Raw genomic sequence first — 230,686 nt, 5'->3', positions numbered from 1 at the left:
CCAGGACGTTCAGAGGGCGTCCGGTACTCATCCGGCGTTCAGGGCTGTGTTTGCCGTGCCGGTGGAGCCCGTGTCGGACGTGCCCGTGATGCCGGCCGTGGACTCGATGACCGGGCGCATCTTCTTCTCGAGGGCCTCGTAGAACATCGAGAGCGGGAACTCGTCGTCGAGCACCTGGTCGGTGAGCCCGCGCGGCGGGCCGGCCAGCGGCAGCGCGTCCGGACCCTTGGCCCAGACCGAGGCAGGGTTGGGCGTGACAGTGCCCGAGATCAGCTCGTAGGCAGCCAGCCAGTGCGCCATCTTCGGGCGGTCGATCGAGCGCCAGTAAAGCTCCTCGATCCTGGCGCCGAGTTCAACCACGACGTCGGCGGCCTCGTCCCAGTCGATGCTGAGTTTGCTGTCGGTCCAGTGCAGCACGTGGTGCTGGTGCATCCACGCGAACAGCAGTTGGCCGCCGAGGCCGTCGTAGTTGCGGACCCGGGTGCCGGTGATGGCGAAGCGGAAGATCCGGTCGAAGATGACGGCGTACTGGACCAGCTTGGCGTGCCGGCGGGCCTCGGGATCGGCGTCCTCGTCCTTTTCGATCTTTACGGATTCGCGGAAGGCGGTCAGGTCGCAGCGCAGTTCCTCGAGGGAGTAGAGGAAGTAGGGCATGCGCTGCTTGATCATGAACGGGTCGAAGGGCAGGTCGCCGCGCATGTGGGTGCGGTCGTGGATGAGGTCCCACATCACGAAGGTTTCCTGGGTCAGCTCCTGGTCCTCGAGCAGGCCGGCGGCGTCCGCCGGCAGCTGCAGCGAGGTGATGTCCGCGGCGGCGCGGAGCACGCGGCGGAAGCGGGCCGCCTCGCGGTCGGCGAAGATGGCGCCCCAGGTGAAGGTGGGGGTCTGGCGGACGGCGACGGTTTCCGGGAACAGCACCGCGGAGTTGGTGTCGTAGCCGGGGGTGAAGTCCAGGAAGCGGATCGGGACGAAGAGCTTGTTGGAGTATTCACCCTCCTCCAGGCCGGCGATGAACTCGGGCCAGATGACCTCGATCAGCACCGCCTCGACCAGGCGGTTGCTGCTGCCGTTCTGGGTGTACATCGGGAAGACCACGAGGTGCCGCAGGCCGTTCACGCGGTGCTGCTGCGGCTGGAAGGCCTGCAGGGAGTCCAGGAAGTCGGGCACGCCGAAGCCGCCGTCGGCCCAGCGGCCGAAGTCCGTCACGAGGAGGGAGAGGTAGTCGGCGTCGTGCGGAAAGGCGGGAGCCAGGGCCTCAATGGCCGCCGTGATCGTGCGGACATGCTCCGCGGCCGCCTCGTGGTTCGCGGTCTCCGGAACGGAGCCGTCCTGAACCTGCAGTGCCTGCAATGCGGTGGCGGCAGCCTTGAGCTGCAGCCATTCCGGGGAGCTGGCGGAGATCGGGGCAGTGGTGGTGATAGCGGTGGTGGTCATCGTCAGCGGGCGCCTTTCTGTGTACTGGGAGCGTCGCTCGTCAGTGAATAAAACGAGCGTAGCAAGCAAACAGGAGCCCTAATGCAAAATCGGGTTGAGCATAAGAAAGTCTGTGGCAAGTGGGTTGCGCAGACCGGGTCAGCTCCAGCGGCCGCGGGGCTGCCCCACACTGCAGGGGACCCCCGCCGGGCCCGCGGGTGCGGCTCCGGCGGGGGTCCCCAGGGAAATCCGGCCCCGGCGCCAGGCTACTGGCCGGCGTCGTCCGTTGAGACCAGCTTCAGGGAGACGGAATTGATGCAGTAGCGCTGGTCGGTCGGGGTCCCGTAGCCCTCGCCCTCAAAGACATGGCCCAGATGCGAATCGCAGTTGGCGCAGCGGACCTCGACGCGTTCCATCCCCAGGGTGCGGTCGTGGATGTACTTCACCGTGCCGTCGGCGAGCGGTGCCCAGAAGGAGGGCCACCCGCAGTGCGAGTCGAACTTCTCCTGGCTGGTGAAGAGCTCCGAACCGCAGGCGCGGCACTGGTAAACGCCCGCGGTGTGGGTATCCCAGTACTCGCCGGTGTAGGGCCGCTCGGTGCCCGCCTGGCGGAGCACCCGGTACTCCTCGGGCGTCAGTTCCTGGCGCCACTGCTCGTCGGACTTGTCAGCCGGCGAGGTGCCAAGCTGCGCGGTGCGGCCTTCTGTGGCGCTGCCGGCACCGGACCCGGCGGGGGCGGCGACAGGCGTGACTTTTGGCTTGTTACTAAAGATGCTCATAGCCTCAATAACGCTCAGGAGTCCCCGATAAATCCCGATCCGGCGTACAGATGCAGGACCGGCAGGCCCAGCTTGTCCTGGGCCTTGGTGGCCCAGTCCGTGTGGAAGGTATCCGCGACGGCGTGCGGGCGGGTGATCACCACGGCCTGCCCGGCGCCGAGTTCCTTGACCTTGGCGACCATGCTGTCGACGGCCTTGCCCTCGAGGATTTCGCCGGTCACGCCGCTGCCGAGTCCGGCCAGGGCCGCGAGGGAGACGGCCAGGGTCTCGGCGGCTTCGGCGCGTTCCCCGGCGGGGTCGGAGTGTCCCGTCAGCTCACGGAAGGCCTTGGAGATTTCCAGCAGGGAGAGGTTCTCCAGGAAATCCACCAGGAGGTGCCGCTCGGTGCTGGCCGGAACCAGGACCACCAGCGGTGCATCACCCCCGGCGAGCAGGGTTTCGATGTTGACGCGGTCGTCCGCGCCCAGGGGCTCTTCTGTCAGGATGACGATTGGATCACTCATGCCCCCAGCCTAGTCGCGCCCCGGTGGGCCCGCACGGATTGGAGCCCGTGTGCCCACCGTCGGTGGTCCCTGGCGCCCCGGATGCCACTCCGGACGCTGAGTTCGGTAAGAATGGTGCCATGGCTTCCTCCTCACGCCTCCTGCCGGACCCGCAGCTGATCTCCACCGTCCGTGGAAAAGCTGCCCGCGCCGTCGCGGACTCCGCCGGCGAAGTTTCGGTCACAGGCAGTGCCAAATGGGCGCTGGGCGGCATCATCGGCGGCAGCGCCGCGGCCGGACTGCTCGCCGCAGGATCCTCTGCCCTTGCCCTCTATTTCGCCCGGCGTGTGATCACTCCGGCCAAGGTCCGGGAAGAGGACCAGGAGGTTCTGGCAGTGATCCGGGGCGGTCACCGGCTGCAGGTCATCCTCGCCGCCACGCCCGAGGCAACGGTCGAGGGCGTCTACGGACTGTTCTTTGACGGCGGCCGGGGACACGCCCGGATCGGCCGGATCGTGTCCTATTCGCCGGCGGAGCGCACGGTGCAGCGCGAAGTCGAGGCCGTCTACAGCGGCGACCTCAGCAAGACCCGCCGCGGATACTGGAGCGGAGCCGCCTACCCGGACCCTGCCAGCATCGGCCTTCCGTCGGAAGACGTGGACATCGCGGTCGACGGCGGGACGGCCCCGGCGTGGCTGGTCCGGGCACCGCAGGAATCCGGCATCTGGGCGATCATGGTGCACGGCCGCGGCGCGAGCCGGCAGGAATGCCTGCGGGCGGTCCGGACGGCACGGGAACTGGGCATGTCCAGCCTGCTGATCACCTACCGCAACGACGGACTGGCGCCCTCGGCGCAGGACGGACGCTACGGCCTGGGCTCCACCGAGTGGCGTGACGTCGAGGCAGCCATCGGCTTTGCCCTGGAGCAGGGGGCCCGTGAAGTGGTGCTCTTTGGCTGGTCCATGGGCGGCGCCATCTGCCTCCAGACCGCCGACCTGTCCCGGTACCACCACCTGATCCGGGCCATGGTGCTCGATGCCCCGGTGATCAACTGGGTTAACGTGCTGGCACACCACGCCGAGCTCAACCGGATCCCGTCGGCGGTGGGCCGGTACGGACAGCTGATGATGAGCCACAAACTGGGCCGGCGGCTGACCGGCCTCGCCGCGCCGGTGGACCTGAAAGCAATGGACTGGGTGTCCCGTGCAGTGGAACTGCGGACGCCGACCCTGATCATCCACAGCGTCGACGACGAATACGTCCCCTATGGCCCGTCCGCTGCCCTGGCCGAGAAGAACCCGGAGATGGTCACCTTTGAGATGTTCGACCGTGCCCGGCACACCAAGGAATGGAACGTGGATCCGGAGCGCTGGGAACGGCTGGTCGCCGCCTGGCTGGGGCAGCAGATAGCACCCCGCCCGAATCCTGGCCAGCAGGATCCCGAGGCGCCTGCTCCCGCTTAGGTCCTGCCGGAGCCGATCCGCGCCGTGCGTGCCCCGGTGAGGCGGATCAGTTCCGCCGGGCTCAGTTCGATGTCGAGGCCGCGCCGCCCGCCCGACACCAGGATGGTGTCCAGGTCCAGGGCGCTGTCATCCACAACCGTGGGGGAGGGCTGCCGCTGTCCCAGCGGCGAGATGCCGCCGAGCACGTAGCCGGTGCGGCGCTCTGCCGCCGCCGGATCCGCCATGGTCGCCTTCTTGCCGCCCAGCGCGGCCGCCATCGCCTTGAGGTCCAGGTTGCCGCTCACGGGCACGACGCCGACGGCGAGCCGGCCGTCGACGTCGACCATCAGGGTTTTGAACACCCGGGCCGGGTCGACGCCGAGCACCTCCGCGGCTTCCAGCCCGTAGCTGGCGGCCGCAGGGTCATGGCTGTACGGGTGGGCGACGAAGGGAACCCCGGCGGCCGCCAGTGCTGCGGTGGCCGGGGTTCCCTGTGACGCCTGCTTGCGTGCCAATTTGTCCGGGTGCCTGCGTGGGTGGGCGACCGGGCGTCAGGGCTGCTGCGGGAGGGCAGCAACCTTGCGCTTGATCCGGCCCAGCATTGCCGTCATCCCGCGCATCCGCAGCGGAGTGATGGCCCGGGTGAGGCCCAGCAGCTCTGGCATGTCGTCCGGCACGGCCAGGATCTCCGCGGGGCTCAGCCCGTCGAGGCCCTCGTGCAGCACACCGGCAAAGCCGCGGGTGGTGGGGGCCTCGGGCGGTGCCTTGAAGTAGAGCCGGACGCTCTCGGCAGCGCCGCCGTCGGACTTTTCCGTTTCGATGGTCAGGAACAGCGGCGACTGGCACTCGACCACCTGCTCCATCAGTTCCGGGTGGTCCTTGAGCCGGTCCGGGAGCTCCGGGAGTTCACGGGAGAACTCGAGCAGGAGCTGGAGCCGTTCGGGTTCGGTGACGGCCTGGAAGTCGTCAACAATTTCCGCCAGTGCGGTGGGGAGGGCAGCAGTATTCATCTCTTCCAGCTTACGCCCGGGCTAGCGGGCGGCGGGGACCGCGCCGCGTTCGCTGCCCTTGACGATCGGGACGCGGACGGCGTTGCCCCATTCGGTCCAGGAACCGTCGTAGTTGCGGACCGTCTCGAAGCCCAGCAGGTACTTGAGGGCGAACCAGGTGTGGCTGGAACGCTCGCCGATGCGGCAGTACGCCACGACGTCGTCGCCTTCCTTCAGCCCTGCCTCGCCCAGGTACAGCGCCTCAAGTTCGGGGCGGGTCCGGTAGGTGCCGTCCTCGGCGGCCGCCCGGGCCCACGGGATGGAGGCCGCGGTGGGGATGTGCCCCCCGCGCAGGGCGCCTTCCTCGGGGTAGGCCGGCATGTGGGTGCGCTGGCCGGTGTACTCCTCGGTGGAACGGACGTCGATGAGCGGCTTGCCGAAGTGGGCCAGCACGTCGTCCTTGAACGCGCGGATCGGGGCGTCATTGCGCTCGACGACGGGGTACTCGCCGGGGGTGATTACGGGCTTGTCCGTGGTGAGGGCGCGGCCCTCGGCGATCCACTTGTCCCGGCCGCCGTCGAGCAGCCGGACGTCCTCATGCCCGAAGAGCTCGAAGACCCAGAGGGCGTAGGCTGCCCACCAGTTGGATTTGTCGCCGTAGATGACGACGGTGCTGTCGCGGGAGATTCCCTTGGCCGCGGCGAGGGCGGCGAACGCGGCGCCGTCGACGTAGTCGCGGGTGACCTCGTCATTCAGGTCCGTGTGCCAGTCGATCTTCACGGCTCCCGGGATGTGGCCGACCTCGTACAGCAGCACATCCTCGTCGGACTCCACCACCACGAGCTTGCCGTCGGCGAGGGCGCCGGAGTCGATCGCGGCGGCCAGCCAGTCGGTGGACACGAGCCGCCCGGGGTGGGCGTAGGCGGCGAACTTCTCGTTCTGCTCAACGGGGTAGGGCATTGAAATGGCCTTTCACTGAAACGGTCAGGAGGCCGGGCCATGGAGGGATCGCGTGCGGCGCCGGGCCTTCTCCAACACTAGCCACGCCCCGCCGGGATTGCCCCTCCGGGTTCACACTCGGAAATATGGCCTTCGTCACGTGCTGTCCGCCCGGCCCACGCGTGCCGACGGGCAGTCCGCGCATTGCCGGTATTCTTTCTGGGGACAAGAGACCAGCAGAACGGACCACCTTGGTACAGATCGAACAGCTCGCCGCCCGCACCCCGGCAGTTTCAGTGGATGAACTCCTCAACGGGTTTTATCCGTCGCCGCGCTTCGGTGAGGTTTCGTTTTCCAGCTACCGGCCGGATCCGGCGCAGCCCAGCCAGGCCTCCGCGGTCAGGGCGCTGGAGGGATTTGCGGCCAACGTCGGTGCCCGCGACGGCGACGGGCTCTTCAAACGCCTCTTCGGCAAGAAGGACATGTCCCGCGCCGGGATCTACCTCGACGGCGGCTTCGGCGTCGGCAAGACCCACCTGCTCGCCTCGCTGTGGCACGCAGCCCCGGGGCCCAAGGCCTTCGGCACCTTCGTTGAATACACCAACCTGGTCGGGGCGCTCTCCTTCCGGAAGACGGTCGAGGCCCTGAGCCACTACAAGCTGGTCTGCATCGACGAATTCGAGCTCGACGATCCGGGCGACACGGTGCTGATGTCCCGCCTCATGCGGGAACTGGCCGACGCCGGCGTCAAGCTCGCGGCCACCTCCAACACGCTGCCGGGTTCCCTCGGCGACGGCCGCTTTGCCGCCGTCGACTTCGCCCGGGAGATCCAGGTGCTGGCGGACCAGTTCGACGTGGTCCGGATCGACGGCGAGGACTTCCGCCACCGCGGCCTGCCCGCCGCGCCGCAGCCGCTGCCGAACGACCAGCTGACGCACCACATGCAGAACGAGTTCCACGGCAAGACGGTGGCCCGCGACGAGTTCAGCACCCTGATCAACCACCTGGCCGGTGTCCACCCGAGCCGGTACCGCCAGATGCTGGACGGGATCGAGGGTGTGGTCTGGAAAAACGTCCACACCATCACCGAGCAGGCCGTCGCGCTGCGTTTCGTGGTGCTCGCGGACCGGCTGTACGACAAGGACGTGCCCATCCTGGCCAGTGGCGTCCCGTTCGACCAGCTCTTCACCGAGGACATGATGACCGGCGGGTACATGAAGAAGTACTTCCGCGCCGTCTCGAGGCTCACCGCCCTGGCCCGCGAGGGCCAGAACCACGAACCCTCCTAACGCCTAAAGCAACGCGGGGTCACTTTCGGCCCATCCCGACGCATCGGATGGGCCGGAAGTGACTGTAGGTTGCTTCGTTAGGCGCCGTTCGACGCTGCCAAAGCGTCGTTAAACGCCGGAGGTGCCGGTGCCACCTCTCGGCGGGACCGGCACCTCGCTGACGTATCTGGGTCAGAGGCCAGGCTGGCGGGGTTCCCCGGTAACGGGGGGCTGACCGGCGACGGGATTCTGCTCGGCGACGGGGGCCGTGTTCGGCCGGTCGTTCGCTTTGTCCACGAAGTCGGAAGCGCCTCGCTGCACGGAATCGATTTTGTCGGCGTGCTTTCCGCCGGTCTTGGAGTCGACGAAATCGCCGGCCTTTTCGATGCCGTCCTTGATGGCTTGTTCGTTGCCACCAATTACTTTCTGAGCCTTGCCCTTTAGATCGTCAAGTAAACCCACGGGCACCTCCCTTCGGTCGCGGAGCCAGATCGCTCCTAGCGATTTCTACCCTAGCGGGAGGCAGCGGGGGTGCCAAGGGTGTCCGCCCACAGGGTAAAAGATGCCGGGCCAGGTGCACAGGGTATAACGCCCCCCCAGAGCGAGGACTGGGGTCAGGGGAACCGGCCCCGTGGCCCGGGGCCGCAGGGCGCAAAAAAGAGCAGCTCCGGGGGAGCTGCTCTTGTGGTGGGCGATACTGGGATCGAACCAGTGACCTCTTCCGTGTCAGGGAAGCGCGCTACCGCTGCGCCAATCGCCCGCAACCGGAAGGATCCGGAGTGGAGTTGTAATGAAGAGAGCGGACGACGAGATTCGAACTCGCGACATCCACCTTGGCAAGGTGGTGCTCTACCAGCTGAGCTACGTCCGCATTTTAGTCCATGCCGGCTGGGCCGGTGGTACTGCATCAAGCAAGTTGCCTTGCTCTGGTGGGCGATACTGGGATCGAACCAGTGACCTCTTCCGTGTCAGGGAAGCGCGCTACCGCTGCGCCAATCGCCCCTTGCATCCGACCGAAACCGGAAACCAGGGTTTTCACCGAGGTGGGTACGGGATTCGAACCCGTGTATACGGCTTTGCAGGCCGCTGCCTCGCCTCTCGGCCAACCCACCGTGTAGATAGGATTCCGAAGAACCTTACCGTGACAGTGTCCTGCGAGCGGACGACGAGATTCGAACTCGCGACATCCACCTTGGCAAGGTGGTGCTCTACCAGCTGAGCTACGTCCGCATTATTGTCTGCAATTCCCCGCCGCAATCGGCATTTCCTCGCGTTCCAACGAGTAAGAACTCTATAGGAGGTTCATGGAACTTACAAATCGAGAGGGCGACGGCGGACGCGGAGAGCGCTGCATCGTTGAGTTTTAGCGGTTCTTGCTAATTACAGCCCTGTAATTCGCGCTCGATTTCAAGCCGGCTTCCGTTGGCCCAGGCTGGCTTCCAGCACCTCAGCGGAGGACTCATTCGGTGACCTGCGCGGAACGCAGCGCTCCGATTTCTAAATTCCGCCAGGGTGGGCTAGCATTCAATGGCATTGGGGCGATTGGCGCAGTGGTAGCGCGCTTCGTTCACACCGAAGAGGTCACTGGTTCGAACCCAGTATCGCCCACCCAAGAAATGGTCCGTTCCGCTCACCGAGCGGGGCGGACCATTGTTGTTAGTGCAGTTGGGCTGCTGTTGGCCCCACTGTCAGAGCCCCGTGAAAGAGTCTTGCCATGACCGCCCCACTTCTTGCGCACGCCACGGACTACGGCCGGATGTATGCCCGCTCCACCTCGGAGCAGTTCTCCGTGCCGTCCATTACCACCGTGATCGGGCAGCAGCCCCACGGCCTGGATGGATGGTTTGGATACATGGGCGCCAACAGCCTGGCCCAGGACCCGACACTTCCCGGCATTCTCGGCAGCCCGGCCAAGGTCCGCCAGGCCGTGAGCCGCGCTGCCAAGGCGGCGGAGACCTACCGCGACGACGCGGCGAAGCGAGGGGACCGGGTGCACAACTACTGCGAACAGGTTGCCTTGCGTGCACTGGGTCGCCCGCACCAGATGAAGGAAACCCGCGACGCCCTCGCGGCCAACGGTGACGAAGCCTTCGCGGCCCGCTTCGACGAGTGGTGGGAACTCTTCCAGGTGGAGCCGATCGCTCCGGAAATTACCGTCTGGAACAAGACCGTCGGCTACGCCGGCACCCTGGACCTCGTTGCCAAGATCAACGGCCGTACCTGCCTCATCGACTACAAGACCAAGGGCACCAGCCGCGACGGCACCGTCAAACCCCTGGATGACAAAGTAGTCATGCAGCTCGTGGCCGGCATGAAGGCCGAGGAAAGCCTCGTGGACCCGGTTGCAGGGGAGTGGGAAGCCTGGCAGCACGGTGAATCGCCTATCCTGCTCGCGGTTGCCATCGGTCAGACGGAAGTCCGCCCACTGCGCGCCAACCCGGAAGTCCTGAAGCACCACTGGTGGAAGTTCTGCGCCCTGCGGCGCGTCTGGGAAATGTCCGCCGACACCACTGCCGCCGGAACGGCGCTGCTCCCACTCCTACCGCCGCCTATCACCCGGTAGTCCGACCCCAGGGTCAGGCTGCGGTGCTGCCGAGGTCTGCGGGGCGGAAGTAGTAGTTGCGTCTAGGTTTTTGGCGTGGGTCTATGTGGGGTGGCGGGATGAACCAGGGGATGCCGGTGCGTACCTGGATGGTCCAGTGTTCCTTGTGGATCACGTGGTGGTGATGGGAACAGAGAAGTGCCGCGTTCTCTGTGCCGGTCGTTCCGCCGCGGGACCAGTAGTCGATGTGGTGCGCTTCGCACCAGGGCGCGGGGATGGTGCAGCCGGGGAACGCGCAGCCCTGGTCGCGGGCGGTGAGGGCTTTGCGGAGGTGCGGCGGGAAGACCCGTGAGGTCCGGCCGATGTCCAGGATCCGGCCTTCGCCGCCGAGGAGCACCGGGATGATGTCCGCGTCGCAGGCGATCTTCCTGACCGTGGAGGCGGTGACCGGGCCGGTGAAGAGCAGGTTTCCGGTGTGCTCCGTCGTGGCGCCGGGCCGGAACGGGCCGCCGGCGGTGCCCTGCAGGTCGGCGTCGCTGGTCCCGTTGGTGCGTCCGAGCCGGGTGAGGAGGTCGCGGTAGTCGATGGTGACCATGACCTGGGGGCGGAGTCCTCCGGCGGCGGGCAGCGTGCCGGCGGCGAGGGCGATTTTGGCGGCGCCGACGAGGCCGTCGAGGCGTTTCTGCGGGCGTGAGCGAAGGTCGAGCGGGACGTCCACGCCGTCATTCCCTCTGTCCGGTGCCCCACCGGCGGCGGCGGTTTCCGGTGTCTCCGCGGCGGTGGTGCGGGGGTTGGTGGCGGTGTTCATGACGGTGAGGAGGTGTTCGAACTGTTCGGCGGTCGCGAAGATCTCCAGGTGCTGGAGTCCGTGGCGGGGTTTGCGGATGAACGCGCCCTGGAGCTGGCGCAGGAGCTCCTCGGAGGGCTCGGCCCCGTCCTGGTCCAGCGCGTCGGTCCAACTCCTGGCCACCCGGGCCAGGAAATCCGGATCGTTCTCTGCCGCGGTGCGGGTCAGGGCGTGCTCCATCCCGGCGGACGCCTCGGCGTCGCAGAGGTGCCGGACACGCTCCAACGCCAGGGTGATGATCGTCGCGGCCCGGGATGCGACCTCACCATAGGCGACGGCGGAGCCGAGCTCCCCGTGTACGGGCGGCAGGGGTTCGCCGGTGAACCCCTGACGCGGCAACAGACTGTCCGCGAGGCAGAGCCGGCGGCGGGCCTCGGCGGCGCTGATCCGCAACCGCGCCCGCAGGAACTCCGTGGTGTTCCGGTACCCGTCATCAACAGCTTCAACAACAGCACCAACAGCAACAGCCGGGCCGTCAGCGGCTGCAGGGGCGTTCGCGGCTCCCGCATCAGCGGTCACACTGTCCGGCCCGGCAGTCCCGGTCCCGGACTCCGTGAAAGCGCCGGTACCGGTGGTTTCCCGCCAGCCGGTGGTCCATGAGGTGCCCGCCTTCGAGGCGGAAGCGGCGGCCTGCTTCCGGGTTCGGTCCACGGCCCCGGCCGCCACGAGCTGCAGATATTCCATAACCCGCGAGAGCTCCTCCACGGTGCCGGCGAAATCCGACGCGGTCTGGAACCCAAGCAGCGCCGCGTCCTCGACCGCCGTCAAACCCACTTCCCGGAGCGTGGCGAGGGCGGCATCCACACCCTCCATACGGGCCACACCGGAGGGCCCGGCTGGAGCGATGCCCCGGCCCGAGTCCTCAACGGTGATGAAATCCCTAGCGGCTTCCATGAATCAATTACATCAGCGAGCTCCGACAAAAAAGCGCTGGCCAGCGTCAGGCACAGATTCCAGCCAGCCTCGGGCACGGACTTGGGCCAGGTTCATGCCGCCAGCGCCGGCCCGGTCCGCTATCTGAGGAACCCTGGCCTGCCAGGACCGGGAACCGCGGCCCGGGTTGGCCCAGACCACGGCGGGCAACCCGCGATCCCACGCCGCCCGCGCCCCGCCCTACCCGGGACGCCCATCAGCCCCGCCCAAGCCGATTCCACGAACCCGTCCGGGCCGGGTCCCCGTGTGCAACTAAACTGGACTGGATCCCGTCGCCGCCCACTGTAAGGACAGATTGCACATGGCCATTTTGAATATCCGCATCATCGGGGATCCTGTGCTGCGCACAGTTGCCGATCCCGTGACGGAATTCGGGCCTGAGCTGGCGAAGCTTGTTGCCGACATGACCGAAACCATGGAGGACGTGGACGGTGCCGGACTGGCCGCACCCCAGGTCGGCGTCAGCCAGCGCGTCTTCACCTACCGCATCGGCGGCGTCGAGGGACACATCATCAACCCCGTGCTGGACAACAGCGACGACTTCCAGCCGGACGAGGTCGAGGGGTGCCTCTCCATCCCCGGCCTCGGCTTCCCGGTCCGCCGGCACCGGCACACCCGCGTCACCGGCGTGGACCTGCACGGCAACCCCGTCACCGTGGAGGGCGAAGGCATGCTGGCGCGGGCCTTCCAGCACGAAACCGACCACCTCGACGGCATCCTCTTCACGGACCGGCTCGAAGGTGAAGACCGGAAGACCGCGCTGCGCGCCATCCGGAACGCCAACTACGACTCCATCACCGAACAGACGACGGCGAAGCGCGCCAGGACGGTCGGCACCAGCTTCGGCTCCGGCAGCGCGGGTTCAGGCAGCTTCGGCTCCTTCGGTAACACCCAGTGAGGGTTCTCTTCGCCGGGACACCGGCCGTGGCCGTGCCGTCCCTGGATGCCCTCGTCGCGGCGGGGTTCGACGTCGTTGCCGTCCTCACCCGCCCGGACGCGCCGCTCGGACGCAAACGCGTGCTGACGCCGTCGCCCGTTGCTGCCCGTGCCGCGGAACTGGGCATCAGCATCATCCACGCCTCCAAGGTTGACGCCGCGGTGACGGAGCAGATCGCGGCCGCCGCCCCCGACGTCGCCGCCATCGTGGCGTACGGCGGGCTCATTCCCCGGGCGGCACTCGACATTCCCCGGCACGGCTGGATCAACCTGCACTTCTCCCTGCTGCCGGCCTGGCGCGGCGCGGCGCCCGTGCAGCGGTCCCTGATCGCCGGCGATGACGTGACCGGCGCCGTCACCTTCCTGCTCGAGGAAGGACTGGACACCGGCCCGGTGTTCGGCACCCTGACCGAGGCCGTGCGCCCCGACGACACCGCCGGGGCGCTGCTCGAGCGGCTGTCCCACAGCGGAGCCGTGCTGCTGACCCAGACGCTGTCAGCCGTCGACGGCGGCAAGGCCGCCGCGGTGCCGCAGCAGGGCGAGGTCAGCCTCGCCCCCAAACTTACCCTCGAGGACGGCCGGCTCGACTGGCAGCAGCCCGCCCTGGCGATCGGACGGCGGGCCCGCGGGGTCACCCCCGAACCCGGCGCCTGGACCACCCTCGACGGCCAGCGGGTCAAGCTGGAACCGGTCATTCTGCGGCCCGGCGATGCGGCGTTGAAACCCGGGCACCTCGCCCTGGAGGGCAAGAGCGTGCTGGTGGGGACCGGCTCACACCCGGTGGAACTCACCCGGGTCCAGCCCTCGGGGAAGAAAATGATGACCGCCGCCGACTGGGCGCGCGGACAGGCAACACTTGAAAGCGTGGTATTCGAATGAGCGAGTCCGGGACGAGCGGCAGCGGCCGAGGCAACGGCCCCCAGCGCGGCGGATCCGGCGGCCAGCGCGGCGCCGGCCAAAGCGGGCAGGGCGGGCAGGGCGGCCGCGGCCGGGACGGGAGCCAGCGGAACGCGCAGGGCCGGGAACGCAACCGTGGCCCGCAGCGCGGTTTCACCGAGAACGCGCCGTCCCAGCGCACCCGCCGGGCGGATCCTGCCCGGCTGGTGGCCTTCGAGGTCCTGCGCGCCGTCTCCTCAGAGGATGCCTACGCCAACCTCGTCCTGCCTGTCCGGATCAGGCACCACGGCCTGGAGAAGCGCGACGCCGGCTTCGCCACGGAGCTGAGCTACGGGGCACTGCGCGGCCAAGGCACCTATGACGCGATCCTGGCCCGCTGCGTGGACCGGCCGCTGGACCAGCTGGACCCGGCCATCCTCGACGCGCTCCGGATCGGCGCCCACCAGCTGCTGGCCATGCGCGTCCCCGCCCACGCCGCCCTGGACCAGACCGTCGGCCTGGCCCGTGCCGTGATCGGCGCCGGACCGTCGGCCCTCATCAACGCTGTGCTGCGCAAGGTCTCCGCCCGCACGCTCGAGGAGTGGCTGGACCTGCTGCTCAGCGACGAGACGGACGAAACGAAAAAAGCCGCCATCCGCTACGCCCACCCTGAGTGGATTGTCCGGGCCCTCCGGCAGTCCCTGGTGGCCCACGGGCGTCCGGTCAGCGAAATCAGCGACCTCCTCGAGGCGGACAACGCCGCACCGGTGGTCAACCTCGTGGCACTGCCGGGGCTTGGGAGCCTGGACGAAGCCCTCGAGGGCGGCGCCACCCTCGGTGAACTCGTCGAGGGCTCGGCGCTCTCCAGCGGCGGGGACCTCGGCCGGCTCGCCTCCGTCCGCGAAGGCACCACCCGCGTCCAGGACGTCGGGTCCCAGCTCGTGGCCCGCGCCATGGCCGCCGTCGACCTCGGCAGCACGGGCACTGCAGGCAACCAGAGCCCCGGCACGGAACCGGCGGCCGAACGGTGGCTGGACATGTGCGCCGGCCCCGGCGGCAAGGCGGCCCTGCTCGGCGCCCTCGCCCGGGAGCGGGGCGCCACCCTGCTGGCCAACGAACCGGCACCGCACCGCGCCAAGCTGGTCCGGCAGGCCCTCGCCGCCGTGCCGCACGAGGTCTGGCACGTGCGGACCGGAGACGGCCGCGACGTGGGCACGGAGATGCCGGAGAGCTTTGACCGGGTGCTAGTTGACGCCCCCTGCACCGGACTCGGCGCCCTGCGCCGCCGCCCGGAATCCCGCTGGCGCCGGACGCCCAAGGACCTGACGGACCTTGGCCCGCTGCAGCGCGAGCTGCTCAAGTCCGCGCTGGCGGCCGTGAAGCCCGGCGGCGTCGTGGCCTACGTGACGTGCTCGCCGCACCCGGCGGAGACAACCGCCGTCGTGAGCGATGTCATGCGCAAACGTGAGGACCTTGAACTGCTCGACGCCGGTGCTGTGCTGGACAGCGTCAGCCTCACCGGCCACCTCGACGCCGGACACGAACTCACCGCCCAGCTCTGGCCGCATGTTCACCGGACGGACGCCATGTTCCTGGCGCTCATCCACAAAAAGGGCTGATCAACAGGGAATACTGGGGCACTGGAGCCCGCGCCTTCCACAGGACATCTCAGCAGAACGACAAGGAATTCCACATGGCCAAGTGCTGTATCAACCCGAGCATTCTCTCCGCCGACTTCGCCAACCTCGAAGCCGAACTGCGCAAGATCAGCACCGCGGACGCGGTGCACGTGGATGTCATGGACAACCACTTCGTCCCCAACCTCTCGCTGGGGTTGCCGGTAGTGGCGCGCCTGCAGGAGATCAGCCCGGTGCCGCTGGATGCCCACCTGATGATCGAGCACGCGGACCGCTGGGCGCCGGCCTACGCCGACGCGGGTGTCGCCTCCGTGACCTTCCACGCCGAGGCGTCGATTGCGCCGATCAAGCTGGCCCGGGAGCTTCGGGCCCGCGGGGCCAAGGCGGGGCTGGCGCTCCGGCCCGGCAGCGGCGTGGAACCTTTCCTGGACATGCTCGGTGAGATCGACATGCTGCTGATCATGACCGTGGAACCGGGATTCGGCGGGCAGGAGTTCCTGGACCTCACGCTGCCGAAAATCCGCCGGGCCCGGGCGGCCATTGACGCGTCCGGCCTGGACGTCGCGCTGCAGGTCGACGGCGGCATCACCGAGGACACCATCTGGCGCGCCGCGGACGCCGGCGCCAACGTCTTCGTGGCCGGTTCGGCCGTCTACGGCGCCGATGATCCGGCCAAGGCCATCGAACGGCTCCGCACCGCAGGCCAGCGCTAACGGCGCCAGGAGCCGCAGCGGCTGCCCGCGCCCGCCGCGCCGCCGGCCGCCTGCGCGCCGGGGTGAAAAATGACGCACTCCGTAACATCACGACGGCGGGAATAGGCCAGGCTACCCGGCGGTTGTGCCAGAATAGCAAGACACATACGTGCTCCGGGGTCGGTGTAAGTCCGAACCGGCGGTTATAGTCCGCGACCCGCGAGCCGGCGCTTCCCTCGGGAAGGCTGCCGGCAGACGGTTGAACCGGTGGAACTCCGGTACCGACAGTTAAAGTCTGGATGAGAGAAGCACGTACAGCTGTTACTGCGGCGCCCTCGTGGCGCCGCGGAAGTTCGCTGTCGTATACCCCCGGAGCCATCGCGGCTTTTGAGGGAAGGAACGACACACACATGAACTCTCTGCGATGGCTCTTCACCACCACTGCGGTCTTCGAAGGCCCGGTGGCAGGTTGATGAGCCTCAAACACTCTACGCACGCAACGGCGGACGACGCCGCGGCCGTGGCCCTTGCCGGGTTCAGCACCGCCGAGGTCGCCGCCATGGAGGCCGCCCTCGCGGCAGCGCGGCAGGGGCCGCGGGGCGCGAACCCGCTGGTCGGCGCCGTCGTGATCAACGCTGACGGAACCCGGATAGTCACCGGCTACCACCGCGGGGCCGGCACCGCCCACGCGGAAGCCGACGCGATCGACCAGGCAAAGGCCGCCGGCCTGGACCTCAGCGGCACCACGATGGTGGTCACGCTGGAGCCGTGCAACCACTGCGGACGCACGGGGCCCTGCGCCCAGGCGATCATCGCGGCCGGCATCGCGGACGTCGTCTACGCCATCGACGATCCGCACGACCCCGCAGCCGGCGGCGCGGCCACCCTGCGCGCCGCGGGAGTCCGCGTCCGCTCCGGGCTCGGCGCTGAGGCCGCCTTGGAGCTGAACCGGCGCTGGTTCGACGCCGTGGCCGCCACGCGCCCTTTCGTCACCCTGCACATCGCGCAGACCCTCGACAGCCGCATCGCCGCAAGCGACGGCACCAGCCAGTGGATTTCCAGCCCGGAATCGCTCGCCGACAACCACGCCCTCCGTGGCCGGATCGACGCGATCCTGGTCGGAACCCAGACGGTGCTGGTCGACAATCCGCGTCTCACCGCCCGCGGTGCCGACGGCGAACCGGCCAGCCACCAGCCGCTGCGCGTGGTAATGGGCTACCGGGGGATTCCGGACGGCGCCGCCATCAACGGCGACGACGGCAAGGTGTTGCACCTGCCCACACGTGATCCGCGGGAAGCGCTGGACGAGCTGTTCGCCGCCGGAGTCCGCCACCTCATGGTGGAAGGGGGCTCCCGGATCCTGAGTGCCTTCCTGGCCGCCGGGCTCGTGGACGAGCTCATCGTCTACCTGGCCCCGACGCTCCTCGGCTCCGGAACCCCGGCACTGGAGGACCTCGGGATCACCACCCTGGCCGACGCCCAGCAGTGGGAATGGGACCCCGCGTCCGGCGGGGCAGTCCAGCCGCTCGGCCGCGACCTCCGGCTGCACCTGCGCCCCGCCCTGGCCGCCGGCGCCCTTACGGACGGCGCCCTTACCGACAGCGCCACCACAACCGGCGTCCCGGCACCCGTGCCGGCCGCCACCAACACTTCAACCGATTCAACCCCGCTCCGCACAGGCGCGGACACCGCCGCAGGAGGCAACTGATGTTCACCGGAATTATTGCCGAGCAGGGGAAGGTGTTGTCCGTTGACCGCAACGGCGACATCAGCGCCACCGTCCGGCTCCACGCACCCGGCAGCACCGAGGGACTGGCGCTCGGCGGCTCCATCGCGGTCAACGGTGTCTGCCTCACGGCCACAGAAATCGACGGCAAGGAGTTCAGTGTTGACGTGATGGGCGAAACCCTGACACGGAGCACCATCGGCGAACTCTCCGCCGGGGACGCGGTCAACCTGGAACGCTGCGTTCCAGCCGGCGGCCGGCTCGACGGGCACGTCGTCCAGGGCCACGTCGACGGCGTCGGGCAGCTGCTGGAGCGCGAGGCACTGGGCAACTGGGACCGGCTCCGCTTCGGCGTCCCCGCCGGGCTGGCGCGCTACATCGCCGAGAAGGGGTCCATCGCCGTCGACGGCGTATCGCTGACGGTGACCGCCGTGAGCCCGGCCGCTGAACCGGCGCCGTGGTTCGAGGTGGGCCTGATCCCCACCACGCTGGCGGACACCGGACTGGGTGCGAAAGCACCCGGCAGCCGCGTGAACCTCGAAGTTGACGTCCTGGCGAAGTACACTGAGCGCCTGCTCGCATTTTCAGGCGCAGCAGCCGGGGGAGCAGCAGTACACGCGAAGGGGGCAACAGCGTGAACAAAGTCAAGGACATCCCTGCCCCGCAGCCCCTTCTGACTGAGCCGGCGGACGCCGCCCAGCCTGCTGAGCTTGCCCAAGTCACCCCGCCGGCAGGCCTGGACCGGATCGAGGACGCCATCCGCGCCATGGCCGCCGGACGCCCCGTCCTGGTGGTCGACAACGAGGACCGCGAAAACGAAGGCGACATCATCTTCGCCGCGCAGCACGCCACCCCGGCCCTGATGGGCTGGACCATCCGGTACAGCTCCGGCGTGATCTGCGTACCGCTCGACGCCGGCCGGGCCGACGCCCTCGCGCTGCCGCCGATGGTCGAAATCAACCAGGATGCCAAGGGCACCGCCTACACGGTGTCCTGCGACGCAGCGGTGGGGGTCAGCACCGGAATTTCCGCCACGGACCGGGCCCTGACCGCCCGGATCCTGGCCGATCCGGGGAGCCAGCCGGCGGCGCTGACCCGTCCCGGGCATGTTTTTCCGCTCCGCGCCGTTAAGGGGGGAGTGCGGGAACGCCCCGGCCACACCGAAGCGGCCGTGGAACTGTGCCAGCTGGCCGGACTCGAGCCCGTGGGTGTGATCGCAGAAGTGGTGTACGACAACGGAGAAATGATGAGGCTGGACGGACTCCGGGGCTTCGCCCTGGAGCACGGCTGCCCGCTGGTCTCGATTGCGGACCTGGTGGCCTACCTTGAGGCCGGGCAGCCTGCCGGCCACGCGACGGACCCGGTTTGATGGAGGAGAAACGATGACGACGTCGGAAGCACAAGAACAGCGGGCTGCCGGACGCCAGCCGCATCCGGTCAGCGCCGGTCCGGTCGTCCAGCTGCCCACCGCCTTTGGTGACTTCGTGGCGCAGGCCTGGACCGACCTGGCCACCGGCGCCGAGCACCTGGCGGTCAGCTCCCCGCTGCCCCCGGTCGACGGAACGGCGCCGCTGGTCCGGCTGCATTCCGAGTGCCTCACCGGAGACGTGTTCGGCTCCTACCGCTGCGACTGCGGCGAGCAGCTGGCGTATGCCCTCGAGATGATCAACGAATTCGGCGGGACACTCCTGTACCTGCGCGGCCAGGAGGGCCGGGGGATCGGCCTGGCGAACAAAATGAAGGCCTACGCCCTGCAGGAAGCCGGCTTCGACACGGTGGAGGCCAACGAGCAGCTGGGCCTCCCCGTGGATGCCCGCTGCTACAAGGCCGCGGCCCAGATCCTCGCGGACATGGGCCTGCACGAGGTCCGCCTGCTGAGCAACAACCCGGACAAGCAGGACCGGCTGGCCCAGGCCGGCGTCCGCGTTGTGGAGATGGTGCCCACCGAGGTTCCCTCCCGCGAGCAGAACATCCGGTACCTGCAGACCAAGAAGGACCGGATGGACCACCGGCTGGTCCTGGACATGGAGCCGGCCGCACCGGTGGCCGGACCCCGCGGCTTCGAGCACGAACAAGACTGAAAGACTTTCAGGCGGCCCCACCCGGGGCTGGCCCGACTTTTCGACACGCACACCACGACTGAGCAGAACAAGGATTCCCAGATGAGCGGACACGGCGCACCACAGATTGACCTCAGCACCTTCAAACCGGAGGAAACCTCCCAGCTGAAACTCGCCATCTTGGCCGCAAGCTGGCACACCCAGATCATGGACGGGCTGCTGGACGGGGCACTGCGCGCGGCGAAGGACGCCGGCGTCAGCGAACCGACCGTGCTCCGCGTCCCCGGCACCTTCGAGCTCCCCGTCGCCGCCGCCCGGCTGGCACCGCACTTCGACGCCGTCGTGGCGCTCGGCGTCGTGATCCGCGGCGGAACCCCGCACTTCGAGTACGTCTGCGAGGCGGCCACGCTCGGCCTGACCGAGGTCTCGGTGCGCACCGGCGTCCCGGTCGGCTTCGGCGTGCTGACCTGCGACACGGAGCAGCAGGGCATCGACCGGGCCGGGCTGCCGGGCTCCACCGAGGACAAGGGCCACGAAGCCGTCACGGCCGCCCTGGCCACCGCAGTGACGCTCAAGCAGTTCAGCTAAAGCTGCAGCCGAGGTTTCGGCCGTGCCCCGCACGGGGCCCGGCCGGACTCCGGACTGACTCCGGCCGGACCCGGCAGGTGTGTAATCGCTCACATCCCCGCCGTCATGCAAGGGCCCGGCAGGCGCCCTCCGCCCGCGAGCAAGTAGGCTGGAGGGTGTGAAGAATTTCGAATCGCTGTTCGCAGAACTGAGTGAGAAGGCAGCCGTCCGTCCGGAGGGCTCCCGCACCGTCGCCGAACTGGATTCCGGAGTCCACGGCATCGGCAAGAAGGTCGTGGAGGAAGCAGCCGAGGTCTGGATGGCTGCCGAGTACGAATCCGATGAGGCCGCCGCCGAAGAAATCTCGCAGCTGCTCTATCACCTGCAGGTTCTGATGCTCGCCAAAGGACTCAGCCTGGAAGACGTCTACAAGCATCTCTAGCCACGTCCGCGCCGGAGACCGCCAGGCCCTGCCCTGCGGATCCGGTGCCTAGCGTGGCCCGCTGTGCCTGCACTGACTGACCCATCCTGACCCAGAAAGACTTCCCCAATGCTGAGAGTTGCCGTCCCGAACAAGGGATCCCTGTCCGAAGCCGCCTCCGCCATGCTCGCCGAGGCCGGCTACCGCCAGCGCCGCGACACCCGCGAGCTGGTCATGGTGGACCCGGACAACGACATTGAATTCTTCTTCCTCCGCCCCCGCGACATCGCCGTCTACGTCGGCCAGGGCACGCTCGACGTCGGCATCACCGGCCGCGACCTGCTCCTCGACGCCGAGGTGGAAGCCGAGGAACTGCTCCCGCTGGGCTTCGCCGCCTCCACCTTCCGCTTCGCCGGCCCGGTCGGCGACTTCGCCACGGTCGAAGAGCTCGAGGGCAAGCGCCTCGCCACCAGCTACGACGGACTGCTCCGCGGCTACCTCGCCGAGCGCGGCATCAAGGCCAAGGTCGTCCGCCTTGACGGCGCCGTCGAATCCTCCGTGCGCCTCGGCGTCGCGGACGCGATCGCCGACGTCGTCGAAACCGGCAACACGCTCAAGGCTGCCGGCATGGAGATCTTCGGACTCCCCATCCTGCACTCGGAAGCCGTCCTGATCGGCCGCAAGGGCGAGCAGAACCCGGCCGCCGACGTACTGATCCGCCGGCTCCAGGGCGTCCTCGTGGCGCACCAGTACGTCATGATGGACTACGACATCCGCAAGGAACTCGTGGAAGAAGCCGCCGCCCTCACGCCCGGACTGGAGTCTCCCACGGTCTCGCCGCTGCGCGATTCGGACTGGGTTGCTGTCCGCTCGATGGTGCCGAAGAAGCAGACCAACCGGATCATGGACGAGCTCTACGACCTGGGCGCCCGCGCCATCCTGGTCAGCACCATCCACGCCTGCCGCATCTGACCCGGCGCGGGTGAACCTTTTGTGAGCAACTACCAGGAGAAGTCATGGCTGTAGCCGTCCGCGTTATCCCGTGCCTGGACGTTGATGCCGGCCGCGTCGTCAAGGGCATCAACTTCGAAGGCCTGCGCGACGCCGGTGACCCGGTGGAACTGGCGCACCGCTACGACAACGGCGGCGCCGACGAGCTGACGTTCCTTGACGTCACGGCGTCCTCGGGCAACCGGGAGACCACCTTCGACGTCGTCCGGCGCACCGCCGAGGAGGTCTTCATCCCGCTGACCGTTGGCGGCGGCGTCCGCGGCGTGGCCGAAGTGGACAAGCTCCTGCGCTACGGCGCGGACAAGGCGGCGATCAACACCGCCGCCGTAGCCCGTCCCGACGTGATCGACGAGATCACCCGGCACTTCGGGTCCCAGGTCCTGGTGCTGTCCCTCGACGCCCGGCGCACCCGCCCGGGTTCGCAGCCCACCCCCTCCGGCTTCGAGGTCACCACGCACGGCGGGCGCCAGGGCACTGGCATCGACGCCCTCGCCTGGGCCCGTGAAGCGGCCGACCGCGGTGTGGGGGAGATCCTGCTGAACTCGATCGACGCCGACGGCACCAAGGACGGCTTCGACCTGGAACTGATCCGCCTCGCGCGGGCCGCGGTCAAGGTGCCGCTCATCGCTTCCGGCGGTGCGGGCAAACCGGAGCACTTCCCGCCGGCGGTGGCAGCCGGCGCCGACGCGGTCCTCGCCGCGTCCGTCTTCCACTTCGGCCCGCTGGACATGATCGCCCAGGTTAAGTCAGCGATCCGGAACGCCGGCTTCGACGTCCGCTAGTCCCCACCCGCTCCCTATCCTCGCAAGCTCGGACAGGGAACCCGGCGGGTGTGGGCCCACCCACCCGCCGCCTATCCTCGCAAGTCCACACCGGCTCCCTGCCCTCGCAAGCTCGGACTGGGGCCCTCGCCGGTGCGGCTCCACGGACAGGGAACCCGGCGGGTGTGGGCCCACCCACCCGCCCGCCCGCTTAAAGCAACGCGGGGCCACTTACTGCCCATCCCGGAGGGGATTATGGGCGACAAGTGGCCCCGCGTTGCTGTGTTTGGGGGAGTCGCGCGTGTGGGGGTGGTTGGGGCTAGAGACCGACTTCGGCGGACTGCAGGAGCGCGACGGCGTCCGGCTGGCCTTCGAAGGTCACGAGCGCGTGGCGGGTGCGCCCGTGCGCGTGCATCAGGAGTTCGCCCGGTTCGCCGACGATCGCCACGGACACCGGGGCGCGCTTGGCGACGTGCCGGGGGCCGGAGGGGCGCACCAGCACGATTCCGAGGTCCACGCCGCGATAGAGGATGGCGGCGCGCTTCACCAGTTCATCCCAGAGGGCGTCCGAATACTCCTCATCGAGGGCGCGGGGCGCCCAGCGGTCGACGGCGCGGCGGACGTCCTCGGTGTGGACGAAGTACTCGATCAGGTTCGCGCTTTCGTCCAGCGCCTTGATCTTCATCGGCGAGAACGCGGAGGGGCCGGCGCGGAAGGAGTTGACCAGCTTGTTGTACTCCTCCGGCGTCGTGAGCTTGGCCGCGAGGGCGGCCGTGGCCTGGTCCGACGCCTTGGCCAGGCGCTTGATCAGCAGGCCGAGTCCGACGGCGGCTTTACGCTCGCGCAGGTACAGGTGGGCAGCAAGGTCCCTGGTCTGCCAGCCCTTACAGAGCGTGGGGGAGTCAGGACCGGCCGCCAGTAAGGTTTCGGCCAGAACTTCTCGGGACGGATCGACGAAATGCATCACTTGTGAAACTAGCACGAGACGACGGTGCGTGTGCACCTGAACCGCCGTCGTTTGGCCCCTGGCAGTGTTTCACGCCGTGGTGACGCCGATGTTAAGCGGGCCGCCGGGCACCGGGGCGGCGCCCGGCGCCAAGGCACTAGACTTGAGCTGATGTCTGAGCAGCCCGCCCCCGCCCTTATTGATGGAACTCCCGTTAGTGGAAACCCCGTTGATGGAACCACCGTCACGGGAGAGCCCGTCAGCACCGCCGTTCCCGGCCCGGCCCCGTCCGCAGGCCCGCTCCCGGCGGGCCTCGCTGACGCTCTGAAGCGGGACAGCGCCGGCCTGGTCGCGGCGATCGTGCAGCAGTACGACACCAACGAGGTGCTCATGCTGGGCTGGATGGACGACGAGGCCCTGCACCGCACCATGACCAGCGGACGGGTGACGTTCTACTCCCGCTCCCGCCAGGAGTACTGGCGCAAAGGCGACACCTCCGGCCACGTGCAGTGGGTCAAATCCCTCGCGATGGACTGCGACGGCGACGCGCTGCTGGTCCGCGTGGACCAGGTCGGCGCGGCCTGCCACACCGGGACCCGGACCTGCTTCGACGGACGCGGGCTCGACGTCGTCACCGGCCACGCCGGCTGACCCGGCAGCTGACTGCGGCGCCCGGCCGCACGGAACAGCCGCAGAGAACAGCCCCACCGGCGGACAGCCCCACACACTCAACCTTCAGGACCACTGAAAGAACAGGCGGAAACCACAGCCATGCAGGACCTTGGAATCATCAGCCCGGGCCTGGAGGAGTTCCGTGAACTCGCAGGCCACAGCCGTGTCATCCCCGTCCGGCTGAAGGTGCTGGCTGACGCCGAAACCCCGATCGGGCTGTACCGCAAACTCGCCCAGGGCCAGCCCGGCACGTTCCTGATGGAATCCGCCGCCGTCGGCGGCTCCTGGTCCCGCTACTCCTTCATCGGTGCCCGCTCACGGGCCACCCTGACCACCAAGGACGGCCAGGCGCACTGGCTCGGCGAACCGCCCGTCGGCGTACCGCTCGGCGGCAGCCCGGTGGACGCCATCCGCGACACCGTCGAGGCGCTGCGCACCGACCGGTTCGACGGCCTCCCGCCGTTCACCTCCGGCCTGGTCGGCTTCCTCGGCTGGGAAACCGTCCGGCACTGGGAGAAGCTCACCAGCCCGCCCGAGGACGACCTGGACCTGCCGGAAATGGCACTGAACCTCGTCACCGACATGGCCGTGCACGACAACATGGACGGCACCGTGCTGCTGATTGCCAACGCGATCAACTTCGACAACAGCACCGAGCGGGTCGACGAGGCCTGGCATGACGCCGTCGCCCGGGTCAAGGCCCTGCTGGCGCAGGTCAGCACCCCCGTCCAGCAGCCGGTCTCCGTGCTGGACCCCGCCGCCCTGGACTTCGCCTCCAGCGTGCAGGAACGCTGGGACGAGACGGACTACCTCGCCGCCCTGGACCGCGGCAAGGAAGCGATCGTCGACGGCGAAGTCTTCCAGGTGGTCATCTCGCGCCGCTTCGAAATGGAATGCGGCGCGGACCCGCTGGACGTCTACCGGGTGCTGCGCAACACCAATCCCAGCCCGTACATGTACATCTTCAGCCTCGAGGACGCCGACGGCCGGCAGTATTCGATCGTCGGTTCCTCCCCGGAGGCGCTCGTGACCGTGACCGGCGAGGAAGTCATCACGCACCCCATCGCCGGGTCCCGGCCGCGCGGCAAGACCGTGGAGGCGGACAAGGCCCTGGCCGAGGAGCTCCTCGCGGACGAGAAGGAACGCGCCGAACACCTGATGCTGGTGGATCTGTCCCGCAACGACCTGTCCAAGGTCTGCGTGGCCGGCTCCGTCGACGTCACCCAGTTCATGGAAGTCGAGCGCTTCAGCCACATCATGCACTTGGTCTCCACTGTGGTCGGCAAGCTCGCCCCCACCGCGAAGGCCTACGACGTGCTGAAGGCGACCTTCCCGGCCGGAACGCTGTCCGGCGCCCCCAAGCCCCGTGCGCTGCGCCTGCTCGACGAGCTGGAACCGCACCGCCGCGGGATCTACGGGGGAGTGGTGGGCTACCTCGACTTCGCCGGGGACATGGACATGGCCATCGCCATCCGCTCGGCCCTGCTGCGGGAAGGCCGCGCCTACGTCCAGGCCGGCGGCGGCATCGTCGCCGACTCGGTGAACGCCACCGAGGCCCTCGAAACCGTCAACAAGGCCGCCGCCCCGATGCGCGCCGTCCACACGGCCCGGTCGCTGCGCAACATCACGGCCGATTCCATTCCCGACGCCGGGACGCAGGCATGAGCGGCACCACGGTAAAGAGCTCCAGCCCTGCCGTTCCCCGCTGGGCCCGGAAATCCACCCTCGTGCTGGCCATCGCCGCCCTGGCACTGGCCGTCTTCGGCACCACCACGCAGACCTGGCTCACGGTCCACCTTGACCCGGCGCAGCTCGGCCAGGCCGTCGACAGCCAGGGCGGCCTGCAGGTGCAGGGCAGCAAAGCCGCGACCACGGTGACGGCCCTGGCGCTGGTGGCCCTCGCCGGCGGACTCGCGGCGTCGATTGCCGGCCGGATCGCCCGCTGGATCATCACGGCGCTCATCCTGCTCGCCGCCGCTGGCATCGTCAGCGCCGCCGCGATCGTCATCGCGGACCCGCTGGCCGCCGCCCAGGGCTCCATCGCCGCCGCCACCGGAATCACGGGCAGCAACGTGCAGGTGGATGTCACGGTGTTCCCGGCCCTCGCCGTCGTCGCCGGCGTCCTGCTGGGGCTCAGCGCCCTGCTGGTCATCCCGGCGGGCCGCTACTGGAAGTCGCGCACGAAATATGACACCGCCGCAACGGGTGCGGCCGCCGGCGGGTCCGCCGCGCCGGCCGGGCCGGCGGACGAGATCGACAGCTGGGACCGGTTGTCACGCGGTGACGACCCCACCTGAGCCGATCGCCGCGCGCGGCCAGTGACGCGGCCGGTAACGCGGCCAACACCGCTGCCAATAAATGGCAGAATGTAAGCAGTATTCACCCTGAGGAGATTTCAATGAGCAAAGCATCTGTTTCCGCCCCCAAGCCCGCTGCCGGAACCGGCTACTCCTACGACGACATCGATCACCGCGAACCGACCGGCCACGGCAACAGCCCGGCCGCCTGGACCACCGTTTTCGTCATGCTCGTCGGCGCCCTCATCATGTCCATCGCCTTCGTCATCGCCAACACCACGATCTTCATCGCGGGCGGCGTTGTGATGCTGGCTGGCCTGGTCATCGGCTTCGTCATGCGCAAAGCCGGCTACGGCGTCGGCGGCAGCAAGCTGAAGAACTCCGGCCACTAAGGGTGACTGTTCTCGATGACATCAACGCCGGTGTCAGGGAGGATATGGAGGCCCGTCAGCGCCTCGTCACGCTCGCGGAACTGAAGGAGCGCGCCGCCGCTGCCGCGCCCGCACGCGACGCCTGGACCGCCCTGGGCGGCCCTTCGGCGACGCGCGGGCAGCTGAAGGTCATCGCTGAAATCAAGCGCCGCAGCCCCTCCAAGGGCGATCTCGCCAGCATCGCGGACCCCGCCTCGCTCGCCGTGCAGTACGCCGACGGCGGCGCTGCCGCGATCAGCGTCCTGACCGAACAGCGCCGCTTCAACGGCTCACTCGCCGATTTCGACGCCGTCCGGGCCGCCGTGGACACCCCGCTGCTGCGCAAGGACTTCATGATCGACGAGTACCAGATCTGGGAGGCCCGGGCACACGGGGCCGACCTGATCCTGCTGATCGTGGCGTCCCTGTCCGACGCGCAGCTGCGCGAGTTCAGCGCGCTCAGCCGCGAACTCGGCATGAACGTCCTCGTCGAGACGCACACCGCCGAGGAAATCGAGCGGGCGGTTGCCGCGGAAGCCCGGATCATCGGCGTCAACGTGCGCAACCTCAAGACGCTCGACGTCGACCGTTCCGTTTTCGCTGAACTCGCCGGAGGCATTCCCGCCGGCGCGCTCGTCATCGCGGAATCGGGCGTGCGGGGCGTCGACGACGTCCGGCACTACGCCGCGAACGGCGCCAACGCGGTCCTCGTCGGCGAAGCCCTCGTCAGCGACGCGACCCCGCGGGAGCGGATCGCTGAATTCATGGCCGCCGGGGCCGAAGCAATCGCCGCACGTTCCTGACCCGCGATCCTGCCGGGCGACGCCCGGCAGGACGCCTGCGTCGCTTCCGTGCAGCACCCAGATCTAATAAACAGTGGAACAGGATGGTGAGACTGATGGTCGATGCGCCAGCAGCCGGCTCAGACGAAAGCGCCGTGGACGCGTTCCTGCAGGGTGGAGAATCCCTGCGGCACGCCCCCGGACCCTACTTCGGCTCCTACGGCGGCCGATGGATGCCCGAGTCACTCATCGCAGCCCTGGATGAGCTGGAGGACACCTTCGAAAAAGCCAAGGCGGATCCCGAGTTCACCGCGCAGATCGCGGAGCTGAACAAGAACTACTCCGGCCGGCCTTCACTGCTGACCGAGGCCAAGCGCTTCGCCGAGCACGCCGGCGGCGTGCGGATTTTCCTCAAGCGCGAGGACCTCAACCACACCGGCTCGCACAAGATCAACAACGTGCTGGGCCAGGCGCTGCTGGCCAAGCGGATGGGCAAGACCCGCGTCATCGCGGAGACCGGCGCCGGGCAGCACGGCGTCGCCAGCGCCACCGCCGCCGCCCTGATGGGCCTGGAATGCGTCGTGTACATGGGCGCGGAGGACTGCCGCCGGCAGGCCCTCAACGTGGCCCGGATGGAGCTCCTCGGGGCCACCGTCATCCCGGTGACCAACGGGTCCCAGACGCTCAAGGACGCCATCAACGAGGCGCTCCGCGACTGGGTCGCCAATGTGGACAACACGCACTACCTGCTGGGCACCGCCGCCGGGGCGCACCCGTTCCCGGCCATGGTCCGCTACTTCCACGAGGTCATCGGCGAGGAGGCCCGCGCCCAGATCCTGGAGCAGACCGGCCGCCTGCCCGACGCCGTCTGCGCCTGCATCGGCGGCGGTTCCAACGCGATCGGCATCTTCCACGGCTTCCTGGACGATCCGTCGGTCAAGATCTACGGCTTCGAGGCCGGCGGCGACGGCGTCGAAACCGGCCGCCATGCCGCCACCATCACGCTCGGCAAGCCCGGCGTGCTGCACGGCGCCCGCTCCTACCTCATGCAGGACGACGACGGCCAGACCATCGAATCGCACTCCATCTCGGCGGGCCTGGACTACCCCGGCGTCGGCCCGGAGCACTCCTACCTCGCGGACATCGGACGCGTCAGCTACGAGCCCATCACGGACAGCGAGGCCATGGACGCGTTCCGGCTGCTCTGCCGCACCGAGGGCATCATCCCGGCCATCGAGTCCGCACACGCCCTGGCCGGCGCCATCAAGGTCGGCCGGCGGCTGGCCGCCGAAGGTGATGCATCAGAGAAGATCGTGCTCGTGAACCTCTCCGGCCGCGGCGACAAGGACGTGGCCACCGCCGCGGAATGGTTCGATCTGCTGGACAAGGATTCACCTGAACACGAGATCGCCAAAGAGGGGGAGCAGCTGTGAGCACCGTCCAGGACCCGGGAACCGCCCCGGCCGCCAGCAAATCGGCAGCGGCCATTGACCGCGCCAAAGCCCAGGGCCGCGCGGCCCTGATCGGATACCTGCCCGCCGGCTACCCGAGCGTCGAGGAGACCATCGCGGCCGGCATCGCCCTCGCGGAAAACGGCGCGGACCTGATCGAAATCGGCATCCCGTACTCCGACCCGGTCATGGACGGCCTGGTCATCCAGGCCGCGACCACGGAGGCCCTCGCCAAGGGCTTCCACGTCAAACAGGTCTTCGACGTCGTCCGCGGCATCACCAGCAAGACCGACGCCGCCGTACTGGTCATGACCTACTGGAACCCCGTGGTCCGGATGGGCGTGGACGAATTTTCCCGCCAGCTGGCCGAAGCCGGGGGCGCCGGGCTCATCACCCCGGACCTGATCCCGGACGAGGCGTCGGAATGGATGGCGGCCTCGGACAAATACGGCCTGGACCGGGTGTTCCTGGTGGCCCCGTCCTCCTCGCCCGAGCGGATGAAGCGCACCGTGGAGGCAAGCCGCGGCTTCGTCTACGCGGTGTCGATCATGGGCGTCACCGGCGCCCGCACCTCGGTCAGCTCGGCGGCGAAGGACGTTGTGGCCGCCGCGCACGCCGCCGGCGCCGAACGCGTCTGCGTCGGGCTGGGTGTGTCCAACGCGGACCAGGTCCGCGAAATCGCCGCCTACGCGGACGGCGTGATTGTCGGCACCGCGCTGGTCGTGGCCATCGGCGACGGCGGCGTGGATGCGGTAGCGTCCTTGACGAAAGACCTCAGCACCGGCCTTACCAGGGAAGAAGCCTAAGCAATGCAGTCAGTCCTCCACGCGGCGGCGATGATCCCCGCGGTTATTGAAAGCCCGGACTGGTCCGGCTTCGACATCCCGCTGCCGTGGGGGTCACTGCGCATCCACGCCTACGCCCTGTGCATCCTGCTCGGCATCATCGCCGGCCTCTGGCTCACCTCCGTGCGCTGGTCCAAGCGCGGCGCCCCGGAAGGCAGCGTCTGGGACATCGCCATCTGGGCCATCCCGTTCGGCATCATCGGCGGCAGGCTCTACCACGTGGTGTCCTCACCGGACGCGTACTTCGGCCCCGGCTTCGACGGCACCGGTGACCTGTCCCTGATCCCGCAGCTCCAGCGCGGCGGGCTGGGCATCTGGGGCGCCGTGCTGCTGGGCGCCGTGGGCGCGTGGATCGGCTGCCGCAAGGCCGGCGTCAAACTCAGCGCCTTCCTCGACGCCGCCGCTCCCGGCCTGCTGCTGGCGCAGGCGATCGGCCGCTGGGGCAACTACTTCAACCAGGAACTCTTCGGCGGGCCCACCACCCTGCCGTGGGGCCTGCAGATCGACGCCGACAACCCGAACTTCCCGCCCGGCATGGCCGCGGAGACACTCTTCCACCCGACCTTCCTCTACGAGTCCCTCTGGAACCTGGCCGGCGTCGGCATCCTGCTGCTGCTCGACCGCAAGTTCCGGTTCCGCCGCGGCCGCCTGTTCTGCCTGTACGCGGTCTACTACACGCTGGGCCGGGTCTGGATCGAAGCGATGCGGATTGACGACGCCGAGCAGATCAACCTCTTCGGCATCACCACCCGGCTGAACGTGTGGACCAGCATCTTCGTCCTGCTGGGCGCGCTGGCCGCGTTCATCATCCTGGGCCTGCGCAAGCGCACGGAGCCCGACACGGTCTACCTTCCGGGCCACGAACCATCCGCCGCTAGCGCGGAAGACTCCGGCACCGAAAACTCCGGCACCGAAAACTCCGGCACGGACACGGAAAACAAGGTCCCGGCCACCGAAAACAAGGTGCCGGCCACCGTTCCGGCCGACGCTGGTTCTTCCCACGGTAATGTCCGCCATTCGGATTCTGCTGTCTCAGATAGTGAATCGCGTGATAATCTCCCTGATAACCAAAGCGGTCCAGGCCACGTTTCCGCCCCAGCTGAAGCGTCAAAGGAATCCACCGGCGGCACCAAGCCCGCCACCGGAGTACCGGCGGCCGGAGCACCCGGCCACCAGGCCACCGGAACCGCTCCGGAAGCTGAGGGCACCAAGTAGCTCAGCCCCGGCAAACCGGGCCGCGGAGTCACCCCTCGCAGAGCCCGTATCCACAGCGTCGTGGCAGCAGGGAGTGCGGCGGACTGCAGACAGTTGCGGTTCGCGCAAACCCGGGACGGCGGTCGCGTAACTGTTAGTGCAGGACGCGGCCCTGGCCTACAATTCGAATAAGAAAACACTTTGTTGTGCCCGTCACACCGGCGCACCGATCCGGGCCAATGTTGTCCCTCCCATACGCACGATCAGGAGGAAGGACGTCTCCCATGACCCAAACCCTGCACAGCCCCAGTTGGTCCGAGCCCCAGCAGGCCGCCATCTCACCTTTCAAGCGCTTCGCTGCGCTTCCCGAAGCGGCCGGGCTCTACAACCCCGAGCAGGAAAAGGACGCCTGCGGCCTCGCCATCATCGCCACGCTGCGGGGGGAGCCGGGTTACGACATCGTTGACGCCGCCCTGACCGCCCTGCGCAACCTCGAGCACCGCGGTGCCGTGGGCGCCGACGAAGGCACCGGCGACGGCGCCGGGCTGCTCATGCAGATCCCGGACGAATTCTTCCGCGCCGTGACCGACTTCGAACTTCCCGCCCCCGGCCAGTTTGTGGCGGGCACCGCGTTCCTCCCCGCGGAGCAGCGCGAATCCGACGCCGCCAAGGCCGGCATCGAAGGCCTTGCCGCCGACGAGGGCCTCAAGGTCCTCGGCTGGCGCGAAGTGCCGATCGTCGCCGACCTCGTCGGGGCGATGGCCCGGGCCTGCATGCCCTACTTCTCGCAGCCGTTCTTTGCCTCCAGCACCGGGGAAGTGCTGGAGCGCAACGAACTCGACTCGCGCGCCTGGCGCATCCGGAAGCGGGCGCAGAACAAGTTCGGCGTGTACTTCCCGTCGCTGTCCTCCCGGACCATCGTCTACAAGGGCATGCTGACGACCGCCCAGCTTGAGCCGTTCTACCCGGACCTCTCGGACAAGCGCTTCAAGACCAAGCTCGCGATCGTCCACTCGCGCTTCTCCACCAACACCTTCCCGTCCTGGCCGCTGGCCCAGCCGTTCCGGACCATCGCCCACAACGGCGAAATCAACACGGTCAAGGGCAACCGGAACTGGATGCGGGCCCGCCAGTCGCAGCTCGCCAACCCGCTGCTGGGGGACTCGCCCGAGGAGCTGTACCCGATCTGCACCCCGGGCGCTTCCGACTCGGCGTCCTTCGACGAGGTCGCGGAACTGCTCTGGCTCTCCGGCCGGCCCATCACGCACTCGATCATGATGATGATCCCCGAGGCCTGGGAAAACCACGCCACGATGGATCCGGCCCGCCGCGCCTTCTACGAGTACCACTCGCTGCTGATGGAACCGTGGGACGGCCCCGCCGCCGTGTCCTTCACCGACGGCAACCTCGTCGGCGCCACCCTCGACCGCAACGGGCTGCGCCCCGGCCGGTTCTGGATCACCGAGGACGGCCTGATCATCTTCGCCTCCGAGGTCGGCGTGATCGACGTCGAACCCTCCAAGGTGGTCAAGAAGGGCCGCGTCTCACCCGGCAAGATGTTCCTCGTGGACACCGAAGCCGGCCGGATCATCGACGACGCCGAGGTCAAGGCCGAGGTCGCGGCAGCCAACCCCTGGGCCGACTGGCTCAAGGAAAACCTGATCGACCTCAAGGACCTGCCCGAGCGCGAGCACGTCGTGCACACCGCGGCGTCGGTCAACATCCGCCAGCGCACCTTCGGCTACACCACCGAGGAACTGAAGATCCTGCTCGGCCCGATGGCCCGCACCGGCGCCGAACCGCTCGGCGCCATGGGCTCGGACACCCCCGTTGCCGTGCTCTCGAAGCGGCCCCGGCTGCTGTTCGACTACTTCGTGCAGTCCTTCGCGCAGGTCACCAACCCGCCGCTGGACGCCATCCGCGAGGAACTCGTCACGTCGCTGACCTGCGCAATCGGACCCAACGGCAACCTGCTGGACACCAAGCAGGTCCGCCAGCCGCAGGTTTCGCTGCCGTTCCCCGTGATCAACAACGACCAGCTCGCCAAGATCGCGAACATCGAGAACGCCGACGGCGACAAGGTCGCCATGAAGGTCCGCGGCCTCTACCGCCCCGAGGGCGGCGAGAACGCGCTGCGCGCCCGGCTGACCGAAATCTGCGAGCAGGTGTCCGGCGCCATCAACCGCGGCGTCCAGTACGTGGTGCTCTCGGACCGTGACTCGAACGCCCAGTGGGCGCCGATCCCGTCCCTGCTGCTGGTCAGCGCCGTGCACCACCACCTGCTGCGCAGCGCCAACCGCACCAAGACCGCCCTGGTGGTCGAGGCCGGCGACGTCCGCGAAACACACCACGTGGCCGTGCTCATCGGCTACGGCGCCTCCGCCGTGAACCCGTACCTGGCCATGGAGTCCGTGGAGCAGCTGATCTCCACCGGCGACGTCCTCGGGGTCACCCCGCAGGACGGCGTCTACAACCTGATCAAGGGCCTCGGCAAGGGCGTCCTGAAGATCATGTCCAAGATGGGCATCTCCACCGTGGCCTCCTACACCGGAGCCCAGACCTTCGAGGCCCTGGGCCTCGGCCAGGACCTGGTGGACGAGTACTTCGCCGGCACGCACTCCCAGCTCGGCGGCGTCGGACTCGACGTCATCGCGGCCGAGGTCGCGGCACGCCACCGGATGGCGTATCCCGAGAACGGCATCGAGCAGCCCCACCAGGCCCTGATGGGCGGCGGCGAGTACCAGTGGCGCCGCGACGGCGAACCGCACCTGTTCAACCCGGAGACCGTGTTCCGGCTGCAGCACGCCACGCGTGAGCGCCGCTACGACATCTTCAAGTCCTATACCCGCGGTGTGGACGACCAGTCCGAGAACCTCATGACCCTGCGCGGGCTGCTGAAGTTCAAGGCCGGGCTGCGCCCCGCGGTCCCGCTCGAGGAAGTGGAGTCCGTCTCCAGCATCGTCAAGCGGTTCTCCACCGGCGCGATGAGCTACGGCTCCATCTCGCAGGAGGCCCACGAAACCCTCGCGATCGCCATGAACCGGCTGGGCGGCAAGTCCAACACCGGTGAAGGCGGCGAGGACGTGGACCGGCTGCTCGATCCGACGCGCCGTTCGGCGGTCAAGCAGATCGCGTCCGGCCGGTTCGGCGTGACCAGCCTGTACCTGACCAACGCCGATGACATCCAGATCAAGATGGCGCAGGGTGCCAAGCCCGGCGAAGGCGGCCAGCTGATGGCGCAGAAGGTCTACCCCTGGGTGGCCCGGACGCGGCACTCGACGCCCGGCGTCGGGCTCATTTCCCCGCCCCCGCACCATGACATCTACTCGATCGAGGACCTCGCCCAGCTGATCTACGACGCGAAGCGGGCCAACCCCTCGGCGCGGGTGCACGTCAAGCTGGTCTCCGAGGTCGGGATCGGCACGGTGGCCGCCGGCGTCACGAAGGCCAAGGCCGACGTCGTCCTGGTGTCCGGGCACGACGGCGGCACCGGCGCCTCGCCGCTGAACTCGCTCAAGCATGCCGGTGTGCCGTGGGAGCTGGGTCTCGCCGAAACGCAGCAGACGCTCATGCTCAACGGCCTGCGCGACCGCGTGGTGGTGCAGGTCGACGGCCAGCTCAAGACCGGCCGCGACGTGGTGATCGCCGCGCTGCTCGGCGGCGAGGAGTTCGGTTTCGCCACCGCCCCGCTGGTGGTCTCCGGCTGCATCATGATGCGCGTCTGCCACCTCGACACCTGCCCGGTGGGCGTCGCGACGCAGAACCCGGAGCTCCGCTCCCGCTTCAACGGCAAGCCGGAATTCGTGGTCAACTTCTTCGAATTCCTCGCCGAGGAAGTCCGCGAGATCCTGGCCGAGCTTGGCTTCCGGAGCATCGAGGAAGCGATCGGCCACGCCGAAATGCTCGACACCCGCGAGGCGATCAACCACTGGAAGGCCGAAGGGCTGGACCTGGACCCGATCCTGCACGGGCTCGAGTTCGACGACGACGCCCCGCTGCGCAACCTCACCGGCCAGAACCACGAGCTGGACAAGCACTTCGACCAGCGCCTCATGGTGATGGCCGCGGAAGCCCTGAGCGACCGCACACCGGTCAAGATCGCCGTCGACGTCATCAACACGGACCGCTCCGTCGGCACGATGCTGGGCCATATGGTCACCAAGACCTTCAGCACGGACGTGCTGGCGACGGACACCATCGACATCACGCTGACCGGCACCGCCGGCCAGTCGCTCGGCGCGTTCCTGCCGGCCGGCATCACGCTGCGGATGTTCGGTGACTCCAACGACTATGTCGGCAAGGGCCTCTCCGGCGGGCGCATCATCGTCCGGCCGGACCGCACCAACGTGTTCCCGGCCGAGCGCAATGTGATCGCCGGCAACGTGATCGGCTACGGCGCCACGAGCGGCGAGATGTACCTGCGCGGCCAGGTCGGCGAACGCTTCCTGGTCCGCAACTCCGGCGCCACAGCGGTGGTCGAAGGCATCGGCGACCACGGCTGCGAGTACATGACCGGCGGCCAGACGCTCATCATCGGGCGCACCGGCCGGAACTTCGGTGCCGGCATGTCCGGCGGCACGGCCTACGTGCTGGACCTGCAGACCGAGCGCGTCAACAAGCAGGCCCTCGAAGCCGGTGAGCTGCAGCTGCGCGAACTGGACGCCGAGGACCGCGAGATTGTCCATGGGCTGCTCCTGAAGCACTCCGAGGAGACCGAGTCGCTGCTCGCGGCACGGCTGCTGGAGAACTTCGACGACACCGCAGCCCGCATAACCAAGGTGCTGCCGCGCGACTACGCGGCTGTCCTGCAAACCCGTCTCGACGCCATCGAAGAGGGCCTTGACCCCGACGGCGAAGAAGTTTGGTCTCGAATCCTGGAGGTGACCGGTGGCTGATCCACGCGGATTTCTGAAAGTACGTCAGCGCGAAACCCAGCCCCGCCGTCCCGTTCCGGTCCGCATCATGGACTGGAAGGAAGTCTATGAGGCCCAGGAAAAGGGTGTCCTGAAGGCGCAGGCCGGCCGCTGCATGGACTGCGGCGTGCCGTTCTGCCACCAGGGCTGCCCGCTGGGCAACCTCATTCCGGAGTGGAATGACCTCATCTGGCGGGACAAGGGCGAGGAGGCGATGGAGCGGCTGCACGCCACCAACAACTTCCCCGAGTTCACCGGCCGGCTCTGCCCGGCCCCCTGCGAGGCGTCCTGCGTGCTGGGCATCAACCAGCCGGCCGTGACCATCAAGCAGGTCGAGGTCTCGATCGTGGACCAGGCGTTCGAGAACGGCTGGGTCAACCCGCTGCCGCCGGCGCGCCTCAGCGGCAAGACGGTCGCCGTCGTTGGCTCCGGCCCCGCCGGGCTCGCCGTCGCGCAGCAGTTGACCCGGGTGGGCCACACCGTCGCCGTCTACGAGCGCGATGACAAGATCGGCGGCCTCCTGCGGTACGGGATCCCCGATTTCAAGATGGAAAAAGAGCACGTGGACCGCCGCCTGGAGCAGATGAAGGCCGAGGGCACCCGCTTCCGGACCGGCGTCGCCGTCGGCACGGACGTGACCTGGGAGCAGCTGCGCCGCCGGTACGACGCCGTCGTGGTCGCCACCGGCGCCACCGTCCCGCGTGACCTGCCGATTCCGGGCCGCGAGCTCGAGGGTGTGCACTTCGCGATGGACTACCTCGTCCCGGCCAACCGTGTGGTGGCGGGGGAGACGGTCGAGAACCAGATCAACGCCGGCGGCAAGCACGTTGTCATCCTCGGCGGCGGCGACACCGGCGCGGACTGCCTCGGCACCGCGCACCGGCACCAGGCCGCGTCCGTCACCACCCTCGCGATCGGCAAGCAGCCGCCGGCGGAGCGCGCCAGCCACCAGCCGTGGCCGACGTTCCCCACCCTGTTCGAAGTTGCCAGCGCCCACGAGGAAGGCGGCGAACGCACCTACCTCGCCTCGACCGTGGAGTTCGTCGGCGAGAACGGCAAGCTGACCGGCGTGAAGGTGGCCGAGACGGAATTCGTCGACGGCAAGCGCCTCCCCAAGGCCGGCACCGAGCGGATCATCCCGGCGGACCTGGTCTTCCTGTCCCTGGGCTTCACCGGTCCGGAACCGGCAGGGATCACTGAGCAGGTCAGCGCCGAGTTCGACGGCCGCGGCAACGTGGCCCGCGACGGCTACTACATGACCAACACGGAAGGCATCTTCGTCGCCGGAGACGCCGGCCGCGGACAGTCGCTCATCGTGTGGGCCATCGCCGAGGGGCGCGCCTGCGCCGCCGCGGTGGACAAGTTCCTGATGGGCAGCACCATCCTTCCGGCTCCCGTGGCGCCGACCGACCGGGCCATGGCCGTCCTGTAGGCCGCAGCTGCTTCACCGCTGGCCGGCGACGGTCACATTCCGCCAACAACTTCATCCATGCAATCGACTACTAGGGTAGGTATATGAGACGCGCTAAAATAGTGGCCACCTTCGGACCGGCAATCGCGAGCTTCGAGAACACTCTCGCCGTACTCGAAGCCGGCGTCGACGTGGCCCGCATGAACATGAGCCACGGCGACTACGCCGTGCACGACACCACGTACGAGAACGTCCGCAAGGCTGCCGGGCAGCTCGGCAAGCCGGTCGCCATCATGGCCGACCTGCAGGGGCCGAAGATCCGCCTCGGCCGGTTCGTGGACGGGCCGCACCTGCTGGCCGTCGGCGACACCTTCACCATCACCACCGACGACGTCCCGGGCACCAAGGACATCTGCTCCACGACGCTCAAGAGCCTCACCGAGGACGTCAAGCCCGGCGACGCGCTCCTGATCGACGACGGCAAGGTCGCCCTCCGCGCGATCGACGTCGACGAGGTCAAGGTCGTCGCCCAGGTCATCGTCGGCGGCTACGTGTCGAACAACAAGGGCATCAACCTGCCCGGCGTTGCCGTCAACGTGCCGGCGCTGAGCGAAAAGGACGAGGACGATCTCCGCTGGGCCATGCGCCGCGGCGTGGACATGGTGGCCCTCTCCTTCGTCCGCGATGCCTCGGACATCAAGCGCGTCCACGAGATCATGGACGAAGAAGGCCGCCGCGTGCCGGTCATCGCCAAGATCGAGAAGCCGCAGGCCGTGGAGCAGCTCCCCGAGATCATTGACGCCTTCGACGCCATCATGGTGGCCCGTGGCGACCTCGGCGTGGAACTCCCGCTGGAGGAAGTGCCGATCGTCCAGAAGCGCGCCGTTGAACTGGCCCGCCGCTGGGCCAAGCCGGTCATCGTGGCAACCCAGGTGCTGGAATCCATGATCGACAACCCGCGTCCGACCCGCGCCGAGGCCTCCGACTGCGCCAACGCGGTGCTCGACGGCGCCGATGCAGTCATGCTCTCGGGCGAGACCAGCGTGGGCAAGTTCCCGATCGAGACCGTTAAGACCATGGCCCGGATCATCGAATCCACCGAGGTCCACGGCCTGGAGCGCGTCCCCCCGCTGGGCACCAAGCCCAAGACCCGCGGCGGCGCCATCACCCGTGCCGCCGTCGAGATCGCCGACCAGCTGGATGCGAAGTACATCTGTACCTTCACCCAGTCCGGCGACTCCGCCCGGCGTCTGTCACGGCTGCGCCCGATCCGCCCGGTCTTCGCCTTCACCCCGGTGGAGCATGTCTGGAACCAGCTCGCGCTGACCTGGGGCATCCAGCCGGTCCTGGTCCCGATGGTGGGCCACACCGACGAGATGACCGCCCAGGTTGACCGCAGCCTGCTGAACATGGACCTCGTCGACGACGGCGACATGGTGGTTATCGCCGCCGGTTCGCCTCCCGGAAAGGCCGGTTCGACGAATATGCTGAAGGTCCACAAGGTCGGCGACCTGGCCGACGCGGGCAGCCTCGGCGAAGCCGAAGTCACCAAGGACAAGCTCGGCCCGTGGCCGGAAAAGAAGAAGCGGAACGGCAAGATCTAGTCCCGCGGCTTCAGAGTCTTTGTAGAGAAGGGAGGGTTCCCGCCGTTCACACGGCGGGAACCCTCCCTTTTTTGCCGCCCTGGTGGTGCAATACCCCTGGGGGTATATCATTGATTGATGGCAAACAGTGGCATCGCGCCCATCCCCACCCGCACCGTGACTACGGACGATCTCGCCGGCGTCTGGCCCGGCATCGCTGTGGTCGACGTCCGCAGCCGGGAGGAGTATGCGGTCGCCTCCATTCCGGGAAGCATCAACATTCCGCTGGATGAGCTCCCGTCCCGCCTCAAGGACGTGCCGAACACCACGGTCTACCTGCTCTGCGGGTCCGGCAAGCGCAGCAGCCAGGCGGCCGCGCTGCTTTCCGGGCGGGGCTACGACGTCGTGAACGTCGCCGGCGGCATCACCGAGTGGTACCGCAACGGTCATCCGGTGACCTATGCCCCGGACCTGGGGGACACGCCCCGGCCTGGCCGCTGGCGGCGGCTCGTGGGTTGGCTGTCAGGGCGCAGGCCTGGTCGCGGCTAATGTTGGCCCGCCTTGCAAGATACCCCCGGGGGTATTATTGTTGTTAGTAGTCGACGGGGGAGACCCCACTCTTTACGAAGGAGAGCACATGCTTCTGGAACGCATTTATGACGAGGATCTTGCCCAGGCCAGCTACCTGATCGGCTGCCAGGCCAAGGGTGAGGCGGTGGTGGTGGACGGCCGCCGGGACATCGCGGTGTACCAGGCGCTGGCGGCGAAGAACGGCATGAAGATCGTCGCGGTCACCGAGACCCACATCCACGCCGATTACCTGTCCGGCACGCGGGAGCTCGCCGCGGCGACGGGCGCGAAGATTTACATTTCGGGCGAGGGCGGACCGGACTGGCAGTACGGGTTCGAGGGCGAGCGGCTCTTCGACGGCGACACGATCACGCTGGGCAACATCAGCATCAAGGCCCTGCATACCCCGGGCCACACCCCGGAGCACCTGTCGTTCCTGGTCACCGACGGCGCGTTCAGTGACCAGGCCGGGTACCTGCTCTCGGGTGACTTTGTCTTCTCCGGGGACCTGGGCCGTCCGGACCTGCTGGATGAAGCCGCCGGCGGGGTCGACACCCGCTTTGCGGGTGCGAAGCAGTTGTTCGCGAGCCTGCGGGATAAGTTCCTGACCCTCCCGGACTATGTCCAGGTCCACCCGGCGCACGGTGCCGGCAGTGCCTGCGGCAAGGCCCTGGGCGCGATCCCGTCCTCCACGGTCGGCTACGAGCGGCTCTACGCCTGGTGGGGCCCGTACCTGGCGGCGAACGATGAGCAGGGCTTCGTGGATGAGCTCCTCGACGGCCAGCCGGACGCGCACGCGTACTTCGGGCGGATGAAGCGGGAGAACCGTGAGGGCCCGGCCGTCATGGGCGACCGTGCCCCGCTGGCCGAACTGGACCTCGCTACTGTGGCGCAGGGCCTGGCCGCGGACACGCTGACGTTCATCGACACCCGGTCCAACGACCAGGTCCACCAGGGCACCGTGACCGGGTCCCTGAACGTCCCGGCCGGCAAATCCGTGGCCAGCTTCGGCGCCTGGGTCGTGAACCCGGAAACCGATCCCAACCCGCTGGTGCTCCTGGCACCGGACCAGGGGACCGCGCAGGACATGTGGGACCACCTGGTCCGGGTCGGGATCGACAACGTCGCCGGGTACGTCACCGGCATCGAGGGCCTCCCGGTCAGCACCCCGAAACTCATCGCCCCTGAGGAGCTCGAGGGCTTCGAAGCCGCGATGATCCTGGACGTGCGCAACCGCACCGAGCACACCGCCGGGCACATCCCGGGCTCCCACCAGCTCAGCGGCGGCCGCGTGATGTGGCACCTGGACGAACTCCCCGCCCACGGCACGATCGTGTCCTACTGCCAGAGCGGGGTCCGGAACTCCGTCGCGGCCAGCGCGCTGCGCCGCGCCGGGTACGACGTCGTCGAACTCGACGGCAGCTACAACGCCTGGACCGCCTACCGGCAGGCACGCGAAACCGTCCCCGCCAACTAACCCACACCACCACCAACCAACCGACCGGCACCCTGGCGGCGGCCCCCACAACAGGGCCGCCGCCACGCCACGTAGCTCACCCTTCGTCCCGGCACGGCAACCTGAAAGAGCCATGACAGATACTTCACGACGATTTCCCGCTGCCCTGTATTCCCAAGGGGCTGATCCGGACGCCCGGTTCAGCCTCGCGAATGAACGTACGTTCCTGGCTTGGATCCGGACGTCGCTGGCGCTGATTGCCAGCGGTATCGCTTTGGAGGCGCTGGGGCTGAACCTGCAGGGCGGATTCCGCCTTGCAGCGTCCATGGTCCTCATCGTCGCCGGCATCGCCGCGCCCTTGCAGGCCTGGTTCGGCTGGGTGAAGACCGAAAGGGCGCTGCGCCACGACACGCCGCTGCCGCCCGCGCGGCTTACGCTGCCGATCGGTGCTGCCGTGTCCGTCGCCGGGATCCTGGTCTTCCTCGGCGTCGTCCTCGCCTGATGGCCGGCGGTCCTGAGGTGGCGGCCAGCCGGGGCGACCGGCCGTTCGACGCCGGCCTGTGGGTGGAGCGCACGGCGCTGGCCTGGCGCAGGACGGCGCTGGCGGTCGCCGTCGGGTCCCTGACCGCGCTCCGCATCCTGCCCGAAATCCTGGGGTTGTGGGCGTTCATTCCCACCGCGCTCGGCGCCGGCGCGGCCATGGTGGCGCTCGGGCTGACGCACAGGCGCTACCGCCGCATCCACACGATTCTGACCACATCGGAGAGTGAACGGGTGGCGTTGAGTGGGGGAGCGCTGCCGGCGCTCATCGCCGTGGTCACCGTCGGCGGCGGCGTGATGGCGCTGGTGACCGCCGTGCAGCTGGGCGGACACATTGCGCACTAGCGTTAAACGGACGGATCCGGACGGCCGCTGCAGTGCGGCCGCCCGGATCCGGGGAGACGAGTTCTAGTTGACCTGGTTGATGATGGTCTCGGCAACCTCGCGCATGCTCAGCCGGCGGTCCATCGAGGTCTTCTGGATCCAGCGGAAAGCCTCCGGTTCCGTCAGGCCCATCTTGGTGGTCAGGAGGCTCTTGGCGCGCTCAACAAGCTTGCGGGTGGCGAACTGCTCCTGCAGGTCGGTCACTTCGCTTTCGAGGGCCTTGATTTCCTCGTGGCGGGAAAGCGCGATTTCCAGGGCCGGGATGAGGTCCGCGGGGGTGAAGGGCTTCACCACGTAGGCCATGGCGCCGGCGTCGCGGGCCCGCTCCACCAGTTCCTTCTGGCTGAACGCGGTCAGCAGGACCACGGGCGCGATCCGGGCCTTGACGATCTTTTCGGCGGCGGAGATGCCGTCCATGACGGGCATCTTGACGTCCATCAGGACCAGGTCCGGCTTCAGTTCTTCGGCGAGCTGCACGGCCTTCTCGCCGTTGTCCGCTTCGCCGACGACGTCGTAGCCCTCGCCCCGCAGGATCTCGATGATGTCGAGCCGGATGAGGGTCTCGTCCTCGGCAACAACCACGCGGCGCGCCGGCTTGGACGTGGGGTTTGACTCCGTCTGTTCTGACACGGGAACTCCTTGGAAAGGTACGGCGGGAACTAGACCATCTTAGGTTGTCACCGCTGCTGTACTTGGACCGGTTTGGTTCGATGCGGCGTCACTGGCGCGATTCTGGAATTCAGCCTATCTGCATGTAGAGTAAATTCGCGCACTGGAAGCGATCGCGTTGCTCACAGCACTGTGGTGGGGCGATTATTACACCGGTGTTCTCCGCGCCCGAGTGGCGGAATTGGCAGACGCGCCGCACTCAAAATGCGGTATCGAAAGGTGTGTGGGTTCGAGTCCCACCTCGGGCACAGTGTTTCCGCAGGTCAGGGGTTTTTTGGTGCTTTTTTCGTGTGGACAGTGTCCACACTCTTGCCTCTGATCTGATGTTCCGGGTGTGTGGGGTCCCGGAATGCCTATTCGATTTTGTAGGGGAGCAGCTCTCTACTGCAGACCAGGTACCGGTCTCTGCTGGGAGTTCATCCTCGTTCGTCCTTTCGTCGGGTTTTCGCGTTCACTTCTTCATGGTGGCTAGAGCCGCGTACAACATGACTTGCTGATTATTCTTTGGATGGACCTGGATTTGCGGCCGGTCCGGATTTCCCGCTCTGATACCTGTTGATGCAGGAATGCGGGGGAACGGCATGACATGGCAACTGATCCGGCGCTGAGCATGAGGACGCTGAGCCTGGTCATTCGATCAGGTTTTACCTATGATTCCCGTGCCGATGACGGCGACGCTGATTGAGTCTATGATCGTTCTCCTTTTTGGTTCCTGTGCCTTGACGACCTGGACGCCGCCGTCGACGACGAGGACCGTCCCGTGACAAAGAGTGTTGTCCATCGAAAGAGGCCATGAATTCGGACCGGGTTGACGTAATGACCGCTGTCAGCAGTCTCGGCCGCTGGGGATGCGCTGCACAGTGCTTTCGTGCGGTCATGGACTACGTCGTTATACAACGCCGGCTCAGCCCTGAAAGCGGTCGGTGTGCGCGCCATCCCCCCACGGCCTCCGAACCCGGCGAAGTCGTCTGGAATGGGGTGCCGTATGAAGAGGCCCACTCGCGGGGCAAGGACCGGCCGGTGCTGCTGGTGGGCTCAAGCGGCCGCTATCTGCTCGCCCTGATGTCGAGGTCCTCCTCACAGCTCTCTTTCCTTGTCCAGGCAGCAGAAGCTATCCCGACCCCCAAGCGATGCCTTCGCATGGTGACCCTCATGTTGTCTCCTTGTGCACGGCGGCAGCGAAAGCGTTCATGGACGGAAAGACATAGTCGGGCTTGACGTTCTTTCCTGGATCGGGAGTAGCTCCCCAACCTGGGCGATCGTGTCTCCGGTCTATCCATACCGTGGCCAGGCCAATGGCCTTCGCTGGTACGTGATCGTGGAACAGACTCTGGGCTACGTGCAATACCTTTTCGGACTGGATTCCAAGGTTCTTGATGGTTGCGGTCAAAGCCTCAAAATTTCGGGGATCAGGTTTGTAGGTGCCAACATCTTCGGCTGTGATAATTGCGTCAAAATCAACGCCCAGCTTGGCTTGGGACGCGGCGAATGATTGTCTGTCCACGTTGGATAGGATGATAAGCCTGTGTGACTTTTGCAGGCTCACCAAGGCCCGTGCGCTGTCGTGAAAAGTGGGCCAGTCCGGAACTGAAAAGCCGAATCGTTCCATTTCGGCCATGGTTACTGTGAGCCCTAGTTGTTGTGACAGCTTTGCCAGTGACCTGGCCAGAATATCTGGATAGCGCTCTGTTGGATATGCCGCTTCGGCTTCGCTTTCCTGCTCGGCATAAGCAGCGAGCAGTTGCTCCCGGTTTAGTGTGCACCCTTGGGCGGAAGCCCAAGGTTGCACAACGCTTGCTATGCCGGCTTCCCAATCAATCAGTGTCCCGTAGCAGTCGAAGCTGAGCGCGTCGAAATCTGCAAACTTCAAGCCAACCTCCTTCGGCGCCGTTGAATACTTCAGCCGCAAGTGATCCCGCCGACATCGGAAGGGTCCGTTATGCGGCCTCTAGGTGTCGGTGGAAAATCCCCTCTTCACGACTGCCCCACTTTGGATCACGTAGTCCAGTCGTGTTTCAGCAAGCACTGTCAGGTCGTTCAGCGGGTCCTCTGATGTGATTACGAAGTCACCGTACGCTCCTACCGCAATGGTGCCCAGTTCGCCTTCCCGCTGCAGTAGTGCGGCAGCCGTTGTCGTCGCGCTGCGGATGACATCGATCGCGGGCATGACTTTCCCGCGAATAGCGAATTCCTTGGCCTGATGAACCTGCATCCCGCCGAGCAGATCGGAGCCGTAGGCAAGATTCACGCCTGCTTCGTGTGCTTTGCCCAACGCCTCGTAGCCGCCGTCCAGAACGGCGGCGACCTTCTCCCAGTTCTCCTGCGAAAGCCCGAAGTTGCGGCCTTCCCTTTCCAAGGCCCAGTAAGTCACGAGATTCATGGTCAGAAATGCATTGAACTCCTTGAACAATTCCAGGGACTCGTCATCGAGCAGGTTGCCATGCTCGATACCGCGGACACCGGCGCGCAGGGCGCGGTTAATCGCTCTTCCGGTGTAGGCGTGCGCTGTCACATAACGGTTTGCGGCTGTGGCTTCCTCTACTGCAGCTTCAATTTCAGAAAGGGAGTATTGAGTGGAATCGATCCGGTCAGTTGGGGAGGCAACACCTCCGCCGGCCATGATCTTGATATGGTGGGCGCCCTTGCGCAGCTCGTCCCTAGCAGCCTGCCGTACTGCATCGACGCCATCGGCCAAGCGGCCGATGTGGGGGCAGCAGTAGCCGGCGTCATAGGCCTCCCGTCCGCGAGAGCGGGGGTCTGCGTGGCCGCCGGTTTGTGACAGCGCCTTGCCACCAAAAAACAGCTTGGGGCCACGCAGTAGTCCTTCTGCCTGGGCGTCGTGGAGTCCGAAGTCTGCACCGGCTGCGTCACGGACAGTGGTGAAGCCGCGGTCCAGCATGGCGCCCATGAGCTTGGCCGTGTTGAACGCGGCATAGTTGGGGGACCATTCACCAAGCTGGCCCAGATCTGCGGTTGCCGCTGTTACGTGGACATGGCAGTCGATCAGGCCAGGTAGGACGTACATGTTGGAGGCATCAATAACCGTTTCGCCTTCTGGCTTCAGGCCAGGCCCAATGTTGGTGATTGAGCCTCCGGATACTTTGATGTCTCCGTGTTCATAGCGTCCTGCAGCCACGTTGAGGTAGGACGCGTTCTTGATAAGTAGGTTCGAGGTCATTGGTTATTCTCCTGTTGCTTCTAAAATTATGGTGCTGTAAAGCCGTGCAATTTCCATCACCTTGTCAACGTCCTGCTCGACGTAAGCTCCTTCAGCGTCGAGGACATTTAACGCTGCGACAGTGGTACCGCCCCGGAGTATCGGGGCATTGATAATCGATCCGCATCCCAGGCTGGTTATGGTGTCTGCGTCCTTGAATATCCGTTCCACATCCGCTTGGGTCGGCCCGAAAAACGGCCTCTGCGACACCAGACAGGCGTCCAGCCAGTCGGCGGCCACGTCACGGCTCACATCTTTTCGTCCCCCCACGGGATATTCGCGGGGATGAGAGGAATAGATCCTCTCCATCTCACGTCCCTGGTCCCTGAAGGCCAGGATCGTAAACAGCTTGAATCCGACCTCTTCTTTTACAGCCTGCTCAACTACCTGCAGATTCAGGCGTTCTATATCGCTCACGGACGGGCTCCTTCCTTCGCTTTGATCTCTGGCTTGGTGTTAGTTTCTTTGATCGTGATGTCCTCAAGGGATCTCCCCGCCGTGCGCACCGCGAAGAGCAACGTGCAAATGACTCCGACGGCAAGCACGGCTGTAGTCAAGCCGAAGACTCCGGCGAATCCCCACTGTGCTGCGAACATTCCGATAAGCAGCGGTGCGGTGATGGACCCCACCCGGCCAAAGGAGGAACTCAGCCCAACACCCGTTGCTCGCAGCCAGGTCGGGTAGACCTCCGGGGTATAGGCGTAAACGCCGGCGTAGGTGCCGTTGAGGAAGAAGGACAGTGAGATACCTGCGGCAGTGATCCAGACGGGATCGGTCATGGAGCTCAGCCAGAACGCGCTGATCGCCGATCCGACAAGATAGATGGCGATTGTGTACTTGCGGTCGAGCTTTTCATTGACCCAGGCAGCACTGAAATACCCCGGGATCTGTGCAAGGTAGATATACAGCGAGAAGGTGAAACTCGTGGTGATAGTCAGCCCCTTACTGATCAGCAGCGTCGGTATCCAGGAGAAGAAGCCGTAGTAGGCAAACGTGATGACAAACCAAATAAGCCAGGTCACGGAAGTGATCCGCCACATTTGAGGACCCCACAGAAACTTGAAGGCCTTCCCGAAGGAGTACTTCTCAGGTTCGGGCTCCTCGGCATGATTCGGATCGGTCGCCGGCAGCTCCTTGCCGGTGGACACCAAGACCTTGTTTTCGAAGTCGAGAACCACCCTCTCGGCCTCGGCGTGTTTTCCTGCGTTCAGCAGAAAACGTGGAGATTCCGGTAGGGAACGCCGCCACCAAAGCAGCATGACAATCGGAAGGAAGGTAATTACCTGCGCCCAACGCCACCCCTCAGGAAACACCGGGACGACGAAGCGGCCGATAAGGGCGGCGGCCACAAAACCAAAGGAAAAGAATCCGGCCAACGCCCCAATGAACCAGCCACGCCGATGGCTCGGCACGAACTCTGACAGGAACGGGGCAATGATGGCGCTCTCCGCTCCGGCCCCGAGCCCGGCTAGTACGCGGGCGATGAGGAAGATTTCGAAGTTCCAGGAGAGCGCCGCAACCAACGACGCCGTCGCATACAGCGCCAACGCATACATCATGACCTTTTTCCGGCCCAAGGTATCGCCAAGGTATCCGGCAAGCAAGGCACCAAAAAGGAAACCGAAAGGAGACGCCGAGGCTACAAGCCCGAGTTGTCCGGACGAAAGGGAAAAGACCTCTCGGACATCGGGCATGAGGAAAGCCACGATGGCGCTGTCCATTCCGTCGAAGGTGTATCCGAGCCCTCCAATCAGCAATAGAGCATAGTGCGGCTTGCTTAGCGGCAGCCGGTCAAGCCGGGCAGAAAGGGACACGTTTTCTCCTCAGGGGCTAATGTAAGTGCACATGATCTGCCATGCTAGGTGCAAGAAACCGTGCAAGCAATAGACATGTGCAAAGATCTTTGCAGATAGGAACTCGTGTGGCATCTGATCCGGACCATGTAGCGGCTGCAGCTGATGCTGATTCCGTCGATGACTGGCTGCGTTCCCTCCTGCCGGGCAGGGACTTAGGGGGCAGTACTCAACAGGTGTTCAGTCTCATGATGAGTCAGCCGGCTAAGGCGAGTTTCGCTCCCGCCGCGGAGCTGGCGGAGCTGGCCGGGACGAGCGTCTCCAGCGTCACACGACTCGCCCAGCGCTTGGGCTACGCGGGATGGCCCGACCTGCAACGAGACCTTCGATCGCGATACCTTGCGCATCTGTCCATGCTGGAAGTTTCCGAAACACACAGCACCGAGGAATCACCCTTTCGGGCGTCTTTGCGGCAAGACGCCGATTCTCTCGCGACGTCACTGCGGAATCTTGACGAACAACGCATCACGCGGGTCGCGGAGATCCTCGCTTCATCAGAAAATATATACGTCACCGCCCAGGGGAGTTTCGCCGCCATCGGGCATGCCCTCGTCCATAACGTGCATATTGCGGGTTATCCCGTCAGACAGCTCTTGGACAGTCCCACGATGATCGCCAACCACATCGCCAGAATGACCGCAGCCGATACCCTCGTCGTCTGCTCCTACTGGAGGCTTTACGACGTCGCCGTTATAGCTGCGGCCGAGGCAAAGGCGCGCGGCGCCAAGGTAATCGTCCTCGCGGACAACATTTCGCCCGCACTTGAAAAATCAGCCGATGAAATCGTACTGACCCCAGCGGAAGGGACGTCATTTTTTCCGTCCCTGACCGCTGCAATGGCGGCCCAACAGGGGATCGTGGCGACACTGGCCAGAGTAAATCCAGCCCGAACCCGAAAGAGTCTTACGGCCACGGAGGACAGCTGGCAAACTTTCAAGCTCCTGCACCGTTCGGTACCACGCATACAGCCATTGAGCTAAATCGGCCTACCTGCCCGAAACAGGTTTGGAGGATCCTGGACTTACATGAAGGCCCCGAGAAGCCGGTGTGCCCGTACCTGCCGATCAGGTCCAGGAGAGCGCGGAGGAAACCGACTTCGGCGCGCCGTCGTCGCGGACCGTACACTCGCGGTCCATCATATTTTGCGCCCGTTCGCCTCCGACAATAGTTGAACGTCCCTGGAGCCGCAGAAGCTGCACTAGTCCGACAACCCGGCCCAGCGAACCCCATGGGCCAGTTCGTCCAGGGAGAAAAGTGCGCGCTGATCCAGCCTGTGGCCCTGGCGCTCGGACCGTGTCCTCCGTGGCCGGTGGATGGCAACTGTGCAGGCGCGGTCATGCGGCTCTCGACGCTGCGGACCATGAAGGGGATGAGCGGAGGTGGTAGCGATATGAAAAGCCTAGTGACGAAGAGTCCTGCGCAGCCTGTGCAAGAGCCCGCACCGAGCGAGAGCATGACCGTGCCGCTACCGATCGTGGAATCCGGCGACGGGTCAACGCTGCAAAGACAGAGAAATGCCGCACCCTGTGAATGCGGGGTGCGGCAGTTTGGGGGAGGCCTCTGGTGGGGAGAACTGGGGGTGTGGACAGTGTCCACACTTTGGGTCTCGGACTGGGCCGTACTGGTGCCGGACTGGGCTGGATTCCGTATGTTTTGGCGGGAGTCCAGTGTTTGCAGGTGCTGGAACCCGGTTCGAGTCCCACCTCGGGCACGTGTTTTCCCTGCTCAGGGGCTTTTTGGTGTTTTTCGTGTGCACATTGTGCACACTCCCGCCTCTTATCTGATGTCCCGCGTGTGTGGGGTCCCGGATAGACCTATTTGGTTGGGTTTTCGCGTTCACTACTTCATGGTGGCTAGGGCCGCGTACATCATGACTTGCTGATTATTCTTTAGGTCGACCGAGGGTCGCGGCGGGTCCGGAATTTCTGTTCTGATACCTGTTCATGCAGGGACGCGGGGGAACGGCATGACATGGCAACCGATCCGGATCAGATCATTTGGTTGCTGAGCCTGGCCAGTCTGTAGGTGGGGCTGGCCTCGAGGGCGATTTGCAGGAGCCGGTGGGCTTTGCTGCCATGGCCTTCCCGCCAGTTAGCCGGGTGGGCTGGCACCGCCCCGGGCATCAAACTGCCTCGACGATCCAGATCGGGTTTGGCTGACAACTTCTCGGACTCTTTCGTAGCGTCTTTGAAATACTCATGCGCGGGATGCATTGGGTTTGTCGACTCGGCTGAACGCGATGTGAGGAAAGCCCCCTCGATTGAGGGGGCATTCCTGGTCATGATGGGCTGAGGCGGTGGGGCTCAGATCCATTTCGCGGCGGCCGGAACCGCCACAGGCGCAGCCGCGCCGTCGACTGCGGTCACACTGGCGCTGCCCCGTCTGGCCGCCCACTTGACGACGGACGCCAGCGGTCCTGAGACCACCGTCGGCGACGCCGACGTAGCATCCCCGAACGCCAGACCGCCGTCGGTCACTTTGATGAGGAGGCCCGTGTCGGTGCCGCGGGTGTTCCAAGCGCCGGCGATGTCCTTGAGGAGCCGTTCGAGCACGGGTTCGGGGAGCCGGGTGAACATGCCCACGATGACCAGGCCGAAGCTGAACAGGAAGGGAATACGCCAGCCCAGGTGAGCGGGTCCTCCTTGGGAAGCAGCGTGACCAGCTGTGGTCCCTGGTCGGGACGACGACGAGGCCGGTGCGGGGCAGCTTCAGGATCAGCTCGTGGGCCTGGTGGGTGTAGCGGCGGCGGGGCAGCAGGGCGCAGTAGTCGTTGGTGGACAGGCCCTCGGCTCGCGGAGTCGGGTGTGCGTCATCGGACCCACCCATGTGTGCGGAGAAAGGGACTGCCCACGGTTTTGTTGACTCCTTGACCTAGCGAGCGAGTGCTCGTGGAAGGATGTTGACCATGCCCACGGCTTATGGGGCGGAGTTCCGCCAGGATGTTATTGATGTGGCCCGCAAGGGCGGGGCGCCGCTGGCGCAGATTGCCAAGGATTTCGGGCTTTCGGTCACGACGTTGAAACGGTGGATGGCCATCGCCGAACGTAAAGATTCCGGAGCCGGCCCGGCATCGGCCGAGTCGGCCGAGATGCGGGAGCTGCAGAAGCGCAACCGCCTGTTGGAGCAGGAGAATGAGATTCTGCGCCGGGCTGCTGCTTATCTGGCGAGGGACATCAACCCAAAATGACTCTTCTATGGGTTCTGTCAAGCCATGATGGTCTGCAGCTGGCGGAAAATGGAGCGGCAGACGTAGCGTTTGAGATTGCGGCGGATCTCGCGGTTTGATTTTCCGGTTGCGCGGCTGCGTGTCACGTAGTCCTTGGTGTCGGGGTTGAAGCTCATGCGGGTGCGGACGATGACGTCGAAGGCGCGGTTGAGTTGGCGGTCTCCGGAGCGGTTGAGTCGGTGCCGGGTCGTGTTGCCGTAGGAGGCAGGCCGCGGGGCGACACCGCCGAGTGCGGCGAAGGCCGCCTCTGAGCGGATGCGGCCGTGGTGGGAGTAGGCGCAGATTATGATCGCCGCTGTCACGGGCCCGACCCCCGGGACGGATTGAAGCCCCGGCGCCAATTCTTCGGTGAGCTGGGCCAATTCCTTGTGGTTTTCGCCGAGCCGGCCGGTTGGGTCTTTGACGGCCAGGGCCAGGCGTTTGGCCTCGGCGCGGGCGATTCGGATCACGGGGTCGGTGCTGTTTGAGGTCCGCCAGGCTGCGATGGCGGTGATCTGTGTGTCCCGCAGGGATGCCCGGGCGTCGATTCCGAGATCTGTGCCGCGGAGCAGGGCCGTGAGGGCGTTGCGGTTCGCGGTGCGTTGGTGATCCAGCAGGGACCGGGGGGCAAGCAGAATCCTGATCGCGGCCCTGGTCCCTCTGTGCGCAGAACGCGCCTGCCCGTGTTCGAGGATCGCCGGCCGAATGACAATCGGCAGAGTGCGGGAATCGAATCCCTGCGGGCCTGGGAGTGTGACGAAGTTTCCCAACGACCGATTGTCGTATCGCTGCCTTCGAAGCCCCTGCGGCGGCTCGCAATGCGATCGAAGCGGGCGTCCGGATGCTGTAGCGGCCGCGCGTGTTGCCGGTCAGGCTGCAGCAGTCGCCCACATGTTTGACCGTTCACGGCACGCGGCCACGTACGCTGCAAAAGCAAACCTGGCGGGACCGGGACGCCGATCGCAAATGCCGATCGCACATGACTATGTGAGGTGTGGTTGGGACTTAGCGTGCTGGGCGAGGGCCGAGCCGTGATCCCCAGCGGGGGATCGGAGGCTGGGACCTGAGCCAGTGGTCTTATGTCAGGGCGGCCGTCACGCGCACAGCTGACAAGGTCGGGAACCTGTCCGGCGTCGCCACGTACTGCGAGGGAGACGTGACGTTCAGATATCCAGGCTCCGCCTTAGTGGTCCCTCAGCTGCCCGTGGGGAACTTGCTGGAGCGGTACCTGCGGCTTGTATGCGGGTGGTCATTCGTCCTTGCAACAACAGGGGATGGATTGAGTGACAACCGGGCCGTAACGCCGTGGTAACGGTCAGGGCCTTATGGTCATCGAAAGTCGAGGACCGGCGCCCGACTAGCGGGGTTCGATTCGGTCCGGTGGGAACCAGGAACAAAATCATGAACCATGAAGTGAACGCCGGCTTGGAGCGGTTGCAGGCTGTTCTCGGCGAGGCCGCGGGCCTGCTGAGTGGCAGTGCCTTGTCCGGACAGGGCACCACCATGATCCATTCGCCTATGGGCCAAGTCGAGCCGCTCATCTTCAACCTCCCAGAGGACGCTGGGAGGTTTGCCTCGGAAGCAGATGGGGCCGAGCCTACGCTGGAGGCCTGGGGAAGCCCGAGGCGGCCCGGAGAGATCATCCCAGAGAATGGAATGGCAGGTGCGCCATGACAGAGTCACTTTCCGGACAGTTAATCCCGCGGCCATCCCCAGCTCCAAGGGTGGGTGAGGAAGCCAATGAAGACCGAATACAGGCCCGTTCTCCAGTGGTAGCTGTGACAGATATCGCTGTGGTTTGGCGGATTTCGGCGGGGACATGATCATCGACGTGGATATCTCGAGACGTGTCGTCATAGAGCGTGGGGTCCAGGCAAGAGCAGACCTGCAGCAGCTGACAATTCTGATGGCGGACCAACTTGTGACTGAGGCGGTCCCAAACGCTGTGTTGCGGACGGCTGGTCGCGCCATCCGCGCCAGAGATGACGCGTTGGTTGGCATGCTGGACGACGCAGTCGCCGTCTCCACCGCCGAGTTGTGGAAGCGGATGAGAGAACACCAGGCTGACGTCGACGCCTTGGCTTCGGAATGTCTCACACTCGCTGCGGGAGCAATTCTGCGGGATCGGGGCGCCGATGGGGGTCTGTGCGCGGTAGCGGACCATCTCCTAGCGGAAGTGACCGATGGCCTGCCCGTGGACTGGCGGGCTCTCAGTGTTCCTGGATCCGAGGATAGGACATCGTACCGCACGGGAGTGATCGGCCTGCGATGCTCCGCACGTGGGTTCTGGTCGCTGCCGGTGGCGCTCCACGAGATGGGTCATGTGATTGCGCAGACGCTCGACACCAGCGGCGCCGGGCAGCCGAGTCACAATCCAGTGCGGGCAGTGCTGGTAGAAGGCGGCAGCTCCCGCCAGCGTGAGGAACTCTTCGCCGACTTCTTCGCGACCTGCGCGATCGGGCCGGCGTACGGGGCGGCGCTCGTGTTGAGCAGGTTCGACCCCAAGGATGCGAGGACCGAGATCGTGTTCGAGGACGGCAGATCATCGACTGCCACGCATCCGTCAGTGGACAAGCGGATCCATCTGGTCCTCGAGACACTTCGCCGGATGGATGAGCGAGCCGGAAGGTTCCAGCATCCTTACCGCACCGAAACCGAGGCGCTGCGTTCGGCCTGGTTCTGGCAGGCCTCGAGCGTGGGAGTCACCGTCGAGGTCGACAGGGCGTCCGTCATACGGCTCGACGCCCTGGTGAGCCGCTTTTGGAAGATCGGCATAGGGCCTCTGAAGCCTGCTCTTCACGGCAAACCGATTGGTGACTCCCTCGAGCGCTACTTTCTCGAGGGAACTCCGATGCCGCCAGCCTCGACGACCGTTCGCGACGTCATCGGCACGGCATGGCGGCTCCGTCTGGAAGGCAGCGAGCCCGCATCCCTCGAGAAGAAGGCGCTTGCCCTCATCAAGCGCGTAGTCAAGGAGGCGTAATGGACCACTCGGTCGATGTCGGTGACGAAGGAGATGTGGTTCTTCGAATGAGATTGGAGACAATCCGGACCAACCTCGAACAGGTGGATAGAGCCAAAGACTTCGTAGCAGGGCGGCGCTCGGACATCCACCGCCTGACCATGCTCTTCGAGCGCGACGATGATTTCAGGGCGAGTATCAGGGATGTGATCAGGACACGTCTCGACACCGCGCTCAGCAACGCCAAAACCATCCAGCCGCAAGGAGAGATGCAGAGGGGCAACCTCAAGCAGGTTGTGGAGAGTGTCAAGGAAGCGCTTGCTCAGATCGATCGGATCGAGAAGCAGGCGGCGAGCACCGCGAAGATTGCTCGCGCGATGCGCACGCGATGGTCGTCCTTTGCCGCTGACCCATTCGACCGCCATGTCGACCAGAGCTTCCACGACGAGGCGGTTGTCCTCATCAGCACGATCGACGGCATCGACCAAACAGTACCGGGCAAGGCGTGGGAGACCTACCGCAAATTGATTCGTGACCAGAGCGACGCACTGTTCTCGGAGTACGTGGAGTTCCTTGGCGGCCTCGCCCTCAGGGACACAGGCCTTGGCGGGCTGCTTCCTTCTCCCCTTCAAGAGGGTGAGGACGAGGGGGAGGACGAGGCGGAGGACGAGACGGAGGACGAGGCGGAATACAACCGCGACGTCTGCGTCATGGCCGATGAACTCATTCGCCAGATCTACTACATCGGCAGCAACGATCTGTGGCACTCGATGGCCGTTCCGGGTCGTGCAGGCGCCACGGTAAGGTCCGTCTCGCGCATGATCCGCCTGGGGTTTCCCGACTGGACCGTCTGGGCGGTGCCGTTGGCGGCGTATCAGTTCGGATTGGTCGTGGTGGACGAGAACGATCTCGTCGCCAAGTACCCTGGACCGCCCGGGGTGTCGGCTGGCGAGTTGCGAGTTGCGCTGGCAGACGCGTTCGCTACCTTCACTGCGGGGCCGGCGTATGCACTTGCCAGCATGTTCACCAAGCTGGAGCCCGTGCCGGCGTCGATCGCCAATCTGCCAGACAGCCTCTCCGACAGTGAGCGGGTGCGCATGATCCTTTCGACGCTGGCGTTCATGGATGAAGACGCCATCTTCGAGGAATTCATCGGTGCCCTCCGTAACCAGTGGGAGGCATCGATTCAGCACAACGGCGTCGGAAGCGAGCCGCGGCCTGCTACGGGCGAGCGCGTGACGGCGTGGTCCGATTACATGAACCAGTTCCTCGGGTCCAAGGGAGGTAAAATTCGCTTCGATGCGCGCAGGTGGCATGCAGCGATGGAATGGCCGTCCCTGACGGATCGGGAGACGTTGGACTTGGCGCTGTCAAAGGTTTCCCCGGAGCAGCAGACGGTGCGCGACGTGCTGAATGCCGCGTGGTACCAGCGCTTCACGTCGCAAGGCAGCTCCCGCGACCTTGCCATCGCCGCGCTCGGCTTCTGGAGGCGCAGCTCGGGGCGAGGGTTGACGCCGAGGGGTCCCACGAACCGGGAGGAAAAACGAGATGAACGTACCCGATGACAGCACCCCCAGAAGGGGCGCCAGGTTGCGCCCCACCACGATGCGGCCACGCATCTGGTCGTCGGCGGTCGAAGCGACGGGGCTGCGGTTGGACCTTGAGCGCGCGCGGACCGATGCCGAGGCAGGACGCAGTAAGGCTGCCGAGTCGGCCGTTGACACGATCCTCGTCGATATCGATCGGCTGCGGAGGTCGAGACCACTCGGGCGCGAGGAGACGGATGACCTCAGCGTCATCGAGGCCTCCGCTCTGAGCCTGCGCGCGCAGCTCCTCGACTCGTCCGGCCGATCCACGGCTGACCAAGCCGGTCTGCTGGAGCGAGCTCTCGGCGTGTTCAAATTGGTCACCGGCTCGCGGGACGTCGCCACGTACGCATGGGCGGACTACGGCGCTGTGCTGGACATCCTCGGGAGGACGGCGGATGCGGAGCGAGCGTTGAAGCGGGCGGTGGAGCAGGGCGACGCGTCCCACGAGGCGCATCATCGCCTGGCTCGCATCATGCTGAAGAGCGACCGGCCCGAGGAGGCGGAGTCGATCCTGCGTGAGATCCTCAGTGCCGACGGGAATGGCGACGATCCCACCACCATGCGCCTACTCGGAGACAGCTTGTGGGCCCGCGGAGATCCGCGTGCTTACGAGGCCTACCTGGCCGCGGCTCGCACACTCCTAGCGGTAGGTCGACTAGACGAAGCGGTGGAGGTTGCGACCTCGGCTAAGGAAGCGGGGCCCGCGAGGGTCGACGCGCAGCTGGTCCTGGTGGACGCTCTGCGCCTGCTGGGCGACAATGTGAGCGCGCTCAAAGTCATCGACGACGTGCTACTGCTGACGCCCGCCAATCCGAGGGCCCTGGCGGCAAAGGCGGACATCCTGCGCATCAGCGGCGAGTACGAGCGCGCTGTCGAGGCGCTGGACGCCATATTGGCGCACTTCCCCGACGATGTCTTTGCCATGGGCATGAAGGCGGACGTCTTGCGCGCCCGAGGTGACTTCGACGAGGCCTTGCCGCTGCTGGACAGAGCGGTTGAACGGGGGCCCGTCGATGCGTGGAACCTCGGCACACGCGGCCAGGTGCTTCGGGCACTCGGGCGGACGGCAGATGCGCGGGCCGACCTTCTCCGCGCCCTCGAGCTCTCCGACGAGATGCCGTGGGTAATGGCGGAGCTGGCCGCTTTGGAGTTCGAGGCTGGCGACCATGGTGCAGCCCGGGAACAGGCGACGGCCGCGCTGAATCGCGAGCCGACACATCCGATCGCTCTCGCGGTCATGGGATACGTGTACCAGCAGAGTGGGGATTCCCCGGCGGCGGAGTCCACCTTCCAGGAGCTCGTTCGGTTGGCGCCCGAATGGCCGGACGCCTGGAGAGGCTTGGCCGCGGTCCAGGACGAGATGGATCGGCCCGCAGCGGCACTGCAATCTGTGCAGCGCGCCCTGGAGCTGGATCCCGCCGACGAGGAAACGGTGAAACTCGGCGTTGACCTGCTGTTGCGGAACGGCAAGAATGACGCTGCACTCGAACTCGTCGACGCGTTGCTCAAACGAAAGGACCCGCCGGCGTGGGCGATGGTGGCACGGGCCGCTGCCCTTCGGCAGGCAGGGGAGTTGGATGCAGCGCTGGCCGAGTTGCGCGGGGACTTGGAAGCCCATCCCGGCATTCCAGACCTACACTGGGAGCTCGCACGAACGCTGGGCGCGCAAGGGTCGGGGGAGGACGCGCTGGAAGCGTATAGCGCCGCGCTTCAACTCGACAGCGGCGCCGTTGCACTCCGTAGGGAGCTGGCCGATCTTGAGTTCCGTCTCGGTCGTTATGATGAGGCCGCTCGTACGTTGGATTTCGCTGACATAGAACCCGCCGGGGCAGGGACCGTCGACGATCTCATCCGGCGCGGCGAGTCACTGCGACTGGCAGGCAATCCGACGGAGGCGCGGGACTGTCTTCTGCGCGCGCTTGAACTGGACACACGCGAGGTCCGAGCGATGACCGGCCTGCTGTACGTCTACCTTGATCTGGGCAAGCCAGCGCGAGCGAGAATTTATGCAGATCGTGTGCTTACGTCGGGGGCGCGCGAACCCGCTCTGCTGGCCGACGTCGCGCTGGTCGACGCCGCAGAGAAGAAATACGACGCAGCACTGGACCGGACGGCCCTGGCCATGGACCTGGCCCTCGACCTCGGGTTGGAGGACGGGTGGGTGCGGTTCGTCCGCGGCCAGACCCTCAACAAAGTCGGGCAGTGGGCCGACGCAGCGGAGGTCCTCCGACCCCTCCAGGATTCGAATCCGTCCGCCGGCACGCTGTTCGAATTCGGCTGGGCACTAGAGAACGCCGTCCTCGTCGACATCGCCGAACGGATTCCGGGTGAGCCGCCCCATCTCGACGAAAGTGCCCGGACGCGCCTCAGGGAGGCCCAGAGAGCTTATGACGGGGCGTGGCGCCAGGAGCCGAAGAACTCGTGGCATCGGCGTGGTTTGGCGGATGCCCTCCGGCTCCAAGGCGAGGACCTATTAGCTCGCGAACACTTCGAAGCCATTATCAGGCAGTTGAGCTCCGAGTCGGTCTACGGTGCGGATGACCTTGGTCTTCTGGCGTGGTGTCACTACTCGCTGGGGAATCCTTCCGCCGCCGTCCCGCTCTACATCAACGCGGTCTCCACAGACACCGCCGATACCGAGTATCTGCACTTCGACCTCGGGTTGGCCCTGCTGGCTTCGAACCAGCCCGATCTGGCGGAGTCAACCTACCGGCGGGGCCTTGGCGCGCTGCACGGTTCCGAACGCCACCTGAGCCTAGCTGCGGTCCTTGTGGCCCGGAACGACCTCGCGGCTGCACAACTCCTCGAACAGATCGACTACGAGGTGAGCCGTACGGCGTTCAGGCATCTCAGCGACCGGATCCGCGAGCTTTCGAGCCCGGGCGTTCCACCAGGGGACGCCACACGACGATGAGTAGGAGTGGAAATGCCGATCGTCTACGTTCACGGTGTCGCCACGCGCGATAACAGCTCCGGCTATCGGGAGTCCTGGGAAGCGATCGAGACGTTGCTTCGCGAATACATCGCGCCCGTCATCACCGATCGGCCGGATGACGTCGCGGTGGAGATCGCGTACTGGGGCGACCTCGCTGCATCCTCGCCACTCGGCGGGCTTGCGAGACCGCGCGGACGGCTCTTCGGTTTGGGGGCGGGTGACGGCGATCGTGTCTCCGCAGCGTTGATGGCCGAGTTCGCCGGCTCCTTCGATCCATTCGGGCTTCCGTCGGGGCAACTCGCGCAACCGGACCGACTGGCACCCTCCGGGCCCGCGCAGGCCGTCGACGCTTCGACGTTGAGGGACCTCGGGTCTGATGAACTCAGCGATCTGCTCATCGCTGCAATGCCGGAGGATCTCGCTTCGTTCGCTGGAACGCAAGTCGGCGATGCCGATGCGTGTGCGGCTGCACAGAGGAGAATGGCGGCCTGGGCCATTGCCGCCGACGAGGTTGCGCGTGACCCCTCAACGCGCGCGGGCGTCGAGGGGTGCGAGGACCTCGACGCGGAAGTCGACTACCTCTTCGGGCTCGTCGAGGCCCGGTATCAGGGGCCAACCGATTCACTGATCGGATTGGGGGCAGGTCAAGGCTGGCCATCGGCGTGGCGGCAACGCGTCTCAGAGTCCGTGAGCCGACTCACACATGTGCCCGGCTTCGTGCTGTCACGCGCGATGGCCGAGGTCCGAGGGCCCTTGAACGATGCCGTCACCACCTTCCTCGGAGATGTGTTCGTGTACTTGGCCGGGCGCGGAACGCCGGGAGATCCCGGTCCCATCCCCGCTGCGGTGCTTGAAACGATGAGGCGCGCTGCATCTCATCGGCTGGTGCCCGACGAGCCAATGATCGTCGTCACGCACAGTATGGGTGGCCAGATCGTCTACGACCTGGCAACCAGCTTCCTCGAGCGCGAGCCCGACGCAGCACAACTTCGCATCGACTTCTGGTGCGCGACCGCATCTCAGGTCGGACTCTTCCAGGAACTCGACCTTTTCGTGTCGCATCCACCACGCAATCAAGCAGCCCCGGCTCCGTCGCGCGATCGATTGGGTCATTGGTGGAACGTGTGGGATTACAACGACTTCCTCAGCTACAGCGCCGCTGGCATCGTGGAAGGCGTCAACGACGAGTCCTACTCGAGTGGTTTGTCTCTCTTGAGCGCCCACGGCGGCTACTTGAAGCGCCCGAGCTTTTACCGGCGTTTCGCCGAGAAGCTCCGCGCGGTGGATTGGCTCGACGGTGGTGGTTCAGAATGACGGGCGTGACCGACCCGGAAAAGCGTGGCGAAGGTCCTCGGACGCTCGCGCTGGTCATCGGCGCCAGCCGCTACTCGCACCTCGGGGGCGAGCCTGGAATTAGCCGCACTACGGACACTTATGGATTGTCTGAGCTCAGCGTTTCGGCGCTGACTGCCTACCGTTTTGCGGAGTGGCTGCGGGAGGCGTACCGAGTGTCCGGCAAACCGCTCGCCCGCTGCTGGCTCCTCGCGTCACCGACCGAGGACGAGCTGCGGGCGGAGCCGGGCCTTGCCGGAGTTTTGGAACCGACCTTCCGTAACTGCGAGGATGCGATCTGGGAGTGGTACACCGCAGCCCGCGAACTTTCAGCCAAGAATGCACAGCGCAGTCGACTGGTGTTCTTCTTCAGCGGCCACGGTTTGGAGCGGATGCTGGATGAGCAGCTATTGCTACCGAGTGACTACCTCCAACGCGGCTTGGTGAACCGCGCGATCAATGTCAGAGATTTGCGTCAGGCTCTGGCTGCCTGCGGCGTCTCGCAGCAGCTCTACTTGATCGACGCCTGCCGGAACGATCATCCGCGTCTGCGCGACCTTGGTGTAAGCCTCACCGGTACACAGGTGCTCAACCCACTGGACAACTCCCGGTCCAACCCGGATCTGGATGCGCCTGTGTTGTATGGAAGTTCCAGCGGGCAGCAGGCATTCGGACCACGCTCTGTCGATGACGGTCTCACCCTGTTTGGGCAAGCGCTGCTCTCAGGACTCACGGCTCCCCCTGCCGACTCGGTGGTGCATGACAGCGATGACTGCGTTATGCCAATCGACCAGCTTCAGGAGTATATGAACGCCCGAATCGCCGAACTACTGCGCACGTATAAGAGCGCCGGAACGCAGCGAGTGATGAAGGGCGGCCAGTCGGCAGGGCGCTTCGTGATGAGCGAGCTTGCATGTGACGGGTTCGCTCCAACCAGCCCGCCGAGCGTGCGGGAATCTGAGCGACTGGGTCGAACTGCGACAGTCGAATTCGTGGACCCCACGTCTGGCCAGCTGATCGGAGCCAACGAGGGGGAAGATCCGTTTGGTGACGCTGGTATGGCTGAGATCTGGTCAGGCAAGCATTTCGGTACGCTAGGCGAGGAGTCAGGTCCGGCTCCTGAACTCACCCTTGTCCGGGTCGATCGCCGGGGAACGTCCTTGTACGACATCGTGATCCGGGTGGACAGCGACCCAATTGAAGCTGTGCTGACGCTCAGCGAGGAACCTGGCGGCACTGGTCGTCGATTCGACTGTCATCTTCCGTGGGTCGGTCACGGCGCGCTATTCGCCCTCCGTCTCGCCCGTGACGACAGCGGTCGGCTCGTCCATATCGAAACGGATCTCGACTTAGCGAACACGGACGCCTTGGGTCGCACGGCGGAAGCGTGGCGAACCTACCATGAGCAGAGTGCGGTGGCGGCGTTGCCGATCCTCTCTGATGGCGAGCTGTCAGATGTCGTCACGGGAGCCTCGCCCTCACCGCTGCCTCTCATCGTGGCGGGGCACATTCGGTTGGCTGCTGGTCACCGCCTCGATCCGAAGATGGTTGAGGACGCAGCGGTCGTGTACTCGAACTGGTCGGACCTTGGAGTGTTTCTACTCGAGTCTCGGGGTCGCGAATATGCCACATCCGTCGTTCCCACTCGGCTGTCCGCACTTGCGCTGCCTCGCACGACGGACGCAACGGCTCTGGCCTGGCGGCAGTTGACCCATCTGCATACCTTTGCAGCCGCGGGCGACGGTGTGATCGAATTGAGAAAACGTCTGGCCGAAGTGTTGCCCAGGATGCAACCAGGAAGCCTCTTCCCGGTCATCCTGAGCCCTGTTGAGTCGGTAAACCTTCCATATCCGTGACATCGGGCTCCTGGCCTCGGCCTGGATCGGCAGCCAGCCGCAGCATGGGTGCCAATATTAGTGATGCGCCACGATGGAGACGATTGACCGCGTCGCGGCCGGCCGTAAGGAGACGACAAGGCGTGCCGCCTACTCGTTCCGTCCCGACCGGACGGCTACTACAGCAAAGACCGCGAAAACGGCGCGTTCGAGCAGTTCATCGGCAAGAAGGGCCGGACATTGTTACGGTAGCGGGGCTGTCCTGTGTGGCGCGGTCTGTTGCGCTATTGCTCTAAGAGACTCGCTCGAACAGGACGAATTTGGGGCCAGCCTGATTCAGGATCAGCCATGGCGGCGGTATATCGAAGGAGACCCGAGGACTTTCACCGGTACCTCGTGCACGGTAAAAGGGGCCCTTGCCGAATCGGCGAGAGAACGTGCGTGGACTCAGGACCGCGTCAGGACGACCGCCGCGATGTCCACGTCAACGCCGCCTTTGAACCGGCATCGGTAGCGTTTGCTTCCGGATGTTCTGGTCATTCTCGGCTTGCAGTCGTTCCGGTCTCCCGAACGTGGCACCGGCATCCAGCATTGCTGCTGCATGGGTGCTCCGCGGGGCTCGAGCCGATCGGTGGGGCGTGCTTAGTGGCGTGCGTTCTTGGCCAACTGCTCGATCTCCTTTAATACGGCTCCGGTGACTGCTGTCCGGGCTTGTTCGCCTAGGCTCCCTTCGGCCGAGCTGACCTGGCCAGCCGGGTTAGCATGGCAATCACGGGGCTCCTCGGCGGGACCCTATTGACCTTTCCGCCGACGATGATGATGCCGCCGCCGCCGACTGCAACGCCGCCAAACACATCCATCGCCGGGCCGGCTACGATCGGCTTTGCCACCTGGTGCTGGACGCGGAAGCGTGGTTTCTTGCCGGGGAGATCGAAACTAAGGATTGAGATGGTTCCGCCTGCGATAGCCAGCGTAAGGCCTGCCGGTCCCAGTGTCTTTCCAGGCTGCCATTCGTTCACGTAATTCGCCTTGTCCTGGGCGATGACGACGGCGTTTGGTCCACTGAGTGGGTGGATCAGCACGCAGGGTCGGGGGAGGCCGGCATCCCAGCCGTCGTCGGTGCGGATTCCACGTAATACCCGCCGACCCGCGCAGCGAGGTAGCCAGGCACCTCGGCGTGGCCGAGGGACACCAAATCGAAGTCCGTGATGGAAGATTGGTGGTCCTGCGGAGTCCAGACCCGCATCCCTGGCAACCAGCCCATCGGGTCCCTGGCCGATAATGGAAGCTTCAAGTTTTTTTTACTTGAGACAGGCTTCCCTGTCGGCTCCCGTGAAGCTTAGGAGTGACTGGATAAAGTCCGTCCAATTCTCCAGTAACGCGGCAGTAACGCCTCGTCGGTAGGTTGGATCCACTGAGGTTTGTGCGATCTGTCGGGGTCTCGGGTTCACCCGAGCTGAGGCATCCATGGAGGAGGGCCAGTGCCTGTTACTACGAGTTATCCAGGGGTATACGTCACCGAGGCTGGCAGCGGGGTAAACACTATCACCGGAGTCGCGACAGCGATCGCAGCCTTCGCAGGCCGGGCCGACCGTGGCCCGACGGACGACCCGGTCACAATCAATAGCTTCAGTGACTTCGAGCGGCTTTTTGGAGGACTGTCGTTGAACAGCAAACTCGGGTACGCCGTTCGCGACTTCTACCTTAACGGCGGCAGCCAGGCCGTCATCGTCCGCCTGCACCATGCGGTATTCGCCTCGGACCAGGATCGCGCCGACGCCGTGGTCGCAGCTCAGGCAACAGCGACCGCGACCACTGGGGGAGACCCTGCCACCGCAGCGACGGCCGCCCGCACGCAGGCCGACAGCTACAACACCGCTCATGAGAAAAGTGCTGCCGATCATGTCGCAAAGGCCGCCGAAACGGCTGCGGCAGCAAAGCCTACCCCCGCCGACGTGAAGAAGGCCGCAGACGATGCCGCCGACAAGGACGGCTCACAGGCCGCTAAGGACACAGCGGCCGAGGCGAAGGGCTCCGACGCTGCGGCCGCGGCGGCAGCGTGCCGGGCGAAGGCGGACACTTACCCCAACGACCCGGAGAAATCGGCCGCTAAGGCCGTGGCCGACGCCGCCGAAGCGGCGAGCACGATCTCCGTGGCCAGCGTGAAGGCGGCGGCTGACGGTGCCGTGGCCGGCGCGACCCCGCAGGACCGTGCGACCTTTGACGTGGGCATCCCGTTGGTGGCGGTAAGCCCTGGCGCCTGGGGCAACCAGTTACGAGCGCGCGTCGACCATGATGTAGCAGGCGGGGTTGCCGACCTGTTCAACTTGACGGTGCGCGACGGCCATACCGGCCTGATAGAAAACCACCGCAACCTCTCGGTGACCTCCGGACATATACGCCGCGTCGACAAGGTGCTCGCAAACGAGTCGCGGCTGATCCGGGTCACCGACCCCGCGGCCCTGCCCGCGACGCGGCCCGCCGCTTCGCCGGACCTCGCAAACGGACAGACGGACGTCTGGAGGGACCACAAGCCGGCCACCAACGCCAAAGTCGACGTCGGCGGGATGGCGTCCGATGGGGGCCTGCTGGAGGCCAACGACTTCATCGGTCCTGGCAAGGAGCAGACGAAGGCAGGGCTCTTCGCCCTGCGCAAAGCCGACCTGTTCAACCTCCTGTGCCTGCCGCCATACCTTGAGGACGGCAACGTCGATCAGTCTGTGGTGGCTGCCTCCGCGGCGTACTGCGAGAAGCGTCGGGCCATGCTCCTCGTCGACCCGCCGTCGATGTGGGTCGACAAGGACGCGGCCAAAGCTGGTGTGGCGGTGTTGGGGACGAAGAGCAAGAACGCCGCGCTGTACTTCCCTCGGCTGCGCCAGCCCGATCCCTTACGCGGGGGCCAGATGGACAGCTTCGTCCCGTGCGGCGCCGTCGCGGGTGTGATGGCACGCACTGACACCGAACGAGGAGTCTGGAAGGCGCCGGCCGGGATGGCGGCCACCCTGGTTGGCGTGCCGGAGCTAAATGTGCCGCTCACCGACGCCGAGAACGGCGAACTCAACCCGCTCGGCGTCAACTGCCTGCGGGCCATGCCCGCCGCCGGACGCGTCGTTTGGGGTGCCCGCACCCTGCAGGGCGATGACCGGCTCGCGTCGGAATGGAAGTACGTGCCCGTGCGGCGGACGGCGCTGTTCATCGAGGAGAGTCTCTATCGCGGGACCCACTGGGTGGTGTTCGAACCGAACGACGAGCCGCTCTGGGCGCAGATCCGGCTCAATCTCGGGTCGTTCATGCACAACCTGTTCCGGCAGGGCGCGTTCCAGGGCAGCACGCCCCAGCAGGCCTACTTCGTTCGCTGCGACAAGGACACCACGACGCAGAACGACATCGACCTTGGCATCGTCAATATCTTGGTCGGCTTCGCCCCGCTCAAGCCTGCGGAGTTCGTCGTCATCACGATCCAGCAGCTGGCCGGACAGATCCAGGCGTAGGAGGACAATGATGGCTCAGTTTAGTGTTAATGCGCAGCGCTTCGACCCCTACAAGAACTTCAAGTTTCGGGTGAAGTGGGACAACCGCTACGTTGCTGGCGTCAGCAAGGTCGGCGGCCTCAAACGGACAACGGAGGTCGTCAAGCACCGCGAGGGCGGCGACCCTTCGTCGAGCCGGAAGTCCCCGGGCCGCACTGAGTACGACGCCATTACCATCGAGCGCGGAGTCACCCACGACCGGGACTTCGAGCAATGGGCCAACAAGGTATGGAACTACGGGTCCGGCCTGGGGGCAGAGGTGTCGCTCAAGGACTTCCGCAAGGACATCACCCTGGAGGTTTACAACGAGGCAGGACAGCTCGCAATCGCCTACAAGATATTCCGCTGCTGGGTCTCGGAATACCAGTCGCTCCCCGACCTCGACGCCAACGCCAACGCCGTCGCGATCCAGCACCTCAAGCTCGAGAACGAGGGCTGGGAACGCGACTATGAAGTGCCTGAACCAGCCGAGCCCAGCTTCACCGAACCCTCCTGACCGGGCACCTGCGATCATGGGACCAGCTACAGTGGACGGTCTGCTCAAGGCTTGGGAGGGAGGCATCGCCGCGTCGCACACGCGTCGAGCCCTCGGCCTGCTGGAGGCGGCGCACCCCAGCATGAGCAGCACCCAGCTGGCGCAATTGTCGCTCGGTGAGCGCGACGTCGCCCTGCTGCGACTCCGAGGAGACCTCTTCGGTGATCACGTGCAGGCGATCGGTTCGTGCCCTGCGTGCGGCGCGGAGCTGGACATTGCTTTCAGCGTGTCGGCCCTGCTCGCGTCGCTCCCGGAGACCCATGGCAGTTCAGGTCCGGTCGACGTGATCGTCGACGGTTACGCTGTCATGGTCCGGCCGCCAACCAGTGCAGACGTCCTCGCCGTGCTCGGGGAGGGACCAACACGAGAGGCGGCCGCAACTCTGCTCGACCGCTGCGTCGTGCGGGTCGCGGGGTCATCCGCGGGCCGAGTGCCGGCAGCGGTTGCTGAACGGCTCGCCGAGGAGATCTCCAGGCGGGACCCTGGGGCTTCGATGGAGCTGGCCCTGGACTGCGCGGAGTGCGGGCACCGGTGGACCGAGGTACTCGACGTTGTGGGGTTTGTCTGGACCGAGGTGAACGCCTGGGCGCCCCGCATGCTGCGCCAGGTGCATACCCTAGCTCGCGCCTACGGGTGGCGGGAGCGCGATATCCTGGCGATGACGCCTCATCGCCGAGCGGCATACCTGGGGCTGGTGACCGGATGAGCCACCGCATCGTTCACCACGACAGCTCAGTCGGCGCCCTGTTCGACTCGCTCGTAGCACGCGAGAGGGGGACTGTCGGAAGTCTGATGCCTCGACTGCCGACGATGTTCGAGGCACCGCCCGACCATGCGGCTTCACCAGTGGCTGCAGCGGGGCCGTGGCCAGACACGTCTGCTCCTTCCCATGGCGGTGAGGAACTGGTCCGGGATCGACAAGAGGTGGTCCGCATCGAGCAGCAGGTTCTGGTCGAGGCCGGCAAGGCCAGCACGCCGGGCGACCACGACGGCGACGAAGTGGTGGCACCGTTCCGGCCGGCGCCGCCCGGCCACGCGGCTTCACCAGTGACCGGGGCGGGGCCGTTGACCGACGCGGCTGCTCCTTCCCATACCAAGGATGAGCCTGTTCGGGACCGACAAGAGGTGGTCCGCGTCGAGCGGCAGGTTCTGGTCGAGGCCAGCAGCGCCAGCACGCCGGGCCACTACGACGACAGGGGGGCGCCGCAACCCGGACCCGCAGCGTCCGACGAGGACATCCCGCGGGCGCACGAACGTCGACCGTCGCCGGAGGCCCGTACGCCCCCCGAGCCACGCCGCTCGGTGCGCCCGACTGACGAAGGTCCCGCACCGCGACCCCGCACCACCGAGCTCACCGTGCCGGAATCCGAGTGGCCGGTGAGTCAGGCGGACGGCCATCAGGGCGGTTTCCCGGTCATTGCCACGCGCCGCGAGGTCCTGGTGCCGCGCCCCGAGCAGGCCAGCGGGACGCCCGAGCTGTCCCGTCCCGCAGAATCCGTCGTGCGGGTGTCGATCGGTCGACTCGAGATCCGAGCCGTTTCCGACCCCGCACCGACACGCATCTCGCGGCGCGAGCACAGGACGCAGAGCCTCGACGACTACCTGGAGCGACGCAACCAGGGGAGCCGGTCGTGAGCAACTCGCTGTCAGTGGCCGCGATCACACTGGCTCTGCGCGGCCTGCTCGACACCGCCGTGCCGGCGCTCGACTCCGCTCTGGTCGGGCTCCAAGTCACCACCCGGACGCCCGACGCGGCGCGCACCAACCTCAGCGGCCCCTCGCTCAACCTCTTTCTCTACCGGACGGCGACCAACGCCGGCTGGAGCAACCTCAATCCACCGTTGGCGGTGCGGCCGGGCGAAGCCGGCTTCCCCGCACTCGCGCTTGACCTGCACTACCTGCTGACGGCCTACGGCGCGGAGGATACCGACAGCAAAGCGACGAGCCATCGAGCGCTGGGAGCGGCCATGAGCGTCCTGCACGACCACCCGCTGCTCGACGGTGACACGATCCGCGCGGCCCTCCCTGGGAGCGATGTCGAGGAGCAGGGAGAGCGTATCCGGATAAGCCCCGTGCCGCTGTCAGTCGACGACCTGTCCAAGCTGTGGAGCGGGTTCGCCACGCAGTACCGCTTGTCGGCGGCGTACGTTGTGAGCGTCGTGCTCATCGACAGCCTACGCCCCACCCGTAGCGCTCTACCCGTGCTCACCCGGGGCCCGAACGACCGTGGCCCGGTGGCCGTCAGTGGAGGGGGCCCGGCCGTGCATGCGCTTGTGCCGCCGCGCGGCCAGGCGGCGGTTCGGCTGGGCGAGGAGGTTCTCGTCAACGGCACCCGGCTCACGGACCCGTCGACCGTTTTCCGCCTCGCCAGCCTGCTCCCGAATCCGCTGCCGCCTGTCGAGCTGCAGCGCCGACCACCGATGCCCGGCGAGCCAGCAGACCAAGTATCACTGCGGGTACTGCCGCTAGCCGAGGACCCCGACGCGCTTGGCCGGTGGGCGCCAGGGTTCGTCTCCGTGACAGCTGTGCTCACGCCGCCCGACCTGCCGGCCGTGGTGAGCAACGCGGTGGCCATGGCGCTCGCCCCGTCTATCACGGTTGCCCCGAAGGCCGCCGAAGGTCCCGCCGCTCCAGGCAGCACCCTGACGGTCACTTGCACCCCTCGGGTACGCCCGGGGCAGCGAGTCACCCTGCTCCTAGCGGGTCGCCAGCTCGCGCCAAAATCGCTTACGCAGCCCGACCCCGCCTCACCGACGTTCGCAGACACCCCGACGACAATCACCTTCGAGGTACCCGAGGTGCCGAGGGAGACCTACCCCGTCCGGTTGCGTGTCGACGGCGTCGACAGCATCCCCGTGAAGTACTCAGGCGACCCGCCGATGCCCACCTTCGAGCCCGACCAGCAGGTGTCAGTGACATGACCGAGTATGACGACTGGTTCGCCGCCAACGACAAGTTCCTCACCGGGGCCGTTGCCTGGCTGAGGGAGCGCCTCGAGGCGGCCGCGACACCGGAGGTACGAGCTGACACCACAGCGACGACGCAGGAGCCAAAGGCGTTCTTCGCGCGGCGTACGGCCCGGCCTCCTGCGGTGCCCGCAGCGGCGATCGGGCGGCCCGGCCCGGCCGCTGTGCCAATTTCCCTCGACGCAGCAGAGGACCAGGACGACCCACCACCGCTAATCGTGCTCGCGCGCCGCCTGGGTATGACCGCCTTCGAGCGCAACGTGCTGCTGCTCTCGGTCGCGATGGAGCTCGACACCCGCATCGCGGGATTGTGCGCACGAGTCCACCGCGTGCCCGCGATGGACTACCCGACCTTCGCATTGGCAATGTCGGTGTTCGACGACCCGGGGTGGGATGCAATCTCACCCGAACGCCCATTGCGCCACTGGCAGCTGGTCGACGTCGTCCGGACCGGACCAGAGCCGCTGACCTCCAGCAGGCTGCGAGCCGACGACCGAATCGTGAGCTTCATCAAGGGCCTGCACCACCTCGACGAGCGCCTGCGACCGCTCCTGCGCCCGATGCCCAAGACCTCCTCGGACGACCTCGCGCCTTCACAGCAGTCCGTCGCCAAAGAGGTGACCACCGGTATGCAACGGATCTCGGCCGACGGCGCGCCGGCACCCGCCGTCCTGCTGCTCGGCCCCGACCGGGCCTGCAAGCGGCTGGTGGCCGGGGAAGTGGCCCGCATTGCCAACCTGCACCTGTTCACGCTGGCCGCCGAGGACCTACCTTCGGCGCGCGCCGACCTCGAGTCGCTGAGCCGCCTGTGGCACCGCGAGACGCTGCTCGCGCCCGTCGGCCTCCACATCGACGCGCACGACATCGACCGCCGCGGGGCAGCCGCGGACTCGATGCGCCGATGGCTGCGCGAGAGGCCAGGCTTGGTCCTGCTGGATGTGCGTGAGATGTGGCCGGACGTCACCGACACGGCGGTCGTCCCGGTCGACGTGGCCCGCCCGATGCCGGCCGAGCAGCTGTCGACGTGGCAGGATGCGCTGCGCGCATCCGTTGACGACGTCGCGCCGTCGCGCTTGGCCGGCCAGTTCGACCTCGACCTCGCCACCATCCGCCGGATCGCACACGAGACTGCGGATCTCGCGGGGGAGCAGCGCCTGACCGCACTCTGGCGGACCTGCCTCCTGCACTCGCGGCCGGTCCTCGACGAGTTGGCCCAGCGCCTGGACCCGAAGGCCACTATGGACGACCTCCAACTGCCCGACCCCGAGAAACAGCAGCTGGAGCAGATCCTTGACCAGGTCTCGAACCGCGGCAAGGTCTACGACGGCATGGGCTTCCGGAAACGGATGAATCGCGGTCTCGGAATCAGCGTGCTCTTCGCTGGCGAGAGCGGCACCGGCAAGACCATGGCAGCCGAGGCACTGGCGCACAAACTCGACCTCCTGCTCTACCGGATTGACCTGTCGTCCGTCGTCGACAAGTACATCGGTGAGACCGAAAAGAACCTGCGCCGCCTCTTCGACGCCGCGGAAGGCGGCGGTGTAATCCTATTCTTCGACGAGGCAGACGCCCTCTTCGGCAAGCGCAGCGAGGTCAAGGACAGCCACGACCGCTACGCCAATATCGAGATCAACTACCTGCTCCAGCGGCTGGAGAACTACCGCGGCCTGGCCATCCTGGCCACCAACCGGAAGAGCTCTATGGACACGGCGTTCCTCCGCCGGCTGCGCTTCATCGTGTCGTTCCCCTTCCCCGGGGTAGCCCAACGCACGGAGATCTGGTCGCACGTCTTTCCCGAACAGGCCGAGGCAGGTGAGCTGGACGTCGCCCGGCTGGCACGCCTAGACCTGACCGGAGGGAGTATCCAGACGGTCGCCCTCAACGCGGCGTTCGCCGCGGCGGCGATGGGCAGCCGGATCACCATGCCGTTGATGCTCGACGCGGCGCGCGCCGAGCTGCGCAAGCTGGAGAAGCCCGTCAACGAGTCGGACTTCCGCTGGCTCGAACTTGCGGAGGGTTCGGCATGATCCGCCCCAACCATCAGCCCGGCCCGCAGCGAGAGGTCCTGATCGACCTGAGCATCGAGCGGCTCGTCCTCGACGGCCTTTCATGGAAGCCAGGGGATCGAGAGCGGTTCCGGGCAGGGCTCGAGAGTGAGCTGGCCCGGTTGCTGACCCAGCACGGTCTTCCCGGCCGGCCGGACCACGCCACCTCGCGCTACGACCACGAACCGTCCAAGAAGGCGGCCCCCATCGACCTCCGGGGAGGGTCGGCCGTCGACGGCGCGGCCCGCGTGGCGCAACAGGTCTACGAGAGCATCCGCGGGGAAGTGCGGCCATGACTAGCCCACAGTCGACACACGAGCGCCGCACTCTCGCCCCCGCCGGTCTCAGTCGACCGCATGCCGCGCCGGCCGTCCGCCATACCCCCGCGGCGGGTGCCGGCGTACCTCTCGGCGCAGGAGTCCGAGCGTTCATGGAGGGCCGATTCGACCACGACTTCACTGCCGTACGCGTGCACCCCTCGGCCCGGCCGCCCGTGGCCTCTGGAGGGCAAGTCCCGCTGGCGTGGACCCTCGGCCACGACGTCTATCTCGGACCGCGCGCTGGCAGTACCGACACCCCTGAAGGACTGGCACTGATGGCGCACGAGCTGACACACGTGGTGCAGCAGGACGATGCGCGCGACGACGACAGTGGGCGTTACGACCCAACCACCGAGGTAAAAGCCGAGAACGAGGCCCGGTTAACGTCGATCGACGCCTTCAGCCCGTCAGTGCAAGTCGTGCGCCCGGCGGCACGGCACGGCGGCGTCAGCTTCAGCACGTCCTCGGCAGTGCTGGGCGGCCTCGCGGGGGCGGTAGTCGGCGGCCTAGTCGGTGCCCTCGCGGGACCGCTCGGTGCCATTGTCGGACTGGCCGCGGGGGCTACCCTCGGCGCCTGGGTCGCCGGGTCGCTTACCAACACGGCACGCGGCGCTGGCGAAGGCACTCCAAGGCAGCGGATCCACCAGCTACTCGGGCGTACCTTGACTGACTGGGTCGTCACGGACGAGGACGCGGCAGTTGCGCTCGGGATCCTGCTGGCGCTGGAGAAGTCGGACCCTGTGGAGCTCTACGACGTCGTGCAGGCCATGAAGATGGGAGACGACTGGCAGACGCTGCGCGCGGAGCTGCCCGGAGACCTCCAGGCGTCGTACTACGCCCTGGTCCAGCTGCGGATGTCGCCTGACAGCGGCTACGTGATGCCAGGTGACGTGCTGCGGCTGACGTTTCTCTCCTCGCGCGGGGTCCGAAACACCGTGACAAGCCCTACGGGCGAGAGCGTCACCGACCCGCACGACGTATGCGAGCTGGTGGTGGTGGACAGGGCGGTCGGCCTCTTCGATCTGGGCACCCGCATCGACATCGCCGGCCTCACCTTGGAGGCCGCGGCCAGCAAGATCGCGCAGGCCTACGTGGACGCGCGCTGGTTCAGCCAGCTGGGGGTGACCTTGGAGCCCGTCCGCCGAGGCCCGCTTTACACCTCGCTGGGCACGTTGTCGAACCCGACCAAGGCCACGGGTGCGAGCCGGCCGCTCGACCCGGTGGAGCAGGCCCGGAAGACCAAGCTTGAACGATTCAGCGACCACGTGCCGTGGACGAACTTCGGCATGCCGGTGCTCGACATGGCCGTCTCCCTCTACCACCGCGAGGTCGACGAGCGCCTCGACCAGTACGACGACCCCGAGCAGCTGTGGCAGCAGTCCAAGGCACGCGCACAGACGCGTTACGAGCAGCTCACCAAGCCGACCCGGGCCGAAGAGTTCCTGACTTTCTCCCGCCGCCAGATGGCGTTGGCCGCCAACATGCCCGCGACCGAGAAGCAACGTTACGAGAAAACCAACAGCCGGTTTATCACCTGGCTGGACAAGCACGAACACGACCCCAAGCTCGCGACCACCACGCCGGTGGACGTGTGGGTCCGCGAGTACAAGGTCGTCGTTCGCGGCGAGATCGCGACAGAGGTCAAGAAGGAGATGGACGTCGCGACTGAGAGGCGGCGCCAAGCTGCGCTGGAGCGCGGCTCGGAGAAGTTCGGTAAGGCGCTCAAGCTCGCCGAGCGGCGTGTTTGGCCGGTCACGCCTACCTCGTCGGCGCATTCGAGCGAGGAGGTCATATCGGAGACGACCGGCGAGGTGATAACCAAGAGTTGGCTCATCACCGCCAGCCCGGCCGAACGGTTGATGCGCGACAAGATCGCCACAGATTTCCTGCACAGCTCGCTGGAGCGGCTGGTCAACGACCCCGAGGCCTACCTCAAAACCGACGTCACTACCGACCTGGCCGACTACCTGAAAGAAAACCCCGATCAGCTCGCCGCCCTCCAGCTCACCACCCAGAACCCAATCGTCGAGAGCTTCGAGGACGCAGTCGACATCCCGTCCTGGCAAACAGCGACGGAGGTGGTGATCGGGTTCATCCCGTTCCTCGGGGCAGCAGTGGGAATCGCGGAGGCCCTGTCTGGGCGCGACTTGTTCGGGCACCCCCTGTCAACCACCGAGCGCACGATCATAGGAATCGGCGCCGCTCTGCCGGGGATCGGCAAGGTGGTCAAGGGGGGAAAGGACGCATTCCGCGCGAGCAGGGTGGTCAAGGCCTACGGACTGGGGGCCGACGAGGCCGCCCGGGTCTATCGGATGTACACGGGATTGGGTCCCGGGAGCAAGGGTGCCGTGCTGTTTGGCAAGGGACTAGAGACGATCAAGGCCGGTCGCCGGGTCGATGACCCGGGGACGCTGCGCAAGATGGAGGCTGTGCTAAAGGAACTCGGCATGACCGAGAAGTCGGCCGCCAAGGCCTTGATGCCCGGGGCTGAGCGAGAGCTGGAGGCGGTTGCGGCGCGCGAGCTGCAGGCCGTGAAGCTCTCGACCGGTCCGATAAGCCCGGACACCGAGAAGCTTCTGATGGGCAACGACGCTCTGCGGGTAGCCCTGAAGGAGAACACGCTGGCGGCCAAGGTGCTCAAGAAGTGCGCCTCGCCGTGCTTCCCCCAGAACGCCACCGCCGAGCAGGTACAGCGGCTTGAGACTCTGCTCGAACGTGTTGCGAAAACAGGAAACTACGACGAGAACCTGCTGCGCGAGTACCTCTACAAGCGCCGTGAGCTGCTGGACTCGGCGATCCACGATTTGGGGATGATCGCTAACACCAAGCGGATCCAGGCGGGCACGGCTGCAAAGGACCTCAACGCCTGGCTCGCGTTCATGACCGACCCGACGAAGGCGATCACCAAGCTGGACGACCCGCTGGTCAAACTCGCCCGTCGCAACCTCGCGCACGACATCGGCGTCCTTGGCGGCCGGGCCCAGGCCGCCAAGGACGGGTTGAAGGTTACGGCGTTCACATCGCCCTTCAAGATGGGCTCGCATGGACAGGGGCTCGACGACTTGGCCGTGGAAGCAGCCGAGGGGATCGAGGGAATCGCGGTCAAAGGACCGTCCCTGGAGGCCGACCTGATCTACGTGCTCGAGCACAAGGGCGGCGAGGCCGGCTTGCGCAAGGGTCAGATGGAGATCGACTGGATCGTCACCAACATCCAGCGCCTATACCGCGAGGGCGGACCCGAGGGTCGCAAGTGGGCCGGCACCCTGGCCAAAGCCCTTGATGAGGGCCGGCTGCGCGGCCGGGCCTACAGCACCGAAGTCGTCAAGGACGCCGCCGGTGCCACGATGGTGATCAAGGAGTGGATCTACAAGGCGAAGAAGGTGCTCCTTGTACCCTGACCAGTTGCGCCTAGACCACGCGTGGGCCGCCGAGCTGACGGAGTTCCTCCGCCGGCAGCTCGACAGCGCCCCGGACCACGACGAGGACGACCCGGTGGGCGCAGTCCTCACCGCGGGTTACCTGCGCGACCTCGGCCTCCTCGGTGCCGTGACGGGGATGGCGCCCGAGGAGGTTCGCGACCTGTGGCGGCAGAGTGTGCTGCTCACGACCGTCCCTTTCCGAATGCGCCCCGGCACGGACGAGGACCAGTCGCTCGCCAACTCACGCCGCGGCTTGGAGGGCATGGAGCTCGGGCTCGCGGCGGGTGCGCTCGACGTCGTCCGCGACCTGGCCAAGCTGGTGCAGGACCCGCCCGGCGCGAGCTATTTGGGCGAGGGCTCCGTCGTCTGCACCACCGAGGAACAGCTGCTCGCCTACGCTACGCGGGACCTGGTGCTGGGGCGGGAGGGTCCCGGCCGCTGGCTCGCCCGGATCGGCGCGCCCACGGGTGCGCACGCCCTGCGCACCGCGCTGCTGGTCGCGCTCGCAAGGGCGAACGCTGCCGATGCCCGCTGGCTGTGCGAGGAGATCCACCGCGAGTACCTCCAGCGCATCGCCGGGGAGGCGATCCTGCGCCGCCTCGACGATTGCGTGGACGTACCCTCCCTCGCCGCCCTGGTCCTGGCGCGACAAGTCGGCCTGGACCTGACGCCTGACCAGGCCGACCCGTGGCTGCCGCTCGTGGTGCCCGGGCTGTCGACGCGCTCCGAGGGGGTAGAGCGATGACCCTTATGCACGAGCGGCCGGCGACCGTTGACGTGGACGCCCGCACCCATGTCGCCGGTGGCGACGTGTCCGGTCTCCTCGCGCACAAGGTCGTCGGCGGCCTGCCCTCAGCCGGGGAGCCGCTGACAGCGGCCGTTTCTAACTCTCTCGGCGCGGCCTCCGGCCACGACCTCAGCCATGTACGTGTGCACCGTGACGGGTACGCCGCCGTAACGGCGCGGGTGTTCGGCGCGCGTGCTTTGACGGCCGGCCGGCACGTGCTCTTTGGCGCGGGAACCAGCGGAGTGGCCGCCGACCGGGTGCTGGCGCACGAGGTCGGGCACGCTGTCTCCCAGGCACGGTTCGGAGATCCGGTCGTGCAGCTCGACGCGATCGACCAGGTTCAGGATCTGCTGTCGTACGGCGTGCTGGACTGGGCGGTCACAGACTCCGAGGCGATGGAGTCGCTGGCTCTGCTTAACGCGCTGCCCGACGCCCAGCTCGGCGCAGGACTGGCGCGGCTGGAGAGCAAGTACGTCGACCGGCTGCTCGACAACCTGCCCGATGCGGCGCGCTCCGGGCAGGGCTACCAGCGTGTGGTGCAGGCCCTCGGTGCGGCGCGCGCCGCCGGGAACGCCGTCTCCGATCTCGGCTACGGCCTGTTCGACTGGGCGGTCACCGACACCGAGGTCACCCGGGTATACAACACCTTCGTCAACCTGAAGCCGGATCAGCAGGAGGCGTTCCTGATGCGGCTGAACGGCGTCGGACGGCTGGCACGCCTGGTGTCCAACTCCAGTGCGGGCCACCTGAGCCTCTATCTGCACCCGTGGATCAGGAAGCTCACCGCCGGTGGTCTAACCCCCGACCAGCAGAAGTTGCTGCGCACCGTGGTCGCGAGCACCTCGGACGTGGCCACCCTCACGATGGCGGCCAAGGTCCGTTTCAAAATGACCATCGGCCCTACGTCCGTGCCGGGCCGGACCCCCGCCCCTTGGGACGCCGGTCAGCTCCGAAGCACCTACCTCGTGCTCGATCAGCTCCCCGAGGCACACACCGCGACGAACCGGGAGCTGGTGAGCCTGGGCCAGTTCACCCAGCCCGCAGCCGGGGACTTGATCACCGCTGGGGTGTACAGCGCGAGCCGACGCGAGCTGGCTATCAACGCGGAGGGTTCCGCCGACGCGAACACGATCCGCCACGAGACGGGCCACTCAGTGGACCAGAACATCCGCTGGAGCGCCGGCCCCGAGCCGGCCAAGCCCGAACGCGGTGGCTGGCACACCTACCCGACCCATGCGGCAGCCGCGACGGACATGATCGCCGACGCGAAGTCCGGGATCGCGGGCCTGGCCGCACCACAGCAGGCGGACGTCGTGGCCGAGATTGCCACCTCCATGACCAACCGGTCGAGCACTGGACAGCTCGACCGGGTCAGGGCGCGGCCTTGGTACGCGGGCCTCGCCGCGCCGGTGAAGACGGCCGTCACCGACGACCCGACGTTCGAGGCGGTGGGCGTCGGGCTGCAGATGCCGTGGTATCGGGAGGACGGCGGTACGCACCTCGGCACGCACATCTACCAGGAGAGCTACACGCCCATCTGGGTGCGCTACGAGCGCCAGGCTCGAAGGCCCGAGCGCAAGCTGACCGACTACCAGTTCCGGGACGCGGGGGAGTGGTTCGCCGAGACGTACGCCTGGTATTATGCGCCCGATTCCCGAGGCAAAGGCATGAAGCTGAACGACAAGGACCCCGACACCAAGGCGTGGTTCGACACCAACGTTGACCCGATCGTGGGGACACGATGAACACCGCCGGGATCACCGAGCGAGAGCTGCGCGAACGGGTCGTTGCCCGGGCCCGGGACCTCGGCGCCGTCCTACGGACGGACGACGTGGCGTTGTCGTTCGCCGATGTTCCAGCCACGCCGGGCTACCGACTGTTCCATGCGTCGTGGGGCGCGGGCGGCTTCGAGGACGCGCTCTCTGGCCTGCTGCACGCCGGTGAGGAGCCCGACCTACTGCCAGGTCACGCCATAGAGACCCTAATGGAGGTCTGGAGCACCGAGTCGACGCCGGCTGCCGGACAGGTGGCGCAGGCACTGGCCTTCATGCTCGACCCCATGGCCCGGCGGGAGCCGCTGCTCACTGATGACGATGTCGCGGCTTGGGGGGCGGGCCGGGGCCCGGTCACCGCGCCGGCCCTGGAGACCGACGACGCGAGCGGTCGCATAACGCGGACGAGCTTCTGGTGGCGCAGCGGCCTCGAGGCACAGGAGGTTGTTGTGGACGTCGACGCCTCGGGTCACGTCACGGTGGGTGGCGGCCGCTCCAGTGATCGTTCGGCAGTAGCGGAAGCGGAAGGAGGACGGCCATGACCGGCTTCCCCGGCTCGCCCGCCCTCCTCAAGGGCGGCCTGGTCCTCGTCGACCCCACCTCGGCGGCGGTGCAGCGGGTGATCACGCTGCAGTACAACTCCGACTCGCTGAGCCGGACCCTGCAGGTCAAGAACGCGGGCCAGGACACCCCCGACCACGCGGAGGCGCTGCGGCTGACCGGCCCCCCGGTGGAGACCATCAAGCTGGACGTGGAGATCGACGCCACCGACCAACTCGAGCTGCCCGACCAGTTCCCGGGGGTCAGCGAGTTGGGCATTTTCCCGGTGCTGGCGGCGATGGAGACAATCGTCTATCCGGGCAGCAGCCGCCTGCAGGCGAACAACGCGCTGGCGGGGGCCGGCACGCTCGAGATAGTCCCGATGGAGTCGGCGCTCGTGCTGTTCGTTTGGAGCCGCAGCCGGATCGTCCCGGTGCGGCTGACGGAGTTCTCTGTCACGGAGGAAGCCTTCGACACTGCGCTGAACCCGATCCGGGCGAAGGTTAGTCTCGGGATGCGCGTGCTGTCGGTCGACGACCTCGGGTTTCAGCACCAGGGAGGCGGTCTGTTCATGACCTATCTGCAGCAGAAGGAGCAGCTCGTGGGCCGCGCCCCCGGCGGCGCCCTGCGGACGCTCGGCCTGACGGGGATCCGCTAATGGCCGCCCCGTTCCCGCCCACCAGCCGGTACACGGCCATCGACGTGGCGGTGTACGAAGACACCGAGGGACGGCGGTCGGCGTACCTGCGCCGCCGCTTCGTCCCGCAGCCCGAGAGCTTCGCGCTGCTCACCGAGCACGAAGTCACCGAGGGCGACCGCCTCGACAACGTCACCGCGACGCACCTCGACGACCCTGAGCAGTTCTGGCGGATCGCCGACGCGAACCGGGCGATGCGCCCTGACGACCTGATGGAGGTCGGTCGCCGGCTGCGGATTACCCTCCCTGCCGGGATCCCGGCGGTGGCCGATGCTTAAGGGAGTGCACCTGACGCTGATGGTCGGTCCCGTCGTGGCCGTCCCGGTGCCCCGCGAGGTGCTCGAGTCGCTGACGTCGGTCGAGGTGACCGCGCAGGACGAGGGCGTGGGCGGCTTCTCGTTGTCGTTCACGATGAGCAACCGGTCGATCCTGCCGACCTTGTTCATGCTGGCCGGAGGCAGCCCGATCCCGATTGTGCGCGTGGTGGTGGTCGCGACCCTCAACGGCACGCCGCACGTGCTGGTTGACGGCGTCGTCACCAAGACCCAGGTCGCGCCCGGCTCGGACGCGGGTCACTCCACCCTGCAGGTCATGGGCGAAGACCTGACAACGGTGATGGACAAAATTGAGATGACAGGGCTGCCGTACCCCGCTATGCCGGGGGAGGCGATCGTCGCGGTAATCCTGGCCAAGTACCTCGCCCTGGGCGTCGTGCCTTTGATAGTGCCCAGCATCATGCTCGACGTCCCCCTCCCGACCAGCCGGATCCCGACCCAGAAGGGCACGGACCTGGAGTACCTCCAATGGCTGGCCAGACGGGTGGGCTATGTCTTCTACCTCGAGCCCGGTCCAGAGCCGGGGATGTCCGTCGCCTACTGGGGCCCCAAGGTCAAGGTCGGCGTCCCGCAGCCGGCGCTGAACGTCGACCTCGACGCGCACACCAACTCCGACGCCATCACGTTCAGCTTCGACTCGCAGTCCCGCTCGCTCCCTGTCATCTTCATCCAGAACGAGCAGACCAAGGTGCCCATCCCGGTCCCCATCCCGGACATCGGCCCGCTCAATCCGACTCTCGGCCTGGTCAGTCCACTGCCCACGAAATTCAACGCGTTGCCCGAGACCGCGAAGTACTCGCCCATCCAGGCGGTTCTCGTCGGTCTCGCGGAGGCGAGCAGGTCGGCCGACTGCGTGACCGGCACCGGCAGCCTCGATGTGCAGCGTTACGGCCACATCCTCAAGGCCAGATCGCTGGTGGGAGTCCGCGGGGTCGGTCGGGCCTTCGACGGCCTCTACTACGTCACACAGGTCAAGCACTCGATCAAGCGCGGTGAGTACAAGCAGTCGTTCACACTGGCCCGCAACGGGCTAATCTCGACAGTATCGGAGGTTCCCGCATGAGTTCGACGAAGTTCTACGGCAAGTACCGCGGCACAGTCGTGCAGAACATCGACCCCGAGCAGCGCGGCCGGATCCAGGCGATCGTGCCTGACGTCTCGAGCCTAGTGCCGTCGACCTGGGCGACCGCGTGCGTCCCCCTGGCGGGCAAGTCGATGGGCACCTACGTCGTGCCGCAGATCGGGGCCGGAGTGTGGATTGAGTACGAGCAGGGCGACGCCGACTATCCGATCTGGTCGGGGTGCTTCTGGGGAGTGGCCGCCGATGTGCCGCCACTCGCGCTCACCGGCAACCCGGTCAGCCCGAGCATCGTGCTGCAGACGGGGCTCCAGAACACGGTCCTCCTCAGCGACGTCCCCGGTCCCACCGGCGGCATCATGCTCAAGAGCTCGACGGGGGCAGTAATCATGGTCAACGACATCGGCATCACGATCAGCAACGGCAAGGGCGCGACCATCGTGATGACCGGCCCGACGGTGTCCATCAACAACGGCGCATTGACGGTGGTCTAGGTGCCGGGCCCCCTGCTCCACGTCGGCGCCACGGTGCTGTGCGCCCACGGCGGTCAGGCGCAGCCGACCTTTCCCAACCCACGCGTGTCCGTCCTGGGTCAGCCCTTGGTCGGCGTCAATAGCCCGTACGTCGTCGCCGGGTGCGCCCTGCCACCGCCCACTGCCGGCAACGGCCCGTGCATCACCGCGCAGTGGGTCACCTCGGCCACCCGGGTCACGTCGGGCGGCGTGCCGCTCCTGCTGATGGACAGCCAGGCGATCTGCACGCCCACGGGGACGCCCCTGACGCCGACGATGGTGCAGACGAGGGTGAGCGCGCAATGACCATCAACCCGACCGGCTGGAGCCCGATGAACATCCAAGTGGATTTCCCCTGGCACTACGACGAGCACGGGCGCACCGCCCGCACGGACGACAACGAGCACCTGCGGGACATGGTAGAGCAGGTGCTGTTTACCAGTCCGGGAGAGCGTGTCAACCGGCCCGACTTCGGGTCCGGCCTCCTGCAGCTGGTGTTCGCCCCCAATAGTCCCGAGCTGGCCGCCGCCGTGGAATTCGGCGTGCGTGCCTCTTTGCAGCGGTGGCTGGGTGACCTGCTGGAGGTGCAGTCCCTGACCGTCGCCAGCGATGACGCGACCCTGCGCGTCGACCTCGCCTACGTGCTCCGGCGCACAGGTGCGACGACGACGGCGACCTTCACCAGGGAGGTGATGGCATGACCACGGGCGAGAGTCTCGTCTGCCGACCCGGCGGGCGCCGGGCGGAGCTGCTCCGGCAGCGGGACGGGAAGGGCGGTCTCAACGGCATCGACTACGCCGAGGTCCTCCCGGGGCCTTCACTATGCGTGCACTTCTTCGGCGACGTCCCGCCGGTCCGTGACCCCAAGCACCCCCACGGGCTGACGCCCGACAACTTCGTGGTCCGGGGCGGCCGGCGGATCACCGGCCTGCGTGTTCTCGGCCTCGAGATCGAGTCCAGCGGCGACCTAGAGCGCGACGACTGCATGCGACTGCGACTGGACCGCGACGGCGACTTCTCGACATACCAGGTCTGCATCGTCGGCGTCGACGGCTTCGACCCGCGTTACATGTGCGCGGATGTCACGTTCCGACTGGACTGCGCGGCCGACCTCGACTGCAACACCGACGAGGGCTGCGACGATGACGACGAGGCGACCGAGCCAGAGATCAGCTACCTCGCGAAGGACTACGCGACCTTCCGCCGGCTCATCCTGGACCGCCTGGCCGTGACCATGCCAGATTGGCGCGAACGGCACGAGGGCGACGTTGTCATCACGCTGGTCGAGCTGCTGGCCTACGCCGGCGACCACCTGAGCTACTACCAGGACGCGGTGGGCACCGAGGCCTACCTGCAGACCGCCCGTCGGCGGATTTCCGTACGACGGCACGTGCGCCTGGTCGACTACTTCCTGCACGAGGGGCTCAATGCGCGTGCGTGGGTGAGCGTGTGGACCGACTCCGACATGCCCGCGGTGCCGCGGTCCGAGCTGTCGTTCGTGACCACCGTCCCCGGGCTGCAGGACATCCCCGGAAACCATTGCCTGTTGCGGTCCGAGGATCTGCGCAAAGCGGCACCCGGGAGCTACTTGGTGTTCGAGCCCGTCGGCAACCCTGATGAAGAGGTGACATTCCGGGCGGCGCACAGCGAGCTGCGGTTCTACACCTGGGGTGACGAGGAGTGCTGCCTGTCTGCGGGCACCACCTCGGCGACGCTGCTCGACCCGGACCGGGCACTGTGCCTCAAGGTCGGCGACGTGCTCGTGCTGGAAGAGGTCAAAGGCACCCGCACGGGCAACTCGGCCGACGCCGACCCGGCCCGCCGCCACTCCGTCCGTCTCACGGCCGTCGCCCAGGAGACCGACGCGCTAATGGGTGTCGACGTTATCGAGATCGCTTGGAGCCGGGCAGACGCCCTGCCCTTCTCGCTCTGTGTCTCGCTGCGGCTCCCAGCTCCGGACTGCACGCTAGTCACGGACGTCTCGGTCGCCCGCGGCAATGTCGTGCTCGTCGACCACGGCGAGGGTATGACCGAGCCGCTCGGCCCCGTGGGCGGCTCGACGGTTGTCGGCGCCTGTGGCTGCGACGGCGCTGTCCTGGAGTCGACGACCGTGCCCTTCCGGTTCACGCACGTCCTAAAGGACGGTCCCCTGACCTTCGCCGATCCCGTGAACCTCACTGGGCCAGCAGCGGCGGTGTCACAGCGCGACCCGCACCAGGGTCTGCCCGCGCTGGCGCTCAGAACCACCGGCCTGTCATCCCTGTGGACGCCGCGGCCTGACCTTCTGAGCAGCGGCCCGGATGACAGGCATTTCGTGGCGGAGGTCGACGACGACGGCCGCGCCCATCTCCGATTCGGCGACGGCGAGCTCGGCAAACTGCCGCCGGGCGGCGAGACGTTCGCCGCGGCGTACCGCGTTGGTGGCGGACCGCTGGGCAACGTCGGACGTGATGCAATCACAACCATGGTGCTGCGCACGCAGACATGGAGTGGAGTCGACGTGCGGCCCCGCAACCCTCTACCTGCGACAGGCGGCACAGCGCCAGAGCCGGTGGCCGAGGCGAAGCTGCTTGCGCCCGACGCGTTCCGCGAGCGGTTGCGCCGCGCCGTCACGGCCGAGGACTATGCGACCATTGCGGGCGGCCTGTCAAGCGTCCAGTCTGCCGCCGCCGAGCTGGTGTGGACGGGCAGTTGGTACGAAGCGACCATCGCCGTCGACGAGTTCGGCTCTGACGAGGCCAGGCCAGAGTTGCTCCAGGGAGTCGCCGCGAGCCTCCAAGACGTACGCCGCCTCGGCCACGACCTAGCGGTTAAGCCTGCACGTTCGGTGCCGGTCGACCTCCGCGTCGAGGTATGCGTCGACCCTCACCACTCACGCGGCGCGCTCAAGGCCGCCGTCCTCGATGTCTTGGGCAACCGGAGGTTGCCCAACGGGCGCCTCGGACTGTTCCACCCCGACCGGCTGACATTCGGTACCGGTGTACGCACTTCAGAGGTGGTGGCCCTGGTACAGGCGATCCCGGGCGTGAACAGCGTCGAGGTAACCAGGCTCAGGCGGCTCGACCGCCCGGATGCAGGCGAGCTTGACGCAGGCGTCCTGCCAATCCACCGACTGGAGATCGCGCGACTTTCGGGGGACCCCAGCCTGCCCGAGAACGGCCGGCTCGTCGTGGTGATGGGAGGCGGACGATGAGCACGTGTCGCTGCAGCAGGCCAACTGTGGCGCCCCTGGTAATGGTTCACCGGCCCGGATTGGACGAACTGGCACTCCGCATCGGCACGCACCGAACGTTCCTGGCGGACATGAAGGCCCGGCTCTCGTCGCAGGACCTGCCAGCCCTGGCGGCACTGACGACTCATGACACGACCGACCCCGTGACCGCGCTGTTGGATGCTTGGGCGGCCGTCGGCGATGTGCTGACCTTCTACCAAGAGCGCATCGCCAACGAGGGTTACCTGCGCACCTCGACCGAACGGCGTTCGCTGGTGGAGCAAGCGGCTCTGGTCGGTTACCGTCCGCGTCCCGGCGTCGCGGCCAGCACCTATCTTTCCTATACCGTCGACGACAACGCCGGACCCGTCGAGATCCCGCCCGGAACGCGCGTCACCAGCGTGCCGGGCCCGGGCGAAATCATGCAGACCTTCGAAACCTCGGAGCCTCTGATCGCACGGCACGAGTGGAACCGCCTAGGCGTCCGGACGGCGCAGCCGCAGACCGCGGCTGACGTTGCCGCCAACGGGCTCGTGCTCGCCGGCACCGCCACCGGACTCTCCGTCGGCGACGCGCTGCTCGTCGACCTCGGAATCGGCCTCGACTTGTCGCCGGCCCGGGTACGGGCCGTGGAGCCTCAGCCCGAGGCCGACCGCACCCGGGTCACACTCGAGTCCTGGACGGGGGAAGAGATGGGGGTCGAGGTGCTCCTCGCCACCGTGCACCGGCTGGCAGACTCCGCCGCCTTCGATATCGATCCCGACGGACCCACTGCTAAGAAGGTATTGGCTGCACTGGCGACGGTCGAGAAGCAGGCACGGGAAGGCAACGAGTCGTCCGCGAACGCAGTGCTCGCCGCGCTCAAGGTAAGCCGTCAGCAACTCGATATCGCCCGGCGCAATAACTGGTCAAAGCTCACCCCGTGGTTAAAGGAGGGCGTCATCCGGCTCAGGAGCGTGTTGCCGGAGGGCATCGACACAACAACTGCCCGCTTTGGCGAACGCCGGCAGGGCAGACGCCTTGACGAGCTGCTCAACAACCTGGCGGCACCGCCGTCGATCCAGCCGCGAGGCTCCCGTCAGCTCACCCGCACGGCCAAAGCAACCCTGACCCGGGGAGCGGACGCGTACCCTGCTCTGTTGGCGACGTTGAGACCGGAGCTGTCACAGACGCTGTACGGCGCCCTCGCCCGGCTGGACGCTGCCCCCGTTTCACCCTTGAGGGTCTGGGCGCTGCGGCTCGCGGCGCCGTTGTTCGGGCACAACGCGCCCCTCGAGGCGAAGTTTACTGATGGTGTGTTCACCGGTTTTAAGGAGTGGAACCTCACCGGCGAAAAGCCAGACATCGCGTTCCTGGACCGCGACCACCCGGGCGTGCTGGCTGACAGGCCGGTCCTGATCACCCGGCCCATGAGTAAGGACTTCGGGCCGACGGTGGTCACCGAGGTGGACAAAGTCGAGCATCTTTCGCGTAACGCCTACGGACTGGCAGGGAAGTCCACGAAGCTCACATTCAAGAAAACCTGGTGGCTCCCGGACCCGGATGACGTCCACGACCCCGACGAGTTCAACGTACTCCGGGCAACCCTTGTGCACTGTGGAGCCGAGGAGTTGGACCTGGCGGACGCCGCGATCGAGGCCCCGCTATGCGGCGGAGAGATTGAGCTCGACGGCCTGTTCGACGGCCTGCGGTCCGGACGATGGATGATCGTCACCGGCGAACGCGCGGATCTCCCCGGCACGTCCGGGGTGCAAGCCGCCGAGGTGGTAATGCTCGACGGCGTGAGCCAACGGGTCAAGACTGTGCCCTCAACGGGCTACCTGACGAATGCGAGGCCCGCATCGGAAGGGAATGACCGGGATGGCGGCGAAGAGGAGTTGCCACTGCCCGGCGACGCACTGCACACGTTCGTCTCACTCGCCGCGCCGCTTGCCTACTGCTACCGCCTCGACACGGTCGTGCTTTACGGCAACGTCGTGCACGCAACGCACGGGGAGACCCGCCAGGAAGTGCTGGGCGGCGGCGATCCGACGAAGCGCCGACAGGAATTCCATCTCCGCCAACCACCGCTGACATGGACGTCCGCCCCAACCAACTCGGGCGTGGCCAGCACCCTGGAGGTCCGGGTCGACGGCGTGAGCTGGCACGAATCGCCGAGTGTGGTCGGTCTGGAGCCGACCACCCACTGCTTCCTCACCAGGCAGGACGAATCGGGGGCCACCACGGTGGTGTTCGGCGACGGCGTGCACGGTGCGCGACCGCACACCGGCACCGACAACATCCGGGCGACGTACCGCAATGGCCTCGGCAGGGCTGGCAACCTCGCAGCCGGTCAACTCAGCCAACTGGGCTCCCGGCCGTTGGGTGTCAAGGAAGTCTTCAACCCAATCCGCGCCACCGGCGGTACCGACGCCGAAAGCCGCGACCAGATCCGGCACAACGCACCTTTGGCTGTGTTGGCCTTGGATCGCCTCGTTGGGACCCAGGATTACGCTGACTTCGCGCGTACCTTCGCCGGTATCGGCAAGGCGGCGGCCGTCCGGATCACAGACGGACGACGTCAGTTGGTGCACGTGACGATCGCTGGGGTCGACGATATCCCGGTGGACGAGTCATCCAATCTCTTCCGCAACTTAACGGACGCACTGCACCGCTTCGGCGACCCTGCCCTGCCGCTGCGTGTCCAGATCAGGCGACTGCTGGCGCTTGTCGTCAGCGCCCGGGTGAAGGTGCTGCCTGACTATCATTGGGACAGCGTTGAACCAATCGTGCGGTCGGCCGTGCTGGAGACGTTAGGGTTCGACCGGCGCGGACTCGGCCAAAACGTCCTGCCCAGCGAGGTGGTTGCATGCATTCAGGCCGTGCGTGGCGTCGACTATGTCGACTTGGACGTGCTCACCGCGCTTAACGCCGCCGACGTCGTACGCCGGCTCTCGGCGAGTGTGGACCGGACAGCGGTCCTACCTGACGGTCCTGCTGGCAGCCTTGGGGCCCAGTCCCCCTGGCCCCCGCGGCCGGGCCCCGTGCTCGTGCAACCGGCCCGACTGGTCGTCGACGTAGTGCAGGCGGCCGAGTTGGCCTACCTGCAGCCGGGCGTCCCCGATTCCCTGATCCTGAACCAAATCCCCGACGAGGTGACGCGATGACCCGACGCGACGATTACCTGTACATGCTCCTTCCCGCCTTGCACCGGATGCGGGACGAGGTCCGCGGAGGCCCGCTGCGCGAACTGCTCAAGGTCATCGGCGAGCAGGTCCAGGTGATCGAGGATGACATCGACCGCCTCTACGATAACTGGTTTATCGAGACATGTGACGACTGGGTCGTGCCCTACCTCGGCGACCTGGTTGGCTACCGCACCCTCCCCGACGCAGGACTGATTGCTGACCCTACCACCCCAGAAGCCCGCCGGCGTACCCGTGCCCTTGTGCCGCGGCGTGACGTGGCCGACACGATCGCCAACCGGCGCCGCAAGGGCACAGTCGCACTGCTAGAGGAGCTGGCCGCCGACGTGACAGGGTGGCCAGCCCGGGTTGTGGAGTTCTACTCCCTGCTGGGTTGGACCCAGCACCTCGACCATGTCCGTCCGGGGCGCGCCCGCACGGTCGACCTGCGTGAGGGCGCGCGGCTCGGGCGCGCGGCCGGTGACACCGGCTTCGACGACCTGGCCTGCACTGTAGACGTACGACGCCCCGGCTCGCACCACACCCGTGGCCGCTACTCCGTGCAGAGCACCGGCCTGTTCGTGTGGCGTCTCGGCTCCTACCCGGTCACGGAGACCCCAGCACATTGCATCGAGAGGGAAGGATCGCACTGCTATTCCTTCAGTGTGCTGGGCAACGACACTCAACTGTTCGTCGCCCCTGCCGCCGAGCCGAACCCGACACACGTCGCGGAGGAGATCAACGTGCCCGCTCCGCTGCGGCGAAGGGCGTTGGAGCACCGCGTGTCGGAGCACCCGCTGTGTGCCGACGCCTCTCCGACCTACTACGGCGCCGGACGCAGCGTGTGGGTAACGGTGCAGGACTGGCCGCTGCGTGGGCACCGCGGGGTCGTGCCGGCGGAGTCGGTGATCCCGGCCGACCTATCGGACTGGCACGCCTACCGGGCGCCGCGCGACCACGTGCTGCTCGACCCGCAACGCGGACGGTTGGTCTTCCCGCCCGGACAGCCGCCGCGGAGCGTGTCGGTCGGCTATCGCTACGGCTTTAGCGCGGACATGGGCGGCGGGGAGTACCGGCGTCAATTGTCCGAGCCGTCTGGCGCCCTGATTCTCCGGGTGCGTCAGCGAGGCCGGGAATCGGGGGAGTACCGCACGATCCAGCAGGCCTGGCGGTACTGGCGCGAGATCCGACGTAATCCCCCGGAGGAGGGAACCGAGGTGCCTCGGGCGGTGGTCATCGAGGTCGCCGACAGCAGCGTCTACGAGGAGCGCCTGGTCTTGGACTTGGAACCCGGAGAGTACGTCCAACTGCGTGCCGCCTCACGCTGCCGCCCGGTGCTTCGCCTGCTGGACTACCGTGTCGATCAGCCGGACCCTTTGCGCATCACCGGCGGCGCAGCTGCCAGATTCGTGCTCGACGGGTTCCTGGTTACAGGTCGTGGGCTTGTCGTGGCCGGCCGCCGGCCGGGTCGTGACCTCGACACCGATGACGACTCGTACAAGGACACCTACCGAGACGGGTCCGACGGCGCGGACGAGCCTCCCACCCCGGCTGGCTACGGCGAAGAGACACCCTCCGGGACAGCCGGGGGCTATGAGTGGACGCCGGAACCGACGACAGGCGACCTGTGCGACGTGACCATCCGCCACTGCACGCTTGTCCCCGGCTGGGACCTCGACTGTGACTGCTTACCCGGCCGCCCCGACGATCCGAGCATCACCGTCGACCGGACGCGCGCCCGGATCGTTGTCGAGCACAGCATCATCGGCTCGGTCGTCGTCGCCGCCGACGAGCGCCGGGAAGACCCCGGCGTGATCGCCGTCAGCGACACCATCCTGGACGCGACGAGTCCCGACCGGCTCGCGTTCAGCAGTGACGACGGGCAGCTCGCGTTCGCGCACCTGACGATCGCCCGCTGCACCGTGGTGGGGGAGGTCCTGGTGCACGCCGTCGACCTGGTCGATAACAGCATCTTCACCAGCCCTTTGCGAGTGGCCCGGCGCCAGATCGGCTGCGTGCGCTACACCTACCTGCCACCGGGATCGCGCACGCCCCGTCGCTACCACTGCCAGCCCGATGCCGCGATCGCAGCTGCCGCGGACGACGTACGCGCCGCGCAGGCCGCCGAGCGCCTGCAGCCGGCGTTCACCAGCCTGCGCTACGGGCACCCGGGCTACGGCCAGCTCGCCGACCCGGTTCCCGACGAGATCTGGCGCGGCGCCGACGACGAGGCCGAGCTGGGGGCGTTCCACGACCTCTACCAGCCGCAGCGGGCCGCGAACCTGGGGGCCCGTCTCGACGAGTACATCCCCGCCGGCACCGAGACCGGCATCTACTTCATCACCTAAAGGAGGGGCTATGAAGGGCGACTTCACCCGGGAGACCTTCGACCGACGACGCCACTACACGCGCGTGTTGATGCAGCAGGGGCGGGTCCAGCTCGACGCCGACTGGAACGAGCAGACGGCAATCTCCAACCACTACGTCCGCACCTTGGCGGCCGATTTGATCGGGCGGCACGGTGGTCCCGCCGCCGCGTGCGGGTTCGCGTTGATACGTGACCCGGCGGTCGTTGACACCCTGACCGACGACCTCGGCAGGCCGTTGCCCGCCCACCGCGTCGATGAGCTAAAGGGCCGCATGAAGCGCGGCGACTTCCTCATTGGACAGGGTCGCTACTACGTCGACGGCTTGCTGTGCGAGTGCGACACTGCAACGACGTACGGCGAGCAGCTCGGCTACCCCTTTGACGACGGTACGACGATCGAGGCTCTGGCCGGCGTCGATAGAGTGCTCGTCTACCTGGACGTGTGGGAGCGGCACGTCTCCGGTGCCGAACGCTCCGACCTGCTCGACGTCGCGCTGTCCGGGCTCGACACGTCCACCCGCTCCGAGCTGGTCTGGCAGGTGAAGGTACTCCGCGGCGACGCGCCGCTTACCTGCGGCGACTACGCCGGGCTGGCCCGGGAGCGACTGCCGCTGCTGCGCGCCGATGCGAGGCTGCGGGAGGATGACCTCGCCGCCTGCGTGATCGACCCCGAGTCGAGGTACCGCGGCGCTGAGAACCAGCTGTACCGCGTCGAGATCCACCGCGGCGGCCCCGCCCGGGCTGCAGGTGAGGTCTCTGGCGGCGCGACATTCGTCTGGTCCCGCGAGAACGGGTCGGTGCTTTTCTCCGTCCTCCAGCACTCGACGGACGGGGACAAGACGGTCTTGGAGCTGGCCAGCGGCGGCCGCGACGGTCGCTCCGGCCTAGCGCCCGGCGACCGGGTGCAGCTCGTCGACGACGCCAGCTCGCTGCGCGGCGCCGCCACGGCGGTGCTGCAGGTCGAGAGCGTTGACCGCGACGACCTGACCGTCGTCCTGAGCGGTGTCGCGGACGGCACCGGCAATCGCCCAGAGCTGCACCCCGTGCTTCGGCGCTGGGACCACGACGCCAACGATCCCGAGACAAGCGACGAGGGGGCACTGCTGGTGAGCGAGGCGACTAGCGCCGACGACGGCTGGATCAAGCTCGAGGACGGCGTGATGGTGCAGTTCCCGGCCTCGACAGTCGACCGCAGCCCGAATTACTACCGCACGGGCGACTACTGGCTAGTGCCCGCCCGCACGGCCACCGGCGACGTTGTCTGGCCCCAGGAGGCGATCGGCGACGAACAAGTGCCACGGCCGCGAACCCCCGACGGCATTCAGCACCAATACGCGCCGCTGGCCGTTGCCACCCAGGCTGCCGACGGCACTTGGTCGGTCTCTAGCGACTGCCGCGCCCAGTTCGCAACGATGCCTTCGGCATTCTGAGCGCGAAACTTCTCAGGCAGGAAAGGGGCTCATCGAGTGACCGCTGGCAATTCCAGAGAGCGGTTACAGTACCAACTTGGAAAGGTTTGGCTGTGGCCGAAACAACACATCCTGGCAGAGCAACAGAGGGCGTCAAGGTTGACTGCCAATGTTGGTAGGAGGCTCGCGGTAAAAGCCTGCTGTCGAAGCTTCCGGCAGGTGGCCTACCATCAGGCAGCTTTCCCGACATCCCTGGGCACGCAGGGGTTAGGGCGGACTACTTCGCCGGGTGGGAAACAGTGGGCCTCCGACATGATGGTTCCCATCGGAAGGAGGCTAAATGATCGAGGGTCCTTTAACAGATCTTGCTTACAGCTTGGCAAGGGCCAAAGTGGAGCTCGCTGTTCAGCCGACATACGACTTACAGCAGCTCCGCGAGAACACGGTTCTGGCGCGAGACCTGGCCTTGATGCACGGCCAAGCCCTGCAGTCGATGTACGACGTAGTCGAGGATGTCAAGCTCCGGGAAGCCTTGAGGGCAGCCAGTGAACGTCGAGATAGGCGGAGAGTCGAAGACACTATCGACTTCGGCCAGCTATCGGTGGAGCCGCTCCTCAACGCCTTCGGCTACAAGCCTCCGCCTCCTCCATACGAGCTCGTCGGCAGAACGCAAGCCGCCCTGCTTGCGGCTGGGGAGGCCTCCAGACAAACGCAAACTTTCTGGAGAGGAACTTGGGGATGCGAGGCATTACCTCCGCTTTCTCCTTGCTAGGACGAGGGAGAGGCTCGACCCGTGCTTCGCCCCTCGCCAGCAGCGCCGGTGCTTATGGCAGCCAAATCCCAGCTAGTGGAAGTCTTCATAGACATCATTCCGCGGTAGTGGGAGCCGCGGCTGCAGGTGCGATAGGTCTGCCGCGTGAACTCGGGGCAGCGGCAGGTGGGGTGGAAAGGAGCTGGTCAAGCAGCCAGGGGAGATGGCGGCCGGCACTCTCATCGGTTTCGGCGATGACGAGCGCAACGCTGCCTGGACTTCCCGATACGGTTACCCGCCTCGCCCAGCTGCGGATGAGCATCGAAACTCCTAACTCCATAGCGCAAACCTGGGCCAAGGAAAGGAAACCGCTCGAGGAGTTTCACTGGATCTGCGAACGAATAGATGGGACGTGGAAAAGGTTGCAGTTGCGGCGACTGAGGCCACCGTAACCACGTTAAAGGACTACATGCTCGCATCAACCAATTCCCGCGAGCTTGATGATGTCTGTGTGGCCGATGTGCAGAAGCGGTGCGCCCTGCCGATGGCCCAAGGTTTCCGGTTGCAAGGAGGGGCAAGGCTTATGGAAGGTAATTGGTCATGGATTGGCGTAGCTCAGGTGGTCACGGCCATCTTTTCCACACTTGCGGCGCTGGTCGCTTTGTGGGTGGGGATTCGCAGCAACAGGCGCTCACGTGAGGCCCTGAAAGTGCAGACATATCTGCACCTGAGATCCCGTTTCCTCGATATCTATCGAGAACTCGGGCGACTCGACGACTCAAAGGCCGACGCCGTCGAGTTGCAGCTCGCCCGGGAGGCTTACTGGCATCACGTCTGGGATGAGTGGTACATCGCTAATCGTCTGGCTCCGCGGGAATTTTCAGGATTGTGGGACGGGTTCTTCGCGGCCGCGGTCAAGTCGGGGTACGAGCAGCCTGCCCTCAGAGCCGCATTCGATGAGCTTGCCAGCAAGCCCAATGCGGGCTTCGGTGCCTACGCCCAGCCAATGATAAGGGAACTACGCCGTCAGGAAGACGGATCGGCCCAGGAATCGCCTGGGTGATGTCGCAGCGATACCAGAGCCCGAGGTGGATCTGGACGATCGTTGACCTCGCCGTGGCCAGGGCAGCAACCGCGAAGTGAAGATTGGACCCATTCTTGCTAATGCCAGCCAAGTCATTCCTGAATGAGCGCCTGACTTGAGACCTCCTACTGGATCTGGCGCTTTCACTGGGCGGTGCGTTGAGCGAAGGGTTGGGTGGGGCGAGGTCTCTGTGCCAGCGTTCTCGGAGCGAGCTAAAAGCCTTGAAGGGCGGATTTGAAGGTGTGGACATCGCCCACACGCAGGGTTCCTGATTGTGCCGTACAGGGGTTGGATCCGGCCGGATTCCGCATGTTTCCGGGAATCCCAGTGTTGGCAGTTGCTGGGATACGGTTCGAGTCCCACCTCGGGCACGTAGCTTCCGGCTCAGGGGCTTGTGGGCTTCTGAGTGTGGACAAATGTTCACTTGCGGATCGTTTGGACGCTTGGCAGTGGGTCCCAAATGGTTCAGAAGTTATCGCGGCCGCCGGCCGGTTGCGCGCCGTTCGTGGGGACCCGATTGGACGCTGTTGCTTTCAACACGATTCGGTGTGGTCCCACGACTTCGGCCTCCGCAGTCCACACAGGCTGGGCCGCTAGTTCATCGATGAGGCCAGGCGGGATGATGGCTGTGTATTCCCGCCCGCCTGCCTCGCTGAGCAGGTCAGGCCAACCTGGTAGCGCGGTCGTCCGCTCGATGCGGACCGGAATACTCGACCACCCCAGTGAAGGTCCAGGCTTAGACGGACCGAGCGGGGTGCACTGCACCCAGGACCGGTTCTCGATCGCTTGGACCATGCTACGACTCGCCTCCGCCGCTCAAAACCGCATCTCGTCCGGCCAGCCAAGTTGCCAAGGAACGGGCAATTGGCAGTCCCGTTGGTTCTTCGAAACAATTGTAGGCCGGGGAGGGGTTGACTTCGAAGCACCACCAACTATCGTCGCTGTCCCGGTGCAAGTCGATGCCGGCGAGCGGGAGGTCCAGAGCCTGGGACAGCGCGACGCAGCGCTCCTTGATGGCGGCGGGCAGTTCGACGGCCCGCATGCCAGCGGAAGGCCCTCCGTCGGCGTAGCGGTAGTCTATGGTCGCCGAGTCCACTTCGCATGCATGGACGTCTGTACCGACGACGTGGACCCGGACGTTGACACCCGTGAGCATTCGCTGAAACTGGGTCGGCAGTGCCCGCACGCGATCCAGGTCGTCGAACCGCCTCCCGGTCAGTTCGTGAACTATCGACCGTACTCCGCTGATCGACTTGTAAATGAGCCGTCCATGGTGCGAGCGGAAGGCACGCACAGCCTCCGGGTCACTGGTCACTATCGTTTCCGGAACGCCGAACCCTAGAGCACGGATCAGAGCGGCCTGATACGGCTTGGAGCTGTTGCTGGTCATAGATCTGGGGCGGTTGGCCACCCTCAACGGGGCGACGTCGCTCCACGATGCCAGGAGTGCCACGGAAGCAACGCGCCGCGCCTCCCGCAGCGGATCCGGGCGAAGGCCTGCAATATTTGGGGCTGTCAGACGCAGGTACAGACCGGTCGCCTCTGAGAGATCAACCCTGTTCCCCAGATGGAGCGCGTGTGCCGCGACCTGCCCCTTGTCGATGCTGACCTCAAGCTGCCAGTCATGGGCCCGTTCTTCGTCCAGCAACACCACTTCGACACCTAGCTCCGCCGCCTGGGAGAGAAGCAGTTCCACCGGCCCCTCCGTAGGGCTGCCCGCTACGACGATCACGAGATCGGCTTTCTTGAGTGCTGGAAAGCCTTCCGTTCGAGATGTGCAGCCATCGCTTCCACGTGGACCGCCGACCTTAGTAGGGGCACCGGGTTCACGCTAAGGACGAGGATCCGGCCTAACGGATCGGCCGAGAGGGCCAGACTAATCTCGGCGACCTCGAGGTCCAGCGCATGGGCAAGGTCGATGAGTGGGCCCAGCAACGCGGGCGGCCCCAGCGCCTCGTCGCCGGCGACGAGGACCCGGCGTCGTTCGGGACGTATCCTTTCGACCCACCCCGCAGGTGCAGCCAGAGGCGGCCCATCGGCGGCACGGAAGGAGTCCACATCGGTTGGCACCATGCCGCCCACCCACCTGCGCCGGTCGAGGGCCGGACGACGTGTCGGCCTGGTTCTGGCACCGTCCGCAGCGAGTAGCACATCCGGCGTCGCAAGCCCGACAGAGGCGCAAGCCTGCGCGGTGAGCACAATGTCGGGCGATGTGCCGCAGAGGGCTCCCGGCGTGGGCCGATTCACGACGACGTCGTGTCTGCTCCAGAGCCAGGACAGGCCGAATGCGTGGATCTCCGCCGCCGCATACTCGGAATCCGCCGTCCGGTCGAAAGGTCCTGCGGACAGAGTCGGGGCGCGGCAGAGAATTGCGTCGAAGGGTCCCGCAAGCTGAACCGCTTCAGAGGGAGAGACGCTGCCATTTACTGCGTCGGTCCAAACCGGACTTTCGCCCGGGTGCCCGGACTCTGGATAGTGGGTAACCGGGGCTCTGGAGAAGGCCGACGGATCGACCAAGGTAACGGCACACGCACCGCGGCGCCGCAGGAGGGCGGCCAGTGCCGCTGCACCCACGTCGCCGCGGTCCGCAATGACGAGAACCGACATGGACACCGGGGCCTACTGGGGAGGCAGGGAATCGAAGTTGATCTTGGCCTCGGCAGAGCCTCCCTCCATCTGGGACCGGAGCGGCCCAAGGTCTGGGCCGCCCATGCTTTGGCCCAGTTCGGGCCGCTCAGCGGAGCCGATGAATGGCTCGGTGCCGCCTTCTCCGTCCCCGCCCCACGGTTGGCCCGCGCCTGCGCCCGTGAGGGTCTCGATGACAGTTCGCATCGCTATCTCGAGCGCCTCCAAGCGTGCAGAGAAATCTTCGCCGGAACCCGCATGATCCGTCCTTTGCTCCCAGCCACCGGGCATCCCCTGTCCGTGGGCCGGCTGCATAGGGCCGTCGGCGAACTTATTCTCGACCAGCTTGTCGGTGAACTTGGTTTCGCGGATCTCCTTGAACTCCTTTTCCTTGAACTCCTTGAACTCTTTCTCCTTGATTTCCTTGAACTCCTTCGGACGTTCTTTGAGGAGTTCCTTGAGTTCCTTCGGGCGTTCCTTTCGGAGTTCCTTGATCTCCTTGCCTTCCTTGATGGGCTTGATAATGCACCGGACCCCGAACCTGACGGTCATCGCCGCCGACGCCGCCGGAATGTTCGTTATCGAAACACATGTGTCTGAACCTGCGTAGGATCTACTGTTCGGCGTCGTGGATGACGTCAAGGAGGCGTTGTTGGCACTGCCGGGATACGGGTCCCCGGCATCGCCGCGGTTGACGTTGTTCTCAAGATCTCTGCTGCCGTCAGCCTGCAGCAACGCAACCTTATAGTGCGCCTCGTTGCTGTTGGACGCTATGGCATCGTCGATGTGCCAAACAAGCAGTCCGGACCCGGGCAAGGACTGGTCGTATCCTGACGTCTGGCGGTTTTCCACCAAGAAGTACTCGTTGCCGCCCGCACCGTTCTTCCAGAGACGGTAGGCCGTTCGGCTCGTCTTTACGTCGTTGACGGTAACTGAGGCGTTGCTGGCCTGCGCGACCACGCTGATCCACCCCTGGGTAGCCTTGCACCAGGCCGACGGGTGGGTAGGGCGATCACCGTTCAACCCCCAGGAGCCGCCACCCATAAGACACCAGTTCCCGACGCCTTCGGAGGAACCGTCGTCGTCGTAAAGATCCGGCCAGCCAAAGATGAGGTGGCCCAGCTCATGGGCGGAAACACCGATTCTTGCGTCCTCGGGGATCGTCAGATAGGCGAACACCTTGACGCCGTCGACGGTGCGTTCGGCGGGCAGGACCCACTTGTGCGACCAGATATCGCCCGCGTTCCCGGACTGCTCGGCACCGCGGCCGGCGTGGACGACGATGTAAGCGTCGACGTATCCGTTGCCGTCGTTGTCATAGGGCAAGAAGTTCACATCGGCGTTCGCGGCCGACAAGGCGTCGTTTGCGAGCGTGCGAGCGTTCGGTGTGGCTGGCTGAGTGCCGTTGTCGGCGCCAGCATAGGCCGTAAGCGTCCTGGGCATCCTGTACGGACCCACGACATCACCCTCCATAGTGATCAGGCCGCCTGAGACGTCCGTGAAGTATTCTCGAACGCTGCCGTTGGCCAACTCGCCCGTGGAGAAAAATAGCTGCCGGAACCGGTCAAGGGCTCCTGCCGGCATAGCTCGGTCCGAAAAGTCGGCCATTACGACGACGACCCTGACCGCGCCCCGGAGAGGGGCACGTTCCAATGCGGCGCGCTGCGCCACAGCAGCTGTGGTTCCGGTCGGGTAGTACGTGCCCGGGTATATGAGTCCGTCATTTAGACCCACCTGCAGGGGCCTTTTCAAAGCCAGATGCTGCCCTAAGAACTGGGGCGCTCGTTGGCGCAGCCGTTGGAACTGGTCCTTCAGCTTCTCGTTTAGTTCCGGGTCCGGGGCGACGACGCAGAGGTCTTCGACGTGGTGTGCCCGAACGGTGAGCGGACGCGGTGCACTGTCTTCACATTCCATAATGCGAACTCCCAAGATCACTAGGATTATTCCGGTGGGATTGGCCTGCTGCAGCACCTGCTGCTTTTGCCGAATTGTTGACTCAGACTGGATGGACATCCCCGGGGCGCCTCTGACTGCCAGCTAGGCAGATTTTCACGCTTGGCTGGGAATGGCTTCAGCGTAGATATGCAGCATTACTGCAGCGTTACCATGCGTTGATTGCGCCCGTCGAACTTCCCCTCTGTGTCACTGCCTGGCGGGTCCTTCCCGCGGAGTTCGGGTTCCCGGGACCTCCCGCGTTCAACCATTGCGCCCGGGGGGCGAGGACTTCGGAGCCCGCTGATCATGACGCGGCCATCGCCTGGCAGCATCCAGTGACGGAGGACAAGGGGAACGAGCGATCCGCGTGGTCCCGGACGCTTGGAGTGATTTCGGCGATCGGTCCGCCAATCACGGTGGCGACGGCACTGTTGTTTTACTTCGGCTGGGCACGAGCGGACGCGCAGGCGGCCCAGATGGGCCTGAACGTCAGCCTGTTTGGGTATACGGGGCAGGACCACATGCTGATCAGCATCAACGCACTCTTTTGCCGCTGGTCTGCCTTCTGGTCGCCAGCGTTGTCTGGGTGGCCCTGGACCGCTTGCTGCGCCGCCGGATCGAGGAGGACCGCGGCCGGGCGATCATCGTACGAAACGCCGGCATTGCCGCCCTGGTCAGTGGGCTCGTGGTCGGCATTAGTCTGCTGCTGGCCATCCTTGAGCCTGCGCGGACGGCGCTCTTCACGCCGTACTTGATGGCGCTGGGCGTGCTCGTGGCTATGTGGTGCGTTCGTCTCCGCCGTCTGGGCCGGGACGGCAAACTACCAGCGCTAACAACCGAGCAGCGGGCAGTAGAAACCACGGTGGTATTGAGCCTTGTGACGCTGCTGCTCTTCTGGGGCACGGCGGTCTATGCCCAGGCCCTGGGCCGGCGGCTTGCCCTAAACTTCGAGCAGGGAGTCCAGTACATGCCCCGGGCGGAGGTCTATTCACTCAAGCCGCTGGGTATCGGCTCTGAGGCCGTCAAAGACGTGAGGGTGGGTAGCGTGGACACCGCGGTAGACCGATACGACGGCCTCCGCCTGCTGGTGCTCAGCGGCGGACGTTTCTTCTTCCTGCATGACGGCTGGACGCCCCGGGACGGAACCGTGATAGTGCTCCCGGACGACAACTCGGTCCGAACCGAGTTCAAGAGATAGTGCTGGTTCGGGACTAGCCAAAGCGGGCGGGGCGCCCGGAGGTGTCCTCAGGGTTGAGGCGGGCGCGGGCGTAAGTTGTCGGTAATCGTCTTCATCTGTCTTGTCAGCCCCCGATGCCGGGGGTCGTCGGGGAATCCTCCGCGTCGAGCCACCGGTAATACGACGCCCTGCAAATGTCGATTCTCTACAGTTTCTTTGGCGAAGAACGCAGAAGCTGTATTAAAATCGTTCGCGGTGTTTCTTATCGGCAGTAATTGAGGGTCTGCCATCGATTGCCAACAAGCAATTATGGCCATTGATGAAGGTACCAGCGAGCGTCTGGATCCATTAGGGACTGGAAGCCAATCGAGCCGCATGAGCGGGGACTTCCTGGCTGCGCGGTCCAGCACCAAATCCGAATTGAATGAAGTGGCGCTGAGGCAACTAGCCGTCCGCATGGACGTTGCCCGAAGGATTTGTTGCTCGGTCGGAACGGGCCAGTCTGCGGTTGCCGACGAGGAAGCGGGTAACCAGGAAGAAGTTGGGGCGGGAATACCCAGGGGCCCGTTTTGGAGGGGTTCGGATAGCGAAAGTCCACGATATTGGCAGGGTTTGGCTTGACTAGCCCCTTTAGACAAATGTCGTCACTAGGGCCCTTTGGCCCTGATTGCGGGAACAAATCTTTAGGGTGGCTACTCATATGCATTAGCGGTCCGTGTGCTCGGGTAAGGGTATTGCGTTCACAACGCTGCAGGATGCCGAAAGCCATTGACATCCCCTGCCTAAATGCGGATCCTCATGGCTAGAACTATTCCAGCCGGCAGTCACGCTGGATTTGGGGGTACCAATGGGAAGCGGCAACTTTTGCCATTTTCAGCTGAGCCTTCTCCAATCGTGGAAGCTCCGCCGGGACTCGTGTGTTCTGCATGTTGCGGTGCGTCAACAGCGGCTCATCACTGCCCTGGCTATCCACGGTCCCCGACCTCGAAGCTACCTGGTCGGGCTCCTGTGGCCGGACAGTTGCGAGAGTCTGGCCATGGAGAGTCTGCGAGTGAGCATGCACCTGGTCTCACGTCACGTCCCGGGGCTGCTGGTCAACGGGGGCTCTGAGCTTTCCCTCAGCGAATCGGTGGAGGTCGACTTGCACCGCGTCCGGTCCTGTGTTCGAGAGCTAAGCCAAAACGGGCTCAACGGGAACGTCGCGTCCACTCTGAACCTGTTGCGCGATGCCGAACTGCTCCCGGGCTGGTATGACGATTGGGTGCTCTTTGAACAGAGCAGATTGCGGCAGGATCGGCTCCACGCGTTCCACATCATTGGTCGCGAGTCGCTGGCGCGCCGTGACTACGAGAGTGCCGTGGAAGCCTCGGAGGCAGCACTACAACTTGAACCGCTCTACGAAAGTGCGGTTGGGCTTCTCATTCAGGCTCAAAGGCAGCTGGGCAACAATGCTGCCGCGCTTCAGGCCTTCGAAAAGTATCGAACGAAGCTGCAGGAGGACATGGGCCTTGCTCCGTCGGAGGGCATTCGTCGCCTCGTCGCTGAGGTTTTGTGAGAGCCGGTCCCTGCGAGAACGAGGGATGATCAGACCATGCCCCAGTGGGACGGAACGAGCAAAGAGCTACAAGTGGAGATCGGGGGCCAAGGCCGAGAAGACTTCTGCTAAGCGCTGCGATGACCCTGCTTCATGGGCTTCGCCCGCCTGATGTGGTCATCGTCTCCCCGGCCACCCGTTAGTACCCGCGAATCGATGGAGTAGGCCTCTTGATTAAGGTCGCGGTCCGATGCCTGTCAGGGGCTTTCGCCGGGCATCAGTCCCGCCCCCGGTACATCGCCATCTTTGAACTCGGTATTTCGCCGGGCATCAGCCCAGGGGCAGGCTTCTCGGCGGGCATCATGGTTTGCCCTTCCCTGGCATCTCGGCCCCGGCTACTGGTCCCGATTGATCATGGTGGATACCTTAGTGTGATCAGATCCGGTGGGGGATTGGTGATGTTGCCGGTGCCGTTTCCTGTCATGATCCTGTCGTTGTCATTGACGTGCCGCAGGTTCAGGACGTGCCCCACCTCGTGGCCGAGAGTCCATTGAGTAGCGCCACCGTTGCGCGCCTGGGTGGCCAGCGGGATGGGCGGCGCAACCGTTGAACGGGGGTAGCTATGACCGAAGGTAGTACACCACGACGTCGTTGTTGCCGGCGCTATTACGGCTGGCAAAGTGCTGGTTCTACTCGGCCGTCGATGCCCCGCGAACGCAACGCCCGACGTCGGCCTCGTTGGGGGTGGGCAGGTTTAGATTTTCGATAAACACCCGTTCCACGCCGATACCAACCATTGCATAGGCTCCCCGCATCAGCTATAAAGCGGTGTTCACAGCAACGTCCGGGGCAGTAGAGACGTTCGCGCGCGGGCGGACCGTCGGGCGGACCGACCACCACTTGTGCCACATGTCGCTATCGGTTCCGGCTCCAAAGATATCGATCCGGTCTTGCTTCCAGGACACGGCCCCAGGCTCACTGGCCAGGAAACCGCCAGGGATTCAGTGTCACCACGAATTTGCCAGGATTGACGAAGGCTTAGTTGATATTGTCCATGGCCGTCGCGGCCCATGGTGGTGCCGACAAATACAGCTCCGGTGCCGAGAGGTGGCTCCAGTGCGAAGAGGCGGAACAGCTCTAGCAGCGACGATCCGCAGTCTCAACCGGGAATTCGATGGCACGGCGGTACTGCCCGCACGTGGTCCGGATTGCGCCCACGAACTTCGCCGAACGGTGAGGAAGTAGGTGGCCGATGGCTAGTGCGAGGCGGCGTGCATCTTCAGGGAGCCGTGCCCCGCTGTGGTGGTCGGGCGAAAATAACCTACTCGGCCCAGTCCCCCGACGTGCCAAGGTGTCCGACCACGCAATGGTCATTCCGCCGCAGGTGCTGTGTCGGCGCAGCAAACCTCAAGGTAGGTGTGTAAGTGTGCCAATTGAGACCGAGCTCCCAACTGTGGAGAACCAGGTCACCAGAGCCACTCGTTGGCCGGATCGATTGGAGCTGATTGGATGCGCGGGATCGAGTTCGAGGGGCCGGAGAGGCCAAACGGTGGCTCGCCTCCCACAGGCATCTTGGTGATTCGCGTCTGGAGGGAGCCTGAGAGTCCCGCCCCCTTCCGTGCCCGGATCATCGCGGGATCGCCGGAAGGCTGCGAACGTACAATCGGTTATGCCGGGAGCCGGGAAGAATTAGTCGCAGCGGTCAACCGTTGGCTAGACACGATGCCGGATTCTAGTGGATAGTTCGGTCGCCAGGAGCGTGTCTTTATGTGGACTGCTGCCTTGCCTAACGACGGTTCTGGCGTTCGCGTCAAAGTGGACGCTTTTGCATGCGCGTGCCTGAGGTGGCCGCCAATATCTGCACAGCATGGGCAGCGCGTCTCTAGCGTCAGAATTGCCCCTGGCCCACGCGGCAAAACTAGGGAACCGGCGCCACCAACTTCCAATTAGACGGGTCGCTGTAGGCCAGTGGGGGACAGGGGCCACGGGGATTCCGTCGATACGTTGATGGAAGTTTACCGAGTACGCGAAGTGGGGTCTGAGGGAAGCTGCTCGGTCATGCAGCCGTCAACCGATCGGACCATGAAGGGATGAAGGGAGGTGGAGTCGGTATGCAGAGCCTGGAGACTCAGCACGCCGTGCGGGTACGCCCGGGAGGCCGTAACGAGCGCGGGCAGGGCCCGGTCGCAGCCCCGTTTGAACTTCTCCAGCTGGATCAGGCTTTTTCAGGACAAAGAAGCGCCGCACCCTGTCGATGCGGGGTACGGCTGTTTTGGGGAGGCCTTGGTGGGGCGAGTGGGGGTGTGGACAGTGTCCACACTTTGGGTCATGGACTGGGCCGTATCGGCGCCGGACTGGCCCGGATTCTGTATGTTTCGGCGGGAGTCCAGTGTTTGCAAGGGCTGGAACCCGGTTCGAGTCCCACCTCGGGCACAGTGTTTCCGCAGGTCAGTGGCTTTTTGTTGCTTTTTCGTGTGCACTTTGTGCACACTCTCGCCTCTGATCTGATGTTCCGGGTGTGTGGGGTCCGGAACCGCCTATTCGGTTGCTAGGGGAGCGCCTGCCTACGGCAGGCCGGGTACCGCCCTCCGGGGTGCGTTCTGGGTGTCCATCCTCATCCCTTGGGTTTACGCGTTCACCACTTCATGGTGGCCAAAGCCGCTTACAACATGATTTACTGGCTATTCTTTAGATCGACTTTGGGTTGCAGCCGGTCCGGAATTTCCGCTCTGATAACAGTTCAGGCAGGAATGCCGAGGGAACGGCATGACATGGCAACCTATCTGGAGCTGATCATGAGCCCGCCGAGCCTGGCCAGTGCGTAGGCGGGGCCGGCCTCGAGGGCGATCTGCAGGAACCGGTGCTTTTTTCTGCCATGGCCTTCGCAAAAGTTAACCCGCCGCCGCAGACATCACTTCTCCCATCACCGGACCTTCGGACGCTCCGAACGTGGGTCTCAATGAACCTGAGCTGTGATCGCGGAAGACCCGAGTCTTCTCGCTGAAGTTGACACTATTTCCCGCACCAGGAGGTGCGTGATGCTCGATGATGCGACCCTCATGCCGGCGCTGCGGCGTCACTGGGAGTACGCAGGCATGGACGATGACGTTTCCCACGAGATCTACCACGACGACGCGGTTCTTGAATTCCCTCAGTCCGGCGAGCGGTTCGAAGGCGTGGAGAACTGCCGTGAATGGCGGCGGCAGTACCCTGCAAGGCTCGAGTTCCACACTCGGCGGATCACTCATCGGGACGATCTGGTCGTGGTGGAGAACATGATCAGCTATGACGGCGCACCCTGGATGTTTGCCGTCAACCTGTTGGAGTTCAGGGGAGACAAGGTTGCGCACGAGCGGATCTACATCATGGATGGCTGGGAGGCTCCGGAGTGGCGCGTCCCCTGGCGCGCCGAACGGGCTGCAGACCCGCCCCCCCGCCACCGCTGTAGCTCGGCAATTGCTGCCTCAAAGTAGTGCCGGGTTCTGACCCCCAAGCGGAAGCCCGGCACGGGGAGCTCAGATGGCGAATTCGACGGGGGGGAGGGCGGCCAGACCCTGCAGCGTGCGTTCCCTGGCCGCAGGCCATTCTTCGGTCAGCAGAGACAGAATGACAATGTCCCGCCAAGTCCCGTCGACGCGCTGGGAGGAGCGTCGGCGCGTGCCCTCGACAGTGAATCCGAAACGGGTCAGCGAGGTTAGGGAGCGGTGATTTCTGGGGTCAACGTCACATTCTATCCGGCCGGCGCCGCGGGCGAACAACCAGTCCAACAGTGCCGTCTTTACCTCGTGGTTTGCTTTCATGCCCCAGAATGCGGGGCTGATGACGGTCCGGCCGATCTTTGCCCGTTCGGTGCGCGCGTGGGATTCGGTGATGCCTGTGGTGCCTACGAACAGCGGCCCTCCGGTCAGGCCGGTGTAGTGGATGGCGAAGACCTGCAGGCCCTCGTAGCGGCGCTGGATGTACGCAACGATCTCGTCATGCGTTCCCGGGCGGTGATCTCCGTCGCCGAAGCCTTGGGCCCAGATGTCGTCATTGGCCAGGATGTGCGCCAGCGGCTCGACGTGTGCGTCAGTGAACGGGCTCAGGACGAAACGCCCGGTAGCAGTGCGAAGAGTCGGCAAAGTGCGGGGGAGACGCAGTGCCATGGCGGCCTTTCGGAGCTGGAGGAAGGCAACGTGGTGCCGGCTGACTGCCTGGCCGTTCAATCCGTTTGCGTGCGGTTGCTCCGGAAATCATCACGGCCGCCGGTAAAACCTGGACAACTACCGGGTAAACATGGGCCGCCGAGCCCGCAAACCCCGCACGAATAGGACTTGACGGCTAATGCCGGCGTTCGGACACCCCGGTTCGCTGGCCGCTGTTGGCATAGTTGAACACGGCCCGTACCGAACCAGATGTTCTCGGAGCAGACTGCCGCCACCCGGAGCAATCGCGGCTCCAATGAAGGGTGGCCAATTTGCTCCCTCAACAGTCATGCGCTGCACATGCGGCATCGCCCCCTTCGTGGACGCCGAAGCCAAGTTGTTCGTTCAACTTGAGCGGGCAGGCGACCCGGTCAGGGTCTTGGCGGGGGCGTTGGGAGCGTGGAGGCAACCGCAATCCCGTTGGTTATAGCCACGGACCGAGATTGGCTGGGACCTCGCCGTCGTGGATTCCGCCGGAATTCCGGTCTCGAAATGGTCGCCGCCCCATGGTTCGCCGGCGGTGTCGTACTGCCCGCCGCGCGGATTGGGGCTGTAGCCACCGTCGGTCCCGCCCCCCTTGTCATTCGGGGCGAAACGATCCCCTCGGGCAGCTACTGGATCGGCAACCCGTTCAGCCCCTGGGACAACTCTCCGATGTCGCCAACCATGGGGATCAGCTAAGGGGCAGCCCTCCGACGCTGTCGCGCCGAGGCTGGCGGGGCCCGGCGCCTGCAGCCGGCCGGGGCGAAGACCGGAAGCCTTATCAGTCCAGGATGGCCACGATGTTGAACTCCTTGTGGAGCCGGTCTCGGGCGGCGTTCTCGGCCAACGTAGGGATGTAGATCCGAATCTTCCCCGAAGCTAGCGACGCGAATTTTTCACGGACGATCTCTGCGACGCGCGGTTTAGGAGCATCCGGAAACCTCACGACCAGCCGGTCAACAACCTTGTGGATGGTTAATTCGTTCTCTCCTTCGCTCACACGCTGGGTGCGACACCGCGTGCCTTCCGGTCAGCTGCGGGCGTCGGGTCCCGGCATCCGGAGCGGCGGGCTCAGCCGGGCCGGGAAGGACTCCGCCCTCGAAATGAAAACTGAGCAGCTCGGCCCGGAATTTGACGGCGTCGAGGAAGCCGGTCAGGGCGAGGTCGGTGCCGGGCAGTGTTTTCCCGACCAGGTCCCCGAGCGGACCGCAGACCGTATCCGTAACCCGCAGAAGGGTCATTCCGGTGTAGTCGGTCAGCGCGAACGTGCGCACGACCTTGAGCAGTCCCGCCGGCAGGCCGTACGACAAACTCATGCCTCTGGATGGAACCAGGGAGACCCGAACGCGGAAGGTCCGCTTACCGGCGGCCCGCGTCCGTAGCCGTACCCGTTCGCCATGGCTGAACTCGCCCTTGACTTCGGCGATCCCGGAATCCCAGACCGCGTAGTTTCCTCCGTCGGTGATGATGCCCCATACAGTGCCGGCCCCGGCAAGGATCAGGGTCTCCGGGTCGAACGATTTCATGTACTAAAGCTATCGGCCGGCTACATTTCCGGCGGTAGCCGGCAAGAATGTGACCTCCGGGACGGGATGGGCGCCAGCACCAGGGTTTCGAGCAAGGAGCGCTGGTGTCGCCGGACTCATTAGCCGGCTCATAGTCGGCTATTTCCCTTCGGGCTCGCACCGGGTTCTTCTTGAGTTCCCCTAACGTTTTCATTGTGTTGAACTCTGCTGGCTACGCTGGCGGCATGCCAACGTTTACGCTCGACGGCGAAACGTACGAGTACCTGAGGCCGGACCCCGGACGCGATTCCGAGGAGGCGCGGTCGAGGGCTTACGGGGACTACCCCCGCGTGCTGGCGGCCCTGCCACTGGCCGACGGCACCACGGTGGACGTTTACGCTGTGGCGGCGCGGTGGGATGCCCATCCGTCTTACGTCTTCGTCGCGTGGGCTGATGATGACATGAGCCCGCATTGGGCATGGATCCCGGCCGGCAACGTCGAGTGTCTGAACGAGCCGGAGTGGGACGCCGAAGAACGCTGACCTGCCGGAGGAACCGGGCCCCCGCTCGATGAGGCCGCAGCGGTCACCTCACTCGCTGGCTGGATTCACACGAGCCACTGAACGGCCTTTTAGTCAAGAAAGTAGGAGCGAATAGCCATGACGTCCAGGGACTTCGCAGGCTTCATATCGGACTGCATTGCCGCAGACACAGCGGGTGACCCTGGGCTCACAGAGGACGAGATGTACGGGGTGTACATCAGCTGGTGCGACCTTCGCTCTCTGCGCCCCAAACCCTGCGGGGAATTCTGGGCGGCAATGTCGGGTCTGGGCCTCAGGGAACGCCGCCGCGTTAACCGGCGCTACGTCCGGCCAGGACTGCGGATGACCGGGCCCGCGGCTGTGGACTACATCCTTTCAAGCCGTCCGGGTCTTACCGGTCCGCCCATCTGGGTCGGACCGTCCAGCCTGGCTTGTGTTTGAGGGCTTTGGGCACGCCCCCGGGAAACCTGCCCGGCCTACCATGGAACATGCCCGGGACCGAGAACGTGGAAGTTGAGCGAAAATACGACGTCGATGATTCTGCTGAGCTGCCGGCTTTCACCTCGATCGCCGGGGTGGACAGCGTGGGGGCGGCCGCGGATCAAAGGCTTGATGCCGTGTACTTCGACACGGCGTCGTTGGCGCTGGCGGCCCGCCGAATCACGCTGCGCCGGCGGACCGGGGGCAAGGACGCAGGATGGCACCTGAAAGTGCCTGTGGCCGAGGGTGAACGCGTCGAAATCACGGAGCCGCTGAACAAGGATCCGGATTCGGTGCCCCCGCGGTTGAAGGCTCTAGTGCTGGTCCATACCCGGAATCAGGAACTCGTGCCGGTCGCACGCTTAAAAACCCGCCGCACGGCAATTCCCCTGCTGGCGGCCGACGGAACGGTCCTGGCCGAATTCAGCGACGACCGGGTGGAATCCAGGATCCTCACTGAACCGGCGGAAAGTGCCGTGTGGCGGGAATGGGAGATCGAACTGGGCGAGGGGCAGCGGAAGCTGCTGGATTCCGCCGACATGGTGCTTGCCCTGCAAGGCCACCAGCCGGCGGAGCTACCCTCCAAACTGGCCCGAGCCCTCGGCGACCGGTGTCCGGCCCACATCACCCCACCGCCCCGCCCGCGACGTAAAGGCCCGGCATCCGCGGTACTGCTTGCGTACCTGCACGAGCAGGTCGAAGCGATGAAATCGCATGACCCAGGAGTCAGGGAGGGAGCGCCGGACGCCGTGCACCAGCTCCGGGTGGCCGCGCGGCGGATGCGTTCGGTGTTGGCAAGCTTCCGCAAGCTGACAGACAAAGGGACCGCCCAGCTCCTGCGGGAAGAACTTCAATGGCTCGCCGGGGCCGTGGGCGCGGCCCGGGACCTTGAAGTCATGCAGAGCCAGTTGAACGAGCTCATTAGCGCCGAACCCCCGGATCTGATCATGGGACCGGTGAAAGACTACCTCGGGGACCAGCTCGGGCCCGCGTATGAAACTGCCCTCGCGCAAGGCGTGGCTGCCATGGAAAGCGACCGGTACTTCCGGCTTCTTGATGCCCTTGACGGCTTCCTGGCCGCCCCTCCACTGTCCGGGCGGGCGCACATGAAGGCCCCTGGGACGGTGGGCAGGCTCGTCAACGCGGAACGGAAGCGCCTTAAGGGCGCAGTGAAGAGCCTCGCCGGCGTTTCCGATGAAGAGTCAGCCAGCGCGGCGCTGCATGAGGTCCGGAAGAGCGCAAAACGCCTCCGCTACGCGGCAGAGGCGGCCGTCCCGGTTTTCGGAAAACAGGCTGCCCGGATTGCCCGGACCGCGGAAGAAGTCCAGACAATTTTGGGGGAACATCAGGACAGTGTCGTCATCAGGGAAAAACTCCGGTCACTCGCCACCGTGCTCCGGGAGAGTGACGGCGGAGCCGGGTTCACCTACGGGCGGCTCCACGCATTGGAGCAACAGCGCGGCACCGAAGCCCGCACCCGGTTCTTCCGGGAATGGCAGAACTCACCGCCCAAATCCCTTGACTGGAAATAGTCACCGACTGCTCGTCCCGGATTTACCCGACAGACATCCGGGACAGGTAGCGTCGCCGGGGAGGACCCATGCCCGACAAACAGGCGTGGCTACAGGGTTTATACCCCACTCACCGTGCCCGAGGGCGGGCCCGGAAAGGACAGCCGTGCCCGGAAAGGACAGCCGGGCCCGGAAAGGACAGCCGTGACAGAAGCTGAGATCCAGGAACTGCGCGCTTTACTGGAGGACGTGAACCGCGTCCGGCGGACGCTAAGGCACGCCGAAACACGGCACAGTGACAGGATCGAGGCCGTGCTTCCCCGCCACCGCGACAGTGCCCGGAACCTCATCCACTACACGGAGCTGCGTCGCCATGACATCCGCGACCTCCAGTCCGGTCTGGCCAAGCACGGACTCTCCTCGCTCGGGCGCACCGAATCGAGGGTACTGCCCAGTATCGACACCGTGGCCCGGACGTTGACGCGGCTGGTGGCAGCCGATGGCGACTCTGATGCGGAGGCGGAATTCCTCGACGGTGAGGAGCTGCTTGCCCGGAATGCAGTGAACCTCCTGGGCCCGGAGCCCGAGGAACGCGGGACGAGGATCATGGTTACGCTGCCCGGCGAAGCAGCCGCAGAACCCGACATCGTGCACGACATGATGGAAAGGGGGATGGACCTGGCCCGCATTAATTGCGCGCACGACGCCCCCGGGACCTGGCGGCAGATGATCGACAACATCCGTGCCGCAGAAAATGCCACGGGCAAGCGCTGCCTGGTCTCCATGGACCTCGCCGGGCCCAAGCTGCGCACGGGCCCCATTCGCCCCGGTCCCCGCGTCCTGCGCATCAAGCCGGCCCGGAATGAAACCGGCATCGTGACCGCGCCGGCCCGTGTGTGGCTGGGGCACCCTCCGGAGACGGGCGCCGTCCTCCCCGTGATTCCCCTCCAGGACGAGAACTGGGCGGCGGCCCTCCGCGAAGGCCAAAGTGTCAGCTTCGAAGACGCCCGCGGAGCCCGCCGCACCCTCGTCGTCGACCGGGCAGGCCCGGACGGGTGCCTGGCCCTCCTGCACGACACCAGCTATTTCGTCCCCGGGACCAGGCTCGCCGCCGTCCCGGAGACCCCGTCCGGAAAGAAGTCCCACCCCAAAGCGTGGCCCTCCACGGCGGTTGGAGACCTGCCGGCACTGGAACAAAGCCTCACGATCCGCCGCGGCGACACCATCATCCTCAGCAGTGACCTCAGCCCCGCCGACAGCCACACCGCAGGCACCCACCGGATAGGCTGCACCCTCCCCGGCGTCTTCGCCGATGTGAAGACGGGGGAGAGGATCTGGTTCGACGACGGCAAGATCGGCGGGGTGATCACCGGTGTCCGGGCCGGTGAACTGACCGCTGAGATTATCTCCGCCGCTCCACGGGGCTCACGGCTCCGGGCCGAAAAGGGCATCAACCTCCCCGATACCCGTCTCACGGTCCCGGCACTGACGGAGCAGGACCTCGCCAACCTCGAACACGTCAAAGAACTAGCCGACATCGTCAGCATGTCCTTTGTTCGCAGCGAGGCCGACGTCCGCGATCTCCTGGCCCGCCTGGACCCCGTACAGGACCGGGACCTGGACATCATGCTCAAGATTGAGACAGTGGCCGCGTTTGAGGCCCTGCCCGAAATCCTCCTCGAGCTGATGAAGTGGGCCGACGTCGGCGTCATGATCGCCCGCGGCGACCTCGCCGTGGAGGCAGGCTTCGAACGGCTGGCCGAGGTCCAGGAAGAAATTCTCTGGCTCTGCGAAGCCGCCCACGTCCCGGTGATCTGGGCGACCCAGGTGCTGGACACGCTGGCCCGGACCGGTCTGCCTTCGCGTGCTGAGGTGACGGACGCGGCGATGGCCCAGCGCGCCGAATGCGTGATGCTGAACAAAGGCCCGTTCATCAACGAGGCGATCAGCATGTTGGCGGACATTCTGGGCCGGATGCAGGACCATACGCAGAAGAAGCGCAGCCTGCTGCGCCGGCTCCGGGCTTGGGATCGCTGAACCCTGAATCCTTAGTCCATGCCGGGCTGAAGCGAAGGCTGCTGCTTACATGTGGCTGTCAGAGGCCTCGAAGGTGAATTCGCGTTGGAGCCGGGCCCTGGCCTCGTGTTCGACCAGGGTGGGAATGTAACTTCTGATGCGTCCGTCGGCCAGGGACTCGTACTCTTCTCCGACGATACCTGCGATGCGCGGCCGGGGCGCCTCCGGAAAGCGGGCTGACAGCCGGTCGACAACCGCACGGACAATGGTTTCTCTTTCCGATTCGCTCACCACGCCAGTGTCACCCCGGGCCGACCCGGCGTCAACCAATTCACCGGCGTAGGCGTCACAAACGCGACATCCTGCAGTGTCCCGACGCCGGGGCCGTGATGTTCATCCGATAGGACCCCGGAAAGAGCGGCTGTATCACTGGCGTTCACCTTCGGTACGTACCATCGCCCCGTGGAAGCCTTCCCGGATCTCCGACTCCCTGCCGCGGCCCTCGGCGCGACATTGACGGCAGGAGGCGCCGACTTCGCGCTGGCCTCCACCTCGGCGTCCGCCGTCGACCTGTGCTTGGTGGACGGCCTCGGGATCGAAACCCGGCACCCGATGGCTGTGGACGACGGACTCTGGACGGTGCACGTTCCAGGCGTCCTCGCAGGCCAGCGCTACGGCTACCGCGTCGACGGGGCCTGGGACCCGGCACGGGGCCTGCGCCACAATCCGCAGAAGTTCCTGCTGGACCCGTATGCCCGGGCCATCGACGGCCGGCTCCTCTGGGGACCTGAGCTGTATGCCTTCGACCTCCACGACCCGTCCACGCCCGACACGGCGGACAGCCGGCGCCATACCTTCTCATCCGTCCTTGTCGACACGGCCTACGACTGGGGGGCCGACGCCCGTCCGGCAACTCCCCTGAACCGCACCGTCATCTACGAGGCGCACGTCAAGGGCATGACCAAACTGCACCCGGACGTTCCCGCCGCCCAGCGCGGAACCTATGCGGGGTTGGTGCATCCCTCCGTCATTGCGCACCTCAGGCGGATTGGCGTAACCGCGGTGGAGCTCCTCCCCGTGCACCAATTCGTCAATGATGAGCCCCGCGACGGCAGGTCGAATTACTGGGGCTACAACCCCATCGGCTATTTCGCACCCCACAACGCCTACGCGGCGGCGTCCGGTGTGTCGCGGGCCGGAGGGCAGGTTTCCGAGTTCAAGGACATGGTCAAAGCCCTCCACCGGGCCGGCATCGAGGTGATCCTGGACGTCGTCTACAACCACTCCGGCGAAGGCGGAGCCGACGGACCCAATCTGTGCTTCCGTGGAATCGACAACGGCGCCTACTACCATCTGGTCCCGGGAGACGAGGCCAACTACGAGGACTACACCGGCACCCGCAACACCCTCAACGTCGGATCGCCCACGGTCCTGCGCCTGGTGATGGACTCGCTTCATTACTGGGTGGAGGAGATGCATGTCGATGGTTTCCGGTTCGATCTCGCCCCTGCCCTGGCCCGCGCCTCGGACCGCGTCGACATGCTCTCCGCGTTCTTCGAATTGATCGACTCCGACCCGGTGCTCGACGGGGTGAAGCTCATCGCCGAACCGTGGGACCTCGGCCCCGAAGGCTACCAGCTCGGCAACTTCCCTCCGCGGTGGGTGGAATGGAACGGCAAATTCCGCGACGTCGCCCGCGACTTCTGGCGCGGCACCCCGGGTCTCACCGCCGAACTCGCGAACCGCCTCACCGGCTCCGCCGACCTTTACCAGGACGACGGCCGGCAACCAAGTGCATCCGTGAACTTTGTCACCGCCCACGACGGCTTCACCCTGAGGGACCTCGTCTCCTACGACCACAAGCACAACGTGGCGAACGGCGAGAACGACCGCGACGGCGAGGCCAACAACCGCTCCTGGAACTGCGGCGCCGAGGGACCCACCGCGGACCCGGAGATCACCGCCCTCCGGGCATGCCAAATGCGCAACCTGATGATCACTTGCGTCCTCGCCCAGGGAGTCCCCATGCTGCGCCACGGCGACGAACTCGGCCACACCCAGGGAGGCAACAACAACGCCTACTGCCAGGACAACGAGATCTCGTGGATCAACTGGGCCTCCACCGACGAGGACATGATCGAATTCACCTCGAAAGTCGTCCGCCTGCGGCAGGACTACCCGGTGTTCCGGCGCCGCACCTACTTCGACGGAAGACCGGTCGCCCCGGCCGAGGGCCTCAGGCTGCCCGACATCCTGTGGCTCAACGCCGACGGAACACCCCGGACGGCAGACCAATGGGACCAGTCCTGGGGAAAATCCCTCGCCTGCTACCTGAGCGGCAACGGCGTCCGGACCCGCCGCAACGAACCAGAAAACGACTTTCTCATCGTCTTCAACGCATCGTCCCACGACGTGCCGCACCACGCACCGGCGGAGTACTTTCCCGCGGAGTGGGAGGTCGCTCTGACCAGCTGGGACGGCCCGGCGCCGGCACAGATTCTGGCGGGCACCGTCTACAACGTACCCGCGCACTCCACCTGGATCCTCCGCTCCGTCGATGAATAGCGCCGGCCGAATGCTTCCACGATCCGGCACTCGAACCTGTACATTCGACGCCCACGGTAGCTGGGCAAGAACTGGACGCGAGGTTCGGGGCCGCACGCCGAGGACCTTGCCCGTCTGGCGGGCTCCTGCGACGATGGCATGGTGAACAGGCCTATCGGCTATTGGGTCAAGCGGCTGGATGCGTCGCTGGAGACCCACTTCGATTCCACTCTCGCCCGTCTGCACCTGACCAGGCGGCAGTGGCATGTACTCACAGCATTGAACTCAGGCTCCCTCACGCCCGTGGAGGCGGGGGACATCCTGCGCCCCCTCGACTCGGACGACGGCGACGCCCGGGAGCGGGACATGGCCGCGCTGGTCCGAAGGAGGCTCGTGATCCTTTTTGGATGGTCGCCTCACGCTGACCGAGGCCGGCTCCGCACTTTATTCCGAGGCATCCGGACTGGTGGAAGCCACCCGGCGTGAGCTTGCGGCAGGCATCGGAGCGGATGAGTACGCGATGGCCGTCAGCGTCCTCGAACGGATGAGTAACAATGCGGATCGGCTCGCCAGACGATGAGCGGCTTCTGCTCGGTTCCACAGCACGGGGACGAAGGCCGGACGGCGGGACAGCCGCGGGTATGAGGCCAGTCCTTGTGCCGAAATGTTTTTACGGCGGCGGGTGGACTGTGCGCCTGCGCATGAGTTCAGTAAGTTCGGCCAGTTCGGCTAGTCGGTGCGCACGGGCAGATTCGGCGGCGGTGAAGGGGGCTCGTGGGCGGGAGAATCCGAGTGGTCCGTGCCACGGTGAAGGTATCTTCAGCACCGTCCCGTCGCTGGCCGGGGCGCCTTTTTTGGGTCGGGTGTGGTCGGCGGTGGGATTGATGGGATTTCCGGCGAATGAACAATGGACGAAGGCGCGTAGCCTCGCTCATCGCCGCAGGTAGGCGCCGCGGGCAGTCACATGAGCTGTGTCCGACCAAGAGCCCATCTGCTACAAATCAGTTTGTTACGGTCGCTCCTCGGGCCGACAGAGTAACAGCTCTCACGTCCCAGCCCACGTTGTCGCCAATTCGGATTCTGAACTGCGCGGGCGCCGCCCATGACGGCTTCACGGTGAGGGAGCTGGCGGCCGGCAGATGCTGCCCTCGCCTGATGCTTCGCCGAACACGCCGCCTAGCGGTTTGCGGACTCCAGCACGGTGAACTCCGTTGAGGCCTGCCTGAGCTTCATATCGGAGCGAAATCGCGCGCAAGACACAACTGCCCCGCCCGGACGGCCGTTTAGGCAGCCTGGTGGGGGCGCCGAAATGGGCCTGAAAGTGGGTGTGCACAATGTGCACACTCTGGGCTTCGGATCGGGTCGTACTGGCGCCGGACTGGGCCGTATTGCGGATGTTTCCGGGGGAGCGGCGGAAATTCATGGGCTGGAGTCCGGTTCGAGTCCCACCTCGGGCAAAGTATTTCCGCTGTTCAGGGGCTTTTTGATGTCTTTTAGTGTGCACGTTGTGCACACACTCGCCTCTGATCTGATGTTCCGGGTGTGTGGGGACGAGGAACGGCCTATTTGGTTGCGTGGGGGAGCGGCGGACCGGGTACCGCCCTGCGGCGTCCCTTTGGGGTGTTCATCCTTGTTCGTCCTTCCGTGGGGTTTCGCGTTCACCACTTCATGCTGGCTAGGGCCGCGTACAACATGACCTGTTGATGATTCTTTAGATCGGGTTGCGGCCGGTCCAGAACTTCCGCCCTGATGCCTGTTCATGCTGGAATGCGGGGGGAACTGCATGACATGGCAACTGATCCGGAGCAGTCCCGGCAGTCCCTTGTGAGACCTGCGTACTGACGCGGGGCATCCAGGACGTTCACTGGAGAGTCCGGGGCCGCGATCTAGCCAATGGATGAGCGACCACGCCAGATATATGTGCTCAATGCCGGCATCCACATCAGCACAGCACCGGCAAGAGTAAGGGTCAAGCCCATAATGACCAGCGCTGTGGTCAGGGCGCCGATGGCGCCCGCAACGGACAAAACCACGGCAGACTAGACGATCCCGACCCGGCGTTCTCGTCCCAAAAGCCTGAGAGCAGCGCAGCATTGCAGGGCCGTCAATAGGAGAACCAGTCCCGTGATGATCGAGTACAAGTGGGGGTCCGGGGGTGGTGATACGGGCCCGCTAGACTCTCTTCATGCGCAGAACGTCGGCACGAGGCCCCGACGCCGCTGGGAGGGAGCGCGTACTTATCCTGTCGGCAGGGGTAGGAGCGGGGCACAACAGCGCCGCGGCGGCGGTGCAGCAGGCGTGTGCCGCGCGCGCCGACATCGACGAGGTGCAGGTGCTGGACGTGCTGCAGGTGAGCAGCGTGCTTTACCGCGCACTGCTGGGCAAGGGCTACTTCGTCCTGGTCGAGGACTTGCCCTGGCTGGTCGAGTGGGGCTACGACATCAACGACCGTCCGTTCCGGCGCCGGGGCCCAGTAGACCCCTGGACACGGGTGAACGCTCTTCCGGTGATCGGTGCGATCAAGCGATTCCGGCCGACCGCGATCGTGTGCACGCATTTTCTGCCAGCCCAACTGCTGGCGTCACTGCTCCTTCGCGGCGTGATTGACGCGAGGACCGCCGTCGTCACGACGGACTACGACTTCCAGGGCCTATGGCTTACGGGCGCGTTCCACGCGCTCTTCCTGGCCAGGGAGGAGGGGAGGGTGGAACTGATGGCGCTGGGTTTGCCCCCCGACCGCGTCGCGGCCACGGGCATCCCGATCGCCATCCATCCGAACGTGGCGCCTGCGCGCGATGCAAACGAGCCCCCGATGCTGCTGATCTCGGCGGGCGCGACTGGCGGAGACTATGCCGTCTCGGTCGTGCGGCAGACGCTGCACATGCGCTCGTCCTTCACGGCCACGGTCGTGTGCGGACGCAACAATGCGCTGCGGCAGCGTATCGAGCAGCTGGTGGCGCCCGCTGGCGACCGCTACCGCGTGCTCGGCTTCACGGCGGAGATGCCGCAGCTGCTGCGCCGCGCCGACCTGTTTGTGGGCAAACCGGGCGGGCTGTCGGCGTCGGAGTGCATGGCTGTAGGGCTGCCCATGGTGCTTGTGAACCCCATCCCGGGGCAGGAGGTTCGCAATGGCGATTACCTGATGGAGCAGGGGGCGGCGGTCCGCTGCAACACTCCCGCGACGATCGGCTGGAAGATCGACGAGGTGTTGCGGGAGCCGGGTCGCCTGCAGCGGATGCAGGCGGCGGCGCGGAAAACGGGCCGCCCTGACGCTGCGGCGGACGTGCTGACCGGACTGCTGGACGGGCCGTCCCGTCCCCTGGTCGTGACACGCGCAGCGCAGAAGACAATCCTCGCCGAGAGCGAACGGCGCGTCGTTGCGACGGATCTGACGGGACCGTCCTCGCTGGTCCGCGTGGTCGACTCGGCTGCGGGTAGCACGGTCGCGCTGCTGCGAGCCGAGGAGCTGGGAGATCTGCAGAAGCGATACGGCACCCCGAACGGGGGTCTGGTACTGCGGCGCGGCCACGCGCTCATGTCGCTCAGGCAGGAGGAGCGGCGGCTGCTCCGCGCCATTCTTCGGGGGGACGACGAACTGCCCATCCGCGTCGAGGAGCCCTCGCCACCCCCTCGCGTCCTTCCCGCGGGACCGCCGGGACACGACCTCTAACGACCTCAGGCGGGCCGGCCGCCGGGGGGCCTCCCTCGTCGATCGCTCCCTCACGGCGCCGCAACCGGTCCGGTACGCGGAGTCGATGATCGGTTCGAGTTCGTCGAGCACGGTGCGGTTTCCGGGGAGCACCACGTGGGAGAACGGGGCGCCACGCGAGCCCGGCAAATCAACCCAGCAGGAGCCAGCCTGATCGCCAGCACCACCAAAGTCCGCCCTAATCACCCTGCGGAACGACGGTTTGTTTAGGAGCGACTCGCTGCGGGCGTTGATCAGCCTTGCGCCGATTTGATGTCCCTGGCCCAGGACGGAACCAGACCCCAGCGGGCTATCAATTCCGGCGATCCACCGTGTCCTCCTACAGGCGCTTACCCAGGTGCGGCAAGGTGCGCTGCGCTGCGGTTGGACGATCCGGATCAGCTATTACAGACTTGCGGTATCGAAAGCAGGCAGACAGACACGACGTCCGGGAAGGGGGTGCACATCACCGCTGACCACCACCACCACCAACCCACTGTTTCATCCGCGAAAGCCCCTCCGCTGAGGGGCTTTCCTATGTGCCGCGAGTCCCGCGGTGGGTGGCGTTTACACCGCATGATCATGGGTCCCGGCGCCCCCGGCGACCCTCATCGAGCCGACTGCCGTCAGCTGGCAGCAGCGGTCGCCCCGACTTCGTTTCCCAGCGCCGGACCTATGCTTAGGTAACGCTTATCCGTTCCGCCGAAGGAGAAATCGAATGTCTCGCATCATTTCGACCGGTTTGGCCAAGACCGGTCTCCTGCTCGGCTACAAGGTCGCCCGCGATACAGGCAACAGGCAGGCAGGCGGCGCCATTTTGGCAGCCTGCGGCTTGGCCGCCTTCACGGTTTGGAAAAACGACGCTGGCGCGGCCCGGGCTGCAGCCCTCACGGGCACGTATATTACGGCCTTTGGCGCGTCCCACCCCCTGGCGAAGAAGATCGGCGCGTGGCCGGCAGTATTCACGGTCACCGGGGTCATGGCGCTGGCCTCGATGATCTTTGGCGGGCGCCGCAAGGAGTCCTAGTACAACAGGCGCGCTAGCTGACCCAGCCAGCAGGTTGGTGGGGTCTTGTCGGTGCACAGTTGCGGACATGAGTGAGCTACGGAGGGGGAGCGCTTGCGTCCCCTCCGCTATTACTGGCGATGTTGTTACAGGATGAACCGCACCCAGGGGCGAACTGTCGCCGTCCCGGGCGCGGTCCTATTGATGGTGATGCGACAGGTACAGGCGTGCCTGGTCGATGAACCAGTCGACGGCTTCGGGATTGGCGAGCGATCCGCGGTTGATGGCCGTGTCGGGGCTGTGTCCGGTGAAGAGCTTCTTGATGGGAACCTCGATTTTTTTCAGGGCGTGCGTCACTGGCACGGCAGGGACGGCAATGATGTCGTCTGGGACGTGTCTGGCTGAGGTTAGTTGGCGGATGGTGCCGGTGATCTTGTTTTTGAGCTCTTCGGTCAGCTGGCGCCCGGGCTCGAGGGCTACAAAGAGCGGCATGTAGTAGCCGCCGCCTCTCTGCTCAAGCCCGATGACCATGGATTCGGTGACCTCGGGCACATGCTGCAATGCCGCATAGATGTCGGCACTGCCGAGGCGGACACCGGACCGGTTGAGTGTGGCGTCGGAGCGGCCGTGCACCGCGAAACCTCCTGCGCGAGTCTCGGTGATCCAATCACCCTGAGTCCAGACGCCGGGGAACTTTTCAAAGTAAGAACCCTGGTATCTGGCTCCGGTCTCGTCGCCCCAGAAGAACACCGGCATGGAGGGCATGGGACGGGTGATGACCATTTCCCCGACTTCCTCGACGACCCGCTGGCCGGCGTCGGACCAGGCCTCGACGGCCACACCCAGCAACGGCCCCTGGAGCTCGCCGAGATGGACCGGTTCCAGAGGATTGGATCCGATGAAGCCGCTGCAGATGTCGGTACCGCCGGTATCGGAACCCAGGTGCACATCATGCTTGACATGATCGTGGACCCACAGCCAAGTGGAATCAGGCAGTGGGGAGCCGGTAGAGAGAATGGAGCGCAGCGTCGAAAGATCCCAGGCCCGGCCCGGTTCCAGGCCTGATTTCTCGACGAGGGAAAGATAAGCGGCGCCCGTGGCGAACATGGTCGCCCCGGTCCGGGCCAGGATATCGAACTGCCGATCTTTCCGCCCGTACATGGGGGAGCCGGCATAGGTCACCACGGAGGCACCCGACATTAGGTTGTTGACCAGGGTGTTCCAGACCATCCACGAGGTGTTTGCGGCGACGTAGTAGCGTTCCCCGGGACCCATGTCCTGGTTCAGTCCGGTTCCCTTGAGAGCTTCAAGGGTCATGCCTCCATGGCCGTGCACAATTCCCTTGGGGGCGCCGGTGGTTCCGGAAGAGAAGAGGACCCAGAGTGGATGATCGAAGGCAACCCGCTCGTAGCCCGGCTCTGTCGGGTCAGTCATCAGGGAGGCGAAATCGAGCCGGTCCGTCGGGTCCCCCGTCTCTTGGCCGATGCTCCGCAGGAGGATGGTGTGTTCCAGCCCGGGCAGCCCGGCTTCGACGTCGGACAGGTGCTCGAGCCGGTCGACGTCCTTGCCGTTGAACCGGTAGCCGTCGACGCCGATAAGCAGCTTTGGTTCGAGCTGGCGCAGGCGCTCCAGGGTCGCCGCGGCGGAGAGATCGGGGGAGTTGATGGTCCAGATGGCACCGATGGCGGACGTTGCCAGCAGCCCGATGATCGCTTCCGGGACGTTTGGGAGCACCGCGGCGACGCGGTCTCCGGCGCCGATTCCGAGGCGCCGGAGGTGCGTGGCCAGTGATGAGACCTGGGATTCCAGTTGGCGCCAGGTCAGTTCCGTAACAGAGTCGTCCTCCTGGATTGTCAGGATTGCTGTGGACTCGGCCAGTTCGGGTGCCTGTGCGTGGCGCAGCACGTTCTCGGCGAAGTTCAGTTTCGCGTTCGGGTACCACACTGCTCCGGGCATCCGCTCTTCAGTCAGTGCAGGCCCGTCGAAGCCCTCACCGACGACGTTGAAGTACTCGCGGACGGAGTCCCAGAAGCCGGAGAGGTCATCGACCGACCATTGCCAGGTCTCCCGGTAGGTGTTGAGGCTGACGTGCCGGTGTTCGGCTACCCAGCTCATGAAATCCCAAAGCCTTGAACTTTGTTGCTGCTCGGCAGTAGGCTTCCAGGTCACCGGGCGGTGCTCGGCCGCCGTGCTTTGGATTGACATCTTTGTCCTTTTCTTCGTGTATCGACGGATCAGCCGTGGCCGTTTGCTGCCAGTTCAGCCCAGCCGCGCGGCCGTATTCTCGGAGGCGAGGGAGAGCAGCTCTACCAGGTCGGAGAGGCTGCCTACGACGAAGTCGGGCTGCTGCTCCGCCGGTGTGATCGCGGCGTCAGCGGCGGAGTGCGTGCCTGTCGTCACGAGGACGCCGAGCGCACCGGCGGTGCGGGCCATCCTGCACTCGAGGGTGAGGTCGTCGCCGATGATGAGCATCTGGGATGCCGGGACCTGCAGCCTGTCGATTAGGACGTTGATGGCCTCCTGCGAGGGTTTTCCGAGGACCCGGTAGGGGCGGCCGGTGACGTGACTGAGGCCTGCGGCGATGAAGCCGGAAACGCCCACGTTCAGGCGCTGTTTCGAGGCGAAGGAGGGCGCGTCGGAGGTGCAGTAGATCTCAGCACCGGCCAACACCGCCTCCGCTGCCGCCTGCAGTTTGTCTTTACCGAAGGCGGTGTCCCAACCGATGACGACGGCGGCCGCGTTAGTGGGCTCCCCGGCGAGGGCACGATCAAGGTCGACGAGGTTCAGCCCGCGGCGTTCAAAGTCGTGCCGGACGCCGTTGCCGCCGAAGACGAGGAGCGGCCTGTCCTGGTAGAGAGTCTGCATTGTTTCCGCGGCCACAACGGCCGGGGTGAGCACTTCGTCGTCGCGGACGTCCAGACCATGGAAACGGAGGGACTCGCCGATCTGTGCCGCTGTCTGCATGGATCCATTGGTGAACACTGCCATCGTGCGGCCCGTGCTGCGGACGAGTTCGATAGCTTCCCGCGCCCCGGGCAGGGCGCTGCCGCCGTGTCCGCTGGGACCGTCGGAGAGGACTAGACAGCCGTCAATATCGAACATGATCCCGCGGACGTCCGCGAGCCGTGCCTGTAGTTCGGTCCGGTTCATGAGGTTTCTCCGCTTTGGGCGCGGCGCAGTTCAACTTTTTCGGTGCCGCGGCTGACGGCCAGGTACTTCCATTTGGGAAGTTCGTGGGCTGCTCTGATGAATTCCGCGATATTGGTCACCGGGGCAGCGGTCCGGCTGGCACCCGTTGGTGTCCACCGGGGTGCGGGCCCGGCGTCGAGCATGGCGTCGACCTGGTCTCCCGGCAGCACCATGCGCAGCAGCAGATCCTCTTCGCTGAGCTGCCGCCCGAATTTCCGGGCGTATTCTTCGTGGAGTTCGGCCAAGGACCGCTCTGCTGTGGGTTCGGCCAGTTCCTTGGCCCGGGGCAGCTGGGACACTTTCTCCATCACCTCGGGGGCTATTTCCCCTTCCGGTGCGCCGAAGTTGCCGAGCACGAATCTGACTACCTCGTCGGGGATGCGGCTGTACCGGTCCTGTCCCGACTTGCCGGCCAGGACGTTCATCAGTGCCTGACTGCCCACGAACTGGCTGAAAGGGGTGACCATGATGGGGTAGCCGAGGTCGGCCCTGACCCGCCCGGCCTCCTCGATGACCGCCGGCAGCTCATCGAGCATGCCCAGTTCCGCGAGCTGGCGCTTGAGCGTGGACATCATGCCGCCAGGGACCTGGTGCACGTGGGGGCTGAGGTCGTACTCGGTGGGAACACCGGCCGGGAGACCTTGGGATTTGGCGATGGAGTAGAGGATGTCGGCTGCCGCAGCGGCCGCTTCGCGGTTTACCTGGACAGGAATACCGAGGGCGTCCAGGTTTCCAATGAGGTTTTCGAGGCCTGGCTGGGCGGTGCCGTTGGACAGGGGGCCCAGGCCGGTGTGGAGCACGTCAACGCCTAGTTCAGCGGCAACGAGGTACAGATGGGAGGCGGCGCCCGTCGTGCAGTGGCTGTGCAGCTCCAGGCTTTTGGCCCCTGCCGCGGCGCGGATGCTGGGGATAAGTTGGCGGGTTCGTTCGACGGTGAGCAGTCCGCCCGGATCCTTGACGTAGACGGCGTCGACAAATTTGCTGGCGCTGCAGAGGCCGGCGTTCCTGGCGTAGCTTTCGTCGGTGTGTACGGGGCTTTCGGTGAACGTCACCGCCGCGACGACCTGTTCGATCCCTTCCTCTTTAGCCCATTGCGCCACCCGCAGGAGGGACTCGACGTCGTTCATGGGTTCGGCAATCTGGAGCCTGCGTAGTCCGTGGGAGGCCATCAGACGCAGCGCCATTCGCATCACCGTCTCGGAGGCTTTGTCCCAGGACATAAAACGCATGCCCGTGGTGATGGCAGAGAGCGGCGTATTGGGCATGACTTCTCGCATGCGGGAGATGCGTTCCCAGGGGTTTTCCCGGTGCCACTTCACGCCCATGGACAGGTTGGTTGAGCTGGTGAAATCGATGGCGTCGTAGCCCACCTGGTCAAGAAGAGGGCCAACGGCTTCGACCATGCCGGTGGTAAGCCCGGTTGCGCCCCAAAGGCTTTGGTTGCCGTCGCGCAGGCTGGTGTCGACCAAACGGATGGTCTTTTGATGCTTCGAAGGCTGGTCCCTGGCCTCGGCCCGGGTCTGCGGGGTTGCGGTTGCGGTCATTTGACGGCCTCCTTCAGTTGGGCGTTACGCTGCTCCCAGGCGGGTGCGAACCATGAGGTACTGACCCCTCCCTGGATGAAGCCGGGGTGGGACAGGACAAATTCGTGCATGGGGAGAGTGGTCTTGACCCCTTCCAGGACGACTGCGTCTGCGGCCGAGCGCAGGGCTTCCACGGCGGCGCTGCGGCTGTGGGCGCGCACTATCAGCTTCGCCATCAGGCTGTCGTAGAAAGGCGGGAACGCATACCCCTCCAGGATATGGGTATCGACACGGATGCCCGGTCCGCCGGGCCAGTGCACGTCGGTGACCAGGCCAGGATTTGGCCGGAAATCATTGTCCGGGTCCTCGGCGTTGATCCGCACCTCAATCGCAACCGCCGGCGGGACGGGCGGGACATCCGGGAGCTGGGGGTCCTGGCCGAGGGCGAGGCGCAGCTGGGCTCCGACAAGGTCGATGCCGAACGCTTCCTCCGTGACAGGGTGCTCGACTTGGATGCGGGCGTTCATCTCCAGGAACACCACGTCCTCGGATTCGGTGTCGACGAGGAATTCGACGGTTCCGGCGCCGCGGTACTGCAGGGCCCGAACGAGCGCGCGGGACGCCTCGTGCAGCAACGACCTGCGCGACTCCGATAGTCCCGGGGCCGGGCATTCCTCGATGAGTTTCTGGTGTCTGCGTTGCACCGAACAGTCGCGGTCCCCGAAAATTTGGACGCCGCCTTTCCCGTCGCCAAATACCTGCACTTCCACGTGACGTGCTGCGGGGTAAAAGCGTTCGAGATACAGCGACCCGTTTCCGAACGCAGCCTGCGCTTCAGCTGCAGCCTGTGGTGCCAGCTCCGCCAATTCAGCGGAATCGCGTACGAGGCGGATGCCGCGCCCGCCACCGCCGTGTACTGCCTTGATCAACAGCGGGTATCCGAGGGAATCGCCGAGTTCCGCGGCAGCGGCCGGGTCATCGATTTCCACGGCGACAGCCACCGGGACGCCGGCCGCGACCGCGACCCGGCGTGCGCTGCTCTTATCCCCAACAGCACGGAGCGTTTCCGGTCGCGGACCGGCGAAGGCAATACCCTCCGCTTCGAGGAGCTCAGCTAGCTCGGGTTGTTCACTGAGAAATCCGTAGCCGGGGTGGACCACGTCCGCACCGGCGTGAACAGCGGCTTCGGCAACATACTCGGGCCGCAGGTACGACCGGCCGGCCTGCGCAGGTCCTATGACGATTACCCGATCCGCCAGGCGCGCGGCAAGCGAGTCGGTGTCTGCGGCGCTGGCGGCGAGCACAGGGCTGGCGCCGATCCTCCTCGCCGCAGCGATGATTCGAACGGCGATTTCGCCCCTGTTGGCCACCAGGACTATCGGTTTCTTTACGTCCCGCGGCCCGTTCATGGCGATTCTTCCTTTGCGACGACGGCCAGCGGCTGGCCGAACTCGACCTGGGCGTTGTCCGTGACCAGGAATTCGGTCAGGGTTCCCACAGCGCCGGCGGTGACCGGGTTCATCAGTTTCATGACTTCGATGATGCCGATCGTGGTATCCGGTTCAACGGCAGCCCCCGGTTCGACGAAAGGCGGCGCTCCAGGGGAGGGGCTGCGGTAGAACACGCCGATGATCGGGGCAGTAACGACGGTGCCGTTTGAGGCGGGCTCTGCGGGAGCCTGGACCGCAGACGCGATTTCAGTAACGGCGGGGGCGGCCGCTGAGGGTGCGGTTGCGTGGGTAGTCCCGTTCGTTGACGGCGCGAGAGACTGGGGCGGTGTCGTAGCGGCTGGGGAAGTGACGGGCATGTCTGTCGAGCGCGAGAGGCGGACGGAGACGTCGCCGAATTCCACGGCGGCGGACTCGTAGGCGCCCTCGTCCAGTTGGGTGACGAGGTCCAGGACATCCTGCCAGCTCGGTGTGGACGGGGTGCTCATTTGGTACTGCCCTTCGTTGCGGCAGCGACGAAGCCAAGCAGGTTGGACGTTGCCTTGGTGGTGTTCCTGCCTTTTTCTTCCTTGCGTTTTTTCCAGTTGGTTTCCGGTCGCGACTGCAGCAGCATGACCTTGGGAGTGCCGTCGGCGTCATGCTCCAGCGCCCATTCGATGTCCTGCGGGCAGCCGTAGTGCTTCTCTACGCGCAGGGCGATGTCGGCTAGTTGCATCACTTCCGGTTCGCTGAGACAGGCCACCTCGCGGCGGGATTCCTCTACATCCCGGAGTTCGACGCCTACGCCGCCGGGGGCTGGAACGTATTCGTGGGCCTTGGATGCGATGCGGGTACTGGTCAGGGTAGGGCCGATTTTGTTCAGCCAATACTCGTCGGGGGTCACTTCACCGGAAACGACGGCCTGCCCAAGTCCCCAGCTGGCGTTGATGGCGATGATCGACCGGTCACCCGTGCGCGGGCTGACGGTGAAGGTGACGCCGGCGACGTCGGCGTGGGCCATCAGCTGAACGGCCACGGAAATTTTAGAGGCATCCGAGGCTTCCGCGGCGGACATGCCGGAGCGGTAGGCGATGGCCTGCGGCGTGTACAGGCTGGCCCAGCATTCACGGACCTTGGCGATAACGTCATCTTCACCCACGACCCACAGGTAGGTTTCCTGCTGGCCGGCGAAGCTGGCGGCGTCGCCGTCTTCGTCCGTGGCCGAGGAGCGTACCGCGACCGGAATGCGGTCGGCATCGCCGATGCCGCGCCGCCGTGCGGTTTCCCGCGAGAGCTGCAGGTACGTTTCCCGGATCTCCTGCTCGATGGCGGGCGGCAGTTCGCGGCCCAGGATCAGCTCGACTGCTTCGTCGTGCGCCTGCTGCAGGGAGGAATTGTTCTGTGCGTCGGCTCCGAGCACAATCCGCAGCAGCTGCTGACGCAGGTCCGAGGCATCCCGGTAGTCCTCGTAAGCGTCCACGGTGACAGCGAAGCCGTCCGGCACGGGCAATCCGGCCTGAACCATTTCGCCAAGGCTGGCGCACTTGCCGCCTACCAGCGGCCGGTCGGTGCTGCTTAGTTCGTTGAATTTTCTTGTGTACTTTCCCACGGTGTTCTTCCTTCTCGGGTGGGGGTCGGTTCCGCCGGCAGCTTGTGTGATCGGCTGCCGGCGGCTGATCGAGTTGGGGGGCCAGTGGCCCGTGCCTCTGTCAGGCGTCGGTGGACTCGTCGAGGATGGTGACGGTTCCGGCGTCGCCGTCGACGCGGATCAGCTGGCCGGTCTTAATCGTGGAGGTGCCGAATCCGGTACCGACAACGGCGGGCAGGCCGTATTCGCGGGAGACGATGGCCGCGTGGCACATAATGCCGCCAATATCGCTCACTGCGCCGCGGATACGCCCGAACACGGGTGTCCAGCTGGGGCTTGTCACGGGGGAGACAAGGATTTCGCCTTCCTGGACGGTGTCCAGCTGATCGGGACGGAGCACTACACGCGCACGGCCCTCGGCGATTCCGGGGGAGCCCGCGAACCCGGTCAAAAGTGTCCGGCTGCTGCCGCCCTCCTGGGCAGTAAGCCACCGTTCGACGGTTTCCGGCGTGATGCCCCAGAGCATGATGGTCAGCGGCTCGTTGACCTCGCCGGGCACCGGGCCCAGGGCCGGCGGCGGGTTCCAGTTGCTGAGGGCCTCGTAGATTTCCTTGCGCCGCTTGATGATCTCGGGCCAGTGGTATCCGCCCTGGGGTTTGCCGCCGGCAGCCCAGGCCATCTGCAGGTCCACGATGGCTTCTTCGACCTCGGCCCTGCGCAGGAAGAAGATGTCCTCAACATCTTCCCAGAAGCCCCACGTCTGCAGCAGCTTGCTGAATTCGCGGGCCTTGTTCCAGAAATTCGTCAGGAACCAGTGCTCGACGTAGAAGTTGTGGTTTTCCACGTAGGGGAACACCGTCCGGGACAGGCCAAGCGCCGCGTCGAAGACCGGCAGGTCCTCCTCGTCCAGGAGGGAGCGGTAATGCACGACCAATTCGTCACGTTCGGCCTGGAGCTTATCCAGCGGCCGTCGCAGGTCGTCGCCCCCGCGCAAACGGACGATATAGTCCCCGATGGCCTGGATGGGGAGGCGGAGATCGTCGATCCAGCTGCGGTGCGAGTGGTACATGCCGGACCCATACGAGAAGGAGAACCACGGGTCTTTGCTCTCGTCGAGGGCGGCCAGCCACGCTTGGCCGGCCTCTGAGTCACCGAGGCTGCTGAGCAGGTCTTCCTCGGTGGTGGCGGCATGGACGAGATCGCCGACGCCGAGTTCCTCAGCCTTTCGGGCCAGCGCCCGAAGTTCGTCATCGGGACGGAAAAGCAGGACGTCAACACCGCTGACCATGCGGGAGATGGTCTGGTCATCGATCTCCGGGAAGTGCTCCTTGCACAAGGTCAGGAACTGCAGGTAGGCCGCGTAGCCCAGGTTCAGAAATTCCGAATGTAGGGTCCAGATCTGGTCGCCGTGTTCCAGCAGCCGGTGGTAGGCGGCCAGGAGCAGGTTGCCTTGGCTGGGTCCGCGGTCTGAGGTGACGCGTTCGATGTCCTCGAATTCGGACAGCGGCGGAATTTCCAACTCGTGGACGGCCCGGATGGCGCCCGTAACGCGGCTTTCCCATTCGGCGTAAAGGGTGTCCCAGTTCTCAAAGTAGTAGCCGGCACGCTTGCCGAATTCTTCGGCCCGTCGTGCCTGTTCCTCATCGTCAGGACTGGGAATCGTTGACATGTAGGTGTAGCCGTTGATGACGCGAACGTCCAGGCCCTTGGCCGGGGGCAGAGCAAACACGCGGGTATTCGTCACTCCGGTCCCAGTGAAGGCACCGTCAATGGTGACCTGGTCAAACGGGTAGGAGACTTCCGGGTAGTGCAGGGAGTTCCGGAACCAGGTCTTGGCAGAGTCTTCCGCGCGGCGAGTGGGCAGGAAACGGTTGTGGTATGCGTACATCTCCTCCCACCCCTCGGCACCCTCGGGCGTCTCAATCTCGTAGGGATCGGGGAAACTGCGTTCCGCCGTTCCGTTCTGCACTGGAACGGAGTTTTCGTTCACTTCGCTGTCCGTGGTGGTCATGACTGCTCCTTTGCGTCCATGGGTGTCCGGATGACAGGGGGACTGGTTTCCAGTGTGGGGACGTGTGACCCCAATCACCACAAACCTTTTCACTCAGCGAAAAGAAAGCTTAGTCAGGAGCCAGAATCCTTGCATTGCAAAGGTTCTTAGTCGAGGCTTTTCATCAAATGAAACTGGCGTTAGAGTGTGCTGCATAACCGGAAGGAGGAGAACTATGGCAGGTACTGATGCCGCTTCGCCCGGAAAATCAGTCACTGAACGGGCTTTTGCGGTACTCATGTCCTTCGATATGGGCCATCGTCAGATGACCCTGTCGCAGATTTCCCGACGGAGCGGGCTCCCGGTGGCGACGACCTTCCGCCTCCTCAATCATCTCGAAGCCATTGCGGCAGTCCAGCGGGATCCAGCAGGCCGCTACGCCATAGGCCCCAAAATCTGGGAACTCGGAATCCTCGCACCCACACACGACGTCATCGGCATGGGAACCCGTCCTCTCTTGCTTCGTCTTGCGACAAAATCCGGAATGATGGTCCGAGTGTTCGTTTGCAACGGAGAGCGGGCTCTCTGCGTGGAAGAAGTATTGGCCAACGGTGCCAGCGCGCCGGGCAGCGGACCCGGAATGACCCTGCCCCTGATCGAGTCTGCCGCCGGACATGTCCTCATGGGAGGGATGACCACTGCAGCCAGGAGCGCCCTGCCGCTGACTCGCACCGCGTTCGCGCGGATGGAGGAGGGCATCGCCGCAGCCACCGAACGAGGGTGGGCACAGCGATCTGACGCGGCAGGGCACATCGAATATGCCGTCCCGATCCGGGCTGAGGGCCGGCCGCCCATGGCCCTGTCCCTCAGTACAGCGCCGACGGTCTCAGCCGCCACGCGGCCGGGAGTTTCCATCGAGACGATGATTCCCGAGATGAGGGGGGTCGCCCGCAGCCTTGCTGCCATCCTGGCACCCGCGCATCGGACTGGCTCGGACCCTCTAGCAACCACCAGAAGGGAGAGCGGCGATGAGTAGTGAGCCATACAAAAGCTCGGCGAAGTCCGTCACCGCGAGGGCGCTGGCCGTCCTTGCCGCTTTTGACGTCGAAAATCCACTCCTTACGCTTAGCCAACTCGCCCGCAGAGCCGGGCTTCCTGTGGCAACCGTGTACCGGCTTGCCGGCGAGCTCGAAGACGGACGTTTCCTTGATCGGGACAGCGCAGGGCGCTACGGGCTCGGCGTACGACTGTGGGAGATGGGACTTCTGACACCCATCCACGGACGGCTGCGCGAGACTGCCATGCCGTTCCTCCTCAACCTCCAGTACGACTGCCGCGAAACCGTGCAGCTGGCCGTTTGTGATGGAACGAATGCCATATACATCGAAAAGCTAACCTCCGAGGTATCCGTTCCCCTTCAGAGCCGCATCGGTGCCCGTATACCGCTCCATGCCACGGGCGTCGGCAAAGCATTGCTCGCCTTCAGCCCGGAAGCGTTCGCCGACGCAATACTCGCTATGCCCCTAACCCGATACACGCCGGAGACGATTACTGACCGAAGGTCCTTGTCGCGACAGCTTGTGCAAATTCGCCAGAACGGCTACGCCCAGAGCCGCCAGGAATACCAGCTCGGATCCACTTCCGTGGCCGCTCCCGTCCTTGTTGATGGAACTGTCCAGGCCGCAATCGGCATCGTCAGCTACAGCCTCAGGACCGACATGGCCCAATACGTTCCTTCTCTACTTCGGGCCGCCGAAGGATTGGCCCGGCGTCTTGAAGACGCGCTCGGAAATGCGTATCCGAGCATCAGCGAACCAACCTCGGAGCACGGAGCCAACGGCACGGATCCGATGCCTGCTCTGTGAACCGCTGACGAACAGCGGCTCAGCATCCCGAAACACCACACCGCAACAGACCCGCAAGAGCCCTGCGCTGAGAGAGGATTGACCTGTGTCCTATGAACTCCACCTGGACGTCGAATCGCTCGTCGCCATCGACATGCACGTCCACGTCGAAGTCGATGACCACGGGCATAACGCACTGCCCTCACCACTGGTAGAAGCAGCCAGCAAATACTTCAAGACAAGCGGTCCCCGGCCGGACCTGAACGCCATTGCCGACATGTACCGGGAACGCAAAATGGCGGCCGTGGTCTTCACCGTGGATGCTTCAAGTCATCTCGGCCACCCACCAAACAGCAGTGAGGAGATAGCCCGCGGCGCAGCCGAAAACAATGACGTGCTGATCCCCTTCGGATCTGTAGACCCGAACCACGGATCCGAGGCGATCAACCGCGCCATCCGGCTAGCAGAGGACTACGGCGTACGTGGATTCAAGTTCCACCCAAGCGTCCAGAATTTCGACCCTAGCAACACGGAGTTCTACCCGTTGTACGAAGCCTTACAAGCGCTCAATCTCCCGGTCATTTTTCACACGGGCCAAACAGGCATCGGGTCGGGACTCCCCGGAGGTTTCGGCATTAAATTAGGGCTATCCAACCCGATCCTGCTTGATTCCGTGGCTGCCGATTTCCCCGAACTGCAGATCATCATGGCCCACCCCTCCGTCCCCTGGCAGGAGGAAGCTTTGGCTGTAGCGACTCACAAAAAGAATGTTTGGATAGACCTCTCGGGCTGGTCGCCGAAGTACTTTCCAGAAAGCCTTGTACGCCAGGCAAATTCACTTCTCCAGGACAAGGTGCTGTTCGGCTCAGACTTTCCCCTGATCACGCCAGACCGGTGGATGAAAGACTTTGCGCTGCTCGATCTGCACGACGAAGTCCGACACAAAATACTCAAAGCCAACGCAGTTCGCCTGCTCGGTCTCTAATAAAAACGACTCTCGGCCCAACCCGGATTAGTCATTGAGTGGTCGTGTGAGCAACCACGACGGGGCGACGAGGAAGGCACAAACCTTGAACAATCATAAAGAGGTCAACGCTTGCCCCGTCATGGCCAGCTGGTGCCGGGTTCGGGGCGAGGCCCTGATCGTTGCCACCGTGCTGTGGCGGCTGGTGGTGCCGCCCGGGTTCCGTTGTTTTCGTGTGGCTCTGTTAGTCCGCGGTCAGCGTCTGAACGGGCGCCGCCCGGTCATGCATGGTCCGCCGATCGCATCATGAATAGTTTGAAGGGAGGTGACGTCGTGATGGAGGGTCTAGAGGCTGAGCATGCCGTGCTGCATGCCCGAGACTCGGCAAGGGGTGCGGGCAGGACCCGGATGCAGCCACGGTTAAACTTCTCCAGCAGGATTAAGTCTTCAGGGCAAAGAAGCGCCGCACCCTGTCAATGCGGGTGCGGCTGCTTGGGGGAGGCCGCTGGTGGGGAGAAATGGGGTGTGGGCAGTGTCCACACTCTCGCCTCTGACCTGATGTTCCGGGTGTGTAGGGTCCCGGATAGACCTATTCGGTTGTGTAGGGGAGCGGCGGACTACAGCGACCACGCACCGCCCTTCGGGGTCTCTGCTGGGTGTTTATCCTCGTCCGTCCTTCCGTCGGGTTTTCGCGTTCAGCACTTCACGGTGGCCAGGGCCGCTTACAACATGACGTGCTGATTATTCTTTAAATCGACTGAGTGTTGCGGCCGGTCCGGAATTTCCGCTCTGATACCTGTTCATGCAGGAATCCGGGGGAACGGCCTGACATAGCAACTTATCCAGAGTTGATCATGAGCTCGCTGAGCCTGGCCAGTGAGTAGGCGGGCCGGCCTCGAAGACGATTTGCAGGAACCGGTGGACTTTGCTGCCATGGCCTTCCCGCTTGTTAACCGCCGCTGCAGCCATCGTTTCCCGTCACCGCCGCATCCGGCTTCTGGGTATCCGGCGTCGCGGTCCTCGCTGTTTTGGCGGTGGGAGCTGGCCACGTTGCCCCCAATCAGATTCCGACGATCTCTGCCTCCCCGGCGTCAACGCATGCTGGGCGAGCAACGCGGCGACGACCCAGACCGAATCTTTACCGATCGCCTGTGCGATCTGACAGCGATGGTCGAAAACTGAGCCGTTTCGTGAGTTGAAAAGTGAGCCACGTTGATGGTCGTTGTTCTGCCGTATGTTCTGGTCTTGTCGAGGGCAATGAGTCCGTGCGGGGGTGTTTGAGACGGAAGCTCGAGCCCTGAGGGTGACGACTTCGGCGTGGTGGACGATGCGGTCGATCATGGCCGAGGCGACGACCTGGTCTCCAAACACATCTCCCCAACGGGCGGACGGCATGTTCGAGGTCAGGATCAGCGAGGCGTGCTCGTAGCGTGTGGAGACGAGCCGGAAGAACAGGTTCGCGGCGTCCTGTTCGAACGGGATTTAACCGACTACATCGACGATGATCAGCCCGTACCGGCGCAGTAGGACCAGTTCCTGGGGCACGCACTGCTTTGACATATGTCATGGCCGTCTCGCGTGGAAGGTCATTATTGGGCGTGTCCTGGCAGGCCTCTCTGCGGACCCGTAGTCGTGGTCTGCAGAATGACCTGCCGGGACGGTTGGGGCTTGGACTATTGCGTTGCTTTGATTTCGTGAATGGTCAGGTTCCGGAATGTGGCGGCTCCTTCGTGGGCATAAAGGCGGATTCCGCTGTCGCCTTTAAGAGGGAATACCCGGTGCGAGTGCACCACCCGTCCGTCTCCGACGAACATCTCCACGCTCGTGAGGTCCACGAGGATGCGGATGGTAAGCCGTCCTGCCGAGGGGTCGATGGGGGTCTGGGTTTCGCCTCCGGTTGGGTTGATGGTCGGACGCCTGTTGAGGTAGGCGAAGGGGCCTCGCAGGAATGCACCGGCGGCGACGTGCCTGCCGCCGCCCTCTGCGCGGCATACTTCAAGGCCAACGTTGGCAGGTGCGGAAGCGGGGTCCCAGACGAGCTCGCAGGTCAGGTCGTAAGCGGGTGATCGGACGTCGAGGTCGCGGGTGCCCTTTACAACTATGTCGCCGAGGAGGTGGGTGCGCTTCACATGATTTTCCAGCGCTGACGTGGGGGCGGAGACGAGGTGGTACCCACCGTCCGCCTGTTTGAGGCGGACGTCGCGGACGATCATGTCATCGCCGTTGTAGGCGTCCGTTTCAAGGGTCGGTGTGTTGTGGGGGTAGTCCCAGAAGTTTGCCCACCCGATTGCCCGGCGGAGCGTCTCATCCTCCGCACCCGAGGCGTCGTGATGTGGATATGTGACTGCTCCGTAAAAGTCATAGCCATAGTCGAGCCATTCGGGCTCGGGCTGAGCAGGCGTGAACGATGTTCCGTCGAAGGTGCCTGTCCAGTACGCGTAGGTTGCGGGCAGGCCACGGGCTTTGCCGTTGGCACTCGTGCCGAGGATCCAATGGGAGGTGCCGTCGTCAGCGGTCATGCGGAAGATATCAGGGCATTCCAGAAGCCCGAGATCGGTGCGAACGAACTCGCCAACGCGCCGCCAGGACCGCAGGTCGGCGGAGGTGTAGAAGCCGAGCTTCTGCCCCTCGGCGTTCGCCATGAACCACCGTCCGCGGTCCGCGTCCCAGATCACTTTGGGATCGCGGAAATCGTGCACTCCGGGGTTCGGCAACACCGGGGCCGGACCGGCGGCCCGGAACGAGCGCCCGCGGTCTGTCGAGTACCAGAGGTACTGGGCTTGGCGACCCTCGGGCGCCTGCGTCACGAGGGCGATCACCGCGCCCTCGCCATATCCGGCGGTGTTCCGCTCGTCGACCACAAGCGACCCTGACCAGCAGTCGCCGTTGTCGTCGCTGAACTTCGGGATCGCAACGCCGTGGTCAGTGAACGCGACGTGATCCGTGGTCGTCGCGCGGCGCCACGACGTGCCTCCTCCGCCCCGCAGATAGTCAGCGTTGTACAGGTAGTAGTAGTGGTATTCCCCGTCCATGTAGATGGGGCGCTGAGGGTCGTTCTTCCAGTTGTCCGGGACGCTGAAGTGATAGGTCGGACGCATCCGGCGTGATCCTTTTGAAATTGAGCTGCTTGATGCTGGATCTGGTGTCCTGGCTGGTGCGGCCGCGGCGGATTCGGCGAACGCCGCTGAAAGTGCGAGCGATCCGCTGAGGGCCACCGCCCCGCTTCCGGTAAGGAGTGATCGACGAGAGACCGCGGGTGAATCTTGCATGAGTTCCTTCTTCTTCCTGGGCAGCCTCGATGCTGCTGTAGGAGTGGGTGTTGGTGTATTGCCCCCGGTTCAGGGAAAGAGGCTCCGGGTACCGTCAAAGATTTCGGCCATGGTCCATGCGTCGAGGGAGAGTACCTGCGCCGTGCCCTCGGCGGCAAGACTGACCTGTTCACCGCCCAGGGTGGGGTAGACACGGGCGGTGAGCGCTATCCCGTTGGCAAAAATTTCGACGGCGGATCGGTCCAGGATGACCCGCAGGTGCACCCGTCCTTCGGGCATGGGGACGGGTCCGGACTTGTCTTCCGCATCAACGGCTGCATCAAGGCTGCTTCGAGTGCGGTCCAGGCGGAGCGTGCCATTATTGCCGCCGTCACCCGCCCTGTACAGCTCGATGACCGTTTCCTCGGCGGGGCCGCCGGAGGTGCCCCCGCCACTGGAGCCCAGTACACCGAGTCGCAGCAGTGCGCCCGGTGCCAGTTGGAGGTCCAGTTCGAGGTCGAGTTGCTTGCCGGACAGGCCGACTTCCAGGGGCACCAATGCGCCGCTCAACACCAGTCCGCGCAGGCCGGCGTGGTCACGGCGCAGTTTTTTGATTTCTGGTACGGGTGCGAATCGGAGGGTCCCGTCGTCAGCCGCCGTGACGATTCGCGGCAGGCTCATAACCCCTGACCAGCCGGCCTCCACCATCGCGGCATCACTTCGGCCCTCCTGCATCCAGCCGAACATGACACGCCGGCCGGACTCATCCTGGAACGATTGCGGTGCATAGAAGAAGCGGCCGCCGTAGTCGAGCCGGTGCAGGGCCGCGGGCTCGAAGCTATCCCCGGCATACCGGCCGGTCCAGTACAGCGGGTGGCGGGTGTCGCCGTCGTTCCAGGCGGAGAAGACCAGCACATCCGGCGATCCGTCAGAAGGTGCAGATCCCAGCGAACCCTGTCCCGCCCGGAATAGGTCCACGCATTCCCACATGGTCCCTGTCCAATCGGTGTCCGCTGGATCGCCATGCGAGGCATCGCCGATGAATAACGGCCCGATGTAGTCCCACGACCGCAGATCCGGCGATTCGTACAAGAACGCTGTACCGCCGCGCTGGCGAATGCCTGAACCCACCAACTGCCGCCATTGGGTACCTTCACGCCAGACGCAGTGATCGCGGTACGCCGTGGTGTCTACACCATATGGCGGTGCCCCGATGACGGGATTTCCGGGGTCCTTGGTCCAGTTCAGGAGGTCCGGGGATCCTACGGCGACGCAGGGCAGCTCTTTGCCCTCGAACCGCCCCGAGTACACCAAGGTGGGCGTGCCGCGGTCGTTCACCAAGACCCCCGACCAGCAGCCCTCGGCGTCCGGTCCGGCGGACGGTTCCAATGCAATGGGCTGGTCCGTCCATGTGACGAGGTCCGTGCTGGTGGCGTGACCCCACTGGATGCGGTGGTGGAACGCGCCCTCCGGGTTGTACTGGTAGAAGAGGTGGTACGTGCCGTCCCATTGGCTGACGCCGTTGGGATCGTTGAGCCAACCGGCCGGTGACACGAAATGGAAGCGTGGCCGGAGCGGGTCGGCTTCGGCCCGGGCAACCAACTCGTCCTGTGGAACGGTTGCGAGCGGGTGGGTCAGTTCAGTCATGCGGAAGCCTCTTCTTGAGCGTTCGACGCCGGGGGGTTGGGTTGGGTTGGTTCTCCCGCCAGGGCATGGCCGGCGGCGCCATCCCACGGCTGGTAGAGGTGGCAGCGCACCCAATGCCGGTTTTCGGGGTCTCCAACCAGATGGCGCACGGGGTCTTCGGCCGAACAGGCCTGGTTCGGGTCGCCGTCGAAAGCGCAGCTGGTCGAAGCCATCACCGCCTCTCGCAGTTCGGCCCGGCGGGCGGGATCGTAGGAGCCTGCCCGGGCCGGATCCGGGACGGCCGAGACCAGCAGCTGCGTGTACGGGTGGGCCGGGTTGGCCAGGAGGTCCAGGGACTCGCCCTCTTCAACGAGCTCTCCCGCGAACATGACTGCCGTCCGGTCCGCCAGGTAGCGGGCCGAGGCGAGGTCGTGTGTGATGTAGAGCATGGAGATGCCCTGCTCGTCGCGGAGCTTGCGCATCAGGTTCAGCACACCGATCCGGACCGAAACATCCAGCATGGAGGTGGGTTCGTCGGCGAGGATGACCCGTGGTTCCACGGCAAGGGCCCGGGCAATCGCGATTCGCTGGCGCTGGCCGCCGGAGAGCTCGTGCGGGTAGGAGTTCAGCATGTCGGCCTGCAGGCCCACTGTGGTCATGAGCTCCTCAAGTCGCTGTTGCGTCTCTGTCTCGGAGCTGCCGCCCTTCCGGTGGATCGCTAGCGACCTCCGCAGGAAGTGCTCCACTCTATGGGCAGGATTTAGCGAGCCGAAGGGATCTTGGAAGACCATCTGCAGCTGGGAGCGGAAGGCTCGCGATGCTTGGAAGCGGTCGCGCTTGAGGACGTCGACGCCGTCGATCAGGATCTCGCCGGAGCTCGGCTTTTCCAGCCGGGCAACGCAGCGGGCCAAGGTGCTCTTGCCCGACCCGGACTCTCCCACGAGGGCCACGATTTCGCCGCGGCCAATGGTCAGGTCCACGCCCTGCAGGGCCCGGACGGAGTCCCGGGAGAACAAACCACCTACAGGGAAAGACTTTCCTAGCCCTCGGACCTCGAGGGCTGGAGCTTCGGTGTCAGTGGAGGGGCGCTGGGATGACAGTACAGCGTGGCTCATCGTGCGGCTCCTGCCAGGATTGCGGTGTCAGCCGCTGAAGCGTCGGCACCAAACGGTGCAACGTGGTGGCCGGGTGCCGCCTCGGTGAGGTCCGGGATGTTCCGGAACTTCACGCCGTCGGGCAGTCCGGTCAGCGGAACGCGCGGGCCGGTGAGTGGCGGGAACGCCCCCATTAGTGCCTGCGTGTAGGGGTGGAGGGGGTTGGCGTAGACGTCCTGTGCCTTGGCGGTCTCCACGATTCGGCCCCCGTACATCACGGCCATGCGGTGCGAGAGCTCCACCATGAGGGACATGTCGTGGGTGATGAACAGGACAGAGAACCCGAGTTCGCGCTGGAGTTCCTTGATTTGCGCCATGATTTCCTGCTGCACCACCACGTCCAGCGCGGTGGTGGGCTCATCGAGGATCAACAGGGACGGCTTGAGCGCCACGGCCATGGCGATCACGGCCCGCTGCCGCATGCCGCCCGAGAGCTGGTGCGGGTAGGACTTCAGGCGTGCGGGGTCGATCCTCACGAGCTCCAGCAGTTCACCGGCGCGCCGCAGGGATTCCTTGCGGGAGTAACCCGCGTGGGTAGTGAAGATGTCCACGATCTGCTCGCCGATGGTCAACACCGGGTTGAGCGAGTTCATGGCTGACTGGAACACCATGGCCACGTCCTGCCAGCGGAAGCGCCGCAGCTCCTCCGGGCTCATGGCCAGGACGTCCTTGCCGCCAAAGGAAATGCTGCCGCCGGCGATCTTCGCGGGATCCTTCAGGAGCCGCATGATCGAGTTGGCGATGGTGGACTTCCCACAGCCGGACTCGCCCGCCAGTCCGAACACCTCGCCGGTGCCGATGCTGAAGGAAACACGGTCGACGGCAGTGGTGGAGCGGGTGTCGCCGACATACTTGACTGTGAGGTTCTGGACGTCCAGGACGGGCTCGTGGGAGCCGAAGGAAACTTGGGAGACCGTCACTTGGCGGCGCTCCTTTCGATGGTTTTGGGGGTCTTGATCTTCCGCAGGCGGGGATTGGTGACCTCGTCCACGGCGTAGTTGATGAGGGCCAGGGCGAAGGCCACCAGGGCGATGCACACGCCCGACGGCACGAAGACCCACCAGCTGCCGGTGAGCAGTGCGCCCTCGTTGCCGGCCCAGAAGAGGTTGTTGCCCCAGGAGACGGTGCTGACGTCACCCAGGCCAAGGAACTCCAGGCCTGCCTGGGCGCCGATGCCGTAGATCACGCAGGCCAGCAGGGTACCCATGACGATCGAGGCCATGTTCGGCAGGATCTCGCGGAACATGATCCGGCCCGCACGTTCGCCGGACACCACAGCGGCGGCCACAAAGTCCTTTGAGCGGATGGACAGCGCCTGAGAGCGCAATACGCGCGCCGACCCGGCCCAGCCGGTGACCACGAGGACCAGGATCACGGTTCCCAAACCCGGAGGCAGGAACGCGGCCAGGATGACCAGCAGCGGCAGGCCGGGCAGGAGCAGGAAGACGTTGGTCACCAAGGACAGTGCTTCGTCAATAAACTTGCCAAAGTACGCCGAGGCCAGGCCCACCAAAATGCCGATGAAGGTGGATGCGAAGCCCACAGTCAACCCGACGAACAGGGAACTGCGGGAGCCGTGGACCGTCAGGGCAAGCACGTCCTGACCTTTGGCCGTGGTGCCGAGCCAGTGCTCGGGAGACGGTTCCAGCGAGGCCATCGCGGTGATCCGCGACGGGTCTCCGGGGAACAGCACGGGGGCCAGCAACGCAAGCGCGATGAACACGAGCATCACGATCATGCCCACCAGGGCTTTCTTGTTGGTGATAAGTCCGTGGACGAAACTGCGGTTGGGCTTGCGGGCAGCTGTGGGCTGAGTGGGCTGCTTCAGAATTGCGGTTGTCATGATGGGTCCCTCAGTTGCTGCGCACGCGCGGGTCGAGGCGGACGTAGAGGATGTCCACCAGAAAGTTCGCCAGCAGCACGGCGGCGGTGATGGTCAGGAACAGGCCTTGCATGAGCGGGTAGTCGAGGCCTTGGACGGCATTGAGGAGTTGGTAGCCGACGCCGGGATACGCGAACACCACCTCAGTGAGGAGAGCCCCGCCCACCACGAAGCCAAGCCCCATGCCGAAGCTGGTGACCGACGGGAGCATGGCGTTCCGGGCGGCGTAGCGGAGCATGATGCGGCCCGGCCGGAGACCCTTGGCCTCGGCCATGGTGATGTAATCCTCCGAGTTCGTGGCAATCATGGTGTTCCGCATGCCTAGCATCCAGCCGCCAATGGATACCAGCACGATCGTCAACGCCGGCAGGACAAGGTGCGCCCCGACGTCGCCGATGAACTCCCACGTGAAGGCGGGCTCCAAACCGGCCGTGAAGGCGTGGCGGATGGGGAACCAGCCCAGCACCACGCCGAACAGGTACAGGGCGCCCATCGCGAGCCAGAAGTACGGGAACGAGCCGATGAACACGAGCAGCGGCGGAAGCGCGGAGTCGATCGCGCCGCCGCGCCGCCAGGCGGCCAGGATGCCCAGCAGGTTACCCACGACGGCGGCAATCACCAGCGCGGTTCCACCGAGCAGGAGCGTCCAGCCGATCTGGGACGCAATGACCTCGGTGACCGGAGTGGGGAAACGTGAGATGGAGACGCCCATTTGCCCGGTGAAGATGTTGTGCAGGTAGCCGGTGTATTGCTCCCAGAGAGGCCGGTCGTCAACGCCGAGCAGCTTGCGCAGGGCCTCGATCTGTTCAGGCTGCATTCTGTCCTGGGAGCGGGCGAACATGCGGGAGACGGGGTCGCCGGGCATGAAGCGCGGAAGCAGGAAATTCAGGGTGATGGATGCCCAGAAGGCGATCAGGTAGAAACCCAGGCGGCGCAGGATGAAGCGCACGGTTTCCCTCCATTTCGGGAATTGCGGAAAGTTTGGGGACACGCCCGGCGGGGTTGGCTGCCCGCCGGGCGTGCAGTGTGGGTGAACCGCTACGCTACTTGCGCGGTTCCAGCGTGGTCAGCACCAGCACCGTCGTAGGTGCACGGACCGAAAGGGTGGCATAAGGGTTGCCCTCGGTGGGCCAGCCGGTGAAGCGGGTGTCGTTGAAGGCGCCCCATTCCGGGCCGGAGAACAGAGGCACCAGCGGTGCGACGTCGTCGTATTGTTCCTGCAGCTTGTTGGCGATGTCCTTCTGCTTGGACTCCTCGGCCTCTGCAGCGAATTCCGCCAGCAGTGCGTCGGCTTTGGTGTCGCCGAAGCGGTGGTAGTTGTCGAACGTCTTGGTGCCCACGGGCTTGACGGTGGCCGTGCCCATGGAGGTGTTGAAGTACTTGTACGGGCTGGGGTCGTTGGCGCTCCAGACGATGCCGGAGTCGAAGTCGCCCGTCTCGTAGCCGGCAACCACGGCAGCCCAGTCCGGGGACTCCACCTTTGCTGTGACGCCGACTTCTGCCAGGTTCTGCGCGATCACGTTGGCCACGGACAGCCAGTCAGAAGAAGTCGCGCCCACGGAGATCTTGAATTCGAAAGGCTTGCCATCCTTGAGCGTGCGCTTGCCGTCAGCACCCTTCGGGTAGCCCGCCTTGTCCAGCAGCTCATTGGCTTTCTGGACATCCAGCTTGGTCCAGGTGCAGTTCTCCTTGACCTCGTTGTTCTTCCAGGTCTCGTAGTTACCGGAGAGTCCGGTGCAGTCCGCAGGCTTGGCGTAGCCGCTCATGCCGATCTTGGTGACCTGCTCCCGGTCAACGGCCATGCTCAGGGCCTTGCGGACATCAACATCGTTGAAGGGGGCCTTGGCGGTGTTGAGCTGCCAGTTGATCATGGCCCCCGTGGCCGGGAACCAGTAGTGGCGGTGTTCCTTGTCCTTGGAAACGAACGTCTTTTCTATGTTCGGGATGTACTGCGGAGCCCAGTCCACGTCGCCGTTCGCCGCGGCGAGGTTGGCGCCGTCGTTTCCTGCAAAAGCGAGCATCTTGATACCGGCGATCTTTTGCTTTTCCGGCTGCCAGTAGTTGGGGTTCCTCTTCAGCACAAACGACTGGGCCTGGAAACTGTCAACCTCGGTGTAAGGGCCTGTGCCGACGGGCTTGGCATTGGCGTCCTTCTCCGGATCGGCGAGGGCGGACCAGATGTGCTTGGGCAAGATGGTGAGTTGGCCGACGTCGTGGAGGGCCGGTGACCAGGGCTTGTTGAAGTTGAAGGTAACTTTGTTGGTGCCTTCTGCGGCAACGGTGTCCAGATAGTCGTAACCACCCTTGATCTTCTTCTGGAGCTCGAAGGTGTAAGCGACGTCCTCGGCCACGAACGGTTGGCCGTCGGACCACTTAACGCCATCGCGCAGGGTGAAGGTGATGGACTTGCCGTCGTCGGCGGCCTCCCATTCAGTGGCCAGCCACGGCACGGTGTCACCCTTGGCCGGGTTGAAGATCAGCAGCGACTCGTAGATGGACTGCTGGACCATCGGGTTGACGGTGGGTGCGAACGGATTGAAGTTCTGCACAAACGTGCCCATGTCCTCACGCGGAATGGTGAGAAAGGCGCTGGCGTTCGCGGCGGCGTCGGTGCCGGCAGGCTTGTTCACGGTGGCTGCACAGCCGGTCAGCAGCAGTGCGCTCACCGCTAGCCCGGCCGCCGTTGTGCGGGCAGCCCTCAGGAATCGGGGTTGTGTCATGATGGTTATCTCTTTCCTATCTTCATCAGCAAGGTGAAGGGGTGGGGGAGGGGTTGCTCTTCGCTATTGATTTCGCGGTCAGACCGAAGAGCGTTCTAGCAGCGGACAGCCGACTAATTGCTGGTCGGCAATTATCGGCTGTCCTGCTGTCAGAGCTGCGAGCGTCTGGACTCCCAGGGCGCCCATTTTTTCAAACGGCAACGCAACCGTGGTCAGCTTGGGCCTAAGGTAGGCCGCAATCAGTTCCTGGTTGTCGAAGCCGATCACGGCGATGTCTCCGGGAATGGTCAGGCCCCGTTCCTTGATGGCGTCGTAAGCGCCCATCGCCATGCGGTCATTGAGGCAGAACAGCGCGGTTGGCCTGTCCTTTTCCGTGTAGCGGTCCAGGATTTCACAGGCCGCCTCGTACCCGCCGTCAGCCGTCGCATGTCCGGCCACCACGAGCTCCGGGTCCAGCTCGAGGCCAGCGTCGGCAAGTGCTTCGCGGGCACCTGCCAAACGTCCGACTGCTGCCGGAATATCCGGGTCCAGGTTGATCACTCCGATCCGCCGGTGGCCGGCTTGGAGCAAACGTTCGACGGCGACGCGGCCGCCCGCACGCTCGTCGGGGACAATCGAGGGCAGCCTTCCGTCTGCATCGAAGCAGTTGATCAGGACGGTGGGTACCTCGTAGGCGCTTTCGGGAACGTGAACGCCCCGGTGGTACGTGGCTGCATAGAGAAGGCCTTCCACGCGTTGTTCCAGCAGCTTTTCAATGGCGGCATCTTCCATGCCCTGGTTGGGGCCTACGGCATCGGCCTGATCGGAGGGCGCGATGAGCAGGAACCGACGGTCAAGCCAGGCTTGGTCCTGTGCACCTTTGATGATGTCGACGGCGAACGGTGCCGTCACGATCTCGGTGACAATCCCGTACCAATCACTGCGCTGGGATGCCAGCGCACGTGCCCCGGCATTCGGGCGGTAGCCCAAGACCTGAACAGCTTCGTTGATCCGGGCGCGGGTCTCCTCGGAGATGCTGGCATTTTCGCGGTTGCTCAGCACGAACGAGACCGCGGTCCGGGAAACGCCGGCGTGCTTGGCGACATCATTCATGGTGACACCCCGCTGCCGCGCAGCCCCGGCATGGTTCGGGGTGGTGATCTTCGCCATTGAATGCTCCGGTGGGGTCGGTAATGCTGCCAAGTAGGTAACGCGCGTTACTAACGCATGTGATAGAGGTTACGCGCGTTACTGGATCTGTGTCAAGGGTTACTTTTGGGATGGCCCACGGCACACCTTCCGTCACGGTATCGCCGTCAGCGAGGCACTATTTGCGGGTGCAGGTGGGGCTCATGCTGAAGCTTTAGGCGGAGTTCGTCTTCGGTTGGGGCCGGGCGCCGGCCCGGCATACGGTGATCGCGGCCGCAGCGGCCGCCGTGCATCCCAACTGGTCAAGGACGGAAGGCGCCAGACCGGCGGTTCCGCGGGTGAGCAGTCCCAGGATCAGGGCCGACATGTAGTAGTCGCCAGCGCCAATGGTGTCAACCACAGAGGTCTTCACTGCAGGATCAAGTTGTTCTGGGCAAAGAAGCGCCGCGCCCTGTCAATGCGGGGCGCGGCAGTTTGGGGGAGGCCTCTGGTGCGGGAGAACTGTGGGTGTGGACAGTGTCCACACTTTGGGTCACGGACTGGCCTGTACAGCTGCCGGACTGGCCCGGATTCCGTATGTTTCGGCGGGAGGCCAGTGTTGGTAAGGGCTGGAATGCAGTTCGAGTCCCACCTCGGGCACGTGTTTTCCCTGCTCAGGGGCCTGTGGGCTTCTGAGTGTGCACAAACTGTTCACACACGGGCCCCATTGGGGGCCCTTCTTGTGGGTGGCCGGCTGCCTCCTCTCCTCCGTTTCTTTGGCGACGGTACGTTGCTGTCATTCATGTCGGGGAGCATCTCGGGCGGCATGACTTTCCGGTCGACGCCGGGTTGCAGGTGGTTATCTCGTTAGGCGACGCGGAGTCCGCCAACATCTTTGCGACGTCAGATATTGCGGGACGGGCCATGCTTGGACCGTGGCATCCACCAGATGCTGACTTTCGCGCGATGGCGCCACGGGCATGGACGGTCCTGCCCTGGATGTTCGGCTCCTCGCTCTGCCGGGAGCCTTCGACGTCCTGCTAATCGAACTTCGGGATCAGCTCTCAGCCCACTCGGTTCCTGGCTGCATGAGGTGGGGGAACGTGTGCGCCAGTTCCAGCGCCACCAGCGTGGTCACAGGGTTTTCGTTGACGGGCCGACCGAGGAGCTCGGCGGCCCGTTTGACCCGGTACGCCACGGTGTTGGTGGCCAAATGAAGGGCTTGGGCTGCGGCGATCCGGCTGCTGCCGGCCTGCAGGAAGTGGCGCAGGGTGTCGCGGATATCGGTCAGCTTCTGGTCCGGGCCCAACAGCCCGGCGAGCTGGACCTGGACGAACCTGGCCGCCCCCTGCGGATCGGCAATGAGCAGCGCGAGCATGCCGGCATCGTTGTAATCCCAGAACTTCCGCCGCGGCGAAAGCCGGGCCACCCGGGCAGCCTGCTGTGCCTCAAAGTGGCTTTCACGCAAGCCTGCCAGCCCCGAGCCAGGCCCTCCGGCGGCGAGCTGGATCCAGTCGGCGCGCGGCACCGCGCGCAGCGCACCTGTTACCGAGGGATCCGGGCGGGTATTGAACGCCCACCAGAAGAGCGTCGTGCCCTGGTACTCGACGGCCAGGACGCCAGCCGCACCCAGCGCCTGCGCTGCGTCCGCGCCGAAACGCTGTCGCGCCGCCTCACGGTCCGGGATGTGCCCGCTGCTGGCGGGCCAGGCCAAGGCGACCAGATGGTACCTGCCGAGCCTGAGTCCCAGAATGCGTTCGGCGTCTGCACTGGGCTCTTCACCGTCGAGGATTGCCTTGAGAACCCTCAGTCGTTCGGCTGGAAGCCTGCCATGCCAGAGGGAGAGTTCGTCCTCGTAACCGCGCATGAGGTCGCTGACGTAGGAGTTCACGTAGGAAAAAAGTGCTGCGTTCAGCTCGCGCACCTCAGCGACCATGCGATCCGCAGGAACTTCCCGCTCGATGACGGCCAGGAGCGCATCCTGGACCCGGGTGTGGCAGGCCCAGACGGTGCGCAGCACGGAACCGATCGGGACGCCCTGCCGCACGGACAACCGGACATTCTCCTGGGCGCCGCGTGGAGCGACGATGTCCGCTGCGGCGGTGCCGCGGTGCAGGCCGATCAGTGTAGTTAGCAGGCTAGCTTCACAGCCCTCCCGCTCGGTGCCGGTCATCATGCCGGGCGTTCCGGCGAGGCTGAAGTCCTCATCCACCTGGCGGACTATCTCTGCGGCAGCCTCGGCTGCCCATGCGGTGGCCGGCCCCCCGATTTCCGCCTCGGCGCTGGCAATGATCTCCGGATCCGACGCCGGACCGTCGACCGCGCCGTTCGCTGTCGGGTGGAGACTCTCCATCCAGTTCATCACTGTTACAAACCACCTTTGGTCTTGGCCACCGGAAGCCAAGTATAGGGATGCGCGCAGGGGTCTTTGCTCCCGGGCGCCATACGGAACGACTTTTCTTGCCGTCCGGCACCAAGAACCAACCCTGTATGCCACACCACACTTGAAACAACCGGTGTTCGGAGCTGAACACCCGTCAAGCAACGGAGCGTGACACAGCACATGACAACAACCACTGAGATCAGTAATTCATCTTCGGTCCAGACCGAGGCCATTGCGCGGATGACCGAAGTTCTGGGCGCCGACGCCGTCTTGCTGGATGAAAGCCACGTCAAGGACTTCCGCGACCCCTACGAGGGCGACGACGCAAAGGACTACCAGCCCTCCTTCGTGGTCCAGCCCTCCACCGTGGAAGAAATCCAGGCCGTGGTCCGGATCGCCAACGAACTGCAGATCCAGCTCTGGACCTCCTCCACCGGACGCAACTACGGCTACGGCGGCTCGGCCCCGGTGGTCAACGGCTCCGTGATCCTGAGCCTGCGCCGCATGAACAAGATCCTGGAAATCAACGAGGCCGCCGGCTACGCCCTGCTGGAGCCCGGCGTGAGCTTCTTCGACCTCTACAACGAGATCAAGGCCCGCGGGCTGAAGCTCTGGATCTCCGTCCCGGACCTCGGCTGGGGCAGCATCGTCGGCAACACCCTGGACCACGGCTACGGCTACACCGTCAACGGCGACCACGCCAGCGCCGTCTGCGGCATGGAAGTGGTCCTCGCCTCCGGCGACGTGGTCCGCACCGGCCTCGGCGCCATCAGCAACAGCGCCATGTGGCAGCGCCACAAACGCGGCTTCGGCCCCTCCCTGGACAGCCTTTTCATGCAGTCCAACTTCGGCATCGTGTCCAAGATGGGCGTCTGGCTCATGCCCGAGCCCGAGGTATTCACCACCGGGGCGATCATCTGCCACAACGACGAGGACATCGCCCCGCTCATCGACGCGCTCCGCCCGCTCATGCTCGACGGCACCATCCAGGGCCTGCCGCTGATCACCAGTTCCCCGGAACCTGAGGACGGTCGGGCCAACCCGATGCAGGACACTGCCGGAATGTCGAAGGCGGCGAGGCTGTCCGCGACGCTGCCACCGGGACGCTGGCACGCCCGCATCGCCTTCTACGGCCACGAAGCCATCGTGGAGGCACGGAGCCGCATTGTCACCGAGGCCGTCGCCCACCTTCCCGGCGTCACCGTGGACCTAAGGTCCTATCGCGGCGACGTCAGCCCGGAAGAAGTGCACCCCCTGGACCTGGTCCCGGCCGGCATCCCTAACATGTTCCTGCTGGACATGATGAAGAAGCACATCGGCGAAAACGTGGGCCACATCGACTTCTCACCCGCGATCCCGTTCGACGGCGAATCAGCCGCCAAACACGAGCTCATGGTCCGCACCATCCTCGAAGAAGCCGGCCTGGTGGCAGGCTTCGGCTGGATCGCCAACACCCGCAGCCTCGTGGGCGCCTGCATGGTCTTCTTCGACGTGAACGACCCCGCAGAAGCGGCAGCCGCACACGCCGCCGTCGAACTCATGTGTGCAAAGGCCGCCGAATGGGGCTGGAGCGAATACCGCGCCCACCCCTCGTTGATCGAGCACGTGGCAGAGAACTTCGACTTCAACGACCACGCCCTGAACCGGCTCTACACCTCCCTCAAGGACGCCCTGGACCCCGCCGGAACGCTCTCGCCGGGCAACCACGGCATCTGGCCCTCGTCGACCAAGAACTCCTAGAACTCCAATACCGAAAGGCACCACCATGTGGGAGACAGACAACAAGTTCCTCAACGGACCCTTCACCCCCTGGCACGAAGAGACCGAAGCCTTCGACCTCGAGGTCATCGGCAAGATTCCCGATGACCTGGACGGAGCCCTGTTCCGCACCGGGTCCAACCCCAAGTTCAAGCCGCGCAACACGGACCGCTACCACTGGTTCGAAGGTGACGGCATGGTCTACGCCACGTACCTCCGCGACGGAAAGGCCGCCTACCGGAACAAATGGGTCATGACCGACGCGCTGAAAGTCGAGATGGAGGCGGGAGAGGCGGTCTACTCCGGGTTCGTCAACGGCGGCACGGCCCCATCACTGCCGGCCGGCGCCCCGCCCATGAAGAACGTGCCCAACACCAACGTAGGCGTCCTCGCCGACCGGCTGCTCGTGTTCTTCGAGGGCGGCCTGCCGCACCAGATGAATCCGCAGTCCCTGGAAACGTACGGGACATATGACTTCAACGGCGATGTCCCGTTCACCTGCACGGCCCACTACAAGCTCGACCCGGACACCGGCAATATGCTCTTCTACTCCTACATGGGCACCAACGTCACCTGGTACGAGGCAGACCGTCACGGGAAGGTCCTCGACACCTTCGCTTTCAGCACCAGTGCCCCGTCCATGTTCCACGACTTCGCGGTCAGCAAGAACTACGCGATCTTCTTCGTTACCCCGGGGCTTTTCCTGGCTCCTAATATCGGCCAGGGCAAGCCGGGCCTGGTGTGGGACCCCGCAGCCACGAACAACGGCGTCGAGATCGTTACCATGCACCGGACGACCCACGAAGTTCGGACCTACCGGGTCGACGAGACGTTCTTCCCGACGCACTTCTTCAACGCCTACGAGCGAGGCAACGAAATCGTCATCGAGGCCCCGCGCATCAAGGAACGCTTCGGCACCCCGGCGGACCGTGTCACCCGGCCCGTGGACTCCCATGAGTGGTTCATGAACGCAATCCCGTGGCGCTGGACCGTCAACACCGCCACCGGACACGTCTCAAACCAGGCCACCAGCCACATCGCCGGTGAATTCCCCGCCATCAACCCGAACAAGGTCGGCCTGGAACACAAGTTCGGCTACTTCGCCACCACCCGTGGCCGGGACGCCGACACCATGAGCGACGGCCTTGCCAAGACGGACCTCACCAAGGAAACGGTTACGGTGATCGAGGGGCTGGATGATCTGACCAATCCCTCAGAACCGATCTTCGTACCACGGGCCGGGGCCGTGAATGAGGACGACGGCTACCTGCTCTCCATCTGGTGGAACCGCCAGACCGAGCTATCAGAGCTGTGCATCTACGACACTGCCGACTTCGGCCGCACCCCGCTGGCCCGGGTGAAGCTGCCCGGCCGCGTCCCCTTCGGCTTCCACGGCAGCTGGTCCGACCGCGAGCAAATCGAAGACTCCCTCCGGGTCCTCGCCAGCGAACACGCCAACTAACCACCTTCATACTTCTCCGCATACCCGGATAGGAGCGACATTCATGAGCATCACCACCACCGAAGCCCCAGCGACATTCGCCGAGCAGTCCACCACCTTGCAATACATCGCCGGCAAGTGGCGGGAGGGCCGGTCAGCGAAGACCCTCACCGTGACCAATCCCTACGACGACAGCGTACTGACAACCATCCGTCAGGCATCCGTCGCCGACGTCGATGACGCCTATCGTGCCGCGGCTGCCGCCCAGGCCGGGTGGGCCGCCCTGCCCCCGGCCAAGCGCCAGGAGGTGATGCGCCGTGCAGCGCAGATCCTCGAGGAGCGCCGCGAAGAGATCGTTGACTGGCTGGTCCGCGAGTCCGGTTCCACCTTGTTGAAGGCTAACATCGAGGTTTCCCTCGCCGTCGGCATCACCCAGGAGTCGGCCTCCTTTCCCACCCGGGTCCACGGCAGGATCTTCGACTCCAACACCCCCAACCGAGAGATGCGCGTCTACCGCAAGCCGATCGGTGTGGTGGGCGTGATCAGCCCGTGGAACTTCCCCCTGCATCTGTCGCAGCGGTCCGTCGCCCCGGCGCTGGCCCTGGGTAACGCCGTGGTCCTCAAACCGGCCAGCGACACCCCTGTTACCGGCGGCCTCATCCTGGCCCGGATCTTCGAGGAGGCAGGCCTGCCGGCAGGAGTGCTCTCCACTGTCATCGGTGCCGGCTCGGAGATCGGTGACGACTTCGTGGCCCACCCTGTGCCGGGACTGATTTCCTTCACCGGCTCCACCCCGGTCGGACAGAACGTCGGCGCAGTGGCCACCAGCGGCCAGCACCTGAAGAAAGTGGCCCTGGAGTTAGGTGGCAACGCCCCACTGGTTGTACTCGACGACGCCAATCTCGAAGCAGCCGTAGCCGCCGCCGTCCCGGGCGCCTTCCTGCACTCGGGCCAGATCTGCATGTCCGTCAACCGGATCATCGTCGAAGCCCCGGTCTACGAGGAGTTCGTCACCCGTTTCGCCGAGGCTGCCGCGTCCGTGGCGTACGGCGACCCCTCTGCCGAGGGCACCCTGGTAGGCCCTGTCGTCAATGACTCACAGCTTGCAGGACTCAAGCAGAAAATCGCATGGGCCCAGGAGGCCGGCGCCCGCACCGTCGTCGAAGGTGAGATCAGCGGTCGGGTCGTGCCCCCACACGTCTTCGCCGACGTCACCCCTGACATGGAGATCGCCCGCGAGGAGATCTTCGGTCCCATGGTCGCCATCCTGAGAGCTGAGGACGAGGCTCACGCTCTTCACCTCGCCAACGATCACGCCTACGGCCTCTCCAGCGCGGTCTTTACCCAGAACCTCGACCGCGGCCTGCAGTTCGCCCACAAGGTCAAGGCCGGTATGACCTTCATCAACGAGATGACAATCCAGGATGAAGCCCATGTGGCCTTCGGCGGGCAACGCAATTCCGGGTTGGGTCGCTTTAACGGCGATTGGGCTATCGAGGAGTTCACCACCGACCACACAATCGGCGTCACCCGCCTCTAAATCAAGCGGGAACATACGAAAGTGGCCTGCACGGACAACCACGTCTGAGCAGGCCACTTTCGTGCCTCCAAAGCGGTCAGTGACGCGAAGGGTTAACTGCTCTGACGTGCATTGATGTAGCGACCGCAACAACGTCCGGTTAGCCCCCCACCCGATGAAGCGGGCGCTACACGGCAGACACACCACTTTCGGAGAGACAGAAACCACGGCCTACTTGCCGTTCGGCAATGACGAAGGATGGGAGCCTCTCATCATAGTCACGGATCCCGCAGGAACTCGGGAGTCCGAAATTATCATCAGTCAGGAGTTCCGCCTGGTTTTCGAACTGTTTGACGATAGGGCCACCGGCAATCTCATAGACGTCATAGACGACGGCACAGAGGTCTTGGTAGATCGCCTGAAGAAGCGACTCGGAGCGATCCGCGACCGCAGCCGTCTTGCCCATGCAGTGAGGTCTAAAGGTGGGAAAAGGGGTGTGCACAGTGTGCACACCCAGGGCACCGGATGGGGCCGTACTGGTGCCGGACTGGGCCGGATTCGGTATGTTTTCGGGGGAGTCCAGTGTTTGCAGGGGCTGGAATGCAGTTCGAGTCCCACCTCGGGCACGTGTTTGGCTGTTTCGGCAGTTCAAGGGGGCACGCACGGCGGTACGTGTCTGCTGTCGGACATGTGTGGGCATCATGAGGAATCCGGAACCCAAGAGGATATGCCATGCAAAGGGAACTGCACCCCCAAAGTCGGACTCGAATTGAGAGTCTGGCTTTTGGAAGTGCAGTTCCCTTGCGGCCCACCCAGCATCGGAAATGTCGTGATGGCGAACGTCGTCGCATCGCTGCGCTGGTCGATCCAGGCTAGTGGAGCGGGCTTGCGAGCTTTTCCTCGGCGTGCTGTTCGCGGCGTAGGGCCGTTCCGGCGAGGTACGGGGCGCCCAGTTCATGGATGGGTGTCTTCGCTGTTTCTCGGGAATAGAACACACACGCTCCTGCGATGAGCATGCAGACCGTTCCAAATACGGCCACGGGGAGCCATCCAGTTACGCCCGGAGCCAGCAACATGCCGGCTATCATCGGGGCGAAACCGGCCAGGACCAAACCGAGTTGATTGCCCATCGCCATGCCGGTGTAGCGCACGGGAGCGGCGAACTGCTCGGCGAAGAACGAGGGCCAGATGCCGTTGAAGCCGGAGTACAGCACCGTCATGTTCAGGAATGCGGCCAGGAAGACCAGGACGATGTTGCCCGAGGACAGGGCCATGAAGTACAAGTAGATCGTGATGGAGCAGCCGATCGCGGCTGTCAGCAGCAGCGGGCGCCGACCGATCCGGTCCGACAGCTTCGCGGCGAGCGGCATGGCGAACATGGACAGGCCGATCGCGACGGCATTGACGGTCAGGATGGAAGCCCGGTCGAAGCCTGCCGTGGAGGTGGCGTAGGCCAGGCCGAAGACCGTGAAGATGGTCTGCATCACGGACATGATGGACATGCCCACCACGCGCAGCACATCCGGTGCCTGGAATTTGAGGACTTCCTTGGCAGGCATCGGGGCAACCTTCTGGTGCTCCTGGGCTTCCTCGAATACCGGGGTTTCGTCCAGGTGGGTTCGGACCCAGTAGGCGATCGCGAGAACCACGATGGAGAGCCAGAATGGGATGCGCCAACCCCAGCTCATCATGGCGTCCTGGGGCATAGCGGTGACCGGAATGAAGACAAGCGTGGCCAGGACCATGCCGGAGGCGTAGCCGGTCATCACGAAGCTGGTGAAGAAGCCCCGTTTTCCCTCCGGTGAATGCTCCAGGGTGAGAGTGGAGGCGCCGGCAGATTCGGCTCCGGCGGAGAAGCCCTGGGCTAGCCGTCCGGCAACCAGCAGGATCGGGGCCCACATGCCAACCTGCTCGTAGGTGGGGAGGCACCCGATGCCGAGTGAGGCCAGGCCCATGATGCCCAGGGTGAGCAGGAGGATCTTCTTGCGGCCCAGTTTGTCGCCGAAGTGGCCCATGACCAGCCCGCCGACCGGCCGCGCCACATAGGCGACGCCAAAGGTGGCCAGGGCTGCGATGAGGCCGATGGCCGGGTCGTCGGACGGGAAGAACAGGTGCGGGAAGACCAGGGCGGCCGCGGTCCCGTAGATGAAGAAGTCGTAGTATTCCAGCGTGCTCCCCAGGAAGGAGGCCAGCGCGGCCTTCCCCGGGGTCTTGCGCGGGGCCACGCTCGTGGCGGTTGCAGTGTCCATGTGTAGCTCCTAAGACGTCGTTGTCTGAGTGGAAGCCGGCGCGGGAGCCTGGAGGTGGAAGTCCACCGAGAGGATCTGCTGGCTGTTGGGGAATGAATATGCCTTGAGCGGTTCGTGCAGCGGGTGCGTGTTGTACACCGCGATGTCCTCGACGTTTTCGAAGTCCGCCACGATGGCGTAGTCGAAGGAACGCTCGGTATTGAGCACATCCGGGCCATGGGTCAGGTTGAGCATGCCGGGGATGTTGCCGGTCATTCTGTCGAGTCCGTCGATCCAGCTCTGCTTGTCGGCGGGCGGGAAATCGGGTTTGAACTTGAACAGGACAGTGTGGCGGATCATGACCGGGCTCCGGCCAGTTCGGCGGCCGGCCAATTAGCGGCTCCGGACACATAGGCTGGATCGTGCCCGGCGATGGTGCGCCCGGCGAGGTAGCCCATGGTCATGATCGGGCCAAGCGTTGCTCCGGCGCCGGGGTACCCGGCGGCATAAGCGTTTTCCGTCACGTTGCCGGCGGCGTATAGGCCCTCGATCGGCTCGTTGTCCACGTCCAGGACGCGGGCGCGCCCGTCGGTGGCGATTCCGCCGTTGGTTCCGAACGCGCCGTTAACCACCTCCATGGCGTAGAACGGCCCGGCCAGCAACGGCGCCAGGGATGGGTTCGGGTACGGGTTTTCGTCGTCGCCCCAGTACTTGTCGTACGCGCTTTCGCCGCGACCGAAGTCCGGATCCGCACCCCTGACGGCGAACTCGTTGAACCGGGACACCGAAGCGATGAGGTTTTCCCCGGGAACGTTGATCTTCGGGGCGAGCTCTTCAAGGGTCGCGGCCTCGATGAGATAGCCGGGTGTGGGCTGGCCGGCGCGGTGAGTCAGGATGCCGTAGCGCTCCAGATAGGCGTGGTCGATAATCACGTGGGCCGGGGTATTCAGGGTCTGGTTCCCGGCGGAGTCCCAGGAGTGCAGGGAGCGGGCGAGGTCGTTGTAGTTCTGGGATTCGTTGGCGAAGCGACGGCCGTGCCGGTTCACCATGAGGGATCCCGGGCCTTGGCGCTCGAAGCGGAGGAGGGTGCCCACGGGCTGCCCGTCGCGCATGTCTCCGGTGATGGACATCGGGGCCCACCAGGCTTCGCGGGTGCCGCGGGTCCGGCCCCCGATTCGCTGGGACATCCGCAGCCCGTCACCGGTGTTCGAGGGCGGCGAGCACATGGTGTACAGCCGCGACGCCAGCATTGAGTCGGCCAGTTCTTTGTCCCATTCGAAGCCGCCGGTGGCCAGCACGACGCCGTCGTTCGCCTGGAAGACTTCGCCGGATTCGAGTTCGACGCCGGTCACCCGGCTGCCGTCGGTGCGCAGCCGGTGCCCGCGGGCTCCGGTGACGAGGGCTGCGCCGTCGCGGACCAGGCTCGCCAGGAGCATGGACACGAGGGCCTGGCCCTTGGCGACGAGCCCATCGGCCTGGCGCTGGTTGAGGTCGTCCCAGGGGAATCTGGTGAAGGCGCCCCAGTTTTCGTATTCCTGCATGGTGAACGGCGCGCGGCCGTCGGTGCGGACGTGCGCGGTGAGGGCGCCGAGCTCCACCTTGGAGTTGAACAGCTCGGGCTCGACCGTGCGGCCGCCCTCCACGGCGCCGGGCAGGTCCTGGCGGTAGTCGGGGAAGTTGTTCAGGAAGATGAAGCGCACGCCACATTCCGCTTCCACGAAGCGGAGCATCTGGTCCCCGTAATCCAGGGCGGCGTCCAGGAGCTCCTCGCGTCCGCGTCCGCGGGCCACGGCCCGGACGTACGCGGCGGCCGCTTCCTTCGAGTCGGTGATGCCGGCTTTACGCGCGTGGTGGTTGTCGGCGACCCAGAGCATGCCGCCGGAGACGGCCGAGGTCCCGCCCAGCAGGGCGCTCTTCTCCAGGACAACGACGGACTTGCCGGCTCGGGCTGCGGTGGCCGCCGCAGTGAGGGCACCGGCGCCGGAGCCAACGACGACGACGTCGTAGCGGTCCGATGCGGTTCCGTTGACGAATTTCATGGTGTGGCCTTTCAGGAAACAGGGAAGTACAGGTGCGGCGGGCAGGCAGCCTCCCCATGGAACGGGGTTCGGCGGAGTACTGGGGCGGGGACCTCAGACGGCGGTGTAGCCGCCGTCGATCACGAGCTCCGAGCCGGTGGTGAAACGGGATTCATCGGAGGCCAGGTACAGGACGCCGTAGGCGATTTCATCGGGCTCGCCCTGGCGGGGGAGCGGGTTGGAGCCGACCAGCTGCTTGTAGTACTGCTCCGCGCCGATGTCGGACTGCTCGGCGGAGCGGCGGCTCATCCGGGTGTTCATGGATCCGGGGTGGATGGAGTTCACCCGGATGCCGCGGCTGCCGTAGGCGGCAGCATCGGACTTGCTCAGCAGCCGCACGGCGCCCTTCGTGGCGTGGTACAGCGGCACGTTCTTGCCGCCGGTGATGCCGTGGATCGAGGAGAAATTCACGATGCTGCCGGCACCCTTGTGGATCATTCCCGGCACCACGTACTTGGTCATCAGCCAGACGCCCTTGACGTTGACGTTGAAGATGGTGTCGAAATCGGAGACGGAGGCGGTGTGGGATGCGCCGGCCGGGCCGATGATACCCGCGGCATTCACCAGGATGTCCGGCGTGCCCAGGTCGTCGCTGACCCGGCGGACCGCCTCGGCGACGCTGTCCTCGCTGGTCACGTCGACGTCGTAATGGCTGACGCCGGCGTGGGTGGCAGCGGCCGGGACGCCGGCGACGTCGAGGCTGGCTACCTTTGCGCCGTGTTCGGCCAGCAGGGCGGCGGTGGCACTGCCCAGATCGCCCCGGCCGCCGGTAACGATTGCGGTCTTACCGGCCACGCGGTTCGCTGTGGTGTTCATGTGGTCTGCTCCTCGTAACTCCTGCAGCCTCTTTGCTGCGTCCTAGCCAGAGTGGCAGGGGGGCTGTGATGGGGACCACAGGATTGCCGTTGAACGGAAAACGGCGTTCAGCGGCTCTGGCGGAGGGCGCCTTTGAGCTCGCCCCGCCAGCCCAGGGCGCGGGAGATGCCGCGTGCGGAGGCCATTAGAACCGGAACCCGGGCGGGGACGTTCTCCTCGTTCCGGGGCACCACGACGCTGAGTGCGGCGACGACGGTGTTGTCCGGGCCGAAGACGGGGACGGCAATGCCGCTGGATTCCTTGACGATCACGCCGGGCATCACGGCGTAACCCCGCTGCCGGATCTCGGCCAGATGGCGGCGCAGCTGGGGAGGGTCAGTCAGGGTGGTCTCGGTGAACTTCGTCAGGGGCCGGGCCAGCGCGGACTCCTGGTACTCGGAGGGCGCGTTGGCCAGCAGCACCAGTCCCGAGGACGTGGCGTGCAGCGGGAGGCGGCCGGCGATTTTTGTGATGTCCACGCTGGTGGAATGCGAGCCGATCCGCTCGATGTACAGGACCTCATCGGAATCCAGGATGCCCAGGGTGGTGGAATGCTGGACCACGGCCTGGACGTCCTCCATGAACGGCAGGGCGGCTTCCCGCAGCCCCACCATCTTGGAACCGCGCGAGACCAGCTCCCACATCCGGGTCCCGATGTGAACATTTCCGTCCGGCCCCCGGTCGAGCAGACGCTCCAGCAGCAGGTCGTTCACCAAACGGTAAGCGGTGGTCACGGGAAGGCCGGTGCGGCGGCCCAGCTCGGCGACGCTCATCGAGGGGTGGCTGTCGTCAAAGGCGCTGACGATCTTCACGAAGCGGCCGATGATCGACTCGCCCGACGCTGAGTTGGCCATGATCCTCCTCTGGATTCCCGCTCAATGGTAATCCTCCTCGCGGTGATCCGTGTCATCGGCTCTACTGGGAGGCAAGCATTCCACCCGGCTGCCGCAACGACGCGCGGCCGACTGAACGGAGCAAGACCATGAGCAAACCCGTCCTTTGTGATGTCCTTGTCATCGGGTCCGGTGTGGCCGGTATGGCCGCAGGGTTGAAAGCCGCCTCGCAGGGACTGAACGTGATCGTCGCGGAGAAGGAGCAGTACTTCGGCGGCACGACGGCGATCTCCGCCGGCTGGGCCTGGGTGCCCGGCAACAAGCAGGGGCTGGAGCAGGGCGATACCCGCGAGGAAGCGGAGACCTACCTGCGCAGCCTCGCGCCGGAAGCGTTCAACGCGGCCGGGGTGCGTGACTTCCTGGACACCGTGCCCGAAGCCATCTCCTTCTTCGAGAACGAGACCGAGGTGAAGTTCACCTATCCGGAGAAGGCCCCGGACTACAAGATGGACCTGCCCGGCGCGAAACTCTCCGGCCGGGCAATCCTGCCGCAGGACGTCGACGCACGCGTGCTGGGGGACAAGCGGCTCCTGATGCAGCCCTACATGAGCTCCTACACCGTCTTCGGCTACATGCCGCAGGTGGGCCCGGACATCAACGAGTTCTTCCATGTGAACCAGTCGGTCAAATCGTTTGTCTACGTTGCCAAAAAGCTTCTGCGCACCTGGGCGGACGCGGCACGCTACCGGCGGCCGGTCCTGCGTTCCAACGGCAACGCGCTGATGACCCGGATGGTGAAAAGCGCCGATGACCTGGGCGTGCGACTCTGGAATTCCTCGCCGGCACTGTCCCTGACACGGGACGACGCCGGCACCATCACCGGCGCCGTCCTCGGGGGAGAGCACGCCGTTGCCGTGGAGGCACGCCTGGGTGTCATCCTGGCCGCCGGCGGCTTTTCCGGCAACAAGGAACTGCGGAAGCAGTACTTCCCGCACGACGCCGACGGCAACGACCACTTCACGCCCACAGTGGGTCACGGCGGTGACGCCGCCACCCTGGCGATCAGCGCCGGCGGCCACATCGACAATTCGGTGTTCAGCGTGGGGTCCTGGGCGCCGGTCACGGTCTTCAAATACCTCAATGGCAAAGAGCGGCTCTTCCCGCACCTGCGCGCCATCGGTCTGCCGGGCCTGATCGCCGTCGACCGCCACGGCAAGCGCTTCGGGAACGAAGCCCTGAGCTACCACGACTTCGGCGGGACCATGATTGAGCACAACAAGGACGAGGACAAGACGTTCGGGTATGTGATCGGCGACGCGAAGACGATGCACAAGTACGGGATTGGCTACGCCAAGCCCTGGCCGATGCCGCGAGGCTACTTCTACAAGACCCGCTACCTGGTCAAGGGGGACACCCTGGCGGAGCTGGCCGGCAAGCTCGGCATCGACGCCGGAGGGCTCAAGGAAACAGTGGCCGAATTCAACCCCGCCGCGGAACGCGGAGAGGACCCGGCGTACGGCCGCGGCTCCACTCTCTACAACCACTTCCGCGGCGACATGGAACACAAACCGAACCCCAACCTTGCCCCGGTCGGCAAGGGCCCCTACTATGCCGCCAAGATCCAGATGGGCGATCTGGGCACCTTCGCAGGCATCGGCGTTAACGAACGCTCCGAAGTCACCACCGAAGAGGGAACCGCCATTCCCGGCCTCATCGCCGTCGGCGCCGCCGCCGTCAGCGTCTTCGGGGGCGGCTACCCGGGATATGGCTCCCACATCGGCCCCGCCCTGGTATTCGGCTACCGGGCCGGAAGGGACATCACCAAGCTCGCAGCCGGCCGCGGCGCACCGCGAGTGGCCGGCGTCTGAGACCCTACCGGTCCTGACAGGACGCCCAGCCGAAGATCCGAAGGAGTAAGGAAACAGGATGCTCAACGGTAGATCCGCGGTCGTGACGGGTGGGGCTTCCGGAATCGGCGAAGCCATAGCCCGCAAACTTGGGGTGTGGGTCGCAGAATGACTGGGCTGTTCAGCCGGGCATAAGGGGGATTCTTGGTGCCGGGTGTGCGGAAGCGCCCACCAGGGCCTTTCTGTGGGGGAGGCGAACATGCGGAAAATCTGGCCGGCCGCGAACGTCAAGGTCTACGGCGGCGGTGTCGCCGAAGACGGGTTCCTCCGTGTCTGCAGGACCCGTATCAGTCAATCCGTCACGGCAGGCCTCAGGGCGCGCGAAAACTGTGCGACGACTTGATCGATGCCGAGAGGTCCGAGCGGAAGAAGGCCAACACCTCCGCGGCACGAGCCGCGTTGTTGGAGGATGCCGCGACAGCACCCGCGAAGACCGTGGTAATCGCGCAGTCGGCCGGGAGAGCGCCGAGGATGCACACGCCGGGTTGCCCGACCAGTTCGCTGAGCTGCTGCAGGCCGAGATCGACTTCTCCCTCGGCGAGCAGGCGCGCCACGGGTACGCCTGGACGGGCCTGCACAAGCCTGTCGCTGACCTCATCGGTCATGCCCCAGCGGTCGATCATTCGCAATAGCTCGGTGCCGCTCGGTCCGGTGGAATATCCGATGCGGAATGCCGCGCGCAGGGCGCCGCGAAGCTCGTCGGCATTCGCAAAGGCCGTGCCTTCGGAACATGTGGCTGCATCGGCGCCGCGTGCGGCCACGCCTACGGCGACCTCCGACAGTACGATCGGGGCGATGGATGCCGGATCGACGTGTCCCTCGGCAGCGAGGCGTTGCAGAGCGTCCTCGGCGAGGAACACAAGGTCGAACGGCTCGCCGGCGGCCACCCGCTGGGCGGCGTCCACTCCGCCTACGGATTCGATCTGCAGAAGCGGTAGCCCGGCCCCGGCGGCAGCTTCAGCGAGGTCGGCGAGAACGTGGCGGGTGGCCATCGACGAGATCGCCCTCATGCGGCATCCTCGAAAGTCTCGGCGTCTACTTCGGCAGCAGATGCTGGCGCATATCGCGCGCCAGAGATGGTGGCCGTGCCAATCAGCTCGCCGGCCCGCGTCAGCAGCGCGCCGTCGACAGAGATGTCGGCCGCCGCCATGTTATCACGCAGGTGCGCGACACTCGTTGTTCCCGGGATCGGCAGAACGTGATCGCCGCGGGAGAGCAGCCAGACCAGCGCGAGCTGTGCTGGGGTGCAACCGGCCTCCGCAGCCAGCTCACGCCAAGAGGCCAGCAGCGTCGCATTCGCACCCCAGTGCTCGGGCTGGAATCGCGGCATGCTGCGGCGGATGTCGTTTGGGGCCAGCTTATCTGGGTCCTTGATCGCATCGGCGAGGAAACCCCTTGCGACCGGCGAAAACGCAACCAGGGTCACGCCGTCCTCGCGGGTGGCGTCGAGCATGCCAAGCTCGGCATTGCGACTCCACAGCGAGTACTCGTTCTGCACGGCCGCGATAGGGGTGATTGACTGCGCCTCGCGCAGTCGCGCGACCGACACCTCGGACAGGCCGATTGCGCCGATCTTGCCCGCGGCGACCATCTCGGCCAGCGCGCCGACGCTGTCGCCGATCGGCACCTTCTTGTCCCACCGGTGAAGGTAGTACAGGTCGATGTAATCGACGCCAAGGCGGCTCAGCGAAGCATCGACCTGTGCGCGCAGCGTATCGGGGCGTCCATCGATGACTTTCACGCCGTCAACGGACGCCATCCCGCACTTACTCGCCAGGAAGACCTCGTCGCGGCGCCCCGCGATCGCAGCACCTACAAGCTCTTCGTTGCGGCCGCCGCCGTACAGTGTTGCCGTGTCGAGCATCCCGATACCTTCATCGAGAGCTGCGCGCAGCAACGCCAGCCCCTCGTCACGCGACGGGGGGACGCCGTACGCGTGGCTCAGCGACATACAGCCCAGACCGGTGGGGGGTAGCCTCACGCCAGCTGCTTCTCAAGCGCGCCGAGCACGCGGTAGCAGTCGATGACCTGGCGGATCGACGAGTTCGGCTCGCGCCCCTCGCGGATCGCGCTGACGAACTCGCGGTCCTGCAGCTCGATGCCGTTCATGCTCACCGCCACCTTCGAGACATCGATCTGCTCGTCGCGGCCGTTGAAGAGGTCGTCGTAGCGCGCGATGTACGTCTCGGTGTCGCCGATGTAGCGGAAGAACGTGCCGAACGGGCCGTTGTTGTTGAACGAGAGGGACAGGGTGCAGATCGCCCCGCTCTCGCTCTTGAGCTGGATCGACATGTCCATCGCGATGCCCAGATCCGGGTTGATGGGGCCCTGGATCGCGTTCGCCTGCACGATCTTGCCCGCCTGGTAGGCGAACAGGTCGACAGTGTGCGCGGCGTGGTGCCACAGTAGGTGGTCGGTCCAGGAACGCGGCTCGCCCTTGGCATTCGTGTTCGTGCGGCGGAAGAAGTACGTCTGCACGTCCATCTGCTGCACGTTGAACGAGCCCTCGGCGATCCGGTTGTGCACGAGCTGGTGCGAGGGGTTGAACCGCCGCGTGTGGCCCACCATGGCGACGCGGTCGGACGCCTCGGCCGCGGCGAGCGTCGCCTCGGCGTCGGCGAGCGAGTCGGCGAGCGGGATCTCGACCTGCACGTGCTTGCCGGCCTTGAGGACCTCCTGCATCTGCGAGGCATGCAGACCCGTGGGCGTGGCGAGGATGACGGCATCGACGTCGTCGCGCTCGAGCACGGCGTCGAGCCCGACGACGGCGTTGGCGACGCCGTACTTCGCGGCGACTGCCTGGGTCGGTTCGAGCCGCGTGCCGCTGACCACGGTCACCTCGGCATCGGGGATGTTCATCAGGCCGTCGAGATGTTTCATGCCGAAGGCGCCTGCGGCGCCGACGACGGCCACACGGATCTTGTCAGTCATGGGGGGCTCCTTTGTTGCGGATGCGGATGAGGTCAGTCGGTCGGGTTCGTGAGAACAAGGTGGCCGACGGCGGTGTTCGACGCCGGCACGTGGTAGAACCGGTGGTCAACAGAAGGCGCCTCGCCGCCGAACTGGTCGTCCATCGCGCCGCGCGCGATCAGCCAGTCGACGAGCTCGATGCCTTCGGAGCCCGCCTCATCGACGTACTCCATATGATCCCACTCGGTCAGGCCCAGCGGGTCGGCGATGAGGTGGTCGAGGAACGCGTTGTCCCACTCCTCGTTGATGAGGCCGGCACGCGGACCCTGGAGCTGGTGGCTCATGCCGCCGGTGCCCCAGATCTGCACGTTGAGCTCCGGGCCGTCCCACTTGTCGAGGGCGCGGCGAAGGGCCCTGCCGAGCTCGTAGCAGCGGCGGCCGGAAGGCACCGGATACTGCACCACGTTGACGGCCAGCGGGATGACCTTGCATGGCCACTCCTCGACGTCGCCGAAGACGAGCGAGAGCGGCACGGTGAGCCCGTGGTCCACGACCATCTCGTTGACGAGGGTGAGGTCGAAGTCGTCCTGGATGACCGACTGCGCAATGTGCGCGGCGAACTCCGGGTAGCCCTTCACATCGGGCACAGGGCGGGGGCCGTAGCCCTCGTCCGCGACCGGGTACTCTGCCCCGGTGCCGAGCACGAAGGTGGGGATGATCGACGAGTCGAAGGCCGTGGCGTGGTCGTTGTAGACGAGGATGACGACGTCGGGCGTATTCTCCTTGGCCCACCTGCGGGTCCACTCGTACCCGGAGAACACCTTCTTCCAGTACGGCTCCTCGGTTTTGCCGAGGTCCATCGCGGCACCGATCGCCGGGACATGCGAGGTGAACAGCGCCGACGTGTACTTCGCCGGGGCGTTCTCGCGCATGGTCTCGGACTTCTCGCGCCGCGCCGGCGGGACCCAGCCGTCGAGGTCCTTGAGGCGGTTGCCCTCGGGGCGGCGTCCGCCGCCGATCATCATGTCGCGGTAGGCGGCCTCGGACATGCCAGTCATGGAGCCGGCCATCTGCTGGAAGCTCAGGCCGTGCGTGGCGCCGATCTTGCTCAGGAAGTAGATGTTGCCGCCCTCGGCCATCATGGCGTTGAGGTCCATATCCAGCACAGCCTGGCGCTGCTTGGGCGAAAGGGGCCACTCATCGAGGTACGCCTCGCGGTCGGCCAGGTAGCGCTTGCGGTTCTCGGGCTTCATCAGCGACATCGAGAACTGGTTGAGGTGGTATCCCTTGCGGGCCATCTCCGCGTCGAAGATGATCGTGCCGGGAACGTCCTTGTACGGCTTGTCGAGTGCCATGTCATGCTCCTTCGGGCCAGTAGAGGCGGCGCGGGTTGTCCACGAGCAGCTTCTGCTGGAGCTCGGGCGTCGTCGCGATCTGTGGGATGTAGTCGACCAGCAGCCCGTCGTCGGGCATGTGGTCCTTGAGGTTGGGGTGGGGCCAATCGGTTCCCCACAGCACGCGGTCGGGGAACTCCTCGACCACGCGTCGGGCGAACGGCACCACGTCGGTGTAGGCGTGCTGTTCGCCGTCGAGAGCGTGCGGGCCGGTGACGGACAGGCGCTCTGGGCAGGAGACCTTGGTCCACACATTGGTGTTCTCGCGCATGAAGCGCAGGAACAGTGCGAACTCAGGGCCGTCCGGGTCCTTGGACACGTCGGGTCGGCCCATATGGTCGACGACGACGTCGGTCGGGATCGCGGAGAAGAAGTCGTAGAGCTCCGGCAGGTCCTCGGCCTCGAAGTAGATGACCACGTGCCAGCCGAGCGGCGCGATCTTCGCGACTATCTCCTCGAGCGAGTCGGTGGGCACCCGGTCGACGAGGCGCTTGACGAAGTTGAACCGGATCCCGCGGACGCCGGCCGCGTGCAGCTCGGCCAGCTGCTCCTCGGTCACGTCGCGGCGGACCGTGGCGACGCCGCGGGCGCGGCCGCCGCTGCGCTGCAGCGCATCGACCAGTGCCCGGTTGTCGGCGCCGTGGCAGGTCGCCTGGACGATCACGTTGCGGTCGAAGCCGAGGTGGTCGCGCAGCACGAAGAGCTGCTCCGCCGAGGCATCGCACGGGGTGTACTTCCGCTCGGGGGCGTAAGGGAACCGCTCGCCGGGCCCGAACACGTGGCAGTGCGCGTCGACTGCGTCGGCCGGCAGGCGGAACGTGGGCTTGGTGGGGCCGTCGTACCAGTCGAGCCAGCCTGCGGACTTCTCGAAGCCTCCCGTGGTGTCTCCGTGCGCCATGGTCACTTCTCCACGTACTCGAGGCCGGCGGCGGCGAGCGGCTCTCGCATGCCGTAGAGATCCAAGCCCAAGACGCCCTCACGGAACTTCACGCGTTTGGCTTCCTCGTTATCCTCGCGCTTCTGGCTGGCGTCTGCCACCGCTCCGACAAGCTCGCGCGGGACAACCACGACGCCGTCGACGTCGGCCACGACCACGTCGCCAGGGTTCACCACGGCGTTCGCGACCACTACGGGGATGTTCACCGATCCGAGGGTGGCCTTGACCGTGCCCTTGGCGTTGACAGCGCGGGAGAACACCGGGAAATCCATCTTCTCCAGATCGGTGACGTCGCGGACACCACCGTCGATCACCAAGCCCTTGCAGCCGCGGGCGGTCAGCGAGGTGGCGAGCAGCTCACCGAAGAAGCCGTCCTCGCTTTCGGTGGTGCAGCCGGCGACGATCACATCGCCTTCCTGCACCTGCTCGGCGGCGACGTGGAACATCCAGTTGTCACCAGGCTGTAGCAGCACGGTCACTGCCGGACCACAGAGCTTAGCGCCGGTGTAGGCCGGCCTGATGTAGGGGCGCAGGAGCCCGACTCGCCCCATCGCCTCGTGGATAGTGGCGACGCCGAACTGCGAAAGCCGTTTGACATCCGTGGGATCCGGACGTTCGATGTTGGTGCGGACGATGCCGAGGTTGTTCAGTCGCATTTGATGGTCCTCTCAGAGACCGCGCGCAGTAAGGGCGCGGTCAAGCCTTGGGTAGACACGGCGGGCGTTGGCTTCGAACACCTGCGCGCGCTGCGCGTCGTTCAGGTTCGTGGTGGCGTCGACGTACCGCTTGGTGTCGTCGAAGTAGTGTCCGCTGCGCGGGTCGACGTCGCGCACGGCGCCGATCATCTCGCTCGCGAAGAGGATGTTCTCGGTCGGGACGACCTTGGTGAGAAGGTCGATGCCCGGCTGGTGGTACACGCAGGTGTCGAAGAACACGTTGTTCAGCAGGTGCTCCTCGATTACAGGCTTGCCCAGCGCCATTGCGAGCCCACGGAAGCGCCCCCAGTGGTAGGGAACGGCGCCGCCGCCGTGAGGGATTACGAGCTTCAACTCGGGGAAGTCGCGGAACAGATCGCCCTGGAGTAATTGCATGAACGCGGTGGTGTCGGCGTTGAGGTAGTGCGCTCCGGTCGTGTGGAAGGCCGGGTTGCACGACGTGCTGACGTGCACCATCGCCGGGATCTCGTATTCGACGAGTTTCTCGTATATCGGGTACCACGAGCGATCGGTCAGCGGCGGGGACGTCCAGTTGCCGCCGGACGGGTCGGGGTTGAGGTTCACGGTGACGGCGCCGAGTTCCTCGACGGCACGAGTAAGCTCGGCAACGCTCGTCGCGGGATCCGTACCGGGGGACTGGGGGAGCATCGCCCCCATTAGGAAGCGTTCGGGGTAGAGCTCGCTGACGCGGGCGCACAGGTCGTTGCAGATCCGGGCCCAGGTCTCGCTCACAGCGAGGTCTCCGATATGGTGCGCCATGAACGAGGCACGAGGGCTGAATACGGTGACGTCGCTGCCGCGCTCGTTCATGAGCTTGAGCTGGTTGGCCTCGATGGTCTCACGGATGTCGTCATCGCTGATGCGCAGGGTCGCAGGGTCAGGAGCGTCCGCGCGTCCTTCAGTGAATGCGATCTGCAGATCACGCCAGGCTCCGAGCTGTGTTGGAGCTGTGGTGTAGTGGCCGTGGATGTCGATAATCACGCGTGTCGTCCTTGTCACTGAGTGTAAGCGGTGCGAGGCAGCTGCACTTCGTTGGATCAGTGCTGCCCCAAACTGACTTTAGGGGTGTTTGCCACTGTGGTCCAATAGATATGCAGAGACAGATCCATAGATAAGATCTATGGCATGACGTTCACCGACCTCAACCAGCTCCGGACATTCGTCACGCTCTACGAGCTGCGCAGCGTCACGGGCGCCGCCAGGCGACTGCACGTGACACAGCCCACGGTTAGCTATTCCCTGAAGCGGCTCAGGGAGCGGTTCGGCGACGAGCTGTTCCGTCGCGAGGGGAACGACATGGTGCCGACCGCGAAGGCGACGCAACTGTTTGGGCCCCTACACAACGCCTTGGCACAAATAGACGCGACCGTCATGGGAGCGGACGTGTTCGAACCGACCGGATTCAGCGGCGAACTCGTCCTCGGACTCACCTCGATCGGCGAGCAGACGTTCCTCCCACCGATCATGACCGCCCTCGGGCGGGTCGGCGCCGATCCGCGAATACAGGTAGAACGGCTCGATTCGGACGAGGTCGAGAGCGGGCTCATCCGCGGCACCATCGATCTGGCATTGACCGTGTCGCGGATCGCCACACCGCGGCTGTGGAGGACGCACGTGCGTTCGGTCGAATACGTGGCTCTGTCGTCCGGGTCGCATCCACTGCCCGCGACCGGGCCTGACATGTTCGAGGGGAGGCGCTTTGTGCGGGTCTCCGCCCGTGGCGGGCACGTCTATCCTTTGCAGGCGCTGACCGAACACGACTTGATGTCCCAGGTCGTGCTGACCATGGAGGAATACGGCACCGTGCCCGCCGTGCTCGAGGCGACGGATCTGGTCGTCCTGCTGCCTCGGCATGTAGCGGGGGTGTTCTGCGGCTGGTTCCCCCGCCTTCGCATCGCCGAGCTGCCCTGGCCCGGGCAGAGCACACCAGTGGAGTTGTACACGCGGCGCGAGGCCAGCCTCTCGCAGGCGCAGCGATGGTTCCGCTCGCTGGTGCTTGATGCGGTTGCGGCGGATGAATACAAGTCGTAGTCATAAGCGTCTGCGGGCGTCTCAAAATCGGACAGGCCGCCCATCGCCGGCAGGCCCAAGCGGAGCGCTAGCGTTTCGTCCTGTTCCAGCTGGCCTTACCCGGAGCGAACGGGCTACGCACATGGATCGACCATGACGAGTGCGGGTGGATCGTCAGAATCGCGTGCTCCCACCAGGCGCGGGCTTCGTTAGAGAGCTCCGGCAGAACCGCATCCTTGTCGGCGTCGTCCTCCGGACGGGGACGCAGCGCCTTCCAGACCAGCTGCACCTCGGGCGCCCCGGTCGGAATGCCGTCGACGTCGATCACTGCACGGTCCCACGGCAGTTGCAGTCGGGGATCTCGTCGATAAACCCAGGCGCTATCCGTGCCGTCCTCGACGTTGACCTGCAGTACCCATGCGCCCGTTGCGTCATTATGGATACGGATCGGCTGCAGGTCGGCATCCATATCAGCCTCTGCCCAAGGGAGAACGCCGTCGCCTGACGGAGCCCACGCGCTAAACGGCGCCGGCAAGTCCTGCACCACTTGAGGCAGGTCGGCGATCGTCGTGCTGACATCGATATTGTCGTGCTCGCGAGTGTTAGTGCCGAGCCAGTGGTCGAGCGCCACCCCTCCGGACAACCACCAACGCGCCGATGACGGCCCGAGCAGCTCCGCGACGACTCGCAGGGGCAGGGGTTCCCAGCGCGTCGCGAGGGTGGGTGTGGATGAGGACATGGCTCAAGGTTACCCGCGGGCGGCGGTGGTTTGTCGACATCAGGAACGCCCGACGGCGGGAGTGTCCCGCCGTCGGGCGTTCCTGGGGCCAATAGGGAAACCAGGCGCTTGGTATCAGAGCGCGGGGAGGCTGCCCTCCAGACTAGCCGCGGCCTGGGCTGTGGCGGCCGCGTGGCGGGCCGCCTGCCAGCCGAAGGTCATGCCGGCGCCGACCTGCACGCCTGCGCCGGGGTATTCCGAGCCCATGACCGACGCGGCGTCGTTTCCAGCGGCATAGAGTCCGGCCACCGGTTTGCCCTGGGTATCAAGTGCCTGCCCGTTTCCGTCGGTGAGCACCCCGTAGGCGGTGGCCAGCGGTGTGGGCACGACGGCCATCGCATAAAAGGGCGCCTTCAGCAGCGGACCGATGTTCGGGTTCGGCCCATGGTCCGGGTCCCCGGCCGCCTGGCCGAAGAGCAGCTCGCCCTTGTGGAAGTCCTCATCCACGCCGGTGGCGGCAAATCCGTTGTAGCGCTGCACTGTCGACTCCAAGCCCGCGGCGTCCACGCCGATCTTCGCCGCTAAGCCGGTGAGGGTCTCTGCCTCGTAGAGATAACCGTCCTTGATGTAGCGCCGCAGTGCCGCACGCGGCAGGTGGGGCATCGTGATCATGCCCAGCCCGTACTTTGCCAAGGTCCGCGAGTCCACGACCAGCCAGGCCGGCACCGCGGCGGCGTCCGGGGAGGCGAACATGGCCCGCACGAAACGGTGGTAGGAACAGGATTCGTCCACGAAGCGCAAGCCGTTAGAGTCCACGGCGATCACGCCGGGACGGGCACGGTCCCAGATATGCGGGAAGACCACGCGAGAACCGTCCCTTCGTCGTCCGATGGAGCTGGGGAACCACAGTGCGTTTTCCCCGTTATCCCTGGCCAGCGTGGCACCGGCCTCCCTGGCCAGGGACAGCGTGTCTCCGGTGGACCCTTCCCCGGCCCGCGAGTAGAGCGGCGTGGGGGAAGGCAGCAATTTCTTTCGCATTTCAGCGTTTTGGGCGAAGCCGCCGGCGGCGAGCACCACGCCTTGGCGGGAACGGACGCGCAGGCGCCTGCCGTTCTGCGCAACCACCGCACCGACAACACGGTCCCCGTCCTTAAGTAGTTCGGTGGTTTGCGCACCGAAAAGGAATTCCACCCCGCGCTTGCGCGATTCGTGGAACATTCGGGCCACAAGCCCGTTGCCCATCACCAGGCGCGTGCCTCGCGGACGGGTGAGCCGGTCAAGTGCCCACCGCAGGCCGAGTTGTGCAGCCAGAGCCACGGCCTTGCCACGCTCAGCCAGCGAGCCGTTGTAGAGCTTGAGCAAGGCGGACACCTCCGCGCGGCGCAACATCAGGGTCCCGCCCAGAAGAGCGAACTCGGGTACCGGGGGACGGACACGGCAGAAGTCGGCCTTGTCCAGCAGGCGCCCGTCGAAGGGGTCAGGTTCCAATGCGCGTCCGGTCTTACCAGTCTCGGGAAGTTCGGAGTGGTAGTCGACCACGGCAGGGGAGCGACGGAAGGTGACGCCGAGGTCATGCATCGCGTCCAGCATCTTCGGCGCGGCGTCCAGATAGGCGAGCCAGCCTTCACGCGGGGCCTTGCCGCCCACCACGGCATCCAGATAGCGTGCGGCGCGGTCGTAATCGTCCAGGATTCCGTCTTCACGCTGGAATCGGTTGTTGGGCACCCAACAAGTCCCGGCTGAGTACGCGGTGGTTCCCCCGAGGAATTCGGTTTTTTCCAGGACCAGGACTTCCGAGCCCTGGGCCGCGGCGGTCAACGCCGCTGAAAGCCCCGCCGCTCCAGTACCGAGCACCAGAAGGTCCACTTCCTGATCCCATTTGTCCGACAGGGGCGTTTTCATGTTTCTCCTTCGCGCACATCTGTGTGCGTCACGTGCTGTATGTCCTCCTCATTATGGGCGCCATACAATGTAGCGTCTATGACTAATTAGGTTACTGATTATGTGCAAAACAAGAATAGTCTGGGTCTGACGCGCTGGACGGGCATGCCGCCGTCGTACCGGGACGAGGAACCTGGCACCGAGGTTTTTGCCAGCTTCTTGATGGTCTGGCTCAGTGGGGACTGTGCCATGCGCAGGCGGCTGGCGGCCCGGCCGAGCTCCTCCGCGGCGGCCAGAAATGCCTCGATTTACGCAAGCTCCCTGTGCTGGTCCGGTGGGTAATCCCTGAAAGCTACAGCCCCCTGTCGGTGCGATGTTCAGGTAAAGGGTACATTCTGAAGACATGACAGAGATCCGTTGGCTGGAAGCGTTCGTTGCGGTGGCCGAAGAACTGCACTTCGGCCGTGCTGCTCAGCGCCTGCACACTTCACAGTCCCCGCTGAGCCAGACGATCCGGAAGCTTGAGGCTGATTTGGGGACGCGCCTTTTTGAGCGCAACACCCGAAGCGTGGCCTTAACGCCGGCGGGGCATGCCCTCCTGCCGCGCGCGTACCGTGTGTTGCGCGAGATGCGGCTGGCCCGGGAGGCGGCCCAGGCCGAGGTTGAGGGCGTCCGGGGCAACATCAGAATCGGATTCTCCGGAGCTGTGAACCACCTGACCCTCCCGCCGCTGACCCGTGCCGTGCGCCGGCGTCACCCCGACATCAAAATGGACCTCACGAGCCGTGTGCGCACGGCCGACGGATTGGCCAGCGTCGCGAACGGCACCCTGGACGTTGCCTTCGTGGGCCTTCCCGATACTCCGGTTCCCTCGGTGAGGACGCGGTTGGTCGCAAGGGAGGAAATCGGGGCGGTGCTGCCGCTGGATCATCCGCTGGCGCAGGAAAAGTGCATACCGTTGCAGGCTCTGGCGGCCGATGACTTCATCTCTCCGCCGCTGGACGGCTCGTCCTCCATGACCGAAGTGATGCTGTCATCCTGCATGGCGGCCGGCTTCCGCCCGCGCATCGTCCAGGAGTTGTCGGACCCGTACATGGTGCTGACCTTCGTGGCCGCCGGTGTTGGGGTCACCCTCATGAGTAGCGGGATAGCCGGGATCATCCCCTCCGGCGCAACCTATGTGGCGTTGGATCCCCCGCAGCACTTCATGAATCACGCCATCGCGTGGTCCGAGGAAAACGACTCCGCTGTGCTGGCGGCTGTGCTCGCCGTCGTCGAGGAGATCTTTCCTGAGATCCCCAACTGACCGCTCCTTATATAGTTGAATTGCAGCATAGTGATAGATTATTTTAGTCGTGGACAAGCTAAGTGATGGCAGCCACACTGGATGGAGAAGCCGCATAGCGCGGCAAACCGTTTCGCAGCCCGGCCCACGCCAAGAGCCCCGGGACGGTCCCGTTACCTGAAGGGAACACCATGTCAGTGTCGACATCGGCGCCAGCACGCCCCAAGAACAATGCGAAGATCGCAGCAGTTTCGGGGTTCGTGGGCAGCGCACTTGAGTACTACGACTTCTTTATCTTTGGCTCAGCCGCAGCGCTGATCTTCGGCAAGCTGTTCTTCGCTCCCGGCCCCTCAGCAATGCTCCTGTCATTCGCAACAGTAGGCGTCGCATATGTCGCACGCCCCCTTGGTGCAGTGATCTGTGGCCACCTCGGCGACAAGTTCGGCCGAAAGAAGGTACTTCTGTTCACCCTCCTGCTGATGGGTGCCTCAACATTCCTGATCGGCTGCCTGCCCACCTACAACGACATTGGAATGGCAGCGCCGATCCTCATCGTGGCCCTCCGGCTTCTGCAGGGCCTCTCCGCAGGCGGCGAATCGCCGGGGTCAAGCTCCCTCACGCTCGAGCACGCACCTGACAGGAAGCGCGCCTTCTACACGAGCTGGACGATGAGCGGCATCATGTTTGGCATCGTGCTCTCCACGCTGGTGTTCATTCCCGTGGCGTCCATGCCCGAGGACCAGCTGCTTGCCTGGGGTTGGCGCATCCCGTTCCTCGCCAGCGCCGTGGTAACCGTCATCGCCTTTGTGCTTCGGCGCCTCCTGGAAGAGCCCCCCGTGTTCGAGGAAGTCAAAGCGCAGGACGAAGTGGTCAAGGTTCCGATTGTCACCCTGTTCCGGCACCACTGGGTCACCGTCATCCGTGTCACCGCCATGTCGCTGTTCACCATCATCAACACCATCATCAACGTCTTTGCGCTGTCCTACGCCACTTCCGTCGTCGGCGTTGAAAAAGGACTGATGCTGACCGTGATCGCAGTGGCCAACCTCGCCGCAGTGGCCATGGGCCCGCTGGCCGGCATCCTCTCCGACCGCATTGGCCGTAAGCCCGTCTTCGTCACCGGCCTGGTGCTGCAGATAGTGATGATCTTCGTGTTCTTCTCGGCCCTGTCAGCGGCAAATGTTCCGCTGATCTTCGTGACCGGCATCCTTCTGATCGGCGTTGCGTACACCGGGTCGAATTCCATCTACCCCGCTTACTTCCCGGAACAGTTCCCGGTCAAGGTCCGGTACTCCGGTATGGCCATCAGCCTCATGTTCGGCCTGCTCCTGGCAGGCTTCGCCCCGGTCATTTCCGAGCTGCTGATCGGTGGCGACAAAGCCAACTGGGTTCCTGTTGCAACGTTCGCGGCCGTGGCCTGCGCCATCTCGGCCGTCGCAGCACTGCTGGCACCGGAGACGTTCAAGACTCCGACCGCCCTGTTGGGACTGAAAAAATCCGACGTACGGCGCCACGCGGCGTCGTCCATCACCCCGGAAGACGCTTCCGGCGCAGTTGCCCAGAAGGTACGGGCATGAGCCAGCAAACCCTGGCGGGCACCCTGGCGTTCCGCCCGGGGGAAGCCGATGTCAGCCATCGCTTCGTGGTGGGCTTGCTCGGTTCCGGCATCCGCGGATCCCTCACCCCGGGCCTGCACGAAGGCGAAGCCGATAGGCTTGGTCTCGCCTACACGTACCGCGTCATCGATCTCGACGCTATCGGACAACCTGCCGAAAGGTCCGCGGCGCTGGTGCGGCATGCGGCCGATCTCGGCTTCGACGGCCTGAACGTCACCCACCCGAGCAAGCAACTGGTCCAGGACGGCGTGGACGAACTCTCGCCAGAAGCCCGGATCCTTGGTGCCGTCAACACCATCACCTTCCACGACGGCAAGGCCGTGGGCCACAACACGGACCACACCGGTTTCACCGAAGGCCTCAAGGCCGGCCTTCCGTCGGCCTCGACGGACTCCGTGGTGCAGATTGGTGCGGGCGGAGCCGGCGCGGCAGTGGCCTTTGGGCTACTCAGCACCGGAACCCGGCACCTGGTCATCGCCGACATCGAACCGGCCCGGGCGGAGGCCCTGGCCGCCCGGCTCGCCCCGCACTTTCCGGGCAGCCAGCTGTCAGTGACCCGGACCGATGCCGTCGCCGGACGCATCCGGGACGCCGACGGGTTGGTGAACTCAACGCCGATCGGCATGACGGGTCACCCCGGTATGCCCGTGGATCCCGACCTGCTCCACTCCGGGCTGTGGGTAGCGGACGTGATCTACCGGCCGCTCGAAACCGAACTGATCAAGGCAGCCCGCGGCAAGGGCTGCGCCGTCCTCGACGGCGGACGCATGGTGGTGGGTCAGGCCGCCGCCGCCTTCGAGCTCTTCACCGGAATCCCCGCGGATGCCGAGCGCATGCTGGCCGCGTTTCGACAGGCGGTCAGCTAGCTATGGATTCCCAGGCACCGAGCACCATCGCCGAGTCACGCTGCCTTGTGGTCGGGGCAGCCAGCGGCATCGGGTTTGCGACGGCGGCACGCCTCCGGGCGTCCGGCGCCGCGGTGGTAGGGGCGGACCTGCCCTCGGCCACCTGGCCCGCCGAACCGGGCACCTCATCACTCGCCATGGACGTCACCGATCCCGCATCGGTTGCGGCGGCCGTCTCCGCAGCGGCGTTGGAGATGGGAGGGCTCGACGCGGTGGTGAACTGCGCCGGCATCCTGGGACCGGTGGCCCCGGCAGCCGCCACCTCAGTCGAAGACTTCGAACGCATCATGAAGATCAACCTGACGGGAGCGTTCATTCTCTCGCAGGCTGTCCTGCCGCGGATGGCCGAAGCAGGCTACGGGCGGCTGCTCCATATCTCCTCGACGGCGGGCAAGGAAGGCGTAGTCAACATGCCCGCCTACTCGGCCAGCAAGGCCGGGATCCTCGGCTTGGTCAAGTCACTCGCCAAGGAGTTCGCGCTTTCCGGCGTCACCGTGAACGCCCTCGCCCCGGGCAACGTGGTGACCCCGCTCTTCGCTGAAGTGCCGAAAGAACAGCAGGCGGCCCAGGCCGCCAAGATCCCCATGGGCAGGTTCGGGACGCCCGCCGAAGCGGCCGCCCTCATCGAATTCATCGTTTCACCGGCGGCGTCCTACACCACCGGCTCCGTCTTCGACCTGTCGGGCGGCCGGGCCACCTACTAGCCCGGCACCGGCCTCTGCCGGACCGCACCACACTTTCCTACCAGCACCAGAAAGATGGCACCCGCTGATGACCACCCCATCGCCTGTCACCGCCCGCCCCCTTCGCATCGGAATCGCAGGCTGCGGGGCGATCTCCCGGAACCACCTCGAGGCTTTCCGCGCCCTTGACGAGACCGTCATCGTGGGCGTCTGCGACATCGACCTCCAACGCGCCAAGGACACCGCCAAAGCGTGGGAAATCCCTGCAGCTGTCAATACAGTCCAGGAGCTCCTGGGGATGGACCTGGACATCATCTCGGTCTGCACCCCGCACCCCACCCACGAGGAGGTGGTGCTGCAGGCCGCTGCGGCAGGCGTGAACGTGCTCTGTGAGAAGCCCATCGCCACCGACCTGGCATCCGCAGAGCGCATGGTCCAGGCCTGCGACGACGCCGGCGTAAAACTCGGTGTTCTCTTCCAGCGCCGGTTCTGGCCGGCCGCCCAGCGCATCCGCATAGCGATCGACGACGGCACCCTGGGCCGGCCGATCATGGGCCAGTGCTCGGTGATGCTGCACCGCGAACCGGAGTACTACTCCCGCGACGCCTGGCGCGGGACCTGGGCCAACGACGGCGGCGGAGTGCTGATGACCCAGGCCATCCACTACATCGACCTGCTGCAGTGGTTCATGGGAGACGTGGCCGAGGTCTACGGGAAAATCAACACCTACAAGCACGGCGAGCACATCGAAGTGGAAGACTCGGCGACCGCCGTCATCACGTTCACCTCCGGCGCCATGGCCACCCTCGAAGCGTCGACGGCGGTGTCCCCGAGTCTGGGTGTGCAGATCCGGGTCACGGGGGAAACCGGAGCCTCCGCTTCCCTGACCGAATTCCCGGAAGGCAGCGACGGGCGCGTGGATCTGTGGGCCGCGGCCGGGACCATCAGCACTGAGCCCGTCTACCCTGAAGGAGTTGACCCGAACGTCAGCCTCACCACGATCAACGGCCAGCTCATCCCGCACCACACCGCCCAAGTCCGCGATTTTGTCCGGAGTATGCGCGGCGGCGGTGAACCGGCGGTCACCGGCCAAGACGCGACGAAAGCCCTACGCATATTGCTGGCGGTCTACGAGTCATCCCGTACAGGTCTTCCAGTCCGCTTCGCCCCGCTGCCTGAAAGCCCACGACCCCTCGCACAGATTGTCGGCTAAGGAACAGCCATGGAACAGAACACACGCTACGCCGCCCGCCCCCTGACACTGGGCCACGGCCGCACCCCACGAACCCTCCGCTACGACGCAGCACAGCGGATCGCCTCTCTCCTGACGGCGGGCGCCACCCCACGCTACGAACTGTGCCTGAACGGAGCACAATCATGACCGGAACCGCACACAGGCCCATCGGCCTGGCCCAGCTGTCCCTGCTGAACACCGCCCCGCCTGAATTGGTGGGAATCGCCGCCCAGGCAGGCTTTGATTTCATCGGCGCCCGGGTGCGCCCAGTGACGCCCACGGAACGGCCTTACAACCTCCAGCCAGGCTCACCGATGCTCCGCGACACATTGTCCAGGATGCAGGACACCGGAGTGACCGTCCGGGATATCGAATTTCTGCTGCTCGACGGCAGCGACCAGCGCGAAGCATGGCTGCGCATGATGGAAGCGGGCCAGGCCCTGGGGGCAAGCTCCCTCACCGTGGCCGGTGCCGACCCCGACAGCGCCCGACTGATCGGCACGCTGGCCCGGATGACCGAGGACGGCCGCGGATTCGGGATCACCCCCACTCTGGAAGCGATCTCCTACCAGCCCGTCGCCTCGATCGCCCAGGCCGCGGACATCGCCCGCCAGGCCGGCTGCCGGATCGTGGTGGACACCCTGCACTTCAACCGCTACAACGGTCAAGGCGCCGCTGCTCAGTGGGAGGAGCTGCGCGCCAACACAGACCTCGTGCCGCTCCTGCAGTTGTGCGACGGCCCGGCGGAACGGCCAGGCAGCCGCGAGGAGCTCGTCATCGAATCCCGCTCGGAGCGGGGCGTTCCCGGCGAGGGCGAGTTCGGCCTCGTGGCGGCGGTTGCCGCACTTCCGGCCAGCCTTCCGGTCAGTGCGGAGGCACCCTCGGACCGGCGGGTGGCGGAACTGGGCGAGCTCGGCTGGGCGCGCCTGCTCAAATCAGGGGTGGACGCTGTGCTGACCCAGGCCGACAGCACGCAGCTAAGCGGAAATCTTGACACGGCAGGGGCGAAATGAGCGGCACCACTGCAGAGACCACGACGACGGTACTCGGGCCGGACGTGCGCATACCGCTCATCGGCCTGGGAACCTGGCCCCTGACGGGTGAGGACGCCGCCGCGACCGTGAACCAAGCCATAAACAACGGCTACCGGCATATCGATACGGCCGAGAACTACGCCAACGAGGCCGCCGTGGGGGAGGGCATCCGCCGCAGCGGCATCGACCGCGGGGACCTGTTCCTCACCACTAAGTTCAACACCCAGTGGCACAGCCGGAGCGGAGTGCGGGATGCCTTCGGCCAGGCGGTGCGGCGGCTCGGAACCGACTATCTGGACCTGTTCCTGGTTCACTGGCCCAACCCCGCCCAGGGGCGATTCGTTGAAGCCTGCGAAGGGCTGCAGGACCTCGTGGAGGACGGCTCCATCAGAGCCTGGGGCGTCTCAAACTTCAAACCGGCACACCTGCGGGCCGTTCAGGACGCCAGCTTGGCCGTCCCGCTGAACCAGGTGCAGGTTGACCCAGAGCACGGCCAACCGGCCCAGCTGGCCTACCATCGCGAACACGGAATAGTCACTGCCGCCTACAGCCCTTTGGGCCGCAACGGGAGTTTCCTGGAGCGGGCGGCTGTCCGGGACCCTGCCAGGGAGCTGGGCAAGACGCCGGCGCAGATAGTCCTCCGCTGGCACGTGCAGCATGGCCGCGTGGCGGTGCCGAAGTCCGCAGACAACCAACGGCAACGCGAGAACCTGGACGTCTTCGGTTTCGCCCTGACCCAGCAGCAAATGGCTGCAATTGATGCACTCGAAACCGGTGCGCCGCCGCGCCTGGACTCCGACACCTACTTCCACTGAGAAAGCACTGAACATGACTGCACCAGCAAATCCTTCATCTGCCCTCCCGAGCCTGGACTGCGATGTCCTGGTAGTCGGCTCCGGTGCGGGTGGTCTGTCCTCCGCCGTGACCGCCGCATATCACGGACTGAAGGTAGTGGTTGTTGAAAAGGCCGACGTCTGCGGAGGTGCCACGTCTTGGTCGGGCGGGTGGGCCTGGACCCCTGGCAACCCGCTGGCCAAAGCCGATGGCGTCAACGAGGACCGCGAACTGTTCCGCACCTACCTTCGCCACCGGCTCGGCCCAAACTACCAAGTAGACAGGGTGGAAGCATTTCTTGAGGCGGTCCCGCATATGGTCGGCTTCTTCCAGGACAAGACCAGCCTCCAGTTTGTGCCGGGAACCAAGATCAAGGACATCTACGGCAGTACTCCCGGCGCGGGCACCGGCCATCGTTCAGTGGGTCCCAAGCCGTTAAACGCCCGCAAGATCAAGCCTGAGCTCCGTGCCAAGATGCGCCACCAGCTCTACGAAACCTCGTTCCTGGGGATGGGCATCATGGCAGGACCGGACCTGACCAAATTCCTCTCCGCTTCCCAAGGGAACATCAAGGGCATCTTCCACGCCGGCTGGCGGGTTGGATTCCATGTCTTGGACCTCATTACCCACAGGCGCAACATGCAGCTGGTCAACGGGACCGCCCTCACCGGCAGGTTGCTGAAGTCCGCCGATGATCTCGGGGTGGAGATCCGCGTCTCCACGCCTGCCAGGCACCTGTTGACAGACGAGTCCGGGAAGGTGACGGGCGCCGTCGTCAATTCCCCGGACGGTGAGCTGCGGATCAACGCCTCCCGCGGCGTCGTCCTGGCCGCCGGAGGGTTCCCCAACGACGTCTCACGCCGTAAGGGGCTGCTTCCCAAAACCCCCACCGGCCGGGAGCACTGGACCCTGGCACCGGCTGAGACCACGGGCGACGGGATCACAATGGCCCAAGCCGTAGGAGCCCGCTTCGAGACAGAGGTGGCCTCCCCGGCCGCTTGGTGCCCGGTCTCCCTGGTCCCGTACCGCAATGGACGCACCGGAATCTTCCCGCACATTATGGACCGGGCCAAGCCCGGCAGCATCGGAGTGCGCCGGGACGGCAGGCGGTTCGTCAACGAGGCCAATGGCTATTACGACTATGTCGAAGGCCTCCTGAACGCCACTCCAGAAGGGGAACCAGTGGAGGCATGGCAGATCGCCGACGCGGAGTTCGTCCGGAAGTTCCCCTTGGGGATGGCCAAGCCGCTGCCGGTGCCGCTCTTCCCGTACCTGCGCTCGGGGTACCTCAAGAAAGGCAAGACCCTTGAGGAATTGGCGGCCGCCTGCGGGATTGATCCGCAGGGACTCGCCGCGACGGTCGCTGACTTCAACCGCAACGCGCGGAAGGGCATCGACCCCGTCTTCAATCGGGGGGCCAGCGAATTCAATCGCTACGGCGGCGACCCTAAGAACACCCCCAACCCCTCGCTGCGGCCCCTGCAAAAGGGTCCGTTCTACGCCGTCAGGATTGTCCCGGGATCGTTCGGTACCTTCGCGGGGCTTGCAGCCGATTCGCGCTCCCGTGTACTGGACAATGATGGCCAGCCCATCCCTGGTCTTTACGTCGCGGGCAACGATCAGGCCTCAGTCATGGGTGGGCACTACCCCGCCGGCGGGATCAACCTCGGCCCGGCCTTGACGTTCGGCTACATCGCGGGCCGCGACATCGCAAACGCGACACACTACGAAGATGACGGCACCCGGGCCCCGGAAGAACGCGCCGGAAACAACGATGCGACGGTCAGCGGCCGAGTTTGAATTAGCAGAGGTCGGCACGTGTTTCCGCGGGTCAGCAGGGTTCAGGGACATAGTTGTGCACAAAATCCTTCTCGTGGAACGAGCGATCTATGACCATCCAAGACTGGCGGGATTCCTGAGATAGGTGCAGGGTCCATCATCGTGTGACAGGAAGAGTCACAACATAATCCTTGACGTGTTGCTACCCAAGGAAATAAGTTGTTGTGTGACCAACGGTGATCTGGATCACAAGTGCGAAGCATTTCCCCGTAGTGTTCTGGGCTGAAAGTGCAGCACAACGCGGTCTCGGCGCCACCCCCCCTGAATGGAGACACCATGGAACGCGACCTTGCAGACAATTCGCTGGAGAAGGTGAGCCCGGAGCGCCTTCGTAAGGTGGTGCGGGCCTCTTTTGCCGGGACCGTGGTGGAGTGGTTCGACTTCGCCATCTACGGCTACATGGCAACACACATTGCCGCCACCTTCTTTTCATCCACGGATCCTGTCACCGGTCTGTTGGAGACGTTCGCCGTGTTCGCCGTCGCGTTCGCGCTACGGCCCTTGGGCGGCATTTTCTTTGGACGCCTGGGTGACCGCCTTGGACGCAAAAAAATCCTGGTGCTGACCGTCCTGCTCATGTCCGGATCTACGGCTGCAATCGGGCTCATTCCAAGCCACGAGACGATCGGCATCTGGGCCGCCGTCCTGCTGGTGCTTGCCCGGTGTTTACAAGGCTTTTCCGCCGGCGGCGAATACGCGGGCGCCACCATCTACGTCGTCGAGCACAGCCCCGACAGGCACAGGGCACGTTACTCGTCGGCCATGTCCGCGGCGACGTTCTCCTCATTCGCCCTCGCCGCTGGACTCGGAGCGCTGCTCAGCTTCATGCTGCCCCCCGAGGCCATGGGTGATTGGGGCTGGCGCATCCTCTTCCTATTGTCAGTGCCGATGGGCCTGATTGCCTTCTACATTCGCGCCAAGCTCCACGAGTCCCCTGAGTTCCAAGCGATGATCGACGATTCCGCCTCCCGTCCCGCCCCGTCTCTGGGAGTCGTCTTCCGCACCCAGTGGCCCGCGATGCTTCGCCTGGGCGGGTTCGTGATGCTCACGGCCCTCTCCTTCTACATTTACTCCACGTACATGTCGACCTTCCTGATCAAGGTTGTCGGCCTGCCCCCGCACCTTGCCCTGTTCTCGAGCTTGATCTCGCTGACCCTGGCGACGGCGCTGGCCCCCGTCATGGGCCGTGTCTCGGATCGCATCGGGCGCCGTCGCACCATGCAGACCGCCGCCGGCCTACTCGCTGTCCTCACCATTCCGGCGTACATGATCGCCGAGCAGGGAACGTTCGCAACTGCCGTTGTCAGCCAACTGCTCATTGGACTCGGCGCGGTGACCGCTAATGTGGTGACCTCGGTCCTGATGTCGGAAATGTTCTCGACTGACGTGCGCTTCGCGGCATCGGGCACCTGTTACAACATCACCTACGCGGTGTTCGGCGGTACCGCACCCTTCCTGGCAACGTGGCTTGTCGCGGGAACCGGGTACTCGCTTTCACCCGCGATCTACGTCTCAGCCATCGCCGTCGCATCCTTCCTCGTAGCCACCTTCCTCATACCTGAGACCGCAGGACGGCCTCTGCGCCGGTACCACGACGACCTCGTGCCAGCAGAGCCAGCGCGCGCCGTGGCCGCAAAAGCGGTGCCCGTGAGGTCCATTGGCAAGTAAGCTGTTGGGCCGCTGTCCCTACTGGGTGGGTACGGACAGCGGCTGGACATGCCGCGGCCGACCGCGATGGCACAGATTCGCCGGCGGCTCAAAGGACGGCTTGAACAAAACTGGCCTACTCACGGCCGCCATATTCAACTCTTTCGTGACCCTTCGAGGCCCTGCTCTGGCAACCCTGAACGGACGCGCGTAGCGTCCGAATAGAACGAAGGCGGCGGTGGCAGCCTGACCAAGGACCTCGCTGCCGAATGGGGACATCCAACCCGAACTGCCGCACGGGGTCTTCTTCCAGGACACGCGCATCCTGTCCCGCTGGAGCCTTACCGTTGACGGCCAGGTGCTGGAGCCGTTGGCGGCGGAAACGAAGGAACCCTACCGGGCGTTGTTTGCGGGCCTTGTTGCCCGTTCTGACGGGTATGCGGACAGCCCGCTGCTTGTGGAGCGGCTGCGCGAGGTGGGTGTCGCCGGCGGCGCCGACGACGTCGGGACGGACTCCCTGACATATCGCACAGTTGTCCCCCAGCACGGCCACTGGAGCACGGTGCTGAGCGTAATGCCTACGGTGGACGGAACCGGCACGGCGGCACCGAGGTCCAAGCCTACGTCTATTCGGCGTACATGGCACGTGCCTGGATGGCCTACGACGCCGATGACACGGCCATGGGCGACGAGCTCACCGACCGGGCGGCAGAGCTGAAAACCGGTTCAGCGAACAGTTGTGGCTGTCCGATCGCGGGTACTATGCGATCGCGTTGGATAAGTACAAGCGCCCGGTGGAGGCCTGCGCCTCTAATATGGGCCACTGCCTCAAGCGCAGCGGATCGCCACGGCCCTGCTGGAGGCCGCCCAGTACTCGGACGGCCGGCTGCCCGAGCTCTTCTGCGGCTTCGCCCGGGAACGGTTCGGCCAGCCCGTGCCGTATCCGACGGCGTGTTCGCCGCAGGCCTGGGCCTCGACGGCGCCGATCCTGCTGGTGACCAGCCTCACGTGGCGGTCTGTGGCTGGACCCGGTACTGCCGGAGGCCTATGGCGACCTGCACATCACCAATGCACCCATGGCCGGCGGCCGGATTACCATCGACATTTCCGGTTCCACCACCTCCGTCCAAGGGCTGCCCGAGGGCATGGTGCTCCACCGCGGGCACCGGCTATGGATGCCCGATCTGGTGGAGCAGGCCAGGCTGCGCAAGAAAGCTCAACGGAACGAGCGGGCCCGTCAGCCTCAGCGGCAACCCCGGCATGCCAGCTCCTGCTCACCCAGACGGGGAGGAGGTGCAGCAGCAAACCCGCCTAGCAGTCCATCGATAAGGGAACCTGCTGGTTAAAGTCATCCGCACGGCAGGAGCTCTCCAGTGTTCAGGGAGCTCCCGCCGTGCGGATGCTGTTTGTGGTGTGGGTTCGTCCCCGTCAGTCCGTGCGGACTTTGCTGGGGTCGACGTTGCGTGCGGCGAAGATGAGCAGGCCGGATGCCAGGATGGGGAGGACCCCCCACCATAGGGTGGCGTTGATCCAGCCGGCGCCAGCGGCGAGTGTGGCGGTAATGAGCAGGCCGCCGATGATCGCTCCGACTTGGCCGGAGGCGTTGATGATGGAACTGCCCGTTGCCCGGGTGTGGACGGGGAAGCTTTCGCCGGTGAAGAACAGCAGGGCGGAGAAGGGGCCGATGAGGAAGAACAGCCCGGCGCTGTACAGCCCGATGATGAGCGGGAAGTCCCCGTTCGGGGCCTGGAGCATGGTGAAGAAGGAAACGGCACACAGGATCCACCCGATCCCGATCGCGTTACGGCGCCCGATCCGATCACCGAGCCAGCCGTGGAACAGGTAGCCGGCGAAGGCGGTGGCATTGGAGATGATGAGTACCAGCAGCGCGTTGTCGAACTCGACGTTCTTGCCGTCCGGTGCCGTGAGCAGCGACGTGCCGAGGATCGCGAACGCAAGCACGCCCAGCCAGTTCAGGAGGAAGGCACCACCGATCGTCAGGGTGGACCGCAGCGATTCTCCGCGGAAGACCGAGACGAGTGGGCTGGACTTCTCCGAGACGTCAATCCCGTATTTGTCCCCGAGCTGTTGTGCCTCTTCCATCCGGCCGTCCTTGATCATCTTGTCGATCTGGTGACGGTGGGCGAACTGGGGGCTTTCTTTGAGCCAGCGTCCGGCGAGGACGATGAAGACGGCGGGGAGGGCGGCCACGGCGAAGCAGAGCGCCCACCCGCCGATGGGGAACAGCAGGTAGACGGACCCGGCCGCCAGGACGGAGCCGACCGGCCAGCCCGACTGGACGAGTGAGTAGATGAGACCGCGGCGGCGTGCCTTGGCGGGATCGCTGTTGTGGGCAAACATCTCGTTGAGGTACGCCGCGTTGATGGACTGCTCGGCGTAGCCGAGGCCGGCCAGCGAACGAACGAGGACCAGGAAGACGAGTCCAAGGCCGGCAGCGAGGCCCACAACCCAGCCGACAGTGGCCGTCAGCAGGGAGGCGACGGCGGCACCGACGACGGCGATCAGGATGCCCTTGCGGCGGCCGATCCGGTCGACGATCGGGCCAATCCCGAAGGCCACGAGGGCAGTTCCTGCCGTCACCCAGGTATTAATCCCCGTGGACTGGGCAGCACTCCAGCCGAGGTCTGAAGCCAGCACCGGCAGGAGGTTGCCGAACAGGACGAAGTCATAGACAGCGAAGGTCCAGGCGAAGAAGCAAATCCAGGTCGCCAGCCGGACGTCCTTGGGCCTGACATCAGACTCGACAAATTGAAAGGTTGGGGCAGTGGTCATAGCGGTTCCTAATTCACGGGGATAGGTGGGGGTGTGATGAGTAGGGAACGAAGGGGCGGCCTGGAGGCCAGCGTCGCTAACTGGCTCCAGGCCGCCCCCCTTACTGCTGCTCCTGGCTCAGGTTGCCGAACTGAGCTCGGAGACCAGGACCTCGCGGCGTTCGGCAGTTGACATCAGATCGACCGTGGGCTGGCCGTTGACCTCCTTGAGGACCACGCCGTAGTCACGGGCGGCAGCCTCGGCAGTCGTGAAGCCGTCCAGCACGTCCTCGAGGACCTTTAGCGGGTCCCGGCGATGCGGGTCGCCGAAGCCGCCACCGCTGGGCACGGTGATCTGGAGGGAGTCGCCGGCCAGCAGCTGACGACCGGTGACCTTGGACGGCCAGGACTCCTCGCCCGCCCGGCCAACGTTCTTCACGAGCGAGCCGTTGAGACCGTCATGGCCGCCGAAAGCGCCCCACGGCACGTCTGACTCGTGGCGTTCGCCCTCGCAGGTGATCGCGGTATCGGTCAGGAAGGTGTTCTCCCGGACAATGCCGATGCCGCCGCGGAACTCGCCGGCCGCTGCAGGCTCGGAACGCAGTTCGTAGCGGTCGGTGCGCATCGGGAACCGCCACTCGAGCTCCTCGATCGGGTTGTTGCGGGTGTTGGCGATGAGGTTGTCTACGGAGTCCGGCCCGTCGCTGGTTGCGCGGGCGCCGTAGGAGCCCTCGTTGACCTCGAGGTAGACCCAGTACTCGCCCTGTTTCTCGTCCCATCCTGAGTAGGAGATGAAGTGGATGTGGGCGGAGTTGCCGGCGGTGACGCGCTCGGGGATGACGGGGGCGAGGGCCCGCAGGGCCAGGTCGACGGCACGTTGTACTTGGGAGAACCGGGAGAAGGTTGCGGCCGGGTACGTGGGGTTGAAGATGGTGCCTTCCGGGGCAATGACCTTCAGCGGCTTGAGCATGCCCTCGTTTTGGGGCACGAACACGGGGAAGGCAACCTCATCCAGGAATATCATCCGGGTGATGAACGTGAATGCCGAGACGGTGGTGCCCTCGAAGGCGCAGTTGTAGGCGGTCGGCACCTGTTCAGAGGATCCGGTGAGGTCGTAGGTAATCTCGTCACCCTCGATGATCACCTTCACGACGATCGGCAGCTTCTTGCCGTAGTTGCGGCCGTCGTCGTCCAGGTAGCCCACCTCGGTCTCGTAGACGCCGTCGGGGATCTTGGCGATCTCCTGGCGCAGCATCCGCTCCGAGTAGTCGATCCAGCTCTGGCCGGCTTCGCGGACCGCGCCGAAGCCGTACCGCTCGATGAGAGCGATGTAGCGGGACTTGGCCAGCTCGCAGGCGGCGATCATCGCCTGGAAGTCGCCCTCGTTGGAAGTGGGTGTGCGGGTGTTGTTGAGGATGTGCCGGATCAGCGATTCCTGGCGGACGCCCTTCTCGGAAATCTTCACCGCACGGAAGATGGTGCCTTCGGACTGGATGTCTTGGATGTCCACCATCAGCCCGGAGTACGCGCCGCCGTTGTCGATCAGCTGGCCCGAGGCGCCGGCGAAGCCGACGAGTTCCCCGTCGTGGAAGATCGGTTCGATGATCGCGACGTCGGGGGAGTGCGTGGCCCCCAAGTAAGGATCGTTGTGCAGAATGATGTCACCGTCGTGGATGTCATCGCCCAGGACCGAGATCACGCCCTTGACGATCTTGGGCATGGAGCCCATGAACATTGGCGTGGAGTCGGACTCGGCCAGCACGTTGCCGTCCTTGTCGAACAGCCCTGCGCCGAGGTCCTCGGACTCACGGATGATCGAGGAATAGGCCATACGGAACAACACCGAGGCCATTTCCTTGGCCGCCGAGTTCAGAGCGCCCCCGATCACGCGCATCAGGATAGGCGTGGCCAGTTTCTCGGCACTCTGGGTCGCGGCCGGGCAATCGATGACGAGGTTGCCGGCTGCGTCCACCGCTCCGGAGAATCCCGGAGGAATAGCTGTGGTGGAGTCGTACTGTTCGATGATGGCGGGACCGGTGAAGGTAATTCCCACGCCCATCCTGTCGCGGTCGTAGAAACTGGTGTCCAGGGTCACCGGCTTGCCATCCTGTTCAAAGGTCACCGGACGGGTTTCCACCAGGGCGTCTTTGAGGGAACCGGACTTGATCGCCTCCGGCGTGGGCAAGTCATCCATCACGGCGCTGGCCTCCACGCGGATGTTGATGACCTCCACGGTGCCGTTCTTGAAACGGTGACCGTACTCCTCAAAGTGGGCATCGTGGAAGGCTGCCTCGGCCTTTTCCAGCCAGGCCTGGTTAACCGGCCCCTCGGGGGCAGTGAAGCGGATCTCGTATCCCTGGCCCTCGTAGCGCGCGTCCGCGAGCCATTCGAGCTTGCGGCGTTCGCCCGGTACGTCCTCGGCATCCAGCTGGGCATTGGCCTCGCGTTCCAACTGCTCGAAGGAGGCCTGGATGGCGGCGGGGTTGGCGTTGGCGAACGTGAACCGGTTGGTGGCGACGAACTCGTACTTCTCGTCGGTAGCCAAAAGGCCGGTGGCAGCCATGATGCCGGGGTGGGCCGGGATCAGCACCTTCGGGACCTCCAGCTCCGCGGCGATCTCGCAGGCGAACAGTGCGCCGGCACCGCCGGCAGCGACGAGGGTGAAGTCGCGCGGGTCGTAGCCCCGGCGCACGGAGTTCTGCTCGATCGCCTGGGTCATACCGAACTTCTGGATCTGCAGCGCGCCGAGGGCTGCCTGGTCCACGGACATGTTCAGCTTTTCTGCCAGACCTTCCATGGCTTTTCGAGCGCCATCAAGGTCCATGTCCATACCTGAGCCTGCCAGAACGCGGTCTGGACGCATGCGCCCCAGCAGCACCTGGGCATCGGTCGATGTCGGCTCCGACCCGCCGCGGCCGTAGCAGACCGGGCCCGGGACAGCTCCCGCTGATTGAGGACCCACGCGGAAGACCCCGCCGGCGTCGACGTAGGCGATGGAACCGCCGCCGGCACCAATGGTATCGATGTCCACCATCGGGACCATGGCCTGGTGATCGCCGATCTTAGTGTCCAGCAGGTGACGCATGCGCAGTTCACCCTTATAGGCAACACCGATGTCCGCCGAGGTACCGCCGATGTCCAGGGTGACAACGTTCTCGAAGCCGGACTGGCGACCGGCCCACATGCCGCCGATCAGGCCGCCGACCGGTCCGGACATCATCAGCGTTACCGGCCGCTTGGCGGCCTCCTTGATCGGAACCATACCGCCGGAGGACTGCATCAGCAGGATCTCCCGCTTGTAGCCCAATCCTTCGGCCTGCTCCTGCAGACGGTAGAGGTAGCGCGAGACCCGGGGCCCGACATAGGCATTGAGCGCGGTGGTGGAGAAACGCTCGTACTCCCGGTATAGGGGCACGATCTCGCTGGACAGGGACAGGTAGGCCTCGGGGAACTCCTCCGCTACGATTTCCCCGATCCGCTGCTCGTGCGCGGAATTCAGGTACGAGTGCAGCAGGCAAACGGCGATGGCCTCGACTCCGGCAGCCTTCAGCTCGCGCACGCGCTCACGGACCTCATCTTCGTCCAGGGGAACCAGGACGTCGCCGTTGGGTGCCGTGATGCGCTCCTTGACCGTGAGCCGATGACGGCGCTTGATCAGGGGCTTGGTCTGCCACGGCAGCTCCTGTTGCAGTGAGAAGTTGAACGGCTTCTTGTGCCGGGCGATGTGCAGGATGTCACGGAAACCCTCGGTAGTGATCATCCCGACCTCCGCGCCGGTGTGCGTCAGCGCGGTGTTCGTAGCCACCGTGGTCCCGTGCACCAGCTGGTCGATCTCCGCAAGCGAGACACCGGCCTTCTGACAGAGCTTCTTGATGCCGGAGATAACGGCTTCGGACGGATCGTGCGGGGTGGACGGGACCTTCTCCACAACGGCAATGCGCTGGGCGTCGTCTGAAAAATACAAGTCGGTGAAGGTGCCGCCGACGTCTACTCCGATGCGCTTCATACTGGGGTCCTTTCGGAAGTGAGGCTCAGGACTACGTTGAAGGGGAAAGCCTGCGAGGGCCTCTCGGCCATTCGGCAACCCCCAATTGGAGTCCGCTGGGGTTAGACCGCAAATCTATGTGCTTTAGATCACATAGTTGCTTAGTAAGCAATGTAGTTCCCGTGGAAGCAACACGCAATGGCTAGCGGCTCTATTTCTTCGGACGCCCCCTTCGCCTGCAGGCCGGATGCTGCCAGTGATCAAAGGTTGACCCCCCGCTCGCTTTTGGATAAATCGCCTTGCTTCGAGTTCATGCTTTGTGGAAGACGTCGGCCCTGGACTACTGGGGCGACGCGGGGCCTGGAAGCGATTTCCGGCAAGCCTCAGAAAAGGGGTTGTGCGTTGCGCAAACAGCAACTACTGTGATGACACAGCAACAAAATGTGGACAGGGAAAGCCCGGTCCCCGAGAGAGTGGAGACAGCTATGACAACAGAGACGTTCAACGACATCGAAGCCCGTCTTGCAGCAGTGCTGGAGGAGGCGTTCGAAGCAGGCACGGACATCTACAACGAGCGAGGCTTCAAGCGCCGGATCGGCTACGGCAACCGCCCCGCCGTCATCCACATTGACCTCGCGAACGCTTGGACCCGTCCGGGCCACCCGTTCAGCTGCCCAGGCATGGAGACGATCATCCCGAACGTCCAGCGGATCAACGAGGCCGCGCGCGCCAAGGGTGTCCCGGTCTTCTACACCACAAACGTGTACCGCAACCGCGATGCCACCTCCGGGACGAACGACATGGGTCTGTGGTACTCGAAGATCCCCACGGAGACCCTTCCGGCGGATTCCTACTGGGCGCAGATCGACGACCGCATAGCTCCCGCGGAAGGCGAGGTCGTAATCGAGAAGAACCGCGCCTCGGCGTTCCCGGGGACGAACCTCGAGCTCTTCCTGACCTCCAACCGCATCGACACCCTGATCGTGACCGGTGCAACCGCGGCCGGGTGCGTGCGCCACACCGTCGAGGACGCGATCGCGAAGGGCTTCCGCCCGATCATCCCCAGGGAGACCATCGGCGACCGCGTCCCGGGCGTCGTGCAGTGGAACCTCTACGACATCGACAACAAGTTCGGTGACGTGGAGTCCACGGACTCGGTGGTGGATTACCTGAACCGCCTCCCGCAGTTCGAGGACACGGTCCCCAAGACCCTCTCGGATCCCCAGCCCGAGGTGGCGTGCCCCCCGGATCCGGCCTAAACCGCACCGCACTCTCGGAGCCCCGCGGCCCGGCATCCCCGGCCAGACTCGACGACAGCCGGCACCCCTCAGCGGGTGCCGGCTGTCGTCGGGTCGGGCCGGACTGCGGTGATGAGTGCGTTTCTGGAACACGGCAGTCGCCAAGGATCCCGCTATGCCGATCCATCACCCAATGCCGTGAGGAGCAGATTCGAGACCAGACCGTCCAGCAGAGGGGCTCCTCCGCCGTGGACGAAGAGCCGCTGGAGAACCTCATCCAGTACCTCAACAACCTGCCCAACTCCGCCGACGCTGTTCCGACCTCGGCGATCCCGGTCAAGACCCCCGTGGGCTAAGCGGATCCTCTCACCACGGCGCGGTCCCGGATTTCCTGGACCGCGCCGCGGCGTGCCCGCAGCGGCCGGCGGCCCGGCCTCCGGCCAGAGGAGGAAAGGGCATCGTACGATGACTGATACGGGTGACTTGCACTAGCGCCCGAAGAGGGAGAACTCATGCTGGAGCCACAAACCACCGCCGACAAACCGCAAGGGGCGGCGGCATCGCTGCTCAATGGTCTGACGGTTCTCGAAGCCTTCTCCGTCGCCAAGCGATCCCTCCTGGGCGTCACGGAGATCTCCGAACTCGTCGGCCTGCACAAGAGCACCGTCTCCCGGATGCTCACCGGCCTGGATGAAGCCGGATACGTGCAGCGCGACGAAGACACCGGGCGATACCGCCTCGGACTCGGGATGATCGGCCTGGCAGGACCGCTGCTGGCCGAACTCGGCGTCCGCCGTGCCGCCCTGCCCCACCTCGAAGAACTCACCGAAGCCACCGGCGAGACGGCCGCGATCGCCGTCTGGAACGGCACCAACGCGATCGTTGTGGAACAGACGGCGAGCCCCCATCAGGTCAAGCACAGCGCGGCGATCGGCACGCGCTACAACAAGTTCGCCAGCTCCTCCGTCCGCGTGTTCCTCGCCGAACTGCCGTCCGATGAGACCGATCGCCTGCTGGCCGGCGGGACAGTCCTGCGGGAGGGCTACCGGGGTCTCCAGGACGCGGCCCACGAACAGCTCGCCGGCGTGCGGGACCGCGGCTTCGCCGTCAACGACGGTGAGACCACTTACGAGGAATACGGCGTGTCCGCCCCTGTGAGGGACTACCGGGGTGCAGTCGTCGGCTGCATCACAGCCAGTGCGCCCCGGGCCCGAGTGCAGTACCAGCAGAGTCAGTCGATCCTCCGCGAAGCCGTGCTACAGGCCGCTGAGCGCGTATCGACACGTCTGGGCAGCCTGCCGGGGGAAATAGATCCTTTGCCCTGATGGGCCATTACGGCTCCTCCGTAAGTGGATCAGGCCGGAAGGGAAGCCGTCCAGCCCAAGCGGGATGATACTTCCGATGCAGCATGCTGTACGGCTTGAACCAGAGTGTCCCTGCTGCCGTGTTTGTGCACACGGGAACGCGGAGCGGATGCAGTGACGCAACCCACCACCTTGCCTCGATAATCCCGAACCGGCGCGGAGACCCCAAACTCCTCGTCGGCAGTCGAACCGTCATTAACTGCGTATGCCTGACGGGCGACTTCCTGCAGGTGGGCAGTGTGGTCCAACGGCAAACCATCTCCCGCCGTGCGTAGTATGCGCCCGGATTCGATCAGTTCGGTCGCGAGAGGCGGCGCCAGCTCCGCCAGGAAGACCCGCACCGAGGAGCTCTCAAATTTGTTGTACCGGGTTCCGATAGTGGCAGTGTGTTTAACCTGATACGGGCTGGGAACCTGCTCCACGACGATGGCCTCGTGACCATTCCAGACAGAGATTGCGCTGGTCTCTTGAGTGCTTTCAGTTAGCTGCTCCAGGTACGGAACCGCAGCTCGGCGGACATCCAGGTCTGCCAGCAGAGGGCCGGACAACGCAAGAAGGCCCAGCCCGAGCCGATACCGTCCCGTCTCCTCGTCTCGCTGGACATATCCAGCTTCCGTTAGACCGCCAAGAATGCGTGAGACCGTGCTCTTGTGAAGGCCAACGCGCTGAGCAACCTCGGTTACACCAAGAACCGGATGTTGTACAGAAAAGGCTTCCAGCACAGCGAGACCATTCAACAGCGACGCCGCAGCTCCTTGGACCTGTCCGCTTTCCTGCCTCGGCCTGCCTACCATCTGCATCCTTTCGTGCGGCGTGACTGTTCGGCCACACTTTTGGCCATCATATGTCGCAATCCGGGCGAAATACGGAAGATGCGGCAGCCCCTTCAGACATGACCAGCGGGCAACCCGCGCGAAGTGGCGCTGAGGCAACTAGCTGTACGCATGGAAGTTGCCCGAAGGATTCGTTTCTAGGTCGGAACGGGCCAGTCTGCGGTCGCCGACGAGGAAGCGGGAAACCAGGAAGAAGTTGGGGCGGGAATACCCAGTGGCCCATTTGGAGTGATTCGGATAACGAAAGTTCATGATACTGGCGGAGCTTTGCTTGACTAGCCCTCTTTTGAGAAATGTCTTCGCTAGGGCCCTTTGACCCTGATTGCGGGAACGAGTCTTTAGGGTGGCCACTCACGTGCATTAGCGGCCCGTGTGCTCGGGTCAAGCTATTGCGTTCACAACGCTGCAGGATGCCGAAAGCCATTGACATCCCCTGTCGAAATGCGGATCCTCATGGCTAGAACTATTCCAGCCGGCAGTCACGCTGGATTCGGGGGTACCAATGGGAAGCGGCAACTTTTGCCATTTTCAGCTGAGCCTTTTCCAATCGTGGAAGCTCCGCCGGGACTCGTGCGTTCTGCATGTTGCAGTGCGTCAACAGCGGCTCATCACCGCCCTGGCTATCCACGGTCCCCGACCTCGAAGCTACCTGGTCGGGCTCCTGTGGCCGGACAGTTGCGAAAGTCTGGCCATGGAGAGTCTGCGAGTGAGCATGCACCTGGTCTCACGTCACGTCCCGGGGCTGCTGGTCAACGGGGGCTCTGAACTTTCCCTCAGCGAATCGGTAGAGGTCGACTTGCACCGCGTCCGGTCCTGTGTTCGAGAGCTAAGCCAAAACGGGCTCAACGGGAACGTCGCATCCACTCTGAACCTGTTGCGCGACGCCGAACTGCTCCCGGGCTGGTATGACGATTGGGTGCTCTTTGAACAGAGCAGATTGCGGCAGGATCGGCTCCACGCGTTCCACATCATAGGTCGCGAGTCGCTGGCGCGCCGTGACTACGAGAGTGCCGTGGAAGCCTCGGAGGCAGCACTACAACTTGAACCGCTCTACGAAAGTGCGGTTGGACTTCTCATTCAGGCTCAAAGGCAGCTGGGCAACAATGCTGCCGCGCTTCAGGCCTTCGAAAAGTATCGAACGAAGCTGCACAAGGACAAGGACATGGGCCTTGCGCCATCGGCGGGCATTCGGCGCCTCGTCGCCGACGTTTTGTGAGAGCCGGGCCTGGCATGACACTGACTCGTCTTCACAGTGTTCCCAGACATAATTCGCATCGGAGGACTCATCACCATCGCTTCGCGATCGACACCCTCATGTTGTCTGGAATGCAATCGCAGGAGGAGAACTCATAACGGAACGTCCAACACCGAGAAACGATAAGGGCTTCTCGACGTTCTTCGGAAACGGGCAAGACAGTCGCTCGCGCGGCTGCAAGGGTCGCCGTCGATTCTGGTGAACCATCCTTTCACTCGGCGGCGGGCAAGTTCCTAAGCGTCAGGGAGGTTGCGTAGCCATGAGTCCACCGCGGCGACTACTTCCGCCTGGCCGCGAGCATAACTAACCTTAGGTTCGCCGCCTTCCGACGATTCCGCGATGATCCGTGCACGGAAGGGTTCAGGACTTTCTGTTTTACTCCAGACTCTAATTACCAAGGTGGCCTGGGTAGGCGGCCCACCGTTCGGCCATTTAGAGCCCTCGGAGCCGCCGGAATGCACCTGGCTCATCAGAATCAGCCCCTCTCGATCCGGCCATGAAGTGGCGCCGTGGATCTGGCTCACCAACGTTTGGCAGCCTAGTCTCACTTATCAGTCTCTTAGAATCATCTCTAGATTTTCTGGTACGGGCCTCGCTATTGGCTCACTTTTCCGTGGCCACTATGGCGTACCTCGCGAAAATCGCGATTTTCAGCATCAGCCAAAAGGGCGAAAGTGATGGTCTGAAGGAATGACAGCAGGGTCAACACGTTTCTCCGGACTCATGCCGGTGCTATTGCCGGGTGGCTCCTTTCCTGTGTGGTCGACGGTTCGACCTTTGCTACTTCTCATGGGTGCCTGCGGCGTCTAGGACATGACGCTGTGGACTTGGGCGGCGATGTGCCGTGGGGAGGTGCACGCTATCTGGCTGGCACTTCACATCCCTTCATGGTCTGCGTGGTCGAGGGCGACATGACGGAACGGGGGATGCCGCGGTGCTCATGGAGAGTTTGGTGTCGGGTCCGTCTGGAGGGCCAGAGCCCCGCGAACGATCCGACGGCCATCTTGATCCGCTGGGAACGGTTTCGTCAACTGGTCACTGAGCTTGGATGGTTTGATTAGTCCGTGCTCCGTCTAAAACGCCTTATGGTTTTCAGCCTGTTCGCTGTTACGCTCATCACCGCATTCTCGTTCTGGGCAACCCGGCACCCCGGCGCAGACCCCCGCGGGGCCCTTTCTGCACCTCCGAGAGCAGGGGCGAAACTTGAAATGTTGTCCACCGGCATCACCGCCGCCGTGCACGTAACCCCAAGCCCGGATGCCCAGTGGCTCATCCGGGCTGCCGAACAGACCGGGATCCCTGCCCGCGCGCTCCGGGCCTACGTTGCTGCGGCAGCCACGACCAACGATTCCGCTCCGATGTGCGGGATCGGCTGGAACACCGTGGCAGCCGTAGGTTTCGTCGAATCAGCGCACGGAACTTACGGCGGCGGCAGCCTCAACGCCGCAGGGCAGTCGAGCGGCCCCATTGTGGGCCCGAGCCTCGATGGCAACGGGTTCGCCGCCATCGCCGACACGGACGCGGGTGCCCTGGACGGCGACGCCCGCTGGGACCACGCCGTCGGACCCATGCAGTTCATTCCCTCCACCTGGCAGCTTGTAGCGCGGGACGGGAACGGCGACGGAACAGCGGACCCATTCAATATCGACGACGCCGCCCTCAGTGCAGCGACCTATCTGTGCGCTCACGGTCGTGACCTCTCAACCGCGCATGGATGGACCGACGCAATCTACTCCTACAACCAGTCCGATCCCTACAGTCGCCAGGTGCGGGCCCAAGCCACTGCATACGCCGCGAAGACGGGCACCGACGAATGAGTTTACGGGCTGCCGGGGCAGGGTTCAGCCGCTGGGGGCAGAATATCGCCGGGTCACGCAAATAGGATCAGCACCTCGCAGCTTTTTCGGATAGTTTGTCATCCAATAGCCTGCCAACTGTTCCCCATGTAGAGGACGCCGGTTGTGGATGAATCCTTTGAGGCCCTACTGTCGATTCTGACGGCCGTGCGGAACTCCCTCCTGCAGCGCAGGCTGGGCGCCACCGTCGACCAGGTGGCCACCGACGGGGGCGCCCGACAGTCAGCCGAGGTCATCGTCAGCTACAGCGACAGGACCTGGACGGTTACCGACGAAAACAAAACTTGGTCGTTCACACCCGCCCGCGGCGGCAGGATCGAGCACAGCGCCGGGGAGGTCGAGCAGGCGCCTCGGGACCGGGACGATTACCTCCCCCCGGAAGTCGCCCTGTTCTTCCCGTTGTCCATGCGCATCTGGGGCGGAATCCAGGACGACTTCCGGATGGCGGGAGCTGAAGCGGAACGTGAAGGAGTCAGGCTTGCCCTGGTTTCTATTGAAGACCCCCGCTTCACCGGGTCTGCGTTCGTAAACACCAAATACGGGGTCATGACCGAGTACGTGACGCCTGGGCGGACGTTTCATGTCCGCGATCTCAGCTGGCTTCCGCGCTTGTAGGTAAAACATGTGTGGTGCCCCCGAAGGACGGCCCGCCACACGTGCCTAATCTAACGGGCACGCCTAGGCGTATTCGAACTCGGAAATGTCCGTCGCGCCAGAACTCCGCAACCAGGGCATCGGCCGCAAGCTCGTGATGGCGGCCACCGGTGAGGCGCGCCGGATCGGCGCGCGAAGCATCTTCCTCAGCCCCGCACGAACGGCCATATGCTGATGCTTGTTGTACATTCTGTACATGACAGCCCTTACGGATATTGACCGGCAGCTCCTTTCGGCCCTCCGCGAGGATGGCCGGGCGTCTGTGGCCAGCCTCGCCCGTAAGCTCGGCGTTGCCCGGGCAACCGTGAACAGCCGGCTCGATCGCCTTCTCACTTCGGGAACCATCGTTGGCTTCACTGCCAGGGTCCGTGATGAAGTGGACCCGCTTGAGATCCACGCCATCACCCTGATCGCTGTTGAGGGAAGGTCCGCCAACAAGGTGATCCGAGAGCTGAGGGGGTTCCCCGAAATTCGGGCATTGCATACCACCAACGGCGGATGGGACCTTGTGGCGGAGCTGGCCACCGAAAACCTCGGCGGGTTCGACAACGTGCTGGGCAGGATCCGCGCAGTCGACGGCATCGTCAACAGCGAGACCAGCCTGTTGCTCAGTTCCGTACTCAGATAGTGCTACAGGGCCGCCGCTGCTGTCGACGATCGAAGACCGGCGAAGTGCGCAGAATGGCCTGACATTCTGCGCACTTTTTTAGCGATTAGAGGGCGATTCGGTCATTGTGGACGCATATCGACACCGCATACAGTGAGGGCATTAGCTGTCGAGATGGAAAAGGGTGACGCAAATGACGCGTTTTGTCGATGTTCACAACATGGTGCGATGGGCTGCCGGCCGGGGAGTGGAGACGATCATCTCGGAGATGATCGTTTACCTCGAAGACGATTTCCGCCGCTGGGCGTCTTTTGACAAGAGTCCCCGCGTGGCCAGCCATACCCCGTTCGGGGTCATCGAACTGATGCCCACGAGCGACCACGAGACCTATGGCTTCAAGTACGTCAACGGGCACCCGTCCAATCCCGCCCGTGGTTTCCAGACAGTGACTGCGTTCGGCGTCCTGGCGGACGTCCACAATGGATATCCCACATTCCTGGCGGAGATGACCTTACTGACAGCCCTGCGTACTGCGGCGACTTCGGGTATGGTCGCGAAGCATCTCGCCCGCCCCGGCTCCGCAAGCATGGCCATGATCGGAACCGGCAGCCAGTCTGAGTTCCAGGCCTTAGCCTTCCGGGCGGCCCTCGGAATTACCACGCTCAGGGTGTGGGACACTGATCCTGCCGCGACGCGCAAGTTTGTCCGCAACCTCACGCCGCTGGGGTTCAAGATCACGGTGGCGTCCTCTGCCGCAGACGCCGTGCAGGGAACGGACGTCATCACGACCTGTACCGCTGACAAGGCCAACGCCACCATCCTGACGGCCGACCTCATTGCCCCCGGCGTCCACCTCAATGCCATAGGCGGGGACTGCCCCGGAAAAACCGAACTCGACGCGGTCATCCTGGGACTCGGCGACGTTTTCGTGGAGTTCACACCGCAGACGCGGATTGAAGGCGAGATCCAGCAAATGCCCGCCGACTTCGCCGTTACGGAATTCTGGCAAGTCTTGAGCGACGAGGCACCGGGGCGCACCAGCTCGGAACAGATCACGATTTTTGACTCTGTCGGCTTCGCCATTGAGGATTTCGCGGCCTTGCGATACGTCCGAGACGCCGTCGACGGGTCGGACTTCTTCGTAGACATTGACCTCGTCGCCGACCCGGAAGACCCGAAGGACCTCTTCGGCCTTGTGGGCGCCTTGTCCCCGGTTGGATCTTAGGTCAGGCCTGCCCCGTCATGGATCCCTCCGGGTCATCGGCATCCGCCTGGTGTGCAGTCCGTCCACGAGTGCGAACCGACACAGTCAATTCGCACTGCACCGGGTCACTCACCCCGGTGTGGTTAATTGAATTCCAGAACATGAAGGCTTAGCCAGAGCACGAGTGTGTCCTCAGACTGGTCCAGGTCGATGTTGAACAGTTCGCGTAACCGTTTGAGGCGGTACCGGAGCGTGTTTTGGTGCAAAGACAATTCAGCGGCGGTCCGGGCGGAGTCCCGGGAACAGTCAAGGTAAGTCCGCAGCGTTTTTGCGTACTCTGTTCCTGAGCCGGCGTCGTATTCCGTGATTTTTTCGGCGGCTGCCGATGTGAGGTGAGGTGTCTTGCGGAAATGGGCGGCCAGTTCGAGCAGCGTCAGGCGGCTGCGGACGTCGTGCGCACTCGCATAGGTGATTGAGCTCTGGCCGGAAGCGAGCATGAGCAGGACCAGGTCCGCCTCGTGCCTCGACCTGCCGATGTCCGACGCAGCAGGGACAGCAGACCCGGCCGCTATTCGCAGGTCAACCGCAAGAGATACGCGGGCGCGCTCGGTAAGCCGTCGGGCCAGGGCTCCGACGGGTCCAGACGAGGCGGGGTCAACGTCCGCGAAAAGGGCATAGATGGTGGTTCCCACCAGCACGCAATGCGCCCCTTGGCGGTGGGCTTCGCACTGGGTGGTGACAAGGTCCAGGAGCCGGACCAGTGTCATCTCCGCCGCCTGTCCGATGTCCGGTTGGAAAGCGATGACCGCGAACGGCCCGGAGTTCCGAAGTCCCAGCTGTTCCGCGATCAGTGCCGCGTCGTCGCCACCTTCTAGGAGTCTGCGGAGAAGCTCCGCCCGCTGTTGGCGGGCCAGGTCGTAGGCACTGCGTGCTCGCAGCATATGAAGGGCTGCGATATCCGCAGCCCGTTCCAATGCCTGTTCCGCGACCACGTCCAGGTCACCGTTCGGGTCAACTACCCAGATAGAGCCGAGCGGCTCTTTGCCTGCCCGGACGGCTATGGCCAGCCGGTCGAGGGCCGGACGGACTCCCTCAATGCGGACCGCGCCCTGGGAGCGGAAAACAGAGGCATACTGGCCCGCGTTCTCCGGAAGGTAGGGAACCTGGCGCCCCAGGATGCCCTGACGCCGGTCCTCATCGATCGGCTGGTGGGCGAGGGTCGAGTAGGCGAGCACCTGTTCCTGGAGATTCTCAATGGCCGTGGCGCCGCCAACCATGGCGGCGATGGCGTTGGCCAACGCGAACAGGTCGCCAACGCCCAGCGTGGACAGCGAGTTGCCGGCTTCTGCTGAGGCAGTGAGCGCCGAGTCCAGGAGCGCATCCAACTGGCGCCACCCCATCTCGTCGTCGACCACGAGGAGGGCGATACCCGACTGGTCGGCGACGGCGATGATATGCCCCAGATCCTGGGAATACTGCTTGATGACCAGCGCGCCAAAGCCTGCCGTGGCCGCGCTGCGGACAACGCCGGCTGTTGCTGGTTCTGCAGGGTGAAGTCCAATGCCCAGAAGGATCGCACCCGGCAACCCCTCCAACGGAGTGTGGGGATCGTAAAAAGCGGGGCTGGTCAGGGAGAGCTCCGGCGGCGTGCCGTGGGAGCGGAGCGCCACTGCCGGGCTTGCCAGAAGCCGCAGGAGCCCGTGGAGAGTGATGCTGTCGGGGGTGCCGGAAGAAGTTGCCACGAGGGATAAAGCTAATCTCTCTTGTGGCGGAGCACAAGGCTTCGCATGAAATGTCGTGGTCTGCACCGAAGCCAGCGGCCCGGGGCCCAGCAGATAGTTGACGCATGTCACTTTCACTTGAAGCTGGACCAGTCGCCCGACAGGCCGCAGAGGCAGCAACAGCAGCAGCAGCCAAAGCCGGCGTCCTGGTGGTGGATGAGCATGACCGCGATCAGCTCCGGGACGTCGAAGGTCTCCTCATCGCGATCTGGGGCATGTCCCCCCACGGAGCTCCTATACCGTTCGACCTGTTGCGCAGTATTTCGCATGCAGGGTGCAACGTTTCCGCCGCCTACGATCCGGGAGGGCAACTTTGCGGGGCAGCTGTCGGGATTGTGTCGCCCGGCGGGGCCGCGACTTACTCGCTGATCGCCGGGGTCCTGCCCGGCACCGGCGACAAAGGCGTCGGCTTTGCCCTGAAACAGCACCAGCGGGCCTGGTCGCTGGCACGGGGCATCGAATCGATGACGTGGACTTTCGACCCGCTGGTCAGCAGGAACGCCCGCTTCAACCTGACCAAGCTCGGGGCAGTGGCGTCCGAATATGCCCAGAATTTCTACGGCGAGATGCAGGACGAGATCAACGCCAATGACGAGAGCGACCGGCTGGTCGCAGTCTGGCCGCTGTCGTCGGCGCGAAGCATCGACGCCAGCCACGGCCGAATTCAGGATTTGGAACTGAGCGCTGCCGCGGTAGGAAACGTGCTGGAGTACGGGCCGGATCAACAGCCGGTTCTCCTTGAAGCGGAAGGCACGATCTGGTGCCGGGCACCCCGGGACATTGTCGCGATGAGGGCCACGGCCCCAGATCAGGCCAGCCAGTGGCGGAGCGTGCTCCGCGGGATCCTGGAACCCGCCCTTGCCTCCGGCTATATGGCCTCCGGCGTGACACGCAGCGGCTGGTACCGGCTGACCACAACCGACCAGGCATAACCCACCCCAAAGGAGCACCAATGCGTACCAATTATCGTGCAGTCAAGGCCCGAACAGTCTTCGCCGCTGCCGGGCTGGCCCTCGCCTCAGGACTAACGGCGTGCGGGGCAGGATCAACCTCGGCCGCGGAGGTGAAGACTTTTTCCGCAGCCGATGTCGACCCCGCCGCCGCAGCCGCCCTTCCCGAACGGTACAAGGCCGCCGGGGTAATCAAAGTGGCCTCGGACATCCCGTATCCACCCATGGAGATGTTCGATGAAAATCAGCAACTTACGGGTCTGGACTTCGACCTGGCCCAGGCCCTGGGTGCGAAGCTCGGGGTGAAGCTTGAGCTGCAGACCCAGGCGTTCGACAGCATCATCCCCTCACTGCAGTCGGGCAAGAACGACATCATTATGTCGGGGATGAACGACACCCCCGAGCGGCAGGAATCCCTGGATTTCGTTGACTACTTCCATGCGGGATTCTCCATTGTTGTCCCCGAGGGCAATCCGAAGAACATCACCACAGCCCTTGACCTATGCGACATGGACGTCGCAGTGCAGAAGGCAACCGTTCAGGCCGAAATTCTGCGCAGCTACGACCAGCAGTGCAAAGACAAGGGATCCAGCCCGATCCGCGTTTCGGAACTCCCGCTGGAGACGGACGTGCAGACTGCGGTCCGTTCAGGGAAGGCCTCCGCCGACGTCGTGGACTCGGCAGTGGCGGCGTATGCCGCCAAGACAGCCGGTGACGGCAAGATCTTTGACCTCGTAAAAGACCCGGCTAACCCGGCCGGATACAATCCCGTCCATACCGGAATCGGTGTGCTGAAAAAGGATGCGGAACTCTCCAAAGCCCTGCTGACAGCCCTCCAGGCGCTCATCGCCGACGGCACGTATGACAGCATCCTGGCCAAGTACGACCTCTCCGACTACAGCGTCAAGGAAGCCGGACTGAACCTGGGGGGAACCAAACCATGAAACAGGGCACCACAATAGCGCCGCGGCGGGAAGGACCGGCACCGGCAGGCCCGCACTCCACCGACGGCGCCGGTTCAGATGACGTCGTGGCCGTTCCACTTCGACACCCCTGGCGCTGGGTAGGAGCAGCATTGCTGGGCATCAGCTTCGCAGCTCTGGCATCTTCCCTGTGGGCCAACCCCAACATCGACCACCGGACGATCAGCAGCTACCTTTTTCACCCGCGGATCCTCGGCGGTGTAGGCCTCACACTTATGCTGACCGTGGTCTCCATGGTCGTATCCACCATCCTGGGCGTCCTGCTGGGAGTCATGCGGCTTTCCAGGAATCCCGTGATGAATGCTTTCGCCTGGTTCTACGTCTGGGTCTTCCGGGGTACACCGCTGCTGATCCAGGTCGTTTTTTGGGGCTATCTGGGGCTGCTCTACGCGCAGATCTCCATCGGCGTTCCCTTTACCGACTTCACCGTATTCTCCGTGGACACCAACACGCTGGTGCCTGCGTTCACCGCCGGTCTCCTGGCTATGACCCTGAACCAGGCCGCATACTCGGCCGAGATCATCCGGGGCGGCATGCTCTCCGTCGACACCGGACAGCATGAAGCCGCTTCGTCCCTGGGTATGTCCCCGGCCTTCACCCTCTTCAGGGTGGTGCTCCCGCAAGCGATGCGGGTCATCATTCCGCCGATGGGCAACGAGACGATCTCGATGCTGAAAAACACGTCGTTGCTCTCCGTCATCGCGGTGCTGGAGCTTTACACGGTGGCCACCCAGATCTCCTCCCAGAACCTGCGGCAGGTGGAGCTGCTGGTAGTGGTCAGCTGCTGGTACCTCTTCCTCACCTCGGTGCTGTCCGTTCCCCAGTACTACCTGGAACGCCGCTACGGCAGGGGCAACGCCCGCCAGCAAAGCCCCACCCCCCTCGGCAGGATCCGGGCCGCCCTGCGCAAAACCCCGATCCACGCCGTATCGAAAGGACCCCAGCCATGACCGAGGCATTGGCCTTCCCCCGGCATCAGGAACACCCCGCGCCCGCCCGGCCGCTCCTGGTCGCCACCAACGTCCGTAAGCACTACGGCGGAGTCGAAGTATTGAAAGGCATTTCTCTTTCTGTCAATGCCGGCGAAGTCATGTGCCTCCTCGGCCCGTCCGGCTCCGGCAAGTCCACCTTCCTGCGCTGCATCAACCACCTGGAACGGATCGACGGCGGCAGGATCTCCGTGGGAGGCGAACTGGTCGGCTACGCGCAACGCCAGGACCGGATCTTCGAGATGAACCCCCGCGAAGTGGCAAAGCAACGCAGCGGCATCGGAATGGTGTTCCAGCGCTTCAACCTCTTCCCCCACATGACCGCCCTGGAAAACATCTGGGCAGCCCCGGTGGGGGTCAAGAAAGTACCGAAGCAACATGCCATCAAGCGGGGAATGGAGCTACTGGACCGTGTCGGCCTCGCGCACCTGGCAAAGGCCTATCCCGCGCAACTCTCCGGCGGGCAACAGCAGCGGGTTGCCATCGCCCGGGCCCTGGCGATGGATCCGCAGCTCCTCCTGTTCGATGAGCCCACCAGCGCCCTTGATCCGGAACTGGTCGGCGACGTCCTGGACGTGATGCGCACTCTGGCCGCTGACGGGATGACCATGATTGTCGTCACCCACGAGATCGGCTTCGCCCGCGGCGCCGGGGACAGCGTGGTCTTCATGGACGGCGGCGTTGTGGTGGAATCCGGCGCCCCCGCCGATGTGCTGGACAACCCGCAAAACCCGCGGACAATCGCCTTCCTCGAAAGCGTCATGTAAGCATCCGGTCTCTACAAACCCGGCGCACCAGCGGCGTCCACATCCCACGAACAGTGAGCCCCTCAATGAAAATTTCCCGCGCCACCATCACCCTCATCGATGTTCCCTTGCTGGAACCCTTTGTGGTCTCCTATGCCACCTATGACTCAATGCCGAGCATCATACTGGCCCTCGAAACCGACGACGGAACGATCGGCTACGGCGAAAGTGTCCCGGACGGACACATCACCGGAGAGACGCCCGGGGGAGTGGTCGAGGCACTCAAGACCGAACTCATCCCAGCGATCCTGGGACTGGACCCACGCGACATCACGGCAGTCCACCAGCAACTAAACCGCGCACTCAAGGGCTGCGGTGCCGCGAAAGCGGCTGTCGACATCGCCTGCTGGGACTTGGCCGGAAAAGCTGCTGGCCGGCCGATCTACGCCCTGTTGGGCGGACGCCGGCCCGAACAACCCACCATCGCTAAGGTCCTGAGTATCCTTCCACCAGGGGTCCTCGCCGAGCAGGCAGTCCAGGCCCGAAGCCAGGGTTACCGCCACCTGAAGATGAAACTGGGCGGCGGCGACGGCCTGGACATTGAACGGGTGCGCGCTGTCCGGTCAGCGATCAACGACGACCTGGCCATCCGCGTGGACGCCAACCAAGGCTGGTCCGATCCAGTCACAGCACGGGCCATGATCCGCGCCCTAGAGCCCTACCGGATCGACTGGGTGGAACAGCCGATCCTGGCCGATGACATCGACGGCTTCAAGCTCCTCCGCCAGGACACCAGCACTTGTCTCATGGCCGACGAGTCCGTAGTCCACGCCGGCGACCTGGCCCGATTCGTTCACGACCGATCAGTGGACATGGTGAACCTCAAACTCATGAAAAGCGGCGGCATCACCCCCTGTCACCGCCTGGCCACCCAGGCAGAACTCGGCGGCCTGAAAGTCCAGATCGGCTCCATGCTGGAAACCAGCATCGCCTCCGCCGCCGGATTCCATCTCGCCCTCAACCACCCCAACATCGTCTCCACCGAGCTCTCCGGTCCCATGAAATTCATCAAGGAACCCGGGAACCTCCAGTACGTCCTGCCCGAAGTGCACATCACAGAGGGACCGGGCCTGGGCATCGACGTCGACCGGGACGTTCTGGCGGAACTGACCGTGAGCGAATGCGAAATCAGCCGGTGACCCGCGAAGAGACGCGCCGTCGTCGCCTTCAGGAAATATGGACACACTTGCACAACCACCCCGAACCCAGCATGAAGGAGTACGGCACCTCGAAGTACCTGGCCGAACTGCTGGGAACTGCAGGTTTGACCATCAGCAGGTTCGGGGCCATTCCCGGCTTCACCGCCGATGTTGGACAAGGCACGCCGCGCATCGGCCTTAGGGCAGACATGGACGCCCTGGTGCAGGAAGTATCGGGAAAAGCCGCAGCTGTCCACTCCTGCGGGCACGACGCGAACATGGCAATTGTGGCTACCGTGATGCTCGAACTGGCAGAACAGGCAGACCAGCTGAAATGCGCAGTGCGCGCCATCTTCCAACCAGCCGAGGAACTCGGCAACGGGGCAGACCTCGTGGCAGCCCTCGGCGTAACGGACGACCTGGAGTACCTGTTCGGTGTTCACCTGCGCCCGCAAAGTGAACTTCCGGCCCCCTTCCTGGCCCCGTCCATCTCGCACGGTGCATGCCTCTTTGCGTACGGCACGATCACCGGAGATGACCACCACGGGGCAAGACCGCACCTCGGGGCTAACGCCGTAGAGGTGGCACTCGAAATTTCGGCAGGGCTCAAGCGTCTAAAGGTCGATCCGCAGGTCCCCAGCTCCGCCAAGATGACCCTGCTGCAGGCCGGCGGAGGGAACCTCAATGTCATCCCGGGCAGCGGCACCTTCGGTGTGGACCTTCGAGCCCAAACAAATGAAGCGATGTCGACGCTCCACACGGGCCTCGTCGGGGTGTGCCGGTCAGTGGCCGCCGTAACCGGCTCGGAAATCAACCTCGACTTCCGGGACGCCGTGCCCGCGGCCATCATCGGGATCAAAGCTGAAGATGCCCTCGCATCTGCCATCACCGCGACATTAGGCAGCGATCACCTGCAGTCCGGAATTGTGACCTCAGGATCGGATGACTTCCACTTCTACACCCAAAGGAACCCCGCGCTGCAGGCTGCCATGCTTGCCGTCGGCGCAAACGTCCGACCCGGGCTGCACCACCCCTCCATGACCTTCGAAGCAACCGCGTTGGAGCGCGCCGTCGGCGTCCTCATAGAAGCCTGCAGCCGCGCCGCGGCACCTTCAGCTGTCGTGCGGCCGGTCCGGTCGTAGCCGTAATTTCCCTAGAACAGCGGCCAGGGCACCGCCGACATCTCACCGCTCGGAGCCGGAAACCGCCCTGCCAAGCGCAACCGGGCGCAGCGCGCGGCGAGCGATGCGATTTCTTCGGCGCTGAGCAAGTCCGCCAGGTTTCGGCCCAGCCCACCGTGCAATCCTTCGCTGACACGATCGATGCCGTCGCGTTCCTCGGCGGTTAGAGCGTCTCCCATCCACCCCCACAGCACCGTGCGCAGCTTGTGGTCACGGTGAAAGGTGAGCCCATGGTCCACGCCGTGCCGGTGTCCGTCCGGCATGGCAAGAATGTGGTCGCCTTTGCGGTCGGCGTTGTTGACGACCATGTCGAACACTGCCATGCGTCTGAGCGCCGGCGAGTCTTCGTGAACGAGGGCGACCATCCGCCCGTTCTCATCTCGTCCCTCGAGAACGTGTTTCCAGCCCGTCTCCGGCACGTGGTCCGTCGCGACCAGGTCCACCGCGCTTTGGGCGGGATCTTGCTCCTGCCAGAGCTGCACCATTCCTTCGCCCATCGGACCATCGCGCAGCCAGGTGTGCGGCACGACGTCCCAGCCGAAGACCTGGGAGACCAGGTAGGCGGCCACCTCCCGCTGAGCCAGGGTGCCGTGGGGAAAATCCCACAGCGGACTTTCGCCTGCTATCGGCTTATAGACGACCACCACGTCGCCGATGCTGCCCAGAAATGTAGCGTTTGAAGCCGTCGTGATGCGGCCGGTGAGCGTCAGCTCGGCGGTCACCAGGTCCGGCGCTGGCATCAGACCTCGGGAAGGGTGCAGATGTGCCCGTCGGCATCTATGGGGTAACCGCAGAGCGGGCACGCCGGACGTCCGGCGCCCACGATCTCACGGGTGCGCTTGGCGAATGCGCGGGCGGTGCCGACCGGCATTCGCACCAGCAGCATTTCGGCCTCGTCAGCGCCGTCCTCGTCAAGCGATTCGTCGTCGTCATCAGCATCGACATCGGTGATGGGGTGGGCCTCTATGACGACCTGGGCCGTGGTTGGGTCCCAACCCAGGCTCAGGGCGCCGGTGCGAAACTGCTCCTGAACGGCCTCAAGCTGGTCATTGTCGACAAGTTCAATGGGAGTACTCGTGGGAACGCTGAAAGGGTTGCCCTCGACGGTGATGAGCTGGTCGAGAATTTCGTCGATCTTCTCCGCGAGCAGAGCCGACTGCTGCTTCTCCAGGGCAATACTCACGATCTGCGTCCCTGCGCGCACCTGCAGGTAGAACGTGCGCGCCCCCGGAAGGCCAATGGTGCCAACGACGACGCGATCAGGCCAGGCAAACTCGTGAACACGTGTAGGCATGTCAGTATTTTACGCACATGAGGTTCATGGCGCCTTTTGCCCTGCACCTCCGCCCACCGGCGCATCGCCAGAGTGGATGCCGTTCGACAGCCACGACAGATCACCCGCGTCGGTGTTGGTCGCGTAGACGCTCGGCCGACTAGCGCCGTAGCGCACGATCGATACGGAGGCGGGGCCCACGTTAATACGCTGGAACAGGTCAAGGTGCATGCCGAGCGCGTCGGCGAGGATTGACTTGATGATGTCACCGTGACTCACCGCCACCCACACGGCCGCTGGCCCGTACTCGGCTTCGAAGGCTGCATCGTGGCGTCGAATCGCTGCCACCGACCGAGCCTGCATCGCGGCCATGGATTCACCGCCGGGGAAGACGACGGCGGACGGTTGCGACTGCACAACCGGCCACAAATCCTCGGTCGCGAGATCACTGAGCGTGCGGCCCTGCCACTGGCCGTAATCGCACTCGGTGAGATCGAGATCGACCGGCGCGTACGGCGAGCCAGCCTGGCGATCGAGGATGAGCTGGGCGGTCTGCTGACAACGCTCAAGAGGGCTCGACACCACCCCAACTACGGGCACGGCCGCCAGCCGGTCTCCGGTCAGGGCCGCCTGGTCGCGCCCGATCTGGTCCAGGCTGACGCCGACGGCCCGGCCGGCCAGCAGTCCAGTGGCATTGGCTGTGGTGCGGCCGTGCCGCACGAGAATAACTGTCGCCATCCACCCAGCCTAGCCACCCGCTCGACGGCGGCGTGAACCGTACCGGGTCGCGCGTCGAACTGGAGGCAGATAAAGCACTAGCGGAACCCTTCGACGGTCCTTCGACTCTGGCATCTGCGGAGATTAGCGAACGACTCCACGTTAGCGGCCGGCGAGGATTCAGGAGGCGGTGCCTTCCTCTGACTTGGCCAGCAGTTCTTGAATCGTTGGGTTCGATCACCATAAAGTGATTGCGAACGACAGGCACTTCAGGAGATGACATGTCCCTCGTCCGCGTGCATAACTTCTCGGTCTCCCTCGACGGCTTCGGCACCGGCGAGGGCCAGAAACTGGACGCTCCGTTCGGTCACGCAGGCTCACGGCTGGTGGAGTGGGCTTTCGAGACGCGCACCTTCCGCGAGATGGGCCTCCACGGGGCGTCGGAGGGATCCTTCGGCGTCGACGAGGCGTTCGCCAACACGTGGGGGCGCGGGATCGGCGTGGAGATCATGGGGCGCAACAAGTTCGGCCCTCAACGCGGTCCTTGGGAGGACGAGGAATGGAAGGGATGGTGGGGCGATAACCCTGTCTTCCACACCCCTGTCGTTGTTCTCACGCACCATCCCCGGCCGGTCCTGGAGATGGAAGGCGGAACAACCTTCCATTTCGTGGACGCCGACCCGGTCTCCGCACTCAAGCAAGCCCGCGCCCTGGCCGGTGACCTCGATGTCCGGATCGGTGGCGGCGTCAGCACGGTTCGACAGTTCCTCGAGGCTGACCTGATCGACCACATGCACATCGTCCAGGTGCCGATCGTCCTGGGCCGGGGCGAGCGGCTCTGGGATGGTCTCGAAGGACTCGAACAACGCTTCGAAATCGAAGCGACCCCTTCTCCAGCCGGAGTTCTCCATCTGATCTTCACCCGTCGCGCCGCCCGCTAGGCCGACATGGGGTCGGGTCCTCGCCCTGAGACTACTCGGCGATGTCCTCCGCCCATAGTTCGGCGTGTTCGTCCTGGAATGTGCGCATCATGTCGACGCATCGGGCATCATTCAACACCACCACTTCTACGCCGCGTGAGCGGAGACGTTCGAATTCGCCGGGGAACGTCTCGGCCTCTCCCACTACCACGCGCGGAATCTTCCAGCACCCGATCCGTACGGACGAGTGATCGCTTCGAGGAAATGCCCGTCAGGATCCGCGAAGTAGACGCCACGTCCGCCGTCGTTGTGGTTGATCTGCTGCGGGCGGGACCGTCCCGGGTCTGCCCAGTAGGGGATGCCCTCGGGCTGAATTCTTGCGTAGATTCCGTCAAAATCCTCCTCGGCTGTTTTGACTGCGACCATCTACGTCCAGCGCTCTTGCGGTATCAGGCCTTGGCGATCGGCAGCACCAGCATGTAGCCGGTCGGCAGATCGCTGCTCCAGCGTCGCGGCTCGCGGACGACGAATTGCGTCGCCAACTGTTCGGGGGTCAGCAGGGCGTTGGGGGCGGGGGACGGTCCCCACCGGTCGTCGCCGTAAGGGTAGAGCGGATCCTGGACACGGATTCCGGTAACCGGGAACTCCGGGAACTGATCGGGATCGCCGAGTGACTCGAACCCGCTCATCACCCATACGTGGCGGCCGCGCCACATGACCAGCCCGACCGGCCGATCCGTGTCGGCAATGGCGCGCGCCGCGGTCTGCAGCGCTTCCTCATAGTTGGCGACGCTCACAACGGCGTACGGCCCCATCCCGACGTCGGTCAGCACCTCCGCCCAACCCAAGGGGTTGGCACCGTTGAACGAGTTGAACGACCGTGCCCGGGCCATCTCCCACAGCTCCCCCTGCTGGACGCGATCGGACCACGTGCCGGCCCCGGTGTCGTCGATGAGGTTGTGCATCATCTGGATACTCGCCGCCACACACCAGTCAAACGTGTACTGCGGCACGAAGTCCCCCTCCTGGTAGAGGTTGAGGGCGAACGCCTGGGGCGCCGGGGGCGGCGTGGGAACCGGCGTCGGGGTGGGGGACGGGGACCGGTGAGGAGCGGGGACGTCATCGCGTGCGGTCGGCGGGGCCGAGGATGTCTGGACCGGTGGAACGGTGGTGGCCTCATCGGGTCTGATCGCTGGCGCGCAGGCCGAGAGCAGGATCGCCAGGACGACGAACCAAGCCAGAAGACGGAGCGGGGCACCGTTCATGATCGGTCCAGTTTATCGCGACGCGGCGGGAGTTCGCCGGGGATCGTTGGTGGCTGTTTGTGCTTTTGGGGCGTCAGGATGGACTGAGGCTCACTTGCGCAGCATGATGAAGCCGTGACAACTGATGATGCTGTAATCGGGGAGAGGCCGCGACGGGCAACAACGGCTGACGCGGCTGTGGTTGCGCAGTTGCTTCACGACTTCAACGGCGAGTTTTCGACGCCGAGCCCTGGCGCAGACGTGCTCCGGTCACGGCTGACGCTCCTCTTGGCCGGAGAAGACGTGGCCGTGCTGCTGGTCGGCGAGCCAGCGAGTGGCCTCGCGGTGCTTAGTTTCCGGCCGAACGTCTGGTACGAGGGTCCGGTTGCGATCCTTGACGAACTCTATGTCCGTCCGGACCTGCGTGGTCGTCGTCTGGGCAGCGCTCTCCTGGAGGCTGCATGTGATCTATTACGGGATCGCGGCGGCACGCTCATGGAAATTAACGTCGATGGCGAGGACACGGGGGCACGACGATTCTATGAAGCGCGTGGGTTCACCAACACCGAACTTAACAGCACGGACCCGATGCTGTACTACTACCGGGAGCTCTGAAGCTCAACCCTGGAACGGGCTGCCGACGGCCGGGAAGGCCGGAGCTGCCAGACGCAACGTCCGGGGCAAGCCTTGACGGAGCACAAGCGACGTGATCACCATCCCGCCGTGCCCGGGCCACCCTTGAATGGACCGACGATCTTCGTGGTGATCCAACCGCCGTAGAAGTCACCCTCCTGGGAGGTCACCTGCTCGCCGTTGACCTCGCAGGAGTCCATGTGACCGGGGTAGAGGGCCACCCGGGTACTGAGCGCCTCGAAACCCCGGGCGGGTTCCGGGTAGGTCCAACCTCCACGGGGAACAACGACGCCGCCGGCGACGACGTCGAAGTAGTGCGCTTCGCCCTTGAACTCGCAGAACGTGGTGCCCTCGACCGGGACGAGTGCACCGGCAGGGAAGGCGTCCATGGGCAAGTAGTAGACGGGCGGATGGCTGGTCTCCAGGACGCGCACGGCATCGGTGGTGTCGGCAATCACCTGGCCGCCAAGCCGCACGATGACCCGTTCCGATCGGGGTTCGACCCTTGGCGGCCTTGGGTAGTCCCACACCGATTCTTGACCGGCCTTGGGTTTGATGGGTTGGGGACGCCGGAGGAAGCCGGAAACACCGTGAGCAGGAGTCATGTCTCCATGGTGCCACCTTCCGCTGGGATGCCACCGTGAACGCCGGGTGAAGATGTGCCCGGTCGGTTCCGGCCAGTAACGCCCGGATAACGCACTGGCCGCTAGGTTGGCTCGGGATCTGATGACGATCCATGCGGTCGCGGACTCGGCCATCGGTCCCACGTTCATTCCAATCGAGGCGATACCGGAGTAAGGGCATGGCTGCATTCAGTACCGTGAGGACAGCGCGGAACCTGCCGGTATTGCCGGCAACGGCCTTCGGGAGCTTGGACAGTGAGCCGCTTTTAATCACCGCACTGACCGAACCGAACATCCAGGAGCTCGCCACTACGCGGAGGGTTTCCGCCGACCTGGTGGAGCGTGCCGTTGCGGCCGGAGATGCATGGCCGAAGGTGGCGAGGGACCTGGCCCATGGAAAACCCGAGATCCTCGAGCAGCTGACCCGGTTGTACGCGTCCACATACCGCGTCGGAGACAACCCGTTCCACATCGTTGACGTCGTGCCGGACGGCCCCGTGCTGAGCGGCCGTCCCTTCCAGCTCCGGGTGGAATACGCCAACGCGGCGGAAGCCCCGGCGGTCCTCGCGCGTGTCCGGGTCGGTTGGGCCGGGGAGACGTTCACCGTCGAGCAGGTGCTGGACGAGCGGGGCGGTGAAGGGCGGGTCGGAATCGATTTTGACGACGAGCGCACGCTTCCGGTGGGCCAGGCACAGTTCGACGTGCGGCTCTACCGTGCGGACGGATCGTCATCCGCCTTCACCCGCTCGGTCTTCGTCCTGCCCTCCAACCCGCTCGCCCTGAGCCTCTCGCCAGCCGGCGCCAGGGTGACGGGCACGTGGAGCGCGAGAGGCGACTACCTCCCTGGAACCGACGCTTTCCTCACCGAGGTGGAGTTGACCATCTCCAACGGGGACGCACTGGGCGTGGGGATGCGCCGCCGGGTGGAGTGGGAATTTTGGGATGGTGGCGTCGGCGGGACGCTCGTGGAGAGTGGCGCTTTTGACTGGCCGTCGGTCATCACAGTAGGCGCCAACGGCGTCTGGCGCGGCTTCCTCTCCTTCACGTCCCCGCGCGGCAGCGGCGTCTTCAACAACTACGAACGCAAGGAGGACCTGCTGTTGGTCCTGCGGCTAGTGGCCTCTGACGGCCGTGTCATTTCGGGACAAATCACCTCGCGGGTCATGCTGGCGCTTGGCATCAACATCATCAAAGTAGGCAACTTCGGCACCCAGGAGCATGTGGACCTCTACGCTGCGGTGGACGCGCTGCGGCAGATCCTGGAACGCCGCGACATCACGCTGCGCGGCGTGAACCGGCACATCCTCTCCGACACTCTGGCGGGTGGCTACACCATCCTGGACAGCGAGGACGAGTTCCGGGACATGCTGGAAGACTGGTCGGTGCCCAACGACTTCGTGGACATCTACGTGGTGCGGCAGGTCAACTGGGGCGGCTTCAACGGCTACGCCGGCGACGAGCCGGGCCCGAACACCAAGGGTGGACGCACGGACGGCGTAGCAGCGGACCGCACCGGATTTACCGACGCCTCCGGCACACCGCGGCTCAATGTGGGCATCCTCTCCCAGCTCATCGGCCACGAGATCGGCCATTATCTGGGACTCCCGCACCAGGAAACAACGGACAATCTGATGCGCAGCAACACCGGGGACAGAGGACCTGTCCTGGATTACGACCAGTACCGTAAAGCCTTCCCGCACGGCTACCTGGTCTTTACCTAGGAGGAACCGAGCATGGCCAATGAAGCATTGCTGCCGCCGGAACCGCCCGCGGTCGAGATACCCGGCGGTTCGTCGAGACCGGACCTCTTGGCCGTCGAAGTCGATGAACGGGTCCGGCACCGCATCGACCTGGAGGACCGGCTGATGTCCGCCACCTGCGGGATGGACGGGCAGGGGCGCCGGTGGGATGCCGGGGACCTGGACATGCTCCAAATCATGGTGCGGGAGCGCCTCGACCCGGGGCTCGCGCCGGTGCGGCGGCAGGCGGTTGCCGCGCTCGGCGACCTGGTCAAGCACGGGGAGGCGGACGACGACGCCGTCCGTCACCTCCGCGAGCTGGCTGTGTCCGTGCTGGAGCACGAGGCCTTCCGCGTCGCGGCGCTGTCCGGGTTACCGGAGGATCTCGGCCGGCAACTTGCCGGGCAACTGGTACAGGACCCGTCCCCGCTGGTCCAAGAATGGGCACGGAGAGTGCTCGGCGAGGAACCCGAACGGCGCGGTGTTCCGGGATTTGTTCAAGTGGATACGGAACACCTCCCCGGCGGAGACGGTCTCGGCGGCAGACTTCACCGGCACCACGACTGCTGCTGCGACTGAACGTGGCTGTCCGTAGACGGACCGGGTGAAGGTGATGCGGTGCTGACTGCCAGGTGGCGCAGCGAGACCAGGGCGCTCGAAAGCCTGCGCGTCAGCATGCATCTCGTCTCGCGGCATGTCCGGCTGAAAGACAGCAGGGCAACATTGCAGCCGCGCTTTGGGCGTTCGAAAGGTATCAAGCGAAATTGAAGGAGGACGTGGCCTTGTGCCATCGGAGGCCATTCGGCGTCTCGTTGCGGACATTTCGTCACAACCTGGCCGCAAACAAATGAGAGATTACCGCTAATGCGTGCGCCGCCATAGTCGGCGGTGACGATCTTGCAGAGCAGACTAAGGCAGCCATGCGAAACATCAAGACCGCCCTCGATGCCATCGGGGCTTCCTGGGAAGACGTGTACCGACGCACCATTTACACCCTGCAGCCCACGCAATATGAAACGATCACGGCCGCTATCGAGGAGGTGCAGGGCTCTTCGGACCATCCGGCCCAGACGATTGTCGGCGTCACCTGCCTCGCACTGGACGGCTTGCTGATCGAAATCGAGACCACCGTCGTCCTGCCCGAATAGCAGGCTCAGGTGGCGCCCAATGCTGTCAGGTCATGGCCAAGGCGAAAGGCCAGCGTCTCGACCGGGAATTTTCGCTCGGGGCCGGCGTTGGGTCTGAGTATGAAAGCAATCGTGTACCGTGCCACCGGCGATCCGTCTGTCCTCGAGCTCGTCGACCGCGAGGTCCGCGACCCGGGGCTCGGGGAGGTGCGCGTGCGGATAGTGGTCTCCGCGGTGAACCCCACCGACTGGAAGTCTCGCCGCGGCGCCAGGCCGGGCGAGCCCTTGCCCTTCGCAGAGGTCGTGCCGAACCAAGACGGCGCCGGAGTGGTGGACGCCGTCGGACCCGGCGTCGAGCATCTCCACGTCGGTGACAGGGTCTGGCTGGCCTTGGCAGCCTACCAGCGCGCCGATGGCGGGACAGCGCAGGAGTTCACCGTCCTGCCGGCTGAGCGGGTGTTTCCGCTGCCGGAGAACGCCGGGTTCGACCTCGGCGCAAGCCTGGGCGTTCCCGCGGTCACCGCCCACCGGGCCCTGACCATCGCCGAGGACGGCCCGCGGCGACTGCACCCGGGAGCCTTGGGCGGCAAAGTAGTTCTCGTCGCTGGAGGGGCCGGCGCCGTAGGCCACGCGGCGATCCAGCTCGCCAAGTGGGCCGGCGCCGTTGTGATCACGACCGTGAGCGGACCGGCGAAGGCGGAGCTGGTCACCGCAGCCGGCGCCGATCACGTCATCAATTACCGGGAAACCCACGCGGCCGCGGAGATCCGCCGGATCGCGCCCGAGGGTGTCGACCAGATCGTGGAGGTGGCACCCGCGCAGAACGCGGAACTCGACCTGGCTGTGATCCGCAACCGCGGCTCCATCGCGGTCTACGCCAACAACGGCGGCGATCAGGTGACCCTGGACGTGCGCAGGCACTTCAGCCTCAACGTCCGCTACCAGTTCGTGTTGCTCTACACCGTTGGCACGGCGGCGGTGCACGCCGCCGCCGAGGACATCAATGCGGCCATTGCCGACGGCGCCCTTCCGGTCGGAGAAGCCGCAGGCCTGCCGCTGCATCGCGTTGACCTGGCTGATACGGCTGCGGCCCACGCGGCGGTGGAAGAGAGCATCGTCGGCAAAGTGCTGATTGATGTGTCAGCCGGTTAGGCGATAACGCTTCCGTAGCCGGACCTTTCCTGCCGTGCCGCGGGCGTTCAACTGACGGGAAGCTCTCCTGCGAACAGGGGTGAAATCCGGGATTGCCCAGGGTCCGATTCAGGGGATTCCCCGATCCTTTTGGACTATTAACCGCCCTATTCTGAACGCCGTGACCACAGCAACCGTTATCCGGCATCCCCGTTCTTCGTTCCTCCGCCGCAACTGGCATCACCTGTCCGCGCCAGCCAGAGTCCTCGTCGCCGTCGGCCTGATCATGGCCGCCTCTGCCGTATTCCATACCGTGGTGTTCCTGCAGTCAGGCACTGCTTGGGAAGGCCCGGTCTCGTGGCGCAAGCCGATCACCTTTGGCTTGTCCCTGGCACTCACCGCCATCACGCTCGCCCTCATCGAATCCTGCCTGCGGTTGCGCCCGTTGGCCTCGTGGCTCCTGCTCGGCACTCTCAGCGTCGCGTTTGTGGTCGAGGCCGTGCTGGTGACCATGCAGGCCTGGCGCGGGGTACCCTCGCATTTCAACACCGCCACACCCTTTGACGCCATGGTCTTCTCAGCCATGGGCATGACCGTCATGGTCATCGTTGTCGTGGTCATCAGCCTGGCGATCCTGAGTTTCACTTCAGCCAAACCCGGTGGGCCCGGCCTCACGCTGTCCATCCGGGCCGGCATGGTGCTGCTCGTCGCGGGACAGGTCCTCGGCGCGGCGATCATCAGCGTTGGCGAAGCAGCCGTCGTGTCTGGCAACGAGGCAGCAGTCTTTGGCCCGGAAGGTGTCGTCCTTGGTGCCGCCGGCATTCTCAAATCACCACATGGCATCGCCTTGCATGCCATCGACCAAAGGCCGCGAACACTGTTGTCGTCAGGCCCGAACACCCTGCCGCCTGCACTGCAGCCGGACTAGGATGGCCCCAAATCGAAGGGCGTCCCGAAACGAGCGGAGAACGAGCGATGGATCAGCAGGCGACGGCAGCCCCCGAAACCGGGTACGCCCCTGTCAACGGAATGCAGATGTACTACGAGCTGCATGGTGCCGGCGGCACGCCGCTGCTGTTATTACATGGCGGGCTGTTCGATATCGAGCAGCAATTTGGCGCCTTGCTCCCGGGTCTGTCGGCGGGCCGCCGGGTCATCGCGACGGACTTCCAAGGTCACGGTCGAACCAACGACATCGACCGTCCACTGAACACCCGAGACCTCGCCTCCGACATCGTTGGACTCCTTGAACATCTGGACGTCCGGGAGGTGGATATCTTCGGATTCAGCGTCGGCGGCGCGGTGGCACTGCATCTGGCAGTCAACCGCCCGGACCTGATCCGGAAACTCATCGTCTCGTCCGTGTCATTCCGGCCCGACGGCGATCGGGGCGAAAACGCCGAAGCGGTCGCCGCAATGACCGTGGACATGATTGCCGGCACCCCTATGGAAGAGCGCTATCTGTCGGTGTCGCCGCACCCCGACCACGAGCATTTGCAGGGACTCCTGGACAAACTCGGGCGCTACGACGCGGGCACTACCGGATGGACTGATGATGAGATCCGGGGCATCGCGGCCCCCACCCTGATCACTGTCGGCGATTGCGACATGGTCAAGCTCGAGCACGCGGTGCGGTTCCTGCAGTTGCGCGGGGGAGACGTGAACGGCGACTTTGAGGGCGTACCGGCGTCACAGCTCGCGGTGTTTCCCGGCACGACACATTTCTTCGGGCTCGCGAAGACAGGTCTGGTGCAGGAAGTCGTGAACACCTTTCTGGAACCGCCGCTGCCTTCCGGGTGGCAGGACCGCTGACAGCTAGCGGCTGCTCACCTGACCGAACAGCTTCGCGATGGGGGCGAGCACGAGCGGGCGGGCGGCGTACCACCCGGCTGCCGTGACGGCGATGGCGGCCGCGAAGAGCCAGAACCCGGTCCAGTTCACCTCGTCGGTGCCGCCGAACATGTGGTTCAGGTTGCGCAGCGCACCGGTCGAGAACACCAGGAACACGTGGATGAGAATGAACAGCACGAAAAACAGCATCGTCGGGAAGTGGACCGCGCGCGCAGCCTCCACCGGGTAGATCCTGTTCAGCGTCTTCGCGTTCTTCGGCCAGAACTCGCTCATGCGCACACCCGTGAGCGCCGCCAGCGGGGCCGCGATGAACACCACGAGGAAGTACATGAGCTGCTGCAGGCTGTTGTAGTTCACCCAGCCGTTCTCCACGGGCCATTCGAGTGTCATGTACTGCAGGAGCGCGGAGAGCGCATTCGGGAACACCTCCCAGCTGGTCGGCACGATGCGCATCCAGTGGCCGGAGGCAAACAGCAGGACCACAAAGATAAGACCGTTGGCCAGCCACAAGATGTCGAGCGACTGGTGCAGCCACAGGTTGATGCTGATCTTCTTGCCACCGCCCTTCGGCGTCCAGAACGCAGGCGGCTTCTGCTGGGTGCGCACCTGGTAGCCGGAGCGAATGATGAGCACCATCAGGAAGAAATTCAGGAAGTGTGTCCACTGCGCCCACCACGGGAAGCCCGGCTCGGTGGCCTCGGGCAGGTGGTACTCGCCGGGGTACCTCTCGAGGAACTCCGGCACGCCCGGCAGTGTCGTCACACCGCGCGCGGCGAGCACAAGGATCGCTGCGGCGGCCACGGCGCCGACGGCGAGGAGCACCACACGCCTAATCCACTGGCCCAGGGTGCGCGACCCGTAGAGCCTTGCTTCGGCCTTCGGCCTCGCGGGCTGTGCAGGGGCGACGGACGGTGCCGCCGACGGCGGGGCGGCGGCGGGCGGGGCGGCAGGCACCGCGGGCGCGCCCGCGGTGCCCGGCGGCTCCGCCTCGGCAACGGTCTCCACCACGCTGGCGGTCGGCGTCGTGGTCGGGGCCGGGGTGGTGTCTTCGGAAGTGGCCTGCACGGCAGTGGCGGCAGCGGCCGCCGGAGCAAAGCCGGCCGGCGGCCACGGTTCACCGCCGGGGACGCGGGGAAGCCCGCGGCGAAGCGAAGTGGTTCCCGGCGTCGGTGCGGCGGGTGCGGTGTCCGGAGCAGCGGCAGGCGGCACGGTTGCCGGCACGTCTTGCGCAGCGGCATTTACGGCGGCGGCCGGCGTCGGCGTCTCAGCGGCGGCCGGCGTCGGCAACTCAGCTGCGGCCGGCGTCGGCGTGGAGACCGCGGCGGGAGCCCCGGAAAGTGCCCCTGCCAGAGCCCCGGAGGGAGCCGCCGCCGACATCGGAGCCACGCCCGCGGGCGGCCAGGGCTCGCCGCCCGGCACGCGCGGCAGGCCACGGCGAAGCGGCCGCGGCACCGCGGTGCCAGAGATCACGGCAGGGACCGGTGCGGACACCGCCGTCGTACCCGGTGCCGTTTCCAGGGCAGCGGCGGGAGCAGCGAGGGCGGAGGGAGCAGCGGGGGCGGAGGGGGCGGCGGCCGCTTCCGCGGCGGTGACCGGTTCCACCCCGGAAACAGACTCAGACGGGGCTCCTGCCGTGACGCTGCGTGCGGGCGCCTCGCCTGCCGGAGGCCAGGGGTCACCGCCTTCGACGCGGGGCAGGCCCCGCCGGATGGACCGAGACTGAGCTGCCATCACTACTTCCTCCGGGCCTCAAGGGCGCTGATCAGCTGGGGTACAACCGTGAAGAGGTCGCCCACCACCCCGAAGTCGGCGATCTCGAAGATCGGCGCGTCTCCGTCCTTGTTGATGGCGACGATCGTCTTCGCGGTCTGCATGCCGGCCCGGTGCTGGATCGCGCCGGAGATGCCCAGCGCGATGTACAGCTGTGATGACACGGAAACGCCGGTCTGGCCGACCTGATGCGATTGAGGGATGTAGCCGGCATCCACCGCGGCACGCGAAGCACCAACGGCGGCACCGAGGGTATCGGCGAGCTGTTCAACGAGGGCGAACTGTTCCTCCGACCCGAGGCCGCGGCCGCCCGCGACAACCTTCGCGGCGCCACGCAGCTCCGGCCGCGAGGTGGCAACAACTTCTTCGTCGAACGAGTCGATCCGCGCGGCCGGCTTCCCGGAGGGCGTCACCGCCAGGGTCTCCGACGCCGGCGGCTGGGCCGCTGCGCGCGCCTCGATGGAGCCCTGTCGGACCGTGATGACGGGCGCCCCGAACGTGGACGTTGACGTCACGTTGTAGGCGCCGCCGTAGACGGAGTGGTGTGCCACGACGCCCTCGTCGTCACGTGAGACGCCGATCGCATCGACGGAAACCGCTGCTTGCGAGCGGGCGGCGTAGCGGCCGGCAAGGTCGCGCCCGTTCAGGGAATGCGATATCAGGATCGCGTCCGGCTGCACCTGCTCGGCGGCGGCGGCAAGGGCGTCAACGCCCTGCACGCCGAGCGCGGAAGGATCCGGAGTCTCGGCGATCAGTACGTGCGCGGCACCGGAGGCCGCGGCCTCCGCGGCGGCGGCGCTCCCGGCGCCGGGGGAGGCGAGCACCAGGGCAATTGGCGTGCCGGCTGCGGCGGCAGCGCCGAAGAGTCCGGGGGCTGCCTTCTCGAGTTCACCGGAAGCCTGGGTTTCGACGACGACGAGGATGGCGTCACGAGGGAATTCAGTCATGTCGTTGTTCCTTACGCCAGTCGGTTTTCGATGAGGAAGTCAGCGAGCTTCTCGCCGGCATCACCCTCGTCAATGATCTTGACGCCCGCCGCGCGCGGGGGCTTCTCTGCCACGGTCAGCATGATCGAACGCGCCGTGTCCGGGTTGTCGGCCGTGACCCCGAGGTCTGCGAGGGTCAGTACCTCGACGGGCTTCTTCTTCGCGGCCATAATGCCTTTGAAGTTCGGGAAGCGCGGCCCGGGGAGCGCCTCGGTAATGGAAATTACCGCGGGCAGGGTCGCTGATACCTGCTGCACGCCGGATTCAACGGGCCGGGAGCCGGACACCTCGCCGTCGCTGATCTGTACGGAGCTGAGGCCGCTGGCAAGCGGCACATCAAGCAATTCTGCAAGCATGGCGGGAATCATGCCGCCGGATCCGTCGGTGGAGACGTTGCCGGTGATCACAAGGTCAAACTCCACGCGACGGATCGCGGCGGCGAGGGTTTCGGCGGTGAGCCCAAGATCCGCACCCCGGAGCGCCTCGTCGGAGATGTGGGTGGCGCTGCCCGCGCCCATGGCGAGCCCCTTGCGTATTGTTGCGGTGGCACCCTCGGGGGCCAGGGATAGGACTGTGACCTCCGTGCCCGCGTTCGCGTCGGCGTATGTCAGTGCCAGCTCCAACGCCCGCTCACCGATCTCATCAATGACTGCCTCGCTGGCTTCCCGGTCGGCCAGGCCTGTTTCAAGGTTCAGTTTTCGGTCCCCGTACGTGTCGGGGACCTCCTTGACTAGGACGATAATCTTCATCGATGGCTCTTCCTGTGGCGGGCTTGTCTCAATAGGGGAGACATGGGATCTCCAATGAGTCTACGAAAGTGCAGCCCTTCCTGGCGCACAGAGCCCGTGTCGTGACGTGAAGTAACTGATCCTGGTCCTGGCGGTGCCCGTGTCGAAGGTCGTCAGGGACATGGCGGCTTTACGAAGCAGAGGACGGCGTTGCGGATTAGATTGGTGGTTGTTTCTCGTGCCTCGCGGACGCATCAGCACCCCCTAATGTGCCGTTCTGGCGTGCCGGATTTCGTTATAGACCAGTTATGGTCCTGTCTCTGAAAAAGCTCCGACACAGCAATTATTACCGTCTAGTCTTTGCCTCATGCCGCTGGTCCCGATATGTGGGCTGTTCAGGGGCAGACGCTGCGCTATTACGCGCCTTTCAGGGGGAAATAGAAACCTGACGTCCAAACGCTTAAGACTCTGTAGTGCCGTGACTATGGCCGGTCTGACTCTCAGTCTTGTGCTTTCAGCCTGTGGTGCCCAGCCGGCAAAGAATGTGACAGCGCAGAGTGCGGCCCCCAGTCTGAGCGCCTCTGCGACAGCTTCTCCCAGCACCGACGTGCCTTCCCCTGAAGTCCCCGCCCCGCCAGCTGCGCCAGCCGCGCCGGTCCAGCCAGCTCTAAAAACCTTCACATTTGCCGATGGACACATCTCCTTCTCCTACCCGGATTCCTGGTCAGTCAGGACGCAGCGGGGGCCGGGCCAGGAGGGCCATCCCTGGCAGCCCGTTGAAGCGATCGTCTCGGACCGCACCGGCGCCGACCTCTTCAGCGTCTCAAGCGGCGCAAATGGCATCGGCTGCTCGGCGGGACCCGTGAACCGTACGGTGTTCGATAAGGCACCCGCCCCCGGAATGCGCGAAGTTGACGGCACCGCGCCGATGTTCGGATTTATTGTGGAAAGGAGTGGCGGCGATGACTCGTACTTCATGGCGGTCATGAACCCCCGCAATCTGGAGGAAGGGGACGTCTCGTCGCAATGCACGTTACTCAAAATGGGAAACGGCGCCGCGCAGAACCGGGTCATCTTCAACCAGTCGGTCTACCCCAACCCAGTGCCGGGTTTCCTGAGCCGCCAAGCGGCGAAATCGTGGATGGCCACCGGGCAGTACGCGCAGCTCAAGGCCCTGATGCTGAGCCTGAAGTACTCCTAGCGGTCCTCTCAAAGTGACGACACCGCTGCTGACAGGGAGGGGGCGGTCAGGGACTTCGTGCGGCGTCGGCAGCGACCTGCGCGATGTGGCCTGGTGTTGTCAGGACCCAGGCCGCTCCGGCCACTCTTTGCCCGCCCGTGGGTCGTCGTCGGCGATGAGCTCCTCCTGTGGCGGACGCTCCGCTTCGGAACGTGCTGGAGGTTCACCCGCACCCGTTACCAGAGCGAACTCGGTCCGCGCATCCCGTCGACGGGTACGTCGGCGGGATGCAGGACCGGGACGAGGTCCGCATGCCGGGATGTGCAGTGTCCCGACCGCGTCGTAGATGCCGGCCTGGGGGTCGCCTACGCGCCCGAGCACCGTACGCGCCGTGAACAGTTCAGGCCGGGGTCTTCGACGGGTTCATTCCGCCACGCTGGCAGCGATCGGATGTCCCAGCCAGACCGGCCGCGCTGAAACTACCCGGGTAGTCACCCAGGCCCCGAATAGTCCACCCGGTCAGGTGGTTGCGGGCCACTCCGGCTGCTGAGCCACACTGAGACCAGTCCTCAATGTGGCTTGGATCACAGTCGCAGGTTGAGGAATTCGCCGCTGGTGTCACCGCGCCTCAACATACAAAGGAGTATCAATGGAACGGCTCATTAACATCGACAACGGTGGGACGCTGACCGATATCTGTGTCTGGGACGGTGAGAATTTTTCGTTCACGAAGACACTCACAACGCCCTTTGACCTCTCCCAGTGTCTCTTCGATGGCATGGCCAAAGCGTCCACGGAGATCTTCGGCGAAGAGGATCTCCCAGGGCTGCTGCACTCAACCCGCCACATCCGGTACTCCACCACCCAGGGAACCAATGCGCTCGTGGAGCGCAAGGGTCCCCGGATCGGCATCCTCACAGACAGCCCCACGCTGTCCGGCGAACTCCGCGACGGGGAGGCGGCAGCTGCGTTGTTCGAAGACCTCGTCGGGCCCCGGGTGGCAGTTATCAACGCTGACCAGGACGTGGAGGAGCTCACCCAGGAAATTGTCAAGCATGTCAACCGGCTGACCACCGACGGCGCCGCACGGCTTGTCATCGCCATGGCGGACCGCAACAAGGAGAAGGCCGTCAAAGGCGTCCTGCTCCGGAAGTTCCCCCGCCATCTGCTGGGCTCGGTTCCCATGTTGTTCTCCTGGGAATTCACGCCCGACACCGTCCGGGCCCGCCGCGTGTGGTCCGGAATCATCAACTCGTTCCTGCACCCCACCATGGAAAGGTTCCTCTATAGCACCGAGCACCGGCTGCGGGATCACAAGGTCAAGAACCCGCTGCTCATCTACCGCAATGACGGAGCGTCATCGCGGGTGGCCAAGTCCGTGGCGTTGAAGACCTACTCTTCCGGCCCCCGCGGCGGGCTGGAAGGAACCAAAGCCCTCTCGGAAGCCTACGGACTCGCGCACGTTCTGATGATCGACGTCGGCGGCACCACCACGGACGTCGGCTCGGTCAAGAACTCGACCATCTCGACGGACCGCAGAGGCTCCATTCAGGGCGTCCCGGTGTCGTTCGAGATGAGTAACGTCCACTCCAGCGGCGTGGGAGGCAGTTCCGTCATCGCCGTTCGCGACGGCGTTATAACCGTCGGCCCCGAAAGCGTCGGAGCCGCACCCGGTCCTGCTTGTTTTGGTTTTGGGGGCAAGCAGGCCACCATCACGGACGTCAATCTGCTGCTCGGCGTGCTCGATCCGGACACGTACCTCGATGGAGGCTTCAGCCTTGACGCTGAACGCTCCCGCGCAGTCATCACCGAAGTCATTGCAGAACCTCTGGGGATCACCCTGAATGACGCCCTGATCCGGATGGAGGCCGCCTACTTCCACCGCATGTCGCAGTCCTTCGCCGCCGACGTAGGGGCCGCGGACGCCACAACAGTTGCTGCGTTCGGAGGTGCCGGACCGATGAGCGCCTGTGGTGCCGCGCGGATCGCCGGCGTACGCCGTGTCCTGGTGCCCAAGATGGCCGCGGTCTTCTCAGCCTTCGGAATCGGTTTTTCGGACATTGCGCAGACTTATGAGGCGAATGTCGCGGGAATGGACGCGCAAGACTTCGCCGCGACCAGGGCGACGCTGCTGGCCCGGGCCACACGGGACATGTTCCAGGAGGGCCACGAAATTGACGAATGCCGGCTCGAATGGAACGTGGTGCTGGAGGACGCCGAAGGCCAGCTCATTTCCGAGCTGCCCTACCTGGCTTCCGATCCGCAGCCCGGCAGCAGCGACCACAACACCATGCTGACCCTGACCGCCCGGTACGAACTGCCGCACGCATCGATCAGGCGGGCCGAATCCGTGGCCAAGACGCCCGCCGTCGCCGCCTCCACCCGAAAGGTCCGCTCCGCCGTGGACAAGGTGGACGAGGTGCAGGTCTTTGACCTGGACAGCCAGAGGGCCGGGGCATCGGCGTCGGGCCCCGCAATCGTCGAAGGTCCCTACTTCACGGCCCGGGTGCCGCATGGCTGGGTTTTCGACGTGACGGTCTCCGGTGACCTCATGCTCACAGACACACTCCAGCACTGACCCCCACAACCAGCCAGAAAACAGGTGAGACACGCTATGCGAATTCCAATGACGGAATATCTGATCATCGACCTCGACACCGAGCGGTGGAACTGCAAGGTATGCAACCAGGACCTCGGCGAGGCCCGTGGCAACTACAAGGAGGGGACCCTGGTCTACGACCGGGACCCCACGGAAATCCACCAGTCGATCCTGGACCCGGAAAAGTACGAATTCACGTTCGCCCCGGACCCCACCTTCTGCCGGATTCTCGAGTTCTACTGCCCGGGCTGCGGAACGCAGCTGGAAACGGAGTATGTACCGCCAGGACACCCGCCCACGGTGGACATGCTCTGGGACATCGACTCGCTCCGCGAAACATGGATCAAGCGCGGCACCAAGCCGGAGGTCGTCATCAACTACGGACCCGGCGAAGAGGCGGTTGCCGATTTCACCCCGGCCCTCGGCTCCTACAACACCCACAACCATTCCCCCCATTCGTTCAGCTAGTACTTGGAATAAAGGAGACCACTGGTCATGAAACGAATCTCCGTCGACATCGGCGGCACATTTACCGACTGCTTTTTTGCCTGGGAAAACCAGTACGTTGAAGCAAAGGCGCTGACAACGCACCACAACCTCGCCCAAGGCTTCAATGAAGCACTCGACCTCGCCTGCTCACGCGCCGGCCTGGACCGGGATCTCGTCCTGAAGGAAGTCGATTCGGTCCGCTACGCCACGACGCTCGGCACAAACGCCCTGATCGAAGGCAAAGGCCCACGGGTGGGGGCCCTGGTCACCCACGGCTTCGAAGACACCATCCCGCTGTCCCGCGGCCGCGGCTACGGCGAAGGACTGGACCCTTCCAAGCAGCAGAACATGCCTGATGCCACCCGTCCTGATCCGCTCGTGCCCCGCGCCCTGATCCGGTCGGTGAAGGAGCGAATCAATTCCGCCGGCAAGGTGGTCGTGTCCCTGATGGAGGACGACGTCCGCATCCAGGTGCGCGAACTCGTGGACGCCGGAGCGGAAGCGATCGTGGTCTCCCTGGTCAACTCGACCGAGAACCCGGTCCACGAGCAGCAGATCCTGGAAATCATCCTGGACGAGTACCCGGCCCACGAGCTCGGGGCCATCCCCGTCCTATTGGGAAGCCAAGTGTCGGGCCGAAAAGGCGAATACGTCCGGGCAACGTCGACGATCGTCGACGCGTTCCTGCACGAGATCATGTTCCACGCGCTGGGCCAGCTCTCCAACAACCTGCGTGCGTCCGGTTACGACAAGCCCATGCTGGTCATCCACAACTCGGGCGGTATGGCGCAGTCCAACTCGACGGACGCCCTGCAGACCATCCACTCCGGCCCCATCGCCGGTGTGGGCGCTGCCCAGCACCTGGCCGCCAGCACCGGCCTGGGAAACGTGATTTCGACGGACATGGGCGGCACGTCCTTCGACATCGGCCTGGTCCCGGAAGGCGGAGTCAAGCACTACGACTTCCAGCCGACCATCGGTCGCTGGCTGGTATCAGTGCCCATGATCCACCTGTTGACGCTGGGTGCGGGAGGCGGTTCGATCGCCAGTTATGACCGCATCCACCACGCGGTGCAGATCGGGCCGGAATCCGCAGGCTCCGATCCGGGCCCTGCGTGCTACGACCGCGGCGGCCTCCGCCCCACGGTGACGGACGCCGACCTGGTCCTGGGGTACCTGGATCCGGACAACTACGCCAACGGCTACATCAAGCTGAACAAAAAGCGTTCGGTGTACGCCATCGACGAGGTTCTCGCCGATGACCTGGACATGGATACCATCCAGGTCGCCAAGATCATCAAGAATGCGGTCGACGAGCAGATGGCGATCGGAATGGCCAAGGAGCTGCGGGTCCGGGGATACCTTCCGGAAGACTTCACCATGCTGGCCTACGGCGGCAACGGCCCCCTGCACGCCTGCGGCATTGCCGATCACGCCGGCATCCGCAGAATCCTCGCCCCGCCGTTCTCCTCGGTATTCTCGGCCTGCGGCGCCGGCAACATGAAGCCCCTCCACATCCATGAGCGCGGCTCCCACGTGGTCCTTTACAACCCCACGGACCGCGGCCTCTACCAGAGCTACGACGAGCTGAACAATGTCATCCAGGAGCTGGAAGCCAAGGGCAAGGAAGACCTGATCCGCCAGGGGTACGACGCCGCCGACATCCGCTACAGCCTCGAAATGGACATGCGCTACGGCAACCAGCTCGTGACCACAGCCGTCGTTTTCGACATCAACAGGGTGAACGGCGTCGCCGATGTGCTGCACCTGATCCGGACGTTCTCGGACATCTATGGGAAGCGCTACGGCTCCGGCAGCCAGGCTCCCGAGGCCGGCATCCGGGCGCAGACCGTGCGGGTGTCGTCCTATGTGGACGGGGACGTGGTCAAGTTCGATTCGATCGACTCCGGACACGACAGGACCATGCCCCGCCCGGTCGGCACCCGGCAGGTCCACTTCGTGAAAATTGACGGAGCAGTGGACACCCCGGTGTACGACGCCGAGGCCCTCCACCATCAACATGTCATCCACGGCCCGGCCATCGTCACCACGGAAAACACCACGTATCTGGTTGAACCGGGATGGCGCCTGGAACCAACATCTCAGGGCGCCGTGTGGTTCCTCAAAGACTGATCCCGTGCCCCACGGATCCACATCCAGACCTTCCAGCGAATTCCATTGAAGGAGCTCAACAGCAATGACGCTTACAGCAAATGAAAACAGCACAGCCGGAGATCCAGCCGACGACGCTTCCCAGCCGCTGACTGCCCAGGAGCAGCAGTGGGTGGACCAGTTTATGGACGAAACGACCCTCTTTCTCGGCCCGGACCCGGCCATCATGCGAAGCCACCAGATCACCTCCCGCTCCGCCTACGAGGAGGAGTGCATCTCCAAGGGCGTGGACCCCATCAAGGTGGACCGCATCCGCAAGCGCCTTGCCGGTGCCCTCGACGAGGGCTACGAAATGTGCGAGGCCATGGGTGCCGCTCCCGGCGCCAAATGGGGGGACCTGACGACGGCGATTTACACCGCCGAGGGCGATGTCACCTACCTGTCATGCCACGGCGTGATCGCGTTCTCGGCGATCCTGCACCACCCGATCCGCTACATCATGAAGTACTGGAAGGACGAGCCGACAGTGGGGATCAACCCCGGCGACGGATTCATCCACAACGATGCCCGGTACGGAAACGTCCACAACACGGACCAGTCCATGATCATGCCGATCTTCCGCGGGGGAAAGATCATCGCCTGGGTCGCCGCGACCATTCACGAAGGCGAGAACGGGGCCTGCGAGCCCGGCGGAATGCCGTCAGGCTCCGAAACCCCGTTCGACGACGGCCTCCGGATGTCCCCGTTCAAGATCGTCGAGAAGGGCGATCTGCGCCGGGACCTGCTGACGTTCCTGCAACACTCGGTCCGCGACCCCAAACTGCAACTGGCTGACCTCAAAGTCAAGATCGGCGCCGTCCAGCGCATCCAGGAACGCGTCGACAGCATCATCGACGAAGTGGGAGTGGAGACCTTCGTCGCTGCCCTGCGGGTCACCGTTGAAGACGTGGAACAGGAAGTCAAGCGCCGCATCAGTGAACTGCCGGACGGGACGGTGTCGTTCAACCAGTTCATGGACTCCACGCTCAAGGAGAACATCCTGATCAAGTTCGCCTGCAAGGTGACGGTCAAGGGCGACAAAATGACGGTGGACCTGAGGGGCACGGGCCCGGAAATCCTCAACCGGGCCATCAACTCCCCGCTGTGCTCGGTCAAATCGATGATGATGCAGGCCATCCTGGCGTTCTGGTGGCCTGACCTGCCCCGCTGTACTTCGGCGATGTCGCCCATCGACATCATCTCGGATGAGCACACCTGGGCCGACGCTGGTTACGATGCCCCGATGGGGCAGTCGCTTCAAGCCTCGTTCCGGGGATTCTCCGCCCTGCAGACAGCCTTTGCCAAGATGCAGTTCTCCAACCCGGAGAAGTTCTCCAATGTCCTGGCTCCGTGGTTCAACCAGATCAACACCTTCCTGTGGGGAGGCCTGACCCAGCACGGCGACCAGGTGGGAAACCTGTGCGCCGACCTCAACGGCATGGGCGGCGGTGCCAAGGCGTTCCGCGACGGTGAGGACGCCGTCTCACCGTTGTTCTGTGCCATGGCCGACACCGCTGAACAGGAAGTCATGGAAGAGGAAGTTCCCTTCATGCAGCTGGTCAGCAAGCGGATTGTCCGCGACAACCAGGGCTTCGGCAAAAACAGCGGCGGCATGGGCTACGAGATGATCGTTGCCGCCGAGGGAACCCCGATGTGGGGCTTCATGACCGTGACCTCGGGATCCAAGTTCTCCTCCGTCACGGGAATGTTCGGCGGCTACGGCTGCAGCACCACACCGCTGGCGATGGTCAAGGGCATCAACATCTACGACGTCATCCGCAAGGACTCCAGCAAATTCGATCTGTCCATGGAACGGATCATGAACGAACAGCCCTACGAGGGCGGCAAATACACCACGTCCCATATGGGGCTGCAGTTCGACGTCGCCAAGGACGGCGAAATGTACATGATCGCCCAGGGCTCCGGCGGCGGGTATGGCGACGTTCTGGAACGCGACCCGGAAGCGGTGGCCAAGGACCTGGAGCTGGGCCGCATTTCACCGAAGGTCGCCACCAGCATCTACGGCGTCGTCTGGAATCCCGAAACCTTCGTGGTGGACCAAGAGGCAACAACCCGGTTGCGCCACGACTCACGGCAGGCGCGGATCGCCCGCGGCAAGCCGTACAAGGAGTTCCTTGAGGGCTACGTAAAGACCGAACCCCCGAAGGACCTGCTCTACTACGGGTCCTGGGGCGACGATACGGAAGAGCTCACGGCCACCCACTTCACCAACAACGGGCCGGAACGGGTCAAAGCAACCATCGACAAGCTGCCGCTGATCATGCTTCCGGACCGCAGGGAAGTGAAGATCAGCGCACTGGAGGAGCGAATCCGCGAGCTCGAACTGAAGCACGGGGAAGTTGTCCACCGTAAGTCCTAGACCGTTGCGGAACGTCCCGGACCGGGACGCAGCAATTCAAGAACCCTTCAGCGCCGCATCCTCCCCAGTTCAGGACGGTGCGGCGCTGGAGGCATCTATCAGCCAAAAGTTTGGAGAAAGACGTCATGCCCACTTCCACTGCCACCACCCTCGACAACGTTGTTGCCTCCCCTCCGTCGGGGCGGCCGAAAGCTGTGGTGTTCGACCACCACGCGTACGCAGCGTCCGTGCTGCTTCGTGGCAGGCCCGTTCCCTGGGACAACGCCACTGCCTACGCGGCTTTCTTCGCCCAGGCGCAGGGGCTGCTCCGGCCGGACGTCGCGCTCCTGGACCTGAACCGGCTGTACGGTCATCTGACCGCCGGCAACACCGGGCTCGAGACCGCCATGGCGGCCAGGTCCCGGACGGGTTTCGCGCTGAGGACTTTGCTGGGCGACGACGACATCAACCGGGCGGTGCTGGACTTCGTCACAGTGTTCGCCAAAACAGCCCGCCAGCCCGTGGTGCTGCGCTTCCCGTCGCCGATGGCCTGGCTCATCGGAACCCACCACTTCTCGGGCGCGGACGACACCGGCGGCCTCGACGCCGACAACGCCGAGAATGCCTCCATGTACGTCGGCGACTGGCTGCGGGCGTTCGCGGGGCTGCCGATCGCGGGACTCCTGCTGGACAACCGGACGCCAGGCCGCGCCCCCCACAGCGTGCACGTTCCGCTGGAGGCCTACACTCCGATTGCCAATCTGGCCGGCAACTACCGTTGGACGCTGGGGCAGCTCGACGACGACCAGGCGCGCCTGCACGGGAGCGCTGCCGTGGGCGCCTATATTCCTGCAGCGTTCTGGTTGAGGCCGGGCGCCGATCTCCCCGCCGGGGATTTCTACCTGGCCGAGATCCCCAGCACCGCTTCACCGGAGGGCGTACTGGCCAGGCTGGAAACCCTGGGCTAACTTCCCTCCGGCTGCTTGGACGGGAGCAGGTGCCGGCGTCTGGCCTCCGTGACGCAGGCCCTCCGGTCACTGACCCCGAGGGTGTTGAACAGGCTCTTGAGATACCACTTGACGGTGTTGATGCCCAGATGCAGCTCCTGGGCGATTTCGCGGTTGGACCGTTCCTGTTCGACAAGGCGCAGGATCATCTGTTCGCGTTGCGACAAGCCCGGTTCCGGAACGGACAAGATGCCCGGGCCGGTGGCGGAAGCGGCCGGCTCTGCTGACCACCCGGCGTCGCGGTTGGTTCTGGCCTGGGAATCCAGCCGGATGAGGACACTGAGGAAACGCGGCAACTCGTGGCCACCCTCCCGGGCTGGCCCGCGCCGTAGCCCGGCCGAGATAGCACGGACCAGCTCCAGGCAGCTTGCGCCGCCGTCGAGCACGGGCCGGACCAGGCCCAGCCGCGAACACGTCTCCAGGGCCGGCCGGAGCGTCCTTTCGGCTTCCTCCCGGTTCCCCGCCTGTTCGAGCGCGCCCGCCAGCAGGATCCGGGCATGCAGTTCCGCCCTCGGCCCCAAATAGGCTTCCGCCCGCGCCAGCAGGTGGCGGGCGCCTCGCACCGTGTCCAGTGTGCCGGGGGAGTCCGTGCCGCTGCGTTCGGCGTCAGCCATGGCGGACCGCAGCTGCGTGGCGAGCAGGATCTGGTGCCTGGTCTCGGCCAGGCCTTCCAGCCGTGGTCCGGCGCTGTCCGCCGTGTCCTGGGCAACTGCCGCGCCCGAAAAATTACTGTGGTGGCCGGCGTCGATGGTCCGGGGGCTGATCGCCAACTGCACACGTTCGAAGTTCATGACGAGTCTGAGCCGGTCCAGTCCGAGACTGTCGGCCACCAGATCGCCTTCATCAAGTATTTCCCGGGCCCGTGGTGTGTCCCCCCGGAGTGCCTTGATTCTGGCCAGCGTGGCGTACGTGGACACCATGAAGTCCACCACCCCGCCTTCGGAACCCAGCTCGCGGGTTTCTTCGAGCAACTTTTCGGCCTTGTCGAGTTCGCCGCGTTCATAGAGGAGTTGGCCCATCATCGCTCCTGCCAGCCGCGCCGCGTGCGAGTATCGCCCCGCCTTGCGCCGGCCGAGTTCCACGGCCGCAGTAAAGTGCTGGTCGACGCTGCTCAGATCGAGCAGCGCGTAGGCGGCAAGACCCGCGAAACAGTGTCCGTACACACCACTGAACGGGCCCGAAGTGAGGCCGTGGAACTTCGCGGCCCAGCGTTGTTGCTCCAAAGCGAGAGGGTACTCGCCGTCGTGGATCTTCTTGAACGTAGAGACGTTCGCCGCCACTGAGACGATCCAGGGCCGGAGCCGGTCCGCCTGGGTGAAGCACTTCCCGTCCAGTTCATCCACGTGATTCACTCTGTCGCCGTACATGTCGATACAGCTCTGAACGACGAGCCCTTCGACACCCAGCTCAAAACGGTCATGGTCGGTCAGAGTGGCATCGGTGGGCATCACGGCTTCGGCCACGTCCAGGGCACTCTGCGCCGCTGCAGACTGGTGAAGCAGTGTATGGGCCCAGGCCACCGCCGTCTGGAGCCGGGCCTGCCCGGCCACGTGGCCAGCCGGGATCTTGCCGACGAGAGCCAACAGGGTCGACATGCTGGAGTGTTCCACCAGCCACATGGCACGGAATTCGACGATCTCCACCGCAAGCTCCACGTCCCCGGCGGCGAGGGCATGGTCCACAGCGTCGCTGGGAAAGCCGTTGTCCGAATACCAGCGGGCAGCGATCAGGTGCAGCTCCCTCGTCCGGCCCGGATAGTCGCGCTCCAGGCGGCGGCGCAGGTAGTCCTCAAACAGGTGGTGATAGCGGTACCAGGTGCCGTCCTCGTCGAGCGGCTGCAGGAAAAGATCCTGTGCCTGGATCTTCTCCAGCATCGCCTGGCCCAGTTCCACGCCCGAGAGGGCAGACGCCAGCCCCGCGCACAGCCGTTCCGGAACCGACGTCGTGAGCAGGAAATCCAGCGTTTCGGGATCGAGGGTGTCGAGGACGTTTTCGGCCAGATACTCACCAATGGACGCGTGCCTGCCGGAGAGCCGTTCGATCAGTTCCGAGGCCTCACGGTGGCCCCTGAGGGACAGCGAGACCAGCTGCAGCGCCGCGATCCAGCCCTCCGTCGTCCGGTGGAGACTGGCCACATCCCGCGCATCCAGATCGAGCCGATTGATGCCGACCAGGAAATCCTGGGATTCGTTTTCATCGAACCGCAGGGCGACCGCGTCCACTTCGAGTAGCTGGTCCCGCACCATCAGCCGGCCCAGTGGCAGGCCCGAGCGGGTGCGGCTGGTGATGATGAAGGACAGATGTGAGCCGCCGGCATCCAGCAGCCGTTCCACCACCGCCATGGTTCTGGGCTCCGTGACCAGGTGCCAGTCATCCAGGGTGATGACGATGTCCTGGCCGCCCTCATCGATGGCGTTGATGAGAGCCGGAACCACGTATCGCTCGGCGTCGTCGGGCCGCTCCTCCAGCAATTGCTGCAGTTCCTCATCGAGACCGGGACGGACTTTGCGGATTGCCTGAAGCAGATGGGAGAGGAACCAGATGGTGTTGTTATCGTCCCGGTCCAGGGACAACCAGACGGTAACGAGGCCCTGGGACGCAAGGCTTTCCATCCATTGGGCGGCCAGGGTCGACTTGCCAAAACCGGCCGGGGCGTGGATCAACGCGAGCCGCCGTTTCCGGTCCGAGTGGAGCATCTCGGTCAGCCGCGTGCGGTGGACCCACTGGCCAACAGGCTCGGGCGCGCGGAACTTGCTTGACGCACTGGGTGGTCCTGTCGGCATCCGCCACCTCCTTGTGGTCCGGCGGCCGCCGGGAATGCATTCGGCCCGCTGAAATCCTATGGGAACATCGGGGACAAAGACAGCTTCAAGATCGCCACATCCAGCATGCTTCTCGTCTTCGGATCCCGGTCTGGCGCGGACCACACACCCTGCCCCAGCCGTCAGGGGCCTCTATTCAGTCTGGACAGCAGGCCGGGTGGCCCGCAACTACCCTGCCGGGTGGTTTCTGCTGGCGTAGTCGACTACCCGGGTGGGCGTGGGCGGTATTTCTCCGGCGGGGTAACAGGCAGGGGCCCCTGCGGTCAGGCTGCCTGCCAGCTGACGGGGAGGGTCTTCAGCCCATAGACGATGGTGCTGTCCATCCGTTCAAGGTGCGCTCCCGGGGCGAGGGCCAGGCCGGGCAGCCGGGTCAGGGCCGCCTCCAGTGCGATCCTTGCTTCCAGTCTGGCCAGCGGGGCACCGAGGCAGAAGTGAATGCCGTGGCCGAAGGCCAGGTGCCGGATCTGCTCCCGGTCGATGTCGAACCGGGCAGGACGCTCGAACTGTCGCTCGTCGCGGTTCGCGGAGCCGATCCAGGCCACCAGCGGGGCGCCGGCCGGAATCTCAACGTCGCCCAGGGTTGTGTCGGCAACGGTCACCCGGTACATGGACTGGACGGGGGACCGGAAGCGGAGCACTTCTTCAATGGCCTGGGGGAGCAGTGACGGCTCGCTCGCGATCCGTTCGATTGTGCCAGGCACTTCAGTAAAGCAAAGGACTGCATTGCCGATCAGGTTGGTGGTTGTTTCATTGCCGGCGACGAGCAGCAGGGCGCAGAAGCCCAGCAGTTCCTCAACACTCAGTTTCTGCCCGTCAATCTCGGCGGCGAGCAGGTTGCTGATCAAATCAGTGCCGGGCCGCCTCCGCCGCTGCTCGATCAGGTCCAGGAAGTACCCGGTCATTTCCATGTTCGTGGCGTGGTGTTCCTCGTTCGCCGCACCGGTCCGCGTCTGGCTCACGATGACATCGGACCACTGCTTGAAGCGGTCACGGTCAGCGGCGGGTATGCCCATGAGTTCAGAGATCACGATCACCGGCAGCGGGTACGCCAACTCCTCGATCAGGTCCGCTGTTCCTTGCGGGGCGATCCCCTCCAGCAGTTCGTCCGTGAGCTCTGAGATGCGGGGAGCCAGCGCGTCCACTGCTTTCGGCGTGAACGCCTGGGTCACCAGGGAGCGTAACTGCCGGTGCCGCGGGGGATCCGTGGTGATCAGGCTCGCCGCGAACAGCTGACCCGTCTCGGAGGGATCGTCGCCGCCCATCCGGGAGGAAAACCTGGCATGTTCGGACAGAACCCGCTGCACGTCGTCGTACCGGAAGACATGCCAACTTCCTGACTGCTCGTCGTGGAAGACGGGGGCGGCTTCCCGCATTCTCTCGTACTGGGGAAAAGGATCCAGCGGATGCTCATTGGCCGGGGCGAAGTCCATGGCTGGCCTCCCTGCTCAGCCCGGCGATCTATCGGCCTTGATGACCGTCGGGGCGTCGAATTGATGGACCCGTGGAACCCTGAGTTTATTCGACGCCCGCTGTGCGTGTCAGTAGGCAAAGTGTGGCGGCCACAGCTGCATTCGTTGGGCCGTGCCACCCGGCCTTTTCGGCCGTTGCTGTAGCTTCCCGTCTGCTTGCCGCTCAGATCCACTTCGGCGCGGCCGGGACCGCGCCGTTGGTGGCTGCGGGTCCGGTGGCGGTGACGCCGCCGTTGCCGCGGCCTGCGGCCCATTCGACGACGGCCGCCAGGGGTCCGGAGACCACCGTGGGGGACGCCGACGTCGTGTCCCCGAAGGTGAGGCCGCGGTCCGTTACCTTGACCACGAGCCCCGCGTCGGTGCCGCGGGTCTTCCAGGCGCCGGTGATGTCCGCCAGCAGCCGCTCCAGGACCGGGACCGGGATGTCCCGGAAGGCGGCGCCGTTGGCGAGGTCGACGGCGTGCATCCAGACTTCGCGGCTGCGCATCCAGACCGTTTCCGTGGCAGGCACTTCCCGGCCCTGGATCGTCCGCACTTTGTGGTGCCAGGCGTGCGCGGGCAGGTCCCGCCATTCGACGTTCAGGTGCACGGCGGAGTGGTCGAAGAGGTGCCGCAACGCGATCGGGCTCAGGGTCGCCCCGAAGTCGATCTCGTGGTCCCGGACCTCCGTGGAGGCGTACATCGGGGTTTCCACCCCGGTGGCCGCCCACTCGATGAGCCGGGCGATGGCCCGGGCGTTGT

The 230,686-nt window shown here is 65.2% G+C and carries 192 protein-coding genes, 7 tRNA genes, 6 pseudogenes and 1 riboswitch (1 of these 206 cut by a window edge); of the genes and pseudogenes, 122 read left to right on the top strand and 83 right to left on the bottom strand.

Annotation, left to right across the window (positions count from 1 at the left end; genetic code table 11):
* The 4 genes from ABIC21_RS03010 to ABIC21_RS02995 all read right to left on the bottom strand — a co-directional run.
* Positions 1–31: the 5' portion of an SDR family NAD(P)-dependent oxidoreductase gene (locus ABIC21_RS03010; protein WP_354348932.1), read on the bottom strand. The gene continues 728 nt to the left of window position 1, outside the view; only the first 31 of its 759 coding nucleotides appear in the window; its start codon is at positions 29–31; its stop codon lies beyond the left edge, outside the window.
* Complete coding sequence (locus ABIC21_RS03005; protein WP_354348931.1) at positions 28–1,434, bottom strand: DUF6421 family protein; 1,407 nt, start codon at positions 1,432–1,434, stop codon at positions 28–30. The genes ABIC21_RS03010 and ABIC21_RS03005 overlap by 4 nt, the downstream gene beginning before the upstream one ends.
* 245 nt (positions 1,435–1,679) lie before the next feature.
* The gene (gene msrB / locus ABIC21_RS03000) at positions 1,680–2,192 is read right to left on the bottom strand and encodes a peptide-methionine (R)-S-oxide reductase MsrB (RefSeq protein ID WP_354348930.1); all 513 of its coding nucleotides are present in this window, start codon (positions 2,190–2,192) and stop codon (positions 1,680–1,682) included.
* A 14-nt stretch (positions 2,193–2,206) separates the two neighbouring features.
* Positions 2,207–2,695: a hypothetical protein gene (locus ABIC21_RS02995; RefSeq protein WP_307462929.1), complete on the bottom strand. Its 489-nt coding sequence runs from the start codon at positions 2,693–2,695 to the stop codon at positions 2,207–2,209.
* 119 nt (positions 2,696–2,814) lie between these two features.
* Between ABIC21_RS02995 and ABIC21_RS02990 the strand changes: the two genes are divergently transcribed.
* Positions 2,815–4,137, top strand: a complete 1,323-nt coding sequence (locus ABIC21_RS02990; protein WP_354348929.1) for an alpha/beta hydrolase family protein — start codon at positions 2,815–2,817, stop codon at positions 4,135–4,137.
* On the opposite strand, the gene ybaK is transcribed toward ABIC21_RS02990, so the two are convergent.
* Genes ybaK through ABIC21_RS02975 form a run of 3 tightly spaced genes read right to left on the bottom strand, consistent with a single transcriptional unit; the run spans position 4,134 to position 6,065 of the window.
* Entirely contained in the window at positions 4,134–4,631 is a 498-nt protein-coding gene (gene ybaK / locus ABIC21_RS02985; RefSeq protein ID WP_354348928.1) for a Cys-tRNA(Pro) deacylase, read from the bottom strand. The genes ABIC21_RS02990 and ybaK overlap by 4 nt on opposite strands.
* Positions 4,632–4,667: 36 nt before the next feature.
* Positions 4,668–5,126 carry a SufE family protein gene (locus ABIC21_RS02980; protein ID WP_354348927.1) on the bottom strand — a complete coding sequence of 153 codons (459 nt, stop codon included), beginning with the start codon at positions 5,124–5,126 and terminating at the stop codon, positions 4,668–4,670.
* A 21-nt stretch (positions 5,127–5,147) separates the two neighbouring features.
* On the bottom strand, positions 5,148–6,065 hold the full coding sequence (locus ABIC21_RS02975; protein ID WP_354348926.1) for a sulfurtransferase: 918 nt from the start codon (positions 6,063–6,065) through the stop codon (positions 5,148–5,150).
* 230 nt (positions 6,066–6,295) lie between these two features.
* Here ABIC21_RS02975 and zapE point away from each other — a divergent pair, with 230 nt between their 5' ends.
* Positions 6,296–7,333 (top strand): cell division protein ZapE, encoded by a 1,038-nt coding sequence (zapE, locus tag ABIC21_RS02970; protein WP_354348925.1) that lies wholly within the window; start codon positions 6,296–6,298, stop codon positions 7,331–7,333.
* 171 nt (positions 7,334–7,504) lie between these two features.
* On the opposite strand, the gene ABIC21_RS02965 is transcribed toward zapE, so the two are convergent.
* The 6 genes from ABIC21_RS02965 to ABIC21_RS02940 form a co-directional block, all read right to left on the bottom strand.
* Complete coding sequence (locus ABIC21_RS02965; protein WP_354348924.1) at positions 7,505–7,774, bottom strand: antitoxin; 270 nt, start codon at positions 7,772–7,774, stop codon at positions 7,505–7,507.
* A 223-nt stretch (positions 7,775–7,997) separates the two neighbouring features.
* Positions 7,998–8,072, bottom strand: a tRNA-Val gene (locus tag ABIC21_RS02960).
* A gap of 38 nt (positions 8,073–8,110) precedes the next feature.
* Positions 8,111–8,183: transfer RNA gene (locus tag ABIC21_RS02955), tRNA-Gly, on the bottom strand.
* A gap of 56 nt (positions 8,184–8,239) precedes the next feature.
* Positions 8,240–8,314: transfer RNA gene (locus ABIC21_RS02950), tRNA-Val, on the bottom strand.
* A gap of 39 nt (positions 8,315–8,353) precedes the next feature.
* Positions 8,354–8,424: transfer RNA gene (locus ABIC21_RS02945), tRNA-Cys, on the bottom strand.
* Between the two features lie 45 nt (positions 8,425–8,469).
* Positions 8,470–8,542, bottom strand: a tRNA-Gly gene (locus tag ABIC21_RS02940).
* A gap of 306 nt (positions 8,543–8,848) precedes the next feature.
* Here ABIC21_RS02940 and ABIC21_RS02935 point away from each other — a divergent pair.
* Positions 8,849–8,920, top strand: a tRNA-Val gene (locus ABIC21_RS02935).
* A gap of 106 nt (positions 8,921–9,026) precedes the next feature.
* Entirely contained in the window at positions 9,027–9,875 is an 849-nt protein-coding gene (locus tag ABIC21_RS02930; protein ID WP_354348923.1) for a cytochrome, read from the top strand.
* A gap of 13 nt (positions 9,876–9,888) precedes the next feature.
* On the opposite strand, the gene ABIC21_RS02925 is transcribed toward ABIC21_RS02930, so the two are convergent.
* Positions 9,889–11,595, bottom strand: a complete 1,707-nt coding sequence (locus ABIC21_RS02925; RefSeq protein WP_354348922.1) for an HNH endonuclease — start codon at positions 11,593–11,595, stop codon at positions 9,889–9,891.
* Positions 11,596–11,935: 340 nt separating this feature from the next.
* On the opposite strand from ABIC21_RS02925, the gene def reads away from it, so the two are divergent.
* From def to hisF, 12 genes are all read left to right on the top strand, one after another.
* Positions 11,936–12,532 (top strand): peptide deformylase, encoded by a 597-nt coding sequence (def, locus tag ABIC21_RS02920; protein WP_354348921.1) that lies wholly within the window; start codon positions 11,936–11,938, stop codon positions 12,530–12,532.
* The gene (gene fmt / locus ABIC21_RS02915) at positions 12,529–13,449 is read left to right on the top strand and encodes a methionyl-tRNA formyltransferase (RefSeq protein ID WP_354348920.1); all 921 of its coding nucleotides are present in this window, start codon (positions 12,529–12,531) and stop codon (positions 13,447–13,449) included. Before def ends, fmt begins: the two co-directional genes overlap by 4 nt.
* The gene (locus tag ABIC21_RS02910) at positions 13,446–15,065 is read left to right on the top strand and encodes an RsmB/NOP family class I SAM-dependent RNA methyltransferase (RefSeq protein ID WP_354348919.1); all 1,620 of its coding nucleotides are present in this window, start codon (positions 13,446–13,448) and stop codon (positions 15,063–15,065) included. Before fmt ends, ABIC21_RS02910 begins: the two co-directional genes overlap by 4 nt.
* 74 nt (positions 15,066–15,139) lie before the next feature.
* On the top strand, positions 15,140–15,796 hold the full coding sequence (gene rpe, locus ABIC21_RS02905) for a ribulose-phosphate 3-epimerase (protein WP_354348918.1): 657 nt from the start codon (positions 15,140–15,142) through the stop codon (positions 15,794–15,796).
* Positions 15,797–15,940: 144 nt separating this feature from the next.
* A riboswitch (FMN riboswitch) is annotated at positions 15,941–16,091 on the top strand.
* Between the two features lie 243 nt (positions 16,092–16,334).
* Complete coding sequence (gene ribD / locus ABIC21_RS02900; RefSeq protein WP_502935951.1) at positions 16,335–17,483, top strand: bifunctional diaminohydroxyphosphoribosylaminopyrimidine deaminase/5-amino-6-(5-phosphoribosylamino)uracil reductase RibD; 1,149 nt, start codon at positions 16,335–16,337, stop codon at positions 17,481–17,483.
* Positions 17,483–18,139: a riboflavin synthase gene (locus ABIC21_RS02895; protein ID WP_354348916.1), complete on the top strand. Its 657-nt coding sequence runs from the start codon at positions 17,483–17,485 to the stop codon at positions 18,137–18,139. Before ribD ends, ABIC21_RS02895 begins: the two co-directional genes overlap by 1 nt.
* 128 nt (positions 18,140–18,267) lie before the next feature.
* Positions 18,268–18,870 (top strand): 3,4-dihydroxy-2-butanone-4-phosphate synthase, encoded by a 603-nt coding sequence (gene ribB / locus ABIC21_RS02890; protein ID WP_354349065.1) that lies wholly within the window; start codon positions 18,268–18,270, stop codon positions 18,868–18,870.
* A gap of 13 nt (positions 18,871–18,883) precedes the next feature.
* The gene (gene ribA / locus ABIC21_RS02885) at positions 18,884–19,582 is read left to right on the top strand and encodes a GTP cyclohydrolase II (RefSeq protein ID WP_354348915.1); all 699 of its coding nucleotides are present in this window, start codon (positions 18,884–18,886) and stop codon (positions 19,580–19,582) included.
* A gap of 81 nt (positions 19,583–19,663) precedes the next feature.
* On the top strand, positions 19,664–20,149 hold the full coding sequence (ribH, locus tag ABIC21_RS02880) for a 6,7-dimethyl-8-ribityllumazine synthase (RefSeq protein ID WP_354348914.1): 486 nt from the start codon (positions 19,664–19,666) through the stop codon (positions 20,147–20,149).
* 157 nt (positions 20,150–20,306) lie between these two features.
* A complete protein-coding gene (locus ABIC21_RS02875; protein ID WP_024367461.1) occupies positions 20,307–20,570 on the top strand; it encodes a phosphoribosyl-ATP diphosphatase in 264 nt (87 codons plus the stop codon).
* A 108-nt stretch (positions 20,571–20,678) separates the two neighbouring features.
* Entirely contained in the window at positions 20,679–21,521 is an 843-nt protein-coding gene (hisG, locus tag ABIC21_RS02870; RefSeq protein WP_354348913.1) for an ATP phosphoribosyltransferase, read from the top strand.
* A 44-nt stretch (positions 21,522–21,565) separates the two neighbouring features.
* Positions 21,566–22,342, top strand: coding sequence for an imidazole glycerol phosphate synthase subunit HisF (gene hisF / locus ABIC21_RS02865; protein WP_354348912.1), 777 nt, complete (start codon positions 21,566–21,568; stop codon positions 22,340–22,342).
* A gap of 298 nt (positions 22,343–22,640) precedes the next feature.
* On the opposite strand, the gene ABIC21_RS02860 is transcribed toward hisF, so the two are convergent.
* Positions 22,641–23,285: a TIGR03085 family metal-binding protein gene (locus tag ABIC21_RS02860; RefSeq protein WP_354349064.1), complete on the bottom strand. Its 645-nt coding sequence runs from the start codon at positions 23,283–23,285 to the stop codon at positions 22,641–22,643.
* 153 nt (positions 23,286–23,438) lie between these two features.
* Between ABIC21_RS02860 and hisI the strand changes: the two genes are divergently transcribed.
* From hisI to ABIC21_RS02785, 15 genes are all read left to right on the top strand, one after another.
* Positions 23,439–23,918, top strand: a complete 480-nt coding sequence (gene hisI / locus ABIC21_RS02855; protein WP_354348911.1) for a phosphoribosyl-AMP cyclohydrolase — start codon at positions 23,439–23,441, stop codon at positions 23,916–23,918.
* Positions 23,919–24,038: 120 nt separating this feature from the next.
* Positions 24,039–25,604: an anthranilate synthase component I gene (locus tag ABIC21_RS02850; RefSeq protein WP_354348910.1), complete on the top strand. Its 1,566-nt coding sequence runs from the start codon at positions 24,039–24,041 to the stop codon at positions 25,602–25,604.
* Positions 25,601–26,236 carry a Trp biosynthesis-associated membrane protein gene (locus ABIC21_RS02845; protein ID WP_354348909.1) on the top strand — a complete coding sequence of 212 codons (636 nt, stop codon included), beginning with the start codon at positions 25,601–25,603 and terminating at the stop codon, positions 26,234–26,236. The genes ABIC21_RS02850 and ABIC21_RS02845 overlap by 4 nt, the downstream gene beginning before the upstream one ends.
* Positions 26,237–26,337: 101 nt before the next feature.
* The gene (locus ABIC21_RS02840) at positions 26,338–26,628 is read left to right on the top strand and encodes an HGxxPAAW family protein (protein WP_354348908.1); all 291 of its coding nucleotides are present in this window, start codon (positions 26,338–26,340) and stop codon (positions 26,626–26,628) included.
* A 2-nt stretch (positions 26,629–26,630) separates the two neighbouring features.
* Positions 26,631–27,449, top strand: a complete 819-nt coding sequence (gene trpC / locus ABIC21_RS02835; protein ID WP_354348907.1) for an indole-3-glycerol phosphate synthase TrpC — start codon at positions 26,631–26,633, stop codon at positions 27,447–27,449.
* Positions 27,450–27,544: 95 nt separating this feature from the next.
* Entirely contained in the window at positions 27,545–28,861 is a 1,317-nt protein-coding gene (trpB, locus tag ABIC21_RS02830) for a tryptophan synthase subunit beta (protein WP_354348906.1), read from the top strand.
* Entirely contained in the window at positions 28,858–29,685 is an 828-nt protein-coding gene (trpA, locus tag ABIC21_RS02825; RefSeq protein WP_354348905.1) for a tryptophan synthase subunit alpha, read from the top strand. The genes trpB and trpA overlap by 4 nt, the downstream gene beginning before the upstream one ends.
* Positions 29,686–29,688: 3 nt before the next feature.
* The gene (gene lgt, locus ABIC21_RS02820; RefSeq protein WP_354348904.1) at positions 29,689–30,939 is read left to right on the top strand and encodes a prolipoprotein diacylglyceryl transferase; all 1,251 of its coding nucleotides are present in this window, start codon (positions 29,689–29,691) and stop codon (positions 30,937–30,939) included.
* A gap of 263 nt (positions 30,940–31,202) precedes the next feature.
* Complete coding sequence (gene gltB / locus ABIC21_RS02815) at positions 31,203–35,813, top strand: glutamate synthase large subunit (protein ID WP_354348903.1); 4,611 nt, start codon at positions 31,203–31,205, stop codon at positions 35,811–35,813.
* A complete protein-coding gene (locus ABIC21_RS02810) occupies positions 35,806–37,263 on the top strand; it encodes a glutamate synthase subunit beta (RefSeq protein WP_354348902.1) in 1,458 nt (485 codons plus the stop codon). Before gltB ends, ABIC21_RS02810 begins: the two co-directional genes overlap by 8 nt.
* 83 nt (positions 37,264–37,346) lie before the next feature.
* Complete coding sequence (gene pyk / locus ABIC21_RS02805; protein ID WP_354348901.1) at positions 37,347–38,846, top strand: pyruvate kinase; 1,500 nt, start codon at positions 37,347–37,349, stop codon at positions 38,844–38,846.
* Positions 38,847–38,963: 117 nt separating this feature from the next.
* Complete coding sequence (locus ABIC21_RS02800; RefSeq protein ID WP_354348900.1) at positions 38,964–39,374, top strand: rhodanese-like domain-containing protein; 411 nt, start codon at positions 38,964–38,966, stop codon at positions 39,372–39,374.
* A gap of 88 nt (positions 39,375–39,462) precedes the next feature.
* The gene (locus ABIC21_RS02795; RefSeq protein ID WP_354348899.1) at positions 39,463–40,872 is read left to right on the top strand and encodes an MBL fold metallo-hydrolase; all 1,410 of its coding nucleotides are present in this window, start codon (positions 39,463–39,465) and stop codon (positions 40,870–40,872) included.
* A 112-nt stretch (positions 40,873–40,984) separates the two neighbouring features.
* Positions 40,985–41,353, top strand: a complete 369-nt coding sequence (locus ABIC21_RS02790; RefSeq protein WP_354348898.1) for a YidH family protein — start codon at positions 40,985–40,987, stop codon at positions 41,351–41,353.
* Positions 41,353–41,736 (top strand): DUF202 domain-containing protein, encoded by a 384-nt coding sequence (locus ABIC21_RS02785; RefSeq protein WP_354348897.1) that lies wholly within the window; start codon positions 41,353–41,355, stop codon positions 41,734–41,736. Before ABIC21_RS02790 ends, ABIC21_RS02785 begins: the two co-directional genes overlap by 1 nt.
* 63 nt (positions 41,737–41,799) lie before the next feature.
* Here ABIC21_RS02785 and ABIC21_RS02780 read toward each other — a convergent pair whose 3' ends face one another.
* Complete coding sequence (locus ABIC21_RS02780) at positions 41,800–42,405, bottom strand: ANTAR domain-containing response regulator (protein WP_024368455.1); 606 nt, start codon at positions 42,403–42,405, stop codon at positions 41,800–41,802.
* Between the two features lie 205 nt (positions 42,406–42,610).
* Between ABIC21_RS02780 and ABIC21_RS02775 the strand changes: the two genes are divergently transcribed.
* Positions 42,611–42,692: transfer RNA gene (locus ABIC21_RS02775), tRNA-Leu, on the top strand.
* Positions 42,693–43,081: 389 nt separating this feature from the next.
* Here ABIC21_RS02775 and ABIC21_RS02770 read toward each other — a convergent pair.
* The 5 genes from ABIC21_RS02770 to ABIC21_RS02745 form a co-directional block, all read right to left on the bottom strand.
* The gene (locus tag ABIC21_RS02770) at positions 43,082–43,225 is read right to left on the bottom strand and encodes a hypothetical protein (protein ID WP_354348896.1); all 144 of its coding nucleotides are present in this window, start codon (positions 43,223–43,225) and stop codon (positions 43,082–43,084) included.
* Positions 43,226–43,594: 369 nt separating this feature from the next.
* Positions 43,595–44,314, bottom strand: coding sequence for a haloacid dehalogenase type II (locus ABIC21_RS02760; protein WP_354348895.1), 720 nt, complete (start codon positions 44,312–44,314; stop codon positions 43,595–43,597).
* 78 nt (positions 44,315–44,392) lie between these two features.
* Complete coding sequence (locus ABIC21_RS02755) at positions 44,393–45,622, bottom strand: metal-dependent hydrolase family protein (RefSeq protein WP_354348894.1); 1,230 nt, start codon at positions 45,620–45,622, stop codon at positions 44,393–44,395.
* Between the two features lie 3 nt (positions 45,623–45,625).
* The gene (locus ABIC21_RS02750) at positions 45,626–46,078 is read right to left on the bottom strand and encodes a GAF domain-containing protein (RefSeq protein WP_354348893.1); all 453 of its coding nucleotides are present in this window, start codon (positions 46,076–46,078) and stop codon (positions 45,626–45,628) included.
* On the bottom strand, positions 46,075–47,475 hold the full coding sequence (locus ABIC21_RS02745) for an MFS transporter (RefSeq protein ID WP_354348892.1): 1,401 nt from the start codon (positions 47,473–47,475) through the stop codon (positions 46,075–46,077). The genes ABIC21_RS02750 and ABIC21_RS02745 overlap by 4 nt, the downstream gene beginning before the upstream one ends.
* A gap of 107 nt (positions 47,476–47,582) precedes the next feature.
* Between ABIC21_RS02745 and ABIC21_RS02740 the strand changes: the two genes are divergently transcribed.
* Positions 47,583–48,494: a MurR/RpiR family transcriptional regulator gene (locus tag ABIC21_RS02740; protein WP_354348891.1), complete on the top strand. Its 912-nt coding sequence runs from the start codon at positions 47,583–47,585 to the stop codon at positions 48,492–48,494.
* A gap of 1,323 nt (positions 48,495–49,817) precedes the next feature.
* Here the strand turns inward: ABIC21_RS02740 and ABIC21_RS02735 are convergent.
* Complete coding sequence (locus ABIC21_RS02735; protein ID WP_354348890.1) at positions 49,818–50,096, bottom strand: DinB family protein; 279 nt, start codon at positions 50,094–50,096, stop codon at positions 49,818–49,820.
* Between the two features lie 323 nt (positions 50,097–50,419).
* Between ABIC21_RS02735 and ABIC21_RS02730 the strand changes: the two are divergent.
* Positions 50,420–50,698 (top strand): annotated as a pseudogene (locus ABIC21_RS02730) (transposase); the annotation flags it as partial.
* Positions 50,699–50,718: 20 nt separating this feature from the next.
* Here ABIC21_RS02730 and ABIC21_RS02725 read toward each other — a convergent pair.
* Positions 50,719–51,489 (bottom strand): transposase, encoded by a 771-nt coding sequence (locus ABIC21_RS02725; protein WP_354348889.1) that lies wholly within the window; start codon positions 51,487–51,489, stop codon positions 50,719–50,721.
* Between ABIC21_RS02725 and ABIC21_RS02720 the strand changes: the two genes are divergently transcribed.
* The 7 genes from ABIC21_RS02720 to ABIC21_RS02690 all read left to right on the top strand — a co-directional run bounded on the left by ABIC21_RS02720 (position 51,425) and on the right by ABIC21_RS02690 (position 61,393).
* Positions 51,425–51,754, top strand: a complete 330-nt coding sequence (locus tag ABIC21_RS02720) for a putative immunity protein (protein ID WP_354348888.1) — start codon at positions 51,425–51,427, stop codon at positions 51,752–51,754. The two genes, ABIC21_RS02725 and ABIC21_RS02720, sit on opposite strands and share 65 nt — an antisense overlap.
* A gap of 366 nt (positions 51,755–52,120) precedes the next feature.
* The gene (locus tag ABIC21_RS02715) at positions 52,121–52,393 is read left to right on the top strand and encodes a hypothetical protein (protein WP_354348887.1); all 273 of its coding nucleotides are present in this window, start codon (positions 52,121–52,123) and stop codon (positions 52,391–52,393) included.
* A gap of 145 nt (positions 52,394–52,538) precedes the next feature.
* Positions 52,539–53,702, top strand: a complete 1,164-nt coding sequence (locus tag ABIC21_RS02710; protein WP_354348886.1) for a hypothetical protein — start codon at positions 52,539–52,541, stop codon at positions 53,700–53,702.
* Positions 53,702–55,246, top strand: a complete 1,545-nt coding sequence (locus tag ABIC21_RS02705) for a hypothetical protein (protein WP_354348885.1) — start codon at positions 53,702–53,704, stop codon at positions 55,244–55,246. Before ABIC21_RS02710 ends, ABIC21_RS02705 begins: the two co-directional genes overlap by 1 nt.
* Positions 55,230–58,184, top strand: a complete 2,955-nt coding sequence (locus tag ABIC21_RS02700) for a tetratricopeptide repeat protein (protein ID WP_354348884.1) — start codon at positions 55,230–55,232, stop codon at positions 58,182–58,184. Before ABIC21_RS02705 ends, ABIC21_RS02700 begins: the two co-directional genes overlap by 17 nt.
* Positions 58,185–58,196: 12 nt before the next feature.
* Positions 58,197–59,519: a hypothetical protein gene (locus tag ABIC21_RS02695; RefSeq protein WP_354348883.1), complete on the top strand. Its 1,323-nt coding sequence runs from the start codon at positions 58,197–58,199 to the stop codon at positions 59,517–59,519.
* Between the two features lie 5 nt (positions 59,520–59,524).
* A complete protein-coding gene (locus tag ABIC21_RS02690; RefSeq protein WP_354348882.1) occupies positions 59,525–61,393 on the top strand; it encodes a caspase family protein in 1,869 nt (622 codons plus the stop codon).
* Positions 61,394–62,091: 698 nt separating this feature from the next.
* Here ABIC21_RS02690 and ABIC21_RS02685 read toward each other — a convergent pair.
* Together ABIC21_RS02685 and ABIC21_RS02680 are read right to left on the bottom strand one after the other, a co-directional pair.
* The gene (locus ABIC21_RS02685) at positions 62,092–62,391 is read right to left on the bottom strand and encodes a hypothetical protein (protein WP_354348881.1); all 300 of its coding nucleotides are present in this window, start codon (positions 62,389–62,391) and stop codon (positions 62,092–62,094) included.
* A gap of 56 nt (positions 62,392–62,447) precedes the next feature.
* Complete coding sequence (locus ABIC21_RS02680) at positions 62,448–62,666, bottom strand: hypothetical protein (protein ID WP_354348880.1); 219 nt, start codon at positions 62,664–62,666, stop codon at positions 62,448–62,450.
* A gap of 370 nt (positions 62,667–63,036) precedes the next feature.
* Here ABIC21_RS02680 and ABIC21_RS02675 point away from each other — a divergent pair, with 370 nt between their 5' ends.
* The 23 genes from ABIC21_RS02675 (at position 63,037) to ABIC21_RS02565 (ending at position 91,874) form a co-directional block, all read left to right on the top strand.
* The gene (locus tag ABIC21_RS02675; RefSeq protein ID WP_354348879.1) at positions 63,037–64,863 is read left to right on the top strand and encodes a phage tail sheath family protein; all 1,827 of its coding nucleotides are present in this window, start codon (positions 63,037–63,039) and stop codon (positions 64,861–64,863) included.
* Positions 64,864–64,870: 7 nt separating this feature from the next.
* Positions 64,871–65,398, top strand: coding sequence for a phage tail protein (locus ABIC21_RS02670; protein ID WP_354348878.1), 528 nt, complete (start codon positions 64,871–64,873; stop codon positions 65,396–65,398).
* 16 nt (positions 65,399–65,414) lie between these two features.
* Positions 65,415–66,143 (top strand): T4 family baseplate hub assembly chaperone, encoded by a 729-nt coding sequence (locus ABIC21_RS02665; RefSeq protein WP_354348877.1) that lies wholly within the window; start codon positions 65,415–65,417, stop codon positions 66,141–66,143.
* Between the two features lie 218 nt (positions 66,144–66,361).
* Entirely contained in the window at positions 66,362–67,072 is a 711-nt protein-coding gene (locus ABIC21_RS02660; RefSeq protein WP_354348876.1) for a hypothetical protein, read from the top strand.
* On the top strand, positions 67,069–68,358 hold the full coding sequence (locus ABIC21_RS02655) for a Pvc16 family protein (protein ID WP_354348875.1): 1,290 nt from the start codon (positions 67,069–67,071) through the stop codon (positions 68,356–68,358). Before ABIC21_RS02660 ends, ABIC21_RS02655 begins: the two co-directional genes overlap by 4 nt.
* 209 nt (positions 68,359–68,567) lie before the next feature.
* Positions 68,568–70,430, top strand: coding sequence for an ATP-binding protein (locus ABIC21_RS02650; protein ID WP_354348874.1), 1,863 nt, complete (start codon positions 68,568–68,570; stop codon positions 70,428–70,430).
* Positions 70,427–70,744 (top strand): hypothetical protein, encoded by a 318-nt coding sequence (locus ABIC21_RS02645; RefSeq protein ID WP_354348873.1) that lies wholly within the window; start codon positions 70,427–70,429, stop codon positions 70,742–70,744. The genes ABIC21_RS02650 and ABIC21_RS02645 overlap by 4 nt, the downstream gene beginning before the upstream one ends.
* Positions 70,741–74,166, top strand: a complete 3,426-nt coding sequence (locus ABIC21_RS02640; protein WP_354348872.1) for an eCIS core domain-containing protein — start codon at positions 70,741–70,743, stop codon at positions 74,164–74,166. Before ABIC21_RS02645 ends, ABIC21_RS02640 begins: the two co-directional genes overlap by 4 nt.
* 4 nt (positions 74,167–74,170) lie before the next feature.
* Positions 74,171–74,932: a hypothetical protein gene (locus ABIC21_RS02635; RefSeq protein ID WP_354348871.1), complete on the top strand. Its 762-nt coding sequence runs from the start codon at positions 74,171–74,173 to the stop codon at positions 74,930–74,932.
* Positions 74,929–76,719: an eCIS core domain-containing protein gene (locus ABIC21_RS02630; RefSeq protein ID WP_354348870.1), complete on the top strand. Its 1,791-nt coding sequence runs from the start codon at positions 74,929–74,931 to the stop codon at positions 76,717–76,719. The genes ABIC21_RS02635 and ABIC21_RS02630 overlap by 4 nt, the downstream gene beginning before the upstream one ends.
* Positions 76,716–77,288 (top strand): hypothetical protein, encoded by a 573-nt coding sequence (locus ABIC21_RS02625; RefSeq protein WP_354348869.1) that lies wholly within the window; start codon positions 76,716–76,718, stop codon positions 77,286–77,288. Before ABIC21_RS02630 ends, ABIC21_RS02625 begins: the two co-directional genes overlap by 4 nt.
* Positions 77,285–77,944 (top strand): hypothetical protein, encoded by a 660-nt coding sequence (locus tag ABIC21_RS02620; RefSeq protein ID WP_354348868.1) that lies wholly within the window; start codon positions 77,285–77,287, stop codon positions 77,942–77,944. The genes ABIC21_RS02625 and ABIC21_RS02620 overlap by 4 nt, the downstream gene beginning before the upstream one ends.
* Positions 77,944–78,261, top strand: coding sequence for a LysM domain-containing protein (locus tag ABIC21_RS02615; protein ID WP_354348867.1), 318 nt, complete (start codon positions 77,944–77,946; stop codon positions 78,259–78,261). Before ABIC21_RS02620 ends, ABIC21_RS02615 begins: the two co-directional genes overlap by 1 nt.
* On the top strand, positions 78,254–79,381 hold the full coding sequence (locus ABIC21_RS02610) for a hypothetical protein (protein WP_354348866.1): 1,128 nt from the start codon (positions 78,254–78,256) through the stop codon (positions 79,379–79,381). The genes ABIC21_RS02615 and ABIC21_RS02610 overlap by 8 nt, the downstream gene beginning before the upstream one ends.
* Positions 79,378–79,890 (top strand): phage baseplate assembly protein V, encoded by a 513-nt coding sequence (locus tag ABIC21_RS02605; RefSeq protein WP_354348865.1) that lies wholly within the window; start codon positions 79,378–79,380, stop codon positions 79,888–79,890. Before ABIC21_RS02610 ends, ABIC21_RS02605 begins: the two co-directional genes overlap by 4 nt.
* A 105-nt stretch (positions 79,891–79,995) precedes the next feature.
* Entirely contained in the window at positions 79,996–80,214 is a 219-nt protein-coding gene (locus tag ABIC21_RS02600) for a hypothetical protein (RefSeq protein ID WP_354348864.1), read from the top strand.
* The gene (locus ABIC21_RS02595) at positions 80,211–80,609 is read left to right on the top strand and encodes a GPW/gp25 family protein (protein WP_354348863.1); all 399 of its coding nucleotides are present in this window, start codon (positions 80,211–80,213) and stop codon (positions 80,607–80,609) included. Before ABIC21_RS02600 ends, ABIC21_RS02595 begins: the two co-directional genes overlap by 4 nt.
* Positions 80,606–83,101 (top strand): putative baseplate assembly protein, encoded by a 2,496-nt coding sequence (locus ABIC21_RS02590; RefSeq protein WP_354348862.1) that lies wholly within the window; start codon positions 80,606–80,608, stop codon positions 83,099–83,101. The genes ABIC21_RS02595 and ABIC21_RS02590 overlap by 4 nt, the downstream gene beginning before the upstream one ends.
* 59 nt (positions 83,102–83,160) lie before the next feature.
* Positions 83,161–86,265: a putative baseplate assembly protein gene (locus ABIC21_RS02585; protein WP_354348861.1), complete on the top strand. Its 3,105-nt coding sequence runs from the start codon at positions 83,161–83,163 to the stop codon at positions 86,263–86,265.
* The gene (locus ABIC21_RS02580; RefSeq protein ID WP_354348860.1) at positions 86,262–88,631 is read left to right on the top strand and encodes a hypothetical protein; all 2,370 of its coding nucleotides are present in this window, start codon (positions 86,262–86,264) and stop codon (positions 88,629–88,631) included. Before ABIC21_RS02585 ends, ABIC21_RS02580 begins: the two co-directional genes overlap by 4 nt.
* A gap of 10 nt (positions 88,632–88,641) precedes the next feature.
* Positions 88,642–90,081, top strand: a complete 1,440-nt coding sequence (locus tag ABIC21_RS02575) for a DUF6519 domain-containing protein (RefSeq protein ID WP_354348859.1) — start codon at positions 88,642–88,644, stop codon at positions 90,079–90,081.
* A gap of 319 nt (positions 90,082–90,400) precedes the next feature.
* Entirely contained in the window at positions 90,401–90,832 is a 432-nt protein-coding gene (locus ABIC21_RS02570) for a hypothetical protein (protein ID WP_354348858.1), read from the top strand.
* A gap of 391 nt (positions 90,833–91,223) precedes the next feature.
* Positions 91,224–91,874 carry a hypothetical protein gene (locus ABIC21_RS02565; protein ID WP_354348857.1) on the top strand — a complete coding sequence of 217 codons (651 nt, stop codon included), beginning with the start codon at positions 91,224–91,226 and terminating at the stop codon, positions 91,872–91,874.
* An 817-nt stretch (positions 91,875–92,691) separates the two neighbouring features.
* Here the strand turns inward: ABIC21_RS02565 and ABIC21_RS02560 are convergent.
* The 3 genes from ABIC21_RS02560 to ABIC21_RS02550 form a co-directional block, all read right to left on the bottom strand.
* Entirely contained in the window at positions 92,692–93,627 is a 936-nt protein-coding gene (locus ABIC21_RS02560; protein WP_354348856.1) for an ATP-grasp domain-containing protein, read from the bottom strand.
* The gene (locus ABIC21_RS02555; RefSeq protein ID WP_354348855.1) at positions 93,624–93,968 is read right to left on the bottom strand and encodes a hypothetical protein; all 345 of its coding nucleotides are present in this window, start codon (positions 93,966–93,968) and stop codon (positions 93,624–93,626) included. The genes ABIC21_RS02560 and ABIC21_RS02555 overlap by 4 nt, the downstream gene beginning before the upstream one ends.
* Before the next feature lie 546 nt (positions 93,969–94,514).
* A complete protein-coding gene (locus ABIC21_RS02550; protein ID WP_354348854.1) occupies positions 94,515–96,533 on the bottom strand; it encodes a M6 family metalloprotease domain-containing protein in 2,019 nt (672 codons plus the stop codon).
* Positions 96,534–97,041: 508 nt separating this feature from the next.
* Here ABIC21_RS02550 and ABIC21_RS02545 point away from each other — a divergent pair.
* The 3 genes from ABIC21_RS02545 (at position 97,042) to ABIC21_RS02535 (ending at position 102,639) form a co-directional block, all read left to right on the top strand.
* Positions 97,042–97,653, top strand: a complete 612-nt coding sequence (locus ABIC21_RS02545) for a hypothetical protein (RefSeq protein ID WP_354348853.1) — start codon at positions 97,042–97,044, stop codon at positions 97,651–97,653.
* 1,036 nt (positions 97,654–98,689) lie between these two features.
* A complete protein-coding gene (locus ABIC21_RS02540) occupies positions 98,690–99,187 on the top strand; it encodes a bacterial transcriptional activator domain-containing protein (protein WP_354349063.1) in 498 nt (165 codons plus the stop codon).
* A 2,951-nt stretch (positions 99,188–102,138) separates the two neighbouring features.
* Positions 102,139–102,639 carry a nuclear transport factor 2 family protein gene (locus ABIC21_RS02535; protein WP_354348852.1) on the top strand — a complete coding sequence of 167 codons (501 nt, stop codon included), beginning with the start codon at positions 102,139–102,141 and terminating at the stop codon, positions 102,637–102,639.
* Positions 102,640–102,681: 42 nt separating this feature from the next.
* Here the strand turns inward: ABIC21_RS02535 and ABIC21_RS02530 are convergent, their stop codons facing one another.
* From ABIC21_RS02530 to ABIC21_RS02520, 3 genes are all read right to left on the bottom strand, one after another.
* On the bottom strand, positions 102,682–103,311 hold the full coding sequence (locus ABIC21_RS02530; protein ID WP_354348851.1) for a GNAT family N-acetyltransferase: 630 nt from the start codon (positions 103,309–103,311) through the stop codon (positions 102,682–102,684).
* Positions 103,312–104,113: 802 nt separating this feature from the next.
* Complete coding sequence (locus tag ABIC21_RS02525; protein WP_354348850.1) at positions 104,114–104,278, bottom strand: three-helix bundle dimerization domain-containing protein; 165 nt, start codon at positions 104,276–104,278, stop codon at positions 104,114–104,116.
* A 10-nt stretch (positions 104,279–104,288) separates the two neighbouring features.
* Positions 104,289–104,858, bottom strand: a complete 570-nt coding sequence (locus ABIC21_RS02520) for an SRPBCC family protein (RefSeq protein WP_354348849.1) — start codon at positions 104,856–104,858, stop codon at positions 104,289–104,291.
* 224 nt (positions 104,859–105,082) lie between these two features.
* On the opposite strand from ABIC21_RS02520, the gene ABIC21_RS02515 reads away from it, so the two are divergent.
* The 3 genes from ABIC21_RS02515 (at position 105,083) to ABIC21_RS02505 (ending at position 109,407) form a co-directional block, all read left to right on the top strand.
* On the top strand, positions 105,083–105,379 hold the full coding sequence (locus ABIC21_RS02515; RefSeq protein WP_354348848.1) for a hypothetical protein: 297 nt from the start codon (positions 105,083–105,085) through the stop codon (positions 105,377–105,379).
* A 488-nt stretch (positions 105,380–105,867) separates the two neighbouring features.
* Positions 105,868–107,391, top strand: coding sequence for a CYTH and CHAD domain-containing protein (locus ABIC21_RS02510; RefSeq protein WP_354348847.1), 1,524 nt, complete (start codon positions 105,868–105,870; stop codon positions 107,389–107,391).
* Between the two features lie 183 nt (positions 107,392–107,574).
* On the top strand, positions 107,575–109,407 hold the full coding sequence (locus tag ABIC21_RS02505) for a pyruvate kinase (protein ID WP_354348846.1): 1,833 nt from the start codon (positions 107,575–107,577) through the stop codon (positions 109,405–109,407).
* Between the two features lie 45 nt (positions 109,408–109,452).
* On the opposite strand, the gene ABIC21_RS02500 is transcribed toward ABIC21_RS02505, so the two are convergent.
* Positions 109,453–109,677 (bottom strand): three-helix bundle dimerization domain-containing protein, encoded by a 225-nt coding sequence (locus ABIC21_RS02500; protein ID WP_354348845.1) that lies wholly within the window; start codon positions 109,675–109,677, stop codon positions 109,453–109,455.
* A 171-nt stretch (positions 109,678–109,848) separates the two neighbouring features.
* On the opposite strand from ABIC21_RS02500, the gene glgX reads away from it, so the two are divergent.
* The gene (glgX, locus tag ABIC21_RS02495) at positions 109,849–111,951 is read left to right on the top strand and encodes a glycogen debranching protein GlgX (protein ID WP_354348844.1); all 2,103 of its coding nucleotides are present in this window, start codon (positions 109,849–109,851) and stop codon (positions 111,949–111,951) included.
* A 649-nt stretch (positions 111,952–112,600) separates the two neighbouring features.
* Here the strand turns inward: glgX and ABIC21_RS02490 are convergent.
* A pseudogene (locus ABIC21_RS02490) lies at positions 112,601–112,768 on the bottom strand (amino acid-binding protein); the annotation flags it as partial.
* Between the two features lie 1,347 nt (positions 112,769–114,115).
* On the opposite strand from ABIC21_RS02490, the gene ABIC21_RS02485 reads away from it, so the two are divergent.
* Both ABIC21_RS02485 and ABIC21_RS02480 read left to right on the top strand, forming a co-directional pair.
* A complete protein-coding gene (locus ABIC21_RS02485) occupies positions 114,116–115,600 on the top strand; it encodes an MGDG synthase family glycosyltransferase (protein WP_354348843.1) in 1,485 nt (494 codons plus the stop codon).
* A 736-nt stretch (positions 115,601–116,336) separates the two neighbouring features.
* Positions 116,337–116,645 (top strand): hypothetical protein, encoded by a 309-nt coding sequence (locus ABIC21_RS02480; protein ID WP_069951437.1) that lies wholly within the window; start codon positions 116,337–116,339, stop codon positions 116,643–116,645.
* Positions 116,646–116,822: 177 nt separating this feature from the next.
* On the opposite strand, the gene ABIC21_RS02475 is transcribed toward ABIC21_RS02480, so the two are convergent.
* From ABIC21_RS02475 to ABIC21_RS02445, 7 genes are all read right to left on the bottom strand, one after another.
* Positions 116,823–118,829 carry an acetoacetate--CoA ligase gene (locus tag ABIC21_RS02475; RefSeq protein ID WP_354348842.1) on the bottom strand — a complete coding sequence of 669 codons (2,007 nt, stop codon included), beginning with the start codon at positions 118,827–118,829 and terminating at the stop codon, positions 116,823–116,825.
* 54 nt (positions 118,830–118,883) lie between these two features.
* A complete protein-coding gene (locus ABIC21_RS02470) occupies positions 118,884–119,774 on the bottom strand; it encodes an HAD-IIA family hydrolase (RefSeq protein WP_354348841.1) in 891 nt (296 codons plus the stop codon).
* The gene (locus tag ABIC21_RS02465) at positions 119,771–121,357 is read right to left on the bottom strand and encodes a hydroxymethylglutaryl-CoA lyase-like TIM-barrel protein (RefSeq protein ID WP_354348840.1); all 1,587 of its coding nucleotides are present in this window, start codon (positions 121,355–121,357) and stop codon (positions 119,771–119,773) included. Before ABIC21_RS02465 ends, ABIC21_RS02470 begins: the two co-directional genes overlap by 4 nt.
* Positions 121,354–122,745, bottom strand: coding sequence for an acetyl-CoA carboxylase biotin carboxylase subunit (locus tag ABIC21_RS02460; RefSeq protein WP_354348839.1), 1,392 nt, complete (start codon positions 122,743–122,745; stop codon positions 121,354–121,356). The genes ABIC21_RS02465 and ABIC21_RS02460 overlap by 4 nt, the downstream gene beginning before the upstream one ends.
* Positions 122,742–123,272: an acetyl-CoA carboxylase biotin carboxyl carrier protein gene (locus ABIC21_RS02455; RefSeq protein WP_354348838.1), complete on the bottom strand. Its 531-nt coding sequence runs from the start codon at positions 123,270–123,272 to the stop codon at positions 122,742–122,744. The genes ABIC21_RS02460 and ABIC21_RS02455 overlap by 4 nt, the downstream gene beginning before the upstream one ends.
* Positions 123,269–124,372 (bottom strand): PEP/pyruvate-binding domain-containing protein, encoded by a 1,104-nt coding sequence (locus ABIC21_RS02450; RefSeq protein ID WP_354348837.1) that lies wholly within the window; start codon positions 124,370–124,372, stop codon positions 123,269–123,271. The genes ABIC21_RS02455 and ABIC21_RS02450 overlap by 4 nt, the downstream gene beginning before the upstream one ends.
* 100 nt (positions 124,373–124,472) lie before the next feature.
* Complete coding sequence (locus ABIC21_RS02445) at positions 124,473–126,362, bottom strand: PEP-utilizing enzyme (protein WP_354348836.1); 1,890 nt, start codon at positions 126,360–126,362, stop codon at positions 124,473–124,475.
* Between the two features lie 214 nt (positions 126,363–126,576).
* On the opposite strand from ABIC21_RS02445, the gene ABIC21_RS02440 reads away from it, so the two are divergent.
* From ABIC21_RS02440 to ABIC21_RS02425, 4 genes are all read left to right on the top strand, one after another.
* Positions 126,577–127,377, top strand: coding sequence for an IclR family transcriptional regulator (locus tag ABIC21_RS02440; RefSeq protein ID WP_354348835.1), 801 nt, complete (start codon positions 126,577–126,579; stop codon positions 127,375–127,377).
* Entirely contained in the window at positions 127,370–128,206 is an 837-nt protein-coding gene (locus ABIC21_RS02435; RefSeq protein WP_354348834.1) for an IclR family transcriptional regulator, read from the top strand. The genes ABIC21_RS02440 and ABIC21_RS02435 overlap by 8 nt, the downstream gene beginning before the upstream one ends.
* Before the next feature lie 133 nt (positions 128,207–128,339).
* Entirely contained in the window at positions 128,340–129,170 is an 831-nt protein-coding gene (locus ABIC21_RS02430; RefSeq protein ID WP_354349062.1) for an amidohydrolase family protein, read from the top strand.
* Between the two features lie 46 nt (positions 129,171–129,216).
* The gene (locus tag ABIC21_RS02425; RefSeq protein ID WP_354348833.1) at positions 129,217–129,459 is read left to right on the top strand and encodes a hypothetical protein; all 243 of its coding nucleotides are present in this window, start codon (positions 129,217–129,219) and stop codon (positions 129,457–129,459) included.
* A 936-nt stretch (positions 129,460–130,395) separates the two neighbouring features.
* Here the strand turns inward: ABIC21_RS02425 and ABIC21_RS02420 are convergent.
* The 11 genes and pseudogenes from ABIC21_RS02420 to ABIC21_RS02370 form a co-directional block, all read right to left on the bottom strand.
* Positions 130,396–130,688, bottom strand: a pseudogene (locus tag ABIC21_RS02420) (ATP-binding protein); the annotation flags it as partial.
* 134 nt (positions 130,689–130,822) lie between these two features.
* The gene (locus ABIC21_RS02415; RefSeq protein ID WP_354348832.1) at positions 130,823–132,247 is read right to left on the bottom strand and encodes a glycoside hydrolase family 32 protein; all 1,425 of its coding nucleotides are present in this window, start codon (positions 132,245–132,247) and stop codon (positions 130,823–130,825) included.
* A gap of 240 nt (positions 132,248–132,487) precedes the next feature.
* On the bottom strand, positions 132,488–134,044 hold the full coding sequence (locus tag ABIC21_RS02410) for a glycoside hydrolase family 32 protein (protein ID WP_354348831.1): 1,557 nt from the start codon (positions 134,042–134,044) through the stop codon (positions 132,488–132,490).
* Positions 134,041–135,138, bottom strand: a complete 1,098-nt coding sequence (locus tag ABIC21_RS02405; protein ID WP_354348830.1) for an ATP-binding cassette domain-containing protein — start codon at positions 135,136–135,138, stop codon at positions 134,041–134,043. The genes ABIC21_RS02410 and ABIC21_RS02405 overlap by 4 nt, the downstream gene beginning before the upstream one ends.
* Complete coding sequence (locus ABIC21_RS02400; protein ID WP_354348829.1) at positions 135,135–136,097, bottom strand: ABC transporter ATP-binding protein; 963 nt, start codon at positions 136,095–136,097, stop codon at positions 135,135–135,137. The genes ABIC21_RS02405 and ABIC21_RS02400 overlap by 4 nt, the downstream gene beginning before the upstream one ends.
* Positions 136,094–137,020: an ABC transporter permease gene (locus ABIC21_RS02395; RefSeq protein ID WP_354348828.1), complete on the bottom strand. Its 927-nt coding sequence runs from the start codon at positions 137,018–137,020 to the stop codon at positions 136,094–136,096. Before ABIC21_RS02395 ends, ABIC21_RS02400 begins: the two co-directional genes overlap by 4 nt.
* Positions 137,021–137,030: 10 nt before the next feature.
* The gene (locus ABIC21_RS02390; protein ID WP_354348827.1) at positions 137,031–138,008 is read right to left on the bottom strand and encodes an ABC transporter permease; all 978 of its coding nucleotides are present in this window, start codon (positions 138,006–138,008) and stop codon (positions 137,031–137,033) included.
* 94 nt (positions 138,009–138,102) lie between these two features.
* The gene (locus ABIC21_RS02385) at positions 138,103–139,779 is read right to left on the bottom strand and encodes an ABC transporter substrate-binding protein (protein ID WP_354348826.1); all 1,677 of its coding nucleotides are present in this window, start codon (positions 139,777–139,779) and stop codon (positions 138,103–138,105) included.
* 78 nt (positions 139,780–139,857) lie between these two features.
* On the bottom strand, positions 139,858–140,928 hold the full coding sequence (locus ABIC21_RS02380; protein ID WP_354348825.1) for a LacI family DNA-binding transcriptional regulator: 1,071 nt from the start codon (positions 140,926–140,928) through the stop codon (positions 139,858–139,860).
* A gap of 193 nt (positions 140,929–141,121) precedes the next feature.
* A complete protein-coding gene (locus tag ABIC21_RS02375; RefSeq protein WP_502935945.1) occupies positions 141,122–141,319 on the bottom strand; it encodes a PfkB family carbohydrate kinase in 198 nt (65 codons plus the stop codon).
* Positions 141,320–141,943: 624 nt separating this feature from the next.
* Positions 141,944–143,239 carry a PucR family transcriptional regulator gene (locus ABIC21_RS02370; protein ID WP_354348824.1) on the bottom strand — a complete coding sequence of 432 codons (1,296 nt, stop codon included), beginning with the start codon at positions 143,237–143,239 and terminating at the stop codon, positions 141,944–141,946.
* Positions 143,240–143,449: 210 nt separating this feature from the next.
* Between ABIC21_RS02370 and ABIC21_RS02365 the strand changes: the two genes are divergently transcribed.
* The 3 genes from ABIC21_RS02365 to ABIC21_RS02355 are packed head-to-tail and all read left to right on the top strand — an operon-like array spanning position 143,450 to position 148,008.
* Positions 143,450–145,009, top strand: coding sequence for an FAD-binding oxidoreductase (locus tag ABIC21_RS02365; protein WP_354348823.1), 1,560 nt, complete (start codon positions 143,450–143,452; stop codon positions 145,007–145,009).
* 25 nt (positions 145,010–145,034) lie between these two features.
* Positions 145,035–146,489, top strand: a complete 1,455-nt coding sequence (locus tag ABIC21_RS02360; RefSeq protein WP_354348822.1) for a carotenoid oxygenase family protein — start codon at positions 145,035–145,037, stop codon at positions 146,487–146,489.
* Between the two features lie 43 nt (positions 146,490–146,532).
* Positions 146,533–148,008, top strand: coding sequence for an aldehyde dehydrogenase family protein (locus tag ABIC21_RS02355; RefSeq protein WP_354348821.1), 1,476 nt, complete (start codon positions 146,533–146,535; stop codon positions 148,006–148,008).
* Positions 148,009–148,174: 166 nt separating this feature from the next.
* On the opposite strand, the gene ABIC21_RS02350 is transcribed toward ABIC21_RS02355, so the two are convergent.
* From ABIC21_RS02350 to ABIC21_RS02325, 6 genes are all read right to left on the bottom strand, one after another.
* Complete coding sequence (locus ABIC21_RS02350) at positions 148,175–148,453, bottom strand: hypothetical protein (protein ID WP_354348820.1); 279 nt, start codon at positions 148,451–148,453, stop codon at positions 148,175–148,177.
* 406 nt (positions 148,454–148,859) lie between these two features.
* The gene (locus ABIC21_RS02345; protein ID WP_354348819.1) at positions 148,860–150,236 is read right to left on the bottom strand and encodes an MFS transporter; all 1,377 of its coding nucleotides are present in this window, start codon (positions 150,234–150,236) and stop codon (positions 148,860–148,862) included.
* A gap of 9 nt (positions 150,237–150,245) precedes the next feature.
* Positions 150,246–150,575, bottom strand: coding sequence for a Dabb family protein (locus ABIC21_RS02340; RefSeq protein ID WP_354348818.1), 330 nt, complete (start codon positions 150,573–150,575; stop codon positions 150,246–150,248).
* Complete coding sequence (gene chcC1 / locus ABIC21_RS02335) at positions 150,572–152,254, bottom strand: 4-oxocyclohexanecarboxylate 2-dehydrogenase (protein WP_354348817.1); 1,683 nt, start codon at positions 152,252–152,254, stop codon at positions 150,572–150,574. Before chcC1 ends, ABIC21_RS02340 begins: the two co-directional genes overlap by 4 nt.
* Before the next feature lie 93 nt (positions 152,255–152,347).
* Positions 152,348–153,109, bottom strand: coding sequence for an SDR family NAD(P)-dependent oxidoreductase (locus ABIC21_RS02330; RefSeq protein ID WP_354348816.1), 762 nt, complete (start codon positions 153,107–153,109; stop codon positions 152,348–152,350).
* Positions 153,110–153,216: 107 nt separating this feature from the next.
* A complete protein-coding gene (locus ABIC21_RS02325) occupies positions 153,217–154,002 on the bottom strand; it encodes an IclR family transcriptional regulator (protein ID WP_354348815.1) in 786 nt (261 codons plus the stop codon).
* Positions 154,003–154,130: 128 nt separating this feature from the next.
* On the opposite strand from ABIC21_RS02325, the gene chcC2 reads away from it, so the two are divergent.
* Positions 154,131–155,849, top strand: coding sequence for a 4-oxocyclohex-2-ene-1-carboxylate 5-dehydrogenase (gene chcC2, locus ABIC21_RS02320; RefSeq protein ID WP_354348814.1), 1,719 nt, complete (start codon positions 154,131–154,133; stop codon positions 155,847–155,849).
* Between the two features lie 350 nt (positions 155,850–156,199).
* Here the strand turns inward: chcC2 and ABIC21_RS02315 are convergent, their stop codons facing one another.
* Genes ABIC21_RS02315 through ABIC21_RS02285 form a run of 7 tightly spaced genes read right to left on the bottom strand, consistent with a single transcriptional unit; the run spans position 156,200 to position 162,826 of the window.
* Positions 156,200–156,898, bottom strand: a complete 699-nt coding sequence (locus ABIC21_RS02315) for a substrate-binding domain-containing protein (protein WP_354348813.1) — start codon at positions 156,896–156,898, stop codon at positions 156,200–156,202.
* Positions 156,895–157,839, bottom strand: coding sequence for an aldo/keto reductase (locus ABIC21_RS02310; protein WP_354348812.1), 945 nt, complete (start codon positions 157,837–157,839; stop codon positions 156,895–156,897). Before ABIC21_RS02310 ends, ABIC21_RS02315 begins: the two co-directional genes overlap by 4 nt.
* A gap of 26 nt (positions 157,840–157,865) precedes the next feature.
* Entirely contained in the window at positions 157,866–158,819 is a 954-nt protein-coding gene (locus tag ABIC21_RS02305) for a Gfo/Idh/MocA family oxidoreductase (RefSeq protein WP_354348811.1), read from the bottom strand.
* A 32-nt stretch (positions 158,820–158,851) separates the two neighbouring features.
* Positions 158,852–160,153 carry a protocatechuate 4,5-dioxygenase subunit alpha/beta gene (locus ABIC21_RS02300; RefSeq protein WP_354348810.1) on the bottom strand — a complete coding sequence of 434 codons (1,302 nt, stop codon included), beginning with the start codon at positions 160,151–160,153 and terminating at the stop codon, positions 158,852–158,854.
* 1 nt (position 160,154) lies between these two features.
* Positions 160,155–161,090, bottom strand: coding sequence for an amidohydrolase family protein (locus ABIC21_RS02295; RefSeq protein ID WP_354348809.1), 936 nt, complete (start codon positions 161,088–161,090; stop codon positions 160,155–160,157).
* A 2-nt stretch (positions 161,091–161,092) separates the two neighbouring features.
* A complete protein-coding gene (ligK, locus tag ABIC21_RS02290; protein WP_354348808.1) occupies positions 161,093–161,785 on the bottom strand; it encodes a 4-carboxy-4-hydroxy-2-oxoadipate aldolase/oxaloacetate decarboxylase in 693 nt (230 codons plus the stop codon).
* Between the two features lie 12 nt (positions 161,786–161,797).
* Positions 161,798–162,826: an amidohydrolase family protein gene (locus ABIC21_RS02285; RefSeq protein ID WP_354348807.1), complete on the bottom strand. Its 1,029-nt coding sequence runs from the start codon at positions 162,824–162,826 to the stop codon at positions 161,798–161,800.
* Between the two features lie 144 nt (positions 162,827–162,970).
* Here ABIC21_RS02285 and ABIC21_RS02280 point away from each other — a divergent pair, with 144 nt between their 5' ends.
* Positions 162,971–163,876 (top strand): LysR family transcriptional regulator, encoded by a 906-nt coding sequence (locus tag ABIC21_RS02280; RefSeq protein WP_253032999.1) that lies wholly within the window; start codon positions 162,971–162,973, stop codon positions 163,874–163,876.
* Positions 163,877–163,943: 67 nt separating this feature from the next.
* Here the strand turns inward: ABIC21_RS02280 and ABIC21_RS02275 are convergent, their stop codons facing one another.
* Positions 163,944–164,594 (bottom strand): nucleotidyltransferase domain-containing protein, encoded by a 651-nt coding sequence (locus ABIC21_RS02275; protein WP_354348806.1) that lies wholly within the window; start codon positions 164,592–164,594, stop codon positions 163,944–163,946.
* 114 nt (positions 164,595–164,708) lie between these two features.
* Entirely contained in the window at positions 164,709–166,475 is a 1,767-nt protein-coding gene (locus tag ABIC21_RS02270; RefSeq protein WP_354348805.1) for an FAD-dependent oxidoreductase, read from the bottom strand.
* 382 nt (positions 166,476–166,857) lie between these two features.
* Between ABIC21_RS02270 and ABIC21_RS02265 the strand changes: the two genes are divergently transcribed.
* The 12 genes and pseudogenes from ABIC21_RS02265 to ABIC21_RS19300 all read left to right on the top strand — a co-directional run.
* Positions 166,858–167,760, top strand: coding sequence for a LysR family transcriptional regulator (locus tag ABIC21_RS02265; RefSeq protein ID WP_354348804.1), 903 nt, complete (start codon positions 166,858–166,860; stop codon positions 167,758–167,760).
* Positions 167,761–167,930: 170 nt separating this feature from the next.
* Positions 167,931–169,316 carry an MFS transporter gene (locus tag ABIC21_RS02260; protein WP_354348803.1) on the top strand — a complete coding sequence of 462 codons (1,386 nt, stop codon included), beginning with the start codon at positions 167,931–167,933 and terminating at the stop codon, positions 169,314–169,316.
* The gene (locus ABIC21_RS02255) at positions 169,313–170,221 is read left to right on the top strand and encodes a shikimate dehydrogenase (protein ID WP_354348802.1); all 909 of its coding nucleotides are present in this window, start codon (positions 169,313–169,315) and stop codon (positions 170,219–170,221) included. The genes ABIC21_RS02260 and ABIC21_RS02255 overlap by 4 nt, the downstream gene beginning before the upstream one ends.
* A gap of 2 nt (positions 170,222–170,223) precedes the next feature.
* Positions 170,224–170,964 carry an SDR family NAD(P)-dependent oxidoreductase gene (locus tag ABIC21_RS02250; protein ID WP_354348801.1) on the top strand — a complete coding sequence of 247 codons (741 nt, stop codon included), beginning with the start codon at positions 170,224–170,226 and terminating at the stop codon, positions 170,962–170,964.
* A 67-nt stretch (positions 170,965–171,031) separates the two neighbouring features.
* A complete protein-coding gene (locus ABIC21_RS02245) occupies positions 171,032–172,156 on the top strand; it encodes a Gfo/Idh/MocA family protein (protein WP_354348800.1) in 1,125 nt (374 codons plus the stop codon).
* Between the two features lie 9 nt (positions 172,157–172,165).
* Positions 172,166–172,324 carry a hypothetical protein gene (locus ABIC21_RS02240; protein ID WP_354348799.1) on the top strand — a complete coding sequence of 53 codons (159 nt, stop codon included), beginning with the start codon at positions 172,166–172,168 and terminating at the stop codon, positions 172,322–172,324.
* Positions 172,321–173,190 carry a sugar phosphate isomerase/epimerase family protein gene (locus ABIC21_RS02235; protein ID WP_354348798.1) on the top strand — a complete coding sequence of 290 codons (870 nt, stop codon included), beginning with the start codon at positions 172,321–172,323 and terminating at the stop codon, positions 173,188–173,190. Before ABIC21_RS02240 ends, ABIC21_RS02235 begins: the two co-directional genes overlap by 4 nt.
* The gene (locus ABIC21_RS02230) at positions 173,187–174,026 is read left to right on the top strand and encodes an aldo/keto reductase (protein WP_354348797.1); all 840 of its coding nucleotides are present in this window, start codon (positions 173,187–173,189) and stop codon (positions 174,024–174,026) included. The genes ABIC21_RS02235 and ABIC21_RS02230 overlap by 4 nt, the downstream gene beginning before the upstream one ends.
* Positions 174,027–174,039: 13 nt before the next feature.
* Positions 174,040–175,845 (top strand): FAD-dependent oxidoreductase, encoded by a 1,806-nt coding sequence (locus ABIC21_RS02225; protein WP_354348796.1) that lies wholly within the window; start codon positions 174,040–174,042, stop codon positions 175,843–175,845.
* Between the two features lie 315 nt (positions 175,846–176,160).
* The gene (locus ABIC21_RS02220; protein ID WP_354348795.1) at positions 176,161–177,552 is read left to right on the top strand and encodes an MFS transporter; all 1,392 of its coding nucleotides are present in this window, start codon (positions 176,161–176,163) and stop codon (positions 177,550–177,552) included.
* 241 nt (positions 177,553–177,793) lie between these two features.
* Complete coding sequence (locus ABIC21_RS19305; protein ID WP_502935950.1) at positions 177,794–178,249, top strand: glycogen debranching N-terminal domain-containing protein; 456 nt, start codon at positions 177,794–177,796, stop codon at positions 178,247–178,249.
* A pseudogene (locus ABIC21_RS19300) lies at positions 178,141–178,748 on the top strand (glycogen debranching N-terminal domain-containing protein); the annotation flags it as partial. The gene ABIC21_RS19305 and the pseudogene ABIC21_RS19300, both read left to right, overlap by 109 nt.
* 211 nt (positions 178,749–178,959) lie before the next feature.
* Here ABIC21_RS19300 and ABIC21_RS02205 read toward each other — a convergent pair.
* Together ABIC21_RS02205 and ABIC21_RS02200 are read right to left on the bottom strand one after the other, a co-directional pair.
* Positions 178,960–180,324, bottom strand: a complete 1,365-nt coding sequence (locus tag ABIC21_RS02205) for an MFS transporter (protein WP_354348793.1) — start codon at positions 180,322–180,324, stop codon at positions 178,960–178,962.
* 117 nt (positions 180,325–180,441) lie between these two features.
* Positions 180,442–184,308 (bottom strand): hydantoinase B/oxoprolinase family protein, encoded by a 3,867-nt coding sequence (locus ABIC21_RS02200; protein WP_354348792.1) that lies wholly within the window; start codon positions 184,306–184,308, stop codon positions 180,442–180,444.
* Between the two features lie 464 nt (positions 184,309–184,772).
* Between ABIC21_RS02200 and ABIC21_RS02195 the strand changes: the two genes are divergently transcribed.
* Both ABIC21_RS02195 and ABIC21_RS02190 read left to right on the top strand, forming a co-directional pair.
* Positions 184,773–185,546: an N-carbamoylsarcosine amidohydrolase gene (locus ABIC21_RS02195; RefSeq protein WP_354348791.1), complete on the top strand. Its 774-nt coding sequence runs from the start codon at positions 184,773–184,775 to the stop codon at positions 185,544–185,546.
* A gap of 491 nt (positions 185,547–186,037) precedes the next feature.
* Positions 186,038–186,850 carry an IclR family transcriptional regulator gene (locus ABIC21_RS02190; protein ID WP_354348790.1) on the top strand — a complete coding sequence of 271 codons (813 nt, stop codon included), beginning with the start codon at positions 186,038–186,040 and terminating at the stop codon, positions 186,848–186,850.
* A 29-nt stretch (positions 186,851–186,879) separates the two neighbouring features.
* On the opposite strand, the gene ABIC21_RS02185 is transcribed toward ABIC21_RS02190, so the two are convergent.
* Positions 186,880–187,683 (bottom strand): IclR family transcriptional regulator, encoded by an 804-nt coding sequence (locus tag ABIC21_RS02185; RefSeq protein WP_354348789.1) that lies wholly within the window; start codon positions 187,681–187,683, stop codon positions 186,880–186,882.
* 751 nt (positions 187,684–188,434) lie between these two features.
* On the opposite strand from ABIC21_RS02185, the gene ABIC21_RS02180 reads away from it, so the two are divergent.
* The 6 genes from ABIC21_RS02180 (at position 188,435) to ocd (ending at position 193,319) form a co-directional block, all read left to right on the top strand.
* A complete protein-coding gene (locus tag ABIC21_RS02180) occupies positions 188,435–188,938 on the top strand; it encodes a bacterial transcriptional activator domain-containing protein (RefSeq protein WP_354349061.1) in 504 nt (167 codons plus the stop codon).
* Between the two features lie 1,247 nt (positions 188,939–190,185).
* Positions 190,186–190,794, top strand: coding sequence for a lytic transglycosylase domain-containing protein (locus tag ABIC21_RS02175; protein ID WP_354348788.1), 609 nt, complete (start codon positions 190,186–190,188; stop codon positions 190,792–190,794).
* 144 nt (positions 190,795–190,938) lie between these two features.
* The gene (locus ABIC21_RS02170) at positions 190,939–191,448 is read left to right on the top strand and encodes a hypothetical protein (RefSeq protein WP_354348787.1); all 510 of its coding nucleotides are present in this window, start codon (positions 190,939–190,941) and stop codon (positions 191,446–191,448) included.
* Positions 191,449–191,533: 85 nt separating this feature from the next.
* Positions 191,534–191,662 carry a GNAT family N-acetyltransferase gene (locus tag ABIC21_RS02165; RefSeq protein ID WP_354348786.1) on the top strand — a complete coding sequence of 43 codons (129 nt, stop codon included), beginning with the start codon at positions 191,534–191,536 and terminating at the stop codon, positions 191,660–191,662.
* 21 nt (positions 191,663–191,683) lie between these two features.
* Positions 191,684–192,115, top strand: coding sequence for an Lrp/AsnC family transcriptional regulator (locus ABIC21_RS02160; RefSeq protein ID WP_229995365.1), 432 nt, complete (start codon positions 191,684–191,686; stop codon positions 192,113–192,115).
* Positions 192,116–192,287: 172 nt separating this feature from the next.
* Positions 192,288–193,319 carry an ornithine cyclodeaminase gene (gene ocd / locus ABIC21_RS02155; RefSeq protein WP_354348785.1) on the top strand — a complete coding sequence of 344 codons (1,032 nt, stop codon included), beginning with the start codon at positions 192,288–192,290 and terminating at the stop codon, positions 193,317–193,319.
* A 122-nt stretch (positions 193,320–193,441) separates the two neighbouring features.
* Here the strand turns inward: ocd and ABIC21_RS02150 are convergent, their stop codons facing one another.
* Positions 193,442–195,040 (bottom strand): PucR family transcriptional regulator, encoded by a 1,599-nt coding sequence (locus ABIC21_RS02150; protein ID WP_354348784.1) that lies wholly within the window; start codon positions 195,038–195,040, stop codon positions 193,442–193,444.
* A gap of 104 nt (positions 195,041–195,144) precedes the next feature.
* On the opposite strand from ABIC21_RS02150, the gene ABIC21_RS02145 reads away from it, so the two are divergent.
* The 6 genes from ABIC21_RS02145 to ABIC21_RS02120 all read left to right on the top strand — a co-directional run bounded on the left by ABIC21_RS02145 (position 195,145) and on the right by ABIC21_RS02120 (position 201,088).
* Entirely contained in the window at positions 195,145–196,011 is an 867-nt protein-coding gene (locus ABIC21_RS02145) for a hypothetical protein (protein ID WP_354348783.1), read from the top strand.
* A 20-nt stretch (positions 196,012–196,031) separates the two neighbouring features.
* The gene (locus tag ABIC21_RS02140) at positions 196,032–196,973 is read left to right on the top strand and encodes an ABC transporter substrate-binding protein (protein ID WP_354348782.1); all 942 of its coding nucleotides are present in this window, start codon (positions 196,032–196,034) and stop codon (positions 196,971–196,973) included.
* Positions 196,970–197,962 (top strand): amino acid ABC transporter permease, encoded by a 993-nt coding sequence (locus ABIC21_RS02135; RefSeq protein WP_354348781.1) that lies wholly within the window; start codon positions 196,970–196,972, stop codon positions 197,960–197,962. The genes ABIC21_RS02140 and ABIC21_RS02135 overlap by 4 nt, the downstream gene beginning before the upstream one ends.
* Positions 197,959–198,768: an amino acid ABC transporter ATP-binding protein gene (locus ABIC21_RS02130; protein ID WP_354348780.1), complete on the top strand. Its 810-nt coding sequence runs from the start codon at positions 197,959–197,961 to the stop codon at positions 198,766–198,768. Before ABIC21_RS02135 ends, ABIC21_RS02130 begins: the two co-directional genes overlap by 4 nt.
* Positions 198,769–198,833: 65 nt before the next feature.
* Positions 198,834–199,946 carry a mandelate racemase/muconate lactonizing enzyme family protein gene (locus ABIC21_RS02125; protein WP_354348779.1) on the top strand — a complete coding sequence of 371 codons (1,113 nt, stop codon included), beginning with the start codon at positions 198,834–198,836 and terminating at the stop codon, positions 199,944–199,946.
* The gene (locus tag ABIC21_RS02120) at positions 199,928–201,088 is read left to right on the top strand and encodes an amidohydrolase (RefSeq protein WP_354348778.1); all 1,161 of its coding nucleotides are present in this window, start codon (positions 199,928–199,930) and stop codon (positions 201,086–201,088) included. The genes ABIC21_RS02125 and ABIC21_RS02120 overlap by 19 nt, the downstream gene beginning before the upstream one ends.
* Before the next feature lie 11 nt (positions 201,089–201,099).
* On the opposite strand, the gene ABIC21_RS02115 is transcribed toward ABIC21_RS02120, so the two are convergent.
* Genes ABIC21_RS02115 through ABIC21_RS02105 form a run of 3 tightly spaced genes read right to left on the bottom strand, consistent with a single transcriptional unit; the run spans position 201,100 to position 203,138 of the window.
* Positions 201,100–201,867, bottom strand: a complete 768-nt coding sequence (locus ABIC21_RS02115) for an SCO1664 family protein (protein ID WP_354348777.1) — start codon at positions 201,865–201,867, stop codon at positions 201,100–201,102.
* Entirely contained in the window at positions 201,867–202,421 is a 555-nt protein-coding gene (locus ABIC21_RS02110) for a DUF3090 domain-containing protein (RefSeq protein WP_354348776.1), read from the bottom strand. The genes ABIC21_RS02115 and ABIC21_RS02110 overlap by 1 nt, the downstream gene beginning before the upstream one ends.
* A gap of 24 nt (positions 202,422–202,445) precedes the next feature.
* Positions 202,446–203,138, bottom strand: a complete 693-nt coding sequence (locus ABIC21_RS02105) for an MSMEG_4193 family putative phosphomutase (protein ID WP_354348775.1) — start codon at positions 203,136–203,138, stop codon at positions 202,446–202,448.
* A gap of 260 nt (positions 203,139–203,398) precedes the next feature.
* Here ABIC21_RS02105 and ABIC21_RS02100 point away from each other — a divergent pair, with 260 nt between their 5' ends.
* A complete protein-coding gene (locus ABIC21_RS02100; protein ID WP_354348774.1) occupies positions 203,399–204,058 on the top strand; it encodes a dihydrofolate reductase family protein in 660 nt (219 codons plus the stop codon).
* A 31-nt stretch (positions 204,059–204,089) separates the two neighbouring features.
* Here ABIC21_RS02100 and ABIC21_RS02095 read toward each other — a convergent pair.
* A pseudogene (locus tag ABIC21_RS02095) lies at positions 204,090–204,263 on the bottom strand (nucleoside deaminase); the annotation flags it as partial.
* Between the two features lie 223 nt (positions 204,264–204,486).
* On the bottom strand, positions 204,487–205,302 hold the full coding sequence (locus ABIC21_RS02090; RefSeq protein WP_354348773.1) for a hypothetical protein: 816 nt from the start codon (positions 205,300–205,302) through the stop codon (positions 204,487–204,489).
* 135 nt (positions 205,303–205,437) lie between these two features.
* Between ABIC21_RS02090 and ABIC21_RS02085 the strand changes: the two genes are divergently transcribed.
* Entirely contained in the window at positions 205,438–205,896 is a 459-nt protein-coding gene (locus ABIC21_RS02085) for a GNAT family N-acetyltransferase (protein WP_354349060.1), read from the top strand.
* 95 nt (positions 205,897–205,991) lie between these two features.
* On the opposite strand, the gene ABIC21_RS02080 is transcribed toward ABIC21_RS02085, so the two are convergent.
* A complete protein-coding gene (locus tag ABIC21_RS02080; RefSeq protein WP_354348772.1) occupies positions 205,992–206,519 on the bottom strand; it encodes a DUF427 domain-containing protein in 528 nt (175 codons plus the stop codon).
* Positions 206,520–206,716: 197 nt separating this feature from the next.
* Here ABIC21_RS02080 and ABIC21_RS02075 point away from each other — a divergent pair, with 197 nt between their 5' ends.
* From ABIC21_RS02075 to ABIC21_RS02050, 6 genes are all read left to right on the top strand, one after another.
* Entirely contained in the window at positions 206,717–208,258 is a 1,542-nt protein-coding gene (locus tag ABIC21_RS02075; RefSeq protein ID WP_354348771.1) for a hypothetical protein, read from the top strand.
* Positions 208,259–208,270: 12 nt separating this feature from the next.
* Positions 208,271–208,855 carry a HEAT repeat domain-containing protein gene (locus tag ABIC21_RS02070; protein ID WP_354348770.1) on the top strand — a complete coding sequence of 195 codons (585 nt, stop codon included), beginning with the start codon at positions 208,271–208,273 and terminating at the stop codon, positions 208,853–208,855.
* 275 nt (positions 208,856–209,130) lie between these two features.
* On the top strand, positions 209,131–209,424 hold the full coding sequence (locus ABIC21_RS02065; protein WP_354349059.1) for a RidA family protein: 294 nt from the start codon (positions 209,131–209,133) through the stop codon (positions 209,422–209,424).
* Positions 209,425–209,523: 99 nt separating this feature from the next.
* Entirely contained in the window at positions 209,524–210,555 is a 1,032-nt protein-coding gene (locus ABIC21_RS02060; RefSeq protein ID WP_354348769.1) for an NADPH:quinone reductase, read from the top strand.
* A gap of 160 nt (positions 210,556–210,715) precedes the next feature.
* Positions 210,716–211,462 carry a hypothetical protein gene (locus ABIC21_RS02055; RefSeq protein ID WP_354348768.1) on the top strand — a complete coding sequence of 249 codons (747 nt, stop codon included), beginning with the start codon at positions 210,716–210,718 and terminating at the stop codon, positions 211,460–211,462.
* 47 nt (positions 211,463–211,509) lie between these two features.
* Positions 211,510–212,346, top strand: a complete 837-nt coding sequence (locus tag ABIC21_RS02050; RefSeq protein ID WP_354348767.1) for an alpha/beta fold hydrolase — start codon at positions 211,510–211,512, stop codon at positions 212,344–212,346.
* 3 nt (positions 212,347–212,349) lie between these two features.
* On the opposite strand, the gene ABIC21_RS02045 is transcribed toward ABIC21_RS02050, so the two are convergent.
* From ABIC21_RS02045 to ABIC21_RS02035, 3 genes are read right to left on the bottom strand one after another with little or no spacing between them, the layout of a single operon-like run.
* Positions 212,350–214,116 (bottom strand): cytochrome b/b6 domain-containing protein, encoded by a 1,767-nt coding sequence (locus ABIC21_RS02045; protein WP_354348766.1) that lies wholly within the window; start codon positions 214,114–214,116, stop codon positions 212,350–212,352.
* Between the two features lie 2 nt (positions 214,117–214,118).
* The gene (locus ABIC21_RS02040) at positions 214,119–215,102 is read right to left on the bottom strand and encodes an electron transfer flavoprotein subunit alpha/FixB family protein (RefSeq protein WP_354348765.1); all 984 of its coding nucleotides are present in this window, start codon (positions 215,100–215,102) and stop codon (positions 214,119–214,121) included.
* A gap of 11 nt (positions 215,103–215,113) precedes the next feature.
* A complete protein-coding gene (locus ABIC21_RS02035) occupies positions 215,114–215,890 on the bottom strand; it encodes an electron transfer flavoprotein subunit beta/FixA family protein (RefSeq protein ID WP_354348764.1) in 777 nt (258 codons plus the stop codon).
* 463 nt (positions 215,891–216,353) lie between these two features.
* On the opposite strand from ABIC21_RS02035, the gene ABIC21_RS02030 reads away from it, so the two are divergent.
* Positions 216,354–217,070 carry a hypothetical protein gene (locus tag ABIC21_RS02030; protein WP_354348763.1) on the top strand — a complete coding sequence of 239 codons (717 nt, stop codon included), beginning with the start codon at positions 216,354–216,356 and terminating at the stop codon, positions 217,068–217,070.
* 99 nt (positions 217,071–217,169) lie between these two features.
* On the opposite strand, the pseudogene ABIC21_RS02025 reads toward ABIC21_RS02030, so the two are convergent.
* Positions 217,170–217,369, bottom strand: a pseudogene (locus ABIC21_RS02025) (DNA polymerase domain-containing protein); the annotation flags it as partial.
* A 329-nt stretch (positions 217,370–217,698) separates the two neighbouring features.
* Here ABIC21_RS02025 and ABIC21_RS02020 point away from each other — a divergent pair.
* The 5 genes from ABIC21_RS02020 to ABIC21_RS02000 all read left to right on the top strand — a co-directional run bounded on the left by ABIC21_RS02020 (position 217,699) and on the right by ABIC21_RS02000 (position 225,615).
* Positions 217,699–219,627, top strand: a complete 1,929-nt coding sequence (locus ABIC21_RS02020) for a hydantoinase/oxoprolinase family protein (protein WP_354348762.1) — start codon at positions 217,699–217,701, stop codon at positions 219,625–219,627.
* Between the two features lie 48 nt (positions 219,628–219,675).
* A complete protein-coding gene (locus ABIC21_RS02015; protein WP_354348761.1) occupies positions 219,676–220,116 on the top strand; it encodes an acetone carboxylase subunit gamma in 441 nt (146 codons plus the stop codon).
* 27 nt (positions 220,117–220,143) lie between these two features.
* On the top strand, positions 220,144–222,270 hold the full coding sequence (locus ABIC21_RS02010) for a hydantoinase/oxoprolinase family protein (RefSeq protein WP_354348760.1): 2,127 nt from the start codon (positions 220,144–220,146) through the stop codon (positions 222,268–222,270).
* Between the two features lie 64 nt (positions 222,271–222,334).
* Entirely contained in the window at positions 222,335–224,668 is a 2,334-nt protein-coding gene (locus ABIC21_RS02005; RefSeq protein WP_354348759.1) for a hydantoinase B/oxoprolinase family protein, read from the top strand.
* Between the two features lie 125 nt (positions 224,669–224,793).
* Positions 224,794–225,615, top strand: coding sequence for a hypothetical protein (locus ABIC21_RS02000; protein WP_354348758.1), 822 nt, complete (start codon positions 224,794–224,796; stop codon positions 225,613–225,615).
* Here ABIC21_RS02000 and ABIC21_RS01995 read toward each other — a convergent pair.
* The 3 genes from ABIC21_RS01995 to ABIC21_RS01985 all read right to left on the bottom strand — a co-directional run.
* Positions 225,612–228,437 carry a winged helix-turn-helix domain-containing protein gene (locus tag ABIC21_RS01995; RefSeq protein ID WP_354348757.1) on the bottom strand — a complete coding sequence of 942 codons (2,826 nt, stop codon included), beginning with the start codon at positions 228,435–228,437 and terminating at the stop codon, positions 225,612–225,614. The genes ABIC21_RS02000 and ABIC21_RS01995 overlap by 4 nt on opposite strands.
* 302 nt (positions 228,438–228,739) lie before the next feature.
* Entirely contained in the window at positions 228,740–229,906 is a 1,167-nt protein-coding gene (locus ABIC21_RS01990; RefSeq protein ID WP_354348756.1) for a cytochrome P450, read from the bottom strand.
* Between the two features lie 202 nt (positions 229,907–230,108).
* On the bottom strand, positions 230,109–230,686 hold a 578-nt coding region (locus tag ABIC21_RS01985; protein ID WP_354348755.1), incomplete at its 5' end, for a maleylpyruvate isomerase family mycothiol-dependent enzyme.

The organism is Pseudarthrobacter sp. PvP090 (assembly GCF_040547365.1).
GTDB lineage: Bacteria > Actinomycetota > Actinomycetes > Actinomycetales > Micrococcaceae > Arthrobacter.
The sequence above is the reverse complement of the archived record's forward strand: the minus strand, read 5'-3'. Positions and strand labels throughout refer to the sequence as shown.

Coding starts and splice junctions, on each gene's coding strand:
- ABIC21_RS02305 (WP_354348811.1), bottom strand. CDS start 158,819: ATGACTGACAAGATCCGTGTGGCCGTCGTCGGCGCCGCAGGCGCCTTC.
- ABIC21_RS02270 (WP_354348805.1), bottom strand. CDS start 166,475: ATGAAAACGCCCCTGTCGGACAAATGGGATCAGGAAGTGGACCTTCTG.
- ABIC21_RS02260 (WP_354348803.1), top strand. CDS start 167,931: ATGTCAGTGTCGACATCGGCGCCAGCACGCCCCAAGAACAATGCGAAG.
- ABIC21_RS01990 (WP_354348756.1), bottom strand. CDS start 229,906: ATGGACTTCGCCCCGGCCAATGAGCATCCGCTGGATCCTTTTCCCCAG.
- ABIC21_RS02555 (WP_354348855.1), bottom strand. CDS start 93,968: ATGGTGCCAACCGATGTGGACTCCTTCCGTGCCGCCGATGGGCCGCCT.
- ABIC21_RS02630 (WP_354348870.1), top strand. CDS start 74,929: ATGACCCTTATGCACGAGCGGCCGGCGACCGTTGACGTGGACGCCCGC.
- ABIC21_RS02300 (WP_354348810.1), bottom strand. CDS start 160,153: ATGGCACTCGACAAGCCGTACAAGGACGTTCCCGGCACGATCATCTTC.
- ABIC21_RS02185 (WP_354348789.1), bottom strand. CDS start 187,683: ATGGTAGGCAGGCCGAGGCAGGAAAGCGGACAGGTCCAAGGAGCTGCG.
- ABIC21_RS02330 (WP_354348816.1), bottom strand. CDS start 153,109: ATGAACACCACAGCGAACCGCGTGGCCGGTAAGACCGCAATCGTTACC.
- ABIC21_RS02030 (WP_354348763.1), top strand. CDS start 216,354: ATGGCCGGTCTGACTCTCAGTCTTGTGCTTTCAGCCTGTGGTGCCCAG.
- ABIC21_RS02410 (WP_354348831.1), bottom strand. CDS start 134,044: ATGACTGAACTGACCCACCCGCTCGCAACCGTTCCACAGGACGAGTTG.
- ABIC21_RS02165 (WP_354348786.1), top strand. CDS start 191,534: ATGTCCGTCGCGCCAGAACTCCGCAACCAGGGCATCGGCCGCAAGCTC.
- ABIC21_RS02610 (WP_354348866.1), top strand. CDS start 78,254: ATGCTTAAGGGAGTGCACCTGACGCTGATGGTCGGTCCCGTCGTGGCC.
- ABIC21_RS02460 (WP_354348839.1), bottom strand. CDS start 122,745: ATGAACGGGCCGCGGGACGTAAAGAAACCGATAGTCCTGGTGGCCAAC.
- ABIC21_RS02015 (WP_354348761.1), top strand. CDS start 219,676: ATGACGGAATATCTGATCATCGACCTCGACACCGAGCGGTGGAACTGC.
- ABIC21_RS02355 (WP_354348821.1), top strand. CDS start 146,533: ATGAGCATCACCACCACCGAAGCCCCAGCGACATTCGCCGAGCAGTCC.
- ABIC21_RS02280 (WP_253032999.1), top strand. CDS start 162,971: ATGACGTTCACCGACCTCAACCAGCTCCGGACATTCGTCACGCTCTAC.
- ABIC21_RS02995 (WP_307462929.1), bottom strand. CDS start 2,695: ATGAGTGATCCAATCGTCATCCTGACAGAAGAGCCCCTGGGCGCGGAC.
- ABIC21_RS02975 (WP_354348926.1), bottom strand. CDS start 6,065: ATGCCCTACCCCGTTGAGCAGAACGAGAAGTTCGCCGCCTACGCCCAC.
- ribA (WP_354348915.1), top strand. CDS start 18,884: ATGACGACGTCGGAAGCACAAGAACAGCGGGCTGCCGGACGCCAGCCG.
- ABIC21_RS02040 (WP_354348765.1), bottom strand. CDS start 215,102: ATGACTGAATTCCCTCGTGACGCCATCCTCGTCGTCGTCGAAACCCAG.
- ABIC21_RS02140 (WP_354348782.1), top strand. CDS start 196,032: ATGCGTACCAATTATCGTGCAGTCAAGGCCCGAACAGTCTTCGCCGCT.
- hisI (WP_354348911.1), top strand. CDS start 23,439: ATGTCTGAGCAGCCCGCCCCCGCCCTTATTGATGGAACTCCCGTTAGT.
- ABIC21_RS02575 (WP_354348859.1), top strand. CDS start 88,642: ATGAAGGGCGACTTCACCCGGGAGACCTTCGACCGACGACGCCACTAC.
- ABIC21_RS02485 (WP_354348843.1), top strand. CDS start 114,116: ATGCGCAGAACGTCGGCACGAGGCCCCGACGCCGCTGGGAGGGAGCGC.
- ABIC21_RS02590 (WP_354348862.1), top strand. CDS start 80,606: ATGACCACGGGCGAGAGTCTCGTCTGCCGACCCGGCGGGCGCCGGGCG.
- ABIC21_RS02415 (WP_354348832.1), bottom strand. CDS start 132,247: ATGCGTCCGACCTATCACTTCAGCGTCCCGGACAACTGGAAGAACGAC.
- ribB (WP_354349065.1), top strand. CDS start 18,268: ATGGCCGCCGGACGCCCCGTCCTGGTGGTCGACAACGAGGACCGCGAA.
- ABIC21_RS02275 (WP_354348806.1), bottom strand. CDS start 164,594: ATGTCCTCATCCACACCCACCCTCGCGACGCGCTGGGAACCCCTGCCC.
- ABIC21_RS02200 (WP_354348792.1), bottom strand. CDS start 184,308: ATGAAGCGCATCGGAGTAGACGTCGGCGGCACCTTCACCGACTTGTAT.
- ABIC21_RS02175 (WP_354348788.1), top strand. CDS start 190,186: ATGTTGTCCACCGGCATCACCGCCGCCGTGCACGTAACCCCAAGCCCG.
- ABIC21_RS02695 (WP_354348883.1), top strand. CDS start 58,197: ATGCCGATCGTCTACGTTCACGGTGTCGCCACGCGCGATAACAGCTCC.
- ABIC21_RS02325 (WP_354348815.1), bottom strand. CDS start 154,002: ATGGCCAACTCAGCGTCGGGCGAGTCGATCATCGGCCGCTTCGTGAAG.
- ABIC21_RS02520 (WP_354348849.1), bottom strand. CDS start 104,858: ATGAAATCGTTCGACCCGGAGACCCTGATCCTTGCCGGGGCCGGCACT.
- ABIC21_RS02160 (WP_229995365.1), top strand. CDS start 191,684: ATGACAGCCCTTACGGATATTGACCGGCAGCTCCTTTCGGCCCTCCGC.
- ABIC21_RS02135 (WP_354348781.1), top strand. CDS start 196,970: ATGAAACAGGGCACCACAATAGCGCCGCGGCGGGAAGGACCGGCACCG.
- ABIC21_RS02845 (WP_354348909.1), top strand. CDS start 25,601: ATGAGCGGCACCACGGTAAAGAGCTCCAGCCCTGCCGTTCCCCGCTGG.
- ABIC21_RS02405 (WP_354348830.1), bottom strand. CDS start 135,138: ATGAGCCACGCTGTACTGTCATCCCAGCGCCCCTCCACTGACACCGAA.
- ABIC21_RS02010 (WP_354348760.1), top strand. CDS start 220,144: ATGAAACGAATCTCCGTCGACATCGGCGGCACATTTACCGACTGCTTT.
- ABIC21_RS02105 (WP_354348775.1), bottom strand. CDS start 203,138: ATGGCGACAGTTATTCTCGTGCGGCACGGCCGCACCACAGCCAATGCC.
- ABIC21_RS02770 (WP_354348896.1), bottom strand. CDS start 43,225: ATGGACAACACTCTTTGTCACGGGACGGTCCTCGTCGTCGACGGCGGC.
- ABIC21_RS02720 (WP_354348888.1), top strand. CDS start 51,425: ATGACAATCGGCAGAGTGCGGGAATCGAATCCCTGCGGGCCTGGGAGT.
- ABIC21_RS02665 (WP_354348877.1), top strand. CDS start 65,415: ATGGGACCAGCTACAGTGGACGGTCTGCTCAAGGCTTGGGAGGGAGGC.
- ABIC21_RS02530 (WP_354348851.1), bottom strand. CDS start 103,311: ATGGCACTGCGTCTCCCCCGCACTTTGCCGACTCTTCGCACTGCTACC.
- ABIC21_RS02930 (WP_354348923.1), top strand. CDS start 9,027: ATGACCGCCCCACTTCTTGCGCACGCCACGGACTACGGCCGGATGTAT.
- ABIC21_RS02060 (WP_354348769.1), top strand. CDS start 209,524: ATGAAAGCAATCGTGTACCGTGCCACCGGCGATCCGTCTGTCCTCGAG.
- ABIC21_RS02540 (WP_354349063.1), top strand. CDS start 98,690: ATGCACCTGGTCTCACGTCACGTCCCGGGGCTGCTGGTCAACGGGGGC.
- ABIC21_RS02910 (WP_354348919.1), top strand. CDS start 13,446: ATGAGCGAGTCCGGGACGAGCGGCAGCGGCCGAGGCAACGGCCCCCAG.
- gltB (WP_354348903.1), top strand. CDS start 31,203: ATGACCCAAACCCTGCACAGCCCCAGTTGGTCCGAGCCCCAGCAGGCC.
- ABIC21_RS02350 (WP_354348820.1), bottom strand. CDS start 148,453: ATGGGCAAGACGGCTGCGGTCGCGGATCGCTCCGAGTCGCTTCTTCAG.
- ABIC21_RS02180 (WP_354349061.1), top strand. CDS start 188,435: ATGCACCTGGTCTCACGTCACGTCCCGGGGCTGCTGGTCAACGGGGGC.
- ABIC21_RS02925 (WP_354348922.1), bottom strand. CDS start 11,595: ATGGAAGCCGCTAGGGATTTCATCACCGTTGAGGACTCGGGCCGGGGC.
- ABIC21_RS02265 (WP_354348804.1), top strand. CDS start 166,858: ATGACAGAGATCCGTTGGCTGGAAGCGTTCGTTGCGGTGGCCGAAGAA.
- ABIC21_RS02435 (WP_354348834.1), top strand. CDS start 127,370: ATGAGTAGTGAGCCATACAAAAGCTCGGCGAAGTCCGTCACCGCGAGG.
- ABIC21_RS02595 (WP_354348863.1), top strand. CDS start 80,211: ATGACCATCAACCCGACCGGCTGGAGCCCGATGAACATCCAAGTGGAT.
- hisF (WP_354348912.1), top strand. CDS start 21,566: ATGGCTGTAGCCGTCCGCGTTATCCCGTGCCTGGACGTTGATGCCGGC.
- ABIC21_RS02715 (WP_354348887.1), top strand. CDS start 52,121: ATGAACCATGAAGTGAACGCCGGCTTGGAGCGGTTGCAGGCTGTTCTC.
- ABIC21_RS02050 (WP_354348767.1), top strand. CDS start 211,510: ATGGATCAGCAGGCGACGGCAGCCCCCGAAACCGGGTACGCCCCTGTC.
- ABIC21_RS02430 (WP_354349062.1), top strand. CDS start 128,340: ATGCACGTCCACGTCGAAGTCGATGACCACGGGCATAACGCACTGCCC.
- ABIC21_RS02120 (WP_354348778.1), top strand. CDS start 199,928: ATGCGAAATCAGCCGGTGACCCGCGAAGAGACGCGCCGTCGTCGCCTT.
- ABIC21_RS02090 (WP_354348773.1), bottom strand. CDS start 205,302: ATGAACGGTGCCCCGCTCCGTCTTCTGGCTTGGTTCGTCGTCCTGGCG.
- ABIC21_RS02850 (WP_354348910.1), top strand. CDS start 24,039: ATGCAGGACCTTGGAATCATCAGCCCGGGCCTGGAGGAGTTCCGTGAA.
- ABIC21_RS02455 (WP_354348838.1), bottom strand. CDS start 123,272: ATGAGCACCCCGTCCACACCGAGCTGGCAGGATGTCCTGGACCTCGTC.
- ABIC21_RS02700 (WP_354348884.1), top strand. CDS start 55,230: ATGAACGTACCCGATGACAGCACCCCCAGAAGGGGCGCCAGGTTGCGC.
- ABIC21_RS02255 (WP_354348802.1), top strand. CDS start 169,313: ATGAGCCAGCAAACCCTGGCGGGCACCCTGGCGTTCCGCCCGGGGGAA.
- ABIC21_RS02385 (WP_354348826.1), bottom strand. CDS start 139,779: ATGACACAACCCCGATTCCTGAGGGCTGCCCGCACAACGGCGGCCGGG.
- ABIC21_RS02035 (WP_354348764.1), bottom strand. CDS start 215,890: ATGAAGATTATCGTCCTAGTCAAGGAGGTCCCCGACACGTACGGGGAC.
- ABIC21_RS02570 (WP_354348858.1), top strand. CDS start 90,401: ATGATCGAGGGTCCTTTAACAGATCTTGCTTACAGCTTGGCAAGGGCC.
- ABIC21_RS02785 (WP_354348897.1), top strand. CDS start 41,353: ATGGCCGGCGGTCCTGAGGTGGCGGCCAGCCGGGGCGACCGGCCGTTC.
- ABIC21_RS02670 (WP_354348878.1), top strand. CDS start 64,871: ATGATGGCTCAGTTTAGTGTTAATGCGCAGCGCTTCGACCCCTACAAG.
- ABIC21_RS02640 (WP_354348872.1), top strand. CDS start 70,741: ATGACTAGCCCACAGTCGACACACGAGCGCCGCACTCTCGCCCCCGCC.
- ABIC21_RS02625 (WP_354348869.1), top strand. CDS start 76,716: ATGAACACCGCCGGGATCACCGAGCGAGAGCTGCGCGAACGGGTCGTT.
- ABIC21_RS02235 (WP_354348798.1), top strand. CDS start 172,321: ATGACCGGAACCGCACACAGGCCCATCGGCCTGGCCCAGCTGTCCCTG.
- hisG (WP_354348913.1), top strand. CDS start 20,679: ATGCTGAGAGTTGCCGTCCCGAACAAGGGATCCCTGTCCGAAGCCGCC.
- ribH (WP_354348914.1), top strand. CDS start 19,664: ATGAGCGGACACGGCGCACCACAGATTGACCTCAGCACCTTCAAACCG.
- ABIC21_RS02250 (WP_354348801.1), top strand. CDS start 170,224: ATGGATTCCCAGGCACCGAGCACCATCGCCGAGTCACGCTGCCTTGTG.
- ABIC21_RS02295 (WP_354348809.1), bottom strand. CDS start 161,090: ATGGCGCACGGAGACACCACGGGAGGCTTCGAGAAGTCCGCAGGCTGG.
- ABIC21_RS02315 (WP_354348813.1), bottom strand. CDS start 156,898: ATGAGGGCGATCTCGTCGATGGCCACCCGCCACGTTCTCGCCGACCTC.
- ABIC21_RS02605 (WP_354348865.1), top strand. CDS start 79,378: ATGAGTTCGACGAAGTTCTACGGCAAGTACCGCGGCACAGTCGTGCAG.
- ocd (WP_354348785.1), top strand. CDS start 192,288: ATGACGCGTTTTGTCGATGTTCACAACATGGTGCGATGGGCTGCCGGC.
- ABIC21_RS02000 (WP_354348758.1), top strand. CDS start 224,794: ATGCCCACTTCCACTGCCACCACCCTCGACAACGTTGTTGCCTCCCCT.
- ABIC21_RS02645 (WP_354348873.1), top strand. CDS start 70,427: ATGATCCGCCCCAACCATCAGCCCGGCCCGCAGCGAGAGGTCCTGATC.
- ABIC21_RS02980 (WP_354348927.1), bottom strand. CDS start 5,126: ATGAATACTGCTGCCCTCCCCACCGCACTGGCGGAAATTGTTGACGAC.
- ABIC21_RS02115 (WP_354348777.1), bottom strand. CDS start 201,867: ATGCCAGCGCCGGACCTGGTGACCGCCGAGCTGACGCTCACCGGCCGC.
- ABIC21_RS02395 (WP_354348828.1), bottom strand. CDS start 137,020: ATGACAACCGCAATTCTGAAGCAGCCCACTCAGCCCACAGCTGCCCGC.
- ABIC21_RS02710 (WP_354348886.1), top strand. CDS start 52,539: ATGATCATCGACGTGGATATCTCGAGACGTGTCGTCATAGAGCGTGGG.
- ABIC21_RS02465 (WP_354348840.1), bottom strand. CDS start 121,357: ATGACCGCAACCGCAACCCCGCAGACCCGGGCCGAGGCCAGGGACCAG.
- ABIC21_RS03005 (WP_354348931.1), bottom strand. CDS start 1,434: ATGACCACCACCGCTATCACCACCACTGCCCCGATCTCCGCCAGCTCC.
- ABIC21_RS02225 (WP_354348796.1), top strand. CDS start 174,040: ATGACTGCACCAGCAAATCCTTCATCTGCCCTCCCGAGCCTGGACTGC.
- ABIC21_RS02790 (WP_354348898.1), top strand. CDS start 40,985: ATGACAGATACTTCACGACGATTTCCCGCTGCCCTGTATTCCCAAGGG.
- def (WP_354348921.1), top strand. CDS start 11,936: ATGGCCATTTTGAATATCCGCATCATCGGGGATCCTGTGCTGCGCACA.
- ligK (WP_354348808.1), bottom strand. CDS start 161,785: ATGCGACTGAACAACCTCGGCATCGTCCGCACCAACATCGAACGTCCG.
- ABIC21_RS02245 (WP_354348800.1), top strand. CDS start 171,032: ATGACCACCCCATCGCCTGTCACCGCCCGCCCCCTTCGCATCGGAATC.
- chcC2 (WP_354348814.1), top strand. CDS start 154,131: ATGAGCAAACCCGTCCTTTGTGATGTCCTTGTCATCGGGTCCGGTGTG.
- ABIC21_RS02130 (WP_354348780.1), top strand. CDS start 197,959: ATGACCGAGGCATTGGCCTTCCCCCGGCATCAGGAACACCCCGCGCCC.
- ABIC21_RS02615 (WP_354348867.1), top strand. CDS start 77,944: ATGGCCGCCCCGTTCCCGCCCACCAGCCGGTACACGGCCATCGACGTG.
- ABIC21_RS02550 (WP_354348854.1), bottom strand. CDS start 96,533: ATGTCCATCCAGTCTGAGTCAACAATTCGGCAAAAGCAGCAGGTGCTG.
- ABIC21_RS02510 (WP_354348847.1), top strand. CDS start 105,868: ATGCCCGGGACCGAGAACGTGGAAGTTGAGCGAAAATACGACGTCGAT.
- ABIC21_RS02020 (WP_354348762.1), top strand. CDS start 217,699: ATGGAACGGCTCATTAACATCGACAACGGTGGGACGCTGACCGATATC.
- ABIC21_RS02840 (WP_354348908.1), top strand. CDS start 26,338: ATGAGCAAAGCATCTGTTTCCGCCCCCAAGCCCGCTGCCGGAACCGGC.
- ABIC21_RS02990 (WP_354348929.1), top strand. CDS start 2,815: ATGGCTTCCTCCTCACGCCTCCTGCCGGACCCGCAGCTGATCTCCACC.
- ABIC21_RS02515 (WP_354348848.1), top strand. CDS start 105,083: ATGCCAACGTTTACGCTCGACGGCGAAACGTACGAGTACCTGAGGCCG.
- ABIC21_RS02365 (WP_354348823.1), top strand. CDS start 143,450: ATGACAACAACCACTGAGATCAGTAATTCATCTTCGGTCCAGACCGAG.
- ABIC21_RS02205 (WP_354348793.1), bottom strand. CDS start 180,324: ATGACCACTGCCCCAACCTTTCAATTTGTCGAGTCTGATGTCAGGCCC.
- ABIC21_RS02470 (WP_354348841.1), bottom strand. CDS start 119,774: ATGAACCGGACCGAACTACAGGCACGGCTCGCGGACGTCCGCGGGATC.
- ABIC21_RS02230 (WP_354348797.1), top strand. CDS start 173,187: ATGAGCGGCACCACTGCAGAGACCACGACGACGGTACTCGGGCCGGAC.
- ABIC21_RS01995 (WP_354348757.1), bottom strand. CDS start 228,437: ATGCCGACAGGACCACCCAGTGCGTCAAGCAAGTTCCGCGCGCCCGAG.
- ABIC21_RS02360 (WP_354348822.1), top strand. CDS start 145,035: ATGTGGGAGACAGACAACAAGTTCCTCAACGGACCCTTCACCCCCTGG.
- ABIC21_RS02705 (WP_354348885.1), top strand. CDS start 53,702: ATGGACCACTCGGTCGATGTCGGTGACGAAGGAGATGTGGTTCTTCGA.
- ABIC21_RS02380 (WP_354348825.1), bottom strand. CDS start 140,928: ATGGCGAAGATCACCACCCCGAACCATGCCGGGGCTGCGCGGCAGCGG.
- ABIC21_RS02620 (WP_354348868.1), top strand. CDS start 77,285: ATGACCGGCTTCCCCGGCTCGCCCGCCCTCCTCAAGGGCGGCCTGGTC.
- trpB (WP_354348906.1), top strand. CDS start 27,545: ATGGTCGATGCGCCAGCAGCCGGCTCAGACGAAAGCGCCGTGGACGCG.
- ABIC21_RS02005 (WP_354348759.1), top strand. CDS start 222,335: ATGACGCTTACAGCAAATGAAAACAGCACAGCCGGAGATCCAGCCGAC.
- ABIC21_RS02480 (WP_069951437.1), top strand. CDS start 116,337: ATGTCTCGCATCATTTCGACCGGTTTGGCCAAGACCGGTCTCCTGCTC.
- ABIC21_RS02195 (WP_354348791.1), top strand. CDS start 184,773: ATGACAACAGAGACGTTCAACGACATCGAAGCCCGTCTTGCAGCAGTG.
- ABIC21_RS02220 (WP_354348795.1), top strand. CDS start 176,161: ATGGAACGCGACCTTGCAGACAATTCGCTGGAGAAGGTGAGCCCGGAG.
- ABIC21_RS02795 (WP_354348899.1), top strand. CDS start 39,463: ATGCTTCTGGAACGCATTTATGACGAGGATCTTGCCCAGGCCAGCTAC.
- msrB (WP_354348930.1), bottom strand. CDS start 2,192: ATGAGCATCTTTAGTAACAAGCCAAAAGTCACGCCTGTCGCCGCCCCC.
- ABIC21_RS02895 (WP_354348916.1), top strand. CDS start 17,483: ATGTTCACCGGAATTATTGCCGAGCAGGGGAAGGTGTTGTCCGTTGAC.
- ABIC21_RS02240 (WP_354348799.1), top strand. CDS start 172,166: ATGGAACAGAACACACGCTACGCCGCCCGCCCCCTGACACTGGGCCAC.
- ABIC21_RS02580 (WP_354348860.1), top strand. CDS start 86,262: ATGACCCGACGCGACGATTACCTGTACATGCTCCTTCCCGCCTTGCAC.
- ABIC21_RS02370 (WP_354348824.1), bottom strand. CDS start 143,239: ATGGAGAGTCTCCACCCGACAGCGAACGGCGCGGTCGACGGTCCGGCG.
- chcC1 (WP_354348817.1), bottom strand. CDS start 152,254: ATGAAATTCGTCAACGGAACCGCATCGGACCGCTACGACGTCGTCGTC.
- ABIC21_RS02800 (WP_354348900.1), top strand. CDS start 38,964: ATGGCAAACAGTGGCATCGCGCCCATCCCCACCCGCACCGTGACTACG.
- ABIC21_RS02345 (WP_354348819.1), bottom strand. CDS start 150,236: ATGGACACTGCAACCGCCACGAGCGTGGCCCCGCGCAAGACCCCGGGG.
- ABIC21_RS02100 (WP_354348774.1), top strand. CDS start 203,399: ATGTCCCTCGTCCGCGTGCATAACTTCTCGGTCTCCCTCGACGGCTTC.
- ABIC21_RS02440 (WP_354348835.1), top strand. CDS start 126,577: ATGGCAGGTACTGATGCCGCTTCGCCCGGAAAATCAGTCACTGAACGG.
- rpe (WP_354348918.1), top strand. CDS start 15,140: ATGGCCAAGTGCTGTATCAACCCGAGCATTCTCTCCGCCGACTTCGCC.
- ABIC21_RS02075 (WP_354348771.1), top strand. CDS start 206,717: ATGGCTGCATTCAGTACCGTGAGGACAGCGCGGAACCTGCCGGTATTG.
- lgt (WP_354348904.1), top strand. CDS start 29,689: ATGCAGTCAGTCCTCCACGCGGCGGCGATGATCCCCGCGGTTATTGAA.
- ABIC21_RS02080 (WP_354348772.1), bottom strand. CDS start 206,519: ATGACTCCTGCTCACGGTGTTTCCGGCTTCCTCCGGCGTCCCCAACCC.
- ABIC21_RS02190 (WP_354348790.1), top strand. CDS start 186,038: ATGCTGGAGCCACAAACCACCGCCGACAAACCGCAAGGGGCGGCGGCA.
- ABIC21_RS02110 (WP_354348776.1), bottom strand. CDS start 202,421: ATGCCTACACGTGTTCACGAGTTTGCCTGGCCTGATCGCGTCGTCGTT.
- ABIC21_RS02070 (WP_354348770.1), top strand. CDS start 208,271: ATGGCCAATGAAGCATTGCTGCCGCCGGAACCGCCCGCGGTCGAGATA.
- ABIC21_RS02340 (WP_354348818.1), bottom strand. CDS start 150,575: ATGATCCGCCACACTGTCCTGTTCAAGTTCAAACCCGATTTCCCGCCC.
- ABIC21_RS02475 (WP_354348842.1), bottom strand. CDS start 118,829: ATGTCAATCCAAAGCACGGCGGCCGAGCACCGCCCGGTGACCTGGAAG.
- ABIC21_RS02310 (WP_354348812.1), bottom strand. CDS start 157,839: ATGTCGCTGAGCCACGCGTACGGCGTCCCCCCGTCGCGTGACGAGGGG.
- pyk (WP_354348901.1), top strand. CDS start 37,347: ATGAGACGCGCTAAAATAGTGGCCACCTTCGGACCGGCAATCGCGAGC.
- ABIC21_RS02755 (WP_354348894.1), bottom strand. CDS start 45,622: ATGACCTCGAACCTACTTATCAAGAACGCGTCCTACCTCAACGTGGCT.
- ABIC21_RS02125 (WP_354348779.1), top strand. CDS start 198,834: ATGAAAATTTCCCGCGCCACCATCACCCTCATCGATGTTCCCTTGCTG.
- ABIC21_RS02860 (WP_354349064.1), bottom strand. CDS start 23,285: ATGCATTTCGTCGATCCGTCCCGAGAAGTTCTGGCCGAAACCTTACTG.
- ribD (WP_502935951.1), top strand. CDS start 16,335: ATGGAGGCCGCCCTCGCGGCAGCGCGGCAGGGGCCGCGGGGCGCGAAC.
- ABIC21_RS02145 (WP_354348783.1), top strand. CDS start 195,145: ATGTCACTTTCACTTGAAGCTGGACCAGTCGCCCGACAGGCCGCAGAG.
- ABIC21_RS02445 (WP_354348836.1), bottom strand. CDS start 126,362: ATGACCACCACGGACAGCGAAGTGAACGAAAACTCCGTTCCAGTGCAG.
- ABIC21_RS02045 (WP_354348766.1), bottom strand. CDS start 214,116: ATGGCAGCTCAGTCTCGGTCCATCCGGCGGGGCCTGCCCCGCGTCGAA.